Genomic DNA, 230,686 nt, shown 5'->3' with positions numbered 1-230,686 from the left:
AATTGCTTACAAATAATCAACATTCAGTTAAATCATACTATACCGAGCGAACGTTAATGTTTAAGAAGTGTTTCAAGCTCTTCCGGTAACAGCACCATGCCATCTTCACCTGGCACAGGAAACACTGCGACGCATAGGTCATCCTGTTGCATACCCATTGTCCAACGAGCAAACCAATCTTTTAAACTGATCGGTGTAGCCGAACAATCACTCCATTCTTCGTTGCGCCATAGTTCTGCTGATTCTTGTGTTGGCCAAACTGGGATACAGTCATCATCATCAGTTGTCAGCATAACGGCACCATCATCATCGGACAGTATCCAAATCAGTTGATTCTCATTGACCAATTGGTCAAAAATTTGAACTCGCTTATCTGCTGGTGCCGCTAACATGTCGTTCAGGTCTGGAGAATGATTTCTATCGTTCATTTTGATGTGTCCTATTGCAAAGAGAGGTTAGCCTACCGTAAAAAATTATCTATCTGATACAAAAATATGCATAGACACTTATTTAATAGGCGTCATCTATCACCTCAGACCTTAATCTTATAGCATTTCTCGCGGTCCACGCTTATTATAAGAATATCAACTATTTAATCCTGAACATATGCAAAAGCGATTTGCGGTAATAGCTATCTTAATCGGGTTCATATCTTCGCCATGCTTCGGTGAAAGACATGTGCGTTTATTATATGCCGCTGATCTTCCTATAATTGCGTCTCCAGATCATGGGGATTACGCTGAACTTGCCACTCTTTTAAAGCAAGAACGCACATCAAACAATAACGTCGGATTCATCTTTGGTGGTGCAAGCCTGGCGCCTAGCCCCCTCGCATCGTTTGATTCAGGTTCGCACATTATCGATATTCTTAACCTGCTTTCCCCTGATGTCATGGGCGTCACGAAACGTGAGTTCAGTTATTTTGAAGATGAACTTATTTTACGTAGTTATGAAGCCTCATTCCCTCTTTTATTGTCTAACGCTATTGACCTATACACGCAGGAACCACTTGATGGGATATACGCCCAATTGCTTGTGTCTAAAGGAAATGTAAACCTCGGGTTTATATCCATTTTAGCGCCGCAGATCACTGAAGAATACCTGCTCCAACGCATCAGTATTCATTCTCCACAGTCTTCGGTTGAGAGACGGGCTACAGTATTGCGGGAAGAAGGTGCAGATGTCATTATTTTGCTGCATTCTGATGCATTTGACTTTATTCCTGACGCACTTAATAAAGGCATAATCGATCTTGCAATCCAAAGTGACCCAAACAATGTTGTACCGTCAGAACAACGCATTCAAGTTCACCCCAATCAAATAACCATTGATAAAGTGGGTTATGCCGCCGTTATTGATGTTCAAATAAAAGACAATGGCCAACCTAAGGCCCTGATATCGTCGGAACTCAAGGAACTCGCGTCTTACGAACCGGATCCATCCATTTTAGCCACGCTTGAACACTATCAAAAAAGGCTTGAATCACAATTGAGTGTATCTTTGGCAACGGTTAAAACACCCTTCAGTACGCGTCGTAATATCGTTCGTCTAGAAGAAAGTGGGTTTGGTAACTTTATCGCCGATGCGTTACGCAATGAAGTAAACAGTGACATTGCTATTATTAATGGTGGTGTTATCCGTGGAGAACGCGAATACTTGGCAAATTACGTGTTTACTCAACAAGATTTGCTGTTAGAGCTCCCCTTTAGGGCCCGATTGGTTGTTCTCAATGTCACGGGGGAAGATATTAAACAAGCATTAGAAAATGGCGTTAGCCAATACGCAGACGCAAAAGGCCGTTTTCCTCAAGTGTCTGGCATTCGCTTTTCGTTCTCGCCCAACCAGCCTATTGGCCAGCGAACGTCTAAAATAACAATCAATAATGAGCCAATTGACCTCAGTAAAACGTATGTAGTAGCAACGACTGACTATTTGCACAATGGCGGCGACGGTTACACCATGTTTAAGCAATATAAACGCGATTTCGAAAAGGCACCGACCAGTCCGCTAATAGCCGATATCGTTGCCCGCACTATTAAACGCAATAATAATTTAACCTTTGTCGTTAGCGAACGCATCATTAAGCTTGATAAATAAGGCAATTACGATTTTATGGCACAAAGTAGGCAGTCGATAAGAACCATTACCAATATCCTATTAGGGTTGTTCGTCACCCTATTCGTGGTAATGATAGGCTTTAGCTACCGACAATTGTCAGACACCGAGGCCTCATATCAACATATTGCCGAAAACGTAGTGCCGACATTGGCAGACAACGGCATATTGCACAGTCAGTTGACCGCGTTAGCTTTTTTAGTTTCGAAATTTGCTCAATCACAAAGTGCACCCGAAATGCGTGTAAATCAAAGGGAAGTGAATGAGAAAGTTGAAGAAATATACCGACTCTTAGACGCTGATAATAGTGTCCAAAACGATTTACAAACGGTCCAAAGTGAGTTTGAAATTCTTAAAGATGCTATGACGCAGACGTTGTCCTTGCAACGAGTTGCAAACAGCGTCGTTGATAACATTATGCGAACCATAGCCGTCGGCCCAACGAATACGTTAAGCCAACAGTACGATAAGCAACAGTTGTTTGCATTGCATATGTCAATCACAAGACTCTTTCATGCCGATAGGTTGATAGACTTAAGAAATCAACAAAGCAAAATTCTGGCAGAAATCGAGCGTATTCAAAAACAAGGCAACGTACCACAATCCATTAATGCTTATATTGAAGAACTGAAAGCCATCACCTTTGCTGACGAAGGTTACACCAGCATTAAGTCAAAGATATTACGTGAAAAAGCGCGTATTGAAGGACAAAGCAACTTTATTCGGCGCTTCGTCTTAGATATAGCCAAAGATGCTGAGTTTAGAGCGTATCAATTCGCAGAACAGCAATCGCAATTAACCAGTAACTTCGCACAAACGACATCACAAAAATTTTCGGTAACGCTAATGGTGTATACCGTCACATTCCTTATTGGCTTGGTGTTGATATTGTTTATTAAATTCCGCGTTGTGTCTCGTTTAGTTGCACTCAATGAACTCATCTTAAAACAAGCGAAACGTGCAGTTGTCATTGAACGAACAAGTGAGAAAGATGAAATCGGTACGCTTACGAATACCATAGCGCACCAATTTGATACGATTGAACATCAAAAAAATGAGCTCACCCAACTGAGCTTTATCGACAGTTTAACCAAGATTGCGAACCGCAGAGCATTCAATGAACACCTTGAACAAATTCTGCCTGTCGCGACACGTAATAAAATACCAGTATCCATTTTATTGATCGACGTGGATTATTTTAAGCAATACAACGATGAGTATGGTCATGTAAAAGGCGATGAAACACTCTTCGCTGTTGCACAAGCCCTAGAATCAATGGCCCGCAGAGGTACTGACTTTATCGCTCGATACGGTGGTGAAGAATTTGTTGGTGTACTGTTAGGGCCAACTATGGATGAAGCAAGAGAGTTTGCAGAGCAAATATGCACCCATATTCGTCAATTAAATATCCAGCACCGAGCCAGTGGTGGAGAAGCCCACTTGACGGTGAGTATCGGGGTTTGCACCGAAAACCAACCAGAATCGGCTGCAACTGAACGTATGATCCACAGTGCAGATACCGCGTTATACAAGGCTAAAACACAAGGTAGAGACCAAGTCGTCGTGTACAGCGAATAAAATTCGCTTGCATTATTCTTAAAATCGCCAATACTGTATATATAAACAGTAAAGGTGGTCGCTATGACATTTGGACTTTCGTGTATAGATCAAGCAGTCGACAAGTTTGGTATTGCTCAATCCCCAACAGAAAATGAGTTTCAAACTGTACAAGCCTGTTTTGGTGGAGAAGTGCCAGCCAGTATAGGAAAACCCGCTGGAAAAGATTTCCCTTTTTGTATCAAACGTTTTTTATTTCAAGCCCCCATTTATTCTCAATGGATGGTACATACCCTAACCTTGCCTAAATCTGGTAAGTTACTGGCTTGTTTCATTATGGATCTGAATGGTCAGATAGTAGAGCGTGTGTATTATCAAAACTCACGCAAATATTATAACGCCTGTGACAAATTGCTCAATCTCATCTCTACTTCGGCAAACGCCAAACAGGTCGCAGCGTGATGATGATTTAATCGGTTGGGTTCTATCAGAATACCGTTGTGATTTTGCTGTATTTTTAACATCAACTATACTCTTTGTAGTGCAGCTGAAATGAAGTAGTCGCTATGCATCGAGTAAAAACCAAGCATTACCAGATATGGCAGGAAGATCGCGTCGTCATTGTCATTATTTCTGGAGCATGGAACGAAGTAATTACCCAGCAATACTGTAAAGCGCTTAAGACCATCTCTTCTGATCTTACGACAGAGCCTTGGGCCATATTAACATATTTAGATGAATGGCTATTGTCTACACCTCAAAGTGAGGCGCATATATTAGAGCTGCAAGAATGGTGTAAACACAATAACGTTGCATGCAATGCTGTGGTTTACGCTGCCAACCCGCTAAAAGACTATCAAGTCTCTAGAATGCTTAAATTGAGCAATAAATCTGAAGTGTTTAAACACTTTACACAGCAACATGATGCACTTCAGTGGTTAGCAACGAATGGATTTGATATATCGGATAAAGACATTAGCCTACAAAATGCAGGCTAATGCTTCAATGAAGAGTATTATTTGACAAAGCCTTCGTTAGCTTTAATCGTCAATGGATGATAGCCCGGTTTAGCTTGTTCAAATGCTTTACGCGCAAACGCTTTACCTTCTTCGGTTTGAGATAAAGCACGGTAAAGTGGCTTAACCAATTTATTCCGACCTATCGTCGTTAAATATTCATACAACCGATCATAGGCGGGTTTATATTCGTTCTTCACCGCAATCATAAGCCAACTATGAGCGATTTCATTATTCTTACTGCTGGTTAATCCAAATGCAGTGTCTAAATCAGCAAGCTGCTCATTTGAAAGTACATCAGGGAGGTTGTTCAGGAAGAATAACCATTCATGTACTGTCCATTGCTCGGTATTAATATCACCCGCTGCCCTTGCGCCTTCTAGCCAGGCTTGTCTTGCATTATCAATCTTGCTAAATGCGTCTGATTCAGGCACCGGCGCATCGGCAGGAATACCGGGCGCAAATATCCATTCTTCAATACGTGCTTTGCTCAACTGCTGAGGGTAATCTGCTAACAATGTCTTATCTAAATAAGCAATAAACTCGTCAGTCGTAATACTCTTAAATGCAAAGGCTTCAAAATAAGCGAGCAAGAATTGATCAAAGTTTTCACGCCCTACTTTGTATTCTAACTCTCGTAAGAACAAAGCGCCTTTCTCATAAGGAATATTAGAGAAAACGTCGTCTGGATTTCTACCACGTAAATCAATGGCTAAGATTTGATCATTTTCTGGCAGGGAGTTGATATCAGCCTGTAAGTCTTGATAACCCAACACCGCTTCCATTTTATAACGGTCGGTACCGTAAATCATTTCCATGATCCGATAGGTTAAATAAGTGGTGAAGCCTTCGTTTAACCACAGATCTCGCCACGTTGCGTTAGTAACAGTGTTACCTGACCAGCTATGCGCCAATTCATGTGCAATCAACGCTACAAGGCTCTTATCACCCGCTATGACCGTTGGTGTGATAAATGATAAACGTGGGTTTTCCATGCCGCCAAATGGGAAAGATGGCGGAAGGATCAATAAGTCGTAACGGTCCCAACTGTATGGGCCATACTTTTCTTCCGTGGCAATCAGCATACTTTCAGTATCAGAGAATTCGGTCGCTGCGTCCGCTAACAAAGCAGGTTCAGCGTATACACCTGTGCGCTCACCCATCGGCTGGAATGCAAGGTCGCCAATAGCCAATGCGATCAAATATGACGGGATAGGTTGCGGCATGTTGAATTCATAGACGCCATCACGCGGCGTGTCAGGATCGTTTGCAGCACTCATAACGGCCAACAATGTATCCGGGGTACGAATGGTTGCATTGTAGGTAACACGTACTTGTGGAGAATCTTGTAGCGGAATAAAACTGCGCGCATGAACGGCCTGTGCTTGTGTAAACAAGAAAGGATGCTGTTTACCAGCCGTTTGTTGTGGGGTCAGCCATTGCACACCTGACGCTTCGGGTGAAGTTGCGTACGCGATAGTTAATTCAGTAACGCCTTGCGGAACCTGTATGTGTAAGGCAGCGCCTAACTCAAGGTCAGCTTCCATCAGTTCAAACGTAAGTGCTTCGCCATTTGCGTTTACACCTTGAATATCCAATTCACGTGTATCCACGATAAGCGTTTGAGCACTGGGGTCTTTTTTCTCGAGCACTAATTGTGCTGTACCCAGCAACTGCTTGGCATCAAAATCTGCAGTCAAATCCAAATTGATATGTTTAACAAGGATTTCATCCGGATTACCGAAAGAGTGATAATCTACACCAGCTTTAATAGCGGCGGACTTTTCAGAACTGGCCTTTTCTGGCGAGCTTGAGACGGTTGTGCTTGAAACTTCTGTCGTAGCAGGAGAACAAGCCAACAGTAGCGTACAGGCTACCGTTGCGAATAGAGCTTGTCGTAACATTTACGTTCCTCAACGTTGAGTGGATTTTATTTTTGTGCGCCTCATTCTACACCTTTCAGCCACATAAATCAGAGTCAGTCGACCACTTTTTATGCGGAATAAGCGCATATATGAGAATCGTTAGTTGGTTCTTATAGCGCTTACAAGCGATAGCGGGAATTCAAATTCCTGCGCCTGTGGTGGTCCAATTGTTTAAAAAAACGCGTATCGATAGTAAGGGCTATTCAGTCGCTTTCGAATTGCCCTATATAAGCATTACTATTACATCAGATAGGAATATAGTTGCACCGTCACTTCCTCTCCCGGCATGACATCGGCTGATTCTAGCGGAAGAACAGCAAAACAGTTGCTATCAGAGAATGTTGAAAGCACCGCTGAATTTTGTCGGCCAACCGGTCTTACTTTGAGCTGTCCACTGTCATCTTCAAAACATAATGCACGTTGAAAGTCTTGTCGCCCGGCACGTTTATAGAATCTGTCAGCAGCAATCGCGGTAAATGATGGTTGAGATTTGCGTTTTTCCCCAGCCAATCGCGCGAGTGCATATTGAGCAACTTGAATAAATGTCACCACGGCAGATACAGAATTTCCAGGTAGTCCGATAAACACCGTATTCGGCAGGCGACCAAATGCCAGAGGCTTTCCTGGCTTAATTGCAATCTTCCAAAAGTCAACTTGCCCTATGTCAGATAGCACTGCCTTTACATGGTCTGCATCGCCGACCGACACGCCCCCTGAACAAATCACCGCATCCGCCTGTTGATCAGCCCGCATAAAGGCACTTTTAATTGCATCAGGATCATCTTCCACAATCCCCATATCAATTACGTCGTAGCCTTGTCCTTGTAACAAGGCCATCAACGCATAGCGATTCGAGTCATATATATGCCCAGGCTTTAATGCTTGTCCAGGTGCTAATAACTCATCTCCAGTGGATAAAACCGCAACACGTAATGTGCTGTATACTGGTAGTTCACCCATACCGACAGAAGCCCCTAGCCCCACATCGACAGCGTTTAGCTTATGTCCGGCTTCAATCAAGGTTTGCCCTATCGCAATATCACTCCCCGCGTAACGCACAGATTCACCAAATTGAACAGGCTCAGTCAATTCAATACGATCATTGCTAACAATGACGTTTTCTTGCATCACAACAGTGTCGGCCCCCTTCGGCAACACGCCGCCAGTCATAATGCGCACGCATTCTTTCTCTCCGATAGTTCCGGTATATGGATGCCCTGCAAAACTCTCTCCTACAATCTGAAGGGTATCCGTTGTTAGTGTGTCTGCATGACGAAGTGCATATCCGTCCATCGAGGAATTATTAAAGGCTGGCACATCAATAGAAGAAATAATGTCTTCAGCCACAATCCGCCCTAAACAGTATTGAGTAGCTATTTGAGAAGGCTGACAAATGGGTTTAGTGTTTTTTTCGATATACCCAAGCGCTTCGGTCAAAGGCAACCAGGGTGGTCTAGTTTGTTGATTTTTCATCTATTTATTCGAGCAAAAGGCGTGTTCGCGGTTACTTCAACTATGTTACCCTATCACACTATAGTCAATCCAAATTCAGAGTGATTAGCGTAACATCGCGGTTATTCTCTGAACTTTTAATTTAGATGAGAAAAGTGTGGTGCCAAAGTCCAAGGCAAATGCAATCGATGTTCGCGACTTAACGTTTCGATACTCCGAAGACTCTCCGCTTGTACTTTCAATTCCCAAGTGGCAGGTCACTGATGGCGAACACCTTTTTGTCGTCGGCGCGTCAGGCTCAGGTAAAAGCACGCTGCTAAACCTGATCTGCGGCACGCTAACGCCTTCTTCAGGTGACATTCAACTTTTGCAACAACCCTTTTCTGCGCTCTCTTCTCGTCGTCGCGACCGTTTTAGAGCCCAACATGTGGGTGTGGTTTTTCAGCAGTTTAATTTGATCCCATACTTAACCGTAGAGCAAAACATCAAAGCCGCTGCATATTTTGGCGGTAATCTTTCTGCAGAAAATAATGAGACTATTAAGGCGTACTTCAGCCTATTAGGGTTATCTGAAACATTACTCAACAAACGTGCTAGTGAATTGAGTGTAGGCCAACAACAGCGTGTGGCGATCGCTCGAGCACTAATCAATGAGCCCGAAATCCTGATAGTCGATGAACCAACGTCTGCATTAGACAAACAGGCCCGAGATGGGTTTATGCAGTTGCTGTTTGAATGTGTCAAAACCAATAACAGCACCCTGCTTTTTGTCAGTCATGATGATGCACTCGCTGACTATTTCTCGTGCAGTATCAATATGAGTCAACTAAACCGTATTGAGGTAGTGCCGTCATGTTGATCAGTATTGCTATTTCTAGCTTAAAGGACAGACGAGGTGCGGTGATCATGACATTGCTGTCGATTATCGTCAGCGTTTCATTGCTGCTGAGTGTTGAACTTATTAGGCAACAAGCAAAAGACAGTTTTGGACGGACCGTGTCCGGGGTTGACCTAATTGTTGGCGCGCGTACGGGTCAAATTAACCTACTTTTATATTCTGTCTTTCGTATGGGCAATCCAAGCAACAACATTTCGTGGGAGAGCTATGAAGCGATTATGCAATCACCAAGTGTTGCATGGAGTATTCCAATGTCATTGGGTGACTCTCATCGCGGATACAGAGTTCTGGGTACAACCTCTACGTATTTCGACCATTTCAAATATGGTAATAAGCAACCTTTAGTATTTAGCAGCGGTTCACCTTTTGATTCTCCTTTTACACTCGTGTTGGGAGCCGATGTCGCCAAGCAACTGGGCTATTCGCTCAACGATCAAATCGTGTTATCCCATGGGGTTGGGCATACCAGCTTCCATCATCATGACCATTCGCCTTTTACCGTCAGTGGCATACTCGCCCCGACAGGCACACCAGTTGACCAAACCTTGCATGTTAGCCTACAAGGCATTGAGATCATGCATATGAGTGAATCTGATGCACATGCCATGCAACAGGAATGGCGTTTAAATCAGCGTGTAGAACTTCAACCCGACGCAATATCAGCGGCTATGTTAGGACTTAATTCTAAAATTCAGGCACTGCAACTGCAGCGCACTATTAATCAATATGAATCAGAGGCACTCATGGCAATCTTGCCCGGTGTGGCCTTAGCAGAACTTTGGAAATTAGTAGGTAACGTTGAAAACATATTGCTGCTTATTTCCATTTTTATACTGTTTTCGTCCATGATGGGCATGGCAACCATGTTGTTGACATCAATACGTGAAAGGCAGCGAGAGTTTGCAATCTTGCGCGCTATAGGCGCCGGCCCCATGACAATTTTTTGGTTGATACAGGCAGAGGCACTTTTGATCAGTTTGCTAGCCAGTATTATTGCAGTATCTCTCGTATGGCTCGGTATTCAGTTCAGCAATGAGTGGCTAAGCCATGAGTTTGGTTTGTTTATCGACAACACAGTATTAAGCAGTCATTCGCTTCTGATTGTGTTATTCGTTTGCGCAATGAGCCTAATTATTGCGTGTATTCCAGCGATAAATGCCTACCGCAACACCCTTCACAGAGGGCTCAGTAACTAGTTATAACGACTGTTTAGAACCATTTGCGTTCTACCCACAACAGTGTCATTCCCAGCAACCAAAAGATAAATAGCCAATACTTATCTTGCGACTGTGTGGAATACTGTTGTCCTTCTGGTTTCCTAGCATTGGCGGCAACTCTCTGGGTGACATTGCTAGCCTCATACTGTCGCCAACTCGTCCAACCGTCCTCTGCATAAACATATAATGGTTGCGATACGCTGACACTTTGTGTTTCATCTTCAAGTACAGACAATGTGTGCCACCCAGTCTCTGAAGCCCATGCGAACGCACAGTGACGACCATCAACGATCGGATGCGGCATCGAAGCTAGGCTTACGCTAGCATTGTCATAAGACTTCAATTCAAACTTTGCATGAGGCGCAACACCGCTCACACATATTTGCACTCTTTCGTTAGCCCGGAGCGGCATATTTTGGTCGCTAACGGATATCTCGGGTCTTTCTGAAGCGCGTCCGATGCGGCTCAACAATTCGGCCCAATAATTGGTATACAAGACGCCGTCACCCTCTAGTTTAACAACGTATGTCGAAGGTAAAAGACTCAACGCGACCCGCCCTAATTGCCAACGTTTTTCTATGACCAGTGGCTCTCCTGTGCTTGCGCTCACTAATATTGTTTGATTACGTTTAGGTAATTGCATTGACACAAACGTTTGTGGTTTATCTGCCCTGCCCGTTTGCCACACCGGGAAAACCCCTGCGTACTCTTCTCGCATCTTCTCCACTGACCCAATGTCTAGCCATTCAAGCTCTTGCCAGAGGCTGCTAGTTAGCGCTGTATCGGCTAACCAAAGGTGCACCCCGAGCCCCTCTGCTATCGCATTCGACAAACGCTCTCGTTCACTTTCAGATAAGTTCTCTAGCGCTCGCCAATCTATGGCAAGCACATCAAACTGCAATAAATCCAGCGGCAGAATTGCAGTATCAGTTGGCAATTGAGGGCTAGTTTGCTCTTTGACAGACTGCGATTTAAATGCGTTTTTACTGATCTGCGATCTCACCGTGACGTTCGCACCCGCATCGACCAAATAGTTCTGGAGGTGACGCGATTCGAAATTAGGAGCCGATTGCACAATAAGTGCGTTAAGTAAATCAGGCTGGGTGACATCCAACGCAATCATCTCGCTTGAGATTTCTTGATCAGTTGCATCCTCTATCAAACGCAAAGTGTACAGCCACTGCCCGTTTGCTTTTGGTTGCCATTGCATGGAGAGCCGCTCTCCTACACGCGCTAGTTGGGTGTCTAGCGCCCCTCCCATCGGATCGACAAGCTCTAGTCGATACAATGAATCGTCGCTATGATGGCCGTGCAGAGAAAAGGATAAATTAACAAACTCGCCTAATTTTATATGCTTAGGCCACTGTGCACGCACGATCCCCGTTCGACTATCCGACGGAATAAAATTAATATTTTTTTCCAGTACGTTGCTGCTTTGTTCAAGAAATTGCCAATGAGTTGAAGAAAGACCATCTCCGACGATGAAAACCGTTCCGGCATCTTGTAACCGTGTGCTGAGCGCTTCGATATGACTGACTGTTGCAACTTCTCTATCGTCATTATGGGATTGCATTTCGTTGTTATTCGATAGAAAGCGCACCCACTCAGCGCTGTCTAGTTCAGTTGCAGATTGAAGCTGATGTGTAGCGTCCTTAGCGCTATTGGTGATAACCACCATTGCCTTTTCAACGTCACGACTGATCTTGATATCACTTAACAGCAAAACGCCTAAAAACCAGACCAGGCTATTGAGCAATATTACAATCGCCAAACGCCCGTTCTGCCCCTTAAGACGCCTAATGATCCAATAACCGGACAACAGCCATCCAGTTCCAACCATACTGAATAGCAGTACGCATCCCCAAAAAGAGAATGGTAATTGCACGGATAAACTATCGATTAACATTACTGCTGTGCTCCCTGCTCAGATGTTAGGCTGCTTTCACCTTGTTCTAGATAAGTTTGCACAATAGGAGAGTCAGACAAATCTCGTCGCTTACTTTCGCGCGGAGGTGAGAGTGGGCTCGATAATCGTCCCCAAAGATAATGCATAATGTCGTTTAGACAGTTCTGACAACTCTCCGGAGCCCACTGCTCTGCTATTAAAACACGACGCATATTCGCCAGCGCTGTTAACGAAGCACTATCAGCCTGAGATAATTCAAGTTCTTGCTGCAGCACATCAACCACAGCGCTGATCTGTTGTTGGGCCTGATCAGACAACCCTAGCTGCTCTGTAAGTGAAACACTATTGACTGTTTTGAGAAGCGTTCTCAGTTGCACTTCTACAGCTTTGTTTTGTGGGCTCTTTAATGTCCGCTGGATAGATTCGATATCACGTAGCTCACCTTCATAGCGGCGATCATTCGATACAGGGGGTGGCTCAAAGCCGAGTCGCTTAACATACACTCTATCAGCTTGTTTTGCTCTATTTAAAAACTCTAGTGCTTTGACTTCAAATGGCAGTGCGCGCTCTGGCTGAGATAACAACAGGAACAACTCAGCTTGCCACATATTGGCAATCGATTGCTTCATCAATACTTTGGGACTGAACTCCCCTTTACGCAATGAAATAAAGCCCACATCGACTTCACCATGATCATGGCCAAATTGCTCTACAACTTCGTTGAAACCCGAGCGATCTGCGTTGGTCGGTGTATCGGTAAAATTGCCATGCTCAGCATGGTCATGGCTATGCTGCTCTGCCTCGTGCTCCTCTTCATCGTCATGTCCATGTGATTCGGCGATATGCTGAGGACCTTGCTCCATAGTTTGCATAACCCCAGACTCAAACTCGTCTCCAAGATACTGACCATATCGATGTTTCAAATCACTTTGCGCCATACCTAAATCGCGCGATATTCGGTCAAACTCAGCCACCGGCATCTCTTCCCGGTTGGCCATCAACTCTTTGGTTTCAATGATTATTTGGCGTTGGCTTTTAAAGTACTCCGGCATAAAGTCAATCACAATTCCCTCACTGGTAATGCCTTCGACTTCGTCATCAAGCCATTTAATGATACGCGTTTCGGAGCGACTGACCTGCACATCCGGCGTGCGGTTATCCGCCGCTATAACGGTAAAGTAGAGTTCATCTCCTGGCTCCATACCAAGCGAAACCAGATCCCATAATTTGCTGTAGACGTTACTATATTTGCTATCTTGCGCATCGGGATTTACCGTTTCATCATCAAATCGGAACACTTCATCTCTGAACTTAACAGCTTCACCCGTTCCTTTGGCAATAGATGCCTCAATGTAAGTGTCAGTAATGCCAAAGTCATCGCTCACAACGACTTTAGACAACAATGTGGGTGTGCTACTTTTGGTAAATTCAGTCACCGTTTTTTCAGGTGTTTGGATCTTAATATTCGGTCGTTTGTCATTGCTAACATCTAACGTGAAAATGTCGGAGATGGGTTCACTAGAATCGCCGATAACGAGATTAAAATGATATAGCGACGAGCTGAACACACGAGTAGAAACGGACCAAACGCCATTCTCGGCCTCTACCATCGGTAATGCTTCACCGTCTATATCGAGCGAAAATACGCTGTCGCTATCAATTTCTGACGGCTCAAGTCGCCAGGTTATCTCTGCCCCCTCTACGACACTGACATTTAATTCAGATGAAGAGCGTTGTGACAACTGTGTATAGGCCGGCGGCGTGATCGTTAGCTCATAAACATACTCAGTAGGAATGTCGACATTTCCTGTAGCACTTTGAGCATTGCTCCCTTCGGGTAGTTGTCGGACGATAGGCTGTACAAAAAACAGCAGCACAAGGAGTAAACATGCGCCAAGCAAGAAACGACTTTCTGCTCTAAGCCGAAGTGGACGCAGGGTTTCAACACGGATATCAGATAACGCGTGAGCAATGGTCCTTGCAGTTCTCTCGCGCTGCAAGCGCTGTAGAGGATTAAGCTCGTCCGGTTTTTGCAACAGTAGATGAGCACTTTGCTGCGTATCAGGGATATGCCGGTTAGCATGCAGCAGAATGTTAGCTATGGAATATTTTCGGTGTTCGCCTCGGATCACCACAACGAAAAACCAAAGAATAAAGGTTAGAGCACAAAACCAAACAAACTGATCTACACCATCGACAAACTTAGCGCTAACTTGTAGGCACACTATTAGCCACAATGTCGCTGCTAGTGCTCGCAATGCTTGCTTCAACCAATAGCGATTCCGCGCCTCAGAACGCAACCTTTCAATATCTAATAGAATATCGCTATTTGCGCTTTTCCCGTCAGTCATTGCGCCCCTCTCTACGATATTCACTGAGCAATCGTTCCAACAACAATAGACTGATAAACGCAATCGCTAGGCCTAATGGGACAGGCTGTTCATCGGGCTGTAATTTTGTAGCGCTAGAGTGGGTTTTTAGCTGTTCAGCATTAGCCAATGCTATTTGCCCTTCAGTTAACACAGATGCACTTGTTAATAGCTCCGTTGCGTTGTCAGCATACAGTTCTGTAATCAAGTGCACGGGAAAATTGGAGTCTTGTATATCAAACTGCGCAGCATTGGTCACTTTGTGCGAGAAATCCTCGTATAACCAAGCGTTAAGCGCTTGTTGAGAAGCCGTGGTTAATAAAGTGTCTGGCATCACAATCAGCCTATCGACGTCTTCCAGTTGTTGCGACGAGATAGCGTCGATCAAACGCACATTGATTTCGGCCTCACTTGACTGGTTGATTGCGAAAAAAGCACGTTGAAACAATTGCCATTCCATCGCATCAGCCCCCACCCCCCCTACAGCTATTGAGGATTGCTGAGCTCTGTCGTCTGTTATCGTTTGAGAATTGGAGGGCGCCACGTGCCATTGAGTATTCATGGGTACGCTTATAAGCTCTGCTTGAAACTGATGTGCGGCATTGGTTGTAAAAACATGCAGTGTCATATCAGATGCATTAGCATGTTCAACAGACAATAAACTGAATAACTGATTTACCCTACCCCATATATTTATTGCAGGCTTTTCTGTCACTAACTTACCAAAGTCCTCTGGCTTAGAAAGCAGTTCATCCAATGAAACGCGCACTGGATGGGTAGATAACAACCATATTTGAGAGGGTGTACCAAGGTTTTCAATTGACCGTTTTAGTTCATTGTGTTGCGACACGGTGGCAGAGTTTAGCCAATCCGGCGTAACCACATACACCACATCGTTCGGTTTTTGTTGATCACTGCAGCTCACGTTGGCTAATAGCAAAACGGCCAATATCACGAGTACCATCCGCACCAGTAGTAACAAGCGCTGGGAAAGATTGATATTTCGTTTAACCGGTAATGGTTGGATCGGTAATAGCCGTATAAAAGCGAATTGACGGGTAATAACACGGCTTCGACTGATCAAATGGATAATAATAGGGACGAGTAAACCCAAAAGTCCCCAAAGCGCGTTGATATTTCCCCATTCAATGGCTGGCATCAATTCATTACCTCGGCTGCCAACGCATGGTATTTACGACATTGAGTAATGTCTGCTCAATAGGTAACGAAATATTCAGTACCTGCATACTGGCGCCATAGGCACCTAAATTGGTTGCCATCTCATCCAGATAGCGTTGCCTATTGCTCAAATACTGTTCTCGAATCGTTTCCGCATTAACTTTGACTTTTTCACCTGTTTCACGATCCTCCAACTCATATCGCCCTTTTAATTCAAAAGTGTGCTCAATGTTGGTAGAAAGCTGAAGGGGATGAACATCAGAGTATCGACACGATATTTGTTTAATAAAATCAATTATTTCATTGGACTGTTGATAAAAGTCACTCAACACAAATATTAATGCATTCTTGCGTGCTGACATCAATTGATACTGTATTTGTGAAACATCGGGAAATGCATCACCACTACGTAAATTATGCAGTCCGACAAAACAGCGATTCAAATGTTTTGTGCCAGACAAGGCCGGAATAAATTCGGGCTTTTCAACAGATAACCCAACAAGTCCGACTGAGTCCCCTTGAAAACATGCAATGTGAGCCAACGCCGCCGCAAAAATCCGAGCATAATCAATTTTGCTTAAACCTGAGTTATCACATGCTTCGAGCATAGATGCACTGCAATCAATCATGAGCCAGACATTAATGTCGCTTTCACGTTCGGCTTCGCGGACAAAATATCGGTGGCTTCTGGCAAATAATTTCCAGTCAATCTTACTGATCTCATCGCCCGGTTCGTAAGCACGATATTGGGAAAACTCAGCCCCCACTCCCCGTTGTCGACTTGTATGCTCCCCCTGCAGCGCTCCTTGCGCTACGAGCTTTGCAATCAAGCTCAAATCTTTTGTCTGAGCAAGCAGTTGAGGCGTCAATAATGGCTGATTCATGATTTAATCAATAGGACTTGGTGCAACACTTACATTGGTCAGCAAATGCGAAATGATACTATCCACATCAATGGCTTGAGCTTCTGCCTGGAAATTCAACAATAAGCGATGACGCATGACAGCGGGCGCTACGGCTTCAATATCCTCTTTGGTTACCGCAAAGCGACGTTGGATAAGCGCATGCGCCTTGGCACAGAGCACCAGCGCCTGACCACAGCGTGGGCCAGCCCCCCATTGAACATATTCTTTAACCATACTATTAGATGATGTTTGCGGCCGCGTTTGCTGAACAAGGTCCACCGCCCATGCCATCATGGCTTGACTGATTTCGACTTGTCGAACAATACGCTGCAGATCGAGCAATTCCTCACCGCTCAACTGGGCCTCTAGTGAAGACGATGATGCGCCCGTGGTTCGCTGTAAAATTTCAATTTCTTCGTCATAACTCGGATAACTGACTTTTACATACATTAAGAAGCGGTCTAATTGCGCCTCTGGCAGCGGATAGGTCCCTGCTTGCTCAACTGGGTTTTGCGTCGCAAGGACAAAAAAAGGTTTCGGTAGATCATGTTGCTCACCGGCGTAACTCACGTGCCTTTCTTGCATTGCTTCTAGCAAGGCTGCTTGGGTTTTTGCGGGTGTTCTATTGATTTCATCTGCTAACAAAATTTGTGTAAATACAGGGCCTTTTTGAAACTTGAAAAAACGCTCACCAGAAGCATGGTCTGTTTCTAGGATTTCTGTACCTATAATATCGCTGGGCATTAGATCAGGTGTAAACTGAATGCGCTTAAAATCCATCGCAAGGGCGTCGGCTAAGCTACTGACCATTAACGTTTTTGCTAACCCTGGTACGCCTTCAAGCAAACAATGGCCGCCCGCTAACAAACTGATCATCAACTGCTGAACAACCGTGTGTTGGCCAACGATAACCTTACCAATTTCGTCACTGACTAAATCAAGTTTATCAAGTGATGCGTTAATATCTGTTTCTGTTAGTGAAGAAGTTGTTTGCATAGCATTATCTTTTCTTTAGGCCGTCATTGCGTACATCACAATATTGACAGCAAACTTAGTATTATCGACACGTAACCAACGCTTATTGCGAAAGTCATAATCCCACTCACAGCCAAAATCTTTATTGCTGTATAAAACGGCAATGCGCCCATTGATTTCGATGGCTTTTAAATATTCATGCACGAGGTCGTCTCCCCATCCATTTAACTCCATCGACGTTCTTGGAGGCCCGTCAAAGTTAAAAAATGAAGAATATAGAGGATGGTCATTGGGTATTTTTTTAAGTGCATCTGGACCAAATATTTCCGCCATTTGGCGTTCAAACGATCGCGCAAAAAGGCCGTCAATATCATGATTACAATCGTCTACGAAAACAAAACCACCATTTCGTACATAGGTCTCAAAATTCTGCTTTTCCTGCAATGAAAACTGCACTAAACGATGACCGGCCATATAACAAAAAGGCGCAGTGAGCATCACTGGATCACTTAATGGAACAACACGCTCCGTGAGATCCACGCGCAAACTGGTGTACTCAATCAAAGAGTTGAGAACGTTGGCTGGCATACGCTCATCAACGTCCCAGTTACCTGATTCATAACTTAATCGAGTAAAGAAAAAATCATAATCATTGGCTCGTGCTTGTAACGGCAATGCCGATGCTAACGCAAGCGTAAGTGATGATTTTAAAAATTGTCGTCGACTGTTAACCATTCTACTGCTGAGCACTGGCTAACATCGACGAATCAATGTCACCGGTGAGATGAATTGGGTTGAAGATTTAGTCGCCGCTGCACTTGATAGCAACGGCGACTATGCTTAGCTGACTGCGCTTATACTGCGTCAGACAAACTGCTGAAGGTGAAATCTCTGACCTTCATCGCTGGGATCATATTGCCATCAATACGCTGAGGCTCACCCAAAGCTTCAATGTTGTTCAACATTACAATTGGACTTTCATTGAAACGGAAGTTCTTAATTGGGAATTTAATTTTCCCGTCTTCAATATAGAACGTACCGTCACGCGTTAAGCCGGTATACAGCAATGTTTGAGGATCCAATTGACGGATGTACCACAAACGCGTTACCAGAATCCCGCGGCGTGTGCTCGCAATCATATCTTCTAACGATTCATTGCCACCTTCCATAATGAGGTTTCCGCCATTTGGAATGTATGGCATGCCCGTCTTTTTGGCCCAGTAAGGCGTGTTAGGCATGTTAGTCACGACACCGTTTTTAATCCAATCCACGCGTTTACGAGGATAGCCATCACCACCGAAAGGTGCTGTAGGTGCTACTGGATGTTGCGGATCGCTGTAAATGGTGACGCGCTCATCGAACATCTTCTCACCCAAACGGTTCTTAGGTGCTTTTTCAGCATCTTCACCTTCTTTAGGTTTGTAGCTCAAGAAACTTCTGCCTTCGTCAGCACCGCGCTGACCAAAGTTAAACGCCATATTGTTGAGCAGGGTTACGCTTGCTGCAGGCTCAAGGATGACGGTGTATTTACCCGGTTCCATTGCTTTCGCATCTACACTGCCCTTAGATTTTTGAATAGCAATGCTTGAAGCTTTCGCCGTATCCAGCATTTTGTAGTCACTGTAATTACGAGTAACCCAACCAGAGCCCTTTCCGTCCTCTGTGCGAATTGTCACAGAGAAGTCTACGTTAGTTCCCTTGTTGTAGGCGAATAAGCCTTTGCTGTTCATAATCGCAGTGAAGGTAACCGCTTCTTCTAGGAAACCAGAAGAAACTAACTTGTTCTTTTTAGAAGGTGCGATACTGTCTTCAGCCGCTTGAGCACGGTCTTCCGGTGTAACGGCTGCCGTTGAGTCAAAGTAAGTTTTGGACTCAAGGTATTCTTGCTTACCAAATACCGGCATATACTCTTCGTTTTCGGGCGCTAATTTAGCCAACTCTTCAGAACGCCTAACCACTTTTTCAAGTGAAGCATTATCGAACTCATTGATTGTCGCAACGCCGGTTCTTTTGCCGAAAGTCGATTGCACAGCGAGGGTTAAATCACTTTCCTCACCCGCGGTTGATACGGTATTTCTCGCGTAACGAATATTACCGCCTACGCGCCCATCTAAATTACATTCGCACTCGTCAGCCTTTGATAAAGCGATAACTTTCTTCAACAAGGCTTGTGCGTCTTTTTCAGTCATTATTGTCATGATTCTTTTCCTTCTTTAGTCGACTTAGACGTTGCGAGCCGTGTTGATCACGTTCACATTATTAAAGCGTGTGGTTGGACAGCCATGTGACACCGCACTGACCTGTGAAGGTTGGCCTTTACCATCGAAGAATGAGCCGCCAAGGCGGTAATCGGATTTACCAGCCATTTGCACACAGTTGTTCCAGAACTCCTGTGTATTAGACTGATAGGCAACATCTTCAATCTGCTCGGTAATTTTGCCGTTTTTGATTTCGTAGAATAATTGACCACCGAACTGGAAGTTATAACGTTGTTGGTCAATAGAGAATGAGCCGCGGCCCGCAATATAGATACCATCTTCAACGTCTTTGATAACGTCATCTGCTGAGATATCTTCTTTATTAGGTCGCAATGAAACATTTGGCATGCGCTGGAATTGAACGTCGCGCCAGCTTTGAGAATAACAACAACCGTGAGATTCATTCTGGTCAATCATATGAACTTGATCACGGATAGCCTGATAGTTCACCAAGACACCATCTTTAACCAGATCCCACTCTTTGGTTTTAACACCTTCATCATCGTAACCCACGTTACCAAGAGAATAAGGCTGTGTCTTATCTGCAAACAAGTTAACGATGTCGGAGCCGTACTGGAATTTACCACTACGCCATTTGTCCAATGTCGCAAAACTTGTACCCGCGTAGTTTGCCTCATAGCCAAGCACACGGTCTAGCTCTAACGGGTGACCCACTGACTCATGGATAGTCAACATTAAGTGAGCAGGATCAAGTACGATGTCATATTTGCCCGGTTCGACAGATTTCGCTTTCAATTTAGCTTGCAGTTGTTGTCCAGCAGCAACCGCATCTTCAATCATATCGTAGCTATTCTTATAGCCAACGTTAGCGCCAGCAACGCGGATCTTGTCTTCTTCTTTACCTTCAAGGTACTCATAGCCCATACCGACAGGATTACCTAAACTGGTCCGCTGCTTAAAGCCACGCTCGCCAATAGCGGTTGCAAAGAATGGTGCCCATAAACGATGAACATCCTGATCGATGTATGAACCATCGGTTGAAGCAAAGTATTTTTGTTCATTTACTAAGAAAAGCACTGAAGTGATGAAGTTAGCGCCGTTTTTCATTGCCGCATCGTTTACAGATAGCAACAAATCTACTTTTTCTTTAATCGGCACTTCCATCGCATTCTTCTTAATGGGCGTTTTCCAACTTACGTCACCAACGCCTTTAACCGGTGCAAGCTTTACTGGCTCAGTTTGGAATTTAGAGTTTGCTTTAGCAACTGCCACTGCACGTTCAGCAGTTTTAGCAATACTATCTGGCGTCATGTTTGAGGTGGAGGCGAATCCCCAAGTGCCATTCGCGATAACGCGAATACCAATACCTGCAGATTCAGTATTAACAATGTTGTCCACGCGATTTTCATTCGTCGTTACGAACTGATTTAAATAACGACCAATACGGGCATCGGCATATGAAGCGCCTTTTGCTTTTGCTGCGTTCAGTGCGATGTCAGCTAGTTTCTTCTTATAAGCCACATCCATCGGTTTATCGAGTAACTGATCGGCACTCACGGCAATACCTGAAACGGGCAGCATGAGAGCGCCCATCCCAGCGGCACCGCCGAGCTTAATAAAATCGCGTCTTTCCATTTCTCTTCCTCTGTTTTGTACTTGTTGTGCTTTTTTTGTAATCAATGTGGTATCACAGCAGTCTGAGAAATACGAGTAGTCCTAGTTGAACCGCTGTTCTCACACGTCGAATGCCTGCCAATACAGACTGAATGCTGTTGATAAGCATCCAGTATAGGGGATGAATAAAAATCCGCTCAATGCTTAGCCAATTTTTTTCTGAGATGAATTCGTAACAAAGCGTTACAAACGATTAATTTGTCGAAAATTCTCTTAAATGTTCAAGCTCTTGCTGGCGCACAGATTCTCCAATGTCAGCACCTTTCTTTCCCGCCTGTATCGCATGTTGTGCTGCAACACTCTTATCAAACGCCTTCAGTATCAAAGCCATCTTTCGGGCCAAATCAGCCTGCGTATATTGCTCGTCAGGTAGTGATACTTCACCGCTTTGAGCATCACATTCACACGCTAATAGAAACTGTTCGAATCTCTCGGGTTGGCGCACAGCGTCGAGTTTTTCTGCTAATAGTTCATATATGGTTTCAATAGACAACGTATTGATCATGTGAACGGCGCGGTGATATGTAGCGGTTAATATTGCCAACTCTCGAAACTTATTTGGCACGCGCCATCTGTCACAAAAATGCTGAATGATACTTGCCCCATCGGTTTCGTACAGAGCTCCTTCATTCGTATCGCGCGCACCGTTAACTTTTCCCACATCATGCATCAATACAGCAAAACACGTCATACTGCCTAGATTCTTAGCCGCGCTTAACTGCATGGCCGTCATCGTATGCGAGAATACATCCTGCTCTAAACTTAGGGGTTGCTGTACTGTCTTTAAGTTGTCAATTTCTGGGAAAATATAAAGCCCAGCTAAGGTTTCAAAATAGAGTTGTGGAAATGGCTCCGACAATGCCTTTTCGGTTTCCTTCCACACGCGTTCAGCAACGAGGTGAGTGAGCTCTCCATCAGTGAACATTTTGTGAATAAGTGCTTTAGTGCTTGGATGAATTGTCCAATCGGGACCAAATCGAGCATAAAAGCGTGCGATGCGCAGCACTCTTACAGGATCTTCAATAAAAGCCTGTGTGGTATGGCGCAGCACTTTGTTTTCAACATCTGTTTTTCCGCCGAAAGGATCAACCAGCTCCCCAGCTTCATTGATCGCCATGGCATTAATTGTCAGATCCCGCCGCGCTAAATCTTGCTCTAATGTCACGTTGGCGCTGGCATCTACGACAAAGCCTTTATAGCCTCGCCCCTGCTTTCTTTCCGTACGCGCAAGCGCGTACTCTTGCCTAGTCTTGGGGTGTATAAATACAGGGAAATCAGCCCCCACAGCCTGAAAGCCAATAGACTCCATAAATTCAGGTGTTTTGCCCACCACGACAAAGTCTTCATCCTGCGCGGGAACACCTAATAATCGGTCGCGAACTGCACCACCAACCAAATATACATTGTCCAATTTGTTCTCTGACATGATGTTTCTAGCGCTTACTTGTTTTTTATCATCTTATGCAACTACACAGTGACAATCCAATAGAGATTACAAACCGCGTCCCACATTCCGTTTAACTTTACAACTGTTCGATAATCAACCAAACAGTTGTCAGCATTTTTTACGCTATCTCAAAATGAGATCATCAACTTTTGTTAGGTAGTTGTTTTCGCGTACTTTTTTAATGAGGCGCAGTTTTTGCTTCTTCGGGCGGCACTTTCATGGAAAGTATTAATAATAAAAATGTAACACAACAGTAGTAAAAAGGCGGCGATTGACCGACTTAATACCCTCAAGGAGTTTATATGAAATTGGCACATACGGCCTGGCTAGCGCTATTCAGCTCGTCAGCTGTGCTCGCAACGGACGTTTTCATTAACGAAATTCACTACGATAACGCTGGTGGTGATGTTTCGGAAGGCATTGAAATAGCAGGACCTGCGGGAACAGACTTAAGCGGAATGACGCTTGCGCTCTACAATGGTTCAAGCTCACAACGAAATGTTTACAACACCATTGATCTAGCCGGTGTAATCCCAAATCAACAGGATGGGTTTGGTACCGTTGCCTTTATGGTTGCGGGTATTCAAAACGGTGCTCCTGATGCGATCGCGTTAGTCGATAACATGGGTAATGTTACTCAATTTTTAAGTTACGAAGGCAGTTTTATTGCTGCTAGCGGCCCTGCAGAGGGCATGACCAGCACTGACATTGGTGTTGCAGAAACCAGTTCTACCCCTGTCGGTCACAGCCTGCAGTTAGTCGGTACCGGAAGTACTTATGTAGACTTCACTTGGCAAGCTCCTAGTGAGAGTTCATTTGATGCCGTTAACACTGACCAAATATTTGGTGGTGGCGGCCCTGCAGTAGACAGTGCTCCAGTTGTGATCAGCACAACACCAGGAGACAATACCGGTGCTGTAGCCGTCGACGCCAATATTGAAATCAGTTTCAGTGAATCAGTTAACGTGCAAGGTAACTGGTTTAGCATTAGCTGTTCTGTAAGCGGCATTCATAGCGCTGCTGTAGAAGGCGGTCCTCAGCACTTCACTCTTGATGTAGACGGTGAATTTGTTACTAATGAAGTGTGCGATGTCACTGTTGTCGCCGCATTGGTTAACGACCTTGATTTAAATGACGGCCCTGACTTTATGGAAAGCGACTTCTCTTTCCGTTTTGGTACGCAGGTTGATTCTCCTGTTGTTATCAATGAAGTTGATGCCGATACCGCAGGTTCAGATACGTTAGAGTTTATTGAGCTATATGATGGTGGCGTAGGTAATACACCATTGGATGGACTTGTGGTTGTGTTATTTAACGGTTCTGACGACCGTTCATACAATGACGCATTCGATTTAGATGGCTATACCACGAATGAAGAAGGTTTCTTCGTTTTGGGTAACGAAGCAGTCTCTCCAGCACCAAGCATTATCATTAACAATAACGCGTTGCAAAATGGTGCCGACGCGGTTGCAATCTATGCGGGTCACGCTTCAGATTTCACCAATGATACGCCTGTTACTGGTATAAGCTTGGTTGATGCATTGGTGTATGACACCAGTGATTCAGATGATGCAGGCCTGATTGATGTACTAACCCCGAACCAGCCTCAACAAAACGAAAATGGCGCGAGCAATAAAGACTATCATGCAAACGCGCGTGTACCTGATGGCGGTGCTGCGTTAGATACATCATCGTATTTACAACAATCGCCAACTCCGGGCGCAAGCAATGTTGCAACGGCTGAAATCTTCGATATTCAAAGTGCAGGCATGACGTCTCCTTTTGAAGGTCAATTTGTAAAGTCATTCGGTAATATCGTTACCGCACTTGATAGCAATGGTTTCTTCATGCAGACACCGACTTCTCGTAGCGATAATAACGACGAAACCTCTGACGGTATCTTCGTATTCACGGGCTCTGCGCCAAGCGTAGCGGTGGGTGATGAAGTGGATGTAGTAGGTCAAATTATTGAATACTTCGACTTCACTGAGTTCAGTAATGGCACTCAAGTAACCGTTAAAAGTAATGGCAATGCACTTCCGCCAGTTGTGCAGTTTGACGAAAACACACCATCAAAATTACAGCCTCAACCTGAAAACGAGTTAGAGCGCTTTGAAGGTATGATAGTGACGTTTGAAGGTATTGCTTCAGCCGCAACGGACCGTTTTGGCGATACAGCAGTAGTAGCAGGACAAACACGTGCTTTCCGTGAGCCTGGTATTGCCTATCCTGGTATTGCTGGTCTTCCTGTATGGGATGGAAACCCTGAAATCTTCGAGATCAACCCTGACGGCTTGCTTCTTGAAAATACTAGCTTATTTGCTGGTCAGACAGTCTCTGCAACAGGTCCACTGGGCTTCTCATTTGGTGATTACCAAGTATGGCCTACTGAGATGACTATCGGCGAAGAACCGAACTTACTAGCGAAATTGCGTGATAAAGAAGTCGGTGAAATGACGGTTGGTTCTTTGAATATGTATCGTCCTTCTCAAATCGCAAACGTTTATGAAGAGCGCTTAAGTAAGATCTCTCAATTCGTTCGTAACGTGATGAATGCACCAGACATTCTGGCGGTTAGTGAAGTAGAAAGCATCGATGTGCTTGAAACCATTGCGGCGCAAATCAATGCTGACGATGCAAGCATCAATTACTCGGCGTACCTAGAAGAAGGTAATGATATCGGTGGTATCGATGTTGGTTTCTTAGTGCGTCAAAGCGTAGAAATGGATGCCGTTGTTCAATATGGTAAAGACACTATCTTTGATTACGACAACAGCCTATTGAATGATCGTCCACCACTACTGTTCAAAGGGCGCGTTGTCGCGAACGGCAGTGACTTCCCTATTCATGTGTTAGTTGTCCACAATCGCTCACTTAGCAGTGTTGATACCAGCGACCGCGTGCGTAACAAGCGCTTGGCGCAGGCAGATTTTGTTGCCAATATCGTTCAAGATATTCAATCTGATAATCCTAGCGTTAACCTAGTGGTTACCGGTGACTTTAACGCGTATCAGTTTACTGACGGCTACGTAGATGTATTGGGTCACATTGCGGGTACTGCAGTAGCTTCAGACAACTTGTTATGGCAACCAAGTCCAGTAACACCTGTTCTGACTAACCAAGTGAATAACCTTGCTGCTACTCAGCAGTATTCTTTCGTGTTTGGTGGCAGTGCTCAAGTATTAGACCATGCCTTAACAACAGCAAATCTATCGACTTTAGTAACTGATTTTGCGTACGCTCGTGGCAACTCAGATGCGCCTGCTGGTTTAGTTAATGACGATAGTAATGCGTTACGTGCATCAGACCACGATGGTCTTGTTATGTATGTGAAGATGGACTCAGATAACGATACTATTGCTGATTCACTGGACATGTGCCCTGCAACTTCAGTTCCTGAAACTGCTCCAAGCAAAGGCTTGAAGCCGAATCATTTCGCTCTAATGGATGGAGACATTTGGTTCGACACAACAGGCAAAGTTAAAGAAAGCTTTAGTCTAGTTGATACAGCAGGCTGTTCATGCGAACAGATCGTAGAAGAGCTAGGTTTAGGCAAAGGCCATCTTAAACATGGCTGTAATACAGGTATCATGAATAATTGGATTAGCGCTGTAGCTAAACCATAATAGGTATCGAATGAAAAGCGCAGCATTAGCTGCGCTTTTTTTGTATCTGCGAGTTCAGTCTTGAGGTATCGGTATAGGAAGACCTCAATCCTCTGCTCCGCTCTGCTCTGCTGCGCAAGTTACACATACAGCGACTGGTTTAACACAATACGCCTGCAAAAAGATAACGATGATATTGGTAGGCTAAATAGCCGTGGGTAGAGTGTAAAAGTGTTTGAACGTTTGGCTACAGAGAAGTGTTTAAGTGTTTAAGTGTTTAAGTGTTTAAGTGTTTAAGTGTTTAAGTGTTTAAGTGTTTAAAACAATAGTCTTCACTGAACAATGTGCACGCAAGGTTTTTATTTCACCGTTCAATTAGCAATCGGCAAAATCAAATCAAACTATGCATTTTGGTTTCTTACTTACGTGCCCCATCTGCGGCGATCATACCAAGCGTAAAGACCACTATCACAATAGTCACAGATATATTAATCGCTGGAATTGACGCGCGATAAAACTCTCCCAGCATATCCGTCTCTATCACGATGCGATCGACGTAACGAAATAGTTGGATCCAAGCCATCCCTAAAAAACTGAAAGCCAAAATTTTAGACGTAAAATCAAACTTAAGATTTTGGAAGTGTGCAATTAAAGCGACAATGGCAACAAAAACCATATCTGAAATTGCAAAACCGATGTACCAAAGGTTTCTGACCATCTCTTTATTCGTCGGTTCTATCGCTAATTCTAACAAATAACGCTCGAATAAAAATTGGCTGGGTGTTAACAGTAATATTCCAACGCATAGAGACACGAAGGTATCCACACGTCGGAAGTTCAATATGTAGGCCAAACATGCCATTAACTGCATATATAGCCCAAATTGTTGAATGAAGTCTTGTACAGTAGCTAAATTCATCTATTACTGAGGTGGTTCTTTGCCTCCACCGTTCCCCATACCATCTGTGCCTTCATCGCAGGTATCGGGGAAAAGCTTACAAACGTCCACAAACTCCTTTGAATCCTTGTTAACAACCGTCTGTGGTGTAGTTACCACAGCGTGAGAAACCCCAGCCACAACAGCCAACGCAGCAAATACCATTAGTTTATTAGTTTTCATAAATTCTCCTTTGAGCTCATCTTCATTGATGCGCTCATAAACCATACAGAATTTATGCCACTAAAACAGAATGCCTAATCGCAGCTAGGTATGAATAACTCTCTTGACTATAGACTGATATTTAATAATTTCAATAAGTTAGTCATAATTTTGACGTTCTCCCAAGCTCACCGCTCAGCTATTGTCCATTTAGGCTTATTTTTGTACCGCTACAGCTCAATCGGCAAAAGTCTGCAATGTAATGCGATATGCTCATGCCTAATTAACAACCTGTTTACATAGGTAGGTCTATTCGATGTCAATTCAGTCTGTCTTTATTCGGGTATTACCACTATCTGTATTGAGTGCAATTTTTCTGGTCGCGTGTGGAGGCTCTGGAGATAACCCAACCACTTCAGTGCCTCCTCCCGCTTCCCCACAACCGACAAATCCACCGGCGCCGTTGGTGTCTTATACCGTAACTGAGATTCAGCAGACCTCTAGTCCGCTGCCTATTGGTGGTTGCTTGCAGTCATCTTCAGAAAACGTAATGGCATTTAATGACGTGTCCAACGCTGCGGGCTTATGCTACTCAGTCGATTTATCCGCACAAGACAGTATTCCAGCGAGGGTGGCTGGCGGCATTGCAGTCAATGATATTGATAATGATGGTTTATTGGATTTATACGTCACCCACGGACGAAATCAAAAGGGAAAACTCCTTGCACAGCAAGATACTCTCAATTTCCTAGATATTACAATTGATGCGGGGATCAGCGTATTGGAGACTGACCATTCATCTGTATTTGTGGATATAGACCATGACGGTGACCAAGATCTTATCAGCTATTTAGAGGCAAGCCCTTATATACAAATATTTGCCAATCAAGGAGGGCAACGCTTCAACGATATAAGTCATTTAGTCGATTTAACGTTAAGTAAAGTCGCTTATAGCACAGCTGTTAGCGATATAGACCTCGACAATGATTTAGATATTTTCATCACCCATTGGGACCCAGAAAATGAACAGCACCGCTGGGAGTTTTTATGGCGTCAGGAAAGCCCAGGAGTCTATAAAGATGTAAGCGATACCCTGGAACTTGAGCCCTTCAATAAGCTCGCCGATGGTGAAAGTGGCGATGAATTTTCATTTACGCCAGCTTTTGCTGATATTAATGACGATAAGTATCCTGACCTTTTAATCGCCGCTGACTGGGGTACAAGTCAATACCTGGTGAATCAGTCAGGTGAAGCGTTTAAAGATGAAACCATTCCTGTTGTTGTTTCCGATAGAGCGGGTATGGGCGCTGCTGTGGCCGATTATGACAACGATGGAGATTTAGATTGGTTTGTATCTGCAATCGGTGACACTCGAGAAGAGTTCCTTACTATAGGCCTGTTTGATGGCAACCGCTTGTATCAAAATGATGGCAATGGAAACTTCCTTAATATGACAGACTACGCTGGTGTGCGTCAGGGATATTGGGCTTGGGGCAGTTGTTTTGCAGATTTTAATAACGATGGCTTTGCCGATTTACTGGTCGTTAACGGTTATAACGGTTGGACCGAAGAACAACAACAAAGCGGCAATTTTGATCACTTTGAAAATACTCGAGCATTACTGTACATCAATCAACACGACGGAACATTCAGTGAGCAAGGTGAAGAGCTAGGTATAAACCATACTGACATGGGGCGTGGCCTAGTCTGTTATGACTATGACCGTGATGGTGATATCGATGCACTGATTGCTAATAGCGGGTTATCACCAACACTCTACCGCAATGATTCTTTTGCTGATGGCAACAACTTTATTAATATTCAATTAAGTGGGCTAAGAGCTAATTCTCAATCTGTCGGGGCTCGTATATATATTACTGCTGGAGAATTGAATTTAATGCAGGAGCTTCAGTTGGGAGGGCAATATGTGTCTCAAGCCCCCGTCGAAGCGCATTTTGGCATTGCTAATGCGAACTCTATTGAAGAAATTCGCATTCAATGGCCGGGCTTAGACGTTGAAGACACAGTATTAAACGATATACCGGCCAATCGCTTCGTGACTATCGAACACCCAGATAAATAGAACAATTAATCATTGCTGAAATATTGTTGGGCAAACGCAAAGGCTTCTCGCCCTATTGCTTCTCCAATTTCACGGCCTGGGATATCGTCTGCGGGCGGGTGTATCCCCCCCCAGATACGTGACAAGCTGCATTGGTCGGCCGCATCTCTATACGTTGCCCATTGCAGTACTACAGGCACACTCGGCCCCTTCTCAAACACTAGAAAATCATTCGCGGGTGCTACAAAGTCACTCATTCCACCAGGAAAATATGGACTTCCAGTCATCAGAGTCAGTAACTCGGCTGCCGCTCTTGAATAAGTAGAGTGGCCAGACACATATCCTGCAAAAGGTGGCGTCACAAACGTGGGCCTCTGATATGGCCACCAATTTTCGGCTAAGACCCAGCCTACACCCGCAGTATCTTCATTGGGATCGTTTATGTAATCAGGTCCTTTCCATGCGTATAGCTTTAATTTGCCGACATGCTCCTGCCCCGCTCCGGCTAGCGGATCATTAGCTTCTACAACCTCTATAAAGCCGGTCAACAGTGGAAGCCCTAGAGGATGATAAGATGGTCCGTCAGGATCAGTACTTTGTCCTTTATCAGCCATAGCTCGTATTGCAGAAACGGGCCGAATATAGTCGTAACGCCCCTTTATCCCCCATGCAGAAATTGCCACATCGTGCATAGTGCCACCTAAAGAAAAGTACGTCTTAATATCCCACTCTAAGTTTCCCAGTACACTCCCAGAGCCGCCCCAGCGCTTTTCCAACATTGGATGGTCACTAATTTCATTCATGATCACAAACCAGTGCCCCGGTGGTGTTTCAGAGTCGGGGCCATCCGCCCAAAACTCGGCAAGTACTCGCGTGTAGTCACCGCGCGGCACCCACTGCTCTTCGTAGGGTTCACCCGTAACTGGGTTTTCGGCGTAACCAATACTGGCATCGCCGCCTTCCATTTGTTTATAAAAGCTCAGGTATTCCTCAAAACTCTGTGGGAAGGATTGAATATTGCCAATACGATTGGGGGATATATCCCACATCACGTCATCTTGGGTACTTAAATGAGAAGACCAAATCCCCACTAACGCAAATCCCCATTGATATTCTTCACTTCTATCTGAACCGAGCAACGGAGGATTACCAGGATCATGATATACCTGATAATCATAGCCATCACGCTCAAACGTATTTCTATCGTTGATTGACAGCGAAAATGGCACCACTTGCCCCCATTCAGGGCTCAAAAATTCAGGTGCATCCTCAGTTCGATTACCCGCTTGGTCGATAAACCCCTGAATGACTAACGGTTGCCAGCGGTTCAGATCTTGAATTGTGGGGTTACCCTGAGTACTGCTATCAAGCACTAATGGTGGATTGATCGGTTGGTAATACTGATTCTCATAGAACCCCGCTTCATTTGCGCCGTCTTGCAAACCAAATGAGATATAACAATCGGCAATCGCATTGCCCAGCGCAGCTGCATTTCCTGCTGAATAATCTAAGCTCTCATCAGACGCGTCATACCCCAGTTCCTGCATCAGAGCATCAATATGTGCATAAATGAACCCTACACCTGGAGAGTATTTAAAACGGTGTTTAATCAGCCTGTATGCTGCAAAGCTAATTGCTTTTTCTTGCTCCGGTAAGCGGTCATTTGGCACCAACACAGTGTCAGAAGTGCAAGTAAATCCAGAAACATTAGCGCCGAATAAGTATTGTTGGACATTTGCATCGTAACTTGCCCATGCGTCATACATAGAAGCCGAAATATGAAATAGATTGCGCGCATGTACAGTAGGTCTAGCAAAATCATTTCGGATTGCAAAGAGAAGCGCCTCGTTCCACATTCGAGCCACAGAATGGCCTGCTCTTTCAGGTGTAATGGATTCTACAGGCGGTTGTTGTGGCGCGGGTGCAGGCGATTCAGAGGTTTGTTCACCTCCACATCCTAATATTAAAACGGCGAAACAAACAGTAAAGCCAAAACGGTATGAAGGAAGGAGCCTCATCTTGAACTACCTGACAATAATCATGTGGGCATTCAATGCCAGCATGAGATTTACACTTGATTAACATATTAAATGCAATCCCTTGGTAGTTATAGGCTACATATTCCCTTTCAGCGCGGCCTGAGACCACTTTAGCGTTTAAAAAAAACGACAGCCTAAGCTGTCGTTTTAAATTCTCTTTTAGTCTTGAGAAAGCGTATCAAGTTATTGAACTTTGGCTTTCCCGCTCATTTGTCCAGAAACAACGTTCTCAACGAAGAAACGAGCTTTCTCACCGACCAATGCTGATACTTCAGATGCTTGTGCGTTATCAGTAGCATTGCTCTCAGGTGCCATAGCCTCTGGAATAGACGTTGATGGGAAAGCACCTGAAACAGCTGCATCTACCCAGCCAGCATGATAGGAAACACGCGTATCTCCTGACATTTCTCCAAATGAGCTATCTAACCCACAAGTGAAGTCTGTTCCGTTAGAAATACTGTCACAACCGTGCGTAAATCCAAATGAATGAACACCTGCAATCTTACCATTGATGAAGCCAGGACCACCTGAATCACCCGGCGCTACGCCTGTTTCAAGCGCGCCGTACCCTTTAAAGTCAGGATGGCTACCATCTTTTTTCGACATACACTTGCCGTCACGCGCTTGACCGGGATTTGTGCCATTTTCATTACCGCACACAAATACCGATGAGAACCACCATTCCATTGCATTGTGCTTACGACCGCCACTGTCAAAATCATGCAATAACTGATCTTCAATGCCTGTACCCAAGAAAGGCTCTAACACTTCTTCATATTGATTTAAACCCGTTCTAGCGTAGAAGAAATCCGCATCACCGGTTGCGCCTTTATTACCCTTACCTGAGCGGCCGTGACCATAGTGGCGAGTTTCCGAACCAAACTCATCTGGCGTTCTGTATAGCTCATAGGTTTCGATCTCATCCGGTAAAGGCTCCGCCAATTCAACAACGGCAATATCACCGTGAGCAAAAGCGCCTAAGTATGGGTTCAACGCGTCATACCAAGGGTGAACAGCGAATGAACTTGCGTCTAAAATCATTGGTGAATCTAAGCCTGCGGTAAGTACAAAACGAAGACGCGTTAACGATGATCCAGCGTTACGCACACAATGCGCCGCAGTTAAGATGTGTGTTTTACTGATCGCGCTTGCAGTACAGATAAAACCACCACCGTCACTGAATTGAATAAAAATAGAACCAACACCATTGCGGAGGTTGTCACCCGCATTCGCATATAACGGATCATCCGGTGCACCTACTGTCACTAAGTTTGGGGCACTTTCGATACCATCTAAGATTTCTGTTGCTGATAGGTTTAAGCTGACGGCACTGGCCACAGTCGTCATCAGTAGAGACTTGAATAACTTCTTCATGTTACTTCCTTATTCCACATTTCATGCGTTGTGAAATGCTGTTGTTTATTGTTTTATGTGGTTGTAATTCATACAACACCAAAAATAATATACCCAGAAGGATTGAATAGCAAAGACCAAAATCCGAATAAAAAACAACCAATTTAAAAGTTTAACGAAATTCATACAGTTACGAAGATCAGTGTCGGAATTTTTTACATTTAATAAAGGTTAAACCGCATCTCTGAGTAACGCTGGATGTAATAACATCGCGGAAACAATACAAATTTTATCTCCTACGCCCTTCAAGACTGTACTATCCTGATATCCTGAGTTGCGAAATAGATCTACAAGGAATCAATATGAAGGTATTAGGCAAAGGATGGATGATCGGTTTAGCGTTGCTCACAACGCATTACGCACACGCAATAGAAAAAATCTTAATTGAATTTGATAGCGATACACTCGCTGTCGCTAATTCTGTCGAATTATCTCGTTCGACGTTATTTAGTGATTTAATCAATCAACAACAGTTCTCTCCTAGCCAACCTTTAGAACTGTCTATTAATGGCGACTTTCATTCTCTGCAAGTCGCGGAAAATAGTAAGCCCGACAAAGGGTTTTATAGACTAGAGATGATATCACCAGCGACAGGTATGCTGCACAACGTCGGGCATATTGTTTCAACTGATAGTACAACACTAACGGTGATTAAATTACCCAATCAACCCAAATTGGAAATTGTCGAGCGAAATGGGCAAACCACTGTACGAAAAGCCATTGAATTACAATCGGACCCATTGGAAATTCCTAAAGCGTCAATCAAAGCTTTGCCTGAACCAATAAACCTTAAACATATTGTTAATCCAAATGATATCACGGGCGGAAACCAAACAACGACTGTGGGCAGCATGAATGAGCCTGAATCCCACGGCTCTCTGGATGTATTACTGATATATGACCCGAGGATTTTAGGAGCATATGTCAATGAAGACAATGTCTCTAGTTATGATTTACTTGCCCGCATAGCATCTGCTGATGCCCTTATAAACTCGGTTTTTGAACGTTCATCTGTGGGAGTAACCCATAACATTGTTGGCATATTGCCGGTCAGTGACGCGCCCTCTGAAGGTTTCCCGACCGAGGATTCATCTAGCATTTTAAGTTGGATGTGGAGTAGCGAGAAAATTAAACGCCTAAAAGACAGATATAAAGCTGACATGGTCCATTTTATTGGCGCACAAGATACACAGGTATGTGGCAGAGCCTATTACGGTAACACCATCTCATCCACCAACCAATATGACTTCACTAGTTTCAATGCTCTCGCAGGATATTCACGCTTAGTTTGCTTAGGCAACGGTACCTATGCTCACGAAGTCGGCCATAATTTGGGGCTGCGCCATGACAGGCTCACACTATCAGGCGGTAGCATTGGTGGCGGTTCTCAAATAGATTTTCACATCCCCTATGGCTACATAGAGCCTGAAGGAGACTTCTATACCACCATGGCCTATGGCAGCAGTTGCAGAGAAATAGGTGATAGTGTGAACTGTTCGGATGAAGCCGTTTATTCAAGCCCAGACATATTATTCAATGAAACGCCGATGGGTAAAAGTGATGCTGAACAAGACGCCGCAGATGGTAGTCGTTCAACACGCATGACTGCCGTTGCCACTGCTCGACTAGATTCCTATAGCAGAATGCAATCCTTGACTCAGATTGTCGCTCAAAATGGCGAATTCACATTAAGTTGGCCCACGGTAGAAGGTGCAACAGACTACCGAATTCTATCCTACAATTGCACGTTTTATAATTATACCTCGCGAGGTCAATTTGAGAACTCACTAGCGACAGCCAACAATCAGCTTACCTTTGACAGATTCAGTGAGTATGCTGACAACACCTGTGTTTTCGCGCGCTTTGTAGACGAAAGCGGCACACCGAGTTACGCACTAGTAGGAGAAACAAGCCTCAATTACCAATCAGATGGCACTAATAGTGACTATTTGTACCCAGACACCACGATACTCAACCTCTTCAACCCTAACGACCAGCAAAGCATCACGCTTACGCTGTCTAACCCCAACACTGACAACAGTGATATCAAGTTAGCCATAGCGCTTACTGAAAATGGTGGCACAGCAGACATTGTCGATGCTATTAGCGAAGCTGACACATGGTTTGATTATCAAGTAACGGGGAGTGGTGAAGAGCGTAATATAGACATAACGTTAAAAGAAAATGTTGACGTTATATCCAGTCTTTTGAGCGATACTGACCAACGCAACCCATTTGACTTGCCCATCCGAATCGTTAACACGGCTTTTGAAAACTATGACGTTTTCAACACTATCTACTTAGATCCCCAAGGAGAACTGCCTGAGCTCTTAACCTACTATTTCAGTAATTCACCTTTCTTAATTGAATTAGAATCAGTAAGTGGCGAATTTGTCGTGATGGGACTGAGTGAATCGGACAATGTCACGGTTACCCAAGCGTCTACACCACAAATGACTGACTTTGAGTATGCTCAATCGTTTGCCCAAACCGACTTTGGCAATCAAACGACCATTCAGTTTTCAGGTAAAGCCCCCATCGTCGAAGGTGTCACGCCGTTAATGTTACAGATAGAGGTTACTGATTCAGGCTATTTACCTCAACTACTGGAATATTCTGTAGTACCTGAGGTCATCCCTCCAGCCATTGAAAATATTACTGGCAAAACCGTTATTATTGGTGATGACGCCCACATAGTCATAACGGTTAGCGATAGAGATCAAAATATCAATTGGGCAACGCCCACACTAGAGATTATTGTTGGAACAACGCAGCAAGGCGACGATATCATCGAAGTGTATGGCGCAGCCAGTTTTGATGTAACGGCCAGTACCGCAACATTTACTATTCCAGGTTTAGAGATTGGAGAATACCCCATAACCATTTCGGTATTCGATGAAGAGGGTAATTCAGTAACTGAAACCGACACCCTTGTCGTCCAAGAAAATCAGGCCCCCCTAATAAGCGAAATCAGTGTTTCTCCTGAAGACATCGTTGAAACCCGTATTTTCTCGCTCAGTGCAGAGGTCACAGATCCGGAAGACGAAGCGCTTACCCTGCAGTGGAGCACTTCAAATGGCAGTGACGTAGAAATTGTCACGCCCAATAGTGCTTCCACACAAGTGAATGGTCTTAGCCCTGGCAGCTATGAGTTTGAACTGACCGCGACAGATCCCCGAGGCGCTTCAACGACACAGTCAGTCAATGTCGTTGTAAATCAAAACCAAGCACCGGTTGTCTCTACCAGTGTTAACCCAAGCGCGCCTACAACGTCACAATCGATCACGCTGCGCGCCAATGCGACTGATAACGATGGAGAAATTGTTGAACTGGAATGGAGTCAAACCAGTGGCGCATCAGTTTCAATTCCGGACAATACACAAGCCAGTATCACGCTTGGCACTCTGGCAGCAGGAAGCTATACATTCAGTGTTGCCGTAACGGATGATCTTGGCGCGGTAACAACCAGTAGTCTCACTTTTAGCGTTATTACTCCGCCTCCTCCTGGTAGTAACTCTGGGGACAGCAGTGGCGGCAGCTCAACACATTTGATGTTATTAGCTTTAAGCATGATAGTGTATTGTCGCAGACGGCTCATAGCATTATAGGTAGCTGATTACAAGGGCTGAGCAACAAAGTTGCCCAGTTCTTGCGCTTGCTGCTTACGAGTATTGTTAACCGCCTAATTAATTTCACAGGCGTCTAAAATATCTTCTATTATTGTGATGCAACAAAACAAAAATGTGCTCCAAAACGCAGCAACAAGCGTATTAACATTAACCATAACAATTCGCGAGTGATAGCACGAAGCGGTCATCGCCAGTGATATTCGTCGGAAGTAAACACGTGAATGCAAAAGCTGATAAATCTGAAAATGAGCGCCTTAAGACACTTCAATCGTTGAATGTGCTGGATACTCCTACGGAAGAGCGCTTTGACCGTATTACCAAATTAGCCAGTAGACTGATCAATGTGCCGACCGTACTTATCAGTTTGATAGACGCAGAGCGACAATGGTTTAAATCCAGGGTTGGAATGAATGTCGATGAAACCGAGCGTGACATTTCATTTTGCGCGCATGCCATTCAACAAGACGGTACCATGGTCGTTAACAACGCAAGCTTAGACGCTCGCTTTCAAGAAAATCCACTGGTCACTGGTGAGCCCAATATTCGATTTTATGCTGGGCACCCTCTCGTTCATCCGAATGGCAGCAAACTGGGTACACTGTGTATTATTGATAAACGTGAAAGAACGTTAACCGTTGAAGAGCATGCATGCTTATCTGATTTAGCAAGCATCGTTGAACTCGAACTATTAGAGGGAAACGCATCCTCCATTGATGACGAAACGAACTTATCTTCAAAAGAAGGATTTTTGGAATTAGGTGGCTTGGCCCTCAAATTTGCGCAGCATAAAAACATACCGGCTACTGTGTTATTTTTGCATTTAGGTGGCGACCTCGACCCACAATCCACACCATCAGCCTATAAAACCGCCGTCAGAACGGTCGGACACTCGTTTAAAATGAATCTTCGTAGTTCAGATATTGTCGGTCGCTATTCAAATTTAGGTTTTGTCGCACTGTTCACCAATATGAATGAAAAGAGTGTACGAGATATTGCACAGCGTATTGTGGAAAACATAGAGCAGTTGTTGTCTGCAGCCGGCTTACTAAAGCATATTGAATTACTTGTAGGAATAGCGTCGAGTCAGCAAGAAGAAGATATCAACGAGTTGGTATTAAAGGCGTTTGCCCATTTAAATAGTGATACGTAATACCCAAACGATTACTTTTGATATTTTTGTAAAATGTTTAACCACTCTTCATCAGATGCTATAGACGTCATAATGCTATTGAGATCAGAATGCAAAGCAGCCTCCGATTGCAGTACAAAAGCCCTTCTCATAAAACTATCATGTGGATTTTCTGACAAGTGAAAGTCCTGTTTAATGGCATCTATACTTTGTAGATAGGCGTAAAAGGACGCGCTGACGATACCGAAGTCGGCTCTTTTTTTAGCAACCAGTTCAAGTACCTGCTTTTCTCCTATTGTATTTATTCTGTCTAAATAGCGTTCTGCTACCGCCTCATTAATACCAACGTAATAAAAGCCATCAACCGCCGCTACACTTTTCCCGTTGTAGGCATCCTGACCATTATATTCAAACGGGGTTGACGGCAATGAGACAAACTCGTCGCGATCATGATAAATGCCTGGAAGCCACAAGAATCGAGATTCTTCTGGATCATTGAACCATAGAGGATTAACACCAACCACGATCCCGTCAAGTCGCTTTGACTCAATTAGCCTGTCTAAACTTTTTCGCGGCACGTACTCGGTAATATATTGTCGCTTGGGATCTTTACTACTGAGGTATTCTGCTAAATCAAAGTAAAGGCCGGTTTTCAAGTTCAAATCAACAATAAACGGAGGCTTATTGTGATACGTGTAGATATACCGAGTTTCAGTATCCGTATCTTGTGCATATGCATTGGCCACAAAGCATACGCCCAAAATAAAGACTAATGTTTTGAGAACGTGGATAACGTATTCGCTTTTAATTTCCTGTACTTTCATTGTTTGTACTAAATATCCATGATGAGCTCAAGCCCGAGTTTATTTCAGTTCGTTTTAACCACTTTGTGGTCAATGCAAGATTTGACCAAAAGACTCGGTGCAGCCTTCATTTAAATAAACCACAATAGGTGTTTTCAACAAATAAGTCTCTGAAAAATCTAGTTGTTTTTTATTCTCTAATTCCATATTGGAAAACGTAAGATCGTCACTAAGGGCCATATCTACTCTGTTCAGCAACACCATTTGAATGGCTGATGCAATAGACTCTACAAAAACAACCGTAATACCAGCGTCTGTAAATTGCTGTATAAACGGTGAATCAACTCTGGTTCTCAAAGTTGCTAGGATCCCGCCCTCAAGTTCATCTAAACTTTCCCAGGCAAACTCGTGGTCAGTAGCTTTACGCACTAGCCCTAAACGCACGTCACTGTCAGACAGCACAATCGACCGCACATTATCGTTATTTGATACAGGGTAAAAGCTCGCACACCAATTTCCTTCGTGAACCAATTTTGCGGCGCGAGCAGGCGGAACAAATAGAGGCCTCCATTTTATGCTAGCGTCGCTCGTCTTTTGTTGTAACAATTGAAATGCGAGCCCACCATCTTCTCTTTGTAATGTTGTAAACGGTGGATACTCTATTGAAATGACATCTATACCCTTCTGTCCGTGAACCGGCACGGCCATACAGCTTACGATAATCAATATACTAAATAGGGCTGCTTTTCTCATGAATAGAGTTCGTTAAAAAACCGTAGCAATAAGTTTAGCAGAAGGAGTCCAATACATTTGCATAATACGATAGCCACTAAGGCAAACAATGATTATGGTGCTTTAAGCACTATTCAAACAGCGCCCTTTTCTCTTCCACTCGTTGTAAGTAGTCCCCTGACTCCAAATATTCAGGTGAATCTAAAAGAGACTTTTTCGCCGAAAGTTGCAGTATTACTGCCTTTTTGCTCTTCATATAGCCAGCAGCAACGGCTCCTAATCGAACAAAATCAACATAACTAATCGCATCATTTTGCACATGTAGGTTTCGCCAAGATTCGGCTACCTGTATGACGCCCTCATCAAAGTCCCACTCGCGCGTGATAGCGCCGCCAATTTGTCCTGAAAGCTTTTGAATCGCTAAATTAAGAAACGAGGAGTTGATCGCGTTAGAGCCCATACGCTCGGCCTCTGTCAATATAGGCAACACGCCGATATTGTGCAATAACAGCGCCAATGTCATCACATCGGCGTCCATTGGAGAAGAACGATGCGTGCGCTTGTAATCTTCAAACAATGGCAGTGCATGCGCTACTACGTTCACAGTGCGTTCCCAAATCTGGTCGATATACTTTTTAATCACTTCGTTGCTACTTAAAAACAATTGCTCCATGGCTAATGCCATTGCATTGTTTTTAATTTGCACTAGTCCAATTCGATTAACCGCCTGAGTAACAGTCTCTGCCTTAACGCTACGCGCATATAATGCACTGTTTGCCAGCTTAATTATTCTCGCGCTAAGTGACGGATCCAATGCGATTACATCTGCCATTTTATTCAGATTCACATCCGGATCTTGTGCGGTCTCTCGCACACGCATAGCTATTGCCGGTAATGTAGGCAAAACCAGTGTATCGTTGTTGATTTTATCGACAAGCGTTTGTAACAGGGCGTTTTTTTCTGTTTCCAATTTAGCTCAGTTTCACATCAAAGGGTTTCTTAAATAATAGCACCATTAACTCTGTGTTCCTGTGAAAATTAACTGAAATTTCAGTAACGCTAGATGCTAAAACTTCCCCATTTAACTGTTCAGCCTGTATCAGCCGGTTATTAATTAATTTTCCTCACATTTAAACTTTTTCAAATTTTGCTTCGACTTAGCTTCTGATTGTTTAACTCAGGCGACTATTTATGAAGATTGAAGATACCAGTGCGCAAGATGAAGTCATTGTGCCGAAGCGAAAACACAAAACATGGATGATCAGTGGTGCAAGCGTGCTTCTGCTCCTTTTTATTTTCTACTACATGTCGCCGGCAATCAGTGCGTGGAGCCAGTCCGGCGCGACAGTACCACTTGATAGAGTGCGTATTGCGACGGTTACGCGCGGTGATCTACAAAGAGACCTTTCAGTGCAAGGCCGAGTAGTTGCGGCGGTTAGCCCTACCCTGTATAGCCCCGCAGGCGGCACCATTACCCTGCACGTTGAAGCAGGTGATACCGTATCGTTAGGTCAAACACTGGCGACGATAGATAGCCCTGAACTGACCAACCAACTCAGCCAAGAACGAGCAGTTCTAGAAGACAATGAAACAGCATTGTCGCGTGAGCGCATCAGTGCCAAGAAAAGTATGCTTGAAAATCAGAAGGCTGTTGATATTGCCAAAGTTGCGTTAATCGCAGCTGACAGAGAAAAGCGACGCGCTGAAAAAGCATATGAAACCCAATCGATCAGCTCAATTGACCATGAGAAAGCCAAGGATGACCTGCAAAACGCTCAACTAGTGCATCAACATGCCGTGCAAGATGCTGAGCTAAACGCAGAGAGTCTGGCATTTGAAATACGCAGTCGAGAACTGAAGGTCGATCGACAGCGCTTGTTAGTGTCTGATCTTGAACGTCAGGTTAATGAACTGACGATCACGTCCCCCGTTAATGGCATTGTCGGTAACCTAGCCGTCGAACAGAAAAATCAGGTCGCCGACAACCAAGTATTGTTGAGTGTGGTCGATTTAACCGAATTTGAACTTGAAGTCGATATTCCAGAGAGCTACGCCGATGATTTGGCTATCGGTATGCCGGCTGAAGTTGCAATCAATGGTGAATCGCACCCTGCGCAGCTAGTAACCATTTCGCCTGAGATCGAAAACAATCAGGTTACTGGACGGGTGCGATTTACCGCCACAACACTGACTGGGGATACCGTACAAAAGCCTTCAGGGCTGCGTCAAAACCAACGCCTCACCACACGTATCCTTATGGAAAACAAACCTGATGTATTACTCGTCCAGCGCGGTCAATTCTTAGAATCTGGCGCAGGTCGTATCGCCTATCGTGTGCGTGACAATGTTGCCGAGCGTATTTCAATTAAAACCGGCGCTCGCAGTTTAGCCGCGGTAGAAATCGCGCAAGGCCTTAATGAAGGCGAGCAAATCATAATTTCATCTACCGATCAATTTAACGGCGCAGAGACTGTGCTCATCACTCAATAAGACTAAGAGTAAGGAATACCCATGTTAACAATGCATAATCTAACCAAAACCTTTGTCACTGATAGTGTACAAACGCACGCGCTGCGCGATTTTAACCTAACCGTAGATGAGGGTGACTTTGTTGCTGTCACAGGTCCGTCTGGTTCAGGCAAGACGACCTTCCTCAACATTGCCGGTCTGCTGGAAACCTTTAACGGTGGCAGCTACACCCTCGACGGCGAAGACGTGAGTAACTTGAACGACAAAAAGCGCAGCCAAGTGCGTAATGAAAAAATTGGCTTTATCTTTCAAAACTTCAACCTTATCCCTGAGCTGAATTTATTCGACAATGTCGATGTCCCTCTGCGCTATCGCAGATTTACAAGCGCCGAACGAAAAAGACGTATTGAACAAAGCTTGGATATGGTGGGTTTGGCCAAACGCATGAAGCACCTGCCCTCTCAACTTTCAGGCGGGCAGCAACAGCGTGTTGCGATTGCGCGAGCTCTTGCGGGCGAACCACGCTTTCTACTCGCCGACGAACCGACCGGTAATTTAGACACCAAAATGGCGCAATCGGTCATGGAGCTGTTAGGCGAAATTAACCGCAATGGCACAACTATCGTTATGGTCACGCACGATCCTCACCTTGCGCAGCAAGCCAAACGCAATATTTTCGTGCGCGATGGCCGCGTCAGCGAAGGCATCGCCGAAGAAACTGTCGCCACCAAGATTGCCGTTTAGGAGCCTTCACCATGTTTGCATATTATCTTCGTCTCGGCTTTGCCAGTATGAGACGTAATTACATCCTTAGTGCATTGATGATTGTGGCAATTGCGCTAGGGATTGGCGCCAGTGTGTCAGTTGTCACGGTTAATTACCTTATGTCGTCTAACCCAATCCCACATAAAAGCGATCAACTTTATTATGTGCAATTAGACAGTTGGAGTCCTCATCAACCGGCAAGAGAGCCCAACGAGCCGCCCGATCAGGTGACATGGCGAGACGCCACAAACTTAATGCAAGCTAAAGCTGCATTTAGGCAGACGGCTACTGCGAGTTCATCCGCGGTAATCGAGCCAAACGATCCCGATATTCGACCTTTTTTAGGCACACTGCGATTAGGGTTTGCCGATTTCTTCCCAATGTTTGAAACGCCGTTTCTATATGGCTCAGGTTGGACGGAAGATGACGACTACAACCGTAACTATGTAGTTGTGCTCAGTAAGGCGTTAAACGAACGCATATTTGGCGGCGAAAACTCAGTCGGTCGCAACATTCGAATTGCCGACAATGACTTCCAAGTGGTTGGTGTACTCGATGAATGGCAACCTGTTCCACGTTATTACGACGTCACTGTTGGAGCCTTCAATGACATCGAAGACGTGTTTATGCCGTTTTACTTTAAACAAGAATTAGAGCTCAGTACCGGCGGCAATACTAACTGCTGGAAATCCCCAGAAGGCGAAGGCTTTCAGGCGTTTTTAAACTCCGAGTGTGTGAACTATCAGTTTTGGGCAGAACTCCCAACTCAGCAAGATAAAGATGCCTACATGACATTTTTGAACAGTTACGTCGAAGAACAAAAACTGTTAGGTCGCTTTGAAAGACCGCTTAACAACCGTCTATCAAATGTTATGGAATGGCTTGAGAATGAAGAGGTGGTTGCTGATGATGCACAAATCATGTTGTGGCTAGCGTTCATGTTCTTGTTTGTGTGCCTAGTGAATACCGTTGGTTTGCTATTGGCTAAATTTTCTCGTAAAGCGCCAGAAATAGGATTACGCAGAGCGATTGGCGCTTCGCGTCAGGACATATTTACCCAACATATCATTGAAACCGCTTGTATCGGTTTACTCGGCGGAGTGTTAGGGATCGTATTTGCCATCGTTGGACTTGAAGGGATCAAGCTGTTGTACGGCGATTTTATGCGGAATTTGGTCAAACTGGATATCACCATGATTGCCTTCGCATTCTTGCTTGCCCTTATCAGTAGCATTCTTGCTGGGCTCTATCCAACGTGGCGCGCTTGCTCTATTGCTCCCGCAGCTCAACTTAAATCGTAACAAAGGAAACTCATTATGAATATTTCACACTTAGAGTTAGGCCCAATGTGGCGAGCGTTGTTACGTAACAAAGTGGGGGCAATTCTTATCGCCCTGCAAATCGCCGTCACCATGACCATTGTCATCAACAGTGTATCGATTGTCATTGAGCGTGACACCATGATGCAGCGAGAAAGCGGACTGGATGAAGAAAATAGCTTCTATTTGACCAGCACAGGTTATGGTACTGACTATGACGCAAAAGCAACCGCGATTGAAGATTTAATCGCGCTGCGGGCTGTTCCAGGTGTCGTTGATGCCATACAGCTCAACGCAATCCCTATCAGCGGCGGTGGCTGGTCGATGTCGTTAGCCACTGAGGCGGGCCCGGATATCGAAGGCACCGGAACCGCTGTTTACATGGTTGACGAGCACGGGTTAAACACACTGGATCTTGAGTTGGTTGCTGGCCGTAACTTTACGCCGAATGAAATTCGCTGGCGCGGCCCTTCACAACCAGATTGGCCTGATACTGTAATCATCACCCAAGCATTGGCTGAATCATTATTTGAGTCGCCTGAAGCGTCGCTCGGTAAAACCGTATATATCGGTGATGATGAACCTATGACAGTCATTGGCGTTATCGACCAACTGCAAGCTCCCTGGGTCGGCTGGCGAAATCTAGAGAACGCTATGCTGTCACCGGAAAATCTGTCGTTCCAATCTGTACGCTATTTCATTCGCACAGAAGACGGCATGCGCGATCAATTGATGCCTGAAATCGAAGAGATGTTAGCCGCTCGAGCAAGTGGGCGCATTATTCGCAGCCTTAGTACGCTGACAGAAACGCGTGAACGTAGTTATCGACAACACAATGCAATGATCAAGATATTGTTGACCGTGATCGTGTGTTTAACCTTAATAACCGCTTTGGGTATCGTCGGTTTAGCCAGTTTTAGCGTGCAAAAACGCACCAAGCAAATCGGCACTAAACGTGCGTTAGGTGCCAGTAAAACGGCGATTAAGCGTTACTTTATGATTGAGAATGGCATGATCAGTTTATGTGGCGTTGCGCTCGGTACCATACTCACAATCGGACTGAATATGCTTTTAGTGGATTGGTTCAGCCTTTCTCCTCTGGAATGGTTCTACATCCCAGTTGGCATCATCACCTTAGTCATTGTGGGTCAGCTAGCGGTATTGGGGCCAGCAACGAGGGCATCATCAATTACGCCTGCTACCGCGACACGCTCACTTTAAACTATCTAAAAGGCTTATCATTTGATAAGCCTTTTTTGCTTTCCACCCTTTAGTCATCACTGAAAGCCTTGACCATTGTATTGATGGACTCCTTGGCATCACCCAATATCATGCGGGTGTTTTCTTTGAAGAACAACGGATTATCAACACCGGCAAAACCCGCATTGGCTGAGCGCTTGAGAACAAAAACGGTTTTCGCGCGATGTGCTTCTATCACCGGCATACCGTAAATTGGACTGCCCTTCATTTCTTTTGCAGCTGGATTAACCACGTCATTAGCGCCGATTACGATGACCACATCATAGTTTTGCATGCGCGGATTAACGTCATCCATTTCCATCAATAGGTCGTAGGGAACATCGGCTTCAGCCAACAATACATTCATATGTCCCGGCATCCTGCCCGCGACTGGGTGGATTGCGTACTCAACGGTAGCGCCATTCTCTTCCAGCAGGTTTTGAAGTTCTCTTATCGCATGTTGTGCTTGTGCTACTGCCATGCCATAACCAGGCACTACCAACACTGACTGTGATGCTTCAAGCACATAAAACGCGTCTTGTGCCGATAGCGGTCTAATTTCGCCTTCAATTTGAGCCGTATTTTCAACCGGTGTCGCAAAGCCTGACAGCAACACGTTCATCAAAGAACGGTTCATGGCTTTGCACATAATATTGGTCAATATAAGACCCGAGGCGCCGACCAATAGACCGGTCACAATCAAAATTGTATTGTTAACGGCAAGTCCAGCAGAGGCTGCAGCAATGCCTGAGTAGCTGTTTAGTAACGCAATCACCACCGGCATGTCAGCGCCGCCGATGGAAATAGTGGCCCAAAAACCAAAGCTAAGTGCCAGCGCAATGGATAGCCATAACCACAGCGGTTGATGGGGTTCGGTTACAAACAAATAGCCAACGACCACTAAACCCAAAATATGCAAGATACTCAGTTCACGGAGACCTTTAAATACAACGGCTTTGGTCGTAATTCTTTCGCCTAATTTTGCCCACGCAATGAGTGACCCCGAAAAAGTGATTGCGCCTACGATTAGGGTAAAGAGTAAAGACAGCAATAAAAATAGCGCACTTCCATCGCTTCCAGGCTCCAGTTCTGCAACGACAGCCCACGCAAGTAATAGCGAAGCAGCACCTCCAAACCCATTGAATAGCGAAACCATTTGCGGCATCGCGGTCATCTGAACGGTACGCGCCGCCCAAATACCGATTGCAGACCCGACAACCACTCCGCCTAAAATAAAGTGATAACTGATAATGTTTTGATCGGTGAGGGTTACAACAACCGCAAGCAACATGCCGAGAGCGGAAACTGTATTACCTTTTCTAGCGGTAGACGGATGACTCAGCAACTTCAAACCTGATATAAACAGGATGGCAGCGATGATATACGCCACATTGACCAATAGCATGGTGGTATTCATTTGATACGCTCCCTGTTAACTGTCTTTTTTCTTGAACATGCCAAGCATGCGATCGGTTACCCAATAACCACCCACAACATTAATTGTTGCTAAGGTTACCGCTGCAGTACCCAAGATAGTGGTGAGCAACTGCTGTTCAGACCCCGCTGAGACCATCGCACCGACTAATGTGATGCCAGAGATAGCATTCGCGCCAGACATCAAAGGCGTATGCAGAGTTGCAGGTACTTTACGTATCAATTCAAAGCCCAAAAACGCCGCCAAAACGACAATAAAAAGCAAATAAATTATGTCCATGTCAGTTTCCTCTGTAGGCGTTTAATAGCATGTCATTGGTGATACTGCCGCCTTGCGTAATCACGCAACCATTTGCAATATCATCATCCTCACTCAATATTAATGAGCCCGACTCTGGCGAATAAAATTCTTCTATCAGGTTATAAAGATTGTTGGCGTACATATCAGTAGCAGCCCGCGCTACATATTGTGGCCAGTCACCATTACCCACAATAAAGACGCCATTAACACTCACCGTTTCTCCGGCAACTGAACCTTCAACATTGCCGCCATTTTGCGCGGCCATATCAACAATCACGCTGCCCGGCTTCATCTTCGCAACAACATCTGCTGAAATAAGTCTTGGTGGGCGCCTGCCAAACAGCTGAGCAGTAGTGATCACGATGTCGGATTCAATAATCGCAGCCTTCTGACCGTCCTGTTGCAATTGTTTCTGTGCTTCAGTGAGTTCATTGGCATAGCCGTCTTTTGTTTGACCCGTATCCCCCAAATCAATCTTGAGAAATTTGGCCCCCAATGATTCGACCTGCTCTGCAACAACATCCCGAGTATCGTAAGCCGTTACACTTGCACCCAGACGTTTCGCGGTGGCAATGGCTTGCAAACCAGCGACGCCAGCTCCAATAATAAATACCTTGGCGGGCTTGATGGTGCCGGACGGAGTCATCATCATCGGAAGAATGCAGCCATAGTGATTCGCCGCTTGCATCACCATAACGTAGCCTGCAAGGCTGGCTTGCGAGCTCAAGGCATCCATTTTTTGCGCTCGAGATGAACGCGGTATCATTTCTACGGAAATTGAGGTTATGCCCGATGCAGAGATCGTCTCTATTAATGCTTGTTGGAAAAACGGGTCGAGGTGCCCAATTACCGTAGAGGTCGAAGGCAACATTTTGACAGTCTTTTCATTGGGTGCGTTTACTGTAAGCAATACATCGGCTTGTTTTAGTGCACTTTCTGCATCATCAAAAACGTTAGCTCCCGCCTCAATGTATAAATCATCTTTATAACCAGCCATAAGACCTGCACCGGATTCAAATGCAACATGGACACCCAAACGCACCAATTTCTTAACTGAAGCCGGCGTGATAGCGCAGCGCCTATCTATCTTATCGAACCAATCACTCTGCATTGATTCGTTTAAAACAACAAATTTCATGTGTCCCCGCGTGATAGTTGTCAGCGTTATCAGGCCTATTAGCACATCATATTGGTCATACCACTGCACATTCTTTATACAAATGATCATGATAAATTAATCGTATAATCATTTAGAACAATATAACTTTTAGTGATGTAATGATTACTCTTTACGTAACCCCACAGCTGACAAGGCCTAAAGGGCATTTTTATCTCGTTAACCGAATATTCATAACGAGCTTTTATGTGCTAGTCTTTTGTGATCACAAGTGCACATAAAGGAAACCAGCTCTTGAAAACGCGCCATACTTTGTTGTTTATTCCGCTTCTTTATTGTTTTGTATCTGCATCACTTATTGCTGAAGAAAATAAAGAAAACCAAACAGAAACGGTCACGCCACCAGCAACCCATTTTTCCAGTGAGCAAAAAGGGTCGTTTAACGGAAAATCCTTAACCTATAAGGTCGCCGCAGGTGAAACCTATTTGCGTGATCTGAATGAGAAACCTACCGCTGCTATTTTCTCCTTTGATTATCTTGTAAAAAGTAAACAAGAACGCCCTGTTACGTTTATTTGGAATGGTGGTCCTGGCTCTTCCTCGAATTGGTTACACATGGGAGGTTATGGTCCCAAGCGCATCGTTGTGCCAAGTGATGCCGATCATCCCGGTGCTGGCCCTTACACGATTGCTGATGCGCCTGAAACCATACTCGACATCACTGACATGGTGTTTGTTGATCCTGTCGGCACTGGCTATTCTCGCGCCTTAGGTGATACGCCTAAAGAATCGTTTTGGGGGTTAAAGGAAGATGCCAATTCAATGGCTGCCTTTATTGCGCAATGGCTAACTGATAATAACCGCTGGAACTCGCCTGTATTTTTGCTCGGCGAAAGCTTCGGCACCACGCGCGCTGCTGCTGTGGCTTATGTATTACTCGATCAGCATGTTATCAATGTGAACGGTATCATTTTCGTTTCTCAGGCGCTCGATTATCAAGGCTCTTCGCCCTACATTGACGACAACATTATTTCTTATATCACGTATATTCCGACGATGGCCGCAACAGCGTGGTATCACGGTAAAGTTGATAACTCAGGCAATTTTGAAGCCTTTATTCAAGAAAGCCGAGACTTTGCGACTCTTGAGCTACTCCCTGCACTATTCCAAGGAAACACGATTGATAAAGAAACCCATGAAAAAGTGGTTGCAGGCCTACAACGCTTTACCGGCCTGAGCCGGCAATACATAGAGCGAGTTAATCTGCGCATTAATGGCTTTCGTTTTGCAAAAGAATTGTTACGAGATAAGGGCATTGCTGTAGGTAGGCTGGATAGTCGCTACCAGAAAGATGAAAAAGATGATGTCGCTTCAGGGCCTAGAGAGGATGCAGCAGAAGCCATTTCCCCAGCGTATAAAGCGGCTTTAATGCACTACATGAGAAATGATTTAGGCATTGATTGGAAACGTCGTTATCTCAACCCTAGTGATCCTGAATTGTCTGATAAGTGGCGCTGGAGTCCTCTTCCAGAGGGCCAATCTTGGGAGCCTCATTACGTCAATACAGCCCCTCTTCTGTCTTCTGTTATGCGCAGCAACCCAACACTCAATGTTATGGTTGCTTCGGGCTACTATGATTTAGTGACACCGTTTTTTGATGCTGAATACACCTTGAACCGACACGGCATTCAAAACGACAGAATTGACTACTTTTACTATCATGGCGGCCACATGATGTACGTGCATGAGCCCGCTCGCCAAGCATTACTTAAAGATACGCGACAATTTATTCAACAGCAGTTGGCACAAAACTAATGGACTCTCTGAAACCTAAATAAAAAAGGGAGCTAATGCTCCCTTTTTAAATCACCGGTAGTAAATCTATATCAAGCTCGCTTGAATCAGCACATACTGATTAATGCTCAATACAATAGTCCACAGCTATTGTTATCAGTGACGAGTACCATTTTGTGGCACTCTGAAAAACGACAATAGATCTGAAACCGTACTCGCTTCCTGAACAAGTTGATCGCTAGCTGCTGTTGACTCTTCAACCAATGCCGCATTCTGTTGAGTCACATGATCCATTTCATTTACTGCAGTACTTATTTCATTAATTCCCGTCGCTTGCTCAGTCGCGGCATTTGAGATGTCTTCCATGTGCCTATTCATAGTGTCTATTAATTCATTCATGCTATTGAACGCCTCACCAGAGGCTTCGACAAGTTTTATGCCTTCACCCACAGTACCTGCACTTTTTTCGACTAACGCCTTAATCTCCTTTGCTGCATTGGCTGAACGTTGTGCTAACACGCGAACTTCACTTGCGACCACATTAAACCCTCTACCATGCTCTGCAGCTCGTGCAGCTTCCACTGCGGCATTCAGTGCTAGTAAATTTGTTTGAAATGCAATCCCGTCTATCGAATTAACAATTTTCTGTACTTCTTCACTCGATTTTTTGATCGCATCCATGGCTGATATTGTTTCAGCAATTGTGACTTTGCTGTCTTGCGCCATATCTATCATTTTACGGGCACTATCTAGCGCATCATTCACGTTCGCGGAGCTTTCTTTTACGTTAGACGCCATTTCGGTAAGACTTGCGGATGTCTCTTCTAACGAAGATGCCTGTTGTTCAGTGCGAGCGCTGAGATCTCTGTTACCCTGTTCAATATCACTGGCGCTGCCTCTCACGCCATCCGCCGCTAGGGTAATGCCATTGATGGTATCGACTAAACGTTGAGCAGTTCTATTCACCGCTTCTCTCAAGGGTTCAAATGCTATATCAAACGTGTCTCTGATATGGATATCGAGATTACCTTGTGCCAACTCAGACAGCGCCTTCTCGACCGTATTAACCGTCTGGACTCTAGCTGTCACATCAGTCGCATATTTGATCACGCGCACGGGCTTACCAGATGAATCAAAAATAGGGTTGTATGACGCATTGATAAAAACTTCACGCCCCCCGCGTGCGATACGCTTATATTCACCCGCTAAAAACTGCCCGCCTCTGAGGGTTTTCCAAAACGTTTTATAATCCTCTGAGCGACTATAGTCCGTATCCACAAAGATTTTGTGATGCTGGCCGCGAATGTCGTCTATCGAATACCCCATTACCGATAAAAACGCGTCATTTGCATCGAGGATCTTGCCGTCTAAATCAAACTCTATAACGGCATTGGATTTTCTTATGGCATCTATTTGTGATTCAAAAAATGCATTGCGTTGCTTTTGTTCGGTGATGTCGGTGGCGTACTTCACCACTTTTATGGGTTTGCCTGCCGCGTCAAATATCGGGTTATAGGTTGCTTGTATCCAAACCGCCTGATTGTCTTTGGTATACCGACAAAACTCCCCACTAAAAAATTCTCCCGCTGCGAGCGTTTCCCAAAAGCGGCGATACTCAGACGAATTGACATAACTGGGCTCACAAAAGATGCGGTGGTGTTTACCTTCTATCTCTTCCAACCGATAGCCAAGGGCGTTAAGAAAATTGTCATTCGCTCTAATGATTGTGCCGTCTAACGTGAATTCAATGACAGCCTGAGACTTCAAAATGGCGTCAATTTGGCTTTCGGCATTCGTCTGTCTTTCCTTCTGCGTACTAATGTCACTGGCAATCAACAATGCATAAGGCTTATCACTATCGTCTACAGGTTGCAATTCCACCTGTAGCCAACGTCTTTGCCCATCACTCCCCGATATTGCCAACGCGCCGGATTGTCGCTTTTGCATAGCAACATTTTGCAGGCTTAAAACGTCACCATAATGCTCAGTCGCTTTTACATCGACAAACTCTAGCATTCGTTTACCATCGATTGCCTCCTTACTGCTGCCTAATAATTTAGCAAACGCCGAACTCGCGTTTGAAATTGTGCCAGACTGATCTAACTCGCATACAGCCATTCCATCATAACGAGACAATAACTCGGCGTTACTCTGTTGCTTTCCAGAGCTATCTAGTCCTTGATTAGCCTGCTCAGAGACACTTTCTTCTACCAATTCAGATGCGACCATCCACACCTGCTGCTGTTGCTTTAAAAATGTCAGAACCAATTTATTCGCCAAATAAGAAGCACCAATGACGGTAACTGAACTCGACGTGTTGGCGTTAGCCTTTGCGATAGCATCAGTAATATTGGTTATGTGGTTTGGAAACAGCGTGCGCAGCGAAACAGAAGTTATCGCACTGATATTTAATAGTTGGCTTAACGATGGCGAAATATCGCTGACTAAAAGAGTTCTTGTATCGGACAATTTACCACTGGCCGTTGATTGCCCAAATGGGTTGAAATCAGGAGCGTTAACGCTCCCGCTTTTATTTTTGTCTGCAGAATTAAAACGAAACAGCTTCATAACCAATATTCCTTTGGGCAAAATAACCATAAATCAAATGCTTGGATCGTTGCTTTTCTAAGTGTAGACCGTACAAAAAATTTAACTTCAATAAATATCGATATTTATTTTGAGAACCTCAAAATTTGCGCTGCAATCTTTCTCCAGCTTATTTTCTACATTGGCGTTTACTCGCAGGTATAATGCCTGAGATCGGGGTGCATCTGATGTTATCAGTCATTTTAATTCGTTAATCTAAACACAAACGAAATGTCGAGTTTGACGTAAATACATTTAAAATTAGGACCACAATGAAACCAATAACAACAATCATAACCGGCGGCAGCATGGGCATTGGACTGGCAATTGCTGAGCAACAGAGTCAGGCTGGTGCACACGTTTATAACCTCGATCTACAAGACTTTGAATGTTCTGTTCCAAACGCCACTTGGATTAAGTGTGATGTTTCTAACGTCACTGCAGTTCACCAAGCGATATCAACAATTGTTGCTCAGAGTGGCCATATTGATCGATTGGTGTGCAATGCTGGTAGGCATTTGTCGGCGACTATAGAAGAGACTAGCGAAGATATGTTGGATGCGATCTTTGCCGTTAACGTTAAAGGTGCCTATGCCTCAATCCAAGCTGTCCTTCCTAGTATGAAAGCGCAGCAAAAAGGCGCAATAATACTGATGGGTTCGGACCAATCATTCGTGGGTAAGCAAAATTCATTTGCGTATGGCTTAACTAAGTCTGCCCTTGCCTCCATCGCTAAAACAACAGCTCTAGACTACGCCGGTGACAACATTCGCGTAAATGCCGTATGCCCAGGTACCATTGAAACGCCACTGTTTCACAATGCGATTGATAAATACGTGCAACAAAGTGGTGCTGATAAACAGCTTGTACTGCAGGAAGAAGCTTCATTACAACCGCTGGGAAAATTAGGCCAGCCGGAAGACGTAGCGGCTCTCGTCGGCTTTCTATTAAGTGACGACGCGAAATTCATCACAGGTAGCTTACACGCCGTTGATGGAGGTTATACTGCCCAATAACGAGTAATTGTCACGGTTGGTGTTTACCTGAACACAATTAGTTTATACTTTTAACCTTATGAGTAACTGGCACGTTACAGTGGATGTTAGTGTGCATGGTGTAGTTGAAATATGCGTACCGACTTTTCCATTCGTCTATACATCGTTTTGTTGTTTACGATTGTTTTTCCAATCTGCGGAATCGCTCAGCCATATATTAACTTAGAGCACCAACCCGCCATTACCGCAGGTAAATTTACCAACTACTTTCAAGAGTCAGAGAAACGACTCTCGATAGAACAAGCCATTGAGCATTTTAATTCTCGCCCGTTGAACCTTGGAAACAGTCAGTCCATATCACTGGGTATCAGCGTTGACCCGGTGTGGCTTAAAACTCGACTATATACAGAAAAGCAATCAGACAGCCTTTACCGAGTCAGCATTGAAACACCATGGCTAGACCAAATAGATGCTTGGCTGGTACATGAAGGAAAAGTGATCAAGCATATCACCGGTGGTGATGGTACCCCGTACCAACAACGGCCTATGCAATATCGCTATTTTGCGTTTGAGTCGCCTATTCCCACAGGAGAAACGGTACTTTACCTTAGAGTTGAGAGCGTTGGCCCTATGGCTATTCCGCTTAGGATTTCAAAGGCTGATTTAGCGGTAAAACGCGATATTTCCAGTAGCTACCAGTATGGCTTTCTGTACGGGATCATGATGGCTCTTGCCATGTACAACCTCATCATATTCTTCAGTATTAAACATAAAGAGTATGGGCTATACGCGTTGTATCTAATAGGGTTTGTGGTTAACAGCCTGTCATACACAGGTCAGTTGCATACATGGATCACGCCGGATTGGGGGCCGTATTTCCAAGATTGGCTCGATATCTCCTTGATGATCACCTACTCCATTGCAGGACTGCATTTTGCCAGAGCGCTATTGAACACCAAAGATTACGCGCCCAGGCTCGATAGTTTTACACGTTGGGTTACGATCATAATCCCCATTGGAATGGGACTTGGCGCAGTCATCAACAGTTTAACTCTGGCACTGTTACTCGCGTTCCTGTTGAACACCAGCTTTGCCATACTGTTCATCGCAATGGGCTATCAAGCGCTGAAAAACAACGTACCTGCCGCAAAGCTGTTTTTGCTGTGCTCCGTAACCGCAGCAGTATGCATATGTATATCAACAGCCGCCGTTGCGGGTTTGCTGCCTTACAATGACTTCACTTTCAAATTGATAGAAGTTGGAATGGCATTTGAAGCCATATTCCTCGCATTCTTGTTAGCCCAGCGCTTTCGTTTAGCCGAAGTTGAAAAGCGAGTGGCTGAACAGAGCGCTCGGCTTGATTCACTTACTGGTTTGAACAATCGCAGAGGCTTTGAGCATCTTGCCTACCCGATATGGCATCAGCATGTCAGAGCCAAACGAAATGTATCAGTTGTGTTGATCGACATCGATTATTTTAAAGCTATCAACGATGAACATGGCCATGCCATTGGTGATGAAGTGTTACGCAGTGTCGCATCATTGCTAGAGCATGGTGCCCGCAAGAGTGACATTTTATCGCGTTGGGGTGGTGAAGAGTTTTTGCTAATGCTACCCGATACCGATGAAACTCAGGCGATGCAACATGCCGAAAGGCTACGCCAACTGATAGAACGCTCAAGTGTTGAAAATGACGGTAAAGAGCCTATCCAGTTTACCGCCAGTTTTGGTGTGTGTGGCACGGCATCAGGACAGTTTGGCAATAGAGACATTAAATCAAATGACTTTGAACAAATGATTAATGCCGCTGATAAGGCCTTATATCAAGTTAAAAATACGGGGCGGAATCAAGTTTATACTGCTAGTTAGCTATTTCGCAGTAGACTGTAACCACAATCCATTGATACTTGCCTCAATGCTGCATACGGGCGTGAGAACCGCTTTAACCGCTAGGCCCCCGCTCCCTATTGAGCAAGCTCAACACGAAGTATGGAGTTTCGTTGCGAGAGTGGCTGGCGTTACACGTTAAAAAAGAGCCACGCCCGTGTGGCTCTTTTTATTTCGGCTGGTTCCATAGGACATAAGGATAATCATAGGTCATATGGACAATAGCTTTCTATTCATTTCGAGCCTAGTGTTAGACACGTAATATATTGATTTCCACATAAGGCATGATGATGAAAACGCGTGTATATGATGTGCCCACAAGAGTCTTCCACTGGTTATTTGCAACCGGTTTTATCACTGCATTTACCATCGCTAATACTATAGATGATGACGATACTGCATTTTCCTATCATATGCTTGCCGGTATTTTCATAAGTGCTCTGGTACTTTGGCGAATCCTGTGGGGATTGATCGGGACGCGTCACGCTCGCTTTAGCGATTTTTCTCTACAGCCCAACGCATTATTGTCCTATATCAAAAATATAACGTCAGACGGTGCTAAGGTATGGACTGGGCATAATCCAGCTTCGAGTTGGGCGGCGATCGCAATGTTTTTGCTTACCCTGTCTCTAGCGACAACGGGTTTTTGTATGATATCCGGTATTGGTGGTGAGGAAATCGAGGATATTCATGAGCTGTTAGCAAACGCGTTCATAGTTATTGTGCTGCTGCATATAGCAGGCATCGTGATCCACACGAAAAAGCATAAAGATAGCCTTGGAAAAAGTATGCTGCATGGCATGAAAGAAAAACTGGATGAACCCGTAACTCCCGTAGCGAGTCGGAAGAAGTCTGGCGCTATATTGTTATCGCTTAGTCTATTTATGCTTTTTTACTTAGTGAGCAATTTTGATGCGACAACCCGAACACTCGATATTTTAGGGCAATCATTCCATATGACCGAATACGAAACGAGTGAGCATTATGAGTATGAACATGAGGATTAAGAGCACTAATGAATAATCGCGACAGATTAATTTTACTGACAACGTTGATCCTCATCACAGCGATTATCGTGGCAGACCTCATAATTGACTTTAGAGAAGGCGTTGCCGCTTGGCATATACTAATCGAGGGCATTGCTGGGCTGCTCGCACTCGGTGGTATTTTTTATATCATCAAAGATCTGCTTCAAGTCAGACAAGCTTTGAATCAACAACGCCGCATTTCGGCTACCTTAAGAAAAGAAGCCGAGCAATGGCGATCGCAGTCAAAGGTCTGTCTTGAAGGTCTTTCAAAGTTGATTGATCAGCAACTTACAAGCTGGAACTTGACTCCAGCGGAGCGAGAAGTGGCATTTTTACTATTAAAAGGCTTAAGTCTGAAAGAAATAGCCGCCGTTCGAAACACCACAGAAAAAACGGCTCGGGTGCAATCGATGGCTGTGTATGCGAAAGCCGGGCTTAGCAGTCGCGCCGAACTATCAGCATTCTTTTTAGAAGACTTATTACCCGCGACAGCTGAAGCCGATTCACGTGCTGCTTAAAACACATGAATAAATTATGAGTTCCGCTTGCCCAACCTGATTGTTACAATATAACATGTTTAATTAATCTAAGTGTCCTTCGCATTTAAGGAAAGAAGGTCACTCTTTATACCTCTACACATGGAACCAACATGCATTCAAAAGTTTTACATCAACTGTGTATAGTTACTGGTTTAGCGATTGCGAGCAGTGGTTGCTCAGTTGCGGTCTCTGGCAATAAAAGCATCAATAATGAGCTACATAGTCCAGTAGCCGAAACAACTATACAAGGTGAATTATCTTTTACCACTTGGAATGTAGAACACCTTGCCTACCCAATTTCGCAAGGCTGCAAGCCCCGCACCTCAGAAGAGCTGGCAAAATTACAAGCGTATGCGAGCTCATTAGACGCTGATGTTGTAGGTCTTCAAGAGGTAGCATCGGTTGAAGCTGTTGCTCAGTTATTTCCTACCAGTGAATGGCAACTATTCGTTTCTGCTCGCCCGGACAGTGAGCCCTACACATGCAGGCGTAGCGGGTTTACATCAACGCAGCAAAAAGTCGCGATTGCAGTACGTAAAGGTATTGATGTTGTAAACGTTTCAACATTGGATGAATTTGGCCTTGGTCTTAGAGGCCTGCGACATGGTTTAGAACTTCAAATTGACACCCCACTGGGTCCCGTCAATGTGTTAAACGTGCATATGAAAAGCGGATGCTTCGTAGACAACTACGCTCGTGCTGACTCCGAAGCCTGTAGCATATTCAAGCAACAAGCCCCGATACTGGATGCATGGGTAGAAAAACAAGAAGTGAGCAAACAACCTTACGTGCTGATGGGTGATTTCAATCACCGCTTATCAGCGCCGTATAACCAACTTAACCGTGATTTAATCACCAATTCAAATGGTACAGCGTCAACTCTGGTTAATACCACCAAGGATACATTAGGCTGTCACCCCTATTATCCTGCGCTAATAGATCACATATTGATTGGTGGACAAGCTATGCAGACGCTGGATAAAACGATTAGCGTGCATACATTTGATGATATGCAAGTTGAAAACATGCTCAGTGACCACTGTGCTGTATCACTGAATTTATCAGCTAAAGCATTGCCTATTACTAACTCTGTCAAATGGCAAACCACCAGCAAAGAATACCGTTACCTGACCACCTCAATATACACCCAAGCTTCTAAAACCTTAAGGTCTATGACTTTACCCAGCGATGCATGGACTGTAGTGATGGACATTGACGAAACCGTTCTGGATAACAGTCAATATCAGGTTCGTTTGGATACCACAGGGTCTCACTATACCAGCGCAAGCTGGAATGCGTGGGTAGCTGAAGAAAATGCAGGGCTTGTTCCGGGTGTTGCTGATTTTATGTCAACGGTGATTGAGCTGGGAGGTACGTTGTCTCTCGTGACCAACCGTAATCGCGCGCTTGATCAACATACATGGTCAAACATGCAAGCATTAGGTCTACCGATTGGCACTAACAACACATGTTTAATGGGTCGTACCAAAGAAGATGTATCAGCAATCAATGACACCACAATAATCAATGATAAAGATTTGCGTCGACAGCAGGTTCAAAATGGCTCAGCCAGTTGCTACCAGCCTGGTAGCGAACGCAAGCGTATAGTCTCCTCTCAGAGCATTATTATGCAAGTGGGTGACAATATCGAAGATTTCGCGCAGACCACACAACATGATGCGGATGTTAATGCGCTCATTCAATCCTCCGGCGACACGCTAATATTATTGCCTAACCCGATGTATGGTTCTTGGTAGGACTCAACAATGAGGAGATAAATAAGCCGTTCATAATTTTCGATAAGATTGGAATTTAGAGGTTTCAGATAGTGAATATATTTAACGGCTTATATCCCTACCAGCCAATTAATGAACTGCCTCGTTTCTGAGGAGTTCTTAAAGTTAGCACTTTTGATTTTTTGCGCATCTTTAAAAACAACGCAAAACCTGTTCACCGATATTGAGGTGATTGGTGGATGTGCTTCTAAATGCACATTATTATTCATATTAAACATGATGTTCTTCTATTAGGTGGAAAAAGTGGGCAACTAAAATGCCTGACAAAAAATGACGGATTGTGGGGATGATGGGAATGAAGGCTAGAAAAATCTAGCCTTAGCAAATAAGTAGTTTTTAAAGTGCAACTACTTTAGAAGCTTCAGGGCCTTTTTGACCTTGTTCAATAACAAACTCTACTTGCTGGCCTTCTCTTAACGATTTGTATCCCTCTGAAACGATTGAGCGGAAGTGAACAAACACATCTTTACCGCCGTTTGAAGGTGTTAAAAAGCCAAAGCCTTTATCTTCATTGAACCACTTAACAATACCATTTACTGAATTAGACATATATTAACTCTCTTAAAATTTAAATTTTGGTGATAAACACCATCAAAGCATTAGATAGCACAAGAAAGGCAGTAGCCAATAAGGCAACTGAAAATACAAATTCAACTTCTAAGGAGTAAAAGAGGAAAAAGGAGACGCAAGGTGCATTATGTAGATAAAGCTTTAACTCTCTAAAGCCTGTGTAGTATACGCTTATAATAAAAATTAGATACTGTTTTATTTAAATTGCTTTTCGAGCAAGCTAATCTTATTAAAAGCTAATCATTTTGTTTGCTATTGAAGCATTGTTTGCACAATTGGGATGTGATGATCACAACTGTTTATCAACGATAGAGCAGTCAACGCCTCTACACTGATCACATGTGTCTCAACCTCACACTGATTCACTCTGCGCATTAGACAATCAAAATCACCATCACCACTCATTAAAATCACATGTTCAACCTGCGCCATAGCGTCCATAATGTCGATGGTGATCCCAACATCCCAATCGCCTTTCGCTGAGCCATCCCCGCGCGTAATGTAGGGCTTTAACTTGACATTAAACCCCATGCTACGCAGCGCGGTTTGAAATTTACGCTGACCTTCATTATTGCTGTCAATGGCATAGGCATTAGCAATTGACACGTCATAATCCGCATCCAAGCGCTCCATAAGCGCGCGGTAATTAAATGAGCGCTTGTAGTGCTCTTTGCAGGTGTAATAGATGTTTTGCACATCAACAAAGATTGCCGCTGTCGGCTTTGAGCTAATCACCTTTTCTAACCGGCGCGTTTGCGTTAGGTTTACGCGTATTACGCTTGGGCCTTCTAGCGTGATGGCGAGGCTTTTCCTTTTTCGCTGTATCCGTTTCTTGAGGAGCGGACTTCACTTTAGGCTTTTTAGGGCGCTTAATTTTCTTAGGCGGTAGTTTAATCTCAGCAACTGCCTGATTGGGTTCAAAGCCCTGAACCACTTGCCTTGGAATAGTGAGCTTTATCAATCGTTCAATGCTGGCCAGCTGTTCAGCTTCGTCCGCAGACACTAGCGAAATAGCTAATCCAGACTTCCCTGCACGCCCCGTCCGACCTATACGGTGCACATAATCTTCATCCACATTAGGCAGGTCAAAATTCACTACATAGGGTAATGACGCGATATCTATCCCTCTCGCTGCGATATCCGTTGCAACAAGTACTTGTACTTTACCGCTCTTAAAATCGGCCAGCGCTTTCAGCCTCACGTTCTGACTCTTGTTACCGTGAATAGCGGCAGAGTTAACGCCACTTTTGATTAACTTGGTTACCAGCCTGTTCGCGCCATGCTTGGTTCTGCAGAATACTAATACTTGAGACCACTGATGGTGCTTGATCAGATGGATCAAGACTTGAGTCTTTTTACTTTTATCAACCGGATGCACTTTTTGCTCAATGCGCTCAACGGTTGTATTAGGAGGCGTAACCGAAACTTCTATTGGATCATGTGTCAACGTGCGAGCTAAGGTTCTGATTTCATCCGAAAACGTGGCTGAAAACATAAGGTTTTGACGCTTGGCCGGCAGCAATGCCAGGATTTTCTTGATGTCATGAATAAATCCCATATCCAGCATGCGGTCAGCTTCGTCGAGTACCAATACTTCTAATTGATCAAATTTGATGGCGTTTTGCTGAAACAAATCGAGAAGCCTGCCAGGTGTCGCGATCAAAATATCGGTGCCTTTGCGTAACTTCATCATTTGCGGGTTGATCTTTACCCCGCCATACACCAGATTACTCACTAGATTAAGCTGCTCTCCGTATGCTTCGACACTGGCCGAAACCTGTGCGGCTAACTCTCGCGTTGGGGTTAAAATTAACGCTCTAACGTTATTGGCTCTAACGCTGCGTTCACTTTGTTCTAGCCTCTGTAGCAGAGGCAATGTAAACGCTGCCGTCTTTCCGGTCCCCGTTTGTGCAGCGGCCATAACATCTCGCCCTTCCAAAATAGGCGGAATAGCCTTTAGTTGAATAGCCGAAGGTTCTGAATATCCCTTTTTAGCGAGAGCAGAAAGTAGCGGCGTCATGAGTCCGAGAGCGTCAAAAGTCATAATAGGCAGTGTCTAGTGATTAATACGTATGAAGGTGTAGAGGTTATCTTCTCAAAAGAACGGTGTGTTTACTTTCAAGCGGGGCGCAGAATACATGAAATAGTCTCATTTAGCGAATTATTCAACGACTGTCGCAGTGTTAACGACTTGTAGTTTGGATAGACCGCCATTATTCGCTGCTCATCTTATTCTGCCCTCGCAAACCCATATCAGTTCGCTGGTTCAACATTTTAAGTGTAGCAAATACCTGTTATCACACCCCCCATGTTGGGTCACCAACAATGACCAATCGCCAAGTTGATTTTTGACAGTCGCCAGTTTGCCAGCTTTACTTATAGAAATAGTCTAAAAGTCGACGTAATGCATTGTAGTAAACGAGCGGTTTTGTTAGTTACCTGTGCCACATGCGCGGCGCACGCGAATGCACAAAGTCGCATCGATTCGCTTCTTTCGTTGTCGTTGGAGGAGCTACGAAATATTGAAATTTCGGTTGCGTCCAACGTCGTTACCACATTACGTGAGCAACCCACCTCAATTACCACAATATCGGCCGATACAATTCGCCTATCGGGCGCTCGAACGTTAAATGAATTACTTACGCTGTATGTGCCTGGCTACTTTCAAGTCGAGGACCAAGACGATACGATCGCAGGCTTTCGTGGCGTAGTACCCGATAACAACTCCAAGACGATGCTGCTTCTTAATGGCCAAAACCTTAATACTGAATGGTTCTGGGGCGCGCCTGATACCATTCTCAATGGCGTTGATTTAGAGCTTATTGAGCGCATCGAAGTCATTCGCGGACCCGGCTCAGTGACGTTAGGACAAGGCGCACTGTTAGGTGTCATTAACATTGTAACCAAGCAATCACTAGCGTCAGGCAGTTCAATTTCGGTTAAAGCCGGCGAAAACGGGTTTATAAAGTTAAGTGCGGATTTTCGTTACAAAAATGAAGACACCAGCGCCTACGCATTTTTGTCTAAGGGCGAATATGACGGACAGCATATGCCTAATGTTGGCTGGGCAAGAACAAGGGTTGACCAAGGCTTATCGGTGTTTGAACGCAATCATCGAATAAGAAGAAACGAACACCAGAGCCTGTTTGCCAATGTTAAGCATAAACAGTTTGAGCTGGATGTTTTTCATTTCGAACAAACACGTGACCTATACAATTTTTATCGTGACAGAGAAGTCGTTGAACAATCTATTCAGGGCATATCCGGCCACTACAATTACACGCTAAACGACAACATTAAGATAAAATTCAGTGCTAACTATACGAAAGACGACTATCAGTTGTTCTCGCATGGAGGCAACATTGGCACTGCCAATCGGTACAACTTTGAATCCACACAAAGTCAATTTTCCAGTTTTGTACAAGACGGTACCTTTGTAGCCGACTCTTTCGTTACGCCAGGCTTGGTTATGGGAGGCACCGGCGAGGTTCGTCAAGGCCTAAAACTACTGGTTAACTGGGAAGAGCCATTGCCAAATCACCGCGTCGCATTCGGTGCGGAATATGTGAATTATGACTACGGCAACACAAACAGTGAAGGCAACAATTACATTCTCAACGAAGAGATACAGTTGCTTGGCTTCTCCAGTAACGGCGCAGGTGGTTTTATTCACAGCAACAGTTTGAATGAATCCAATACCTGGGTTAAACCCGATAGTGTGCAAATTAAGAGTTTATTCGTTGAGGACTTATATCAATTTAATAAGCAACTTGATTTTTTTGGTGCGTTTCGCTTCGATGACCATCCCAATTGGGGCTCACAACTGAGCCCTAGACTTGGAGCTTTGTACGACATCAATGGCGTTCACCTCATTCGTTTTACCTGGCAAACAGGATTCAGAGGCGCCGTAGGCGTTCAATACAGTGGTGGTTTTGTGCAGGATGGCTTGTTAGCGCAGAGTAACTTTGATATTGCCAATGAACTGGCAGTACTCAATGCCGATTTCAATTTTGATGGCATTGTTGGTAACGATCTCAAAACACTCACCCCCGTTGAGCCTGAAACCATAGAGAGTTTCGAAATATCCTACCAATACAGCCAAGAACGTTGGCAGATAAATGGAGTGGCTTTCTACAATACTGTTGAAGATATCCTCGCGGCAGACGCTAACGCTTGGATTGGCTTCGTATTTGGGGACAAGATTGGGACTGACGATATTGGTACATGGGGTGGCAATTGGTATTACCAAAATCAAAGCGGTAAATTGACGCAGCGCGGTTTAGAGCTGGAAGTGAGCTATCAAATGGATAATCTCATGCTACGTGCAAGTCATGCCAATGTTGGGGTTGTCAATGCGGATCCGGGCGTTATCGGTGGCTATGTTTTAGACGGTAACAATGTAGCGGCATACCCTGAAAACATCTCGCGCTTTCACCTTAACTATCATACCTCAATGTCATCAGGTGACTTTTCCTTACAATACGAGCACGTTCGCTATTGGCGTTACCACGCGCCTACTGGAGCAACGGTCAACGGCGGTCATATTGCCAATTTAGGTATGGCTTTGCGTTTTAACAGTGTAGAAAATCTTGAGGTTGGCGCGACCATCAAAAATGTGTGGAATGAAGACGCACTCTACCCCATAAATGGCACTGGTGATTTACTTGGTGCAGATGGCACCCCATCAATTGAAAAGCGCACATGGTGGTTAACGGCTAATTATCAATTCTAGAAATATGAAAGACCTATTAACCGCATGAGCCTCAAAACAGGTTAGTGACAAACAGGTAGTTCAACGAGATAGGTGGCATTGAGAGTTATCGCTATCTAGCATATTGTGGTAAAAAATCTTCGTGGAGCATACTAAGTGGTAAGGTTAGGCTTGCTGTTTTTGCTATTTGTAGTTGCTAGCAACCTGACAGGTTGTGGTGGCGATAGTGGCTCTTCTACAGTCGGATCAGACTTTTCAGAACCACCTGTACCCGCCCCGGCTCCCCAGACTGAAAGCTTTCAAATATTATTTATGGGCAATAGCCACACAGCGGCAAATCAATTACCCACAATGGTAATGGAGCTGATTAACGAGCATTTACCTGAACAGTTGGCGTACGTAGAACGCGTAGCGAAATACCAATATTTAGCAGAACATGCGACATCAACACAAACCCTTTCTCAATTGGCATCCCGCCAGTGGACTCACGTTATTCTACAAGCTCAAAAGTACTCACAAAGCTTTACCGTGGATTACCCAATTACAGGTGCACTCAGCCTGATCGCTAAGGCGCAATCCCAAAATGCCATAGCCATCATGTTTCCTGAGTGGGCGCAGCTTAGTAACGCTGCTGAGACAGAATACATCCACAATATACATGCAGAAATAGCGACACAAAGTAGCGCATGTGTTGCCCCAATTGGCTACGCGTGGGAAAGGGCATTAGAACTAAGACCTGAACTTATTTTGCATGCAGATGATGGTAACCACGCAACGCTCACTGGAAGCTATTTAACGGCTTTGGTGATATTCGAAACGATTACGGGTTTGCCTGCCGATTTACTTCCTGCAACAGATATTACGTCTATTGATGATGACACACAGCGATTTTTGGGTCAGGTTGTTAGCTACGCAATTGCAAATTATGCACCTTGTGAGTATTAGAATAAGCCTATGCAGCCGGCTTTGAATTTATCCCTAGGACTGAAATGAAGTAAGCGATAAGAGTGACTAAACGCGCTGCTATTCAATGCAATTATTGATTGCCTCAGACACTCTAGCCGCATTGAACGGTTTAACAACGTAACCTTTTACACCTTTAGTTATGGCTTTTCTAACACTGTCTGCAGTGCTATCTCCACTGACAATGATAATGCCTGCATCAGGATGCTGAACGTGTATCTCATCTATTATGTCGAGCCCATTGCCATCTGGCAGATCTATATCGAGAAAGACTATTTGGATATCTTTGCCTGATAATATTTTTAACGCTTCTTCAATCGTTGATGCTTGAAAAATGTCTCCCGTGATCTCCGGCTCATGGGTTCTTAATTCACTGATGATCAAACCACGAAGCAATTCCCTAGTCGTTGCAATATCATCGACAATTAAAATACGTAAAGCAGTCATTGTTCCAATACCTTATCTATCTCATTACAAAGTTTAGCCAACAATCCTTGCATCTCTTTGTTAAGATCATGGGCTTGGTCAACTACGTTCGTAAGATCACTATAAGTGAAATTTCCACAAACGCCTTTCAACTGATGTAACTGTGAATTCAATTGCTTATCCTCAAGATAGCGTAGTATAGCGTCTTTATAGTTACCTAAAGAATTTATAAAGAGTGCCTCCAGATGCCGTTGTTTTTCTTCTGACACCTCTCTAACCGCACAAGGCTTTCGCTTACTATTAGACAAATAATTCTGTAACACTTTGAAAAATAGTTTTTTTTCAATCGGCTTCACCACTACATCATCGAACCCTTTCCGAACATACTCTTCAATATCTTTTTTCATGAAGTTGGCTGTTACCGCAACGATAGGCTTTTTGTAACCTAAACCTCGAAGCATTTGAGTAACTTGTAATCCATCAAGTATGGGCATTTGAATATCCATTAAGATCAAATCGAAATTGCCTGCGAGGATCTTTTGCAACCCTACCTCTCCATTAGACGCGACATCAACTTCCGCACCAGTATGAGACAGTAACTGCAATGTAATTTCTAAATTAACAGGGTTGTCTTCCACAACGAGAACATGACCGGATAAATAATTTGTATCGGGCTCTTTTAATGCGCTTCTATCGCCATCTTCTTTGTCATTGAGCTTAATAGGAAAACGAAATACACATTGCGAACCATTTCGAGCCTCACTTTCAACAGATATGCTACCTTCAAGCAATGATGCTAAATGCGTCGCAATCGGCAAGCCAACACTAAGGCTTCCGCGAGCGTCATCTTGTTCTGATAACCGTTTATTCGAGCGCACATTAGCCCCGTATTCATCCCAGACAGCTACGCCACTACTCTTTATACAAAACTCTATTTCTTTAAGTGCGTTATCCAACGTAATTTTTAATTTTACCGTTCCTGCCTCAGTGTGTCTGATCGCATTGTCGATTAATTGAGTGATAACTCTCTTTACAGCCCTTTCATCGCTTTCAATAAAATCAGGGAAACTGTTTGGCCAGTCAAAATTCAGTTTCACGCCTTTCACAGACGCAGCAGTAGAAAACCTGAAATGTATCGCCTCCAGAAGGCGCTTTATGTTAAACGGCGCAATTTTAATCTGAGTGGGCTTATCATTTGAGCTTATTTCGAGGAGCTCATCCAACAAATCCGCCAAAAACATACTGTTTTTGAGGATGATATCCGTGGCTCGTTGCCGCTCACCCGCGTCTAATTTCGTCTCATTTAATTGTTCAGCAAACCCTACGACTGCATTTAGTGGTGTTTTTAATTCATGACTGATATTTTGCAGGAATACTGACTTAACCTTATATGCATCAAGTGCCTCATCTTTTAGTTTTAAAATTTCCTTTGTTCGTTCTGCAACCTGTTCCTCCAATGAATCCCTCAACGCTTCTAATGCCGTGTTCTTCTCATACAATTCACGCGACTTACTTTCGAGCAAATTCTCTGCTTCTCGGCGCGCCTTTCTCTCCCGCTCAAATTTACTCAATGAGACTGTTTGCTTCTCATGCATATAGTTAAACCACTGCTTTACTGCTCAACACTATTGATATCGAAGCGCACTCGCGTAGCGTCCGATGACGGAAGCCTAGTCATTTCAATTGTCATCATTTGACCATAATGCTCAGCGGTCCCTTCTAGCAGTCCTAATGCCAGCATCGAGAAATCTCTACTTGATTCGTATATAAGTTCTAGGTGGTTTTCATTGGACTGCTTAAAAGTGAAGCTTGGTAACTCGGCATCCGGATATAGCTTGTGCACTTCTTGATGGATATGCGCATCAATTGTTTTGAAGAAATCTATGGCGTTGTTACATTGACTAAAAAAGTCAGGGAATTTCTCTAAAAATGCCTTTGATAAGTGTTTCCCAAACGCTTTTACCAACTCAGGAACAGCCTCACCACATTCCAAACTTAACGCCGACACTAGCACCAATATTTCATTATGATCATAGGTTCCCACTGAAGTATAAGCGCCTTTTGAAGGCAGGCTATTAATCGATTTTTCAATGATTGTATCCAGCATTTCATCACCAAATTCCTGCTCGACCATAGTGACAAATTCATCAAAAACAATACCTTTCATATACAGTTCTCAATTTCAACCTTATTCATAGTGTAGCCGTTTACAGGATCTTACAACTGAATAAATGGTAACCATCACACTTTGGTTTTTCATCTCATAGACTGCAGATTGGATGGCTATTGATTATAATTCAACTACAGCTGTTCTCTTTGCAACCGCAACTTAGGAGTTTTACGTGACTCAGCATCCCAAGGACGACCCCGTCGTCAAGCAATTACTGCAGCGCATGCCAAGCAATATTTCATCCACTTTTTCAACAGAACAATTAATCGGGTTACGTTCAGCCATCGGTGTTCGAGGGACAAAGCTTCACGGTGTTGATATACGCACTACCTTTAAAGTCCCGCTTTTCCCATTCAGTTTTTACATGGTTTTCCTAATGGGCAAAGATAAGCGTTCTCTTTCTGAAAAAGAAAAAGGGTTTGCCATCATCTTCTTTATAATCGCGATGAGCCTTGTCGCTACTTCATTGCTATTACTGATTGCACTAATTTTATACTTACTGAAATCTGCTCTTGGCATCAACCTTTTCGATGAATACTCGCTTGGTTTATGGGAATGGTTTAACAAGAGCTGAAGCGATCACAATGCTGGTCAAAGATTGAATTAACACGATTGTGCTCTCAACAATAACTTATTTCACATAATACGTCGCAATTTACAAAAATCGTTTTTCAAAACGCAAAATCGAGACATGGCTTACTTGTCCAGATCAGAAAAAACACCAACAACCTCATTATTTTCAACACGTTAAGAACTTCTAAACAGGTTGGCACAGCACTCGCAATGGTACTTTCAAGATCAATCTGGATGGACGTCTCTTATGTCTTTACCGTTTTACAAGTGCCGCGGGCAGGATATTTCCACAAATCGAATGCTTGATATTGTCATAGCATCACTTTGGGTCGCTCTTATTTCCCCCATTGTATTAATGAATGTAACGGTGGCTTGGTTAGAAAACGCTGCCCCGTTTAAGCGTTTGCATCAAAAAGATGTCCTGGGCCGTCATATCGTTTTACATCGCTTTTCTAGAGGCTTGTTAAAAAAGCATGCCATTGCCTTTGATGTTCTTATCGGCAAGATTTCAATGTGTGGTATTCCACTCGGCCTTCAGCCTCAACTGAAAAATTTGTCTTCTGCTGTATATCTACATTCAGTTAAACCGGGGTTGATCAGTTTATATCAGGTTCATCGCTACAGTGGTTTTTCAGACTCATCATTGCCGCAACTAATTGAGAAACAATTACATATGAACGTTTTTGCAACGTTTGGGTTAATCATCCAATATTGCTTTTGCCGACTTGTTTTTAAGGCTTCTCATGAAACTGCAGCAACATCTATCTCCTTATTCGGTTTTCAGCTTTTCAATGGCGAAATGAATGAAGCCGTTGATCTTATTGTTAATGACCAGCGAGAACCTCATCGAGCTAAAACGTTTTGCTTTGTTAATGCTCATTCCGTAAATCAATCTGCTCGTAATCAGGCTCTACGCAATGCCATTAATAGCTGTGATGCCATTTTCGCTGACGGCAGTGGAATGCGTGTCGCGGCACAGAAGTTGGGCAAAACACTGATAGACAATATTAATGGCACAGATATGCTGCCTATATTATGTGAACGAGCAGAGCGCTTAAATAAACGCATTTTTCTATTAGGTGCAAAACCTGGTGTCGCAGAAAAAACGGCACAAAACTTACAGCGGAAGTATCCGAGCCTGGCAATTTCGGGCGTGCAAAACGGATATTTCAAACCGGAAGATACTGAAGCACTCATTGAGCGTATAAACGCACAAGAAACCGATATATTGTTAGTCGCTTTCGGTTCACCGTTACAGGAAAACTGGATTTCAAAATATGCCACCAAGTTGCAATGCGAATCTGCGATCGCCGTCGGTGGGCTATTCGACTTCTATTCAGGCAATATTCCGAGAGCTCCCTTGGCACTGCGTCAGTTAGGACTAGAGTGGATATGGCGCCTAATACAAGAGCCTAAAACTAAATTCTCACGGTACGTCATTGGTACACCAGAATTCTTGATCCGCACATTTTTTACTAAACAAGCATCAAAAGGAGTCTAACTATGACTAGCGTTCCTTTAAATACATTAAATATTTCTCAAGACCTATCGACTAAGCGCACACGTTTTAGTCACCGAGGATTACCCGTAATTCTTCAAAAACTAGCGGCAGCTATCGCCTTGTTGCTACTTTCACCGATCATACTGATTACTATCTTGTGTATAAAACTTGAAAGTAGAGGCCCAGTATTCTTTTCACAAGTTCGCATTGGAGAATTTGGCAGACGGTTCCATTGTTACAAGCTTCGCTCCATGTATTTGCCAACCGATCCGAAGTTTAGAGCACCAGATCCGTCTAAAAGCGACCGTGATGGGATCTGTAAAAAATATATAAACGACCCTCGTATTACCAAAGTAGGTAAATTCATTCGTAAATACTCTATCGATGAACTGCCTCAACTGTGGAATGTACTGAACGGCGATATGGTGCTTATTGGCCCACGCCCTCCCCTCGATATTGAATACAACGCGTACGACCGCAACATCATGCCAAGACTATTTTGTAAACCCGGCATTACCGGTTTATGGCAAGTGAACGGTAGAGCAGATACCGATTTTGAACAACAAATTTCGTTAGACAAACAGTATGTAAACGCGCAATCGATACTGATGGATATAAAGATTTTATTCTCAACCATTCCTGCCGTTCTAAAAGCGAAGGGAGCATACTAAAACCTATAAGCCCGTTGCTCATCAACGGGCTTTTTTATCTCCAGATTCATCAAAAATCGATTATCAAACTGCAAATCAACCATTTTGCATACTGCAAAAAAAATCGATGCCAAATCATTTTATTTATATATTTCATACAGTTAAAACATGGCCTAATTTCTGCGTTATCAGGGTATCACTCTGATTAAGCGGAAATATCATGTGTAAACCTACTCAACTGCAAATTGTGGCCATACTGCTCGTAACCTTGATGCTTGTTGCATGCAAACACACAAGCGATAGCAGGTTATTACTCCCTGACAGCAACACATTTTACGGTGCGAGCAAAACCAAAGGTATTCAGTTCTCACAAGAGAGCGTGCCTAACGCTGTGTTCTCAACGGAGCTTGAATGTTCAACCCGTGAACATTTTGCTGCACCTTTAAACTACAGAGTAGATAAAACCATCTCACTAGCGACCTCTTCTATGCCTTTTCAATATCAAGCTCACGGTGAACAAAAATACGGACTGCCTCTCAGCCCTGGTGATCTAGTCGAAGTTCTGATTGAAAATGGTGACGGTTTCAATGGTCGATATGTGCTTGATCCAAATGGCTACATTAACTTGCCATTGCTTGATCCAATCAGTGCTGCAGGAAAGCCCGCCTATCTAGTCAGCCAGGAAATTGAGCTTGCACTCATTAAAAACGAAATTTTCCAGCCTGCGACGGCGGTTGTCTCTGTACAAATACTGAATCTTGCTGGTGTTGAAGTCAGCGTCGCTGGTGCCGTATTTCAACCGGGACGAGTTCTGATCAACAGCAAAACACCCAATGCCCTACTAGATGAACAAATCGCTGCATTTGGTGACTTTTCGGACAAACGTTTATTGTCAGAAGCTATCCGTTCAGCCTCAGGCATCCGCCCTGATGCGAAAGTCGATCAAATCATCCTCATTCGCAATGGTTGGCAAGTTGAAGTTGATTTAACTGGCATTTTAACCGGTACGCCGGTCAACGATGTCCCTTTAATTGCAGGTGACCAAATTATCGTACCGAGCACGGGGTGTTTCCAACAACACTTAGTTCGCCCTAGCCAAATTACGCCAAAAGGTTTTAGAGTCTATATGTCGAACCTGATTGACTCCGCCGGAGGCAATGCCGCTGCTGCCGTTGGCCGCTATTCAACTAACCTAACCTATGGTTCACGCTTATTACAGGCGGCAATTTCAGCAAACTGTGTCGGTGGAAAATCATGGACGAACGCACCGAGAAGTATAATGTTGGCTAGTACTCACCCGATCACGGGCGAAGTACAAGTGCTAGAGCGCTCTGTTGAGCAAATCATGAAATACCCCAGTCGTGAAGATATCAACCCATTTCTGATGCCAAACGATGCTGTAGCTTGTTATGACTCAAGTGTCACCAATGTACGTGATATTGCTGGCACGCTTTACGATCTGCTTAAACCCATCGCGTTGTTTTAGGAGCATTTATGAGATATCCATTAGTTGTTCCAACTCGTTGGGACCAATTCAGAAGTTGGGTATATCGCATTCTTAAGTGGCCCTACTTTGTGACTGGTCTTGTCAGCTACTTATTTATAGGTGCGTTGGTAACCTTATATCTGATGAAGCCGCCAACTTTCAAAAGTGAAATGGACTTGGTACTGCCAGGCACGGGGTCGAGCAGCAACGTTAGCTTAGACGAAGTTGGACAAGTGGTATCTCAAACGACAACGCCATTTGGTGCGGGCGGCTTCAACCCTCGAGTCAATTACAAGGAAATGTTAACGAGTCGTGGCGTATTGGAAAGAGCAGCAGAAACACTTCAAATAGCACCGCACGAGTTTGGGACACCGAAAGTTAGGCTAACAGAGCAAACGTCTATTATCTCGCTCTCGTTGCAGGGAAATTCACCCGAGCAAGCAACAAGCAAAGCTTGGGCTTTATATGAGTCATTGCAAGCTGAACTCGATAACCTACGGGCTGACGAGGTTGCACGACGCGATGCCAGTATCAAAAACGTACTTCAGGGTTATAGAGAGAAAACCAATCAGGCCAGAGCGAATATTGTGGAATTTCAACAACGCGCACTATTGGTATCGACCGAGCAAATGGAACAGGCTATTTCAACCCTGTCACAAGTAAAGGCTAAAAAACTGGATGCAACAGCCAATCTTTCTGAACTAGAGGACTATATTCAGCAGCTAAGCTTCACGCTGCAAGTCACCCCTAAAATAGCAGGCAAAGCGCTTGCCATGAAATCAGATCCTGAATTTATTGGGTTTTACCGTGAGCTATCAGATAGCAGTGGAGTACTATCCGACTACAGCTCCAAATGGGGTAATAATCACCCTAAGGTCGTAGCTGCACAAAAGAGAGTCAGTATTGCTCGAGCATCATTAGTTGAGAGAGGGATGTTACTAACAGGCGTCGATGCGCTTAATGAATTCATGGCACTCAATTTAGAAAACAATCCCAAAAGGGCCGAGCTGTTTGCTGATTTAATTAATGCCAGTGCTAAAAAAGAAGGTATGGACGCGCTGATTGAAGATCTCAACATCGCAGTATCAGTGCTACAGGAAGAGCTCAAACTCTATTCGCGAGAAGTCGCCGAACTGGATCGGTTAGAGCGCGAATTCGATATGGCTGAAGCGATTTATACATCGGCAGCTGCCAGACTGGAGGCCAATAAATCGGATGTATTCGCTTCATACCCAGTCGTACAACTCTTAACAACCCCCTCTAACCCGATTAAGCAGATAAGCCCTAATCCAGTGATTGCTTTAGTGGCGGGGTTTGCCGGTTTATTCTTTATTACATTTGGACTTATCGTCACATGGCAACGCAGCAATATAGTCAATCTACTCTTGAAGAGAAATTAATCTGGCTAGGATTGGCCGGCACCTATCCGATATACCTATTCGGTAGCTTATACCTCGTGGGATCGATTCTGGGTTGGTTGGTTTTCTTCACGCTGGCATTACGCTGGTATGTATATGGCCGACCGACGAGAAGTCGAATTCCGCATATGGTATGGATGTGGATCATCGCAATGGTAGTGATGCTAGTTGTACTCTGGATTGGCCATGCCAATTGGTCGCTCGGTACCGCCAAAACCATTAAATCAACTGTTGGCTGGGCCAAAGGATGGGCTTTAATAGCGCTGTTTATATTTTTGGGTGCCTGTATGCCAATTAATCACCGCCTAATTGCAAGAGGCGTATGCGTCATCGGTGCACACACGCTACTCTTCTCTGCCCTCACCATTTTAACCTATGTCGCGCGCATTCCGGGTGAATTGTATGTTTCTCCGCTGAAAGCAATTGGAGGCCCTGGATTAAGTGTTTTTACCGTTTCTCTATACGGATTAAACCCTGAGACTGGGGCCGGTAGATGGCAGTTTTTTGGTCCCTGGGCGCCGGCAGCTGGGTTTCTGGGTTGCTTATTTTTGGTCATGAGCCACTTAGAAAGTGACAAGAAATGGCGTTGGTATGGGATCGCAGGCGCCGCGTTTATGTGTTTACTATCTCAATCTCGCGCAGGGCTGGTAATTTTTGTGATGCTTTGGCCTATGCTTCGCTTAGGTAATCGTTTACGTGAGCCATGGATCTTACTCTCATTGGGAATAGGTGTTCCTGCGCTGCTCATTTTAGGACAGCCAGTATTAGAGTGGGTAATGGATTCCTACCAGCAAGTAAAAGAAGCACGCCCTGATTCAACAAGAGTAAGGGCAGCATTAGCGAATATCGCCATGCAAAGGTGGGAAAGCGAAGCATATTGGTTTGGACATGGCATTGTTGAAAGTGGTGGAAAAATAGTCGAAGAAATGGCAATAGGCTCCCATCATAGTTGGTATGGTTTACTATTTGTAAAAGGCATCGTTGGATTATATGCGCTGGCGATACCCTTAGTGACAACGATTATTTACCTATTCTGGTATTCACAGAGTAGTCGACTGGCTCACATTGCATTGTGCTTGACCGCTGTGATGTTGAGCTACAGCTTTTTCGAAAACTTAGAAATCCTATCGTATATCTTCTGGCCAGCCCTATTGATCATTGGCATGGCATTAAACCCGCGTAAAACACGCAAGTTTTAATGTGCATTTTGCATATTTAAAATCATCCTTTTGCATTCTGCAAACGCCCACCCTGAAAAATAAACTAACCATTAAATATCAACAACTTAAAAATTGGAACGATAGCTGCAAACATCATTACACGAACGTTAAATAGGACCGTATAATGATTAAAAAGTATGACGCCTACGTCGTGGGTTATTACGGCATGCAAAACAGCGGCGATGACGCATTACTGGCAGCGTCGCTATTGGGCAGTGAACATTATTTAGGCATTAAAAGTACGTTAATTTCACACGCGGGGCCGCTCTCACGACACCGTTTTGGTGAAAGGCGCGCAAATCTAACAGAGGACCAGCGTTTTCCGGGGCAAAATCGCCTGAGTCACTATATCAATGCTGCGCAATGTAAACGCGTAATTTTCGGTGGCGGCTCTGTCCTGCATAGCCAGCAAGACATCAACATTAAAAGAACGTTAATGCACCTCACAAGTTCAACACGTTCAATGGCGTTGGGAGTCGGTATTGAACCGTTCAAATCAGACGCTGATCAACTTGCCTGCACTAAATTTCTGAATCAGTGCGGCATCGTCGCCGTTCGCGATTCCGATAGCTTTAAACTGGCTAAATCAATAGCACCGCACGCGAACGTGGTCGAAAGTTTTGATCTGGCGCCCCTTTTACTCACGCACAAAGAATTCCATCGGTTTTCGGGAAAGCGCCGTGGTGTAGTCGTTAATGTTTGTCCGGCTCCAGTAAGTGCAATGGGAAACACCAATGCCCAAAACGAAACCAAAAGACTAATGTGTATGGCGGAAATCATACACAGTATCTGGGAACTATCCGGCGAGCCTATTTCCTTAATGGTTTTTAATGGGCACGACCGATTGGGTGATGTACGAGTTACACAACAACTACATGATCTTTTGGCTGAACGATTACCGCTAAACATCATTCCCTATAACCCTGATCCTATTCAAGTTCTCAATCAAATCGGACAATTCAAGTTAATGCTGGGGATGCGTTTGCATGCCAATATTTTCGCGTACTTGTCACACACGCCATCAATTAACTTGGGGTACCACCCAAAATCTCACAGTTGGGCAGAACAAGTTGGGTTGTCGCCTGATTATCAATTTAACGCAAATTCCATTGATCGTGTTCGCCTTTTCAACAGTGCTATGAACGCGCTGTCTACGGGCCACACGGGAACCAAACTCAGTACTGACCAAGCATTGCAACAGTCGATTAAAAATTGGAGTCACTCTTATGAAACCTGTACAGATTTCAGTGGTTATCCCACTTTTCAACAAAGAAAAGCACATACTGGCAACGCTTGAAAGCGTTACCTCGCAGCACTACCCCGTTTCTGAAATTATCGTCATCGATGATGGCTCAACCGACTGCAGTGCTGATGTCGTGGCAAGCAGCAATATTAATAACTTACGCCTAGTTCGGCAGAACAATCAAGGCGTATCGGCTGCCAGAAATACCGGGATTAAAGCAGCGCGATTCCCCTACGTTGCATTTCTGGATGGGGATGACCAATGGTTACCTTTCTTTACTGAAGAGATGGCCCATTTGATACAGCGCTATCCAGATGCATCGGCTTACACGAGTCGATACCAATGCGTTGAGTCAGGGAACAAATTTGTCGATCCGAAGATTTACTTAAACGACGTAGACCCCTACGGGATGATTATGCATAACTATTTCGAGTTGGCTTCAAAAGGTGATCTACCTTTTATGATGTCCTCAACCTTGGTTAAAAAAGACATATTTGAACGCATTGACGGGTTTCCCGTCGGTGAGAAAATGGGTGAAGATCAAGATGTATTTGCTCGAATCGCACTCCACGGTTACATAGCCTATTGTCCGAACATCAATTTACTGTATCACCGAGATACCGATAACAGGGCCTGCGACAACAATGTTCCATATGAGGAGTGCGGTTTCAGTAAACGCTTACATGAGATTGTCAACTGCTCTACTTTTGACGAGAAATTGCGTCAAGACATCATTCGCTATACAGCGGCTCATTTGTGCCATTTAGCAAAGCAAAATATTCGTAATCAAAATCCTGCGGTTGCACTAAAACTGCTGCGCGACAAACGCTGCTTTACCAAACCTAAACACCTCATTGCTCTTTCGTTATGGGCCAGCTTTCAACAGGTTTATCTAGCACTAATAGCGCTCTTATCAGGACAAAAACCAAAATCAAATACTCAGGCAATTTAGGAGAATAAGATGAAAATTAACGCTATCTGTGTTGTTAAAAACGAAGCAGACATTATTGAAGAAACATTGCTCAATGCGATGAAGTACTGCCACCGTATTTATATTTTTGATAATGGTTCTGATGATGGAACGTGGGAAATCATGTGTTCAATGGCGTCACGCTTTAAAGAAATTGAAATTGCATTTCGTAGTGACGAACCCTTTACTAACCAATTGCGGAATCGAATTTATAACCAATACAATCATTTATATTCCAAAGAAGATTGGTGGTACATTCTTGATGGTGACGAAATGTTATCAGAGTCCCCGGCTCCCCTGCTTATGAGAGCGAGTAAAGCAGCAAAGACCTGCGTAAAATCCTGGTTTGCTCAATTTTATTACACCGACAAAGATTTAAGTGATTCAGCAATTGAAGATGATTCACAGCCCATCGCTCTGCGAAGAAAGCATTATCGTATTAACTGGAAAGAATGGCGTTTCTTCAAAAACGACCCTACCCAGAAGTGGCCCGAGAACACGTCGGCTCGCGTTCCCCCCTTCTCAAACAAGGTCTTTAAGGAATCGACTATTATCCGCCATTATGCCCACCGGACCATTGAACAACTAGAAAGACGCAACAAAATACGGTTGGGCAATCCGGAAAATTTTGTTCACGTTACAAGTAAAGAACACCTAAAAACATGGATAAAATCTTCCAAGGATTTGTTTGTTTATAACAATGACAACGAATATCAACTGCCACTTAAAGACGTTGTTAGCTACTACTTAAAGGAAGTTAAATTTTGGATCACGTGGCGCTTTCAAAACATCAAAACCGTGATGAGCCGTGGATATGCAATGCTGCATTGTGGCAAAAAGGCCTTGCTTTGATATGAAGCACACGTCGAGATCTCATTTCAACCTGCGAGAAAAGCCTCAGTAAAGGGTGAATGACTGAGGCTTATGCATACAGAGTTATTTAGTTGATTTCGACCTGAAGGATAATGGTAGATGATTGAAACTGCCCCTATGATGCAGACATCTTGAGACAGTTTCGTCATGGAAATACTGACATGTAACCTTGCGACTTTATAGTTTTACTGTTTAACTGCTTAAGTATAGGTGATTGGATTTGTCATTTATGGAGAAAGAGTAGATGGTAATTAGGCATGGCGCTTCACGGTCTTCAGAGATTAAAAATGACCGTATGAAAATTCCCCATCCTATATTGTTGATTGAAGATGCCGATATATTGGCCGAAATTTTACAATACAGGATCGTCGAAAAGTGGGATGTTGAAGTTCACCTTGCCAGGAACCTCGCGGAAGCAAAGCAGCTCCTGACCGAACATCGAACTAAATACCTTGTCGCATTGTGCGATTTAGTACTGCCAGATGCACCGAATGGTGAAGTTCTTAAGCTGGTAGCGAAAGCGGGCGTTAGAGCGATCGCGTTAACAGGAATCTCAGATAAAGAGCAATTTCTAGCACAGTTTAAACGCAAGCTGGTTGACTATGTGGTCAAAGATACCCCCAATGCAATTAATTACAGCGTTAACCTGATTGGTAGACTTTATAAAAACAGCTCTATGAAAGCCCTAGTGGTGGACGATTCACAAACTGGCTTATCCATTTTGAGAGACTATCTCAAATTGCTGAACTTCAACGTGCACACAGCCAAAGACGGTGTTGAGGCCATCGATATATTAAAACAAGAGCCCGACATAAGACTGATGATTACGGATTATGAAATGCCGCGCATGGATGGGATCCAACTAGTCATCGAAACGCGCAAACTAATTGATAAAAATACACTCGCAATTATTGGTGTATCATCGACTGGCCGAACTGACATTGGCGCTATGTTTATTAAAAATGGTGCCAACGACTTTTTGAGCAAGCCTTACACACTTGAAGAACTTATCTGCCGCATCAACATGAACATGGATGCTTTAGAAAACATTGACTATATTTTTGAGTTAGCCAACAAAGATGCATTGACAGGGTTATTTAACCGACGTTATTTTTTTGGGGAGGTTGAAAAGATAGATCAGTCTTGGGTCGCTGAACGATCTGAGATTTCCTGCGCGATGGTCGATATCGATCATTTTAAACGTATCAATGATACATACGGACATGATTGTGGCGACCACGTATTGAAAGAATTCGCAAAAATGCTGACCACACATTTTAAATCTCATTTAATCGCTAGATTAGGAGGGGAAGAGTTTGCCGTTGTGTGTCCTCCCGACTTAAATAAGCAATTCTTAGAGCAAGCCCAACTATTCCGCGAACATATCGAGTGTATGCATATTGAATGGGACGGAGAAGTAATCAATGTAACTGCCAGCATTGGAGTTTTTGCAGCGGCAAGCATTCCTACAGAATCCATGTTGAAAGAAGCAGACAAAAACCTTTACAAAGCAAAAAGTAGCGGCCGTAATCGAGTTATCTCTTAGTCGCCGTTTTTGATGGATTGCAAGAGGTTTATATAGGCAAACTCCTGTCTGACTACTATGACCAACCATTGTAACCTGAACCAAACAGCATAATGAACTCTTCAACTGTCTCGATTGAATAGGCCTCTAACTTTCGTTCATTCAGAGGCCAAAACCATCAACTGATAAGCGTTTTAGCAAGACACTAAAGCGAAGCTCTAGACTTTGCCGCAAAAGACATCGCAAAACGCTCGATATAATCGTAAAGGTTAGTGGGTAACCAAGCGAGCACTGCACACAACGCACTTAGTATTGTTTTTTTAGGTTCTTCCCATAACATTTTAGGAGAAGACAATACGGCTTGCATCATCATAACGCACGCGCTGGCTGGATTTCTTGACTGGACTGCTCTGCGCGATAGGTAACGAAGTTGATAGGCATTGGCGAGTGCATACCATCGATTAAAGAAAAGCTCATGCCCTGGCCTATTTTTCTCCACAGCACGGCGCCAGCTTTGATATTGCTTAGTTAGGTTTGCAGATAAACCGGACGCGTTTACTCGATATAATGTCAGTGCATCATGAATCCCCTCAAAGTGCCACTTTGTATTCAATGTAATTCTCAGCCAACATTCAATATCCTCAGATTGACGCAAGCTCTCATCAAAGAACTGTGGGCGTGAGGGCTCTTCTTCACTGAAAAATCGAATAGCATCGAATGTTTGTTTACGAATGACTGGTGCCGAACCATTACCTACGGGGTTTCTACAAAAAATGTCTTTGCTACTAATATGTTCCAGTTTAGGGAATTGTCCGATACCTAATAGCCGACTCTGTTCATCAATAAAGAGTGAAGGGCTATAACTCACGCCCACTCTGCTTTGGCTCTGCAAATGCTCAACATGTGAGCTTAGCTTTTCCGGTAACCACACATCGTCCGAATCTAAGAAAGCAATATAGTCCCCCTTCGCATCGGCTATACCGGTATTTCGAGCCCCAGCTAGCCCTCGATTTTGCTGTCTGATGACACGTATTCTTGGATCGTTGAGGCTTTCGACATACGCGGCACTGCCATCTTCTCCGCCATCGTCTACACATATCACCTCAAAATTTGGATAGGTTTGTTGTAAAACAGAGCCCAATGCTTCTCGAATGTATTTTTCGACGTTATACATAGGCATGACTACAGACACTAAGGGCATTTGCTTATTCATTTGAGTTTCTCCAAAGAAGATACGGTCAATACACTTGCCACGTGATAGCGGCGAAGAACGGTTTGAATGAGATACAACGTAACGGAAATACATGTCCCAACTAGGACTGCATATGACATGTTGAGTGCGCTATCAGGCATTAAGATCATGATAGCGGCTAGCGTAATTATGCTAAAAACCAGTTGCTCCTTTAGTTCAGAGGTGAAAGCCCCCGATGAGCGCAAAAACAAGCAACGAATATCAAATATTAAAGTGCCGACTGATGCTAAACACAACATCTGAACGATCGCGACACTATCAATCCATCGTTCGCCAAATAAAATAGGCACATAGAATGGAGCCACAGCGGCTTGCGAAAGCAATAGCACGCCCATAATCGACGTTAATAGAATTATTTGGCGAATTGCAGATTGTTGCTGACGGTCTCGATTAAGCGCACATACATGGGGGAACAATGCATTCGAAAACGCATTAATAAGTGATTGGCTTAGGCCAATACTGACAGACTTGGCAAATGCGTATAGCCCAAACACTTCTGGGAGCAACAGCTTTCCCGCAATAAAAAGATCAGCATGACCTTTCAGTGACTTTGAAAACTCGGTGAAAAACAATGTAGATGACGTACGAAACAGCCGCTTGAATACAGCAAGCTCAAACGCGGTACCAAATGACTTTACCGGTGCAATGTAGAAGCCAAATGTCCATAAAAGCACACCCAGATACTTTGTCGCCAGCACCGCATAAATGCCAAAATCAAGCCATAAGCACAGAGCTAGTACCAGGTTTTCAAATGTAAGGCAGGCGCCATTCCATAAACTGAAGTAGCGCATGTTGTTGGCTCGCTGAATTAAGAATACATTGCTACTGGTCAGAGGGTAAAAAAGATATACCGGTGCCAAACACTGCAGTAAAAATTGGACATCATATGACTGATAAAAACTACCAATGGGAAAAGCAAGCAAGAACTGGATTACACTGAGTACTCCGCAAATTATCCACTGTAAACCGGCACCGTTTCTGGTGAATGAGATCACGTCGGTATTGGAGCATTGGATCACCTGTGAACCCGGTCCACACCTTAGGGTAATACGAAATAGGTCATGACAGGCCATTGTTAACATTACGACGCCATACGTCACCGTATCAAGAAATGCAGCCAACGCCAAAACGGTTAAAACTCGAGCTAGCTTACCCGTAATTTCGGTGCCCAGTAGCCAAGCCGTGTTCTTAAACAAGCGATGGCTGAAAATTGCCAAGAATTTGTGAGTAGTAATAACCTTCATAATGAGTCCTACCGGTTCACGGTAAAATCATTAATTCAACTATCGTTCCAACTCAAAATAAAATATAACCGACTGTTTTAAAACACATATTTGAATCGCGATTTGAGATATTTGCAATTTGCAAACACACTATTTGCAATGTGAAAGAGATATTTAGGTTACCACGACTGCATTTTTCGATATAAGGTTGACGGGCTAACGCCTAAGGCTGTGGCAGCTTTAACGACATTGTCATGATAAAACGTCAACGCGTTTTCAATCGCTTTACGCTCCACTACTGCTAATGGTTCTACAGAATGAAAATCAGTCTTATCAAGCTCATCTAATAATCGTGGTTGTATGCTCGGCGCCTCATCTTCTTCAGCACTTTTTTGTGGGTCAGGAACATCAACAGCGCCGACAGATAACTGCTTCACGTCTTGTCGATTAAGCCCTAACTGGTTGCCCAAAATATCACTGCCTACGAGTGGTCCCTCTGACATAATAATAGAACTGTGAATTGCGTTTTGTAGTTGCCTAACATTGCCAGGCCAACGGTAGTGTCGTAACAACGCTTCGGCATCAGCAGTAAAGCCAACAAATTCCTTTTCTTCTAGCGCTGAGTATCGTCGTAAAAAATGAGATGCTATTTGAATAACGTCTTCTTCACGTTCCCGTAAAGGGGGTAAATCAATTGAAATGACGCTGAGTCGGTAATACAAATCTTCGCGTAATTTTTGCTCTTTGATTGCTTGCTCAGGTTCTCGATTGGTCGCACACAAAAACCGTACATTGACCTTTTCCTCTTTGCTGGAACCGACTCGTTTAAAGGTCCCTGTTTGGATGAAGCGCAATATTTTAGCTTGTAGTGAAATATCCATTTCACCCAGCTCATCCAGAAACAATGTCCCCTCATGCGCCAGAGTAGCAGCACCATCGCGATTGGAAACGGCACCAGAAAAAGCCCCTTTAACATGACCAAATATTTCGGATTCCATTAGCTCAGAGGGTATAGCTGCACAATTTAACGCAATGAATGGGTCGTTCTTTCGTTTTGATAAATTGTGTATAGCTTCTGCAGCGACCTCTTTACCTGTACCACTTTCACCCGTAATAAATACTGAAGCGGTGCTTGGCGCAGACTTTTCAATAGCCCGATAAACGAATTGCATGGCAATTGAATCACCGATAAACCCTGCAAAATCCTTGCGTCTTCTTTTTTGATAGCGTTCAAGAGTCTTTTTCAGTATCTGTCGCTCAACCTGTAACTCTTGGTCACGAAACGCTTGCTGTATCAATATTAATAGTTGCTGATTATCCCACGGTTTTTGCAAGTACCCCCACACTCTACCGGTATTGATAGCCTCAAGAATATGATGACTTTCAGCATGTGCCGTCAGCATAATGCGTATTGTTTCTGGGTACTTTGCTGCTATCTCACTGCACAACTCAACGCCGCTCATACCAGGCATCGTTAAATCAGAAATCACAATATCAACTGGACTTTTTTCCAACAACCTTAAAGCATCAATACCAGTCTCAGCGACACTTATATCCATGTCGAGAGGCCGTAGCACTCGCTTCAGAGAGCTTAACACTGACGATTCATCGTCTACTAACAGGATCCGTTTTTGTATCTGCATAGAAGCCCTTAAGGTTTTTGAGTGGCATATTTAATGCAACCAAAACCGATAAATAGTTACTTACTGCGTTTAGCTTATGCCGTTATTTACAATTAGTAAAGGTGCCTAGCTTAAACCTACCCAACAACAAAAAGGAGACTTAAGTGATTGTTTCAAAACATAATTATAAAATCTCCAGGAAGATAGACATACTGTGTATTGACGATGAGACGCAGATCTTACGAGCACTTGAAAGAACACTAAGAAAACTAAACTGCGATTTGCATTTTGCAAAACATCCGCAGGACGCGATTGAAACAATTACAAATACTCAAATAGACATTATTTTATGTGACATGAAAATGCCGGACATGAACGGTGCTGAATTTTTTTCGTACGCAGCGAAGCGTGTTCCACATACCAAGCGAATATTATTGACGGGGTATGCCGATATTGATTCCACGATAACCGCGATCAACGAAGGCGCTATTAACCATTACGTTAGAAAGCCTTGGCAATCAGACACGCTGTTAGCACTGATTCAGAGCATGATCACCGATATATACAGTGAGCGTAATAATCGTTATTTACAACGTGCAGTGATTTGTTCCCGCAAAACACTTAGAAACACTAACAAGCGCCTGAAGGCTTCGGTACAGCGTAAAACGTGCGAAATCACCGATGCCGTGAACAACCTGCACTGTGAACAAAAAGCAACCGAGAAGGTGTTATACAACTTACTCAGGTCTCATCCCAATTTTGATGCTCAATTGAGCCGCAATGTTGCTAAGTTAAGTGACGAAATTGCGCACAAGCTAAAAATAACAACCAATGCCGAAAGTTCTTACTTATATCGTGCGGGGTTACTTCATCAACTTGGCACCATTGCATTAGACAAAACGTTGAGCAGAACTCCTCGTTTAGATCTCAATTATGCTCAGCAGCGGCTGTTTACCGCTCAGGTAGATGCAATACCTTCAATCTTATCACCTATGGATCGTCTATCTGACATTCAATCTACGCTGTGTTTCCAATTCGAAGGATACGCTGAAGGCTACGGATACCCTAACAAGCTCTCAGGGCAATCGATACCGATTGGCGCTCGGGTATTACACATTGCGCGAGATTACTGCTCTTACACTTGCGGGAAAATGAAAGCGCTGAAACTGACGCACAAACAAACGTTAACAGAAATGAATAAAAGTATAGGGCTTCTATACGACCCTCAAATATTAGATCTACTTCTTGAGTTTGATGGAAATCGCGTTGTTTACACTGATACTGTTTACGCATCTCATCAGCTTCAACCCGGCATGGTACTCGCGCGGCCGCTATTTACTGAAAAACATGTGATGCTGCTGCCTGATGGGCACATTTTTGACTGTACTACGATAGGTAAAGTCATGGCCTATGAGCGCAATACCCATAAACCGCTCGAGTTCATTGTAGAGCCCAACGATTACTAAATTGGAATCACAACTTTCATAGTCGTGCCAATGCCTTCAACTGACTCAACTATGATGTCTCCCCTATGCGCTTCGATAATGGTGCGTGATACAGACAATCCCAAGCCAGTGCCTTTGCCGACTGGCTTGGTCGTGTAAAAAGGAACGAATAAGTTGGCCATTACGTCTTCTGACATGCCCTGTCCGCTATCAGAAACCGAAATTTCAACGTTTGAGTCTTTTAGTTTGCTTTCAACTTTAATGTATCCGTCAGCGCTAATGGCTTGTGATGCATTAACAATTAAATTAATAAATACTTGTTGCAACTGACCTTGATTACCTTTGATGGTCGGTAAGGAGTCACAAAGTTTTGTGTTAACTGTTAATGTCGACTTTATCGAATTTGCTGCAATTCTGAGCGCTGCCTTCACGCATCGATTTACATCAACCATCGTAAAGTCAGTGTTGGCTACATGGGAAAAATTTTTAAGGTTGGAAATGATCTCGGTAATTCTAGCTATTCCCTCTCTATTATCAGCGATAATTTCTAAGCTATCTTGAAATAAGTACGCCATGTCATGCTGTACAGCAATAGCGTTCAGTTCTGACGCGCTCATTGCATGCTTTTCTGCCGATTCCATGACCTTGGCATAGAAATCCTTAAAGGCTTGAAGATTATCATTTAAGACCTCAAGGTTAGACTTGATAAAGCCAATAGGGTTATTAATTTCATGCGCGACACCAGCAGAAATTTGACCTAACGTCGACATTCTCTCGACCATTACGAGTTGTTTTTTCGCACTGGCAAGGTGCTCTGCAGTTTGCTCCAGAACCGATCTTTCCAAATGTGCACTTGCATCACTTAGACGCTTCTCTACCCCATCTCTTAATTGCTTTTTTGCAGTATCTAAAACAAATAACCGTTCCTCATCAATCAGCGGCTCATCAAGGCACAATACTAGCCAAGCTACTTTCCCATCGATATAGGGGAAGTTAATCGAAACTAGCCATCTCATATTCTCTTTATCAGCTAGCTTCATTTCTCGAATAGACCATTGCTCAAGCAACTCTTCACTCTCAAAAGGAATGTACTGCAAAATAACAGGAGGAAATCTACCAGCTTGTTTAACCGGTTTATCTGGCTCCCACACTAATGGCTTCGATTTATCTGACAATTTTCCTTTTCTGGAGAAAAAACATACGCCCAACTCTGCATCAAAGAACTCTGATGTCATCGCTAACGTATTTGAAAATAGCTCGCTAATACTTTCTTCAGATGTAATATGAGATGTCGACTTAGAGAGAAATTCTAATTCAGACTGCCTTTTCTGCGCATCTAGTACCGCCTCTTGCAGTGCCTTAGTCGACAGATGCATTTGCTCAGAATATTTTTCTAATTGACGTTCAGCGTCTCGCCTAGCGCTAATCTGGCGTTCGAGTTTTCGCTCGAGAACTGAAATCCGTTTATTTAATTCTTCAGACATAATTGCTTATTAACAATAAATAGAATTCCCCAAGGCCCACGCAATATCGTATTCAGTATTTAATATTGACATCAAGCTTTTTAACTTTTGTATAAAGAGTCGTCTTTTTTACGTTATAGGTGGCGTGAATATTCCTATATTTCTTCAATACTTTAAGTCTGTGCATAGTGCCACTAACTCAACGTTGAGGATGAATAAAGCGATGAACTATATATTAGGACCAATATCTGATCTTTCGTGCAAGTTCGGACGCTTCAAACGGTTTGCTTATATAGTCATTCATTCCGACTGCAATACAATGCTCCCTGTCGCCCTTCATTGCATTTGCTGTCAATGCGATAATAGGGATATTCTTTACTTTTTCACCGACATCACCTGATCGAATTTTCTTTGATGCCTCGAACCCATCCATAATTGGCATTTGGCAGTCCATCAATATAACATCAAAAAACGTGTCATCCTGTTGAAGAATATCTAAAGCTACTTGACCATTATCAGCCACGGTAACGTCGTGGCCTTCCAATTGATGCACAGCGACTGCCTGATTTATCTCATTGTCTTCCACTAATAAAATGGAAAGCGAACGCTTTGATTCATAGACACGGTCTTCTTCGATTGCTCCTTCACTATCTAGTGATTTATCCCTATCCGAAATGATATCTACAGGCAGCTTAATCGTAAATTGGGTTCCTTGCCCATGCTCACTGGCAACTTTAATGTCTCCCCCCATCAAGTGACAAAGTTGTCGAGAGATTGAAAGCCCAAGCCCTGTGCCACCAAATTTTCTCGTGGTTGAAACATCTTCTTGAGAAAACTGCTCAAATATTGCATTCAGTTTGTCTGGCGATATTCCAACACCTGTATCTTTTACGATCACAGACAATACGCCATTTGTGTCTTCTGAAGTAACTTTGAAAATGAGCTTTACAGAACCTTTCTCTGTAAATTTAACAGCGTTACTCATAACGTTTTCAATAACTTGTCGAATTCTCGTTGGATCACTCTTAATCAGAATGTCATCTGAGAGTTGAACTTTCTCAATAAACTTGAGCCCTTTGGATTTGCACTGAACTCTGTAAGAATCAATTATCTCAGAAATAAAATCAGAAGGATCAAAGAATATGTTTTCGATTGCCAATTTACCGGCTTCAATTTTAGATAAATCCAAAATATCATTTATGATGTGGAGTAAATTTTTTGTGCTGTTGAGTGCTAACCCCACAAATTCATGCTGTTTAGTATTCAGAGAAGAATCGTTTAGTAGTTGCAATAGACCGTAAATACCATTAATCGGTGTTCTTATCTCATGACTCATATTGGCGAGAAAATCGGCCTTCATCCTCGACGATTCTTCAGCTTTACGTTTCGCTGTCTGTAGAAATTCTTTTGTTTTTTCTTGAGCCGTTACATCTTGTTGAATACCTAGATAATGTGTAGCTGAACCATCATCATTTTTGATTGGGGTCAGGGTCAAATGATTGTAAAATTGACTACCATCTTTGCGATAATTTAGCAGTGTCACTTCTATAGGTTCACGTTTTTCTATCGCTTTTCTAATTGCCATTGTGTGTTCGGGATTGGTATCAGGCCCTTGCAAAAAACGGCAATTTTTACCAATAAAACTTTCACTCTTATAACCCGTTAGTGTTTCACAAGCTTTATTGACATAAATAATAGGCTCATTGGGTTGTGTTATATCGGATATGAGAATAGACGTACTTGCTCTATCAACCGCTTGAGTTTTTAACAATAGTTCGGTTTCCAGATTCTTACGCAATGTAAGATCTTCTCCAACTAATACTGTACCGGTGACTTGTTCTTGATTGTCTTTCAGTGGGCATACATACCAACGAATGACTTTTGTTGAGTGGCCAATGGAGGAAAAATATCTTCGCTCGGTACTGTTTACGTGGGTTTCATCCTCACCAATATTCAACTCATCAATCAATGCGAGTAAATCATGACCCATGACATCTGAGTTCTGCATAAACTTGTCACAGGCGTCATTTAACAATATGAATTTTCCGTCATTATCGACAACAACAACGAATTCAAGCATCGCATTAATGACATTGTTAACTTTGTCATTAGACAATGACAAGTTGTCTATTTGAGTTTTTAATTTCTCGAACGATTGTTCGATTTTATACAGCTCCTGAATACCTGTTGCAGCAGTATGTGCTTCATTAATTTTTACTGTACGAAACCCGCTAGCTATCTGATCTCCAAAGGACTTTAAGGTTTGAGATCCAATTTTAGCGGTATGCATAGCGTTCGATACTGACGCAAAAAGTGCTAGTAACAACGTTAGAAGGACAAAGGGAGCCAAGTATAAAAATGAAGAATAGGCTCCAATCAGGTTCTCAAAACTATAGTAGTTGAGTTGGTTAAACTCTCTGTGCTTCACTATAAAATCATCAATTAGCGCAAGGTTTAACGTTTCGCCATATTTAATCGGGAAATCGCCCGGAGCGATTAAAACTCTTCCCTCACTGTCAGCTATTAATTGCTTTGAAGTATCACCTGTAAGACTAAACATATTCGCCAATGATGGTGAATAAAATACGATAGCGCCTTCTACTAAACCAGCTGAAAAAAACACTGGCACGGCAATAAAAACCCCTCGCACGTCTATTTCAATGAACCTTTTTCCGTGCTCTAGAACCTGAGAACTCCAACTGTAAGTAGAAATCTGATTGTCTAATGTTTGGATATTCTTACTAGCAATCACTTCCCCATTGAAATTAAAAAAAGCAATCGATGCGTTAGCATCGCTGTTGATTTGGAGTGACTGGAAAAACAGCGGTAAATAGTAACGCTGTTGCTGAGGCTCAACCAAACTATTAACAACAAAATCATTGCTCGCAAGATTAATTAACTGTTCAGTCGTGTCGGTAATAGCAGCTTCAACTCCAGCACGCGATTTTTCTATCCGCTCTAGATGCTGCAGCTCAATTTGCGGACGACTATAGAAATAAAACAAAATCCCTAATGCAATAGCTAGCAACAGCAATATACCAACTTGTCCTGGCAACGATCGTAATAATAAAAATCGTTTTAAACTAATTTGATCTTTCATTTTGTCGACTGCTTTGGAACTAAAAACCCATCGTCATTGTATCTAGCCATAATATAATCCTCGGCCCATAACGCATCATTGCTATCCACGAAGGGGGTACTGTAGGTTTTCAGCAATCCTTTATGCGACTTCAGCTCTTTTAACGCTTGTCGGACCGCATTCGGCTCAATACTCTGCGCTTGTTGTATTGCCTTAGCCAGCATGTGAACAAGATCATACGCATGAGCCACGCCAACTTGACTCGTCATCGTATATTTGGTTACTGCGCTATCGAACTGAGATGAGTATGCGGATAAAACCCGTTGCGCTATCGCCTGATCAACCTCCGGTAAAGCAAAATGAAAGGTTTGCAATACGTGCAAATCCAACAAACGTAGCTTTTGTAAACCCAACTCATCAACAAAATTACCTGCGGCGATTCCCCAGTGAGAAATAAAGGGAACTTTACTTAGCATCTCGTTTTCAAGGGAGTCTCTTAATACGACGGCACCTTCAGGCGCGTTTGCAACTAATACAACACCTTCGGCTCCTGATGCCACTATCTGTTGAATCTCATCTATGAAAGTCGTTTGACGCCAATTAATCCAAGCAACATCGACTACTTCTATATCAAACTTGGGCGCCGCTTGTGACAATGATTGCAAGTTGGATCTTCCCCAACCAGTTCTCTCGAGAACCAACGCAACCCGAGTCAGCCCCCTTTGTTTAGCTTCTCTTAATAAAACACTCGCAGCCTCAGAATCTCTGACGGATACCCTGAATACAAAATTGGGGTCAAACCCATTTTCCACAATTGGAGTACCTGCTGCCCAGGGTACCAGAAACAAAATTTGATTTTGATTGATGTATTCAAGCTCATTTAATACAACAGGCGTATGAACACCGCCAACAACTGCCGCCAAATTTGGCTCTTGGTTGAATGCCTTTAGGTTTTGTAACCCTCTTGCAGGATTACCTCTGTGATCTTTAACGACTAATTCCAGCGGCCTTCCAAGAATGCCGCCCGCTGTATTTATTTCATCAATCGCTATCTTAGCACCTCTATAAATTGCATTTCCGCCATCGGCTGCCACTGATGACATATCTGCATCAATACCAATAATTATTGATTCTTTCGCTGAACATGAGAAAGCAGCACTGAACAATGCAACCCCAAAAAAAAAGCATAACGATTTATTAAGTCGTCTATTTTTCATACTTAAATTAACAGATTATTGAGCTTTAACTACTTGGATACGTTTAATTTTAGTCACTATCTGATTTTTGTGTATTTAATTCGGTAGCTATAAACGAAAAACTTTATTTGATCAGGGTAATAGAGAACGCCAACCCCTCTTCTTTTGTGAGGTAGGGATTCAGTTTTTGTCCATATCAACAAGTTCAACACCAATATAGTTCGCAATCTGAACTGCCATTGCTTCAATCGCGAAATGACCTGCATGACTGACAACGGAATATAGCTGTCCGGCATTGTCGTGCAAAACAATCACATACGCTCGATAGTAGCCTGAATGGTCGTCCACTAAACCACCCCAGTTGTTCATTCTTTTAATCCCCACCAGCGCGATGTCAGATAACGGAACGCACACATCTTTCTGGTAGGTGCTGTAAACTAGGTTGCACTGCTTATCAAAAATTACTTTGTTGTAACCTCTTCTAAAGAGGCGTCTTAACAAAATAATTAGGGTTCCCAAAACAGCAATAATCATGGAGAACGGCTTGAAGTCGATTTGACCGTCGACTAAAAACATTGTGAACATAAGCCCCATCAACGATATGCCACCGCACATAAAGTACTCACCAAAAGCAGCTCTCTTTCTGGGTACTATTGCAAGTAAATCATCTTTTTTAACCAGTCGATGTGAAACAAAATTAGCCGGTCCAACGGTATTCAGTTTCATGATTTCAATAACTTTTTTCATTGCATCCCTGACATTACTGATAATTTACGCACTTACGTTTTCACGCAATTTCGACTTAATTCAGTCCCTCGGAAACGCCGATTCCATAATGTTGAACCTAAGTTGCATGACTTGGCTCACCTGACGAAGAATTACGATCCATTGGTTGGCGCATTTCGCTAGTACAGTGCTATTATCCGCCACTTGATGTCGTGGTTATGTCAAGCAATTAAAGTTCAACGCGAATATACCTCTCATTCTTACGTTGCGGGATTGAGTTCTTGCATGTTGAGTTTTGAAGGCGCTATTCCATACCAGCGTTTGAATGCTTTGCGAAAGTTACTAACCTCGGAATAACCAAGCGCGTAACTGATTTCTTTTATCGTCATTTGGTTCTCTTGCAAATAACGATAAGCCAATTGTCGCCTTACGCTTTCTAAGATTTCTCTATACGACGTTCCCTCTTTTACCAAATGTCTGTGCAACGTTGCTTGGGTCATATATAGCCTGCGCGCGGTAATATCTAAAGAAGGAAATCGCCCCTGACTTTGCAGCATTATTTTGTGCACTCTGAATGACAAACTCTCATTAGCATTGAGTTTTTCAAGCTCCTGCTCACAGATCGCAATTGCACTTTCAAAGCCTCGCTTGTTGGCTAGTTTTAATGGTTTGTCTACATCTCTAAGCGGCAGTGAAAACCCAGTCCATTCAGCGCTGTATAAAACCGGACACTCAAAATAGCGTTCGGCAAATTGGTTGTCGCCAACAAACTGAAATCGTACCTGCTGTACCGGGCTTGCACCTAACGTTATAAATTTCAATATATTGCATATTGCCAATACGATTGTTTCGGTCAAAATGCGTCTCAGGCCATTCAGGTCTCTCGATTCAACAAAACGCACCTTGAGTGAATCATGTGTTTCAGTGACTTCTACCGTCATTAAATCCGTTCGTAAGTGCAAAAAACGTTCGAGCAGTTCAATAACTTGACGCGTACTACCACCGCTCATTGCGGCGAACCCCAAACTACCGTGCGTATTGATTGATAATTTTGTCCCAAGCATAAGCCCTAAAGACTGATGCTTTAAACTTCGCTCAGCATTTAACAAATATGTGTTTAAGTCTTGCCAAGAAAGCGAAACCGTCTCATGGACTAGATTCAATTTTTCAAAACCAAATGCCTGTAGCCATGCTTCTGCATCAATACCCGCTTCAGTGAGCATTTCCGTGATTTGCACCAGGTACAGAGTCGGTAAGGTTACATTTGAGTGTTCCATTGACATCTCGACCTTTAATAGTGATACACCTCAACAACTGACGCTTTGCGTGTAAGTATTAACAATCAGTTCATCTTTATTAGCAGTAAATTACGCCACATTGCAAATTAAATCCCCCTCACTGCCAATAAATACCCTCTTCAGTCTACTCACCTTTGATTACCATTGTACTTATAGTTTTATGTGTTACTGGAGTTCCCTGATGTTTTCGCTGTTAAAGAAAAGGCCACGCATTGCCTTGCATGCAAAAATAAATGAAGCAGAGATTGATATTTCCCCAAAGGAAACCTTGTTGCAGGCTGCGCTTAGCAATGGCATTGACTTTCCTCACAGCTGTAAAGTTGGAGGGTGCGCGACATGTAAATGCAAGTTGTTAGAAGGGCGTGTTAAAGAACTGACTGATTTTGGGTACGTGTTGAATGAAGAAGAACTTGCTCAAGGTTATATATTAGCCTGTCAAAGTGCACCAGAGACCGATATTCGTGTCTCGGTAATGCGCCAAGTATCTCAACATGAAGCCGTTCTTGGCCGCATTATTCATCAGCAAACCCTCACGCCTGACATTACCTATATTAAAGTGCTATTGGAGCGTGAGCTCGGTTATCTTGCTGGCCAATTCGCAGACCTTACTATTAACTCTGCCAATTGTGGCCCACGCAGCTACTCTTTTGCAGAACCGCCAAGCATAGAGGGCACAGTGTCTTTTTATGTGCGTAAAGTAGCCGGAGGCCAATTCTCAACGCTCGTATCAGACCCCGACCTCTTGGGCACATACATAACAATAGATGGACCTAAAGGTGACTTTTGGCTTCGTGAAAATAACGCACCATTGCTTTTTGTTGCAGGCGGCAGTGGACTGGCCCCCATACTTGCCATGTTAGAGGCAGCATCCACTAAAGACCGCCCCACTACACTGCTTTTTGCCGCCAAAACACAAAGTGACTTGTATGCACTGGAGCGGCTAAAAAGCATCAGCCAAGGCTGGCAAGCCCCTTTTACTTTCATACCGGTTCTATCACGTGAAAGCGAAACCTCTGACTGGCAGGGAGAGCGAGGAAGGGTGACCGACGTGCTTCACTCAATCAATGTTGATGGCTGTAACGCTTATCTTTGCGGTGCTCCTGCGCTAGTCGATGAGGTTGAAACCTTGTTGACGGCAAAAGGGATTACGCGCCAATGCATATTTAGTGATCGCTTTCTAACAACGGCTGATATGGCGCCGTCTAGATCTTAATATTGGAGAGAGTACCTTATGAACATCTTGCATTACGTTAAGTTTCTTCTGATCCACTTAGTGGGGATTTGTGCCCTATTGTCTATTCTTGCTGGGGGTCAATGGATAGTGCTAGGGCTTATCGCCATTACGACGTTCTATATAGCGGGTGATGCTATCGCTGGCGATGATAAAACAACGCCTCAATATGCCCACCCTCAAGTGCTAACCGTTTTACTTTGGTTTGCGCTACCGATAGTCATCGCCATCGTATTGGCGTTCCTTTGGAGCGTGAGCCCTTCAGATACAATGGGCGTTGGAGCATGGCTCAGCGACGTTAGTGGCTATGACCTTGTCGAGGCAAAACGCTCGACCACTGCCCAGCAGCACATAGCGGGTGCTGTGCTTGTTGGCTTGATGATTGGCACGATTGGCACTGTAACGGCCCATGAGCTTACCCATCGTACGTGGGATCCGATATCAATGTTGATCGGTCGCTGGATGTTAGCCTTCAGTTTTGACACCGTATTCTCAATTGAACACGTTTACGGACATCACCGCTATGTGTCGACTGAACACGATCCTGCCACAGCACCTCGTGGGCGCAATGTGTATGCACATATCGTCGCCTCTACGATTAAAGGTAATCTCAGTGCATGGGAGATTGAAAAGCGTCGACTACAGCGCAAAAACCTACCGGTATTGTCATACCATAATGCTGTATTAAGAGGTCACGCGATGAGCTTATTGTTAGCGTTTATCGCCTTTTTTATAGGTGGAGCAGTCACTGCGATGTATTTCATAGGCTGTGCCCTGTGGGGAAAAGCATTGCTCGAAATCGTTAATTATATGGAACATTACGGTATGGTTAGAAATCCTGCCTCGCCTGTTCAACCGCGACACTCTTGGAATACCAATAAGCGCATTACCTCTTGGGCGATGTTTAATTTAAGTCGCCACTCCCATCACCATGCTCAGGGTGAGGTTCCCTATCAAGATCTCAAACCCTTTCCTGAAGCCCCCATGATGATCAGTGGCTACCTAACGACACTGGTCATTGCCATGTGCCCACCGCTTTGGCACAAATTGATGACACCCAAAGTACTCGAATGGGATGAAAAATTCGCCTCTCTAGAAGAACGCAACCTCGCCTACGAAGCCAATAAAAACAGCGGGATTGAAGCCATGATAGAGGCGAACGCGTCGCCTATCTATCGTAATTAACCCCACTCTGCCGCATGCGCTGCTATGGCACAGCGCATGCGGTACTATTCAGCCATTAACGCTCGAATAGATGTTTTTAAACTGCTTCGGCTGGCAACAAGCCCTAAGCTTAAAACGGCCAATAAGATCAACGCTAAGGTGGATACCAACCAGATAAAATCTGGCTGATAGTGCAATGAAAACTGAGATTGATAAATCATACTGCCAGCAATCCAAGTTCCAATAATCGCGCCAACACCCGCTATGCCTCCCGTCACAAGCCATTCAATAACATTGAGGTAATAGCAAGTTTTTCTCGACAATCCAAAGCTCATGATAATGCTGTTTTTTTGCTTCTCTTTTGCTTCAAGCGCGTTCACAGAAGAAACAATAACAATCGTCGCCAAAATGATAATCAAAAATGAAAATCCACTGACAACCTGCGTCACCATTGCCAAGGTATTGTCGAAACGTTGTGTAATTTCTTGCATCGAAACCATGCGTAAAGAAGGATGCTTTTGCCACAGCTCTCCTAATTCATTAAATAACTCATGGCTAATTTCCAGACTTGCCATTGTGTAGTGAGGCGCTTGAATGTGAGAAATTGCAGTACTTGGCATTTGCATCCAAAACGTAATCGACCCCGCTCCAGGCTTGTATGCATGACTCGCCACAATGGTTAAATTGACACGTTGTTCGGCAATAAAGAATGTCAATTGGTCACCCAATTTCAAGCCTAAGTCCGTCATGACTTCTTCTTCAACCGATACTTGCTGCCAATTGTCAGCTTCTGCCTCCCACCAAAGACCGTCTATCACTCTGTTATTGTTAGGAACAGAATCTGTCCAATGTAGCCTGATAGGACGCTGCAACGTGGATAGACTGCCGCTTGGTCTATCCGTAAAGTTATCTAAGCTCAGATCATTGATTTCAATTAATTTGGCGTAGACAAACGGTTTGCTTTGTCGGATCTCTGCCGGTCTTGATGCTACCCAGTTACGAATATCGCGCATTTGCTCGTCTGTCGCTTGAGACACCATCAAGTTGCCGTCATGTTGGCGTTGATAGCCCTCCATCGTGTCACCAATATCGCGTAATAACATAAGTGTAAATAACAGCAAAAATGCGCACAAACCAACCCCCATGATTTGGGTTGTTTTGGCAATAAGTCGCTGCTTCATCATGTAAAGCGTAAATGGCAGTAATCCAGAAAAACGCTTTGTCAGTTTCTCACCAAAGGTTAAGCCTACCCAGCTACTCAACAAAATCAGTAGCACACATGCGCCCATAGCGCCTAACACCATAAATGTGAGTAACCCATTGTCAGAATATGAACCTGCGACGCCGACCAAAACCAAAATAGTGCAACCTAACGATAAGAATACCCTTCCTTTATGCATGTCAATGTTTACTAGCTGCCGAACAGACGACTGCCTTAGCGCTAACCATACTGGCAACTGAAAAATCGCAAAGATTGCTGCGCTAGCAAGTATCGGCGTAGCTAAACTTAACACGTTGAAGTGCCACGAAATTTGCGCAAAAGTCGACGCGAGCCATTGAATAACCAACCAGTGGCATGCACTGGCTATCACGAGTACCCAAGGAATCAACAATAAAAAGCCCAACACCCATTTTACGATTGATATTCGAAGGCCTGCACTTCTAGACGAGCCGAGGCTCATACATACAGCCGTAAAATATTGCTCTTTGTGCATGCTTACCTGCGAGAGCTGATGGATTGCAATGGCTGCCATAAAAAACAGGATAATGGAGGTCAAACCTAAAAAGTTTTCAGTTCGCTGCCAAAAAAGCGCTAGCGGATGCTTCCCCGTTTTATGCAGGGTATGCGCTGCTGGCAACGTTTGCTTTTGCCACTTTAGAATATTATCGATATTCGCTTGGTCTGCCTTCGCAAGATATCGGTATTGAACCGAATCATCCTCAATATCAATGTAATGCAAGTCGACTCTATTGATCATTGCCCTCATATCGACGTTATGACCTTCCATCAGCCGATCCGGCTCATGCAATAAAACATTCGATACGATAAAAGGTTTATTCGCAATGAGCAGTTGATCGCCAACGTCAACAGACAAGCTGGCGATTGCGCGAGAGTCCAACCAAATCTCACCTGGATTGGGTATTTTATCGGTAGACACGGCGTTACCCACCAACTCCGGAGAGATCCGCAACTCGCCTTGCAGTGGATATCCATCTCCCACAGCTTTAAGTGAAACCCGCTGCCAGTGATCTTCATGCCTCAGTGTTGTGTTAATCGTTTGGGTGTAGATAAGCTTTTCGGCGAATTCAGACAATTCATTTCTTTGTTGTGGCGTCATAGCGTGTCGCTGGCTAATGACCACATCGGCGCCCAACAAGTTGTTTAAGTTTTGAGTCAGGTAGTGTTGAATTGAAGCACTGCTCAGTGACAGTGTCGTGATAAATACCATCAATACAACTTGCAAAACGCGTTGCACCAGGTTGGTAGAGTAGCGCTTTTCCTGTTGATGTAGTTGCCATGCCAGTCGAAGGGTATCAGTTAGCATCACTGACCTCCTCAGACAAAGTAGAACTCCACCGACACTGACCATCGCTGAATACCAGTGAGTGTTGGGCTTGTCTGGCCAACGCTTCACTGTGTGTAACAATTACAAGCCCTGCCCCATGAGCCTGACTGCAGGAAAATAAGATATCAGTGACTTCCTGCGCACTGTGTGCATCAAGATTTCCTGTCGGTTCATCAGCGAATATAAACTTCGGTTCAAACACTAAAGCTCGGGCAATGGCTACTCGTTGTTGCTCTCCACCACTCAACTGTGTGGATTTGTGCTTCAGCCTATGACCCAGACCGACTTTTTCAAGCCACTCTTGCGCCTTGCTTTCTGCGTTTTTTAAGCCCCTCAACCTGAGTGGCAACGCCACATTATTGAGGGCATCAAGCTCTGGTAGTAAATGAAATTGCTGGAAAATAAACCCAATATCCTCACGCAATTGATGAACAGGTATTTGTTGTGTTTTGTTGGAATAATGTACGCTGCCGGAAGTTGGTCTCTCCAATCCCGACATCAGCATCAGCAAGCTGGACTTTCCCGATCCCGAAGGCCCGGTAATTGCGTACGATTGACCTTGTTTAATCGACAAACTCACATTTTGGAATAGCGAGATTTGTTGCTGCTGCAAGTAAAACGATTGACCTACATTATTTAACCTAATCTGGCCGTGGAACGGTAACGACATAATTGCCACTCATGCGTGAAAGTTTGTCGTACCGTACAGGTCGTTAGGTGAAATGAAGGTAAATTGAGAACATTCATTGGTTGTATAGGGCAATTGAAGGATTGAAATACAACTTTCCATTCGGCAATAGCGAACATTACATCATTAGCGTCTCTTTCACCTGTTCCAAAGTACCTTTGAGCTCCTTAACCAGCCATTCACGTAAATTGCAGATATCGGCTCTCTCGGCCTTCTCAAGCGGACATACAAAGTAATACGCGTACTTCATTTTAACTGCACGGCCCACTTGGTGAAACAGCTTCATATCCAACATATCAATATCAACTAAACTGGCTCTTGCAATAGCCACGCCCTGCCCCGCGGATGTCGCCTGCAAAGCGATATCCGTGCGACTGAAGCCTTGATCAGAGCGCCCCTCAGGTACACTTAAGCCTTGTGTATGTAACCAACCTCGCCAAGAGCTTTCATCACCGCCCTGCTCTGTAACTAAGTCCAGCAACCAAGGGTAGTTTTGTAGCCGTTCTGGGTGGTGAATAATGTCACTAGCCTGCACAAGTGAAGTACTTGCCACAGGAAAGACCCATTCGTCACATATATATGTCATATGCAAATCAGGATCTAACCTATCGGTTAGCCGGATCGCCGCGTCAATCCCTTCATATTTGAGGTCAAGAATATTATCATCGGTTAACACAGATAGAGGCTGATTTGGGTATGCTCGATTGTATTCACTGAGCTTTGGTAGTAACCACTTGGTCGCAAGTGAAGATATTGTGGTTAAGCTCAACGGACTGTCGACCGAAGCCCTTAAGCTAGTTATAGCACGACTGATTTCGGCTAAGTTCATTCGCGTTTGGTGATAAAGCTTTTCGCCAGCCTCTGTCACGTGAAAATGCCGAGTTGACCGTTCTATCAGAGTGACCCCGGCTAACTCTTCTAACTGCTTCATTCGATGACTAACGGCGCTTTGTGTAAGATTGAGCTGTTTTGAAGCCTTGCTGAAGCTACCATTATCTACCACCGCATGAAATACCTGAAGGCACATCAAGGTAGCCGGATGCATCGCCATGGGTTCACCATTTATCTCATTTACTAATAATTAGATGAAATATAATCACTTGTAATAAACGCTACAAGCTTTAATTTATCGCGTTTTCAACTACACGCGAGACACCGATTTAGTCCGTAGAGAGATATTAATGACGTTATCCCTAAAGCAACACAAAGTATTTGAGATCGCTGCTGTGCTCGGTTTGATGCTGCTAGTTAAAGAATTTGCCGATCGCTATGAACTGATTGGAGCAGGTTCAATCGCCATGTGGTGCGGTATTATCTTGGCTACCCTTTTCATGCGAAAGCAAAATATCTCATGGCGAGACAAAGGGCTTACCCTCCCACACGGCATGAAAGGTTGGTTAAAGGCGTTTGGCATTGCGTTATTGGTGATCGCTGCTTCGCTTGTCGTGTTAGGTGGTTTTATCCCGCTTTTAAGTGAACTTATGGGTCTAACAATCCCCGAAAGCTCCACCGACCGCTTTGAGTTCTTCCTAGGTAATATTTGGTTGTTTTTAGCCTATCTGTTGTTTGTCATATGGATGGGTGCAGCCGTTGGTGAGGAACTCCTGATGCGCGGCTTCCTACTTAATCATCTAATCGTTTTATTTGGTGATCGCAAAGCTGGCATTACAGCCGCTCTGATTTTACATGCTGGCATTTTTGGCATGCTGCATATCTCACAGGGGATCCCTGGCATCATTGGTACGGCATTGGTGGCGGTGATACTCGGTGTTGTTTACCTCTTCACCAATCGCAAGTTATTTCCTCTTATTCTCGCTCATGGATTGATCAATTCATTGAGCCTGACCGCCTATTTTGTTACTGATGGCGGGATAGCTTAGCGCCTTTGTTGATTTAGGAAATGTCGTTTATCCAATATTCAGCGGTGTATTTTCACCAAACGTTTATATATAACATTCACGTCTATTGTGAAGTCGTCTTTTCCTTAATGCATCCGCCAACGTTTACGAATACAATAACACCTACTTTTTAAGTAATTCATTCACGGCTACTGTAAAGAGAGGTGACTTTCAAGTTACCTCTCGCCTATTCAGCAGACTGGGCGTTATCTATGCGGACAAACAATGACTCTATACGCCTTTGATGATTTTGAATTCGAAGCCGAAAAAAGGCTGCTAAAACGAAACGGCGTTATACATGCTCTGAATGAGAAGGCGAGTTTGCTGCTTCTCTTGCTGTTAAATGAACGTCATAACATCGTATCCAAAGCTGAAATCCTTGATTTTGTATGGTCAGACCGTGTCGTGTCTGAACAGGTGATTTTTCAAAACATAAGCCTGCTTCGCAGTGTATTTGGCGACGCTGCGATTAAAACCTTCTCCAAAAAAGGCTATCAGTGGCAATTGCCGACTCTAGAGTTAACTGCGCAAACCGAAACTGATGAATTACAACCTGATGCAGCCAAAGAGGCTAGTACTTCTCAGAAACCTATCTCACCGACTGAAAATCAAAAAGAACTCACTTCGCCATACAAGGTAACTCAAAGGAAACCAATAACATTGGTTCGCACCCTCTTTGTCATTGTCATTTTAGTGGCTATTTCAACCTTTTTGGGTTATCGCATTTTGCACACAAAAAATGCTGCAGTTGGTGGTTTATATCAATTCACAGACGGTCAATCTCTTGAGTCTTTGCAGAATACGAGTGCTGCTAGTGTGCAGTCTCTTTTCGACTCTCCTAGTTCGACCTTTGGTGCGTTATCGCCTGAAGGCCATTTGCTTATCGCAATAAAAGCCTATCCATTTGCCGAACACGCAGTTTTACGTTTTCACGTGCAGGGTAAAAGACGCCATTGGAGCGATTATTTGATTGCCGAAACGCAAGACAAAGCATTTGAAACATTGCAGTCAGTGATACAGCAACTCAATAAGCAAAACTATTTTGATCATTCCAACCCAAACATAGCGCTAGCGGCCCTGCAACTAATTGATGATTCTTCATTGCTGAACCGGGAAGTTATCAAATTACATTTTGAATCAGCAGACTGGCATCGCGCATCAACATTAATTGATGCGTACCTGAGTGAACCCAGTAGTGAATTTGATTACGCTATGCTGTTATGGATGAAATCCAAAGCTTTGTTTGAAAATAAGCAGTTTGCTGACGCGAGAGTTGAGCTGGATGAAGCGATTAAGCAACTCACACCAATGAACATTCCCCCGTTAATCGCAGAGCTTCAATTAGAATTGGCTTGGCATCACTTGGTAAGTTCGGATTTTAGAGCCGGTATACAGTCACTAAATGAAGCTGCCGGAATTGCAAGACAGGCTAACGAACCACTATTGGAGTTAAATGCTCACCGCATACAAGCGTTTATTGCATCCAAAGACAGTAATCTAGATATGGCTTATAGCCAGCTAGATTTTGCTAAACAACTGATAACGCTAAACCACATGGCAACTGTGCATTGGGTACCTATATGGAACACAGAAGCGTGGATTGAATCAGATCCAACTATCAGGGCTGGTCACCTTGCTGACATACTCTCTATGCCATACGATCCTCAGTATGAACCAGTGTTTTACTCAGCTGCTCAACAGTTAAGAGACTTTCACATTTCCTCGGGACAATGGAGCGATGCTTTTTCCACGCTCAAGTCGTGGCAAAGATCATCATTTCAATCGTTGTCTAAAGCACACATTGAAATAGCCAAAGGCAACTTATCTGAGGGGGTTTTACATGCGTCTACTGCTTTTCACGACGCACAATTATCACAACAAAAACAAGATAGTTTAGACAGTGCTTTGCTATTGTTGTCACTACCTCAAGAGCACCTTACCGAAATTTCCCGACAATCGCTTGTCGACTATATCAATGTGAATGCGACAAGACGTTGGAAAGATCAAAACGCTGCCAAATTCGCTAGGTTTGTGAACAATTTCTGATCTTCCTTTATTAGTATAAAGAGTGAGACGGCATAACCTACTGAAAATTAAACCAATAATTTTAATAGAAAAATATCATTTTGATTTTAGGACAGAATAAACACTGGCACCTACCCTGCACCTTCAAATACAAACCGAAGGAATGCAGATGCAATATCGAGCGTGGCTACTAAGCCTTTTACTTTTATCGTTGAGCTCAACTATGACTCAAGCTCAAACAACAAATCCGATTGTTCCCCCTATGACGCCTATTCCAGCTGGTACTTTTATCATGGGAACATTGGACGGTGATCCTGCCACTCAACCCCAACACACTGTTGCCATCGAGGCATTTCAAATTGGACGCTACCCAGTAACGGTTGCCGAGTTTCGAAGATTTGCTGAGGACACTGGCTTCAACGTTGAGTCAACATGTAATGATTTCTTCGATAAAGAAGGTCTGCGTGGCCCAACCCATATAGGCAACGGACGATGGGATAAGCATCGCTACAGCTATAGCGATTATCAACCTGTAACATGCATAAGCCAAGCAACGGCAAGTGCCTACGCCCAATGGCTGTCATCGAAGACAGGCATAATGTTTCACTTACCAACAGAACAGCAATGGGAATATGCAGCCAGAGGCAATACCACTACACGCTTTTTCTGGGGAAACGACCCATTAGAAAATCAAGCCTGTGAATACGGCAATGTTGGTGATTACAGCGGTGAGTCGGTTAATAATCAAATCTATGGCTATAGCAATCTGGGCTTTATTGGTATTTCGCAATGCGATGATGGCGAGGCGTTTAACTCGGTGGTGGGTATGTATCGACCCAACCCTTTTGGCTTATTTGATATAGCAGGCAACGTATTGGAATTCACCCGATCTTGTTATAGCGCGGAAGGGTACAAGCCCAACACTGCTGGCAAAAACGATGACTGCGAATTTTATACTGTTAAGGGCGGTAGCTGGCACTACCCGGCTAAGCCACTTCACTTTCGTGGAAGAGTCAAAAGCGCTGGGTGGAATGTGTCAGCCGACACTGGCTTTCGTTTGGTAACAGCCAGCTTGGAGAACATTGAACACTCCTCGACGCAGCAGTTCCAACGCGATCTCATTGAAGCTCAACAACAACGTATGGATACTCGAGGCCAACTAGTAAAACCCGTTAAACAAGCGGTATTGTATTCGTCTTCTTCCACCAAGCTTGAATTGGTATGGCAACACTCTTCAGATGTGCAATTGACACATTATGATATTTATCGCAACAAGTACCCTGAATCTCACCGGATGGGAGGCTTTTTTAAGAATAATTACGAGAAAATTAAACGCGTAGAAGTAGCGCAAAATCGTATTGCTGTTGACGCAGATAAATCAATAACTAGCTTCTTAATTGTTGCTGTCGCTGAGGACAATGAAAGCTTACCAAGTCTCCCAGTCTCAATCACTCAAACCACTAAAACGCCATTGCAAATTCCCGGTCAGTTTGACGTTAATCAAGCAAGCTATCTCGGCAATGTCGAATTACGTCGTTCGCCTGCAAACGAAAAGCGTCCTGAACGATATTTCTTATTTAAGACTCACCCAGTGACAGCCCAAGACACTGTTACTATTCGCTTTGATGTAGATGTTGAAACTGCCGGACATTATCAATTCAATTACGCGGGAAGAAGCCTGCAATCTGGTCGATTCTTCGAATTATGGAGCGGTAATACATTACTAGCGAATGTGGATTATTCTGCGAAGGTAGATGATAGGAAATCAGATCGCTTCCAAGTTGAATTAGCACAGGGAAGGCAAACTATTGAGCTAAAAATCAATCGTGCTGGTTTTGATCGCTGGAGTTTAACTTGGATAGCATTTAAAGCCATTTGAACAGTAAGCAATATCAATATTTAAATAAATTCGAACATGAGCTAGCCTTAATATCTCCACAAATACCGAAACCATTGGCGTTTCGGTATTTTCACATTCAGCTGGATACCTAACGTTCACAGCCATCCATGAAGGCTCGAAATGCTCAGGTTGTTCGCAGGTAAAATCCCATGATTATTTAACGCCTAAAACACCTAATTTAAACTTCAGCTAATCTTTTACCGACTAAGATGTAAAAAGCGAGATAATCAACAGTTGGTGTAAAAAATACATGGCTCATTACCTTAGAAAGTTCCTCAAAGGATTTGCACACTTTTGGAAAGACTTAGTGCTTTTAGTGTTAGGCATTTATTTGGCTTTATGGACAGAAAACAAAGTCGAACAGTGGAACAATCACCAAAAGCAACTCAGTTACCTATACCAACTTGAACAAGACTTGATCGTAGATCAGGAGCTCATTGAAGATCTGATCCCCGCCTTGCAGAAAAAGGTCCAAGCTTTGCAAGAGGCCATTCAATTCTTTCAATCATTTGATGGCAACCTTGCCTCGATTGAAGCTAAAGAACAGGCAGTACAAGCTGCTAGGATCGTTAACAACTACTATTTTTTTACACCACAGGACTTTACCTTTACATCAATGCGGGAAAGCGGTGACTTTAAGTTACTCAGCGATGATTCCATCAAGCGCAGACTGCTTAAAATTAACAAACGCTACTCTATCCAACAAACGTTTCAGCAAAATTACCTACAAGGTCTAGATGATGAGTTTATCCCTATGTGGGTGCGCCATGCAGATATGATTGATCAAAAGCTGATTGATCCGAGCATATTGAATAAACCAATCTTTAAAAACATGTTGGGGTTTGCGTGGAATGAAACGTCGGTGCGTTTGCGAAACTTAAAACAAGCTAAAGGCGAAATAACTGAAACCATTGATATGCTAAAAGAATACCGTCTAAGCGAGTGATATTTCTCCGGACCAATAAACACAATCGGCCCGCACCTTTCCACAACATAAAACTTGACTGTTATTTCTCATTAAAGCAACAACACTTGGTTTTATGAACTAAAATAAAAAACACCAAAGCAATTTATACTGTTGCTGACGTATTCGACTGCAAACAGAATGCGTTGTTCAAACAAGTTGTCTGATGATAAATATTCACATGGAGGCGTTTTGTTACGATACTTTCGAGCGCTATTGATGTTAATCACTGTGTTTTTCTCAGCGCTAAGCCAAGCAGAAAAATTGCCTTTAGTGATTGGTGTTGAGAATCTATTGCCTCACTCTGGTCATGAAGAAATAGACGGTGAAGGCTACGCCAACATCATTGTTCGTGAGGTGTTTAAAGACTATTCCATTAAATTTGAAGCTGCCCCTTATGCTCGCCTAAAGCGCAATCTGGTTAGTGGCAAAATCGATATTATGCTTCTTTGCGTACCATTCAACTTCACTCTCAAAGATAAGGTTATTTTTCCGCAACAACCTATCCTGCAATCAGCACAAGTATTTTTTGTACGCAAAGATTTCCCATGGCGATACCATAGAGATCAATCGCACAGCAAGGTCTTGCTCGGTCTAACCTCAGGACTTGACTATCATGAGTTGGAATGGCTGCTGGGCGAGACAAAACTCAATTACTATATCGAGGGTGAGCAACATATCGCAAGAGCACTCAATCTCATGCGCAATAACAAACTCAATGTGTATTACGAAGATCGGGCAGCAGTCATGTTCACAGCTAAAAAGCTCAACATGGTAGACGAAATTATGGAAGCTGGTGCTGTGCTACCACCCGTAGATTTATTTCTCGGTATTGGCTCGCATCGCTCAGATGCCAAACAGTTGGCAGCACTTTTTGATAGCGAAATTGAGCGCCTTCGCCAACAAGACTTCATCGCTAATGCAGTTAACAAAGTGCAGTGACAGACTACCAGTAGTCTTGACTCTCCCCCTGTAACACCATTAATGATGAAAAACGAGATGAAACGTACTCCACAGAGGAAGAGTGAGCCCAACAAGCTAACTTCACTTTCTAGTCAATGGTTGATATTTGAGGTTGCGTTGATGCGAATTTACTTCGTGAACAACACTGCTTTTCACTGACATTTTAGAATATTGACAAATATTCTTCTCAACCTTTAGCGTTTAGATTGTAATTGCTACTATTATTAAGTAACGCCATAGCAGTATTAGGGTGGGATTTGTCTACAGACTACGACTCCATAGAGATTATTGCTGATTACGCCAACAAACTGATTTCCATGAATGAAGCTTCAGAGGTTGTGTGGTACCTGGCACGGCAAGTGATCGCAAAACTAGGCTTTGAAGATGTTGTCATTTATTTAGTTGACGATGATGGACTTCTGCGTCAAGTCGCTGCGGGCGATAATAAAACTGATGTTACTCGAACGAACATTGTTAACCCTTTACTCCTTCAATTTGGCGAAGGTGTTGTGGGTACTGCTGCGGCATCCAAAACAACGCAGTTAATTGCCGATACTCGTAAAGTCGAGTCATATATCGTTGATGATGACATTCGACTTTCAGAATTAGCCGTACCAATGATTGCCAGCGGTGAGCTCATTGGCGTCATCGATTCTGAACATCATCAAGCGCATTTTTTCACTGACTACCACGTTAAATTGCTGACGATACTCGCGGGGTTAACAGCCAACAAACTTGTTCAAGCGAAAAACCATGCGGTACTGCAAACAACGATTGAAAAGCTCGAGTACAACAGCAAAATTCAAAATATCTTATTTGAGATCGCTGAATTAATTTTCCACGTAAACGATTTGACCGAGTTTTTTAGAGCACTTCATCAGGCCCTTGGCCAACTAATTTTCACAAAGAACTTCATTGTCGCAATACGGTATGAACAACAACCTTATTTTGTCATTCCTTTCGCTTGCGATGAAAAAGATGACATCCCTCACAACACTCAAGTAAAGATAGATGTAGATCACCCCTCCCTTACCAGCGTGTTGTTCACACAAAATGAGCCATTGTTACTCAACCAAGAGGAGTTTAAGAAATACCTAGAGAACAACAAAGTACACGTAAGAGGCACAATACCTACATCATGGCTCGGCGTACCTTTTGGTGAAGGGAACCTCCAAGGTGCTGTTTTAGTCCAGTGTTATGACAACAGCTACACATTCGAGTATCAAGATCAGCAGTTGCTGCAGTATGTTGCTAAACATATTTATAACGCCGTAGAACGGATGGAGGCGAAAGAACAACTCGAATACCTTGCACTGCATGACCCATTGACCGGGCTAGCGAACCGAGCATTCTTTAAGTCACAACTCAGTAAGTCAATCAGTAAGTACGAGCGAAACCCCAGTCTACATTTCTATGTGCTGTACATCGACTTAGACGGATTTAAGTTGATCAATGATAAATTTGGACATCATTTTGGCGACAAACTGTTAGCCGAAGTCGCACAGAATATGCAGGAGAGTATCAGAGAGGCTGATACTGTTTGTCGCCTTGGTGGTGATGAGTTCGCACTGTTGATTAACGATATTGAAGTCGCGAATGACACCAATATTCAACAGTTGTCTCAACGACTACTGGATACGATCAATGAGACAATCGTGATCGATGGTATTACCGCCCAAGTATCAGCAAGTATAGGAGTGGTGACGAGCAGAACCAATCGAGCCGAGTTGGATCACCTATTGGCTTGCGCTGATGAGGCCATGTACATCGCGAAATCACTTGGTAAAAATCAAGTGTATTTTCACGAAAGCGCTTCTATCGAGCACTTTATGCACTCGTACGCGTTTCCCAAGTACTTTACGAATTCACTCACTAAGAAAGAGTTTGTTTTATTTGGGCAGCCTATTGTTAACGTGAAAAGTCTTGATGTTGTCGCTATAGAAGTACTTATTCGTTGGCAACACCCAGAGCTGGGTTTATTAATGCCAAATAAGTTTATCGAGCACATCACCCAAAGTGGCTTAGTTGAGCACTTGGATTTATACGTGTTAGAAGAACTCATAACTTATTTAAAATTAAAGGCTAGTAACCTATCACCAAGCTTTGTTTTTAATATCAATATTTCGCCCAAAGGATTCGTTTCTCAGGCACTGTTGCTGCGCTTAGCGAAACTTCAGGAAGAGTGCCCTCACCTTGTCAAACACATATGTTTGGAGCTAACCGAACAATCATTAGCCAGTACTATTGAAGAAACACAGAAAAGCATCAGCAAAATTAAACGGCTAGGCATTTCTGTTGCTTTGGATGACTTTGGAACGGGCTACTCCAGCTTAAATTATTTACATCAATTCCAATTTGACACGTTAAAAATAGATCGGTCGTTTTTATGCAGTTACAAAAATGGTGGAACGAGCAAAACCATATTTGAAGCAATCATTAATCTGTCTAAATCGCTCAATATTTGTGTTGTAGCGGAAGGTGTTGAATCAGAAGATCAATTACTCATGCTTAAACAATTGGGCTGTGATAAAGCCCAAGGTTACTTTTTTGATAAGCCTATGGCTTTTTCACACATTGACAAGTTAATACAGAAAAAGTGACCTAAAAGCATTAACCTAGTCTTTAATGTTTAGCCGCGGCCAGTGAGCACAACATTTTCGAATTTACATTCATTAAAAAGGTGAGATAGATGGAGAAAATCTTTCTGGGGATCAAAGGACACGTTGTTTGTTTAGATAAAATGACAGGCAATGAACTGTGGCGAACAAAACTGAAGATTGACTGGGGCAAGCCAACAATCGTGATGTTTTCAGAAGATTTATTCGTCTATTTAGGGGGCACTTTATATTGCCTCTCAACCGAAACTGGCGAGACAAGATGGGAAAACGGACTAAAAGGGCTGGGCTCTGGTTCCTGCACCATATCGATTGCAGGAAAACAGTCGGACGAACATTTGAACTCGGCAGCTGAATCAAGCATGGGGGAAATAGTAGAGACGCTGATTGATATCAGCACGTAATAGGAATATTGCTCTCTTTTCATAAATACACGTCAATTCAGAATGGAACACCCCTTATGTATAGATCATTCATAACCATCATTTTAATTTTGATAACGGCCTCAACTGTCGCCTCAGAACCAACAAATTCAGGCACTCAAAGCAAAGAGCTAAGTAAATGGTTTGAGCAGAAGTACCAAGAGTACTTACAGTTCTCTCCAATCACTCTAACACGCTTAGGTCTTAAGGAGCGTTACTCAGAAATCGATGATATGAGTGAGAAAGCAGAACATCAGCGCCTGAACTGGTACATTTCAGCTGCAAAGGAACTACAACAACGCTTTATCTACGAAAACCTGTCCACGGAAGAACAAACCTCTTTTGACGTATTCATGCTGCAGGCCGAGCGCGCGCAGTTATCTTATCAATACCGCTACAATCGCTATATCTTTCATCAAATGGAAGGGATCCACGTTCGACTCCCCAACTTTTTGATAAACAGTCACAAAGTTGAGACCGTCGACGATATGCATGCCTATATCCGTCGTATTGGAGAGTTATCCAGAGCCATCTCGCAGCTGCTCATTCGGGCCAAGCAGAATGCTGAAAAAGGCGTACGACCGCCACGATTTTCATATGATGAGGTCATCCAACATTGTCAAAACTTGATAAGCGGATACCCGTTTAATACAACGGATAGTGATGCCCCACTCTACGCTGACGCCAAACAAGAGATACAAGCACTACTTGATAACGGTTTAATCACACAAGACATTGCTAACGATCTCCAAAAGGAGCTGATCAAGGTGTTAAAGCAGAAGTTTTTGCCCGCGTATCAAAACGTGCTCGAATGGATGCAGGCTGATATCGTGAATACCAGTGATATTGCTCACGGGGTAAGCACATTACCTGACGGTGACAATTACTACGCGGCCACATTGAAAATCCAAAATACAACGGATATGACAGCCGATGACATCCATGAACTTGGGCTGAAACAGATCACTCGCATCCGAAAAGACATGCTAAACATAATGGAGAAAGTCGGCTTTAAGGGTAGTCTGCAGGATTTCTTCAAGCTTGTGCGTGACAATAAAGACGACCGTCGTTTCTTTTATCCGGATACGGATGACGGACGCGAAGCCTATCTTCAAGACTCTAGAGACTACCTTGCTTCGCTCACTACATTACTTCCTAACTACTTTGGCATCTTACCCAAAGCCGATTTGGTTGTAAGGCGCGTTGAGCCTTTCCGTGAACAACCGGGAATGGCACAGCACTATTACGCAGGCACACCGGATGGCTCGCGACCAGGCACTTACTACGCTCACCTATCCGATATGACGGCAATGCCCATAATTGAAATGGAGGCTGTCGCTTATCATGAAGGTAATCCTGGGCATCACATGCAAATCTCAATTGCCCAAGAACTGGAAAACGTGCCATCGTTTCGTACCCAAGCATCCTTTACAGGGTTTGTTGAAGGTTGGGCGGTGTACAGCGAGCTACTGGCCAAAGAAATGGGGGCGTTTGAGGATCCATATTCAGACTTTGGCCGACTGGTTCTTGAAATTTGGCGGGCCATAAGACTAGTCGCAGACACCGGTATCAATGCCAAAGGCTGGACTGAAGAGCAAGCATTTGAGTTCTTTAAACAAAACTCACCGCGCTCAGACGTATCCATGCGCACTGAAGTCAGACGTTATTTTGTATGGCCAGGACAAGCAACAGCTTATATGATTGGGCGCCTAAAAATTCTTGAGTTGCGTGACAGAGCTCAGGAAAAATTGGGTGACAAATTTGATATCCGAACCTTTCATGATGAGGTTATTGGCGGTGGCTCGTTACCACTGTCCATTCTTGAGAAGCGTATAGACAACTGGATCGCTAAGCAGTTACAGGATGCCTAAAAAGAGAGCAAATATGACAGCAGTATCACTCCCCATCGGTGTTGGTGGTAAAACACCTGAGCAAGCATTAGCTGAACTACACGATATGACAGCAGAGCTTGTGCCTATTGGCATTGAGGAATACCGACAACGAATAAACAACGCTCAGCTCTTTATGCAGGCCAATGGCATCTCTGCCATATACTTAAACGCTGGAACCAGTCTGTCTTATTTTACTGGGTTGAACTGGTATCCAAGTGAGCGAGTGGTGGGCGCGTTATTGCCTGCATCTGGCGATATTCGATTCATAGCACCACATTTTGAACTTGGCTCAATAGAAGATGCAATGGTTGTACAGGCACCTATCGCTCTTTGGCACGAACATGAAAACCCATTTGCGTTGTTGCATACCCTGCTTTCAGAAATGGGAATTGGCAACACAGCTATCATTGGCATGGATGAAAACGCCCCGTTTTTTATCTATGACGGGCTAAAGGCTGTCCACAACAGCTACCAAATAATCAATGCAAAAAGCGTCACAGCACATTGCCGAATGCACAAATCAGAGCAAGAACTCAACATCATTCAAACAGCCATGAATATGACGCTAAAAATCCATCAGGCGGCTGCTAGCATACTTCATGAAGGGATAACCACTACTGAGGTGGAAACCTTTATTAATCAAGCGCATAAGAAAGTTGGTGCCGCCGGCAGCTCGTTTTGTATTGTGCTATTTGGTGTGGCAACCTCATTTCCGCATGGCGTAAAAGATCCGCAAACCTTAAAGTTTGGTGATGTGGTGCTGATTGATACAGGTTGCCGGCTGTATGGCTATCACTCTGATATTACCCGCACATACGTCTATGGCAATGCCACTAAAGAGCAACGAACTATGTGGGATCATGAAAAATCTGCACAGCTTGCTGCCTTCAATGCTGCTCAGCTTGGTGCTACGTGCGGCGAAGTTGATCAAGCTGCGCGCGGTTTTCTTCAATCTGTGGGGCTTGGTCCTGACTATCAATTACCTGGCTGCCCTCACCGCACTGGGCATGGTCTCGGCATGGATATCCACGAATGGCCTTATTTGGTTAAAAATAATCCACAGATAGTTGCACAAGGCATGTGTTTCAGCAATGAGCCTATGCTTGTGGTGCCCGGACAATTTGGGATCCGGTTGGAAGATCATTTTTATATCACCGAACAAGGCCCAAGGTGGTTTACCGAACCGTCGTTTAGCATCGATGATCCGTTTGGGTTGTCAGTCGACAATGCGTCCCAAAGGCTCGCGTAAAATGCTAGCTGTATTAACGTATATAATTATATCGACTTCTGAAATCTCAACACCTCTAGTATAGTAAATAATCAAAGGGCAGATTTGTTAGGGACAAATATGAGATCTCACGGAAGACTAACCAAATGGAATGATGATAGAGGTTTTGGCTTCATCTCTACTGATTCATATGATGGCGAATTGTTCGTGCACATATCAGCGTACCCCAAAGATGGGGGGCGTCCATCCATAGGAGAACGTATCTCCTTTGAAATCAGTACTGATGAACAAGGGAAACGTAAGGCTGTTAGAGTTCAACGATTTGATCAAAAACCCGCTACGCCCAAGTCCCATAAAAACAGCATCAAGCTGTCCAGACTATTCTTTGCGTTTGCCGTATTAATATTTTGCGTTACAGCATTCACTCAAATATCCCGCCACATGGATTCATCTTTGGAAACATTCAACCCAGCGCCGATTGATACTAATCACACGCTATTCGCTCCACCAAAGTTCGATTTTAAATGCGATGGTAGGAAATATTGTAGTGAAATGAATTCTCGCGAGGAAGCCATTTTCTTTATCCAAAATTGCCCAGACACAAGGATGGATGGTGATGGTGACGGTATTCCTTGTGAAAGCGATACTCGGTTCTGAGTAGAAAGTTTGGAGAGCAGTAGAATTGGTCGGTGTGAGAGGATTTGAACCTCCGACCCCTGACACCCCATGACAGTGCGCTACCAGGCTGCGCTACACACCGACCGAAGACGCGCATTCTACTTATTTTCATCAGTAAAGCAAAGCCGAAGTATCCTTGAAGGTACATAAAGTTCTCCATACGGGCTTTAATTGTCTAAAAATCCGCCGATATGTTCAAAACAGGCTCAATAAGTTAGGAATTGCGACTAAACTTCTAGAGTAATCGTATACGCCATTAGATAATTCAAGGCTTTGCTAAAGCCACCGTAATCAAGGACTGCTGCACCATGCGAAATAACCAACCTGTGACTCAAAAAGAATATCGGATCCCAAGTGACTATCGACTGATATCCTCCACAGACCTGCGCGGCATAATTACCCATTGTAATAAAGAGTTCGTTGAGGTGAGTGGCTTTTCCAAAGATGAACTCATTAACAAAAACCATAATCTAGTCAGACACCCGGATATGCCTGTACCGGTATTTGCTGAGATGTGGCAAACAATTCAAGCTGGCAAAATCTGGATGGGGATTGTTAAAAATAGGCGTAAAAATGGCGATCACTATTGGGTATCCGCTTTTGTAACCCCTGTTTTCGAAAACGGGAATGTCATCGGTTATGAATCCGTTCGAGTTCCTGCGTCTCGAGAAGAGATTGCGCGGGCTGAAGATATTTATGCTCGTATAAGAGCCGGTAAACCCACCATTAGTATGCCTAATCGTATGCTTCATTACTTAAAGAAGACCTCTGCCTCGTGGGCTGTTGGCGTTCCAACTGTAATCACTGTAGCATTTTTATCCAGCTGGTCTGCGGCGCTTATTGCAGCACTTGGCTTTATTATCAGTGGCCTATGGCAAGGCGTTCTCACCAGTAAGAATTGGCAGGAGCTTTTGGATGTCAGCCCTGGCTCTTATCGGAACCCGATAGTCGCACAGACCTATTTTGATGACTTTGGGGCAAAAGCCCAAGCAAAGCTGGTTTTGGCATGTGAACTGGCTCGTTCTAGAACCGCATTAACAAGGACAGCTGATGCAGTCTCTGGTTTGCATGATATTGCCGAAAGCACCCACCAACAAGCAGAAAATACCAGCGCTGTGGTAGTACAACAAAACCAGGCGACTCAGCAAATCGCGTCAGCCGTCACCGAGATGTCACAAGCGATTCAAGAAGTTGCTGAGCGCGTAGAGCTCAATGCGAGTAGCGCTAAAGCGGCTGCAAGCAATGTTCAAGAAGGGAATCATAAAGCTGAAGAATCCATGGACGCTATAGTCGCCCTGCGCGATGCGGTAACCACTATATCTAAAACTGTTCAAGAATTAGCGCAATCGACTAACGACATTGGCGAAGCAGCCAGCATTATCAGTAGCATTGCAGACCAAACCAATTTACTGGCGTTAAATGCCGCCATTGAAGCCGCGCGCGCGGGTGAACAAGGCCGAGGCTTCGCTGTGGTAGCCGATGAAGTTCGCTCTTTGGCCTCAAAAACACGCGAATCAACCGATAAAATCCATACAATCATTCAAGCACTTTCAGAACGCTCCGAGCGCGCAGTAAAGGTTTCGGATGAAGGTATGCGAGCAGCAGAGCAAGGCACTGCAATTGTTGAAGAAACACGAAAAGCTCTTAATGAAATCAACAAAGCGGTTGAAGGTATTTCAACCATGACAATCGAAATGTCAGCGGCAGTTGAAGAGCAAAGCGCCGTTGCTGAAGATATTAACAAACAGATTGTTGAAATCGCTGACGGTGCAGAAGATACTGAGCAATCAACCCGACAATCACTCAAAGCGAATGAAAAGCTTCGAGATACTATTGACGAAGTGAACTCAGTGATAACGCGCTTTAGCCGATAAAACTGACCGGTCTCTCTTTACCTACTTAATATGACAATTTAATGAATAATTGCACTTTCAGTGTACAAGTGTACGCTGAAAGTCTACACTGCTAAGACAGTGTGTTTTTTCTTCTTCTGTTATGTTACCCAAAAAAGCAATTTCTATGGATCATGGTCACTACTCTCGCGTTGAAGAGTGGCTAAATGCTGCAACTCATGCCTTGGGCTTTTGCCTAGCCATTATTGGTCTTATTGCGCTTGTTGTAAAAAGCGAAAGTGCGGCGGAATATACCACGGGCTTAATATACGCTATCAGCCTTGCCACCATGTTTATATCTTCCACCATTTATCATTCTGTTAAAGATATTCAATGGCGACAATTGCTAAGAACCATCGATCACACGGCTATTTACCTGCTTATTGCGGGCACCTATACGCCGTTTCTTGTGTTGTCTGTGGGTGGGTGGATTGGCATCACTGCACTGGTTATTGTGTGGAGTATCGGTATCGGTGGCATTGTGTTTAAAGCCACTATTGGGCACCGCTACCCTAAAATTGGCGTTGCTACTTATGCGGTAATGGGTTGGCTTGCGCTTGCGCTTATTTATCCGATCTATCAGGCATTATCGGCCTCAGGATTTGGTTTATTGCTCGCAGGAGGACTTTGTTACAGTGCGGGTATTCCATTTTATATGCTGAAAAGTCACCATTACACTCACGCAATATGGCATTTGTTTGTTGTGGCTGGCGCGGCGTGCCACTTCTTCGCCATATATTACCATGTAGTCTAGGTGATAACGCCTAGACCACGACCTTCATCATCAATCTTTATCATCCGCACTGATGCGGCTAGCAACAGCACCTTCTTGCCCTTTGTACTTTGCATCTAATCGCGCATTATAGGGTTTTTCTGCCGGGTTAGATAAGACTTCAAACGACAACGCACCAATCTTCATACCGGGCTTTAACGCCAGTGGTAACTTACCGCTGTTGAAGAATTCCAAAACAATATTACCCGACCAACCCGGATCGATGCGATGCGCAGTAACGTGCACCATAAGGCCTAAGCGAGCTAATGATGAACGACCATCTAACCAACCAACAATGTTGTTCGGTAAGGTCACAGACTCAAGCGTTACCGCCAGTGCGAGCTCACCCGGGTGTAAAAAGAAGGCTTTGCCCTCTTCCACTTTAATCTCGTCACTCATCACCGAGTTCAATGCTTCCTGCATTTCCTCTTTTTTACCACTGAGATCAATGTAGGGTGCCGCATGGTCTTCAAACACACGAAATTTATTGCCGAGTCTAATATCAACAGTGACACCGCTGATTTGATCATAATCAGGCGTGGGCGTTATGCTAATTTTTCCATCTAAGATGTGCTGATATATATCACGGTCACACAAACGCATGTGCTCTTCTCCATTAGTAAAAGCCGCCATTTTGCAGCTTGCGCGTATTATGCTTGCCTGATGCCCCACAGGCAATAGCTAGCAATGGATTAAGGTTTATTCACCACTGAAATGGGCTCGCCTCTGACCACATTCGACGCCAGAGGATGCACATTCAATGAAAAAGCCAATTGCTGCGACAATGTTCTTGCCGCCTGTCTGTAGGATTCAGCCAAGGGCGAATCAGATTCTTTTAACAATAGGCTTTCTCCGCTGTCTGCATGCTCTCGGATCTTAATATCTAATGGTAATGTGCCAATTAACGGAATGTTATGCCTGTCCGCAAGTCTTTGACCGCCGTCTGTTGCAAACACATACTCCCGTTCTCCACACTTCTTGCACTGGTAGTAACTCATGTTCTCAATCAGGCCTAACACCGGAATTTGCACTTTCTCAAACATCGCGATGCCCTTCGTAGCGTCGGCCAATGCAATATCCTGAGGTGTCGTCACAATGACCGCCGCGGTTAACGGTACTTGCTGCGACATGGTTAATTGAATATCTCCTGTACCCGGTGGCATATCAACCAACAAGTAATCCAATACAGGCCACTGAGTATCGTTGAGCAATTGTTGCAATGCGCGACTCGCCATTGGGCCTCGCCATACCGTGGCATTCTCGGCAGGCACTAGGTAGCCGATTGAATTAGCGACCAAACCGTTCACTTCTATCGGTCGCATGTGCTGGCTATCTTCACTAACTGGGTGAGCTTTTGGGTTTCCTAGCATGATGGGCACAGAGGGCCCGTAGATGTCTGCATCCAATATCCCTACCCTTGCGCCTTCCTGCTGAAGCGCATAAGCAAGATTAATCGTGGTCGCAGATTTACCAACACCGCCTTTGCCGGATGCTACCGCAATAATATTTTTAACATTCACTAGCGGCGGCTTTGCCGTTTGCATCACTGGAATATCGGTTTTGAGCTGGATATTCGGTAACGGCTGTTGTGGAAAACGAGACGTGAATTCTGACTGTAGCCAAGACAAAATAACTTCAAATTGAGACGTGACAGCAAACGGAAAACCTATCACAACCTCTTTTTCATTGGTCGAAACCCATGCTTTCACTTTGGCGTGATCAACAACGAAATACTCCGCTAACAACTCTTCGAAGATGTCTTGAATGTCGCCATTTGACTGTTTTGATTTTGAAAAAAATCCCACTCGATAAATTCCTTACCTGTTACGCGTGACAAAAAGCCTGCGAACCCCATTAAGTTATGAATTTGAAGATGCAAACACGGCCCATTTAGGATAGTATTTGCAGCCATTTTTTTAACCAGATTACCCAAGTACACATGCCAATAACCGATTCGTCACCGGCGCCGGCTTCTCAGCGTCGCATCCTAGTCACCAGTGCATTGCCATATGCTAATGGTTCGATTCATCTAGGTCACTTACTAGAACACATTCAAACTGACATTTGGGCACGCTTCCAACGAATGCGTGGCCACGAATGCTACAGTGTATGTGCCGACGATGCGCACGGAACACCGGTTATGTTAAAGGCTCAGGAAATGGGCATCACGCCTGAACAAATGGTTGAGCAAACCCGTGCTGAACACCATCAGGACTTACTTGATTTCCATGTTGAGTATGACAACTATTATGTGACTCACTCAGAAGAAAACAAGCAATTGTGTGAGCTGGTTTACAATCATTTAAAGACAAATGGCTATATCAGTACGCGCACTATCAGCCAATTGTTCGATCCTGAAAAGCAAATGTTCTTGCCTGACCGTTTTGTACGCGGCACATGTCCCAACTGTGGCGCAGAAGATCAATACGGCGACAGCTGTGACGTCTGCTCGGCCACATATAGCCCAACAGAAATGAAGAACCCACGCTCTGCGGTATCAGGTGCGACGCCAATTTTAAAAGATTCAGAGCACTACTTTTTCGATCTACCTCAATTTGAGGAGATGCTAAAAGGCTGGCTGCGCAGCGGTGCTGTGCAAACCGAAATGGCAAACAAACTCAACGAATGGTTTGAGCAAGGTTTACAGCAATGGGATATAAGTCGTGATGCGCCTTATTTCGGCTTCGAAATTCCGGAAGCACCAAACAAATACTTCTATGTGTGGGTCGATGCACCAGTTGGTTACATGGCCAGTTTCAAAAACTTGTGTGATCGTGAGGGCATAGATTTCGACGCATTTTGGTCTGAAACCAGTGACGCTGAGCTATACCATTTTATCGGAAAAGACATTACCTACTTCCATTGCTTATTCTGGCCAGCCATGCTGGAAGGCGCAGGATTTAGAAAGCCGACTGGCGTAAACGTGCATGGCTTTGTAACAGTTAATGGCGCTAAGATGTCTAAATCACGCGGCACGTTTATCAAAGGGCGTACCTACCTCGACCATCTAAATCCAGAATATTTACGTTACTACTTTGCATCCAAGCTCAACGACAGCGTGACTGACATTGATTTGAACTTTGAAGATTTCGCGCAAAAAGTGAACGCTGATCTAGTTGGTAAAGTCGTCAATATCGCCTCACGTTGTGCCAGCTTTATCACCAAACGTTTCGACGGAAAGTTGTCTGCAGAGTGCGCAAATCCAGCATTACTCGATGAGTTTACTGCGGCATCAGAAAGCATTGCCCAAGGTTTTGAATCGCGCCAGTATCACAAAGCCGTGCGTGAGATCATGGCGTTGGCTGATAAGGCTAATCAGTACATCGATGCTGAAGCTCCGTGGGTCTCAATCAAAGATGAAACCAAGCAAGCGCATACGCATGCCGTGTGTTCGTTGGGTATCAACTGCTTCAGAATTTTGGTGACCTATTTAAAACCTGTGTTGCCGAAATTAGCTGAACAAGCTGAAGCTTTCCTCAACGACAGCTTAACGTGGGAGAGCGCCGGCGCTCCGCTTTACAACCACGCTATCAACAAATTTAAACCTATGATGCAGCGCATCGAAATGGATAAAGTGTCAGCTATGATCGAAGATTCAAAAGAAACCATCCAACCTGAAAGCCCAGCACCTGTGGTAGAGAGGGTATCGGATCCTATCGCCGAAACCATCGCATTTGATGATTTCGCTAAAATCGATCTGCGGATCGCTCGCATTGCCAACGCTGAGCATGTTGAGGGTGCCGATAAGTTACTGCGTTTAGAGCTAGATATCGGTGATGAAACCAGACAAGTATTTGCAGGTATCAAATCAGCCTACTCGCCTGAATCCCTTATCGGTAAACATACCGTAATGGTCGCTAATTTAGCACCTCGCAAGATGCGCTTCGGCATGTCTGAAGGTATGGTGTTGGCCGCTGGGCCTGGCGGTAAGGATTTGTATATTCTAGAGCCGCATGAAGGTGCGAAGCCTGGTATGCGTGTGAAATAACATACGAGTACACAAACAAAAGCCCCGATGTTAATGGTTAACATCGGGGCTTTTTTATTATCAAAAATGACGCTGTAACTAGTGACCCGCCAACGCATCCAACAATCTGGCCGCAGCATCTTCAAATGAAGACAGTGCACTTTGGTCTACTTTGCCTGAAGCTTGTGCCTTAGACAACATCGCAGTAGCGGCATCTGCAAAACGTCTGTAGGCGGTATCCAAACCTCTAATCTCACCATCCATTACATGCTCAACATTTGCCAACTGGCAGTCACTGAAGCCCGGCAGTGATGATGTCCTTCCGCTTGCTAATGCTTCATAAACACTGCTTTTGAGTGCCAACACTTCAAGTTGTGATGCGGTCAGCAAGCCGTCACCGGCCGTATTTTGAATCGTTTCGCGCATGCTTTTTGCCAAAGACAAAATATCTGACACGCGTGAACGAACATCACCCGTTTTGCCAACCAACTCGCGCGATTTTTCCGACACCTCGTTGATGTTGGTTTCTATGTTGCGCGTGCCTTCTTCAATTTTAGCAACTAGGTTATTAATTTCTTGTGTCGATTCAGACGATCGCATCGCAAGATTACGAACTTCTTCTGCTACAACCGCGAAACCTCTACCGGTCTCACCTGCACGAGCAGCCTCAATCGCTGCATTCAGAGCGAGTAAGTTAGTTTGTTCTGCAATGGAATTGATAACCACCACGAAGTTACTGATACTGCTCGCTAGGCCTGATAATTCGCCAGCATGTTGTACACCACGTGATGAAATTTCATCAATTTGGCTTAACCCCGACACGGTATCGTCTAACACTTCTGAGGAGCCCTCAAACGTTGCATCAGAACCAACCAACTCATCACGTTGCGACATCAAGATATGTGCAGCATCAAATGCTTTATCCCGCACTTGAGAGACACTATGACCAGAGCGAGCGAGCGCTTGAATAAACTGTTGACTGGCGTCCCATTGTTGTTTGATGTTTGAAGCTTCTTCGGCTTCGGCGCTAAGCTGCGCACGCAACTCCGTAATCTGAGCTTCAAGCTCCATATTCTGAGAGCTGAGTGTTTTTATTTTTTGTAAATCTTCTGGCTTGGATTTTCTTGAGAACATCACCGGTTTTCTCACTCGAAGTTGATCAAAAATAACAATTCACTAATCGTTATCGACAGTATTGCTCAAATCTCCACATTCGCCAGTAGAATATGCATCTTAATGATCCATTTTTATTCGAGCACTCGCCCCCAATGCCGAAAATTTTGGTTTGATCCGCCATGAAGGTTTGACAAGAGACAACGGAATTTCTCGCTTCCGAGCAATCACAATGTAGCCGGAGCCGCTCCACGGAAAGTACTTCTCACATACCCGATTTAACCAATTTGTTTTACGGCCAGAGCGTTTCAATGATAGGCAGAAATGTGCGACTTTTTTGCTTTCAATGATTTCAAACCCTAGCAGTTGTAACCAATCGCATACTCTGCCCTGCCGAAAGTATCGTGCATGCCGCAACATGCTATAGCGCTTAATAGGCAATAAACTGATCAGCCAATCAAGACTAAATGGATTCAAGCCCACCAACATCAAATGACCATTGGGTGTAATGACACGATCAATTTCACGAAGTACTTGATGTGGGTCGGCAGAAAAATCGAGTTCAAGGCATGCTAATACTGCATCTATGCTATTTTCTGTTAGCGGTAATTCATTCGTATCAGCCACGATACTAGCGCGAGGGTGAGATTCTTTCACCAGGCCAATTGTGTGACCTATGGTGCACTCAGGCAATTCGACATCGCAGCTCAAATTGCCAATTTTCAATAAATGATAACCAAAACATATCCGTGAAAAAGGTGATATTGCTTGGCTTATAGCATTACGCATAGCCACACCATTAGGAATTTTGTGCCATCCATCAGGATAATGTTTATGATCTTGTTTAAAGGCGGCTTTCATTTGGCTGTTATTCACTCATACCCGCATTGATCGGGTCGTTGCATCAACATATAGTACACCAATGTGTTCTATTTATACTGGTTCTTTGTCTATGCATCCACAATTACCTGAGGGTGTCGCTATCACCCCCATCCCCGCATATACTGACAATTATATTTGGGCGTTTTTTAATACCGACTACTGTGTAGTCGTTGACCCCGGCGACGCTCAGCCAGTTGAAGCATTTTGCGACGAACACTCGATAGAGCTGGTGGCAGTGCTCGTCACCCATCATCACGCTGACCATACGGGTGGACTCGCTAAACTGCTCCAGCGTTGGCCAAGCCTGCGTATTATTGGCCCGAAAAATCCGAACATAAAGTTACTCAATGAACATGTAAATGAAGGCTGTACGGTAAACATTGAGCAACTTCAGCTACAGTTCACGGTATTAGATTTGCCCGGACACACATTAGATCATATCGGTTTTGTGGGTCACGGTGGTGTGCTGTGTGGCGATACATTGTTCAGTGCTGGCTGTGGTCGATTATTCGAGGGAACGCCCACACAAATGCAGCATTCTCTGGCAAAATTATCGGCGCTTCCTGACACCACAAAAGTATGGTGCACCCATGAATATACATTGGCAAACATGACGTTTGCGCAGCAAGTCGAGCCTCAAAATCAAGCACTACAAGATAGATTCGCATGGGCAAAACAGCAGCGCGAAAAGCAGGTGCCTACGTTGCCAAGCAATATCGCAGTAGAGAAAGCTATTAACCCGTTCTTGCGCAGTCATTGCTCTTCGGTAAAAGCCAGTGCTGAACAGCATACAGGTACTGAATTAAAAGATGAACTAGCGGTTTTCACCGCGGTCAGAGGCTGGAAGGATATAAGCTAGTCGTTGGTAATAACCTGCACAAACAGGTAAACTTCAACAAGGCAATCAATCTGCAAAATCATAAAAAAGGGCTGTCGACACACATGAAATCTGCTGTAGCCGCGTTGGGCGTTGTATCTATTTTGTTACTCTCTGGCTGTGTTTCCACGGCTGAATCGCCTGTCGTGAAAACACAAAACTCACAGATTGAAGTGACCCCAGAGCCTAGTAATGATGAAGGTGTGCATGAGATTATTCACCCTGTCGAGCCGGTAGAACTCGAATTGTCGAGCACTGAAGAGGATGTGGTTGAACTGACCAATCTATGGGATATTGCAGCGTCTGAATTTAGTTTCGAGATCCCGCAAGATCCGCGCATACAAGCGCAGAAGCGCTGGTATTTGAAACATCCGAACTATATGGCGCGTGTATCAAAACGCGCTGAACCGTTTCTCTATCATATTATGCAGCGCCTAAAAGACCGTGGCATGCCCATGGAAATGGTGTTGTTACCCATCGTAGAAAGTGCATTCGACCCATTTGCCTATTCTCACGGCAGCGCTGCTGGTATGTGGCAATTTATCGAGGGGACAGGTAGGCGATTTGGGCTTAAACAAACCTGGTGGTATGAAGGCAGGCGCGATGTCATCGCCTCAACCGATGCCGCTATAGATTATTTACTGTATCTAAATAAGTATTTTGATGGCGATTGGTTACATGCGCTGGCCGCTTACAACAGTGGCGAAGGAAGAGTTAAACGCGCGATCAGAAAGAATGCCAGACAAGGCAAACCGACCGACTTTTGGTCTCTTGAGTTACCTCGAGAAACCCGTGCTTATGTACCGAAGTTATTGGCATTAGCCGATATTTTGAAAAACCGCGAAGAATATGCCTTTGCCTGGCCAGTGATCCCCAACAAGCCAGTGATTGAGATTGTGGACGTGGGCCAACAAATTGATTTAGCTATTGCTGCGCGATTTGCCGGTTTGAGTGTCGAAGCACTCTCTGCACTAAATCCAGGATTTAATCGCTGGGCGACCGATCCAGACGGGCCGCATCAACTTGTGTTACCTGCAGACGCTGCTCCAACGTTTACCACCGCGCTAGCAGAGTCGGATAAAAATGACCGGTTAAATTGGGCGCGCCATGAAATTAAACGTGGAGACAGCTTGTTAAAAATCGCCAGTCAGTACCACACGACTGTGGATGTCATCCAACAGGTGAATCAATTACGTGGCAACGTGATCCGTGCCGGTGACCATCTTCTCGTGCCAGTGGCTATGCGAGATCTGAAAGATTACTCACTATCAACCGAACAGAGACTCGCGGCACTGCAAAAACGTGAACGCAGTGGCCATCAAATCTCGCACACCATCGTGTCTGGGGACACCTTTTGGGATTTATCGCGCAAGTATGATGTGAGCACCAAAGACTTAGCCAAATGGAATGGAATGGCGCCAGGAGACACGCTTCGTTTAGGTCTGGAATTGGTTGTTTGGATTGACGGGCCAGCAACAGCGGAGTCAATTACCCGAAAAGTGACCTACACCGTAAGAACGGGTGATTCATTATCGCGTATTGCGAACAAGTTTAATGTCCGCGTATCGCAGCTAAAACAATGGAACAGCCTGCAAAAACAGAAATACTTACAACCGGGTCAAAAACTGACGGTTATCGTTGACGTGGCGAACGTCGCCAGCTAAGGCAAGTGAATGCTAAAAATTAACCGTGAGAATCTGCGCGCAAGCCATGAAGGTCCTTGGTTGTTGCTCGACCTTGCCATGCTTGGTGTTCTATTTCTTAACTTAATATGGTTAATTTTTGACGCGCTATACGCCACCGACGTGATGTATCAATTGTTGGCTGAGCATACCCCCAATTTCGTCGACGCATACAATCCGGTACACGAAAACTTCTTATTTGTTGATTTGGTCTTTATCTCCATTTTCCTAAGCGAATTTTTCGTTCGTTGGATAGCGTCAATTGTGCGCAAAACCTATTTACGTTGGTACTTCTTCCCCTTCATCCATTGGTACGATCTAGTCGGTTGTATTCCTCTGGCAGCCACGCGGATATTCCGTTTTCTGCGAATAATTTCAATACTTCACCGTTTACATAAGTTCCAAATCATAGACTTAAATCAAACGGCATTGTTTCGTTTTATCGCCTTTTACTATGATGTGTTGGTTGAGGAGCTCAGCGACCGAATTGTGGTAAAAGTGATCAGCGATGCGCAAAAAGACATTAGTGCAGGCTCTCCCCTCATAGACGACGTCGTGCAAACCGTATTAATGCCGCGCAAACAAATCATTACCCATTGGGGGGCTTCAACACTTAACCACCTCGGCCATTCCATTTTACACCCGGTGCATGGCTCGGTTATTCGCGACCATGTGTTGAATAGCGTGGGCAAAGCCATTCGCAACAATGATCATATTGTCGCCATGAAAATAGTACCAGTGGTGGGTTCAACCATTGAGAAAACCCTTGAAGCCGCCGTGACTGACATTGTGACTCACTCAATCATCAATTTACTTAGTGATCTGAAGCCTGAGCAAATAGAAGAGTTTATTGCCAATGGCATGGAACAAGAAAGCGTTGAAGAGAAAGTGTTGGATAAAGAAGTGTTACTGGTAGTGAATGAAGTACTGGAACTTGTCAAAGCGCACGTAGGTAATAAGCGCTGGCAAACAGAGCTGGCGGCGCGCAGGCAACCGCCAGAAGTAGAAGAGATTTAATCCCTTAGAGACGTCTCCATGTGGTGCCTTGAGGACCATCCTCGAGCTCCACATTCATTGCTTTTAGTGCGTCGCGGGCTGCATCAGCAGCAGGCCAATCTTTCGCAGCACGTGCATCATTGCGCTGTTTAATCAACGCTTCAATCTCAGCCACATCGTCAGATTCTCCACCTTGTAGATAGTCATTTGGCGCTTGTTGTAGCACTCCTAGGATTTCACCTAACGACACCAGTACATAGGCTAATTTTGCTGCCTCTTCCGCATTCGACTTAGCTTTATTGATGTCTCGAGCGATTTCAAACAACACGGCAATAGCTTCCGGCATATTCAAGTCATCATCCATCGCGGCATTAAATTTGTCTAGATAACCGCCATAGGTTTTGTCTCCGCTTGACGGAACATCAATCCCACGCAACGCCGTATATAAACGCTCTAATCCAGCACGTGCTTGATGGATATTATCCTCTGAATAACTTAACTGACTGCGATAGTGCGCTGACATCAAGAAGAAACGCAGAGTCTCTGCGTCGTGTTGCTTCAACACATCACGTAAAGTAAAGAAATTACCCAACGACTTCGACATCTTCTCGTCATTCACTTGTACCATGCCAGCATGCATCCATACATTGACGTAAGGTGTATCAAAGGCACAGCACGATTGTGCGATTTCGTTTTCATGGTGGGGGAATATGAGGTCCGAACCACCACCGTGGATATCAAAATGCTCACCTAAATGCTTGTGATTCATTGCCGAACATTCAATATGCCACCCTGGACGACCTTTACCCCAAGGCGAATCCCAGCTGGGTTCACCCGGTTTAGCCGCCTTCCATAACGCAAAATCCATCGGGTCACGCTTGCTTTCATCAACATTCACGCGAGCGCCAGCATTTAACTGGGTTAAGTCTTGTTTGCTCAGTTCACCGTACTCAGCAAAAGTACTCACCTCAAACAACACATCACCACTCGCGGTCACATAAGCATGGCCTTTATCAATTAGGCGTTCGATAACCTCGATAATCTCGGCCATATGCGTGGTAACACGCGGTTCAATATCAGGCTCTAATAAGTTAATCGCGGCAAAATCTTCATGCATCATGGCAATCGTGCGAGCTGTCAGTTGATCGGGCGTTTCACCATTTGCATTGGCGCGTTGAATGATTTTATCGTCAACGTCGGTAATGTTGCGCACATAGGTCACATCATAGCCACGCGAACGCAGATATCTGACTAGGATATCAAAACTCAGGTAAGTGCGTGCATGCCCCATATGACACACATCGTAAACCGTAATGCCACACACGTATAAGCCAACCTTGTTTTCCTCACGCGGAATAAAGGGTTGTTTTTGACGGGTACGTGTATTGAATAGTTGCAACATTAGGCCCTAACCTTTGTAGATTAATTAAACGGCGCGAAGTGTAGCAAATTCAGCGCCGCAGTACACCTGTGCGAGAGGCTTTTGTCAGGGACTAAATTGCTGGTAAACTCCCCCCTATTGTCAAATATGGGATCTAACATGATTACACTACACACCACCCTTGGTGATATCACATTACAATTATTCGCTGATAAAGCGCCGAAAACTGTAGCTAATTTCATCGAATACGCCAAAAGTGGCTTTTTCGACAACACGCTTTTTCACCGCGTGATTCCAAATTTCATGGTACAAGGTGGCGGCATGACGCCCGACATGGAACAAAAAGATACTCAAGCGCCAATCGAAAATGAAGCCAACAACGGTGTTAAAAATACCCGCGGTTCAGTGGCCATGGCTCGTACTAACGATCCTCACAGTGCGACTGCTCAGTTTTTCATTAACCTGGTAGACAACGATTTCCTTGATTTTCGCAATGAAACCATGAATGGCTGGGGCTATTGCGTATTTGGTGAAGTCACAGAAGGTATGGACATCGTGGATAAAATGAGTGGTGTTAAAACCGGTAATCATGGCTATCACGCTGACGTGCCAGTGGAACCAATTTTAATCGAATCTGTCACCATTACAGAAGACTAAGTTTTGCAAAGGGGCTGAATAACAGCCCCCTCATTCTCCCTTCAACAATTAAGCACGGTATATGGCTGTAACCTATTTCATTTCAGACTTACATTTAGGCGAAGACTTCCCGCAAATCACTGCATGTTTTGAGAAGTTTATGCAGGAAAAAGCGCCGCAAGCTGACGCTCTGTATGTATTGGGCGACTTATTTGAAGTCTGGATTGGCGATGACAACGTCACACCATTTAACACCCACATTGCTGAAGTCTTCAAAGCTACATCGAAAACCACACCTATTTACTTTATTCATGGCAATAGAGATTTTGCTATAGGTAAAGCGTTTGCAGCCAAAGCCGGCTTTACTATCCTCGATGAGCAAACCGTAATTGATTTATACGGTACTCCTGCATTGCTGCTGCATGGTGATGAAATGTGTACCGACGATATTGAGTATCAGAAGTTCAGGCAACGCGCGCGTACTCGGTGGTGGCAAACCCTGATGGGAGCACTCCCGTTATCAATCAGGCGTTATTTGGCTGATCGTGGACGTAAGAAAAGCAAAGCCAATAAAATGCGCCTCGCTGCAGATATTATGGATGTCGCACAAAGCGCTGTTGAAGAGACTTTTCTGCGCCACGAAGTCTCGCTGATGATCCATGGTCACACGCACCGTCCAGCAGTGCATGACTTTACGCTGAACGAAAAACCCATGCGACGTATTGTGCTCGGCGATTGGTATGAGCAAGGGAGTATGTTGACGGTCACGCCCGATGAGATGAAACTGGAGCAGTTGCGTTTCGATACCGCGCTATGACGCAATCTCTAGAGGCCTTTCGGCGCTTTCCAGCACTCCACTGTGGAACCTGAACTGTTCGTCTGGCGATGCTATTAGTTCGGCTTCACATTGCGCAAAAAACGCCACTCTAGCGTCTATACTCGCGCCCTCTACTTTTTCTGCTAATGTAAGATAATCTTGGAAATGCCGCGCTTCAGAGCGTAATAGCGACACATAAAACTTATGCAACTCATCATCCAGATGCGGCGCCAGTTTAGCAAAACGTTCACATGAACGGGCCTCAATAAATGCACCACAAATCAGCGTATCGACTAGTTTAGCCGGCTCATGCGTGCGTACATGTTTCATTAACCCTTTGGCATAGCGGGCTGCTGTTAATGTTTGGTAATCAATACCTCGCGCCTGCATAATTTCGAGCACTTGCTGGAAATGGTGCAACTCTTCTTTGATCAACAACACCATTTTATCTATCAATTCATCACCGTGGACAAAGTCAGATTTGCTGATCAATTTCTTGGATAAATTGATATGAGCACTGAAGTCGCCATCGCCCTGTTTGCGATAAACAAAATCTTCAAACGGTTTTAACCAGGCTAACAGCGCGTCACTGCTCGCTTTATCAACCGCGTAACGTCGCAGCAGCAACATGGCCGTTTGCGCGGCTTTTAATTCACAATTAGCATGGTCGACTAACAACACCTCTAAGCTTTCAGGCTTTGCAGCCAGCGCAATCCATTGGTCAGGTGTTTCACCAATTAAAAATGAACGAATCGGGTTTAGGAGGGTGTCGATACTCACAAGGCATAACGAAGTAATGATTTATGGCGCGCATAATAGCATACAGGTGGCATCATCTCAGCCGTTAAATACCACCAGCCGCTACAAACGAAGACTTACTGATTTGCCCTTACGTTGATTGCCATCAGCATTTCATTGAGCACATTTTGCATATCTGTCAGTCTCTCCGTCGAGATGAAAATACTCATGCTGGAGCGCACATTGATAGACTCTTGACTGGGTTGGCCCACTCGCGTGTTGTCCAGTTCATTTTGCAAGCGTTCAAAAAACGTCTTCGCACTGTTTTCCTCTATATTTGGCAGGCACAAGATAAACTGCTCAGGCCCATAACGGCCTAGTAAATCAGTATCTCGGGTGATTTTTTGCAGTGTTTTAGAAATTTCCTGCAATACCACGTTGCCCTTATTTAGGCCCGCAGCAACATTTAGCTCCCTGAAGTTGCTCAAGTCTAATAACGCGAGTGCATTGGCTTTACCGCTATCCGGTGCTGATAGTTGCTCTATTCGGGTAATGGCTACTTCCGCATTGAGTAAGCCAGTGGTCGGATCGTAGGCCAGCTTTTCTATGTGCTTTTTGCGCAAGTAATAAATTGTCAGCGCAACGAAAATAAGAAAAGCCCCCACTCCTATCAGAATAATATTACTTTTCAGCTGTTTGGCTTGCTCAATTTCCGATTCCAACGAATAGATTTTAGAATACAAACTGGCAACCCCTAGAATACTGGCGGATGATTGGCTACGCTTAGTATTCGCACTCGCCCGTTCTGAATATTGCGCAAACGCCGCTTGGGTTTTCTCGAGGTCATTGAGTACCAGACCGATATCCACTTGCAACTTTAAGTAATCTAAATTATGTGCCAAGAAGCGTTGTACTGACGGGGATTGCTGGCTAGCTTCTGCCAAGTATGCATTTACACAATCTATATCCCGATCACTGATACAGGGCACGACTTGGTACCATTTAGCCATTGCTGTGTATACAGGGTTAGACAACTGCTCAACAGATGCCATTAAATCAGGTAGCGAGCGTTTCATATTTTCCATATCACCGACCCGATAGTAATAACCGGTGAGCGAAAAATAATAAAAGTAATTGGTCAACGGCGTACCAACATGCTGGTTGATACTGTCAAACTCCATAATGGCTTCGTAAGCCCGATCATACTGACCGCTGGCAAACAATGATGATATAGCGCTGATCAGGATGGTCAGTTGATTGCTACCGGTGTAAACCTTTAAGCCCATCTCATGCGCTTTGAGGTATTGTTCTGCTGCCAACACATGCTGCTGCAGGCCACCATAAACAAGACCGATGCTATTGTGAATATGCGCTAGCGCTTGATAATTATCTGTCTTTGAATAAAGCTCTAACACATTAAACATCATGCCTAAGCGTTCACCCACAGCCAAATCAGAGCGGCAGTTGGTGATGATACCCAACGTTGCGCTGAGGTAGATGTCACTGAATTTATCCTGTGATAACGACTGAGCCTGTTCATAATACTCACATCGTTGAGGCTGTTCTTTTAAATCATATGCGAAACCAATTTGATAAATTGCAGACGCGTAAAAATAGCTCGACTTATCAATGCCGTCTCGCCCGACTAAGTCAAATAGCAGTGCTTGTGCTTCATTGGCTTTGCCATCACACATTAGGAAGTGCGATTTTTCCACGGATAGCGCTAGGGTTTGCCGAGCATTTAAGCTGGATGAAGATAAATAAGTTTCTAACTGATCAAAGTTAGTGGGATCAGGACAATCATAGGTGACCGTTTTGACCTCTTCGATAAACGAGTCGATTGCTTCTGCGGACTGTGCACTCGCATTCCCTACGGCACAAGCCATAGATATTATTAACAAAGTGAACAGCTTATTTCGCATATACCCTCAGAATTCTGTGCTTTGCAATTAGCATAACCGTATTCCGACTAAGCAACCACCGCTAAGCCAATACAAATCGTCCAACTGCTGAAAAATTCATCATAGAGAAATGCGCCGCCTAATTAAAGCCACCAACCTAACCGATACGAGTACTGGGGGTTTGCAACCAATTGAGCGCGTCATATTGAGTGTCTGCGCTGGTGATATGCAAGGTAAATGCATGGCGTGATTTGGCAGAGTAATTCGCTGCGCTGAAATGCGGCAAAGTGCCACTGAATACTATCAATGTTCCAGCATCAACCTCCAGCGGTAGTGCTTGATCTACGTCTGGCCAAGGCTCATCGTGCAAGGTCAAGAGTCCTGTGCGCTCTTCATCGTAACGCACGAATTGCTCTTTCAGTGCAAAATCATCGCCACGTCGGTCAACCTGTAAACAACCATTTTCTATCGTTGCTGGCTCTATGGCGAGCCAAAATGTAACGACGCTTATGGGGTCAGTCTTAAAGTAAGTTGCATCTTGATGCCAACGGATCTGCCCGCCAATCCGAGGCTGTTTAAATATATACATCGATTGTCTAATCTCAGGCTCTTTCACTCCGACATCTTTCGCAACCTGCGCAATTTTAGATTGTTGACTAAACGTCTTAAACACGGGGGACAAATTATGCAGGGCATGCCCAATTTTATTGATACTGAGGTGCTTTTGTTGTTGCAAATTCCCCCTATCATCAAACGCATCTTGCTCAAAAAAACATCGCACCTTATCACCCGAATGCAGCAAATAAGTATCTCTATCAGTGTCTGCGGACGAAGAGGAAAAAATCGACCTTGTGCTGTTAGGATCAAACTCATCAACAATTCGCATAGCTTCTGCTTTGAGTACATCCATCTCTGTTTGGTCAAAGAAATCGTGTAACACCACATACCCGTGCTGTTTATAATTATTTTTCTGTTCTGGCGTGAGCATATTGTTCAGATTTTGCAGTGATATAAGCGTTGCGATATCACTTAATGTGAGACATTAAATTAGCTTACTCTATTTTGACAAACTCGATAGGACAATTTGCAGGCTTGGTGCGGACTTTTTTGAAGAAATCAGTGAACACGTTACGTGCATGCATACTCCGAATAGACTCTGAAAGCGCATCAACAATGCCTGCATGATTGCGGTTCACTAAGTGGTAGGCAACAAAGGCGGTTTCTTTTTCTTCACGATAGTAGATCGTTTCGACATCCAATTTACATAGCATATGTTGCAGAGTAGCCTGACTGCCGGCGAGCACATCTACGCCACCACTCATGAGTGCGGACACGAGGAAACCGGCATCGCGATCAAGTAAACAACTGAAGTTATTCGCTTTACAGTAGGCGGGCCCGGCCTGAAACCCGCCAACCATCCCCACCACAGATTCAGGTGTGGCCTGACATTTCCGCTTGTCCAAACAATACAACTGTAGTGAAAAGCGAAATATTGGCTCAGGTACCATCAGCAAGTTGTCATAATGCTTTGCAACCGCACTTACGCGCCCTGCCTCCGCATCAATCTCAAGCCTGTTAGCTAATAACAAACCTCTTTTTGAGGGATAGTAATGAATCGTGGGTTTAATATTGAGCGGTGCATATAACTGTTCAAATAGCGCTGACATTTCATCAACACTTACCGCGTCTTGATAGGCATCGTTTACAGCGATGACAAAAGGCTGTTCAGCTTTAACACTAGCAGACAGGCAGCACAACAAACCCAATATGCACAAAGAAACTACATGCTTCATTGTTTACTACCCGCCTACACTACAAACAACCAATCCGTATCATAATATACCCAAGACAATTAAGCCAAATAGACAAAAGTCTTACGCATCAAATCAGGCGGCATGCAGACTTTTAGCCACCTCTTCCAACGATTTCCCTTTGGTTTCTGGAACAAAACGAATCACACATACTAATCCTATGAATGCGCAAGCACCGTATATCATAAAGGTCATCGCCGCGCCCAAGGTCGCCAATTCCCAGGGAAACACTAACTGCACCATAAAACTGACAAAACTGTTCACTACCCCGACCAAGGAGATGGCTATACCGCGCAAGTGATTGGGGAATATTTCAGAAAACATAACCCACATCACCGGGCCCAACGACATGGCAAAAGAGGCAACAAACCCCATTATTCCAGCCAATATGAGCGTTGCATTCATTTTGCTAGCCGCCTGTAAAATAGCGCCTTGATGCTTATTCAATACATTATCGCCGAGCACTGACTGCAACGCTTGTTTAAAGGCAACATCAGACTCAAATGTTTTATCAGAAAGGGTATTGAGCGCTTGCAACTCAGGCGCTTCAGCTTCTGTAACCAAACTGGCAATCTGGCTTGGGGACAGTGAGTACGTCGCCGTTTTAAATCCATAGGCACAGGTTGCCATGCTGATAATCACCCCACTTAAGCCTATGATAAGCAAAGGTTTTCGACCAATTTTATCGATACATACCATTGCGACAATAGTAAAGATGACATTTACAACGCCAATGACGATGGCCTGCATAAACGCTGCATTTGTTCCCACTCCGCTTTGTTCAAAGATGGTTGGGGCATAGAAAAACACAACATTTATACCGGTAACTTGTTGTGAAATACCCACAATTAAACCAATCAATATGGGCCAGCGCATGGTTTTACCAAACAACTCTGTCAAACGCACTTTTAATGCAGGCGTTTTATCTTGAGCTGACTGCGTTATATCTTCAAAGTGATGTTTCGCTTCTGATTTAGAAAACAATCGATTTAGAACCGACAACGCTTCATCTTTGTGGCCGTTTAACGCTAGCCAACGCGGGCTTCTTGGGATCGTAAATAAAAGTATAAACCACACTAATGCAGGCACTATTTCAATGCCTAACATCCAACGCCATACGGATTGATCAATACTCAGCGCCTGAACCCAATCAAGTTGCGTTTGACTCAATTGAAGCAGATAATAGTTGGTAAAATAGGACACCGAAAAACCCAGTACGATATTGAATTGATTGACCGATACCATTTTCCCGCGGTGCTCAGGCGCACTGATTTCAGCAATATAAATAGGCGCGATCATCAATGAACAAAACGCCATACCGCCGATAAAGCGCGCAGCAATTAGCATCCAGTAATCAACTGCGAATGCTGAGGCAATGGCAGAGAGTAAATATAAAAAGGCGATGATTTGTAGTGTCTTACGCCGACCAATAGCGTCACATACCGCACCGGCCAAAAAGGTTGCCACAATCCCTCCCAACGTGGGCGAACTAACCACAAACCCTTGTTGCCATGCCGACAGTGAAAACTCGTTCGCAACAAAACCAACGGCGCCTGAAATTACAGATGCATCAAATCCAAATATAAAGCCGCCTAACGAAACGATAAGCGTGTAATACAGTGCCCGACGGTTATTTAACATGATGTCCCTTATATAGAATAATTATTTTGGTTATTTATGCTGATGTACGCCGATATTCTCGTGCGGATCCTGCGATTGAGGTTGTTTGTTTACCATTGCTATGTGGTGCCCTGCTGGCCAGGCTTGGCGGTACAACATATGCGCATTGATCAGTGGCAATGCATGTTGATTTTCACTTGCAGGCCAGGCAAACGGTAGTCTTCCTGCAAAAGCGCGCTCACCGAATAACACCTGAGCAATAGCGTCCCCTTCACTTCCCGGTAGCCATGCGGCGACAAACGCATCGACCAAGCCAAATTCGGGCTCAATAACTAAAGGCCGGCCGCTAAGCAGCACACAGACCATCGGGATCTTTTTAGCATTCAGTTGTTCAATTATCACTTTAACTTCGGGATGCAATTCACTTAACGAAAGGCTTCTGCCATAAGGCGGCTGAATCGATAAATTGCCATCTATCCGACTGCTCGATTCAAACAACACCTGATCATTTACACGCACATCGCCTAAACCTTCTGCATAAGGACGCTCACCGACAACGACAATAGCCACATCAAAGGCGCTTGGGTCCGCCAGAGCTACCTCTTCTACTGGCACCATCGAACCGTTAACCGTGTGCTTACTAATGCCTTGCCATATAGTGGTCGCGCCGGCAATCCCATCTGGCTCATCGACCCCTTGCCAGTCAATGGTAAACCCACCGCATTGCATACCGGTATGTGTAGCCCCTTTTCCCGTTACGAGTACACGTTGGTGTGGCGATAAGGGTAAAATTTGCTTGTCATTCTTCAACAACACACAGCTATCCGCCGCAATTCGTCGTGCTGCTGCTCGATGCTCGACACTGCCGAATGACACTGCATATTTTTTCGCTCTGTCTGAAGGTCTCGAAGAGGCAAACAAGCCTCGCGCATACTTAGCCATAACTATGCGCGTAACGGCATCATCAATACGGTTAATTGATATGCTGCCCAGCTCAATGTGCTTAGTTAGCATTTCCTGAAAAACACGCCAATTTTGCGGCACCATAAACATATCAATACCGGCATTGACACTGCGCCCAATGGCCTTATACAAGTCATCATCAACATAGTTAATGCCTTGCATATCAGACAGGACAAAACCACCAAAACCTAATGCATTTTTAAGTTGCTGGGTTATTAGAAACTCATTGCCGTGACATTTGACGCCATTCCAGCTACTAAAGGCCACCATTACGCACAGTACACCTGAATCAACAGCAGCTTTAAACGGCTTGATATGTTCGCAAAGTCCCTCGAAGGAGGCAGACATATCACCTTGCTCAATCCCATATGCCGTGCCGCCATCACCAACAAAGTGCTTCGCACAGGCTAAAATCGGATAGTCTTCACGCTCTGCATTTAAGGCTTCCATGTATAGTCGAGCGAATTGACTTACTGTGTCTGGATCGCCAGCCACGCTTTCATACATGCGGCCCCAATGGTAATGCTGCGCCATCGCGAGATTTGGTCCGAAAATCCAATTCGCACCTATCGCTCTTACCTCATCAGCGGTAATTGCTGCAAGCTCTCGTATCGCATCTTCAGAATGTGCTGCTCCGATCCCAATATTGTGAGGAAATATAGTTGCGCCTTGCACATTGGCATTGCCATGGATTGCATCAAGCCCATACAGCAACGGAATTTGCACGCTTTCATCTATGGCTAAGGCGGCATCCCAAAAGTCATCAATCATAGCTTGCCAACTATGCAACGTGTTTGGTTCAGGACATGAGCCTGCAGAGCTCATCACGCCACCTAATTTATACTTCATAACATCGTCTGGCGTACACGTTGACTGATCAGCCAAGGTCATTTGCCCAACTTTCTGTTCTAGCGTCAGTTGCTTCACTAATGCCGTCGCTTGTCGACGAAACTGATGTAGATTATTCATGGCGTCGCTCTGTTTAACATGAGTGACGCGGATAATTCACAGGTACTGTCAGAACCAATACCGAACAAAAACTCACCAGGCTCTACAACGTATTGATTGTTTTGATCATAAAATCCTAACTGCGTAGCGTTGAGTTCGAAACTCACATCCAGCGACTCTCCCGCAGCCAACTCAACGCGCGCAAAATCGAGCAATTCCCTAACTGGGCGGCTAACGCTGGACACTTTATCACGTACATACAGTTGTACGATTTCGGTTACGGCTATGTCGCTGGTATTAGTAACACAAACACTCACGCTAAAGGATTCTTCTGCACCGACCGTTTGAGCACTGAGCTTAGTTGATGAATACTTGATATCAGCGTAAGACAAGCCAAAGCCAAACGGAAATAACGGCGTAAAATAAGTATCCATATGTGAAGCCGCCATGCCCAATGATGTTTGCGGCGCTCGCATCGGAAAATCATTCATGTGAGCATAGTTATCTTGGGTTACCGGCCGTCCAGTCGGCTTTTGCGAATAGTACAGTGGGATCTGCCCACCATGACGCACAAAACTAATCGGCAATTTGCCCGAGGGTGATTGCTGCCCAAGCAAAATATCCGCAATTGCAGTACCCCCTTGATGCCCTGGATGCCAGGCATATAAGATTGCATCAACCTTGTCGACAACATCACTTAGTTCAAGCGGTCTGCCGGCCATAACAACCAATATCAACGGCTTTCCTGAAGCATACAAGTGTTGAGATAACCCATCTATTAATGCGGCTTGCGCGCCAGGCAATCTTATATCCGCCCGGCAGTGCGCCTCACCGGATAAAATGGCTTCTTCACCTACACACAGAATGACAGCATCACTCTGGGCAGCATAATCAAAGGCTATTGAAAGGTTCTCTTGGCTTGTATCTCTAGTGTTTTTGAAGATAGGGTGGTGCGTAACAGAGACTTGCTCGCCCAAAGCTCGGGTCAGTCCTTCGTACAGTGTCACGCTGTGTTCAGGATCGCCATCAAAAATCCAAGTGCCCAATTGTTCGTAGTCATCATGTGCGAGTGGCCCCAATACCGTAACCGTCTGCAACCCTGCTTTTTGCAGTGGCAATATTTGGTCTGCATTCTTCAATAAAACACAGCTTTGCAGAGCGGCATCATAGGCCAATTGAGTAGCGACAGAGTCATGATTATCTATTATCGGATCCGCGTCTTGTTCGAATAAACCAAGCGCATATTTAGCCGTCAGAATCCTCGTCACGGCGTCATCAATTTGTTGCTCGTTTAGACGACCTTGCTTTAACAAGGTCGTGGCATTCTCAATAAAAGTTTGGCTGACCATTTCCATATCAACGCCAGCATTAATGGCTAATTCAGCTGCATCGCTCCTGTTTTCCGCCACACCATGATCAATAAGTTGCTCTACAGAGGCCCAATCACTGACGACAAAACCAGAAAAACCCCACTCATGTTTTAGAATATCAGTGAGTAATCGACGATTCGCGGATACTGGAACGCCATTAACATCACTGAATGAGGTCATAAAGGTCAATGCGCCGCAGTCCGATGCGCTTTTAAATGGTGGTAAATACACATGCCGCATTTCATGATCGCTGATATTGGTCGTGTTATAGTCTCGGCCGCTTTCAGACGCACCATATCCAGCAAAGTGCTTTGCACAAGCCGCAATGGCCGTAGGTGAAGACAAATCATGCGTTTGATAGCCGCGGATCATCGCGTCACCAAGACGAGAGGTTAACAACGGGTCTTCACCGAAAGACTCAGCCACACGCCCCCAACGAGGATCTCGTGCCACGTCAATCATTGGCGAAAAAGTCCAATTAATACCGACTGATGACGCCTCTACCGCACTTAATCGGGCAACATTTTCCAATAAGGTCTCAGACCAACTGCAAGCCAGTCCAATCGGGATTGGGAAAATGGTGTGAAACCCATGGATTACGTCACGCCCAATCAGCAAAGGGATCCCCAACCGGCTCTCTGTCCGTGCGACGTGTTGAAGTTGAGAAATGGTGTTAGCGTCAACCTCATTGATTATGGAGCCAACATGGCCACTTCGAACAGCGTCAGCCATCGAGTCAGACACTTGACCATATTCGCCATTCAATTGGTTCATCTGACCTAGTTTCTCATCCAGGCTCATGCGCGCTAATAGCGCGAGCGCGTTATGATGAGACTCAGATAGCAATGTACTTTCCATTCGTAAGGACTACCGACAAAGAAGCCACTAGCATTGGCTCTTTTTATAAACACTTGAGGTGACTGTAGGCCTTGTAATTTGAGTTGCAATCAGAATGCGGTAAAACGGATTCGACCAAGGGCGACAGGGAAATAAAATGTTAAATTCATTCTATTCTGGGCCTTTGGCCAACTTACCGCGCTGGATGGACCCTCCTACCGCATTAACCTTGCGCTTGAAACAGGCTAACCCGACTATGCGATTAACAACCCGTTAACAGAAAATGTTAACCGGTGATGGCAAAAGGAAACATCATGAGCGCTGAACACACAACAACAAACCCTGCGGACAAGATCCCGTTGTTACTAAAATTTGTGTATGGCCTCGGCGCACTGGTGAATAATTTACTCGCTGCTGCCATTGGCGGTATGGTGATTGTGTTGAATTTGGGGCTCGGTATGAATCCGGCGCTGGTTGGATTGTTGGGTGCTTTGCCACGCTTAACAGATGCGATAACCGACCCGTTGATGGGATATATATCAGACCATACACGTACTCGCTGGGGCCGACGGAGACCATATATATTGGGTGGCGCAGTACTGGCTGGAATTTGTTTTGCAATACTGTGGCAACTACCTGAAGGACAGTCTGAAAACTTTTACTTTTGGTATTTTCTGATTGGCTCGTTCATTTTTTACCTCGCGTACACCATGTTTGCGACCCCATGGGTGGCATTAGGCTATGAATTAACCCCTGATTACCACGAACGAACTCGCCTAATGGCCGTACAAAACTTTATGGGCCAACTCGCGTATTTGATTGCGCCTTGGTTCTTATGGTTCATGCAATATGACGCGCTGTTTGACAACATGATTGAGGGAGCGGGATACCTCGCTATGATCATTGCGGCCTTTACCATATGCGTCGGCATTTTACCGGCCCTATTACTAAAAGAGCCCCAAGCCAGCCTATTTGAGCAGCAAACGGCCTCAATCAATCAGAAAGAAAAATCCATGGCAGGGGTTAAAGACTTCTTACGCGGATTCATGATCACCATTTCGTACAAACCTTTCCTTGCTTTGTGCATTGCTACATTCCTTGTGTTTAACGGCTTTATGATGGTGGCCTCGTTTCAAAGTTACGTAATCATTTACTATGTGTTTTCAGGCGACCAAGCGCTGGGTGCAGAATATGCCGGATGGGCTGGCACGGTTTCAGCATTCTCTACCTTCTGCGTAATATTTATCGTAACTAAACTCTCTACCCTACTAGGCAAACGTAAAGCTTTCTTCATTGCTATCGGCATTTCAGTGTTTGGTTACTGTTTAAAATGGGTATGTTACGACCCATCAAACCCGCTGCTATTGCTGCTACCGGTGCCCTTCTACGCCTTTGGTTTAGGCGGCCTGTTTACGTTGGTCGGATCAATGATTGCTGATGTTTGTGATGCAGATGAATTAAATACGGGCGAACGCAGAGAAGGCATGTACGGTTCAATATTTTGGTGGGTAGTTAAATTGGGAATGGCAGTGGCGTTAGCGGTTGGCGGTTTCTTGCTTAACGCTACCGGATTCGATGTCGCCCTTGGTGCTGCTCAGTCAGAATCTACTTTGATGTTAATGCGCTTGTTCGATGCATTCATTCCGGCTTTGTGTTCAGTCGTGGCCATCGTGATGATCGCTAAATATCCCATTACTGAAGAAAAAGCAAAAGAAACACGCCATCAGTTAGAGGAGCGACGAGGCGTTGTAGGTGCAGCTACGCAAATGGCGTAACTGTACTTTAATAAACCGGTCCTAACGTCGCTTACCATTCGCGGCATTAAATTTCGCCGCTAATCACCTTTATTTGATCGGCATTGACGATGCGAATGTGAGTTTGATAATAATATTTACCTGTCGGTTTCCTCTGTTCATTGAAGAAACCTATCTTTATCCGCTGGGCTTGGCCTGTCACGGTGATAGATTTATCAACAAAGTAGTTTTCTGGTGACTCTCCGTATTTTGCCATCAATAGTGATACTACTCTGGGGTGCAGGGCAATAGTCACATTGCGTTGGTCGCGGTAATCAAGCTCAGTATTTAAGAATATTTGCTTACCTTGATTGCCACTGGCTTTGATTTTGAGGGTATAGCTTCCTTCAACACCTAACGGAGCAGACTCCGCGGCGTCACGTATAATGTCCATGGTGTCTGAATACAATGCAGGTTGTTGTGTCACATTTGCGGTTGTCGATACACAACCAGACAAGAGCAAAACACATGCGAATAGAATCGTCTTCATTACATCAATCCTTTTAAAAATTTAATATTCCCTTCTGCACAAAATAGTAGCGCTAAATACAGCGTTTCGGCAACTAAAGCGTTATTTCAACGTTTTGCCCTGTAATCACTGATTGTTGTGCCCATTGAAGCGTTTACCGGTCAGGCGCATGTATAGCGAATCAATTAGATCCTTGCCAGCGACAGCATAAACCACTATTAAAACACCGATAACAACACCTACTCCGCTACCGATGGTGCCATAATGCCCCGTTACCAAGGTGTAGCTATAGGTTGCTATAAACAGCAGGCCGAGCGTCAGTGCGACAGACTTAAATCCCTTCATAACGTTCCCGTTTAACCATTCCGTTAATGTTCTATACCAGTGCCTAATTGACGTTTTTTCATATAACCTGCAAGTTGCTGGGCTTCCGTCATGGCGCTATTGCTCAGCGCATTGAAGACTTGCTGCTGATCGCCTGCTTTTTTATGCTGCCCAAGCTTCTCTTTGGCATGAATATCATCCACGATAATGCTAAAACCAACAACGGCTTTGCGTAATTTATCCACATATTCAGCGGGCATGCGCGCACGATCAAGTAATAATTCAGGCTCATATTTTCGTATTAGGTTATTCATTGCCTCTAGCGTGTCGGCTTCGTTCAACTCGACAAATCGGCCAAAACATTGCACTGAAGCATAGTTCCAGGTTGGGACTGCGGGAGTCGTTTCATACCACTTTGCTGCTACGTAAGCATGTGGGCCATCAAACAGCACCGAAACACGTTGACCGGTTAATCCTCGCCACTGAGGATTGGCTCGTGCCATATGCCCGACGATCCGCCCCTTTTCAGCATAGTCAGCTTCAAACAGCATCGGCAATCGGGTCACTTCTAGGTCAGGAGAAATCAATGAGCCAAAACCAAACTCGGATATAAACGAGGCGATAGCGTCATCGCCCTGCATAAGCATGTTTTTAGGTATGTACATGTAACAATGGGATCCCGTATTTTTTGCGAAATGGACTAACGGCGGTTAACGATACAAAGTTTGTGTCGCTGCCTTAAGCTCTGCATTCGGCAAGAATAAATCAGAAATAGTCATGATAGCGTGAAGATTATTCTGGCGTTTCGTTCTTGCTCAGTCTTCACGGCTTATATCCTATTCGCTTTAGTGTTAACTATGCTCAATTATTTAAGGCTGAAGAAGTTGGTGCTTCCAAGCATTATTCGACTTTGCAAAAAACTGCCTCAGATGCAATCGGCTTTCTTGAAAAGTGAGAAATTCAATAGATATGGGTTCTATGCAGTAACCGCCCCAATTATCGGGCCTAGGAATACGCTTATCCGCATACTCTGCAGATGCTTGCTGTAAGCGCTGAGACAACTCTTCCTCAGAGGCAAGGGGAGCACTTTGTTCGAATGCTGTGGTAGTTAACTGTGCACTTCTATTGCGAGACTGCCAATACCGATCGGCTTCGGCACTCGATATTACCTTTGTAGTGCCCACTATTCGTACTTGATAGCCGACATGATCCCACCAGATTGTCATCGCGGCTTCCGGTCGATTTTGAATATGCTTTCCTTTAGCTGAATCGACATATGAACAAAACACAAAGCCATCTTCGCTAACGTTCTTTAAATCTACGAAACGAGCGGCTGGAAAACCATGTTCATCAATAGTTGATACACACACTGCGCTTTTTTGATTCAAAGGGCTGTTGTCTAACGCTTGCTCCCACCAATCGTTAAACTTCCTTATTGGACACTCCATGAGCTACTTTCCTAATCAACATTGCATTATGTAGTACCCGCGAGGTTAGCACAAAATTGCACTTGCCTTGTATCCACAAAATACATTTTTTATAGCTTCAAGTTCATGAAAAACAGACAAAAAAAAGCCGCTAACCTCATATCGAGACTAGCGGCCTTCAACCAGGAAGGATTAGTTATCCATGGTATACCTGATACCCAATGCGTAACGAGGACCATATTGAGCGGCGCTTAGGAATTGACGCTCAAAACGACCAAAACTACGTTCTGTTTCATTGGTTAGGTTAATGCCTTCAAAGAATACCGTGAGATTTTCATTAAGCTCGTAGTTGATGCTTAAATCCCACTGCAAATATTCTTCAACATAGTTGGGCGGAGCATCTGTCGTATCTGGCTGGCCTTGACCGGCAAGATACTCATCACGCCATGCAGCGGTCAGCTTCACAGACAAGCCATCTTTCTCATAGAAGCCCTGCCAGTTTGCAGAGTTGCTCAAGCCAGGCAAGATTGCCTGTGACTCAAGAATGAAGTTGTCGTATTCAACATCACCGTCAACCACTGTTGCATTGAAGCCCGTACCAAAACCCGAGTCTCCAAAGACGTGTTCAACCGCAAATTCAATACCGTTAACTTTACGGGAACCCACGTTTTCCGGAGAATTAATGGTCCACTCAATCAACGGATCACCATTTGGATCAGGCAATATACGATTGTTCTCACCAATACCCACACCATTTGCTACTAACTCTTGATAGATAGCAGCATCTGTTGCTTGTTCACCACGTTCTTGAATGGCAGCTACTGCAGCATTCCAACGCGGACCAAGATAAACATCGTACAATCCATCAATTGTGGTTGTGATCTGTGAGTTGTCGATCCAATCATCTACGTTTTTCCAGAACAGACCCACTGCAGCGTAGCTGGCTTCGGCGTAATAGTACTCAACTGAGATATCCAAGTTCGTGGATTGGAAAGGTTTCAAATTAGGGTTACCACGGCCACCCGTTCTCGAACCAAGTTTAGGTGAAGGTGTCAGGCTAAGGTTACCCAGCATCAAACCCAAGGTTGGACGTGTAATGGTTTTACCTATTGAAGCACGTGCCACTAAGTCGTCAGTTAAGTCTACTTTGACGTCTAACATTGGCAACAATAGGTCGTAGTTACCCTCATATTCCACTTCAACCAATTCACCACCGCTGGCAAACTGTGTCAACCACTCAGAGCCACCTGCCCAATACACATATTCAGCAACGCGGCTCTTGGCCGGGCTGACAATATCAGTTTCTTCATAGCGCAATCCAAAGTTAACATCGACATAGTAGTCTTTAACTTCGAATTCCCATTCTGTTGAAACGTATAGGCTCAACGTGTCTTCATCAATACTGTTAATGGGGAAGTTTTCTTCACCAAAGGTACCGATTTCATATACATCACTGCCTAAAACATCAGCAGTTAAGAATGCCAATTGGCGAGTAACAGCTTCATCTAGACTAAAAGTATAAGCATATCCGGGTGAAATTCCTGCAGACCCAAAGGAGAATTCATCTAGGAATGCACTTAGGTCAACACGCTCAAACATACTATCTGGGAAGATTTCCTGGAATGTTCCATTGTTAAAGCCTGGTGCGTTGGCGTTATTCGAACCACCCCATCCGCTCAGTGATTGCTCAGTGTAAGCTGCACCAAATTTAACGCCCATCAAGCCATAGCCCAACTCGGGGAGCCACTCTCCGTCAAACTGGTACTGAGTAACTTCTGATTCACCTGGCGTGCGAGTAAAAATACTGAAGTTAGATCCTATTTGATTAGGGCTAATTTCATCACTGCCATTATCCCAATTGATGCGATAACCCGGAATATCACCATCACGGAAGAAGTATTCACGCGTCGATAGTTCAGCCGAACCTAAAATAACACGAGCACTAGACCCTAAACCATCATCCATTCCGTTGTCAGTTGTTGATTTAGAGGTGTGAGCGTCAAAACTGAAACTTAATGTGTCTGAAAAGTCCCATTCAACGTTGAAGCCAGTCGCTTTTGAATCAACTTCTGTTGTTTCTCGCAACGCGGTAAAGGACCCGTCATCACCTGACGCGTTATAGTAAATCGCTGTTCCGTTTTCATCTAGCTCATAAGAGTTTGCGTTGCCGCCAAATGAACCGTTCCATACACCCCACGCCAGCTGATTCACACCGTTCACTGCATTTGAAATAGTGTGGTCAACGGTAAAGACCAAGTCATCGGTAGCCGCAAATTGGAATGTCACCTGGCCATTTGTACGTTCACGCTGTACATCATCAATGGCAAAACTGATTTCTTGTGGGAAGAACGCCGCGGCCATTGGCTCTAAGACACCATCATCATTCGGAGCTAAGAATTGTGGGATCACTTCACCATTAGCATCTGTCGGACGGTTATCAATAATATTTGCAGCATCCACACTGAGGTTTGGATTCAGTTGCCAAGAGCGAACATTCGCAGATTGACGTTGAAAATCTCGACGATGAAACGAGAAATTCGCACTGACACCAAATCGATCATCAAAGAATGTATTGCTGTATATACCCGCGACTTCAGGCGTTACATCATCGCCCATTTCATTTGACGTATCGTGAAGCCCTTTTGCCATTAACGAGTATCGTTCTCCCGGACGCTGAAAGGGTTTTTCAGTCACGATATTAACCGTTGCGCCTAAACCACCGGTGGGCACATCCGCTCTAGCAGATTTATATACTTCAAGTGCGTTTACGCCTTCTGATGATAGGTTTTCAAAGTTAAATGAACGTGTAAAGCCTGTACTGGCCATTTGGCGGCCATTGAGGGTGACTAAGTTAAACTCAGGTCCAAAACCACGCACGGTGATTTGACTGCCTTCACCGTTTGCTCGGCTTACCGAAACACCGGTAATACGCTGCAACGATTCGGCTAAGTTAGTATCGGGGAATTTACCCATTTCCTCAGCTGAAATCGCATCAACCACACCTGAAGAACTACGCTTCAAGTCTTGTGCCCGCGCTAAGCTGCCACGAATACCCGATACTTCAATCACTTCATATGTTGGCTCAGCGTCGGCTGAGTCGGCTTCCTGTGCAAATGCTGGCGCAAACATTGCGCTTCCCAAGAGCATAGAGATGGTTGCTGACAACCTTGTTTTCGAAAATTTAGAATATCTCATTCTTGACCTACTTTATTCTGTCTGCTTTCCCGTCCCGGAGGTTGCCCACTGTCGAATACTGTCTGACAGCGGGCCGGGACACCTTTTCCATGAGGCGCTAGCCGTTACCTACTGTTCTGTGAAGACCACATTATCCAGTCGGTACACTGCACCAGCCCCCGTTGCCCAAGCTGGGAAAACCATCACTACGTCAATTGCGCTTAGGTCCAGACCAGCATCCGAAAGAGTTAACAAATCAAAGGTGTAGGTCTGCCACTCACCTTCTACCGGAGCTGCGCCTTCAAGGCTGTCTGATAGAGGAAGTTCGACCGCTGATGTATTACCATCTGCTTCGATTTTAAGTAACCAAGTAGTTTCTGCCGTAGGTGCACTCACCACTTTCATCTCAAATTGGAACACACCTGTTAACAGCATATCTTCAGCATTGAACGGTTCGCCCGCATCTCGGCTAAAGAAGCCTAAAACCGTGCCATTGTTATCCAATATTTGGAATTCAGCTGTCGCACCGTGTTCCGCATCATCCATTTCTACGGTAGGCGTCGTGCCACCACAACAATCCCAAAGTGGCCATCCTTCGTTGATTTGATCAGCAAACAATGTCAATGCTGCATCGCCAGCGCCACCACTGCTGCCACCGGAGATGTCTGATGGGTTGCCGATATACATGTTATCTATCCGGTACACCGCACCTTCACCCGTAGCCCAAGCAGGGAATACCATGATGACGTCGATAGCACTGAGATCTAATCCAGCATCGCTTAAGCTAAGTAAATCAAAGGTATAGGTCTGCCATTCGCCAGTAGTAGGGTCAACGCCTTCCTGAGATGTATTTAGCGGCACCTCAACAAATGATGTATTACCATCAGCTTCAATTTTAAGTAACCAAGTCGTATCTGAAGTGGGTGGAGCCACCACCTTCATTTCAAACTGGAACACGCCCGTATTGATAATACTGCTCGCGTCAAACGGTTCACCTTCATCACGGCTAAAGAAGCCTAAGACGGTGCCATTGTTATCCAAGATTTGGAATTCAGCGACTGTGCCGTGCTCAGCATCATCGATGACAACTTCTGGCGTTGTGCCGCCACAACAATCCCATAGAGGCCAGCCTTCATTCGGACCATCGGCAAATACCGCTAATAGAGGACCGCTTAAACCGCCGCTGTCTGCATTCGGGTTATAGATTTTCGCGTTATCCACGCGGAACACTGCGCCTTCACCCGTTGCCCATGCTGGGAAAATCATCACAACATCGATTTCACTCACATCAAGGCCTGCATCTGACAATGCCATTAATGGGAATGTATAGGTCTGCCACTCACCGACGCCAGGATCTTGGCCCTGAGTACTGGTGTTAAGTGGTACTTCGGCAAATGACGTGTTGCCACCTGCTTCAACTTTCAGTAGCCACGTAGTATCGGAAGTTGGCGGTGATACCACCTTCATTTCGAATTCCAAAACACCTTCAGCCAACAAGTCTGATGCATCAAATGGCGTTCCCGTATCACGGCTGAAGAAGCCCAATACTGTGCCGTTGTTATCTAAAATTTCAAACTCTGCAACAATGCCATGCTCAGCATCGTCCATAACTTCTACAGGCGTTGTGCCGCCACAACAATCCCATAGTGGCCATTCAGGATTAATACCGTCTTCAAACAGCACTAACTCTGGATAAACCGGTGCTTCATCAGGTGCAATGGTAACATTATCGACACGATACACTGCGCCCTCACCCGTTGCCCATGCAGGGAAAATCATGATGACGTCAATCGCACTGATATCTAAGCCTGCATCCGCTAGCATCTGTAATGGGAATGTATAGGTCTGCCATTCACCAACGACTGGCGCAGCGCCTTCTACACTATCCGTTAATGGAAGCTCAGCAAAAGAAGTGTTTCCGTCTGCTTCAATTTTTAATAACCACGTAGTATCTGCGGTTGGTGGAGAGACCACTTTCATTTCAAACTTCAAGCTACCTGTAGTTAACATCGCTTGTGCGTCAAACGGTTCGCCTGTATCGCGGCTGTAGAAGCCCAGTACAGTACCGTTGTTGTCTAAAATCTGGAACTCAGCCACTGCACCGTGCTCTGCGTCGTCAATAACAACTTCAGGCGTAGTGCCACCGCAACAATCCCATAGAGGCCAACCTGGGTTTTCACCGTCAGCGAAGATTGTGATAGGCGTTGCCACAGGAGGTGGCGGAGGCGTTGGAGAAGGTGCTTTACCTTCAACTAATGAGCCTGAACTGTCAGTATCAACCTGTCCTTCTTCATAGTCAGCGCTATAACCAGGACGAACTGTCTCACATCCTTTACCGGTTTGCGGATCAAGTGAACACTCATACACGCGAACATAATCAATTTGATAGCTTTGACCTTCAGCGAATGCATCTGCATCAATACCACCCGCGTTTACATTTTCTGGCCAATCGCCACCAACAGCAAAATTTAAGATAAGGTGAAAATCTTGATCATATGGCTCTGGACCATAGAAGTTTGTCGCTTCACCCGTAATCGGATCAAAACCTGGTACGAACCAACCACGGTGTCTTAAGCCAGTTGGATCGCCAGAACTGTTGTAGCGAACTTCAGATTGACGTTGTGTGGCGTACAAGTACCCGTCCATGTACCAACGGATCTCACCTTCTTGCCACTCAATCGCATAAGTGTGGAAGCCGTCTGCTGGGTTTACGCCATCAGGTGGAGTAAACTCGCGACCAGAACTTTCATTGTTTGGCCATAGGTTGCCGTAATGTAAAGTACCGTATACCTGGGTTTGAGGGCTACCGTCGGCTCTAGGAGCGCCTAAGTTAACCGCTTCCATGATGTCGATTTCACCCGACAATGGCCAAGTTTCACCATATACGCCATCTGTCGGCATCATCCAAAACGCAGGCCATGAGCCCTGTCCGCTAGGAAGTTTAGCGCGCATTTCAACGCGACCGTATGTGAAATCTACTTTATCTCTCGTATTCAATCGAGCTGAAGTGTAAGGCAGTTGTGCGCCGTCTTCGGCCGGCAATGCAACGATGTTTAACATACCATCGCTAACATACGAGTTAGCTGGGTCATCAGTGTAGCATTGCTTTTCTTGGTTCCCGCCGCCCTGACAGTCTACCTCATGTGTCCAATTATTGAGGTTGATGTCAGAACCATCGAATTCATCACTCCAGACCAACTGCCAATCGCTGACAGGTGCGGACGGATTAACAACCGTTATGTTGGTGTTGGTTTCTACATCACCACCACAGCCGGCTATCGAGATTGAGAGTAAGGTTGCCGCGAATAGCTTTGGCAACGAATTTACGCCTCTTGTCCCCATGGTTTTCTCCTAAGATGTTGTGCGTGTTTTGAGCCCTATTTACAGGCTTTAAGAGTCTTCAAACGTTCCGCTAATGCTGAATCCATTAAAAGACTCCACGCAATTAGCGTAGGGTAGATGTAACACGAATGTTAATGTCAATGTTGCAAATGCGTTAAGGTGGGATCATGAAAAGGTAAAGCGGACTCACCGCAATTTAAGGCCGTCACAGCGGACTTTAATCACCAAAGATTATCACTTACCTCTCACCAATTTTAACATTTAGAAATTGTTCACTTAATCGCAACGGCAGTCCGCCTTGCCTTATTTGGCTTGTGTTTACCCAACAATAAACTAGCTTGCGGGAATTATCGTGCCCACAGATAAGGGCGAACTTTGTCATGCATGCAGGAGTTTTCCATGAGGCGACTATCCAATAATATAATCGTTATGCTTGCACTACAGATTGCGTTGATCAGCGGCTGTAGCAAAAAGCCAACGACCGAAACCGTCACCTCAACGCAAACACCCCCTACTAAAGCAACGGCCAAGAGCGCAGAGGAATTTCATCCGTTCGCATACTCGGTAGTGAAAGCCATTAACCTCGGCGGTGAGGATTACATCGGAAAAGACGGTGTAAACTACGAAGCCGATACACTCGCGATAAATGCTATCAAAGGCTCATCCTCAGATATCAAAGGAACTCAGGACCCTACCCTGTATAAGAGCTTTGTAGAAGCACAAACGGCACAACTGTCTATAGACTTACCCGTTGAGAATGGAACTTATGCGATTACGTTTAAGTTTGCCGAGCCGCATCAGGCCGAAGTCGGTGAACGTGTATTCGATGTCCTTGCCGAAGATACCGTCGTTATTGATGATCTAGATGTCAGGTTAGCTCGCGATAATCAGCCGGTATCTGCGCTAGTGAGAGCAGTGTACGGCATTGAAGTCAGTGACGGTGAGCTCAATATCTCATTTGATGCATCCGCAGGTAAGCCTCTATTACATGGCATTATAATCAGACAAGCTCAGGCAAAAGATCCTCGCGATTGGCAGCTAGTATGGAACGATGAATTTGATGTCGATGGCGCACCCGATTCAACTAAGTGGCATTTTGACATTTGGCCTGCGCGCAAAGTGAATGATGAAGATCAGGCCTATACCAATCGCGCGAAAAACGCACGTGTACAAAATGGCCACCTGATTATTGAAGCTCACAAAGAGAATTATGAAGGAGCCGAATATACCTCTGCGCGCCTCCATAACCAGGGACTGGGTGACTTTTTATATGGCAAGGTGGATGTTCGCGCGCGTGTACCCAAGGGACAAGGCACATGGGCCGCAGCATGGATGTTACCGTCAGATCCATTCAAATATGCGACGACTTGTGGAGAGGGAGAAGATTGGCAAGGCAGCTCTACTTGTGATGCGTGGCCCAATTCAGGTGAAATCGACATTTTAGAACATGTTGGTTATGACATGCAGCGCGTGCATGGCACTGTGCACACAAAAGCCTACTATTGGGTTAATTGGCAGCAACGCAAAGCCAGTATAGAAGGTCAAACCGTAGACTCTGAGTTCCACACCTACTCTCTAGAATGGGCGCCGAACTACATCATCATTAGCTTTGATGATATCCCCTATTTTTTCTATGAGAATGACGGTACGGGTTGGCAGTCTTGGCCCTTTGACCACCCTTATCATGTCATTCTAAATCTTGCGATTGGCGGAGCATGGGGCCGTGCAGGCGGACCAATCGATGACACTATTTTCCCTGCCAAGATGGAAGTTGACTATGTACGTATTTATCAACTTCCGGCTGAAAAATAAGCCGTTCAGAATCGAAATAGAAACCCATTATGAGACAAACGACGAACATGCTAAATACGACTCCCATTCAATCTCGATGTGAAGGATCATTTACCCACATCGACAATGAAACCTTTTACAAAATCAGCAATGTAGATGCGATGCCGCCCTTTTTTATCAGTGTGGTTTCGGATAGTAATCATTGGCTGTTTGCTGCATCTACTGGCGGCCTAACCATGGGGCGAGTATCCCCTGAGTACGCTGTATTTCCCTACACGACAGTGGATAAAATTTATGAAAGTACACCACACACGGGCCCCAAAACGATATTCCGTGTTGGCAAACAAGCATCGGCTCGATACTGGGAGCCGTTCAATCAGGAACACGATGACAGGTTCTCGATCACACGCAATTTATACAAAAGTGTTTTAGGTAATGTCCTACGCTTTGAAGAAATCAATCATGACCTTCAATTAGCCTTCACTTATACCTGGCGCTTTTCTGATAGCTTTGGCTTTAGTCGGTATTGTGAATTAACCAACTTGGGTGACGCATCACAATCCGTGGCTTTTGTTGATGGGTTGCAAAACATATTGCCTGCAGGAACGCCACGCTACACACAAACACAATCGAGCAACTTGGTTGATGCTTATAAGTGGAGTGAACGTATTCCTGACTCGTCTTTGGCGCTTTATTCTCTGTACTCAGCCATTACCGACCGTGCCGAGCCAGCAGAATCGCTGCGGGCAACAACCGTCTTCAGTTTGGGGCTAAGCACTGCCAAGGTGCACTTAAATAGCGCCTGCATCCAAGCATTTAAACAGCACCAATCGATTGATGAAGTGGATCATAGTCGAGGCGTTCGCGGCAGTTATCTGTTAGAAGACAGCGTCGAACTGTCAGCCGGTCAAGTACATTCATGGTCGCAAGTGATCAACGTGGAACAAAGTCAGACTCAGATTGTTGCGTTGCAACAACAATTACAAACGCCAGCGTCAGTAGCGTCAGCTTTATCAGAATCATTTTCAGCCGGAAGCGATTCACTGGCACGCATTATGGCAGCGGCTGATGGCTTTCAGCTCACTGGCGAGCCTGTTGTTGCATTGCATCACTATGCGAATACCCTATTTAATGTCATGCGCGGAGGCATTTTTGCCAATCAATATCAAATTACGCGCGCAGACCTTATCAAAACGATTGCTCACTTCAATAAGCCTTGTTTTGAACGGAATAAAGAGGCCCTGTTAAATTTGCCTGAGGCCTTTAGCTTCGACATGCTCAAACCACTTGTGGATAGCTGCAACGATGCTCAACTTAGCAGGCTGGTTGGGGAGTACTTGCCGATTACGTTTGGACGTCGCCATGGTGATCCTAGTCGCCCTTGGAATCAATTTGCCATTGAGTTAACAGATGAACATGGCGACCCTCTATTGAGCTATCAGGGTAACTGGCGTGATATTTTTCAAAATTGGGAAGCGCTAAGCTTAAGCTACCCGGAGTTTATCGAGTCGATTATTGCTAAATTTGTCAATGCTTCGACGGTTGATGGCTACAATCCCTACCGCATCACTAAACAAGGCATTGATTGGGAAGTTGAAGAGCCCGATGACCCATGGAGTTATATTGGATACTGGGGCGATCATCAGATCATTTATCTACTGAAGTTATTGGAAACGTCGAGCAAGTTTCATCCGCAAACATTGTTACAGCTGTTGCATGCAAAACACTATAGCTACGCCAATGTCCCCTATCGCATCAAGGATTTTGACAAGTTAGTAGAGGATCCTAAATCAACCGTATTATTCGACAATGCGTTAGCTGAGATGATTGAACATCGAGTCGAAACACTCGGCGCAGATGGAAAGTTACTACTCGACAATACTCAAAACGTCTATCAAGTTAACTTGATGGAAAAGCTAATGGTGCCGCTGCTAACGAAATTGAGCAACCTTGTGGTTGACGGTGGTATTTGGCTCAACACCCAGCGACCTGAATGGAATGACGCAAACAATGCGCTTGTAGGGCAAGGTTTGTCTATGGTCACACTGTATTATATGAACCGTTACATCATTTTTATGCAGCACATTCTAAAGCAGTTAGATGCTACAGAACATGATGCATTTGAAATGACAAAAGAAGTCGCTCATTGGTTAGGTAAAACAACAGAGATATTAACAAAGGCGGCTCTTGAACTGCCACAAGGCAAGTGCGGAACTGACTTTCAATATCAACTGCTATCATCATTAGGTAAAATTGCGAGTGAATATCGAAGCGCAATGTATACGCATAATGGCGAATATACCCAAACCAATGTTGCTGTAGCCGACATCAGTCAGATGCTTGAACATGCATTATTGTTGATTCGCCACAGTATCGAACAAAATAAGAAAGCGTCGGGTTTGTATCACGCTTACAATATTCTCTCAATTGATCAGTCCTCCCTTAGCGTTGACTATCTTTACGATATGCTTGAAGGGCAAGTAGCTGCGCTGAGTTCAGGCGCATTATCACCTGCCCAAGCGAACGTTATGCTGAATGAATTATTCCGTTCGGATATGTATCGGACTGATCAGAAAACCTTCATGTTATATCCCGATAGAGCACAACAGAAATTCCTGAGTAAGAATGTACTGAAAGCAGATACCGTTGCTCAACAACCATTGTTACAAGCCATGGTGGATAACAACGATACGCGGATCATAGAGCGTGATAGTCAAGGACATTACCGATTCAACAGCGGAATCATTAATGCCAATGTAATTAAATCTCGCTGGCTGTCTGTCGTGACACGTTATCCAGAACTCACGACAGAGAGCGCTTTGCAACAGCTCTTGGGTAGTTACGAAGCGGTATTTAACCATGCCGCCTTTACCGGTCGATCTGGCGGTATGTTTGGCTTTGAAGGTTTAGGCTGTATCTATTGGCATATGGTATCTAAGCTACTGTTATCCGTGCAGGAAGTGACCATTTATAGTCACAATCAAGATCCCATGAGCACTGTGACCCAAGACCTTATTGCACACTATTACCGTGTTCGAGAAGGCATTGGCTTTAATAAAACGCCTGACGAATACGGCGCGTTTCCAGCTGACCCATACTCTCACACACCGAAACACGCTGGCGCACAACAACCGGGTATGACAGGTCAGGTGAAAGAGGAGGTCATTACTAGATTGGCTGAGCTCGGCGGGTTTGTTGAGGGCGGTGTTATTCGATTCGATCCGTTTATGCTGCGTGAGCAAGAATTTACCGCACACGCTAAAACGTTCCGCTATGTCGATATTAATGAACAGTGGCAGACCATTGACCTACCAGCATCTTCACTTGCGTTTACCTGGTGCCAAGTGCCCATAACATACACGTTAAGCAATGATACATCGATAAACACATCGGTAGCATTAGCAAATAATGACACCGTCACTTTCGAGGGTGGTCAATTAAGTACAGAACTGAGCCAAGCGATATTTAAACGAACCGGACACGTGAAGAGCATAGCTATTTCTCTGCCCACGGGAATGCTATACACTGCCTAGCATAAGCACATCAGTAAAGCGTAACTAACTGAATAATCAGGCAGTTACGCTTTACTCGTTGCTGTTTCTGATGAACTCGCGAGACCTGAAAATATGTGTAATACTAAGCTCAGACTGTTTGTAATTGTGCGCATATGAGCGAAGTGATCACGCCAGAACAAGACGACACTTTCCAGTACGAACTGCCAGATACGCCCTTTTATTATTGGCAATTGGGCTTTTGGGGTTTTCTCTGTATTGTTTCATTTTTCACCCTAACCCTTTGGTATAACCAGCTTTCCTGGACATACGTTGCACCGATCCTTTCGCAATCGGTCCTAGGCTTTGTATTTTCTATTTTCATCGAAAAAGGCATTTTACGCGTTTGGCACCACTCGACCGTAACCAAGTCGGTGGTTTGCTTATTTCTAGTGGTATTGGTATCACTGATTTGGACCGTAACCCGCATGGAAATGTTCCAATACATGACCGGTGAACAGCATATCTGGGATGATTTTGGAGGCTGGTATTTTAGCAGTATTTTTGTCTATATAAGTTGGGCTGCACTATTTTATGGCGTTAAGTATTATGAGCTACTGCAAACAGAGCATGGCATCATGCTCAGAGCTGAAGCGGAAGCACGTGAGCAACAATTAAAACGCATGCAGGCGCAAGCCACCGCCCGAGATGCTCAAATGAAAATGCTTCGCTATCAGCTCAATCCACATTTTCTGTGTAACACTCTTAATGCCATTAACGCTTTAATCGAAATCGAGGAAAGTGAAAAGGCGCAGATCATGACAGTAAATCTCAGTCAATTTTTACGCCATTCACTGGATAACGTACCGAATAACAAAATCACCTTGGAAAGTGAAATAGCGGCACTCAATCTGTACCTGCAAATTGAAAAGATCCGTTTTGAAGATCGGTTAAATCTTGAATTTGATATTGATGAAAAAGCCAAGCAAGGGCTTGTGCCGAGTCTACTGCTGCAGCCCATCATCGAAAACTCAATGAAGCACGCAGTAGCCAAATGTGAAGATGGCGGTACCATTAGAGTTGAAGCAAAAATTAAAGACAATATGCTCAGTGTAACCATTAGTGATACTGGACCGGGTATGAAAATCGGCAAGAGCAAATTGCAAAGCGTGACCGGTCGTGGAGTAGGATTAAAAAATACTGATGAACGCCTCAAAGTGCTCTATAACAGTGCATATGAATTCAACATTACTAGCTCACCTAATGGTGGCCTGCTCACTGAAATAAAAATACCTTATGAGCCAGTGAGTGCTGAAACTGAATCAACAATGGATAGCGCATGACAGTACTTCGCACAATCATCGTAGATGATGAACCCTTAGCTCTTGGTCTACTAAAATCAAAACTACAAAAGAATCCTCATATTGAGATCGTAGCCCAGTGTAAAAATGGCCGTGAGGCGCTCGACGCATCGTTGTCTAATTCTGCTGATATAATGTTCCTAGATATCCAAATGCCGGGGCTTGATGGTCTTGATGTTGTAAGACAATTGCAAGGTGATGCCATGCCCTTGGTGGTTTTCACTACTGCATTCGAGCAGTACGCCATCAATGCGTTTGATTTACACGCTGTTGATTACATCTTAAAACCAATCGATCAGGAACGTATTGATCGTGCAGTAGAAAGGGCGATAAGCCGTTTATCTTCAGATGAAAATCGAGATTTTAAGTCCGGTATCATTAATGCGATGAATACCATGAATGCGCACGTGAGTGAGCAGGATGACTACCACAGTCATCAGCGCAAGATCATTATCAAAGACCGCGAAGAAATCACCTTGTTGGAACAACCTGATATAGCCTGGCTTGAGGCCGCCGGTGATTATGTCTGTGTGCATGCAAATGGCGAAACACATATTAAACGGAGCACCCTGAAAGAGTTATTGGGTGAGTTAGATCCCAATATCTTTAAGCGCGTGCACCGATCAACCATTGTTAATCTTAACTTTATCGAAAAAGTCATCCCCCATACCAAGGGCGAATTTTTCCTTATTCTGGGTGAACACCATAAAATTAAAGTCAGTCGTAATTACAGAGAGGTCATCAAAACCTATCTCGACGCGGGAGCCTAAATATCTGAGCCCAAGCGGACTCCCTCCTCGTCCGCTTTACCGCATGTCACTGGTAGTTGTTCGCATTATCTTTAAGCTGATTACTCCACATTAGACGAGCTTAACTTATGGTCCGTACAACCGCCTTGATAAAAACTATTCGCTTGTTTGGCTTTATATTGTTAACACTGGCAGGCGTTCAAACTGCTATTGCCAATGTCATTCCTCAAGACGCTTCAGCACTATTAGCCGGGGAAAGCTTCGGGCTTGCCTACTCCGGGTTCAGAGAAGGTCAACACCCCGACCGGGGTCAAGGCGCAAACAACCCCAGCGCCGAGGAGATTCTTGAAGACCTGAAGATAATGCAAGCGCATGGCATAACGTTAATCCGTCTTTATGATGCCGGTGAGAATAGCCGAATGACACTCGCGTTGATAAAACAACATCAACTGCCATTCAAAGTTGTACAAGGTATTTGGTTAGATGCGGAAATCAGTAATCATGAAGGTTGCCCCTGGCTAGATGAACCTATTCCAGCTGAAAAGCTATCGCTAAACAAAACAAAAAATCAGGTTGAAATTGAACGCGGTATTGCGCTTGCTAATCAGTATTCGGACATCATTCTCGCTGTAAATGTTGGCAATGAAGCACTGGTAGAATGGAATGACCATATGGTGCCATTGCAGAGTGTCATTGAATATGTGAAGCATGTGAAAGGGCAAATAGTACAACCCGTAACGGTAGCAGATAACTACGAGTGGTGGATAAAAGATGGTGCACCTCTTGTTGAACACGTTGATTTCCTTGGAGTACATACCTATCCAATTTGGGAAAACAAGCCGTTGAAAGAAGCAATGCAATACAGCATTGAGAATATAAAAGGCGTGCAACACGCTCACCCAAACAAACCCATTGCCATATTAGAAGCAGGCTGGGCAACTACGGCAAGTGAATTTCCGCAACAAGCGACTAGCGAAAATCAAGCGAAACACTTAGAAGAACTGCATCATTGGAGCCGAGAGAATAATATTACGGTGCTGTTCTTTGAAGCCTTTGACGAGCCTTGGAAAGGCAACCCTGATAATACGTCGGGAGCAGAAAAGCATTGGGGCGTATTTTTTGTTGATCGTCAGGCAAAACCCGCCGCTAAGATCATGCAGAAATTACAACTCAGTGCACATTAGCCTCTACACCTTATTCCCCTTGTTCTGTGCGCCCTAATTTAAGCCATGAATGTGGCGCGCAGCAAAGATACAACAAATAAATCAATCTACTACTTGACGATTTTTTAAGCATCAAGCACACTGCTTGTTAATAAAGTGTTAACACATTAAACAATAATTTACATTGCGCTGTGTGTGACACACAAAACACGATAAAAAGTGATTGTTGCAACATTGTCTAAGGAGACATGCATATGATTTTAAATCACCTGTGGGGAATATACGCGCACCCGAAAGAAGAATGGCAAACCATTGATGAACGCCACGAGAATTATTTTTATGCGTTAAGTCACATTAGCATTATTGCACTCATACCGGCCTTGGTTGGTTATTATTCAGCGGCACATATCGGCTGGAGTATTGGTGTTGGCGATGTGATCAAACTTACTCAACAAAGTGCCATGATGATGAGTATCGCTATGTACTTCGGGCTAATAGCAGGTGTAGTCGCGCTTGCGGTACTGATCCATGAACTCGCAAAAGCATTTGATACTTACCCAACCTATACGCAATCACTTGAGCTTGCGGCTTACACCGCTACCCCTTTATTTATGGTTGGTTTTGCTGCGCTTTACCCAGTCTTATGGTTTGTGATGGCAATCGGCCTTGTCGGCCTCTCCTATTCGGTTTACCTGTTATATTCAGGAGTGCCGATTATGATGCATATCCCAGAAGAGAAAGGGTTTATATATTCTAGTTCAGTTGTAACCTGTGGCTTGGTTCTATTGGTTATATTAATGGCGGTGACCGTCATTTTGTGGAGTACAGGTGTAGGTCCGGTGTACGTTCACTAAACCTGCAAATGTCGGCCTGTTGAAGGCAAAAAAGCCAGCGTTAACGCTGGCTTTTTTTTTTGCTGTCAATTAAATCAATTACTGACCCATATTGTGCACATCAAGATTACTTAATTCGGCCTGAAGCACCGGCGCCTTTTTGGTATTTTCGCCACGCGCAGCATCCACGCCCTCTAAATATTTCTGGTCGATATCACCCGTTATATAGTTTCCATCGAATACTGATGTTTCAAAGCGAGGAATACTATCATTCTCTTCGCGTACAGCATCTACAAGATCGGATAAATCTTGGAAAATCAAACCATCTGCCTGAATTAGATCACTGATTTGATCAATCTCTCGACCATAAGCAACCAGTTCGTTTGCCGATGGCATATCGATACCGTAAACATTTGGGAAACGAATTTCCGGCGCGGCTGACGCAAAATAGACTTTCTTCGCGCCTGACTCTCTCGCCATTTCAATAATCTGGCTGGACGTCGTTCCTCGTACAATAGAATCATCTACCAGCAAAACATTCTTATCTTTAAATTCAGACGAAATCGCGTTGAGTTTGCGTCGTACCGACTTTTTACGCTGGGTTTGACCCGGCATGATAAATGTACGACCAATATAGCGGTTCTTCACAAAGCCCTGGCGATATGGAAGATCTAATGTATTGGCAATTTGAAGCGCAACATCCATTGACGTTTCAGGAATTGGAATAACGACGTCTATTTCTAGATCAGCCCATTCACGTTTAATTTTCTCACCTAACTTTTTACCCATGTTTACGCGCGACGCATAAACAGAAATACCGTCGATAAACGAATCCGGGCGAGCGAAATAAACAAATTCAAAAATACACGGAGAAGAAATCGGTTTTTCTGCACACTGTTGGGTAAACAGTTGGCCCTGCTCTGTGATGTACACCGCTTCACCTGGTGCTACATCGCGTACAAATTTAAAACCCACGGCGTCCAATGCAACACTCTCAGACGCAACCATGTACTCTTCACCCAGTTCGCTAACGCGTTTACCCAAAGCCAGCGGACGAATACCGTGGGGGTCTCTGAATGCAACAATCCCGTGTCCGATTATCGCCGCTACGACCGCATACGCACCACGGATTTTGCGGTGAACATTGCTGACCACTTTAAAAATATGTTCACTGTTTAAGGTAAACTCGGTAGAAATTTGCAGTTCGTGCGCCAAAATATTCAATAATAGCTCTGAATCTGACGTGGTATTGATATGACGACGAGCAATACGCGACACTTCTTGCTGTAATTCTGCGGCGTTTGTCAGGTTTCCGTTGTGCGCAAACGCAATTCCAAACGGCGAGTTAACGTAAAAAGGCTGTGCTTCCGCGGAGCTTGATGTACCGGCGGTGGGGTAACGGCAATGACCAATGCCCATATTACCCGTCAATCGTTTCATGTGGCGGGTGTGGAACACATCTCTTACTAGACCATTCGCTTTACGCAAATTAAACATATTGTTGTCAATCGTCATAATGCCTGCCGCATCCTGACCTCGGTGCTGCAATACGGTCAGACCGTCATAGAGAGATTGAGCAACACCTGTTTTACCAACAATACCAACAATACCACACATGAAAATTACCTATATCTTACGGAGTTAAGAAGCTAGAACTGTCTTTCATATATTGAAAAAACCATTCAATAATGACAGCAAATTCAGGCACCAAAATTGAGGATTGCCACCACTCACTAGTAGCAGATGGTGTAAATGTATCCATAAAAAACAACAGCGCGCTGACGATCAGCACACCGCGCAAAATTCCAAAAACCGCGCCTAACGCGCGATCTGTACCACTCAGTCCTGTCGCTTTTACTAACTGACTAAAGACATAATTGACCAGCGCACCGACAATGAGGGTTGTAATGAATAAAATCGCTATTGCGACGCCGTTGCGCAATATCTCATCTGAAATACGGGTAAGGTAAACGGCTACATCTGGATAAAATTGACTGGCGACAAAAAGTGCTGAAAACCACACCGCAAGCGAGATAGCTTCTTTGACAAACCCGCGTATCAAACTAATGATGGTTGATAGAGCGATGATGCCGATGATGGCGAAATCAAACCAATTCATTCAAAATTTACTTTTGGTAAAAGGCCAGTAGCACAGCGAGAATTGAATGGCGCGCATTTTATCAGAAGCATCCATGAATACCAATCGCTCAGATCAGGTATTTACGCGTGTTTTGTAAACCTATGTAACTAGAAGGATTCGCTAAACTCAGTGATTTTGCCAGACAGTCCAGTCAATTCTTTTAAGTGGGGAATGGCGTCTTCCAGTGAACGGCGCTGCAAATCAGGACCAACAAACACTTTGGTTAAACGGCCCGCGCTCGTCTCAACGGGTCGACTGAATGTTCTGTAGCCTGCATTTTCAAGTTTATCCAACAGTTCTCGAACATTTTTCTGATGGCGAAAACTACCCAGTTGTATAACCCACCCCCCATTCTGCGCGGTTGACGTTGGGGGTTGCTCTACGACAGTTTGCTCAGCCAATGAAGAGACGTTCGCTTCCTCTTGGTTTGGTGTCGCCGTGTCGACTTCAACACTATTCCCGCCTTCATCGTCTAATGCAGTTTCTTCGACAATTTCAACCGGTCTCGCGGCCGATTCGGCAACCTTCTCGCTAGGAAATGCCTGAGGCTGAACTAACGCCTTGCGCTCTGGAGCTTGCGGCACAGATACAAATGTCGGCGCACCCTGATTTTTCTTCCCATCAAGAATGTCGGGTAAAAAAATGACCGCCAATGCTACGACGATAATGGTACCGACTAAACGATTTTGTAATGCACTGGACAAGCCTTTCCTCCCCTAGTCTCTGGCCGATGTATTATAGAGCGTTCTGCTCTTGCAGTGTCAATATTTGATCAACTGTTACAAACGAACCAAACACTAACACGATATCTTGCTCGGTAACATGCGCTTTTACTCGACTGACAGCTTCAGCAACATTGGCAAACTCGCCAAGGACGCTTTCTGCCGACAGAAGTCGGGCTATATCGGCGGCGGAAGCTGCTCGTTCTCCGGGTAAAGAAACCGTTAGCCACTTTGGCGATAGAGACGCAAATTGATGTAATGTATCCGCAATCGATTTATCTTTCATCATGCCCACAATGATATATACAGATTGCTTGTCCAATCCTGCAATATGAGTAGCAATGGCTTTGGCCGCATGAGGATTATGACCAACATCGATAAGCCATAGCGGCTCACTTTGAATGATCTGCATTCGCCCTGGCAAAGACGCCGTCGCAACTAGCGAATTGAAATCATCCTGATGTTTTAGCAGCTGCGGCAATAGACCTAACTGTTCCAATGCCGCGAAAGCAGTGGACAAATTGTCCCTTAGCAACAAGGGTTTTGGTAATTCAGTAAGCTGATTATTCTCACTTCGCCATGACCATGTGCCGTTATCCTTTACCGTAATATCGAAGTTCGCCCCTTTAACCAGTAAACCTCTCGCATGCTGATTGGCGCTGTTTAGCATAACCGAAGGTGTATCACGATCACCTAATACAATCGGCACATTGGGCCTGAAAATACCGGCTTTTTCGTACGCCACAGACTCGCGCGTGCTACCCAAGAAGGATTCATGATCCAAATCGATACTGGTGATGACGGCTAAATCAGTATCAATGATATTGGTCGCGTCCAGACGTCCACCCAAGCCCACTTCAAGGATGAGATAATCAGGCGATTTTTGAAATGCCAGCAATAAAGCCGCTAATGTGCCAAATTCGAAATAGGTTAATGTGTCTTCACCACGTAACCGTTCTATTTGCACAAAGGCCTTACAGAACACCTGAGCAGGTAACATTGCACCATTAACCCTCACGCGCTCACGGTAATCGCTGATATGCGGCGAGCTGTAGACAACAACGGACTTGTCCATCGACAACAATGCTAACTCGATGAATCGACAGGTTGACCCTTTGCCATTGGTGCCGGCAACGGTGATCACTTGTGTACGTGGAAAACTAAGCTGAAGACGCTGGAAAACGCGATTGAGGCGATCCAATCCCATGTCTATTTCAGTTGGATGGATCGCAAGTAGGTAGTTAAGCCATTGCGCTAACGACCACGTCGTTTTCGCGGTCGCTAGGCAACTATTGCTTGATGTCATGAATTTAGTGTCGGTGTAATTTCCTGAGAATGGCGTGCAGTGTATCGCGCATTTCTCTGCGGTCAACAATCATATCAATCGCACCCTTTTCAAGCAGAAATTCACTGCGCTGGAAACCTTCAGGTAACGTTTCTCGAACCGTTTGTTCAATAACTCGAGGACCTGCAAACCCGATTAGGGCTTTCGGCTCTGCAATATTGATATCACCCAGCATTGCTAAGCTAGCAGACACTCCTCCCATCGTCGGATCAGTTAATACCGAAATGAAAGGCAATCCTTTTTCGCTCATTTTTGCTAACGCGGCACTGGTTTTTGCCATTTGCATCAATGAGAACAACGCCTCTTGCATACGAGCGCCACCACTGGCTGAGAAACAAATCAACGGCATGTTGTGCTCTAGACACTCATTTACCGCCGCAACGAACCTTGCACCGACCACAGATGCCATTGAGCCGCCCATAAAGCTAAATTCAAAGCACGCCACTACGACCGGCATACCTTTTAGCTTGCCACGCATGACTATCAATGCATCTTTTTCATTAGTCGACTTCTGCGCTGCTGTAATACGCTCTTTATAGCGTTTAGAATCCTTAAATTTGAGGATGTCTTGCGGCTCTAAATTCGCAGCCAATTCAGTTCTATCGGTTGCATCTAGGAGACTATCGATACGCTTACGCGCTTTGATCCGCATGTGATGGTCACATTTTGGACATACTTCTAACTGCTTTTCTAACTCAGATTTGTACAGCACAGCGCTACATTCACCGCACTTTGTCCAAACCCCTTCAGGCACATTGCCTTTGGCAGAGGTCTGTGTTCTGGGAAGGATTTTTTGTATCCAACTCATAGTAATTTTGTTCCTGTCGAACCCACAACAATAAAGCGGTATTAGAGCATAGTTAGCCGCTCGGTTAAAAACAAAACTGGTCTAAGAAGTTAATCGGGTAAAAAAATAGGACCCATGGCTTTAGTTGGCAATCCAAATGAATGCGGATAAGTGACATGAACCAAGTAAAGGCCATGCGGTTTAGCCGTCGCGCCTGCCTGCGTGCGATCTTTGCTACTTAATAGGTACTGCATCCATTCTACATTCTGCTCACCACAACCGATTTCAAGCAATGAACCTGTAATATTGCGCACCATATGATGTAAAAACGCATTCGCTTCAACATCCAGGATAACGTAATTACCCTGCCTCGATACACTTATTGAGGTCAGGTTACGATAGGGGGTTTTTGATTGACAGTGGGCAGCTCGGAATGCACTAAAGTCATTTTCGCCCACTAAGCACTGCGCTGCTTGATGCATTTTATCAGCATCCAATGGCCGATATTCATGTGTAAGGCCGTGAGTATGTATTCCTGGACGCAGGCGAGAGTTATAAATGATGTAACGATAACGCCGTGCAGTTGCTGAATAGCGCGCGTGAAAATCTTCAGGCACCTCGGTTGACCAAGCAACAGCAATGGTATCGGGAAGGTGGGTATTGACTCCCATGGTCCAAGCACGCTCTGGACGCTGAGCATCAGTATCAAAATGAACGATTTGCCCCGTAGCATGCACTCCGGCGTCAGTTCGGCCTGCGCATTGCACTTCTATTTTAGTATCGGCAATTTTACTGAGCGCGTTTTCCAGTGATTGCTGAATAGATGCAACATGACTCTGACGCTGCCAACCAGAAAAGGTTGCCCCGTCATATTCGATTCCAAGCGCAATTCGCAATGTTTTACCCTACCCCAATGAACTGGGCGCAAAGTTTAGCTAGTTAAGAGGTAGCAAACAACCAGCTTAACCAAGATTTTCTAATAAAGTCTTGGCTTCTTTCTGCTGTTCTTCCGTGCCCTGATCTATAACTTCTTGCAGTAATTCCTTGGCCGCTTCTACATCATCCATCTCAATATAAGCTGCCGCCAAATCAAGATTAGCCGCTTGTGCTCCGCCATCGTCTACATCGACAACAATATCATCGTCACTTTTACCGGTAAATTCACCTAAGGCCACGTCCAAATTAAGCTCTGCATCATCCACATCACTGCCGTCATCACTTTCACTTTCAGCTAATAGCGTATCGACGTCGACGTATTCATCTTGGCTTTGTTCGTCTTCTGTTTCAGTAAACAGCGCTTCTAGATCTAAATCTGGATTATCTAACTTAAGTTCAGGTTTACCTTCAACTTCAGAATCAATGCTCTCAAGTAACTCATCAAAATCAGCACTTTCAATTTCTTCCAATACTAAGCTGTCTTGGTCAGATTCTTCATTTAACCAATCGCCCAAACCTGGCATATCATCCAGATCTTCTAGCTCGTCAGTTGAATCACTTTTCTTTGACGGCGCTTCTTCTTGTATGGCGTCAGACTCTTCGTCTAGAGAGAACTCATCAAATGATTGCTCCAATAAAGAGTCATCAAAATCATCAGGGCCTTCAGATAGGCTTGGAATATCGTCTAGCTCAAAAGTGTCTTCGTCATCTGCCTCTGACAACGTTAGCTCCGAATCATCGCTTTCAATTTCAAGCGTTTCATCTTCCCCAGCATCAAAGACATCGAGCAAATCTTCGGTCGCTTGCTGAGTTTCTGATTCCGTTGCCTCATCATCTTCTGATGTCAAAAATGCTTCTTCAGCGTCAGGTGTAAACGATGCCTCTTCGCTGTCATCATCACTTGCTTCAAACTCTGCTAGCAGCTCGTCGGTTAATGCATCTTCATCAGTCTGATCTTCTTCATCACCGACATCTTCGGCTGTTGGCTCACTTAGTTCCTCGCCTGCCTCAGCCTCTAGCTCAGATAACAACTCATCAGTGAGTTCATCACTAACGTCTTCGTTTGTTGGCTCGCTTTGTTCCTCACCAACCTCAGCTTCTAGCTCAGATAACAATTCATCGGTTAGAGCATCACTGGCGTCTTCGCCTGTTGGCTCGCTTAGTTCCTCGCCTGCCTCAGCTTCTAGCTCAGATAACAATTCATCGGTTAGAGCATCACTGGCGTCTTCGTCTGTTGGCTCGCTTAGGTCCTCGCCTGCCTCAGCTTCTAGCTCAGATAACAATTCATCGGTTAGAGCATCACTGGTGTCTTCGTCTGTTGGTTCGCTTTGTTCCTCACCAACCTCAGCTTCTAGTTCAGACAGCAATTCATCGGTCAGCTCATCACTGACGTCTTCCTCTGTTGGTTCTGTTAGTTCCTCACCGACCTCAGCTTCTAGCTCAGATAGCAACTCATCAGTTAAATCATCAGAAGGCTCACTTGTTGAATCCTCTTCTTCGTCGTCTACACCTAACTCTTGTAGCAGTTCATCGGTTAACGGATCTTCCAGCTCATCAAAATCATCGCCTTCGATATCATCTAGATCATTCGCAAATTCATCTAGCGTTTGTATGTCATGTTGGGTCTGCGCTGACTCGACAACATCTTCAACGTTAGCCTCTTCATCCGGTTGTTCTTCATCCTCATCAACCATCCCTTGCATCATTTCAATTTGTTCAAGCTCGCCCAATATTTCATCGGTTACACGATCAAGCGCCTCATTCTGCGCAGCTACTTCATCTCCCAATTGCTCGAGCATTTGGTTTGAAACGCCGGTTTCAACATCCACGTCAATGTTTGCAGGGACATCTGAAGGTTTTTCAGACTCTTCAAGTAACTCATCAATACTGATCTCAGGCTTCTCGTCGCCACTGTCAACCGGCGTAATAGACTGCTGCGCCTCTTCTTCTAATAACGAATCAATGTCATTGCTATCAGCCAATTCTTCATCTAGTTCTTGGTCAATTGCAGCTTCAAGATCATCGTTAGCGAGCTCAGCAGCCAGATCTTTGTCGATATCACCGAGTTCTTCTTCTTCAAACAACTCATCAAGTGCATCATCATCAATATCGCCAGCATCTTCTAGCTCAGCCGCTAAGGCATCATCAACATCGTCCTCAAGCGCGTCAGAAAGATCGATGTCATCATCATCAGATAAATCAATGCCTTCCAAAGCATCGCCATCAATATCCTCAAGTTCCTGAAGCAGCTCATCATCTTCTTCGAATAAACTATCGTCATCGTCATCAAGATCCGGCACCAGCATTTCATCGCCGAGATCGGCATAACTTTCCAGCTCATTCTCTACCGCATCATCCAACGATTCCTCTAGCTCTTCTGACAAGACGTCATCAAGTAACTCATCATCATTGAATAAATCATCATCGGCATCTGGCGTTGCCAAATCATCAACAAGCGCATCACTGAGATCATTGTTAGGGGGAGGAACAGCGGCTACAGGTTGTGGTGTAGCAGTGTGTTCACCGGTTAATACTGGCGGAGCTTCAGCACTTTTTTTTCGTTTGATTAACCAAGCGACGATGCCACCTAGCACACCTAATGTCAGCAGCGCAGAGCCAATAATGATGGCCATCGGACTGGTTAAATAACGCATTACAGAAGAGGCTTCTTCTGCTTTTTGGCGCTCGGCCTCTTGCTCTAAAATTCCGAGTGTTTTTTCTAACAGCTCGATTTGCTGATTGACTTGCGGCTGCACATCCTCTTCAACGCGACTGCGCAATTCGCTGATATCTTGATTAACCGCGTCTAATCGCTCAAAAACTTTTTGGTTTTCATCAAGTAATGACTGAATATTGTCGATTGACGCGGCAAACTGTTGCCGCAACGCATCAAACTGTTCCAACTGCTTGTTGTCAATCTGGGTCAGCTTTTCTTCAATCTGCTGGGTTTTCTGGTCTAAGTCCGCTTTTTTAACTAAGTCTTGAGCAGGCTTAATATTGTTGGCATCTTCTACTGCTTTGTTTGCATCTAAACCCAACGCTTGGCTATCAGACTCGGCGCGTTGACGAGCGTCATCTACGTTGATCCGCGATATGTATTTCTCTGAAGGCAGTTTTAGGATTGCGCCGTCACGCAACAAGTTAATGTTGTTCTGTTCAAATGCTTCAGGGTTTAAATCATATATAGCGATCATGACCTGATAAACAGACAGGTCTCTATTTTGACGGTAACGGGACGCGATCCGCCATAACGTATCATCGCTATCAATAGGCCCGTATATGGCGCCGGAGAATTGGCTTTGACTGTCTCTAGGCCCAACAATTTGGAGGTTTGAGGATTGCGCAGAAGATTCGCTAACCACAGTAAAAACGATGGCGAGTACAACACTCATCATTATCCAGCGGTTCACTTTCATTGCATTCCTTATTATTGGATTTATTTATCTAAAGACGCCAGCGCACGCCATGGTGTTCTAGTGGTTAGTTTAATGTGTTTAGGTGCTAAAAAGCCACTATTACACTCACTAAAGTTACCCACTTAGTTATAACTTCACGATTTAACTGCAAGTTTTAATCCAATGTGCCACATCAGCAAACAAAACTATTCGCGTGAATACCTAAATCTCAAAAAAAAAGGTAACACGGCATTGACGCGTTACCTTATGTTTATCGACCGACTTTATGTTTTATTAAGTCAGCAGATCCGTGACTATAAATAATCGCGGATCAAGACCTCAGCAATTTGTACGCTATTCGTCGCTGCGCCTTTGCGGATGTTGTCTGAAACTACCCACAAGTTGATACCGTGCGGGTGTGAAACGTCGTTCCGAATACGGCCTACATGCACACTGTCATTGCCACTTGCACTGCTAACTTGTGTCGGGAAGTCTTCACGATCTTCATAGACTGTTATGCCAGGCGCATCTCTTAGCAAACGTTTGACATCTTCAGCATCTATTGGCTGACGGGCTTCAATGTGGATCGCTTCTCCGTGCCCATAGAACACAGGAACGCGCACGGCCGTTGGATTAACACGAATGCTGTCATCGCCCATGATTTTGTGCGTTTCCCACACCATTTTCATTTCTTCTTTGGTGTAATCATTGTCCATGAATACGTCAATTTGCGGGATAACGTTAAACGCGATTTGACGACTAAAGCCCGCTGTATCGACCTCTCGCCCATTCATCAACGACGCAGTTTGTTGTGCTAGTCCGTCCATAGCCGACTTACCCGCTCCCGAAACCGATTGATAAGTACACACGTTTATACGATCAATCCCTACAGCGTCGTGGATAGGTTTTAACGCCACTAACATTTGGATCGTTGAACAGTTTGGGTTGGCGATAATATTGCGATTGCGGAAATCTGCCAACGCATGCGCATTGACCTCTGGCACAACTAATGGAATGTCCGGCTCATAACGAAAGTGCGAGGTGTTATCGATAACGATACAGCCAGCATCTGCCGCTAAAGGCGCGAACTTAGCCGAAACACTGCCACCAGCAGAGAAAAAACCAAATTGCACTAAGCTCCAATCAAAGGTGTCCGCGTTTAATACTTCAATGTCTTTACCTTTAAATGAAATGGTGCCACCTGCTGAACGCTCACTGGCTAATGGATATAGCGTACCCACTGGAAATCCTCGATCTTCCAAAATTTCAATCATCGTCTTACCGACGAGACCTGTTGCGCCCAATATGGCGACATCAAAGGCTTGTGACATGTGCCTGCTTTCTCCTAAGAAAGTATTAAATTGACTGTATGGTAAAACCCAGCGCGCGAAGCGTCTGAATTACAGGGTGACCTAACACTTGCGTATTCACCTTCAACGTTTGAAAAGCAAATTCTCGGCGCTGAGGGTAATTTTTACGTAATTGCGTAAAGGTCATCCCTATATCATCGGATTGTGCCATTGCGCGACGAAAAATCCTATCATCCTGTTGACTATCATATAGCGAAAAGATCAATGATTGTATTAGCCCATCGTCTGACAACATATCTGAAGTCAATGTTCGTGCGTCCAATGGCGGTAATAAATCCTCTAATGTCAGTATTGGTTGACGGCCTAGTTGCTGACATAACCAGTTATAAACCATTACGGTGCCGCGACTTTTTCCTTCAAGCGTGTGACCGGCAATATGCGGCGTAGCAATATCGCATAATGTGCTCATGTCCAGATTTATGTGAGGTTCATCCTTCCACGCATCGAGCACCAAATGAGGCATTTTTTGTTGCAAACTCAAATCTGCATAGGCGCACTCATCCAAAACTCCGCCTCTACAGGCATTGATAATAAGTTGGTGCTCGTTTAACCGACTTAAGTGCGCTTTATTTAGCAAATTCAGGGTTGGATATTGTCCCTCTTTGATTAAGGGCACATGCAGACAAATTACATCGCATGAAAGGATCTCATCAAGGGAAACGAATGGCCGATTATCACCACTAGCCTGCAAGGGCGGATCGCACAATTGATACGAAATCCCCAGCGCGTCTAATTTACTCGACAGCGCACTGCCTACATGCCCAGCACCGACGATACCGACACTGCGTTGTTGCAGCCATTTTAACCCTTGCTTATTGGCACTGGCATAACCAAACAAGGTGCTGATAACGTACTCAGCTACCGCAACCGCATTGCAACCGGCAGCTGCATACCATGGAATATTACGTGCTGCCAGAAATGCCGTATCTAAATGATTGAAACCGGCTGTGGCAGTAGCGACATATCGTAAGCACGTTGCATTCGCCAACAGATTAGGGTCAACCGTTGTCGTAGAGCGAACCAGCAAGGCTTCCACGTCGGAAAAATCGTTTGCTGTCAATTCACCAGCGGAAAAAGGCACTGCATTACCCAGCTGCGCGAAACACTCGCGCGCATAGGGCATGTTATCGTCATAGAGTATATTCATGGCGGCAGTGTATCGAATGACGCTCTAGAACTCACTGAGAAATTGTATGATTGCGTCGTTCACCTTTTCGGCGGCTTCTAATTGCGGATAATGGCCGACGTCGAGGCCCAGTGTCGGCACGTTAGGTAACAATGTTTTAAACCGTTCGAGCATATGCTGGCCTGAAATCGGATCCTGCACGCCATTAACGAAGATCAATCGTTCAGGCCCCTCGCTAGCAAAGGTTTGCATGCCGCCAACCCAACGGTCACGTTGCTCTTTTCGTTCATCCAGATAACGCAGTAAAGAGGGCAATACGCGCACACCTTCATTGCACTGCATCAGCGCCCACAGATTATCAATAACCTCATCAGATGGCGGTGTTTGCTCAGCAAAAATGCGCGTAAAACCCTTTTTTAATGAGTTTTTGGACATAAAACACCGAAACAATGGACCCAATTTGCTGTGCAGCAATTTTTGCGTCAAGAGTGGACGATGACTCTCGGAAAAAAGTCCACCGTTTAACCACATCAATCGTTGAATAGTAAACGGTAATCGCCCTTCTACCTGTCGTGTTAACAGCTCTTGAGCCACAGAATCACCATAGTCATGTGCCACAATAGAGACGTCGACTAACCCCAAGTGCACACACAGATGTTCTACCAAATCGGCTTGCTCGGATAATGAATATCGATAGGGTGAGGCTTGTCAGACAAACCAAAGCCCAGTAAATCCAGCGCCACCAATGAGTAGTCATGTGCCAAAGCTGCCCATTGGTGGTGCCAGTCCCACGCAGCACTGGGAAACCCGTGAATAAACAACACTGTGCCAGCAGATGAGGGGTTTGTGTGCTGCCAAAACGCTATGGAATGCCCTTTAAGTTGGGCATACCTAGCGGACTGACGGTATTGGGAAATATCCGGCGCGAGCATTAATCTTTGTATTCTGGCGATACGCGGTCAAGCTTGCGCAAGATGCCTGGCCATGCCAAAGAGCCGCCCATAGAACGTGTTACTTGCTGAGCTTGCGCGCGAATACCGGCAAGAATTTCTGCTGGAATTTGTCTTAACGCTACGCCTGTAGATTGCGCTTGGATCTGGATTTCACAGCTTCGCTGCAGAATGAACATCCCAAGGAATGCGTCAGCCACCGTCTCTGCGCACGTCAGCAAACCATGGTTACGCAGGATCATAAAATTGGTGCTGCCCAGATCTGCCACTAAGCGTTGTTTCTCATCAGGGTTAAGTGCAACCCCTTCATAATCGTGATAAGACAATGAAGCGAGAGGAAAAAGTGATTGCTGACTGTAAGGTAATAATCCGTCTTCTTGCACCGAAACGGCAATGCCCGCAGTCGTATGTAAATGCATAACGCATTTAGCGTCTTCTCGTGCTTCATGAACTGCGCTGTGAATAGTGAATCCAGCAGGATTAATATCATATTCACTGTCCATCACTTTATTGCCCTGTAAATCGACTTTCACCAAGCTCGAGGCTGTCACTTCATCGAACATCATACCGTACGGGTTAATTAAGAAATGATGCTCAGGGCCAGGTACACGTGCTGAGATATGGGTAAACACTAAGTCATCCCAGCCATATAATGCTACCGTGCGATAACAGGCTGCGAGATCTACGCGTAATTGCCATTCTTCTGCCGAAACACTTTCTTTAACACTCATAATTTTCACCTTGGTAATGATTTAGAAATACTATACGCTTTGCCTACCCAACCAACTGTCGCGAATGCGACACTGTTATAAAAATGTTATCAGACTCTCAGCAAGCAATCTTACGCTCTACTATATGGTTTAATACCATGGCTACCGAAGTGCAAAACGCGTTCATTCAGGTAATAAAAGTTGTCACACTGCCAAAAGGCAAGCAACTATACGCAAAAGGCGATCTAGGCAACGGCTTTCATTGTGTGCTCGATGGGCGTATCAAAGTGAGTAACCTTCACAGTAGTGGCAAACAAATGGTGTTGGCATATCTCGATAGTGGCAGTTGGTTTGGTGAAATATCGATGTTTGATGGGCTGGGTCGTTCGCATGATGCTCATGCAGAACAAACCACACGTTTAGCATTTATTAGCCGCGCCGATTTTCATCGCCTGCTACGTTTAAACCCAGACGCCTACCAATTTTTTACACAATTATTGTGTCAGCGATTGCGGACCACATTCAATTTTATTGATGCCTCAGCCAGTTTGACGCTCAAGCAACAATTGGCCAAACGTTTGGTGCTGCTGAGCAGTAATTTCGGTCAACGACTGGTTGGTACCGATAATTGCGAAATCACAGCGTCTCAAGAAACACTTGCCATGATGATCAATTCATCGCGCCAAACCGTGAATAGACTGTTGAAAGAGATGGAGCAGCAGGGATTTTTGCGTACACACTATGGACGCATCACCCTGCTCGATCTTACGGGTTTAAAAACCCTGTGTGAATGGGAGTAACTTAACGGTAACGCGACATCACTAACGTTGCGTTAGTACCGCCGAAACCAAAGCTATTCGACATAATAGTGTTCAGCTCTGCCTCTCGCATTTGCGTAACGATGTCTAACCCTTGCGCTTCCGGATCCAACGAATCAATATTAATCGATGGCGCAATAAAGCCGTGTTTCATCATCAGCAAGCTGTATATCGCCTCATTGACTCCTGCGGCTCCCAGGGCGTGCCCAGTCAAAGACTTGGTTGCGCTGATAGGCGGTGATTTATCACCAAACACTTCTTTAATCGCTTTAAGCTCTTGTACATCACCCACAGGGGTAGACGTACCATGCGTATTTAAGTAATCAATTGGCGCATCAATATTTTGCATCGCCATTTGCATACAACGCACCGCGCCTTCACCGCTTGGAGCGACCATGTCGTAGCCATCAGAGGTTGCGCCATAGCCCGTGATTTCTGCATAGATTGTTGCTCCGCGCGCTAACGCGTGCTCAAGCTCTTCAACGACAACCATACCGCCACCACCAGAGCTTACGAATCCATCACGTTCAGAGCAGTACGTGCGAGAAGCCACAGCCGGGTTATCATTGTATTTCGAAGACAATGCGCCCATGGCATCAAACTGGCTGGATAACGTCCAATGTAACTCTTCGCCGCCACCGGCAAACACCACGTCTTGCTTATTCAATTGGATCATTTCTACTGCATTACCAATACAATGCGCACTGGTAGCACAGGCAGAAGAAATAGAATAGTTAATGCCTTTGATCTTAAACGGTGTAGCCAAACACGCCGACACCGTTGATCCCATGCATCGGGTTACCATGTATGGACCGACACGTTTAACGCCTTTTTCGCGCAAAATATCAGCAGATGCGACCTGGTTTACAGAGGACGCCCCGCCCGAACCGGCAATAATACCAGTGCGTGGATTTGAGATTTGCTCTTCTGTTAGACCTGAATCTGCCACTGCTTGTTGCATTGCTACATAAGCATAAGCTGCAGCATCGCCCATAAAGCGCATTGCTTTACGATCAATGTGCTCTGAAAAATCAATGTCTACCTGACCCCACACCTGACTGCGCATGCCCATTTCGGCAAACTGCTCAGAAAACGTAATACCAGATTTACCCTGTCTTAATGACTCGCTTACGGCGTTTTGATCGGTACCTATGCTCGACACGATGCCGATACCGGTAATAACTGCTCTTCTCATATTTCACCTAGTTATTTTTAGACGGCTTATAGTAATAGTTTCACAGAATAAAGTGGTCTGCTCTTTTCAACATGCGCAATGCCAACAGCAATTTTAGCCAATTACAGGTATTATGCGCACACTCATGAAACCATACTGACAGAGACATTCGCTTGCAACGCACTTTTGCACAAATCGAATTCAATGCCGATGGCACACCCATCGCTAAAGACTATGACGACGTTTACTTTTCACGTGAAAACGGTGAAGCAGAAACCCGCTATGTTTTTATCGACAACAATCAACTGGCGCAACGCTGGACGGCCTCTGCGGCCCGATCTTTCGTTATCGCTGAGACGGGATTCGGTACTGGGCTCAACTTTCTCACCGTTGCACAAGCTTTTATTGAATGGCGTAATGCGCATCCTACCGCACCTCTTTGTCATTTATATTTCATTACCACAGAAAAATTCCCATTGTCGCCTCAAGATTGGTCAACGGCATTAGCGCCGTTTTCTCACTTAGCACTAACATCATCTCTGTTGAATTCACATTTTTACAATTCAACCGGTTGCCAACGCCTGCAGTTTAGTCATAACGATGTATCATTCACCTTAGATTTGTGGATAGGCGATGCAATTGAATCATTCAAACAAATGCATGTGTCCGCATGCAAAACCCCAACCTGTATTGGTGTAGACGCGTGGTTCTTAGATGGCTTTGCGCCAAATAAGAATGAAGACATGTGGCAAGCCCCGTTATTTGAACAAATGGCTCGCTTAAGTAGACCAAACGCCACGTTCGCGACTTTTACTGCCGCAGGTTTTGTTAAACGCGGGCTGCAAGAAGCCGGCTTTGTAGTTGAAAAACGCAAAGGCTTCGGACGTAAGCGCGATATGCTTGCTGGCTACCTAGATACTCCCAACGACATTAAAAATAGCGTTAGCCAGCATGATTTAACCCCGTTATCGGACAATATGTTGCAATCTGCCCCCCCCCATGTGGTGGTTGTCGGTGCAGGTATTGCAGGCGCATCGCTGGCTTATGCCCTCGCACGTAGAAAAATAAAGGTCACTGTTATCTGCAAAGACCAGGACGTAGCGTCAGCGGCTTCAGGCAACCCACAAGCTGGCATATACCCTCAGCTCCATGCAACGACCAGTCAATTAAGTTTGATCCAACTCAGTTGTTTCAGTTATGCCAGACGCGTATATGATGAACTCATTCAGCAAGGGTATGACTTTGCTCACGCATGGTGTGGTGTATTGCAAGTGGGCTTTTCCGATGAAGTTCGCGCTCGCCAAGACAATCTTATTACCACAAATGTGTGGCCTTCGTCGTTGGTGCATGCCGTTACTGCTGAGCAAGCTACGCAACTTTCAGGCGTTGATTTACCCTATACTGGATTGTTTATTCCTGATGCGGGTTGGGCTGCCCCTAAAGAAATTGTAAATGCACTTTTTAGTGCCGCAAAAGCACAAACGGATTTAACTATCCTGACTGAGACTGAATACGTAGAACACACGTGCGCTGATAGCACACCAGACAGCATCAGTGTCAGCGTCAGCGGCCCTACTCCTTATGCTATCCAAGCCAATGCTATTGTATTTGCTACCGGTCATGAGGCGGAAAAGATACATTCCCTTTCAGGGTTGCCCTATAACCTAACACGAGGGCAAGTCGAAACCATTCAATGCGAAATGCCTCTAGCTGGCCTAAAAACAGTATTGTGTCACAAAGGGTATCTAACCCCGTCATACAATAATACACATGCACTGGGTTCAACCTACGTTAAAAACGACACCAACACGGAATACCGCACGAGCGAAACTGAACAAAACATAGCGATGCATGCGCGTTCATTAGCCGATTGTCCGTGGGCAAGTAACATTCCTTCGTCGTTATCGGGTCGGGCAGCAGTACGTTGTTCTACCCCTGACCATCTGCCCATTGTGGGCGCAGCCCCGGAATTATCAGTACAGCGTCAGCAATATGCGCAGGTGTATCATCGCTATGTAAGCGTGCCCTCCCCAACCGTTCAAGCGGGTACCTATGTGTTAACCGGATTAGGTTCTCGAGGGTTTACTACGGCACCGCTGATGGCTGAGCGCCTTGTCAGCGAAATGTTAGCGGAACCTTTACCTATCGGGCAGCCGCTGTTAAATGCAACGGCACCCAATCGTTTTTTACTGCGGCAAATTAAACGTGGTGAATGCTAAGGGCGATGAATTAACCGCGCGATAGTTTAACACCGTCATGCATTTCCTCAGACTGGCGTTCGCTTGGGATCAATGCATCGACTACATAAAATGGAATTAGCGTTTGGGCGCTCGCCACGACAGCTTTTGACTGCAACGCTAAAATACGGGCATTCACCAGATAACCACCTTGATGCTTGGTCAGGGTACCGGTTAACACGTAATCCATCGGCAACTCATTGCGTAGCTCCAGATAATTACGCGTCAAGATAAAGTCACCATGCTCAGTGACCCTGACGTAATCTGTCGCTTTATAATCAATCACGGGAATACGGAAATTATGTAACTCATGCACGAACGACTCCGCCATTTGATGGCCTAGCAAATTGGTTTCTTCCAAATTACTATCCAGCAACGCAAAGTGTGTCACCGCTACGGGTGTCTTGGTCGACACGTACTGCATATTGCCAATCATGTCTTGCGCCATGTTTTTTACGTAATCGCCAATATTCTTGTCTAATGGACGCCCCTTGTATGCGCCTTGAACGCTCGAATAGACCTGAGGCTGTTTAAACGCACCGTCGTTGTCATCTTCTGCGTCTTGCACGAACATATCATTGTCTTGTGGCTGCGCGCCTGTGATATCAATAACTTGCATATTGGCCGGCGTATCTTGAATTTGAGAAACTACCGTTGCTGTTTGCTCATTACCGAACATGGCGCAGCCGCTGAGCATGCAAGCTAACAACGCACTACCTAGGTAGAACCGCCCATACATTTTCGAGCCCGATTGTTTACATATCAATGTCATAAGGATGCCTCTGTGCGGTACAGCATACCGTTACGTGTTGTTACTTGTTCACGCTGCCAAAACAGTTCAGAAGGGAAAAAGCGTGTTGCGGCAGCTACAATATCTTTACTCTGCGCATTGATAATACGCGCATTCACTATTGCCCCTTCTTGTTGGTATACCAAGGTGCCCGTGATATAAAAATCAACCGAATTAGACGCCGTTAGTCTCTCAATATCGCGGGTCAATACACGATCAGAATTATCATTGATCAAGATATCGCTCGACAACTTGTACTCTTGAGCGATTAAACCTCTGCGCGAGGCCTCTGTGATCATGCCTTGTTCTAATTGGTGACCCAGATACATCAAAGGGTGCTGAGATGATTCATCATATTTCAGCGAATCAACCGGTACAAAGCCTACTACTGCATAACGTGAATTGCGATTTCCTTTGAATCCACTGAATAGTTCATTTGCGAGTTGGTGCGTATGAAGCTCTACGTTACCCAGTGCTTTTGACACACGCGGCTCAGTATCGCTGTTGACGACTTCCGGAGTTTGGGAACATGCCACAACTGAGGTCAACGCCAGAGCGCCTAACAGCAAGGACCGTAATTCCCGATATTTACATGTTATTGCTTGCATAGCAGTATTCTTCTTGACTAGTCTGGACTATTCAAAGCAAGAACTTAGCCAGTTATTCAGATACTGCTAAATGCGGGATTGAAACCTAAAGTTGCGCTCAGAATGCGCCCTACGCCTCTGCAGCGTGATTCCTCGAGGGCGATGAAGAGGCAAAGTATTGCCGTTAACTAACCGACTTGATCAGCGATTGCCATAACGCAAACACTTGGCTTTGATCCTGTGCTTCCAATTCATTGTTCGCAAACGCAGACTGCAAACTTTCTTGCATACACTGATCCAACAACGCTAAGTCCGCGTCATCATGACGTAGCGTATGGCTGACCACGACATCAAAATGGCCGTGCAAATAACTATTGATAAACAGCCCTTGATCATCAGCATGCTCAACGGCTTCATGTAAGCGCGCTTCAATGGCGTCAATCTGGGTTGTTAACATCAAATTCTATCCTCTTTTCTTGTTTACTTGTCGTCACGCCACCGGCAACGGGATATAACACGTGATCGCGATAACCCGTGACTATGTTAATCATGCCGCCAAGCACTTGGTCCAATTCAGTATCGCCGGTATCAACTTGCAGTGGGCGTTTATCCAACCCTTGCAATTTCTTTTTACTCGCGATCACGATGATGTTTGCTTTCCCGGCTTTTTGTATCAGCGCTGGGCTAATTTGTTGATTTCCGCGTCCAAAAATATGCCCTTGGCCGCCAATTAACGTGACCACTATTTTCACCGGCCGTTCGCCAACCGCATCGAGTAAACCTTGTGCAGTCATGTCTTGGGCAATAACGTCTCCGCCAAAAACCAGGTCGACGCCAAGCAACGTATTCTCCAGTCCAATGCTTTGCATCGCGCCATCAATCGTTGAGCCCGAGCCAATAACAAACATGTGATCATCATATTCATCAAATAATTCGTTTAGGTAGTCACCAAAATCTGCGATGAGCAGTTCGTCACTTTCTTTGCCGCCCATTTTCACTGCTTGAATGTATTGCAGCTCTTCAGGCACTTGCATTTCTCCCACATGCTTCGCAATAACCTGTCCTTGCCGAAAAGCGTTTTCATCAATATCCCTGACTTCGGCATCGCGCACACTGACCAGTTCTCCTGACACCATTTGCTGTAACACCACTCCCGCTGCTGATGGGGACACGGCATACACGCCTGAATGGATCTTGCAGCCTGCAGGGATCCCTAACACTGGCAACTGATTTCCTATCACTTGATATATATCGGTCGCTGTCCCATCACCTCCGGCGAACACCAATGCATCAATTGACTGATCTAACATCATACGCGCCAACGTTTTCGTATCTTCAGCTTCAGTCTGTTGCGAAGCGGGCGTGTAAATCACTTCGGTATCAAACCCCATCGCCCGTGCCGTGCGCTCCCCCATTTCCCCAGCAGCAGTCAGTACCACGACGTTATCGAGCATACTGTGTAGAGCAGATAAAGCTGTTTGCGCACGCTGATTGGCTAACGGAATCGCGCCTTTTGACAACGCGAGTTCTCGCGTTTGGGCACCATCGCTACCTTTTAAACCTGTCGCACCACCGATCCCCGCGAAAGGGTTAATGATGAGCCCTAGTCTGAAACGAGGCATTAACCCAAGTCCTTACTAAGTTGGATACACCGCGACATATCGAGTGCTGGTGAATTAAAGTGCGATTGAAGCGCCGCAATAAACTGTTGCGCACGTGGAGGGAAGTCATTGGCAAGATAATGAGCCAATTGTGCCTGTACCCGTCGAGCAAAAGCAAAACGGTCCGGTTGAACACCGTTAAGATTGTCTGTACTGACACCAAAGGGACGCCCTGCCGCTGCACTAAACGCCCACTCAAGTGCTTGAGGCTTTACTTCAACCTTTTCAAATTCTGCTTGCTGATTATCGTCGCGACCATCGGGACAATACCAATAACCATAATCCACTTGTAAACGCCGCTGCTGCCCGGCAATGCACCAATGCGCGATTTCATGCAACGCACTACTGAAATAACCATGCGCAAACACAATGCGATGATAATCATGTTCGTCATCTGCGGGTAAATAAATCGGCTCGTCGTTGCCGCGTACTAAGCGGGTTTGTGTGCGTTCAAAAGTACGGTTAAATAACGCAATGAGCGCTTCGACGGCAGCGTATTCTGCTTGCTCTGGCGATGCAGCCATCTGACTTGAGGCCTGTAAATTTGAATGTTCTACGACAAGATCCATGCACAAAATATGGCTTAAAACTATAATGGCGCGCAGTGTACCAGAAAGTCTGTCCCCCTTGTAATAGACCTTAACTTACGCCAACCTATAACCATATTTAGATTAAGCTAATAACCATTGTGTCACTTAGTGCAGAAAAAATAGTCCAACATATTCATACCGTTAACGCACGTCGCGATCTCGCCGCAAAAATGGGGCGACTCGACGATGTGATGATGTTGCAAGCATGGCAATGCCGGCGCTTGCTGACCACTCATGCCGATTTGCGTGCCGAACCTACGTTTGCAGATGCCATGCAATTTTTCGTTGATGAACTATATGGCCCTAAAGACTTCAGCCAACGCGACAAAGATCTTACCCGCGTGATCCCTAAACTCGCAGCGGTATTGCCGGAAAAAGCACTTAAAGCCTTGGACGACGCCCTGCGCTTAAACGCGCTATCGTTTGACCTCGATTTAGACATGGTGAATGCGCTGTTGAGCTTAAATAATGAAGAAACGCTTACTGCAGATGCCATCACGGCGGACACCTATGCACAAGCATACCGACAGGTTGGACGTCCGGAACAACGTGCAGAGCAAATCGATATTGTTGAACAACTAGGCCTGCAATTAGCCGACGTTGTTCACGTTCGTGGTATCAGTTTGCTGATAAAAATGGCACGAAAGCCAGCTGAGATTGCCGGAGTATTGGCATTACATGAATTTCTCGCACAAGGGTTTGCGGCGTTTAAACAACTTGGCGATGTACGGGCATTTCTCGATCCCATCGTCAGCCGTGAACGCGCCATCATGACAGCCTTATTTCAGGATGATTTTTCGCTCCAGCAAAATCCTTTACCACAGGAGTTACGTGAATGATCACCTCATCTTTGTGGTTGCTGCCTAAGCCTTTTATTGAGCCCTGGACCATAGGTCCCGAGGTAATCGACCATTATGGTCATGTGAATAATGTCGCCTACATTAGCCGAATTGAAAGGTTAGCCTGGGCACATAGCAACGCTCTAGGTTTGAGTATAGAACAGTATCAGGCCATCGACCGGGGTATGGCGATACGTCGACACGAGGTAGATTATTTACTGCCTTGTCACGAAGGACAAACCATACACTGCGCGACTTGGATCATAGCCTGTGACAAGCGCCTTACCCTATCTCGACAGTTTCAATTCATTTGTGAAGAACGCCAGAAAACGGTATTTCAAGCCAGAACCGATTTTATCTGTATTGCACTCTCAAGCGGTATGCCAAAGCGCATGCCCGATAGCTTTAAGCAAGCCTATGGTGATGCGCAAATTCAGGCCGTTCAGGTATAAGGCGGTGAACTAATATGTCGCTCACGTCACGCATCTTAGTTTTAGCACTGGTCGCTTCGCTCGCGACCAATGTGTACCTTTGGCGTGAAATGTCAACGGCTCCCCGCCTTTCAACTGCAGATAACGTTCAGACTGATATTGAGGCCAATGAAACGCTCTCAGTGGATGCATCCATGCCCCAGCAAGCCGTAAATGAATACCCTATCGCGACCACCAGTGATAATGGTTATACGGTAGCTAACACAACGTCCAGCGAGTTAACGATTGCGAGCTTACGTGAGTTGCTGCATGACGAAAATTGGTCGCAACTGACTATCGCCTTACGCGAATTTTTACGCGACAACCCACACGATATTCAAGCATATTTAGTTGAAGCAGAGATGATTGCGCGCACCAAGCCTCTCGGCGTGGCATTGGTCAACTATTATACTTTGCTCGATCGCGGGCTCGATACTGAAACCCAACAAGCACTAGAAGCTAAAATTGAACAACTGTTTGAGAATGCAACAGAGCAGTTACGTTTTGACCGTGCATGGGATTTACTCGCAGAACTGCTAGAACCACTCGTGCAAATAGCTCCTAACGAGCGTCGATACCTCATTTTGCTGGCAGAAGCTTATGCGCAGCAAGTCAACGAAGTGTTGATGGAGAACGTGTTAGCAGGCCTACCGTTTGATGACCCAGCTGCTGATGCGGTACGTCAGATCTTAGCGCGCAAGCAAAGCCTCAATACAGACGATCCAGAATTGGCGCAAAATGATGGCTTTGTATCAGCCTTAGACACTCCCAGTACAACTCGCATTCCGCTTGAGCGCATTGGTAATCAATATATGCTCGAACTGTCAATGGATGGCACACCAGTGAAGCTTATGATCGATACTGGAGCATCGACGACGGCTGTCACCACGCGAACATGGGCTCGATTGAGCAATCGAGTCTCTTCACAATATATTGGTGTGTTTAAAGTCAACACGGCAGCAGGCTTCATTCAGGCACCTATGTTTTCAGTCAAGACGATTAATTTGGGTCCGTTGAGCTTTGAAGATGTGTCAGTGATGGTGATCCCATCCAGAATGATGGGTGATGATCCAGAGATGTCGCCACAAGGACTATTGGGCATGAACATTTTAAGCCAATACAATTTCCAAATTGACCAAGTCAATGCCAGGTTGCTACTTAGTAACAAAAACCGCCGCTAGCACAGCCAGCAGCGGTTAATCTTGCTATAACGACGCTGCTAGACGCGTGCCTTGGTCTATTGCGCGTTTGGCATCAAGTTCAGCAGCTTCATCAGCTCCGCCAATCAAGTGATAAGGTTTGTTTAATCCCTCAACAAGTTCACGTAACGGCTCCTGACCAGCACAGATAATGATATTATCCACGTCTAACACCTGAGTCTCATCATTGACCTTGATATGCAGGCCGCTATCGTCAATCTTCTCGTAACTCACGCCGGCCAACATATTCACACCTTTCATCATTAATCCTGCACGATGAGCCCATCCGGTCGTTTTACCCAAACCAGCACCCACTTTGCTACTCTTGCGCTGCAGTAAGAATATTTCGCGTGACGATGGCTCTGGCTGTGGCTGCATACCTTCAACCCCTCCACGTGCCTGCATTGTCATATCAATGCCCCACTCGCGCATAAACTCAGGGATATTCTGACTTGGTGTACGCTCGCCGTGCGACAAATACTCTGACGTATCAAAGCCAATACCGCCGGCACCGATGATCGCAACGCGCTTGCCAACCGGCTTTTTATATTTAATCACATCGAGGTAAGACAATACTTTAGGATGATCAACGCCTTCTATCGCTGGTGTGCGCGGCGCAATACCCGTTGCCAATATAACATCGTCGTAATCCCCTTGGTTTAACGTGTCTACATCAACCCGTGTATTTAAACGTACATCGACCTTATGGATTTCGAGCTGCTTGGCAAAGTAACGCAAGGTTTCGTAAAACTCTTCTTTACCCGGGATCTGTTTTGCAATATTGAATTGCCCCCCAATTTCACTGTCAGCATCAAACAAGGTGACCTTGTGGCCGCGTGACGCAGCCGTTGTTGCCGCTGCCAAACCTGCAGGACCAGCCCCAATAATGGCAATGCTTTTAGGTGCTTGCGTGGGCTGGATCAATAACTCTGTCTCGTGACACGCTCGAGGGTTCACCAAACAGCTCGTCATTTTACCTTCAAATACATGATCCAAGCAGGCTTGGTTACACCCGATACACGTGTTGATTTCATCAGCACGCCCTTGTTCGGCTTTAACTACCCATTCTGCATCAGCCAAAAACGGACGAGCCATCGACACCATATCAGCGTCACCGCGGGCTAACACGTCCTCCGCCACATGCGGCATATTGATCCGGTTAGATGTGATCACCGGCACACTCAGCGCTGCACGGAATTTAGCCGTTACCCATGTAAACGCAGCGCGCGGTACCTTAGTCGCAATCGTTGGAATACGCGCTTCATGCCAGCCAATACCGGTATTAATAATGGTCGCCCCCGCCTGCTCAATTGCCTTACCTAGCGTCACCACTTCTTCATAGGTTGAACCGCCTTCAACTAAGTCAAGCATCGACAGTCGATAAATAATAATAAAGTGCTCACCCACTGCCTCGCGCACACGCTTAACCACCTCAACAGGCAGGCGAATACGATTTTCGTAGCTACCGCCCCACTCATCGTCACGATGGTTTGTGCGCGCGGCTATGAATTGGTTTAGGAAGTAACCTTCTGAGCCCATGATTTCAACACCGTCATAACCGGCGCGCTGAGCTTGCTTTGCAGTGTAAACAAAGTCATCGATTTGCTTATGAATACCCGCATCATCTAGCGCTTTAGGCTTGTATGGGTTTATTGGTGCTTGCACTGCACTCGGTGCAACTAACTCTTTGTTGTAAGCATATCGACCAGTATGCAAGATTTGCATACAAATTTTACCGCCGGCTTCGTGCACCGCGTCGGTCACTTCTTTGTGATTTGCAACGGCTTGATCCGAATCTAAACGACGTGTGACCGCATGAGTAGAGCCCTCATCATTTGGACCTATACCGCCGGTTACAATTAAGCCCACACCGCCGCGCGCGCGTTCAGCAAAAAATGCTGCCATACGCTTGTGTCCATTCGGCAGTTCTTCCAGCCCTGTATGCATAGAGCCCATCAGAATGCGGTTTTTAAGTGTGGTAAACCCCAAATCTAATGGACGAAAAATATGAGGATAATGAGAATTCGCAGTTTCGTTCACTGAAGGTTGCATGATAGTACTCTCGTAAAAATAAGTCTGAATGTTTAATCGGATGTTTGCATGCGGCTTGCGAGCGGATGCAGCTCATCAAACTCGGCAGTTTGGCCGCTCTTTTGCGCTTGCATGGCGGCTTGTACGTCAGGCATTTGGAACATGCCTGACTGCCACGTAGCCATATGATCTAAGCTATCTTTAACACTATGATCACGAGTATAGGTGATCATATGTTTACAACCGTGTACCGCCATGGGGGAATGCTGAGCAATTTGTTTAGCAATCGCCATTACACCTTCCAGCATCGATTGTTGGTCACTGAACACTTGGTTAACCAAGCCACAACGCAGCGCTTCCTGAGCGCTCAGGTTTCGCCCGGTATAGGCCAGTTCACGCATTAAGCCTTGTGGTATTAAATGGGGTAAACGCTGTAGCGTACCGACGTCAGCAGTCATGCCAATAGCGGTCTCTTTAATGCTGAAAAAAGCGTCTTCGGTACAGTAGCGACTACAACATGCACTGACCATATCGACCGCACCACCAATGGCCCCACCTTGAATGGCAACCAGTACTGGCATGCGCACTTCTTCTAACGCATTAAACGTATCTTGTAATTCAAACACTAAGCGACGTAATCGTTCCGCTCGTCTTGCCGGCTCACCGCTAAAGTCTTTGGCCATATTCTGAAACACAGACAAATCCATGCCTGCACTGAAATGCTTACCTTGCGAAGAAATCACTATTACACGCGCAGCTGAATACTCATCGATGCGTCGCACTGCATCCGGAAGCTCTTTCCAGAACGCAGGTACCATGCTGTTAAGCTGCTCTGGGCGTGACAATTGGACATGTGCTATATACGCTTCAATGGAGACGCTGATAGTCGTCATGTCCGAGAAATCGATAGGCTGGTTATCGCTCATTGTTGTTCTCGATATTAACTAGACAGTGTCAAGATAGAGCGTTATATTGACACTGTCAAGATTGAATATGTTATGGATCTTCATTCACGAAAATGAGTAAAACAGCCACTAAAGCCACCTACCATCATGGCAACTTGCGACAAAGTCTAATTAAGCATGCGTCAACCATGTTGAAAGCTGACGGCATAGAAGCGTTGTCGATGCGAAAACTGGCCGATGCCGTTGGTGTATCAAGAACAGCTCTCTATCATCACTTTGCCGATAAAAATGCGTTGTTGTGTGCATTAGCAGAACAAGGGTTTGTGCGCTGGCGAGAAGAAGCCGAAAAAGTATTTGCTCGTGAAGACCTATCCAATCACGAAAAAGTACGTCAATTTGTACGTGACTACATTCATTATGCCGCTGATAACCCCCAACTGTATGAGTTGATGTTCGGTCGGACGATTTGGAAAAATGCCACACCGACCGATGAACTCAGAGCCGTCGCATTTCCAAGCTTTCAACATCAGGTTGAGATGACGCGCCATTGGCAAAGTTTGGGGATCATGCCCAAAGACGAAGATACACTAAGGCTCGCTCAAGTAACTTGGGGCACCATGCATGGCATTGCACGTTTGTTAATCGATGGAATATATGCTGACCGAAGCCATATTGATGAAATGTGTGATTGTGCGATGCACCTGTTTACTGCCACCTCGAAGTCGGTATAGTGAGCACTCATAAATTATAGAGACTCGTACTTCAGGAAAACCCAATGCCGGCTCACCCGCTCATAGCCCAATTGATCCGTATTGTTGGCCATTCAAATACTCGAACAAAGCCTAGTGCTACTGAGCATTATCGTACGGGTTGGCGCTCAGGAGGTGGCAACGCGTTAGCAGTAGTGTTTCCACAAGACTTACTTTCACTGTGGAAGGTTTTACAAGCCTGTGTAGACGCTAACGTTATTATCATCATGCAAGCGGCGAATACCGGATTGACCGAAGGCTCTACACCCAGTGCTGACGGTTATGATCGTGACATAGTGATCATCAATACACTTGCGATGGATCAGCTGACGTTATTGGGCAATGGCGAGCAAGTGGTGTGTTATCCCGGCACTACGCTGCATGCGCTAGAAGCCGCACTAAAACCACTGGATCGCGCGCCACATTCAGTCATTGGCTCGTCTTGCCTAGGGGCTTCAGTGATCGGTGGCATTGCCAATAATTCGGGCGGTGCATTGGTTAAACGCGGACCCGCTTATACTGAAATGTCACTGTTTGCCTGGGTTGATGAAAAAGGCCAATTGTCGCTGGTTAATCACTTAGGCATTGAATTGGGTGATACACCAGAAGAAATAATAACCCAATTGGCGTCAGGACAATTTGATACCAGCATTACGCCGCACGATGAAAAAGCATCGGCTAAAGATTATATCGACAGATTACGCGATATCGATGCAAACACGCCTAGTCGTTTCAATGCTGATGCCAGTCGGTTGTATGAAGCCAGTGGCTGTGCAGGAAAAGTCGCCGTATTTGCTGTGCGATTGGATACATTTGCCGTGCCGGATACTGAGCAAACCTTTTATATTGGCACCAATGATCCAGATGTGCTCACTCAGCTTCGACGACATATGCTCAGTCAGTTTGACCAACTACCTGAAGTTGCTGAGTATATGCATAGAGACATTTTCACCGTGGCTAAACACTATGGCAAAGATACGTTTCTCAGTGTGCAACACTTGGGTACTCAACGATTACCGAAACTCTTTGCGCTAAAAGGGCAAATAGACGCAACGCTGAACAAGTTACCACTTTTGCCATCGTTTCTGTCTGATCGCGCCATGCAATTCGGTGCACAGTGGTTACCCCAGCACTTGCCGCCGCGTATGCTTGCTTTCGAACATCAGTATGAGCACCACCTCATCCTTAAAATGGGTGATGCAGGGATTGAAGAAGCAAAAGCATTTTTATCTGACTTTTTCGCAGACGAAACACGCGGTGAATATTTTATCTGTAGCGAAGAAGAGAGCAGCAAGGCGTTTTTACACCGCTTTGCCGCTGCGGGCGCTGCAATCCGTTATCAAACGCTGCACGATGACAGTGTTGGTGACATATTGGCACTGGATATCGCATTGCGAAGAAATGACACTGACTGGGTAGAAACACTGCCACAATCACTTGCTGACAAGTTTGATAAGCGTTTGTATTACGGACACTTTTTCTGCCACGTATTTCATCAAGATTATATTTTAAAGAAAGGTGTTGATGCACAAGAGGTTAAGCGTGAGCTACTCGAACTACTGGACAAGCGAGGCGCTAAATACCCAGCAGAACACAACGTCGGTCACCTGTATGCGGCAGAGCCACAATTACAGGCGTTTTACCGTAGCCTCGATCCCACCAATACTTTCAATCCGGGGATCGGGCATATGGAAAAGCACAAACGTAATTGCGCCTGTTGCTGATTAGATAGCGTTCGCCTGCTGAATAAAATCAGCAGCGCGCTCTGCGATCATTATTGTAGGCGCATTGGTGTTTCCGCCGATAAGATTAGGCATTACTGAGGCATCCACCACGCGCAAACCTTGCACACCATAGACGCGCAACTCATTGTCGACTACTGCCATAGCATCCGATTCAGTTCCCATTTTACAGGTACCAATAGGATGATAGATTGACTCAGACTTCTCACGAATAAACGCTAGAATATCTTCATCAGATTGCGCCTCTTCACCTGGCAGTAATTCAGTCCCTTGGAATTCCGCAAAACCTTCGGTTGCTAAGATTTCTCTTGCTTTTCGCACCGCTTCAATCATGACTTTCTGATCGTCTGGGTGGCTTAAATAATTCGGTTCAATCAGTGCATGATCAGCCGGGTGACTGCTCTGCAAACGAATTTCGCCGCGACTTTTCGGATATAAATTACATACGTGCAGGCCGTAACCATAGCCAAAGACTGAGTGACGGCCATGGTCTTCTAAAATCGCAGGTAGGAAATGAAACTGAATATCTGGACCATGTGTTGCTAGAGATGAGCGCATAAAGCCGCCAGCCTCGGCTATATTTGAGGAAAACAGGCCCTTGCGTTTAAACATATAGTTAAATGTACCGGCAATGTATTTAGGCAACGCTGAAAATGCGACCGCATAGCCTTCGTGAGCTTTGCAGCGAAATTGTACGATAGCATCCAAATGATCCTGCAGATTTTGCCCTACTCCGGGTAGGTCAACCTGAACATGGATCCCTTTCTCACGAAGGTGATCAGCAGGGCCAATACCTGACAACATTAGTAGCTGCGGCGAGTTAATTGCGCCACCACTTAAAATGACTTCCCGATTAGCCTTTAAACGTTGTACTTTTCCGGCAACGCGTGCTTGTACACCAGTAGCTTTACCGTCTTTGATCAATACACGCTCGACCATGACATTGGTCATCACAGTAAGGTTCGTGCGTTGTAACGCCGGTTTTAAATAACCTTTTGCAGTAGAGCATCGTTGACCACCGATTTGGGAAACTTGATAAAAGCCCAAGCCTTCGCGTTCTTCCCGATTGAAATCTTCGAGAATGTCAAAACCAACGGCTTCAGCAGCTTCAACAAAGCGGTGTGACAGTTTGTCTTTATGACGTAAATCATCAACATTGAGCGGCCCACCCACACCGTGAAAATCATCAGCACCGCGGGTATTGTTTTCTGCTCGCTTGAAATACGGTAAAACCGATGCCCAATCCCAGCCTTCAGCCCCCTGTGCAGCCCAATCATCATAGTCCTTCATATCGCCACGGATATAACACATCGCGTTGATTGAACTTGAGCCGCCTAAAGTTTTGCCCCTAGGCCAAAATAATTCTCTGCCATTTAGGTGCTCTTGAGGGGCTGTATGATAACCCCAACCAATTCCTTCAACGCGCGACAATAGTGATAAACCGAATGGAATATGAATAAGGGGATTACGATCTTTACTGCCCGCTTCTAGCAAGCACACATTGCATGCCGGGTTTTCACTCAGGCGCGCAGCAAGTGCAGCACCGGCGGAGCCAGCGCCAACAATAATAAAATCAAAAGCGTCAGACGATGTTTGCATAATTAACTACCTGTTACACAGTACCGAACTGCTCGGACATCGTACCAGTGTACCAAACTGTACTAAATAGAGTTAGCAGATTGTTAATAAAATATCACCGCAGTTTGGAAATCAGGTCATGATTTGATCAGCATCAATGCTGCCCATCTCACGCGTACACTAAATCACAATGTCGGAAAACCTTCATAGTGCACGCAAGCAATGTGCACTTCCCCTACTTCTACTCTATACTCATCAATAGTCGATTGATGTATTGAGCAGTAAATGCGCAGAGTTTTATTCGGTTTAATTCTCTTTTTATCTTGTACTAACCTATTTGCGAAAGAATTTATTGTTGCTGTGAACGAACGCAGTATTTTTCGCTATATTGATGAAAACGGCTATTGGCAAGGTCAAGATATCGATTTACTCAAGGCTATTTTCCGTCGCACACCCCACTCCTTTAAAATCATTTCCATGCCATGGCCGCGAGTCCTGAAAAGTATTGAATCGGGCGTAGTCGACTTAACCCTTGCTGCTGCAATTTTGCCAGAACGGGAAGCTTACGCATTGTTTTCAAAGAATGTATTCCGCTACAGTCACTACATGTTATTCGCCCACAAAGATAAAGCCTCTTTGTTCGATGATATAAGAAAATTAGATGACATTAAGAACCACGATGTCGTAATAGGTGCGCTACGTGGCGCTGTTTACACTGACACTTATTACCGACTGTTGAAAGACCCTGAATTCGTCAAACGAATCGCGCTGATCGACGATGATCAAAGCCTAGCGACTCTAACCATAAAGGGACGAGTAGATGCCTACATTGAATCTGAAATAGAAGGGAAACACTATTTGGGAGCATGGCAGCAATACCATGAGATGATCGTGCCTTTATTTCGCATTAGCACACCTCTGGAAGCGCAAAACAATCTAATGTTCAGTAAGCAAAGTGTGTCTCAAGCGCTGGTGGATGAATTTGATATTGCGTTAAAGGATCTCCATGAAAGTGGCGAATACGAAGCTATTTCGCAAAAATACTTGTCGATTTATACGGGCTCTACTCACGAAAAAGGATTGATTAACAACGACGGATCTTCCGCACCTTAACCGTTTGCTAATATTCGGTAACGGGTCAATGGAGAATTCGCTTCTCCTCCAACGTAGACTGCTAAAAGTCAAACATTTCAAATAGTTAAAATTTCAACTCTTCGGTTTCATCTATCTTATAGATTTATATTCACAATAGTAAATTGACTATTTTGGTGCGCAATCTAAGGTGTGAACTTACGACATCGTATATACGTAAAGACAAGCGCAGTAAGTTTCTTGTCACCGTTTTAGTTTATTTCGGACATTTTATGACGCACAACGTAGATTCACTTTTTAAGCCGTTTTCTCACAACGCTCTATCTTTAGACAACCGCATAGTAATGGCACCTATGACACGCCAGTTCTCGCCGGGTGGCGTACCAACTGACGATGTTGCGGGTTACTATCGTCGCCGTGCGGAAGGCGGCACTGGCCTTATCATTACGGAGGGCACAACCGTAAATGATCCCGTTGCCACCATGAGCGCAACAATTCCTCAGTTTCACGGTGAAAAAGCACTCGCCGGCTGGAAACATGTCGTTGATGAAGTACATCAGGCCGGTGGAAAAATCATGCCGCAAATTTGGCATGTAGGCATGGCGCGAGTGGCAGACAAAGCCCCTTTTCCCGAATTGCCAAGCGCTGGGCCTTCAGGCTTATTTAAGCCGGGTAAACAAGGTGCTGAACCTATGACCGAAGAGCATATAAAGTCTGTGATCAACGCTTTTGCTCAAGCCGCCAAGGATGCACAGCAGTTAGGGTTTGATGGTGTAGAGATCCACGGTGCTCACGGCTACCTGATTGATCAGTTTTTCTGGGAAGGTACAAACCAACGCACTGACATGTGGGGCGGTAGCTTAGAAAATCGCACTCGTTTCGGTGTGGAAATAGTAAAAGCCATTCGAGCAGCCACCAGCCCAGACTTCCCAATTGTGCTGCGCTTCTCGCAATGGAAACAACAAGACTATTCAGCGCGTTTGGCCACCACGCCTCAAGAACTCGAAGCCTTCTTAATGCCGCTAAGTGAAGCTGGAGTCGATATTTTCCATTGCTCGCAACGTCGTTATTGGGAAAATGAGTTTGAAGGTAGCGACTTGAATCTTGCTGGCTGGACCAAGAAAATCACGGGTAAGCCAACTATCACTGTCGGCTCAGTAGGATTGAATGATGACTTCTTTGGTGCATTCCAGGGACAAAGCTCAAACACGCGCGCCATAGATGATTTAGTTGAACGACTCGACAAGGGTGAATTTGATCTGGTCGCCGTCGGCCGAGCATTACTACAAGACCCAAACTGGGCAAATAAGATCAAACATCAACAACTCGACGATTTAGAGCAATACTCAGGTGACGCATTAGCCACGCTGTCGTAACGCTCGCAAAAGTGAACCACCAGTAGAAAAAACGCGGTCACAGACCGCGTTTTTTTAGTTATTTGCTCACAAATACAAAGACAACCACTCTTTAACATCTTTGATTAGCGCTTGGCGATGACGCTGCAAACCATGATTACCCTCTTCATATATTACAAGCTTGTGTTGATGCGATTGCTCACTTAACGCTTTCGCCAATAATCTGGATTGCTCAACGTTAACACGCTTATCAGCTGAACCGTGTACCAATAAGATAGGCGCTTGCGCGGGCAACTCATCGATCCAGTCAATAACCGAACGAGCTGATAAAGCCTCGTCTTTGTTACCTGCATAATAAGGCACTCGCTTTTTATAAACATTTTCCATATCCGGGCGAAAGGCTAGCGATTTCCTCGCATCAGCATTACTCGCTATTGCAACTATGGTTTTGAGCTTTGGCATATGTTTAGCGGCTAGGAAAGATTGCATGCCCCCACGGCTCCACCCCATCATGGCAATACGAGATGGATCGGCATCAGGAATATCGCTCAGCAGAGACTCCAACGCCAAAACATCATTCACGTCCGCACCGCCAAACTCATCTTCTCCATTATTCTCAATGAATTTTCGACTCGCCCCGCGATATTGACTCCCTATAACGACATAACCTAGCTCCGCCAGATCCGCAATAAAGCCCATTTTCTTTGCAAAATTCACGCTGCCGAAGGCACCATTGCCGCCACGATTAAAGATAATGACCGGTAATGCCTTATCCGCTGCCGCTTTGGGTTTCATATAATAGCCAACTACCGTCAAGCCATCGACTTCGTAGGTAAAATCAACGCAGGTTAATGCCTCACGCTTGCGGTTGTACTCTTGCTCAGGAAAACGTTGCTGAAATTTAGCCAAATTAAACTTATTACTTTTGTTGGCTAAAAATTGCGTCCAAGCTTCATAACTTTGACCCACTCCCCTGAAACAGTCCTTTTGCTGAAGAAATTGTGATTGTGAATAAGAGGAGTGTGAAAAAAGGCAAACAACTAAAAGGGCCATGATTCGGCGCATAAGACATCCTTGTAAAATATTCTAAATAGTCCGACTAAAGTATAGCGATCACCGCCATCAATTTGCAGCTATTTATCAGTAATGCTGGTGAGTAAACCTTTCAGGAAGGGAGCATTAATGTTGGTCACAACTACACCTTTGCTTAAAGCAATAATCACCTGCTTCCAGAGTCTGTGCATACACGTCAGATGATATCGGAGCCAGTAATTTCGGTTACCCTATTTATGAAATCTGTCGAGTCGGGTTAAGCCTTCTAAAACTATAAGCACTTAGTAAAAGTCATATTCCCATTAAGAACACGTTCATTTTACGTATTTTTCATTGATGACCTTCTTAACAGAAACACCACAACCGCCCCATTTAGAACGAAACCAGCCAATCCGATTTCAGGTCCAAACACCCAAGTAGGCTCGACACCTAAATCACCCGAACTCAGTCCAAATCCAAAAAGCTGATATACGAGGGCATTCCATACAGAATGATAGATGGCGGAGGGCCAGATACTGCCAGAATGGACACGTAAGAGCCCCCAAATCAACCCCAACAGTGTCGCGTTAACAAGATAAATGGGGACTTGGAGCAGGGCTGGGGCGTAATCTTTAGACAATAATATGGCCGACAAATGCCAAATCACAAATAATGCCGTTGTACTCCATAATGTTTGATTGCGTGTTAGGCCTCCGCGCTCCATCAGTTTCCAAACTATGCCACGGAAGAACCCCTCTTCAGTTATAGCTACCAACAGTATCCCAGCAATCGAGTTAAAACTTATAACGAATAGAGTACTTAGCCATTCATCTCGTGTAGGTTTCATCGCCCCAGTAGACCACGCTACAACTGATAACAAGGCGACTAAAAGAAGTGGAATGAAAGCTGCTTGAAGGTATATTTTTTGATCACCTACAACATAGCCCAACTCTTTCCTCGACACATTTCCTAACCAAGCAAACAAGGGAATTAAAGGAATTAGTGCAAACGCACTAAATTTACCATGCCCTGTTGCGTCTAATGAGGCGGTCAATATGATGGCGATAAGTGATGCAACTAAGCCAAATCGAAGACTAGAGTTAATTTTGGAAGCCATTTTAGTTGTCTGTCAGTTAAAATCTTTTGTACTTCTAAATACAAATTTGAATTGATATTGATAGCCTAATTAGTTAATTGAGATTTGATGTAAGCTTAGGTTGAGTTTTACAATTTTTTGGAAAGGCTACCTGCCACATTTTTTCCTTATTCACATCAAATAAATGAAAAAATTTTCATTTATTAAGATTCCTTAAGTTTCCCCTAAGGTTGACAACGTAACTTCTTACCGTAATTAATGCGAGGAAGTAACAATGCATCCAACAATAGCAGTACAAGCCAACGAAGAGCGTCGCAATACTTCACGTTGCGAAAACGTGGCAAAGAAATATGCATTCAATATCGACGCGTACGCCATCGGCGACATTGATCGTGAAGAAGCCGAACATTTCATCCAAGAAGGCTTTAAACGCGCGTACAACGCGACCGTATCGGTGACAATGCCTTGGATTCTGGCTATCAACAATGGTGCGTTCAAGGCTGCTTTAGGTATTCGTCCTGCAACAGATACATTGTTTCTGGAACAATACTTAGATAATCCCGTTGAACAATACCTAGCATCAACTCGTCAGATCCAACGTTCGCACATTGCCGAAATTGGTCATCTGTACAGCAACTCAAATAAGTTTACCTTGCCGCTGTTCTTAACCACAGCGGTGTCGTTATTCACCAATGAATACAAGTACATGGTGTTCTCAGCTACTGAGCATGTATTGCAATTAATTAGCCGTGCGGGCATCCCGCACACATTTTTATCTAACGCCGATCCAGCTCGACTCAACACTGCATCTGACAATTGGGGCTCATACTACGATACAAAACCCAAAGTAGTAGCGGTGTCACTTCTCGATGTAATGGCCGTGGTTAACAATCATCCGTTGTATGCGCGCATGTTCGAACAGCTTTCAAGCAAAATTGCCGCAACCTCAAAGCGCCTACAGCGTGGAGGTGTAAAATGAAATGGCTTGAGACGTTGGCAACTCGCTACCAAGACAACATTGCGCTCGAATTTGAGCAGGAAAACCTCACTTATCAAGCACTATCAACGCGCGTAAAACGCCTAGCTGATTGGCTAACCTGTCAGAGCGTTACCTCGGTTGCACTAATAGCACCGAACAGTATTGATTGGATTATTGTAGATTTAGCCTGTCAGGCGGCTGGCGTGATCTGTACACCAATTCCCATGTTCTTTACGCAAATACAGATAAGCAGTGTCATTGATTCGGTAAAAGCCGAAATCGTTTTTGCCGACACACAACCGGCTGATTCCATCGAACTTGATTGTGAGGATATAAGCCTCAATGTATATCAGCGACAGCAAGTCGCCCCGCTTTCAGCTCCTGACGGCACGCAAAAAATAACCTATACCTCAGGTTCAACAGGAGCGCCAAAAGGAGTTTGTTTAAGCACTGACAACCAGATGGCAGTCGCCTCTTCGCTAGTTACCACCATTGGCATCGACAAGCCCAAACATTTATCACTACTACCACTGCCTGTTTTATTGGAAAACGTTGCAGGTGTTTACTCGCCGCTGATGGCAGGTGGCAAAATCGTTTTAACCCGTGATGAGTCTAGGGGCTTCCGAGGCAGTATGCTCGCTGAGCCACAAGCTCTGCTACAGTGCATCTCTGAGACGCAGCCCAATACCATGATCCTGGTGCCTGAACTGTTGCAAGTTTTGGTCGTGGGAGCAGCGAGAGGATGGATTCCGCCTTCATCGTTACGGTTTATTGCCGTTGGTGGCAGCAAAGTCTCACCTACTCTAATGGAAAAAGCTAGAGCACTGGGGTTACCTGTGTATCAAGGATATGGTCTCTCTGAGTGCGCTTCGGTGGTGAGCTTATCGACAGAAGCCGATGATGTAGACAGCGTCGGTCGCGTATTACCTCACCTTACAGTCGATATTATTAACCAAGAGCTCGTGGTGCGTGGCAATACCTTTTTAGGTTACTTGGAGCAACCCGATTCTTGGTATCAAGACGTCGTATATACTGGCGATATCGCCTCATTTAAAGGGCCATCACTGTGTATCGACGGCCGCCTTAAAAATACAATTATTAATTCATTTGGTCGCAATATATCGCCTGAATGGGTGGAAGCGGAACTGCTGGCAACTGGCCTATTTTTGCAGGTGGTGGTTATTGGCGATGCGCGTCCGTTCTGCAGCGCGATTGTAGTCCCGGCACGAAATGATATTAGCGAAGCTCATGCGCGCCAGATCATCAACATGGTTAATCACTGTTTACCGGATTACGCTCGCGTTCAAAACCCTATTGTATTAAGCACCCCGATGACTCCAGAGCAAGGGTTATACACCAATAATATGCGACCTCGTCGGGCGCAAATTGAACAACATTTTCAGCAACAAATCGAACGTGTATATAACACGGCACAATTGAAGGAATCTGCCTAATGACTTTATTTCAACGTTTACAAACAGAAACAGCGGCTGAGCGCGATTATTTATTGTCAGCGCCGATTATCACACGTTGTTTTCAGGGTGATATTGTCACAGCTGACTACGTTGCGTTTTTAACTCAAGCATTTCACCACGTTAAACATACGGTTCCATTATTGATGTCTGTGGGCGCAAAGCTAACTGACGACAAAGAATGGCTACGTGAAGCGGTTGCAGAATATATCGAAGAAGAGATTGGGCATCAGGAGTGGGTATTAAACGATATTGCAGCTTGTGGCCATGACAAAGAGGCCGCGCGCAACAGTGCCCCAGCCTTCGCAACCGAGTTAATGGTGTCGTTTGCGTATGACCAAGTGAATCGTGTCAACCCACTTATCTTCTTTGGTATGGTTCATGTGCTTGAGGGCACCAGTATCGCAATGGCCGACAATGCTGCTGACAATATCCAAAAAGCACTTGGATTACCTAAAGCTGCATTTAGCTACTTACGCTCTCATGGTTCACTCGACCTTGAACACGTCAAATTCTTCGAAGGTTTGATGAATAAGATTGAGTGCCCACAAGAACAAGATCTGATCGTTGAGAGTGCGAAAAAATTCTATACGCTGTATGGCAATATCTTCCGCACACTTGACGTATCACCGGCTAAATCAACGGCAGCATAAGCTTATGAACACGACAAACAAACGTTGTTTAGTCACTGGAGCCTCAGGCGGCATTGGCGGAGAAATCGCTAAAGCCTTAGATGCTGAAGGTTACAGCGTTATCTTACAAGGACGCAATCATGAAAAGCTTTTGCGGTTGCAAGCGAGTATGAGTAATCGCACAGATATTGTGTTGGGCGATTTAAACGAGCAATCGCAACGAGAACAGGTTTTGGAAAAGGCCTTTGCAAAAGGCCCTATTGAGCTTCTCATCAATGCCGCTGGCATATCGTCCTTTAAGGCGTTTGAACAGGCATCAAGCCAAGAGATCAGCAATATATTTCAGACCAATTTGCTCTCTCCCGTGCTCTTTACCCAGGCTTTCTTAGCCTATGTAAAGGCCAATTCAGAGGCCTCGAATGTCTGCGCAACAATTGTCAATGTTGGGTCAGCCTTCGGTTATATCGGCTATCCAGGGTTTAGCAATTATTGTGCGAGCAAATTCGGCTTACGCGGATTCACAGAAGCCCTTGCGCGGGAATACAGTGATTCTAACGTTAAGTTTATTTACTTTGCCCCACGCGCTACACAAACCGAAATCAACTCGCAAAGCGTTGATGATATGAATTTAGCGTTAGGCAATAAAGTCGATTCTGCACAGCATGTCGCGCAGGCGCTGATCCAGATGCTGAAGAAACATAAACGAGAAAGCGTTGTTGGTTGGCCAGAGAAACTTTTTGCTCGGGTTAATGCTGTTGCGCCAGGTGTGGTCGACAACGCCATAAAATCTAAACTTTCGACAATCAAACGATACCTACATGCGTAACCGTTTGGCTCTATTTACAGGGGTAAATAATATGAAACGTCTATCTACTTTTAAAACTGTAATTTCGGCTTCAGTCCTTCTTTGTATGGCGCATACAGCCAATGCAAGCACGCCTGATGAATTCGATAGCCAGTTGCTCTCTATTCAAAAACAATGGGCTATCGTGAATTACACATTAAGCGATGATGTACAGGAAAATGAATTTAAAGAGCTGATCGAAAGTGCCACCGCTTTCTCACAAGCATACCCGGAACGCGCTGAACCATTGGTGTGGCTGGGTATTATTCAAAGTAGCTTTGCCGGCGCAAAAGGCGGTATTGGCGCCTTATCACTCGCTAAAGACGCGAAAAAATCACTGGAGCGTTCTTTAGCCCTCGATGAGTCAGCGCTGCAAGGGTCAGCCTATACAAGCTTAGGCACGCTATATCACAAAGTCCCGGGCTGGCCGTTGGGTTTTGGCGACGATGATGACGCTAAAGTGATGTTAGAAAAAGCGATTACGATCAACCCAGATGGTATTGATCCTAACTACTTCTATGGTGAATTCTTATTTGACGAACGTCAGTACAAAGAAGCTAAACAACACCTTGAACATGCGTTAGAAGCGCCTAGCCGGGAAACCCGTCCATTAGCGGATGAATCTCGCCGGGCGGAAATTCAAATGCTACTGGCTAAAGTGAACAAAAAGTTAAACCGATAATCCCCGTGTAAAGCGCCTGCGCAATGATAGTATTACGTAGCGTGGGCGCTTTATTTTTTGACCGTAGCGCCTTTCGAAATTACCACAATCCCACTGTCTGTCACCGTGAGTCCTCGAGCACGGTCGCGCTGATGATCATAACCAACGTGAGCGCCTTCTTCGATCGTCACGCCTTTATCCGCAATCACTTTGCGCAACCGACAGCCCACACCAACACGAGTCTTCCCTAACAATATAGATTCATCTATATGAGTTTTTGCTGACACTAACACCGCATGACCTAACACGCTGCGCTTGACCCGCGCCCCCTCTATTTCGCAGCCAGCCGCGATAATGGAGTTTTGGATCAGACTGTCAATGCCATCCTCATCAGCCATAATTTTTGCCGCTGGCAATGGTGGGTGGTAGCTACGTAGCGGCCACTTAGGATTCGATAACAGTAACTTGGGATCATGTACCAGTAGGTCCATGTGTGTTTGCCAAAACGTATCAAGTGTTCCAACATCTCGCCAGTACGTCGAGTGGGACTCATTATTGATTTTATTTTGATGGAAGTCATACACATACACCTTCTGTTTTGGGTATGCGTTGGGAATAATGTCGCAACCAAAATCATGTGAAGAAGCGGCGTCTCTGCTGTCCTCTTCAAGTGCCTGGTATAAAAATGCGGTAGAAAAAACATAATTTCCCATAGACACCAGTGCCATCGTGGGATCATCCGGTAGTGGCGTCGGGTTTGCTGGCTTTTCAGCAAAACCAATCATTCGGTAGTTGTCATCCACCGTGATAACACCAAACCTTGAGGCTTCTTCTATTGGCATACGCGTGGCGCAAACGGTTAGGTCAGCACCTTGCTTTTCGTGATACTGCACCATTTGGCGCACATCCATTTTATAAATGTGATCGCCACCAAATATGCAGACATTGTCGGGCTCATGTAAGCCGATAAATCGGATATTTTGGTAGATTGCATCCGCCGTTCCCTCATACCAGTGTTTACCCATCCTCATTTGTGCCGGTACGGTTTCAATAAAGTTGTCCGTTACACCAGACAGATGCCAGGCTTGCCCCAAATGAATACTCAACGATTGAGATTTAAATTGAGTCAACACATAGATCTTGAGAAAGTCAGAATTGACGAAATTATTCAGTACGAAGTCAATGATGCGCATATTTCCAGCGAAAGGTACCGCTGGCTTGCTACGCGTTTGAGTGAGTGGCGCCAGGCGTCGTCCTTCACCGCCCGCTAAGATCATCGCTAATGTTCTCGACACGTAAATGACTTCCCTTTTTTGATGATGTATCAAGTCTAGCAATGCTTTGGCAAAGTGACAGAAAAGCTTTATTGATCTTAGATACAGATCAATAGTTGTTGATAACCAAATCGTTATCCCTGAATCAAAAGCAAGAATTCAGGCCTGTTACCAATTTGCACTTGACTCTAGAACCAATGCCTTAATAATTGCCACAAACAGATAATTGGCACGCTTCAATATGGATATACCTTGGCACCCACTGTCCTTGTCAGATCGCTTTAAAGTTGCGGCGGCATTGTTCATGGTGAAATTAGGCAAGTTGCGTTATGACCAATTTAGTGAACAAGAACTCAATGAGTTGCTAACACCGTATTTCCCTCAACAAATGCCTATTCCGGTCCCCATTGGTAAAGCTACATTAACTTTGCTAGAAGGCGAGCTGAGCATGCCGGAGTCAACTAACCGGCTAGAGCTACAGTTGCTGTGCGCCCTAGATATTAGAGTGTTAGGTAATCCCATTTATCGTGCTCATTTGATTGTTATTGTATCGGCTGATCCCACATACGATGCAAGCAGCAAAATTGTGTCAATTGAAAACATTCAAGTCGATGAAGTTGCATTGGTGAATGATGAATATGCGCTGTTAACCGATACTACAAAGTTGATCGATAGCTTATCGCCTTTGCAACTTAGCAGTTTATTTACCAGCCCGGTTAAGACCGCTCTCAGTGTATTGACCGCCGGCTCATCCATGACAGCTACTGCTTACTTAAATCTTTACATCGGCGGCAGCAAACAGCGCATCTTGGAGTACCACAAACCTCAAATCGAGCAACATGTCATAGATGCCGTTGCTGAAGCGGATTTGAACTTCGAACTTGACCCTGCAGAGTGGCGACAAAACCTCTTCGCTCGCCGCGGTAGAACCGTCTCTGTAGAAGAAAAAGAATTACGTTTTTACTTCTGACGCGAGCTACAAACCGAAGTACACCTGATCCTGATCAAGTACACAAAGTCTGGCCACTGCTAGACTGCCAATAGAGTACTTAGGAGGGGCAAAACATATGAATGATGCAACACTTTTGAAAGTACTGAAAACCATTATGGCCATTGGAATTTGCCTAATATTGTTAGGTGTGTATTTTCACAACTTCAGTGAGACCATCGAAAGTATGGGGATAACTGGGATTATTATCAGTGCGGTTTGCGTAGCCGTGGGCATGGCAATGTCACTCCCCACTAAAATGTACCTGACCTTTATTTGGGTTAAGCACGAAAGTGAACAGCAAAGTAACAACGATATTGAAGCCGCGTCGAATTCAACAGAATAAACTCGATTGATTCGACGAAGCTCAGCCAATTCGTATCAATTAGCTATTAGAAACCTTTTTAATCTCGTGTGGCTCTAGCGTCTCGGTCACAATTGACACCGGCATTTCTGCCATATGTTCGCCCATGTCTTCAATGTTGACCGTCGGATCATCAATACTTTTCTCAAGTAAATCAAAAGCCTCCGCACAATATTCTGCAAGTGGTTGCAACGACTTAATATTTTTGTTGCAACATACCATACCGATATTAGCCACGCCGTTGTACGTCATCAGCGTAATATTCACGCCTCCACCTGGCGTCATCGTAGAGACTGGGTAATTGGCTAACAGCTCACTGTCTTTTAGGTATCTAGCTTCAGCAGGACCCGGAACGTTAGACACCAATAAATTCGCAATTGGACGAGTCACATTCGACAAACGCAGCACTTCGAAGATCAACGCAAACGACTGGATCACCACCGTGTAATAGCTAAACGCACCGGGGCTCGCGTGCTGAGCCGCATGTTTGACAATACGGTGATTGGCGATGATTTGGCGTAATCGAACGTAAGGGTCTGTTTTACCATGCGCTAATTCAACAGGCACAATCGCAATTTTGTTGCCCGAGGTTTGCTCACCCGGTTTACGCAAATTAATTGGCATATTGGTAAACAACGCTTTTTCAAACGTTTGACCATAATCTTGTAAAAACCGGTGAATACCAATATCAAACACGCACAACAGCACTTCATTGGCCGAGGCCCGAGTTTTTTTACCCACTTTGCGAATACGTTCAAAGTCGATATCCATGGTGGCAACGGCTCTACCTGACTTTACCTGCCCGGTTAATACGGTGCGCGTCCCACTAAAGGGCACAGGCATATAATGGCGGTTGATCCAGATGATTTTGAAAAACAAACGAATGAAAATGATCAGCAGATCTTTAAGACCAACCAAGAAACTCCACACTTGACGCACAACGCGTCGCCACCATTTAACTCTCGGGCGTATTGGACGTTTGCGGCGCACAGCCCATACAGGCACGAAGCTTTTGTCTGTTTTTTCAGTGTGATAACCCTGTTGGAACCAGCGTACTAACGTTGCTCCATCGCCGTACATGTGATGCACCTTGACATAAATGCCATACACATCACTTTTGCCATCGTGAATAAAATGAAATTGCCACAGTGGTTTATCACGATCGAGGATCACTTCATGCATTTTGGCGATGTAGTCATCCAGCGCAGGACGATCATACATGTCATCAATGACATGTATTTGCACGTGATAATGCATATCGAGGCGCTTAACCGGCTGCAATTTTATGGGGAAACCCAGAATGCTTTTAACGCAGCAATTAAAAGGGTTAGACGCCTTATCGTACTGAATGACTTCATTGTATAAGGCTTCTACGTAATCGACTTCACCATCTGTGTGGGGCTTTCGCAATAGCTGTAGGCTGGCCACATGCTTAGGATTATCAACAGACTCGGTGATCCAAAAGGTTTTATCCAAAAAGGTTAAAGTTTTAGCTTTATCAGACTTTTTCATTACATCACCTTATTCATCACCGCGAGTAAACGCATGCATAGCAATACTCTGCTGTAAATGGGACAAATTTTCCACTGGTACATGCATACGAGGCATTAACATCGTGAGCAATAGATTAAGCGTATCGTAAATTTGGGTATCATCATCAAAACTTTGCTTGATTTGAAAGTATTGACTGGATTGGATCATCACTAAACTGCCAATCTCAACCAAAGGTTTCAGTTCACTGCGCTCAACTTGAATATATTTGTTCTGGGCTGCATGTTCGAACATTGCCTCAAGCTTAGCTTCAAGTTTTTTAACTAAGCGCTGCATACCTTTTTGTACATGCGGATATTTTTCCATTAAATCCATCGGAGAGCGGTACAGAAAGCGATATAGATGGATTTTCTCAAGCAGCAGATAGAGATAATAAAACTGCTCTTCTAAAGAGAGCGCCGTGACATCACCAGCGCTGATTAACTTTTCAAATTGTTCTACATGCAAGGCAAACAGGGCATCAACAATCACTTCTTTGCCTTTGAAGTGGTAATACAAATTCCCTGGACTGATGTCTAATTCGTTGGCTATGTCCACACTCGTAACACTGCTTTCCCCCTCTTGATTAAAGAGCTCAAGAGACGTTGCCAGTATCCGTTGTGCTGTTTTCATACATTAGCCTTATCCAAACACAAAATACAATTGCGCAAATCCTGCCAGTCCTCCCAGAATAGCGCCTGTTACGATTAACTTCCACTCATCCGCTTGATAAGCGGGGCGCAGCACCCCTTCGAACTCTTCGGGGCTCAGTTGTTGCATACGTGCGCACAGATCATCCCCTACTTGCAGAGCACCATTAGCATAATCATATGCATACATAAGGTACTTGTCCGAATTGGAGAAGATCTGTTTTACGGCTAACTCTTTCATGGCAAAGTATTTGTCAGAGCCTACGCCAATAGCAAAATAGGGCTGTGCTATTGCCACATAGCGTTCAATCGCATCGTTCACGTGCAGTTCGATTAATTCGAGTAACTGTGCAGAGCCAGAGCCATGCAATATCATGTTGGTGATATTTTTCGAATTGATCAATTTCTCTTCGATGATGTCTGAATACACCCGAGCCACTTCATTTTGACGCTTGAGAAACATGCCTTGAACCTTGAACGGACCAATGTGAATGGGGCGTTTAGGTTCAAAAATAATCTTTATTGCTATCCAATTGGTGGCATACCCCACCAGCAAGCCTCCCAACGGTAAAATCCACCAAGCTTGATAAAAGTGCCACAGCAACATGGTCGGTAGGCCGAATAGAAAACCAAAATAGAAACCCGACTTGACGATAAATGGGAATTCTTTCTCACCTGATTTTAAGAAAATCTCATTGATCAATTCCGGCTCGTTGACTAATTGCTCAACAACCAGCTCTTTAATGTTTAGGATTTCATTTATATTGTATTGGAAGTCACTCACCATTTTGTGAACGACATTGGGGATATCACTTTCAATGCGTGCATACACAAGGTTTTTACCTTGTACTGGCAAGCCAGCCCATAATGCAGGAGCGGACTCTTTCATTACATCATTAACGATTTTACGCACAACCTGATGAAGTCTGCGCTGGATCGCTTTGGTAAGTTCATCAGGATCAAGTCGCTCAGCTAGCTCTTCAACACTTAAGAGTTTGCCTAGCACGAGTTCAACTTCAATCTCCGCCATTTCACGACGTTTCGCTGGAATTAGACCTTGCCACCCAAAAATTGGCTTTATGCCAAAGAATTCAATGGGATAAAACATCATTTTGACCGCAAGGTAATTGGTTACCCAACCAACAACAGCACTGACCAGCGGAATTGACAACAATGTGAGCGTAGCGAGGTTCCATTCCATAGTGATGAATATGCGCTTTATTATTATAAATTGAACTTCAAGATTTGAGTGTACCCTAAACAATCGTCTGCGTAACCTCCTTGAAGCCTTAATTTGGATATGTACTTACGGGTTTACGCTAGATTGATACATATCAAGAAATTGGGTAGTGGTTTCTAAACATTTTGTTTACACTGCGAGTAAGTAAATCAACCCCTAAGGTGCAGTATGCCTTTGTTTGATAATCGTCTGGCTCAGTTAGAAGATGCCATAGAACATGCTGATACTTACGCTGAGTATCGTGAAGCCTGTGCCGCGCACGATGAATTGTCGGGTGCCGATGAGTGGAAAGCAAAAGATCCCTGTCGGGATTACGATTATCGACTGATCCGCAAACGCGTTCAACGCATCAAACTGGCTCGCGGTCAGGGTGATATTTTGGGGTTGATGTCAATTTTACATGAGGGCTTGCACGGTAACCTTGCCAACATCGCAAACCCGGTTCTTCAGCATCAATCCAAGCTAGGCACCAAAAACTTGATCCAAGAGTTTGTCGATCAGGTGGTCTATGCGCTTGATGATATTTATGCTGCCGACGAAAACAATGTTGATTTCTACGAAAAACTGTCCTTTTTTGAAGAAACCGCGCACTCGTTTGGGCGCAGTTGTCTTATGCTCAGTGGCGGCGCTGGCTTAGGCTTTTTTCATTGTGGAGTTGTTAAGTCGCTGAATGAAAGGGACCTATTGCCGGGTGTGGTATCAGGGGCCAGTGCTGGCTCTATCATTGCCGCGATGCTCGGCACACGCACTCACGATGAGTTGATTGACGTATTAGATGCGGAATTTATATACAACAAATTCCGTAACTGGCGCATATTCAAAGGCGTCAGAGGTAAGAGCCTATTTGACTCGACACAATTAGAAAATGCGTTGATTGAGCTTTTTGACGTAATGACCTTTGAGGAAGCCTTCAAACGCACTGGTTTGCACGTCACGATCACGGTTTCAGCGGCTGATCTGCATCAATTCTCGCGTCTATTGAATGCAAAAACATCACCGAACGCTATTATTACTCAAGCAGTTAGAGCCTCTTGCGCTGTGCCGATCGTGTTCAGTCCCGTTCAACTGCGCGCAAAAACCGCTAACGGTGATATTGTTCCTTACATCCCTAATCGCCGTTTTGCCGATGGCTCGTTGATGGCTGATCTGCCATTTGAGCGCTTAGCACGCTTGTATGGTGTTAACCACAGTATCGTCAGTCAAACCAACCCGCTGGCAGTGCCATTTTTATCGCGTAACCGCAAAGATGCCAATACTGCGGCGGGGATCACTATGCGACACTTGACCAACCTGGCCAAAGTAAACAGTATTTACGCATTTGATATGCTTGAATCAGCGGTCGGCAGCAAAGCTGGTAAGCTAGCTATTCATAAGGTTCGGTCGATTATTGATCAACAGTATGTCGGTGACATTAATATCTTACCTGAACGTGGGGTTCGCAGCTTGGCCCATTTGTGGTCTAATCCAACGGTTGAGAGTATCGCGGAGCTTATCCGTAATGGTGAGAAAGCTACCTGGCCTCAACTGGATTACATTGAACGCAGTACACGCGTAAGCCAAACATTGCGTCGTTATCTTAAACAACTCAAGGAACGTGAGGCCCGAGTACTTGGAAACGGGAACTCGCTCAGATTGGTGGAATCAAAACGGGCATGAAGCCATTAAATAACGAACCTTATTTTGCACTCGTTAATGACATCATCGAACAAATATCCGCAGAGGACAGCAATACTCGCTCTGCATTAGATGATGTTACTCAGTATTTTTTGAATGACGCGCGCAGCGCCAAAAAGCAACTTGAACTCAAAGTACAAATTGCCACCTTGCAAGATGAAGCCTCACTGTCGAATGAGCAGCATGCTGAATTAGACTCACTCATTGGTGACTTAAATGACATTAAACAGCAAGACGATACTGACAGGCATCAACGTTTAAAACGTGTGCGTAACCTCTGCCAAGCGATTTACGAATGTTGCGAGGGTAAAAGCCTCGAAGAGTCTAAACAGAAAACGGCCAAATTTCTTGCATCACTGTGGTTGTTGTCAGAACAATACTCCGGCTCAGTACAAGCATTTCATCAGCGGATTAAAACACCATACAAGATGGCGCTCACACTGCGCTTAGTCGATGAAGTTATCCACAACAAGCTGTTGAGAGTACCCAATTGGGATCGGTTCGCAGATCCGGAAATTCGCTTTCATGGTACCGAAGAGCAACGTCAGAGTTGGTATGCATTGGTCGCCGTTCCTGCGATGACCGCAGCCCTATTCCAGGACGCAGGATTACACCATCCATTGGCGAAAAAATTGCTGCAAGGAAGCAACAAAAGCAAAGATCCATTCCGTGTTTTGGACAATGACGAGCGCACCTCGCTATTAAAAATGAACTATCGATTCAGTGTTGATTATGTCACCACTGGATTAGGGGCCGACTACGGCACAACCTATGCCACTCCCGAAACGCAAATACTCGCCCATGCCACCCAAATTGAATTGGTAAAAGATGCCTATAAACCCGCAACGGGCATAGGTGAACTACTAAAGATCCCACAGATATACGCTTCAGTAGTGTTTTCGACTAAGCATGAGTTTACCAGAACAGAAGTACCCAAAGGTTGCATGCTGATTGACCAGCTCGGCAAGAAAGGTGTGTTAAACGTAGACTTAGCCAATGCGTTTAATAGCATTGTTGGGGCTTTCCCGCAGGGGTATGGTTTATTATCCAATGATGCCAAATGCATGGTGTTGGGACTGTACCCGCATAAGATGCATGAACCTCATGTGTTGGCGTTATTGTCGCCAAAAGACGAATTGCTTGATGAACCGGCATACTCGCTGAGCAAGAATGCAAACTTTTATTTTGCCAGTACCCGCGACCAATTTTCTGCACAACAGCCACATGAGGCAGGCGAGCAAAATGATGCCCCCCCCATTCAAGGGACTTGGATGGCCAGTCAAGAGTTTGCCAAATGGTCTAGCCGATGGGCGTAGTAAGAGACATAGAATGGCAATGAAAATAGACACAAAAAAAGGAGCTTAAGCTCCTTTTTTGTATTGGGTAACCGACTATTCCGCAGCTTTAGGTGCCTTTGGCTTAGTTGCGGCAGGCTTTTTAGGCGTTGTCGCTTTCTTTGCAGCAGGTTTACGCGTTGTTGTTTTTCGCGTCGTCGTTTTCGTCGTACCTGACGCCTTAGTTGCCGGTTTACTCTCAGTCGCTTTCGCAGCAGGCTTTGTGGTTGCCTTTGCTTTGGCAGGTGCTCTTTTAGCTGCTGGTTTGGCTGCAGGCGCTTTTGCTGCGCTTGCTTCGCGCGCTTTTTTCTCTGCTAATAAAGCAACTTGTTCAATGAGGTCATCCACTTTCTTTGAAAGTGTGTTTAACTGCTTATCGCGTTTAGCGCTACCAAAACTGAAAGCATCAAACCAGTTTTTGATCGATTGGTTCATTTTATCGCTCCGTGGCATCGATTTCTTTAAATCAGCTTCAACCGCTACTCCACGGCTCGCTAATTCATTAAATACATCATTAGACTTTGTCACAACCTTGTCGAATTCAGCTGACATATCGCTTAGTTGGCTAGCAACCAATCCGCAATACGCATTAACAAAACTAACGAAAGGATTCTTAGTAGTGGAAGACATAGAAACTCCTGTTTCTCTAGTAAAGGTTGTAGACTTGAAGTGTAGACGCTACTCAGTGCAGTGCAACTAAACTCGCCGACAAGGTAAAACGCACTCCGAAGAGTGCGTTTTTATGTCTTACTTAGCAGCTGCTAGCTTAGCAACAGCTTCAGTCAACGCATCGATTTTTGCAGATAGCTCTTCGATTTTCTGATCTGCATTGTCGTTGTTGTCTAGGCCTAGTTTCTTACGAACGTCAGCTACACGACCTTCAACTTCAGTAGTTGTTTGCTTGAACTTGCCTTTAGCATTTGTTTCAAGCGCTTCGCCTTTAACCACTAAGTCTTCGAAAACTTTTTGTGCGTCAGTGCTTAATTGCTCGTAACGACCTTGTGCTTCGTCGATGCTCTTACCGTATGCACCTAAACCTGCCAACCAGATTTTGCGTGCGAATTCTTCAGCTTCGTTGAATTTAGCTTTGATTTGATCTGTTTTAGTCATGTTGCTCTCCAGTGACCGATTATTTAGTTCCGGTGTAGATTACAAATAACAATTAGAAACCGCATACTAACTTTTAATTTATTTTGAATTATTTTGTATGCGGTTGATTTTTATTGGATTTTAATTAGTCTACTAAATCTGATGGCATGGCATCTCGCACTTCGTGCCAGACTTTTCCACTTTCAATACCATAGCGTCTGAGGATTTGAGGCACATTTTCATATTCCCCCTTTTCAGCCGCTTCTAACAAGTTTTGATAAAAATGCTTAGCAGCATCTCGCGCTTTTTGATGAGAGAAGAAATAGCCGCCAATGCGCGCGTACATATTTCTAAAGCCGTTCATCATCAGCACGAATACAGGATTGCCTGAAGCTAAGGCTAGATCATGATTTAATTGATAATCGAAATTAGCAAATGCAGGACCGTCTTCCGGAATATCAGTGTAGCGACTGATAAGCTCTATCGACTTTTCTTTGTTATTACGCAGGGCACCACGAATAAACACAGCACTAAGATTTGTGCGAGCCGCGAGTAGATTATCAATAAGGTCTGAAATACCGTCTTGATCCAAACGCGCAAGTGTCTCGAGAATGTTTAAACCACAGGTCTCCCAAAAATTGTTCACCCGTGTCGGTTTACCATGCTGAATGGTTAACCAGCCGTCTCGTGCCAAACGCTGCAAAACTTCACGCAAAGTTGTTCGTGTTACACCGATTAACTCAGACAGCTCTCTTTCAGCCGGTAAGATAGTACCCGGAGCAAATCGCCCGCTCCAAATCGATTCAACGATGTACTCTTCAGCGAAGCCTGCCGGACTCTGAGCCTTGTAAATCATGTAAGACGCACCTTTGGATTTGTTTTTGTTGTATAACTGATTGTACCAGTCAATTTTGTCAGCATTCTACGCGCACGTAAACAAATAAATAACATTCTGATAAACCTCAAACTACATTGATTCAACTTATCCGCATTAGACACGCGCTAGCCTCATGATTTTTAAAGATTTTAACGTCTTATCCTAGTGTTATCTCACAGAATTAATTTTATCCTGAGTTTGTACCAACCTGTTCACAACTCAACCATTATTCGACTAATCAATAATCACTATCGACAAACTAAGTAACTGATAACCCGAGGAATCAATTTCAAAAGTATATAATTCGGGTTTATTATAGGTGTTCATAAGATTTTTCTTGTATGTTGGCTAGTGTATGCTGCATCGAGCACATACGCTCCAGCCTGAGGACACCCGATGCAAATTTCGATGACTACTGCGATTTACCGAAACTTTTTAGGCCACGCACCTGATTGGTACAAAAGGACGATAATCCTATTTTTACTGATCAATCCACTGTTGTTTATGTGGAATCCTTACATCGCAGGTTGGGCGCTGATTGGTGAATTTATTTTCACACTGGCTATGGCATTGAAGTGCTACCCGTTACAGCCAGGTGGACTGCTATTGATCCAAGCATTATTTGTTGGCCTCACCACCCCTGAACACATGATGCATGAAATATCGGTGAATATTGAAGTGATACTGCTGTTGGTCTTTATGGTCGCGGGTATCTACTTTATGAAGGATCTACTGATGTTTCTCTTCACTAAGTTAGTGATTAAGGTCAAAAATAAAACCATCCTGTCATTGGCCTTTATCGCTGCGTCAGCTTTCCTTTCGGCCTTTCTAGATGCATTAACCGTTGTGGCCGTTATCATTGCGGTCGGCTTAGGCTTTTATACAATTTATCATAAGGTCGCATCAGGCAAAGATTTCCATCACGATCACGATCACACTTCTGATGATGACGTGGACCAGCAACCCGGTGCCAATGACCTTGATGATTTCCGCGCTTTTTTGCGAAACTTAATGATGCATTCTGCAGTTGGTACTGCGTTAGGTGGGGTTATGACGATGGTCGGCGAACCGCAAAACCTGATTATCGCTGACAAAGCCTCGTGGGGATTTGCCGAGTTCTTTATTCGAATGGCACCGGTTACACTTCCTGTGTTTGTGTTCGGCCTGTTGACTGCCACTGTATTAGAAAAATTCAAATGGTTTAGTTATGGCGCGCAGATGCCAAAAGTTGTGCGTAATATCCTTGTCGATTACGACAAACATATGGATACACAAAGAACCCCAAGGGACAACGCTAAACTATTGGTTCAAGCGCTTATCGGCGTGTGGTTAGTCGTTGGGTTAGCGTTTCATTTAGCTGCGGTTGGTTTAATTGGTTTAAGCGTCATAGTGCTGGCCACATCAAGCAGTGGCGTTATTGAAGAACATGCATTAGGCAAAGCCTTTGAAGAGGCTCTGCCTTTCACTGCATTGTTGTGTGTATTCTTCGGTGTTGTTGCGGTGATCATTGATCAAGGTTTGTTCCAGCCCGTTATTCACTGGGTACTAACCTTTGATGGCACCAATCAGCTCGTGATGTTTTATTTGGCGAATGGTGTCCTCTCGATGGTGAGTGATAACGTGTTTGTTGGCTCGGTATACATCACTGAAGTCGCCGCAGCGCTGCAAAATGGTGAAATCACACGTGACCAGTTCGATTTATTAGCAGTCGCTATCAATACGGGTACCAATTTACCCAGCGTTGCGACACCCAATGGGCAGGCTGCATTCTTATTTTTGTTGACCTCAGCAATCGCACCATTGCTAAGATTGTCTTATGGCAAAATGGTTTACATGGCGTTACCCTACACCATCGTGCTTACCATTGTCGGTCTCGTCGCGACCTATTACGGATTAGCCGGCGCCACTGATTATTTGTATGACATGCATTGGATTAACCACCATACGGAAATCCCAGGCGCCATATCAGACAACAGTCATTAACAATAAGGCATTAGATGTTTCATTTTTTGAGCCAATGGTCTAAACAACGTTCAAGCTGGGCTTTGCTGTTTTTGTCAGCATTAGCCCTTGAACTTACTGCTTTGTATTTCCAACACGGCATGGGGCTACAACCTTGTATTAAGTGTATTTATCAACGTACGGCGATGTTCGGTATTTTGTTCGCTGCACTTATTCCCCTTTTACACAATAGTACTTTGACACGCCTTGTGGGTTATATCGCCTGGGGAGTCTCATCAGTTTGGGGATTTTTAATTGCCTATGAACATGTGGATATACTCACTGCAGCGAACCCGTTTTTTGCATCATGTGAACCGGTCCCCAATTTCCCATCTTGGTTACCACTACATGAGTGGCTTCCCGCAATATTTGCTGCACCTGGCGATTGTTTGGAAAACAGTTGGCAATTCGTCGGCATGGGAATGGCGCAGTGGATGATGGTTATTTTTGGTATCTACACGTTGTTACTCGCCACTGTATTAGTGGCTCGTTCAATCGATGTCTTCAAGCGGCCATAGTGCGATAAAGTCCTGAAATTCATCAAGATCAACGTCAGATTCGCAAACCGTTTTGCCTCGTACAGACATACCTAACTTGTGCATAGCGGTCTTTTTCCCACGATTTAATAGAGGATGCCAACTCGGTAATCCTCTGCCTTCCAATAACCGGCGATAACTACAACTTGGTGGCATGTAGTAAATCGAGTCCAAATTATCTTTGGTGAGTTTTACACAATCTGGAACGCGCACAGTTCGGTTTGTATAGTCTGAACAACTGCATGTTTTAGTATTCAGCAGTTCGCAAACGATGTTAGTGAAATGAACCTGTTCACCGTCCTCTATTGATTCGCTCCCGTCCACCTCATAGACCGATAACGGTTGATCTTCATCATCTATAAATTTGTGCAAGCAACACTTTCCGCATCCGTCACATAGTGCTTCCCATTGTTCATCGGACATATCAGCTAAAGCGACGGTTTCCCAAAAAGGTGCAGTGTTGGAAGTAGACATTGATTACGCGCCCCCTTGAAATGTGATGTCAGTACGACAACTAAGCTCATCCGCGAGCGTCATGAATAGATGATCCCCTTCACTCAAGGCCCCTACCCCTTCCGGCGTACCCGTAAGCACTACATCTCCCGGTAACAAGGTAAATTGCTTGCTAATCTCTATTAGCAGTTGCTCAATAGGAAACAGCATATGTGCAGTATGACCTTGCTGCTTGACCTGTTGATTGATGGATAGATGAAATGTGACTGATTGCCAATCGTTAAACTTTTCAGCGCTGACAAAGGGGCTCATCGGGCAGCTACCATCAAATGCTTTCGCTCGTTCCCACGGATAGCCTTTGTGCTTCAACCTTGTTTGTGTCTCACGTAGAGTCAGATCTAAGCCTAAACCGAAGCCCATCACCGCTTGTCTGGCTTGCTCGCGAGTTGCGTGCGACAGGGTCTCACCAATCAAAACGGCTATTTCTAATTCGTAGTGAACAGGCTCCGTGCGCGGTGTCAATGAAACGCCTGCTGACATTGATTGAAAAGCGGTAGACGGTTTCATAAACAACACGGGCTCTTCAGGGATTTCATTCCCCAGTTCAGCTGCATGGGCAGCATAGTTTCGGCCCACACAAATTATTTTACCCGGTGTTATGCCCTCAACCGGCTCTTCGCCATCATACCATCGGTGCTGGTAGTGCATCATTTACCTTTTTTAATTCGCTCTGACAAATACGCCACCGAAACCCCAAAGTAGCTTGAACGATTCCACTTCATTAACGTTTGAAAGTTATTATAAACCAAATAAGCCCGGCCTTCGGGCCCATCAGGCATGATCAGATTGGCAAGCATATCAACCTGAGGTAAAACCTCTCCGTTAAAGCGACGCACGCCAAGCGCTTGCCACTCCTGCAAAGTTTTACGTTCAGACAGGCTCAAACTGGCCAGCTTTGTCGTATTAGGGTCGGTTAGAGATACTTGTCGACCCCATGTCTGATCGGCTCGCCAACCTTCAGATGAGAGATAATGTGCAATAGACGCGAAAACATCGGGCAATGAAGACCAAATATTGGTCTTTCCATCACCATCAAAATCAACCGCATAGGCTAGAAATGAGCTTGGCAAGAACTGGCTTTGCCCCATTGCGCCAGCCCATGACCCCTTAAACTCTTCAACAGAAACATGTCCTTGCTGCAAAATAGTCAAAGCATCAAAAAACTGGCCACGAAACAGCGCCTCTCGCCTTCCCTCATAAGCCAATGTTGCCAAAGCCGCCAACACAGGGACCTTCCCCTGTAGTTTGCCAAAATTACTTTCATTGCCCCACAGCGCAACGATAAATCGCTTTTGCACACCGTATTGCTTCTCAACAGCATCTAAAACATCGCGATGTTCTTCCAGCAATGAAACAGCTTGTGCAACCTTCCAGTCGGGTACACGTGTTGCCAAATATTCAGTTAGCGTGATTTTACGTTCGGGTTGATTGCGGTCACTGCGAATGACCTTTTTTCTCAGTTCTATCGTTTTGAATGCGTGGCTAATGAGTTGCTCAGGAAAACCTTTATCCAAAGCTTCTTTACGCAGCCCATCAACGTACACATCAAATGCTTCCTCTCTTGCATGGGCAGAAAGCACAAACAGTGCAATAGCAGCCGTAAACGTGGCCCGCTTGAAAAAATATTTAAAGCAAAAAATCATAATTGTGTATTTATTTTGGATCTTTAGGGGGTTGAGGCGATAAACCTAATTCGATGCGATGCTCTGCTAGCCAGTTTTCCTGTTGTGGTGGCATCTGCAAATAAAAGCCGTCATTTGCAAACGCTTCTTTTAGGCTGTCAGCGCTGACACTAAAAAGCTTGTGACTGCTTTTAGCCGGTACATGCATGACCAATAGCGGCGTACCAAAAATCGACATTAAGGCTTCAGGCACCTGAGAAAAATCATCAGCCTTGGGTACATAAATATACATACCGGCTTTTTTGGAGCTTTTATACACACTGCACAATAATTGCGAAATTGTCATGTAATCTCTCGGATAGGTTGACCTAATAATTCAATCAATGGTGCCTGAAATAGCGATTTCCGCCAGCCTGATAGCAGATCAGGTAACAAGCCCTGTAAGGCGGTTTCATCAAGTTCAAACCACCACCATTTAAGCAGTTGATTCAACTGTTTTTTAGATGCAATAAGGTGCTCACCTAGCCCTTGTTGCTGGGCTATCTCTTGGCACAAGGTTTTGAGCTTGGCGAGTGTTTGTTTGTAGCCAGGTTTATCGGTTAAGCGGATAATTTTAGGTACTTCACAGACACTAGGATTTTGATCTACTAGCGATAAAGAGCTATTCACTATGTCAATCAAAGCATCGCCATGCTTACGGATTTCCTGCGGCAACAACGTGTTCATTGCGTTCAATTGAGTTTTGGAACGCGGTAAACGCATCGCCACATTGAGCATGTGTTGCTCTTTAACAATAAAATTAATCGCTATATCACGCTCTCGCGCCAGTTTTAACCGCCAGCTCGCCAGGCGTTTGAGCACAAATCGCTGCGTTTGATTTAATTTCCACACATTACCAATTAAAAGGTAGGCATATTCGTCAGGAAACTGAGCGGCTTTTTTCTCGGCTAAAGACGCTAGCTCTTGGTAAACCAATGTTGTCCAGCCCTTCGCTTGTATGCGCTGAGACAACTGTGAATAGATCTGGTAGAGATAAATCACATCATTGGCAGCATATTCCAATTGTTTGCTCGACAATGGGCGCGCCAACCAGTCAGTTCGTGACTCACCTTTATCAATCTCAACCTCGCACTCAATCTCTACCAATTTCGAATATCCAAGGGTTGGTCCCATATCCAATAAATTGGCAGCAAATTGAGTATCAAATATAGGCGCAGGTGCCACACCTAGGTGGCTGAGGAAGACCTCTAGATCTTCTGAGCACGCATGCAACACTTTAACCACATCGGCATTACTTAACACATCGGCCAAGGGCTTAAGGTCGTCAATATCGAGCGGGTCGATCAACCAGGTAGATTGGCCATCATTAATTTGGATCAGACCCAACTGTGGCAGCAATGTACGAGTACGCACAAACTCCGTGTCAATGGCGATTGCATCGCATTGACCCAGTGTATCGCAAAGTGAATTGAGTGACGCTTGATCGGTAATCAGCCGATAGCCAGAGGATTCAGCTATCGGCACACAGACATTCCTTTAATCACGTAACTCCCTACGCAAGATTTTACCCACATTGGTTTTCGGTAAGTCGTCTTTAAATACAACATGCTTGGGTACTTTGTAGCCTGTCAAATGTGAACGGCAATGTTCAATGACCATTGTTTCTGTAAGCTGATCATCTTTTTTCACCACAAAAAGCTTGACCACTTCACCGGAAACCTCGTGCGGTACCCCAACAGCCGCAGCCTCTAATACCATGTTGTGCATAGCGGCTACTTCTTCAATCTCATTCGGGAACACATTGAATCCCGAAACCAAAATCATATCTTTTTTGCGGTCGACAATATAGAAGTATCCTTGCTCATCAACGCGCGCGATGTCGCCAGTGGCCAGCCAACCGTCCTTTAATATTTCCGCGGTTGCTTCAGGGCGATTGAGGTATCCCAACATCACTTGAGGACCTTTCACCCACATTTCGCCAACTTCACCTGGCCCAACTTCATTTCCATCATCGTCCATTAACTTTATATCGGTCGATGGTACAGGCATACCAATACTGCCCTTGTAGGCTTCCAATTGTGGCGGGTTTACTGTCACAACCGGTGAGCATTCTGTTAGCCCATAACCTTCCAACAAGACCGTACCGGTTACTTTGTGCCATTTTTCCGCTACGGGTCGTTGAACAGCCATACCGCCACCCAAACCAAACTTAAAGTGGCTGAAATCCAGTTCGCTGAAACCTGGGCAGTTCAATAAGCCGTTAAACAAGGTATTAACACCCGGCAACACGGCAAATGGATATTTGCTCAACTCGTTAACAAATGCAGGCATATCGCGAGGGTTGGTAATCAATAAGTTTGGACATCCAAACTTCATAAATAACAGGCAACTGCCTTGCAAAGCAAAAATGTGATACAGCGGCAATGCCGTAACGACTAAGTCTTTTCCTGGCGTAATAGCAGTGGATAATATTCCTGAAACTTGTTCTAAATTTGCGACCAAGTTCCGATGCGTTAGCATTCCACCTTTGGATACGCCTGTTGTGCCACCCGTATATTGTAAAAACGCTAACTCAGTGTTTTTAATCTCTGGACGAGAATAGGTTTGTGAAGCCCCTTCTCTCAAGGCTTGAGTAAACTGGCGCGCACCTGGGATATCGTAAGCTGGCACCATCTTTTTGATGTGCTTGATAGCGAAGTTCACGATCCAACGTTTAGGGGCTGGTAACATATCGCCAATAGATGTCAGTAACACATTCTCTACCGGCGTATTCTTAATCACTTGCTGCAACGTGGTGGCAAAGTTTTCCACGATGACAATCGTTTTAACGTTTGCATCCGTGAGTTGGTGTTGTAGCTCGCGTGGAGTATAGAGCGGATTGACATTAACCACCACCATGCCTGCACGCAAAACACCAAATATCGCGACCGGGTATTGCAGCAAATTCGGCATCATAATAGCGACAGAATCACCTTTCTTAAGCCCTGAATTTTGCAAATACGCAGCAAACTGTTTGGATTGCTGGTCAAGTTCAGCAAAGGTCATCGAGTGACCCATGTTGATATAGGCCGTCTTATCTCGATATTTTTCTATCGATTGCTCCAATACATCAACAAGTGATGAATAGGCGTCAGGGTTAATTTCAGGCTCGATCCTAGGGTCGTAATGCTGCAGCCAAATTTTTTCCATGGTTCTTCCAGCTTTTTTAGTTTTTATTGTTGTTTCACGAATGTCTGGTTCGCCCAATAACAAAGGCAAATAGCGAACGCTATTCACATGGTAGTCAAAGTTAACACAAAGTTAAATCTATCAATGGCAGTAATTTACATTTATCACTCATTTAGCGACACAAATTGCCCAATTTGTGAACAAATCGATGCAGGATATTGCATGTGACAATGATGCCCTCCCTCCACTTCGACTATTCTGGCGTTAGAAAACCAACCACTACGTTGTTTATCTGTAGCGTGTTTAGCAACTAAACCGTTAGCCGCTTTTACGATCAGAACAGGGCATTCAACGGCAGCCATTAAAGCACGCACCTGGGTTTCGGTTAAACGCAGTAGTGACTGGTTCCGCAGTCGCTTGTCATTACGCCATACCGACAGACGGTGCAGTATCGATTGCTCTTGTGAATGCCATTCTACCGCCCGCGAAAGCAGCAAAGTGACATTTTCATTATCGAGATCACTGTGAGCCGCTCGCTGTTTTACGAGTCGAGAAAAGACAATCGGCGTTTGCTGTTGCGGCTTCTCACGCCGCTGATGACGGCTTAAGATCCCATCCCGAATGGTTTCAACAGTATGATCAGAAAATATAGGACCATAGGCATCAATAGACACTAAAGCTTTCACATACTCCGGAAAAACCGCCGCATAGATACTGCCTAAAATGCCCCCCATACTATGACCTACAATGCTTACATCGCGCCATCCTTGAGAAACGATAAGCTGGTGCAAATCATCGATATAGTCTAATTGATTGTACTCTGTGCCCGCTGGCCTATGCTGGCTCAGCCCATGACCCGGCCAATCAATGGCTATGAAATGGAAATCATTCAAACAAGGCGCCATGGGTACAAAGCTATTCGCATTGTCTAACCAACCGTGTAAACCCAATAAAAGAGGCTTTCCCACGTTCCCATTGGTTAAACCAGCAAGGCGAATGTGAGGCAATTCGAACACAATGTCATGTAAGACTGCGGAAGTCACCGTATACTCCTAGGTTGTTTTGCGGGGAAAGCGGCAAGAAAATGCCGCAGCGCATTCATTTAGCAACAAGCTTTTCCCTGAAGCGGCAAACAATTGCCGCTATGCGTACAGATCGATGCCTAACATACCACGGATCTCTTCACGCCGAGATTCTCGCTGTAAACTTTGATAAGTATCTAATGCAGCTTGGGCTTGTGCAGATGGCGCGTCATAGCCTGATCTATTTCGCTTTCTGAATTGTTCTGCTTGTTCATAGGCTTCTGTAGAGGCCTGGCGAACAACTGTTTGCTGTGGGGGTAATTGGGTTTGGGCACGCTGTTGTTGCTCGCGTGCATCAGCCGCACGTTCAGTTTGACGTGCAGACGGATTCACAACTAGCGCATTTTGCGCAGCAACAATGGATGACTCGATGTCCAAAAACAGTGCCTAAAATGAAAACAACCCTGAAATAAATTACAAGATCCGTTCCAATTTAACCGGGCTATTCCCGACCAGGGAGTTTCTTCCACGTAACGGTATCTCGCAAGTAAACTGGTTCTGCGTCAAATACTGATTGCGAATTTGTAACCCCGGCAGCCATCGCCAACGGTAGCATACATTGCGCATTAGGTAGGCGAACATCGAGTGAAAGGCTATGAGCACTCACTAGTTGACTCAGTGGAGAGTAGGCACCCCACCCTGTTCCCGCAATAACGTATGGCTCATGACTGTTATCAGCGACATATTGTGCAGCCTGTTCTGGCGACAACACTTGCTCTTCACTCATCATTACCAGAGCACCGTTTTGCCACCTATAGTGGCCGAAATACACTTCACTCATACGCGCATCAATGGCTACAAAAATATGAGTTCCATCGGATGTATCACTGCCTACTTCGTAGGCCATGGCGGCAAGTGTGGATACCCCGATCACAGGAATATCTAATGCAAAGGCTAGCCCCTGTACCGTCGCCATCGCGATGCGTACCCCCGTAAAGCTGCCCGGCCCCTGTCCATAACCGATTAAATCAACTTGTTTGATATCAACACCTGCTTGTCGGCATATATCGTCGATCATGGGTAAAATGCGTTGGCTGTGTTGTTGGGGACATTCTTCAAAATGAGCATAAGTAACGCCATTTACGCTCAACGCTACAGAACAAGCTTCTGTAGCCGTGTCTAACACTAAAACTATGTTTGGATTATTCGACATCTAATTCAACTTCCGTGGAAGTGTCTGCTTTTACAGCCTTTCGGTCTTGGCTTACGTTAGACAAAAAAGCGAGGACTTGTTGCCAATCTCGACTGCGCGACATTGGAGGTAAACTACTGACGAAGATCTTACCATAGTCTTTTGTCACTAGGCGATGATCGCAAATCACTAATACGCCGCGATCTTTTGCATCTCGGATCAAACGCCCTGCCCCCTGCTTCAACGCAATAACGGCTTGAGGAATTGATATTTGCGCAAATGGATTCCCGCCCCGCCGCTTGCAATCTTCGCTGCGCGCTTGCAATAGAGGGTCATCCGGAGAAGCGAAAGGCAGCTTGTCTATCATGACACAGATAAGATCATCTCCCCTTACATCAACGCCTTCCCAAAACGCACCGGTTCCCAACAGAACGGTATTTTTATCAGCGACGTAACGTTCCAATAACTCTCGCTTTGACGTGGTACCTTGTACTAACAATGTTCGCGTAGTGTGCTGCTCCAACTGCTGTGAAACCGCTTTTAGCGTCGCATGGCTAGTGAACAATAGAAAGCATCGACCATTACTAGCCGCAATAATATCTTGTGCGATTTCAACCAAGCGGTCATTACGTTTCGGGTGATTAGGCTCTGGCAAATAACGAGGCACACACAACATGGATTGATTAGGATAATCAAAAGGACTATCGAGCATCAGTGTTTTGGCCGATTCCAGCCCCATACGAGCTTGGAAATGCTTAAAGCCACCATCAACCATCAAGGTAGCCGAGGTAAATACCCAGGCCTTGTCTGATTGTTCAACGAAGGCTCGAAACTTTGCAGCGATAGACAAAGGTGTAAGGTGTAAAACAAAATGACGGGGGGTTGTCTCATACCAGAGACTGACACCTGTCTTTTCCGTGTCGAGTAATAACTCTAAACGCTCACGGCTTTGTACCATGCGCTCGTAAAAGTTATCCAAATCTTTGTCGCGCCCGATATGCAGCTTCATCACATCTTGCAACACGGCCAAAGCATCTTGCACACGTAAAATACCCGACAACACATCAGGCTCATCAAGCTTTTTGCGCCAATCACCTCGGGTTGCCGCCTCTGCAAATAACAAACGAAAGTCCATTAGTAGTTGGCGACACTTCTCCGCAGCCTTATCGAGCTGTTGTGCATCTTTGAGTACAGTGCGATAAAGCGTTGATATATCCCTGCACATATCCATCAATTGACGACTCGAAAGCGCTTCACCGAAATATTCACTCGCGATTTCAGGAATTTGATGCGCCTCGTCGAATATGACAGCGTCCACTTCAGGGATCAATTCACCAAAACCGGTATCTTTGAGCGCCATATCGGCAAAAAATAAGTGGTGGTTTACTACCACAATGTCGGCTTCCATTGCTTTCTTGCGGGCTTTTACAAGATAGCAGTCATCATATTCCGGGCATTCTTTTCCGGCACAATTGTCAACGGTTGAAGTAACCAGAGGCAGTACTTTGGCATCTTCAGGGATCGTGTTTAGCTCTCCTACATCACCACTTTTAGTGGTCGTAGACCAACGCCTCACATGTGTCATTTGCTCAAGCGTTTCAGCGTCTAACAAGGTCGTTGAACGTGTGTGCTGCATCAAGCGGTGTATACACAAATAATTCGCGCGCCCTTTTAGTAAGGCCGTTTGACGCTCTCCACTGATTACCCCTTTAATAACGGGAAGGTCTCTATGATAAAGCTGTTCTTGCAAGTTTTTGGTGCCCGTTGAAATGATCACCTTGCGCTTTCCATTCAATGCGGGTGCTAGATAAGCGAACGTTTTCCCGGTTCCCGTGCCCGCCTCGACTATTAGCGCGGTCTTCTTTTTAAGGGTTTCATTTACCGCCTCGGCCATTTCTGTCTGGGACTGACGCGGAAGAAAACCGTCAATGGCTTCTGCAAGTAAACCATTATTGGAAAATATAGATGAAATACTGGGCATTGAATTTTCGGCTGAACGTTGATGGGGGGATTATGCCAAATTATGCAGCAGAGTGCGCCCTGAATATCAGTACGGTTCCAGCACACATATAGCGTGAATTTCAAGTGACTAATCACCTCAAAATCAACCAATTACCCATTACCCATTAGAAAAACTTTCGGACGAATTACTCACGATAATACTGCACACTTATTCATTTATATGATAGAAATATCTCTGGCGTTAACAATCTGCTTACAAAAATCCAAGAAGGAGACAGTGTGAAATACGCACTTCGACTGGCAATTCTTTTAGCGTTACTGTGGCTGTTACTATCCGGTTACTACCATCCATTAATGCTCTCATTCGGTGCCTTCTCCGTCATCTTTGTGGTGTGGTTAACAACCCGTATGGATGAAGTAGACAAAGACCGATTTACGCTGTTTGTAACAGGCGATTTTGTTATCTTCATTTTCAAACTGCTTAAGCGCGTAGTGACCTCTAATATTGATGTCACCTTGCGTATCCTGGGTGTCAAACCCTTACACTCAAAATTCATCGAATTGGAAATGCCCTTTGATGACGAACTCAGCAAAGTGCTATACGCCAATGCTATAACCCTCACGCCAGGTACTTCCAGCATATCCATGGAAGGAGGCAAACTACTTGTGCATACACTCAGTGAAGAAGGTGCAAAAGATTTAGAAGAAGGTGACATGCTCGGCATCATGCCGCGTACCAGTGAATACCGCAAAGCGATGAAGCAAGCTGGGGAGACAAAAGCCTGATGGAACTATCAATGACAACTGTATACCTTGTTGCTGGCATCGCCATTATGGTCACAATGGCCTTAGCCGTTGCCAGAGCCTTATTGGGTCCAACCGTGTTTGACCGGATTTTAGCGGTTAACATGTTCGGCACTAAAGCCGTTCTATTGGTAGCCGTATTTGCCTTTTTTTCCGGTCGCCCTGACCTACTGGATATCGCGTTACTCTACTCACTCCTTAACTTTATTGGTGTTGTCGCCGCTCTGCGCTTGGTTGAGCGCGGTAAGTTCTTTGCTGACAGCCAAGAGTCTGAGTCACCTCAGAAAGGAGATTCGGTATGATTATCGATATTTTAAGTATTGTGTGTATTGCTATAGGTTGCTTTTTAAGTCTTATTGGCGGCATTGGCATGTTCAAATTGCCGGACATGTACACTCGCTTACATGCGGTTGGTATAACCGATACATTATGTAGTTTCCTTATTCTATTTGGTTTGGCATTGCAGGCTGGCCTTGATTTGGTGTTATTCAAACTACTTTTTGTCTTTATGTTTCTGTTATTTACATCGCCAGTCTCGTCATTTGCCTTGGCGAATAACGCATGGCGCTATGGACTGAAGAGCGAACTCCCGCAAGCTAAAAGTGAGACGGAGGATAAAGCATGAGTTTAATCATCAATTTAATCCTGCTGACCTTTCTTTTGATTATGGCTGTGGCCATCTTGCGTGTACGTCATTTGCTCGCGATGGCCATGTTATTCGGATTGTACAGTCTGCTCGTAGCGGGCGTATTTGTGGTGTTAGATGCGCCTGATGTGGCGTTTACTGAAGCGGCTGTTGGTACCGGTATTTCAACAGTGCTTATGCTCGTAACGTTGGCGTCGATACGTAATGGTCACGAAGCCCGCACTGAGTCACATACTAAAAAAGGCCCGTTGCTACTGTCTTTGGTTATGGGCGCGGCGCTCGTTTACGGCACTCATGATATAGCAGAACTGGGCGACCCAAATGCAGCACCTCATACCGAAGTCGGCAGCTACTACATCCGGGTTGGGCAAGCTGAAACCGGCGTACCCAATTTAGTAACGGCTGTTCTTGCCAGTTATCGAGGTTTCGACACGCTAGGCGAAGTAACCGTGGTCCTAACGGCTGGTTTAGCGATTCTGATGTTACTGAGTCGGCGTGAAAAAGTGCGTGTTCGTACTAGCAAAGTTAGTGAAGACAACACCAGTAAAAAGGATGACGCAGATGCCTGATAATCTCATTTTAAAGGTCATTACTAAATGGCTTGTGCCCGTCATATTGTTGTTCGCTTTATATGTGCAATTTCACGGTGATTACAGCCCCGGCGGCGGCTTTCAGGCTGGCGTAATATTCAGCTCTGCTTTTTTACTTTACGCACTGGTATACGGGCTGGACGCAACGGCGAGAATTTTACCCGACGAAAAGTTACGTATCGCTGCTTGTATTGGGGTTTTGCTTTACGCCGGTGTCGGCATCGCATCAATGCTTAAAGGTGGGAATTTCCTTGATTACAGTGTGTTGGCAAATGAGTCAGTCAACGGTCAGCACATTGGCATTATTCTTATTGAGCTAGGCGTTGGAATTACAGTTGGCTCTGTCATGCTGCTGATTTTCTTCACATTTGCTAGAAGGATTGCACCCAAATGATGGAATACGTTATCGGTCATATCAATTACTGGTTGATCATCGCAGTCATGATGGTTGGTCTGTATACCCTAATGAGTCGATCCAATATGATTAAAAAAATGGCGGGGTTAGCCGTGTTTCAAACCGCTGTCATTCTTTTTTATGTCAGTTTAGGTAAAGTTGACGGTGGAACCGCGCCAATTGTAGCTGAAGGCTTCACGGTATATTCAAACCCGCTACCTCAAGTATTGATGCTCACGGCTATTGTCGTGGGTGTTGCAACGACCGCATTGGGCTTTGCTTTGATTATTCGCATTAAAGAAGCATACGGCACCATTGAAGAAGACGAAGTACTGCAGAAGGATGCCGAAGAATGAATGCACAGTTAACGGTTTTACTGGTTGTACTGCCTTTAATCTGTGCCCCCATCACTGCGATGCTGCGCGGTAAAGGGGTTGCATGGTTTATTTCGTTTGTCTTAAGCTTAGTGTGTTTTGGCTTATCGCTTTGGCTGCTGGCCGATGTTGTCGGCGGTAAAGTGCTGCATTACGAATTAGGTGGCTGGCGCCCACCGTGGGGAATTGAATATCAAATCGATGCGCTCAACGCGTTAATTGCAGTAATCATTACCGCAATGGCCAGTCTTGCGATGCTATATGCGCCGAAAAGTGTCGAGAAAGAGATCCCTGAACATGTCGTGCCATTGTTTTATGCCTCTTTCCAATTATGTTTACTTGGGCTTTTAGGCATAGCTTTAACCGGTGATATTTTTAACCTATTTGTGTTCTTGGAAATATCCTCCCTTTCATCCTATGCCTTGATCGCTATGGGTAAACACCGCAAAGCACTAACCGCGGCGTTTTATTATCTGGTATTGGGTACCATGGGGGCTACGTTCTTCCTTATCGGGGTTGGTATGCTCTACGCGGCTTCGGGCAGTTTGAATATGGCCGATATTCTGGCGCGTTTTGGTGACATTGAAGAGCAGCAACTCGTGACTACCTCTTTGGCCTTTATTTTGGTGGGCGTCGCGTTAAAGGCTGCCATATTTCCACTACACAGTTGGCTGCCTTCCAGTTACAGTCAAGCGCCGTCGGTCGTCAGTGTTTTTCTTGCCGCTAGTGCAACTAAAGTAGCGATATATGTGTTAATCCGCTGCTTATTCAATGTCTACCCGATGGAATACTGGACCAGCATAGTACTACCTGACTTATTGATTGGAGTGGGTTGCGTCGGCATTTTGTATGGTTCATTCCGCGCTTTTGGGCAACTCGATATGAAGCGCCTGCTCGCCTACTCCTCTGTCGCGCAAATTGGCTACATGGTGGTTGGGATAGGATTGATTAATCAAACCGCCATGACAGCCAGCCTGTTGCACTTGTTTAATCACGCCCTAATGAAAGCAGCCCTGTTTATGATCGCCGGTATTTTGGTATACCGCGCCAATACAACTTATCTTAAAGATTTAAGGGGCGTGGGACGTGATGCCCCCTGGACATTGGTCGCGCTCGCTATCGCAGGCCTCAGTTTGATTGGGATGCCAGGTACCGTCGGATTTATCAGTAAATGGTATTTAATTTCCGGCGCCCTTGAAGCCGGTCGCTGGTACGTCGTGTTGGTCGTTTTAGCAGGTTCAATTCTCGCCATTTTGTATGTGTGGAAAATGATAGAAGCGCTGTATTTCGCACGCGCTGACAAAACCCACGTGCATCATGTTGACTCGGGTACCAAAGATATTGCCTATACGCCAGCCAGCATGACGATTGCGTTGTGGATTGCGGTGTTGTCTTGTATTTACTTTGGTTTAGACACTGACTTCTCGCGCGGCGCTGCTGAAACAGCCGTTAGCGCGTTATTTAACAGCACTAAAGGAGGCATCTAATGGCGTTTCTATTTGCCCTTGAAAACCTGCTGTTAATGGCATTTTTTATCCCGCTAGTCGGGGCACTCATCATTAGCCGTTTAGATCTTGAGCCCAACGTACGAGAAGGGGTAACACTGATCACAGCAGGGTTATTGCTCACTGTGAATGTGCTGATTTATCTCTCGCTACCAGAAGCCAGTGATTTTAAGATGACAGTGGCAGAGCCTATGCCTGGTATCTCTATCGCGTTTGCGGTTGAGTCATTTGGTGTAATGTTTGCGCTGATAGCCAGCGGTCTTTGGATTGTTACTAGCATTTATGCAATTGGTTATATGCGCGGACATCATGAAGAAAACCAAACGCGTTTCTTCACTTTATTTGCCATTGCCCTCGCTGGCGTAATGGCGATCGCCTACTCGGCCAACCTATTTACACTGTTCTTATTCTATGAAGTTCTTACCGTGTCGACGTATCCGTTAGTCACCCATGCCGGCACGAGCAAGGCAAGAAAAGGTGGGCGTACTTATCTAACCCTATTGATGGGGTCGTCGATAGTGTTTTTCTTACCTGCGATCATTATCGTCTACGTCACCACAGGAACGTTAGACTTCCAGAGCGGCGGGTTTCTTGATGGCAAACTCGACGCAGCATGGTTAGCGCCGCTGATGCTGTTATTCCTATTAGGAATTGGTAAAGCCGGTATGATGCCAATGCACAAGTGGCTGCCCTCAGCGATGGTCGCCCCCACGCCGGTGAGCGCATTGTTGCATGCGGTAGCGGTTGTAAAAGCAGGTGTATTTAGCATTCTGAAGATTGTGATGTTTGTCGTTGGGCCTGACTTTTTAAGTCAAACCGCCAGCGCACATTGGTTACTCTGGCTGCCCATGATCACCATTGTTGTGGCATCTCTCATAGCGATGACAAAAGACAACATAAAAGAGCGCTTGGCCTACTCTACGATCAGCCAATTAAGTTACATCATCTTGGGCGCTTTACTGGCCAATTCACTCGGTTTACTTGGTGGCTCGCTTCACATAGCAATGCACGCATTTGCCAAGATAACGCTGTTTTTCGCCGCTGGCGCAATACTTGTGGCTACGCACAAAACCCAAGTTAGCGAGCTGGATGGTTTAGGGCGATACATGCCGATTACCTTTACTTTATTCTTTGTTGCCACCTTATCGATCATCGGTATTCCGTTGCTAGGCGGCATGTGGAGTAAATGGTATTTGATGTCTGGTGCTTCAGCATTCTCGGGCAATGAAGTCATTGGTTGGGCATTGTTGCTAACGCTCATGATCAGCTCCTTGCTCAATATCGCTTATTTATTGGTTATTCCAGTGCGTGCGTTTTTTGCCAAACCCGTTAGTACAAAAATATACAGCGAAGCACCACTTCCCTGCCTGATTGGCATGATCGTACCGGCTGCGCTTTGTATTTATTTATTCTTTGCGCCAGAAGTGTTTTACCAATTAGCAAACGCTGCATTACCTGCTGAGCTGCAGGTGCCATTTTCGTCGCTAAGTGCAGGAGAGTAGTAGATATGAATAGTCACGATCAGCAATCGCCTAGCACACATGAGGCGCATAATGCATCTGATGATGACATCGGCTTTTTTGACAGAGAAGATACTATCAAATGGATATTACGCGTGTTTTACGCACTCTGCGCAGTCTTAGTGTTGATGGATTTCATCGTGCATCGGCATATATATGTCAACTTTGAAGAAATCCCTACGTTTTATGCGCTGTATGGCTTTGTTGCTTGCGTCGTATTGGTATTACTCGCCAAGGTTATGCGGATATTGCTCATGCGCAGTGAAACCTACTATGAGCCGGAAAACACAGATGACAATAGCGAAGCTGGCAGCAATGGGAGGTTAAACTAATGTGGTTTGATAACCTTCCCCCGTTTATTCCTTTTTTTGTTGCCGCATTATTTGCCGGCTTTCTGACCGGTAAGGCAAGATTACTGTTGTTGCTAGTGCCGGTTTGGGGCGCGCTGAACATGCATTTCACTTTGGATGCAGTCAGTGCCGTCAATATCCAGGTATTAGGTTTCGAGCTTGGCCTGCTATCGGTAGACAAGTTAGCCATGATGTTTGGCTATTTGTTCCACATTGCCGCTTTCTTATCACTGATTTACTCGTTGCACGTTGAAGACAAAGTACAACAGGTATCAGGATTACTGTATGCGGGCAGTGCGTTAGGCGCGGTATTTTCGGCAGATTTCATCACCTTGTTTGTATTTTGGGAACTGCTCGCCCTGACCTCGGTGTTCTTAGTATGGGCACGCCGCTCGGCTTCGGCTTTAAATGCCGGTAACCGCTATTTGGTTATTCAGGTGTTATCAGGTGTACTGCTATTAGCCGGTGCGATTATGCTCGCGCAGCAAGGCAGAAGTTTAGATATTCAGCACATTGGATTATCTGATACTGCGAGTTGGCTACTGTTCATTGCGTTTGGCATTAAAGCAGCATTCCCTTTCATGCACACCTGGTTGACCGACGCATACCCCGAAGCCACACCAACCGGAACAGTTTTCTTGTCGGCATTTACGACAAAAGTGGCCATTTATGCATTGGCTCGTACCTTTGCTGGCGAAGAATTACTGGTATACATCGGCGCAGCTATGACCTGCTTCCCGATTTTCTACGCAGTAATCGAAAACGATTTACGCAAAGTACTCGCCTACAGCCTGATCAACCAGCTTGGCTTCATGGTGTGTGGTATCGGTATTGGTACGGCGTTAGCTCTTAACGGTGCAGTCGCGCACGCATTTAACGACGTTATCTTTAAAGGCCTGTTGTTTATGACCATGGGCGCGGTGTTGATGCGCGTTGGGCATGTCAAAGGCTCCAATCTGGGCGGCTTGTATAAAACCATGCCCAAAACTACGATTTTCTGTATCGTCGGCGCCGCATCAATTTCGGCTTTCCCATTATTCAGTGGGTTCGTCAGTAAGAGTATGGTCATGGCGGCTATGATTGAAGCTGGGCACGAATACCTGTGGCTAATGTTACTCTTTGCCTCCGCAGGCGTATTCCACCATGCAGGGATCAAAATTCCGTTCTTTGCGTTTTTTGCCCATGACTCAGGACTGCGCCCTAAAGAAGCGCCGACCAACATGTTGATTGCCATGTTCTTAGCGTCGGTGTTGTGTATTGTGATTGGTAGCTACCCACAATTGATGTATCAATTGCTGCCATGGGAAAACAGCTATCAGCCATATGATATCACCCACACATTAACCCAATTGCAATTACTGTTCTTCTCGGCACTTGCCTTTGTATGGCTCAATCGACAAGGGCTCTATCCGCCAGAATTGCGCAGTGTGAATCTCGATGTGGAATGGGTGTACCGTCGACTCATGCCGCAAATTGCGTATGCGACACGCGCATCCTTGTCAGCGACTAAGCGCGTTATCAGTCAGCAGTGGACAATGATCCTTGACCAATTGCCGAACATGGATACTGAATCCAGCGCAACGGGCACAGAACTCACTCGCCGTATGGCATTCTTGTTCGTGTTCGTCATCGTCGTGGGTATTTTGGTTGACATGTTTAGTGCGTAATACTTTTTAGTACATTGAAAACCGCTGTTAGGTTATCTGGCCTGCAGCGGTTGAATAAACAGCCTTGCCTGCCAAGCATCAAGCGCAACACCCGTAACTACACCGTTAAGCACATCATTGTTATATCCTTGCGCAGTATGCAGTTGAACCTCTTGCCAGATCCCCTCTATCAGTTCTCCGTGTAACGTCACTTCATGCGCATCTGGTGCAAAATTAATGACCAACAGAATTGCATTAGTGTCATTTCGACGCACAAAGGAGAATACCTGCGCCATGTTGCTGTTTTCGACCTGAAGCATCAATGAGCCTCTTTGACCATTATGCAAAACAGCGTGTTGCTTCTTCAGCGCAATAAGTTGCTGATATAGCCCACCAATATAGTGCTCTTGCCATTCAATTGGATCGCGTTCAAAAAAGGCTAGTCGCTTACTTTCTCCCGCTTCCTGACCATTATGGATCAGTGGCATACCCTCACCTATCACTGACAACACAATTGCTGCATCAAGCGCTTCACCAAATTGTTCGTACTGTGTGCCATCCCACGCGTTTTTATCGTGGTTACTGACAAAGGTCATGCGAAAAGCCTCACGTGGCCACGCTCGCTCATTCCAAGAGTAATACTGACGTAACTTGTTCAAAGATACCTTTTGCTGCGCTAAGCCATGCAGGATCTCGTTCCAGCTCCATGCGTACGTCATATCAAACGCATATTCATGCAGATCCCGCGCTTCCCATTCAGCCAACATAAATACAGGTTTAATAGCATCCAACGCCGCTCGCACCTGTCGCCAAAAATCATTCGGCACATAACCGGCCACGTCACAGCGAAAGCCATCAATGTCATATTGCTCGACCCAATAGCACATCGCATCAAGCATATATTCTCGCAACTGCACATTCGCATAATCAAATTCGATAATGTCCGACCAATCCCACCACGGAGAGGGTCTGAAGTCTCCTTTGTGATCCCGTGCATACCAGTCTGGATGCGATTCAACCAAGGAGTTGTCCCATGCACTGTGATTGGGCACCCAATCAATAATCACCTTCATACCATTTGCATGAATACCGCTTATCAGCTCAGCAAAAGACTCCTCATCGCCAAACTCTGGATTGATGCTACGATAATCTTTTACAGCATAGGGACTACCTAAATGTCCTTTTCGATGCTTCTCACCTATGGGGTGAATAGGCATCAACCATATAATATCAACGCCCAAGCGCTTTAAACGGGGTAGTTCTAGGATAATCCCAGCGAAATCTCCACTGGCGGAAAACTGGCGCGTATTGATTTGATATATACACGCATCGTAACTCCACTCTGGGTGAATCACATGACTGTAGGGTGTAACGGTAAGCACGGAGGAGCGCATTCACTTTCGACTTAATTTACAAAACGTACCAATAAGCATAGGCCAAAAGTTGGGATGTTTTAGCGTCAAAACCAATCTGAATTGACTGAGCTTTATTAGCACATGTCAAGTCTGAAACTTGTATGTGCAGGTTGAGACATCATCGGAAAGGCAGCTGTAGACAAGAAACGGACATTCAGCTCCGTTGAGTTTTACTGCTCTCGAAACAACTAATTATTTCAAGGATGATGATAACCGCGCGTTTAAAAAAATAAATTAGGACTCACCTCAAAACGCTGACACAGCGCTTTTATATGCTTTTTGTTGAGACTTCTTTCACNGAGACATCATCGGAAAGGCAGCTGTAGACAAGAAACGGACATTCAGCTCCGTTGAGTTTTACTGCTCTCGAAACAACTAATTATTTCAAGGATGATGATAACCGCGCGTTTAAAAAAATAAATTAGGACTCACCTCAAAACGCTGACACAGCGCTTTTATATGCTTTTTGTTGAGACTTCTTTCACCAGAAAGCACTCTCGACACCATTGATTTGCTACCAATTTCCGGTAAATCAGACATGCTCAAATGGTGTTGTTCCATGAGTAGTCGCAAAGTGGCAATATCAGGGGGTTGCGACATGGCTCTTTTGTCGAATTCGACAAGCTCTTTATCTTTATTTTCATATCGTTCAATCGCAATAGCTAATAACTCTATGACCTGATTAAGCGGATCATCAGGAGTATCTTCGGCTTCTTCAAGCAGACTTTCAATAAGTTCCAAGGCTTCTCTGTAATGTTGCTCATCGACGATAAACAAATAAGGAGCCGCTGACTCCGCAA

At 44.8% G+C, this 230,686-nt stretch carries 189 protein-coding genes, 1 tRNA gene and 1 pseudogene; 90 read left to right on the top strand and 101 right to left on the bottom strand.

Features of this window, described 5'->3' with window-relative positions; all coding sequences use genetic code 11:
• Positions 1-53: 53 nt before the first annotated feature.
• Positions 54-428, bottom strand: coding sequence for a DUF2750 domain-containing protein (locus tag CSH93_RS09410; RefSeq protein ID WP_100642998.1), 375 nt, complete (start codon positions 426-428; stop codon positions 54-56).
• A 250-nt stretch (positions 429-678) separates the two neighbouring features.
• On the opposite strand from CSH93_RS09410, the gene CSH93_RS09405 reads away from it, so the two are divergent.
• The 4 genes from CSH93_RS09405 to CSH93_RS09390 all read left to right on the top strand — a co-directional run bounded on the left by CSH93_RS09405 (position 679) and on the right by CSH93_RS09390 (position 4,670).
• On the top strand, positions 679-2,097 hold the full coding sequence (locus CSH93_RS09405; RefSeq protein ID WP_164078337.1) for a bifunctional metallophosphatase/5'-nucleotidase: 1,419 nt from the start codon (positions 679-681) through the stop codon (positions 2,095-2,097).
• Between the two features lie 15 nt (positions 2,098-2,112).
• Positions 2,113-3,693 carry a GGDEF domain-containing protein gene (locus CSH93_RS09400; protein WP_100642996.1) on the top strand — a complete coding sequence of 527 codons (1,581 nt, stop codon included), beginning with the start codon at positions 2,113-2,115 and terminating at the stop codon, positions 3,691-3,693.
• Positions 3,694-3,756: 63 nt separating this feature from the next.
• A complete protein-coding gene (locus CSH93_RS09395; RefSeq protein WP_100642995.1) occupies positions 3,757-4,134 on the top strand; it encodes a hypothetical protein in 378 nt (125 codons plus the stop codon).
• Positions 4,135-4,238: 104 nt separating this feature from the next.
• Positions 4,239-4,670, top strand: coding sequence for a hypothetical protein (locus CSH93_RS09390; RefSeq protein ID WP_100642994.1), 432 nt, complete (start codon positions 4,239-4,241; stop codon positions 4,668-4,670).
• A 17-nt stretch (positions 4,671-4,687) separates the two neighbouring features.
• On the opposite strand, the gene CSH93_RS09385 is transcribed toward CSH93_RS09390, so the two are convergent.
• A complete protein-coding gene (locus CSH93_RS09385; protein ID WP_100642993.1) occupies positions 4,688-6,592 on the bottom strand; it encodes a M1 family metallopeptidase in 1,905 nt (634 codons plus the stop codon).
• Between the two features lie 261 nt (positions 6,593-6,853).
• Positions 6,854-8,086 carry a molybdopterin molybdotransferase MoeA gene (gene moeA / locus CSH93_RS09380; RefSeq protein ID WP_100642992.1) on the bottom strand — a complete coding sequence of 411 codons (1,233 nt, stop codon included), beginning with the start codon at positions 8,084-8,086 and terminating at the stop codon, positions 6,854-6,856.
• A gap of 139 nt (positions 8,087-8,225) precedes the next feature.
• Here moeA and CSH93_RS09375 point away from each other — a divergent pair, with 139 nt between their 5' ends.
• Positions 8,226-8,924, top strand: a complete 699-nt coding sequence (locus CSH93_RS09375) for an ABC transporter ATP-binding protein (RefSeq protein ID WP_240615556.1) — start codon at positions 8,226-8,228, stop codon at positions 8,922-8,924.
• Positions 8,918-10,159, top strand: a complete 1,242-nt coding sequence (locus CSH93_RS09370; RefSeq protein ID WP_100642990.1) for an ABC transporter permease — start codon at positions 8,918-8,920, stop codon at positions 10,157-10,159. Before CSH93_RS09375 ends, CSH93_RS09370 begins: the two co-directional genes overlap by 7 nt.
• A 13-nt stretch (positions 10,160-10,172) precedes the next feature.
• On the opposite strand, the gene CSH93_RS09365 is transcribed toward CSH93_RS09370, so the two are convergent.
• The 9 genes from CSH93_RS09365 to CSH93_RS09325 form a co-directional block, all read right to left on the bottom strand.
• Positions 10,173-12,086: a hypothetical protein gene (locus CSH93_RS09365; RefSeq protein ID WP_100642989.1), complete on the bottom strand. Its 1,914-nt coding sequence runs from the start codon at positions 12,084-12,086 to the stop codon at positions 10,173-10,175.
• On the bottom strand, positions 12,086-14,437 hold the full coding sequence (locus tag CSH93_RS09360; RefSeq protein ID WP_100642988.1) for a hypothetical protein: 2,352 nt from the start codon (positions 14,435-14,437) through the stop codon (positions 12,086-12,088). Before CSH93_RS09360 ends, CSH93_RS09365 begins: the two co-directional genes overlap by 1 nt.
• Positions 14,430-15,614: a BatA domain-containing protein gene (locus tag CSH93_RS09355; RefSeq protein ID WP_100642987.1), complete on the bottom strand. Its 1,185-nt coding sequence runs from the start codon at positions 15,612-15,614 to the stop codon at positions 14,430-14,432. Before CSH93_RS09355 ends, CSH93_RS09360 begins: the two co-directional genes overlap by 8 nt.
• A gap of 7 nt (positions 15,615-15,621) precedes the next feature.
• Positions 15,622-16,518, bottom strand: coding sequence for a DUF58 domain-containing protein (locus CSH93_RS09350; protein ID WP_100642986.1), 897 nt, complete (start codon positions 16,516-16,518; stop codon positions 15,622-15,624).
• Between the two features lie 3 nt (positions 16,519-16,521).
• Positions 16,522-17,535: an AAA family ATPase gene (locus tag CSH93_RS09345; protein WP_100642985.1), complete on the bottom strand. Its 1,014-nt coding sequence runs from the start codon at positions 17,533-17,535 to the stop codon at positions 16,522-16,524.
• Between the two features lie 15 nt (positions 17,536-17,550).
• A complete protein-coding gene (locus CSH93_RS09340) occupies positions 17,551-18,249 on the bottom strand; it encodes a DUF4159 domain-containing protein (protein ID WP_100642984.1) in 699 nt (232 codons plus the stop codon).
• Positions 18,250-18,368: 119 nt separating this feature from the next.
• A complete protein-coding gene (locus CSH93_RS09335; RefSeq protein ID WP_100642983.1) occupies positions 18,369-19,712 on the bottom strand; it encodes a TldD/PmbA family protein in 1,344 nt (447 codons plus the stop codon).
• A 24-nt stretch (positions 19,713-19,736) separates the two neighbouring features.
• The gene (locus CSH93_RS09330; RefSeq protein WP_100642982.1) at positions 19,737-21,368 is read right to left on the bottom strand and encodes a TldD/PmbA family protein; all 1,632 of its coding nucleotides are present in this window, start codon (positions 21,366-21,368) and stop codon (positions 19,737-19,739) included.
• Positions 21,369-21,600: 232 nt separating this feature from the next.
• Positions 21,601-22,833 carry a tRNA nucleotidyltransferase/poly(A) polymerase-related protein gene (locus tag CSH93_RS09325; RefSeq protein ID WP_100642981.1) on the bottom strand — a complete coding sequence of 411 codons (1,233 nt, stop codon included), beginning with the start codon at positions 22,831-22,833 and terminating at the stop codon, positions 21,601-21,603.
• 323 nt (positions 22,834-23,156) lie between these two features.
• Between CSH93_RS09325 and CSH93_RS09320 the strand changes: the two genes are divergently transcribed.
• Positions 23,157-26,480: an endonuclease/exonuclease/phosphatase family protein gene (locus CSH93_RS09320; RefSeq protein ID WP_100642980.1), complete on the top strand. Its 3,324-nt coding sequence runs from the start codon at positions 23,157-23,159 to the stop codon at positions 26,478-26,480.
• A gap of 397 nt (positions 26,481-26,877) precedes the next feature.
• On the opposite strand, the gene CSH93_RS09315 is transcribed toward CSH93_RS09320, so the two are convergent.
• The gene (locus tag CSH93_RS09315; protein ID WP_100642979.1) at positions 26,878-27,378 is read right to left on the bottom strand and encodes a hypothetical protein; all 501 of its coding nucleotides are present in this window, start codon (positions 27,376-27,378) and stop codon (positions 26,878-26,880) included.
• Between the two features lie 3 nt (positions 27,379-27,381).
• A complete protein-coding gene (locus CSH93_RS09310) occupies positions 27,382-27,579 on the bottom strand; it encodes a hypothetical protein (protein WP_124748962.1) in 198 nt (65 codons plus the stop codon).
• Positions 27,580-27,874: 295 nt separating this feature from the next.
• Between CSH93_RS09310 and CSH93_RS09305 the strand changes: the two genes are divergently transcribed.
• Positions 27,875-29,641 (top strand): CRTAC1 family protein, encoded by a 1,767-nt coding sequence (locus CSH93_RS09305; protein ID WP_100642977.1) that lies wholly within the window; start codon positions 27,875-27,877, stop codon positions 29,639-29,641.
• A 5-nt stretch (positions 29,642-29,646) separates the two neighbouring features.
• On the opposite strand, the gene CSH93_RS09300 is transcribed toward CSH93_RS09305, so the two are convergent.
• Together CSH93_RS09300 and CSH93_RS09295 are read right to left on the bottom strand one after the other, a co-directional pair.
• A complete protein-coding gene (locus CSH93_RS09300; RefSeq protein ID WP_240615555.1) occupies positions 29,647-31,638 on the bottom strand; it encodes a vanadium-dependent haloperoxidase in 1,992 nt (663 codons plus the stop codon).
• Positions 31,639-31,842: 204 nt separating this feature from the next.
• Positions 31,843-33,033: a trypsin-like serine protease gene (locus CSH93_RS09295; RefSeq protein WP_100642976.1), complete on the bottom strand. Its 1,191-nt coding sequence runs from the start codon at positions 33,031-33,033 to the stop codon at positions 31,843-31,845.
• 341 nt (positions 33,034-33,374) lie between these two features.
• Between CSH93_RS09295 and CSH93_RS09290 the strand changes: the two genes are divergently transcribed.
• Together CSH93_RS09290 and CSH93_RS09285 are read left to right on the top strand one after the other, a co-directional pair.
• A complete protein-coding gene (locus CSH93_RS09290) occupies positions 33,375-36,680 on the top strand; it encodes a PKD domain-containing protein (RefSeq protein ID WP_100642975.1) in 3,306 nt (1,101 codons plus the stop codon).
• A gap of 238 nt (positions 36,681-36,918) precedes the next feature.
• Positions 36,919-37,851 carry a GAF domain-containing protein gene (locus CSH93_RS09285; RefSeq protein WP_164078336.1) on the top strand — a complete coding sequence of 311 codons (933 nt, stop codon included), beginning with the start codon at positions 36,919-36,921 and terminating at the stop codon, positions 37,849-37,851.
• Between the two features lie 11 nt (positions 37,852-37,862).
• On the opposite strand, the gene CSH93_RS09280 is transcribed toward CSH93_RS09285, so the two are convergent.
• The 3 genes from CSH93_RS09280 to CSH93_RS09270 all read right to left on the bottom strand — a co-directional run bounded on the left by CSH93_RS09280 (position 37,863) and on the right by CSH93_RS09270 (position 40,335).
• On the bottom strand, positions 37,863-38,654 hold the full coding sequence (locus tag CSH93_RS09280) for a type 2 periplasmic-binding domain-containing protein (protein ID WP_100642973.1): 792 nt from the start codon (positions 38,652-38,654) through the stop codon (positions 37,863-37,865).
• Between the two features lie 69 nt (positions 38,655-38,723).
• Positions 38,724-39,386: a type 2 periplasmic-binding domain-containing protein gene (locus CSH93_RS09275; RefSeq protein ID WP_100642972.1), complete on the bottom strand. Its 663-nt coding sequence runs from the start codon at positions 39,384-39,386 to the stop codon at positions 38,724-38,726.
• Positions 39,387-39,495: 109 nt separating this feature from the next.
• Positions 39,496-40,335 carry an HDOD domain-containing protein gene (locus tag CSH93_RS09270; protein WP_100642971.1) on the bottom strand — a complete coding sequence of 280 codons (840 nt, stop codon included), beginning with the start codon at positions 40,333-40,335 and terminating at the stop codon, positions 39,496-39,498.
• A 221-nt stretch (positions 40,336-40,556) separates the two neighbouring features.
• On the opposite strand from CSH93_RS09270, the gene CSH93_RS09265 reads away from it, so the two are divergent.
• From CSH93_RS09265 to CSH93_RS09250, 4 genes are read left to right on the top strand one after another with little or no spacing between them, the layout of a single operon-like run.
• Positions 40,557-41,855 carry an efflux RND transporter periplasmic adaptor subunit gene (locus tag CSH93_RS09265; RefSeq protein WP_100642970.1) on the top strand — a complete coding sequence of 433 codons (1,299 nt, stop codon included), beginning with the start codon at positions 40,557-40,559 and terminating at the stop codon, positions 41,853-41,855.
• A gap of 21 nt (positions 41,856-41,876) precedes the next feature.
• The gene (locus tag CSH93_RS09260) at positions 41,877-42,578 is read left to right on the top strand and encodes an ABC transporter ATP-binding protein (protein WP_100642969.1); all 702 of its coding nucleotides are present in this window, start codon (positions 41,877-41,879) and stop codon (positions 42,576-42,578) included.
• Between the two features lie 11 nt (positions 42,579-42,589).
• Entirely contained in the window at positions 42,590-43,900 is a 1,311-nt protein-coding gene (locus tag CSH93_RS09255) for an ABC transporter permease (RefSeq protein WP_100642968.1), read from the top strand.
• A gap of 15 nt (positions 43,901-43,915) precedes the next feature.
• Entirely contained in the window at positions 43,916-45,139 is a 1,224-nt protein-coding gene (locus CSH93_RS09250; protein ID WP_100642967.1) for an ABC transporter permease, read from the top strand.
• A gap of 49 nt (positions 45,140-45,188) precedes the next feature.
• On the opposite strand, the gene CSH93_RS09245 is transcribed toward CSH93_RS09250, so the two are convergent.
• Genes CSH93_RS09245 through CSH93_RS09235 form a run of 3 tightly spaced genes read right to left on the bottom strand, consistent with a single transcriptional unit; the run spans position 45,189 to position 48,030 of the window.
• Entirely contained in the window at positions 45,189-46,574 is a 1,386-nt protein-coding gene (locus CSH93_RS09245; protein ID WP_100642966.1) for an NAD(P)(+) transhydrogenase (Re/Si-specific) subunit beta, read from the bottom strand.
• A 15-nt stretch (positions 46,575-46,589) separates the two neighbouring features.
• Complete coding sequence (locus CSH93_RS09240; protein ID WP_100642965.1) at positions 46,590-46,871, bottom strand: NAD(P) transhydrogenase subunit alpha part 2; 282 nt, start codon at positions 46,869-46,871, stop codon at positions 46,590-46,592.
• A gap of 1 nt (position 46,872) precedes the next feature.
• Positions 46,873-48,030, bottom strand: coding sequence for an NAD(P) transhydrogenase subunit alpha (locus tag CSH93_RS09235; protein ID WP_100642964.1), 1,158 nt, complete (start codon positions 48,028-48,030; stop codon positions 46,873-46,875).
• Positions 48,031-48,303: 273 nt separating this feature from the next.
• Here CSH93_RS09235 and CSH93_RS09230 point away from each other — a divergent pair, with 273 nt between their 5' ends.
• Positions 48,304-49,824 carry a S10 family peptidase gene (locus tag CSH93_RS09230; protein ID WP_240615554.1) on the top strand — a complete coding sequence of 507 codons (1,521 nt, stop codon included), beginning with the start codon at positions 48,304-48,306 and terminating at the stop codon, positions 49,822-49,824.
• Positions 49,825-49,959: 135 nt separating this feature from the next.
• Here the strand turns inward: CSH93_RS09230 and CSH93_RS09225 are convergent, their stop codons facing one another.
• Entirely contained in the window at positions 49,960-52,371 is a 2,412-nt protein-coding gene (locus CSH93_RS09225) for a methyl-accepting chemotaxis protein (RefSeq protein ID WP_164078335.1), read from the bottom strand.
• A gap of 290 nt (positions 52,372-52,661) precedes the next feature.
• Here CSH93_RS09225 and CSH93_RS09220 point away from each other — a divergent pair, with 290 nt between their 5' ends.
• From CSH93_RS09220 to CSH93_RS09200, 5 genes are all read left to right on the top strand, one after another.
• Positions 52,662-53,405 (top strand): SDR family NAD(P)-dependent oxidoreductase, encoded by a 744-nt coding sequence (locus CSH93_RS09220; protein WP_100642962.1) that lies wholly within the window; start codon positions 52,662-52,664, stop codon positions 53,403-53,405.
• A gap of 111 nt (positions 53,406-53,516) precedes the next feature.
• On the top strand, positions 53,517-55,253 hold the full coding sequence (locus CSH93_RS09215) for a diguanylate cyclase (protein WP_100642961.1): 1,737 nt from the start codon (positions 53,517-53,519) through the stop codon (positions 55,251-55,253).
• A gap of 308 nt (positions 55,254-55,561) precedes the next feature.
• Complete coding sequence (locus CSH93_RS09210; RefSeq protein ID WP_164078334.1) at positions 55,562-56,278, top strand: cytochrome b/b6 domain-containing protein; 717 nt, start codon at positions 55,562-55,564, stop codon at positions 56,276-56,278.
• 8 nt (positions 56,279-56,286) lie between these two features.
• The gene (locus CSH93_RS09205) at positions 56,287-56,817 is read left to right on the top strand and encodes a helix-turn-helix transcriptional regulator (RefSeq protein ID WP_100642959.1); all 531 of its coding nucleotides are present in this window, start codon (positions 56,287-56,289) and stop codon (positions 56,815-56,817) included.
• A 131-nt stretch (positions 56,818-56,948) separates the two neighbouring features.
• On the top strand, positions 56,949-58,595 hold the full coding sequence (locus CSH93_RS09200; RefSeq protein WP_100642958.1) for an HAD family acid phosphatase: 1,647 nt from the start codon (positions 56,949-56,951) through the stop codon (positions 58,593-58,595).
• A gap of 375 nt (positions 58,596-58,970) precedes the next feature.
• Here CSH93_RS09200 and cspE read toward each other — a convergent pair whose 3' ends face one another.
• The 3 genes from cspE to CSH93_RS09185 form a co-directional block, all read right to left on the bottom strand.
• A complete protein-coding gene (gene cspE, locus CSH93_RS09195; protein ID WP_100642957.1) occupies positions 58,971-59,183 on the bottom strand; it encodes a transcription antiterminator/RNA stability regulator CspE in 213 nt (70 codons plus the stop codon).
• A 273-nt stretch (positions 59,184-59,456) separates the two neighbouring features.
• Positions 59,457-59,939: a LabA-like NYN domain-containing protein gene (locus CSH93_RS09190; RefSeq protein WP_240615553.1), complete on the bottom strand. Its 483-nt coding sequence runs from the start codon at positions 59,937-59,939 to the stop codon at positions 59,457-59,459.
• Entirely contained in the window at positions 59,932-61,248 is a 1,317-nt protein-coding gene (locus CSH93_RS09185; protein WP_100642956.1) for a DEAD/DEAH box helicase, read from the bottom strand. The genes CSH93_RS09190 and CSH93_RS09185 overlap by 8 nt, the downstream gene beginning before the upstream one ends.
• A gap of 360 nt (positions 61,249-61,608) precedes the next feature.
• Here CSH93_RS09185 and CSH93_RS09180 point away from each other — a divergent pair, with 360 nt between their 5' ends.
• Both CSH93_RS09180 and CSH93_RS09175 read left to right on the top strand, forming a co-directional pair.
• A complete protein-coding gene (locus tag CSH93_RS09180; RefSeq protein ID WP_100642955.1) occupies positions 61,609-63,936 on the top strand; it encodes a TonB-dependent receptor plug domain-containing protein in 2,328 nt (775 codons plus the stop codon).
• Positions 63,937-64,071: 135 nt separating this feature from the next.
• Positions 64,072-64,860, top strand: coding sequence for a hypothetical protein (locus tag CSH93_RS09175; RefSeq protein ID WP_100642954.1), 789 nt, complete (start codon positions 64,072-64,074; stop codon positions 64,858-64,860).
• 78 nt (positions 64,861-64,938) lie between these two features.
• Here the strand turns inward: CSH93_RS09175 and CSH93_RS09170 are convergent, their stop codons facing one another.
• From CSH93_RS09170 to CSH93_RS09160, 3 genes are read right to left on the bottom strand one after another with little or no spacing between them, the layout of a single operon-like run.
• Positions 64,939-65,325: a response regulator gene (locus CSH93_RS09170; RefSeq protein ID WP_100642953.1), complete on the bottom strand. Its 387-nt coding sequence runs from the start codon at positions 65,323-65,325 to the stop codon at positions 64,939-64,941.
• Complete coding sequence (locus CSH93_RS09165; protein ID WP_100642952.1) at positions 65,322-66,899, bottom strand: response regulator; 1,578 nt, start codon at positions 66,897-66,899, stop codon at positions 65,322-65,324. Before CSH93_RS09165 ends, CSH93_RS09170 begins: the two co-directional genes overlap by 4 nt.
• Before the next feature lie 17 nt (positions 66,900-66,916).
• On the bottom strand, positions 66,917-67,471 hold the full coding sequence (locus CSH93_RS09160; protein ID WP_100642951.1) for a heme NO-binding domain-containing protein: 555 nt from the start codon (positions 67,469-67,471) through the stop codon (positions 66,917-66,919).
• 175 nt (positions 67,472-67,646) lie between these two features.
• On the opposite strand from CSH93_RS09160, the gene CSH93_RS09155 reads away from it, so the two are divergent.
• The 10 genes from CSH93_RS09155 to CSH93_RS09110 all read left to right on the top strand — a co-directional run bounded on the left by CSH93_RS09155 (position 67,647) and on the right by CSH93_RS09110 (position 78,954).
• Positions 67,647-68,048 (top strand): 3-phosphoshikimate 1-carboxyvinyltransferase, encoded by a 402-nt coding sequence (locus CSH93_RS09155; RefSeq protein WP_240615552.1) that lies wholly within the window; start codon positions 67,647-67,649, stop codon positions 68,046-68,048.
• Positions 68,049-68,294: 246 nt separating this feature from the next.
• The gene (locus tag CSH93_RS09150) at positions 68,295-69,548 is read left to right on the top strand and encodes a WecB/TagA/CpsF family glycosyltransferase (protein ID WP_100642950.1); all 1,254 of its coding nucleotides are present in this window, start codon (positions 68,295-68,297) and stop codon (positions 69,546-69,548) included.
• Positions 69,549-69,550: 2 nt separating this feature from the next.
• Positions 69,551-70,219, top strand: a complete 669-nt coding sequence (locus tag CSH93_RS09145) for a sugar transferase (RefSeq protein WP_100642949.1) — start codon at positions 69,551-69,553, stop codon at positions 70,217-70,219.
• 199 nt (positions 70,220-70,418) lie between these two features.
• Positions 70,419-71,684 carry a polysaccharide biosynthesis/export family protein gene (locus CSH93_RS09140; RefSeq protein WP_240615551.1) on the top strand — a complete coding sequence of 422 codons (1,266 nt, stop codon included), beginning with the start codon at positions 70,419-70,421 and terminating at the stop codon, positions 71,682-71,684.
• A gap of 8 nt (positions 71,685-71,692) precedes the next feature.
• Positions 71,693-73,084: a GumC family protein gene (locus CSH93_RS09135; protein ID WP_100642948.1), complete on the top strand. Its 1,392-nt coding sequence runs from the start codon at positions 71,693-71,695 to the stop codon at positions 73,082-73,084.
• Positions 73,039-74,301: a capsular biosynthesis protein gene (locus tag CSH93_RS09130; RefSeq protein ID WP_100642947.1), complete on the top strand. Its 1,263-nt coding sequence runs from the start codon at positions 73,039-73,041 to the stop codon at positions 74,299-74,301. The genes CSH93_RS09135 and CSH93_RS09130 overlap by 46 nt, the downstream gene beginning before the upstream one ends.
• A gap of 145 nt (positions 74,302-74,446) precedes the next feature.
• Positions 74,447-75,619, top strand: a complete 1,173-nt coding sequence (locus tag CSH93_RS09125) for a polysaccharide pyruvyl transferase family protein (protein WP_100642946.1) — start codon at positions 74,447-74,449, stop codon at positions 75,617-75,619.
• Complete coding sequence (locus CSH93_RS09120) at positions 75,549-76,517, top strand: glycosyltransferase family 2 protein (RefSeq protein ID WP_100642945.1); 969 nt, start codon at positions 75,549-75,551, stop codon at positions 76,515-76,517. Before CSH93_RS09125 ends, CSH93_RS09120 begins: the two co-directional genes overlap by 71 nt.
• A gap of 9 nt (positions 76,518-76,526) precedes the next feature.
• Positions 76,527-77,387 (top strand): glycosyltransferase family 2 protein, encoded by an 861-nt coding sequence (locus tag CSH93_RS09115; protein WP_100642944.1) that lies wholly within the window; start codon positions 76,527-76,529, stop codon positions 77,385-77,387.
• Between the two features lie 265 nt (positions 77,388-77,652).
• Positions 77,653-78,954, top strand: a complete 1,302-nt coding sequence (locus tag CSH93_RS09110; RefSeq protein ID WP_100642943.1) for a GGDEF domain-containing response regulator — start codon at positions 77,653-77,655, stop codon at positions 78,952-78,954.
• Between the two features lie 184 nt (positions 78,955-79,138).
• Here the strand turns inward: CSH93_RS09110 and CSH93_RS09105 are convergent, their stop codons facing one another.
• The 3 genes from CSH93_RS09105 to CSH93_RS09095 all read right to left on the bottom strand — a co-directional run bounded on the left by CSH93_RS09105 (position 79,139) and on the right by CSH93_RS09095 (position 83,051).
• On the bottom strand, positions 79,139-80,146 hold the full coding sequence (locus tag CSH93_RS09105) for a glycosyltransferase family 2 protein (RefSeq protein ID WP_100642942.1): 1,008 nt from the start codon (positions 80,144-80,146) through the stop codon (positions 79,139-79,141).
• Positions 80,143-81,429 (bottom strand): oligosaccharide flippase family protein, encoded by a 1,287-nt coding sequence (locus CSH93_RS09100; protein ID WP_100642941.1) that lies wholly within the window; start codon positions 81,427-81,429, stop codon positions 80,143-80,145. Before CSH93_RS09100 ends, CSH93_RS09105 begins: the two co-directional genes overlap by 4 nt.
• A 158-nt stretch (positions 81,430-81,587) precedes the next feature.
• The gene (locus CSH93_RS09095) at positions 81,588-83,051 is read right to left on the bottom strand and encodes a sigma-54-dependent transcriptional regulator (RefSeq protein WP_100642940.1); all 1,464 of its coding nucleotides are present in this window, start codon (positions 83,049-83,051) and stop codon (positions 81,588-81,590) included.
• A 143-nt stretch (positions 83,052-83,194) separates the two neighbouring features.
• Between CSH93_RS09095 and CSH93_RS09090 the strand changes: the two genes are divergently transcribed.
• Positions 83,195-84,496 (top strand): response regulator, encoded by a 1,302-nt coding sequence (locus CSH93_RS09090; RefSeq protein WP_100642939.1) that lies wholly within the window; start codon positions 83,195-83,197, stop codon positions 84,494-84,496.
• Here CSH93_RS09090 and CSH93_RS09085 read toward each other — a convergent pair.
• The 5 genes from CSH93_RS09085 to CSH93_RS09065 form a co-directional block, all read right to left on the bottom strand.
• Positions 84,493-85,959 (bottom strand): sensor histidine kinase, encoded by a 1,467-nt coding sequence (locus tag CSH93_RS09085; protein ID WP_100642938.1) that lies wholly within the window; start codon positions 85,957-85,959, stop codon positions 84,493-84,495. The genes CSH93_RS09090 and CSH93_RS09085 overlap by 4 nt on opposite strands.
• 214 nt (positions 85,960-86,173) lie before the next feature.
• Positions 86,174-89,038, bottom strand: a complete 2,865-nt coding sequence (locus CSH93_RS09080; protein ID WP_100642937.1) for an ATP-binding protein — start codon at positions 89,036-89,038, stop codon at positions 86,174-86,176.
• The gene (locus CSH93_RS09075) at positions 89,035-90,234 is read right to left on the bottom strand and encodes an ABC transporter substrate-binding protein (protein WP_100642936.1); all 1,200 of its coding nucleotides are present in this window, start codon (positions 90,232-90,234) and stop codon (positions 89,035-89,037) included. Before CSH93_RS09075 ends, CSH93_RS09080 begins: the two co-directional genes overlap by 4 nt.
• Positions 90,235-90,393: 159 nt before the next feature.
• Entirely contained in the window at positions 90,394-90,960 is a 567-nt protein-coding gene (locus CSH93_RS09070) for a hypothetical protein (protein ID WP_100642935.1), read from the bottom strand.
• A gap of 239 nt (positions 90,961-91,199) precedes the next feature.
• Entirely contained in the window at positions 91,200-92,216 is a 1,017-nt protein-coding gene (locus tag CSH93_RS09065; RefSeq protein ID WP_240615549.1) for an AraC family transcriptional regulator, read from the bottom strand.
• A 202-nt stretch (positions 92,217-92,418) separates the two neighbouring features.
• Here CSH93_RS09065 and CSH93_RS09060 point away from each other — a divergent pair, with 202 nt between their 5' ends.
• Positions 92,419-93,450 carry a 2Fe-2S iron-sulfur cluster-binding protein gene (locus tag CSH93_RS09060; protein ID WP_100642934.1) on the top strand — a complete coding sequence of 344 codons (1,032 nt, stop codon included), beginning with the start codon at positions 92,419-92,421 and terminating at the stop codon, positions 93,448-93,450.
• An 18-nt stretch (positions 93,451-93,468) separates the two neighbouring features.
• Entirely contained in the window at positions 93,469-94,653 is a 1,185-nt protein-coding gene (locus CSH93_RS09055) for an alkane 1-monooxygenase (protein WP_100642933.1), read from the top strand.
• Positions 94,654-94,697: 44 nt separating this feature from the next.
• Here CSH93_RS09055 and CSH93_RS09050 read toward each other — a convergent pair whose 3' ends face one another.
• The 3 genes from CSH93_RS09050 to CSH93_RS09040 form a co-directional block, all read right to left on the bottom strand.
• Positions 94,698-97,178, bottom strand: a complete 2,481-nt coding sequence (locus tag CSH93_RS09050) for an ABC transporter permease (protein WP_100642932.1) — start codon at positions 97,176-97,178, stop codon at positions 94,698-94,700.
• Positions 97,168-97,869, bottom strand: coding sequence for an ABC transporter ATP-binding protein (locus CSH93_RS09045; RefSeq protein WP_100642931.1), 702 nt, complete (start codon positions 97,867-97,869; stop codon positions 97,168-97,170). The genes CSH93_RS09050 and CSH93_RS09045 overlap by 11 nt, the downstream gene beginning before the upstream one ends.
• 136 nt (positions 97,870-98,005) lie before the next feature.
• On the bottom strand, positions 98,006-98,938 hold the full coding sequence (locus tag CSH93_RS09040; RefSeq protein ID WP_100642930.1) for a LysR substrate-binding domain-containing protein: 933 nt from the start codon (positions 98,936-98,938) through the stop codon (positions 98,006-98,008).
• A 130-nt stretch (positions 98,939-99,068) separates the two neighbouring features.
• Between CSH93_RS09040 and CSH93_RS09035 the strand changes: the two genes are divergently transcribed.
• The 10 genes from CSH93_RS09035 to CSH93_RS08990 all read left to right on the top strand — a co-directional run bounded on the left by CSH93_RS09035 (position 99,069) and on the right by CSH93_RS08990 (position 112,451).
• Positions 99,069-99,767 (top strand): CPBP family intramembrane glutamic endopeptidase, encoded by a 699-nt coding sequence (locus CSH93_RS09035; protein WP_100642929.1) that lies wholly within the window; start codon positions 99,069-99,071, stop codon positions 99,765-99,767.
• A 243-nt stretch (positions 99,768-100,010) separates the two neighbouring features.
• Entirely contained in the window at positions 100,011-101,831 is a 1,821-nt protein-coding gene (locus CSH93_RS09030; protein WP_100642928.1) for a transcriptional regulator, read from the top strand.
• A gap of 148 nt (positions 101,832-101,979) precedes the next feature.
• Positions 101,980-103,689, top strand: coding sequence for an SUMF1/EgtB/PvdO family nonheme iron enzyme (locus CSH93_RS09025; RefSeq protein WP_164078333.1), 1,710 nt, complete (start codon positions 101,980-101,982; stop codon positions 103,687-103,689).
• A 271-nt stretch (positions 103,690-103,960) separates the two neighbouring features.
• A complete protein-coding gene (locus CSH93_RS09020) occupies positions 103,961-104,656 on the top strand; it encodes a DUF6090 family protein (RefSeq protein WP_100642926.1) in 696 nt (231 codons plus the stop codon).
• A gap of 210 nt (positions 104,657-104,866) precedes the next feature.
• Positions 104,867-105,616 carry a type 2 periplasmic-binding domain-containing protein gene (locus CSH93_RS09015; RefSeq protein ID WP_124748961.1) on the top strand — a complete coding sequence of 250 codons (750 nt, stop codon included), beginning with the start codon at positions 104,867-104,869 and terminating at the stop codon, positions 105,614-105,616.
• Positions 105,617-105,849: 233 nt separating this feature from the next.
• Positions 105,850-108,237 (top strand): GGDEF domain-containing protein, encoded by a 2,388-nt coding sequence (locus tag CSH93_RS09010; protein ID WP_124748960.1) that lies wholly within the window; start codon positions 105,850-105,852, stop codon positions 108,235-108,237.
• An 89-nt stretch (positions 108,238-108,326) separates the two neighbouring features.
• Entirely contained in the window at positions 108,327-108,656 is a 330-nt protein-coding gene (locus tag CSH93_RS09005) for an outer membrane protein assembly factor BamB family protein (RefSeq protein ID WP_100642923.1), read from the top strand.
• Positions 108,657-108,712: 56 nt separating this feature from the next.
• A complete protein-coding gene (locus tag CSH93_RS09000; protein WP_100642922.1) occupies positions 108,713-110,545 on the top strand; it encodes a DUF885 domain-containing protein in 1,833 nt (610 codons plus the stop codon).
• A gap of 13 nt (positions 110,546-110,558) precedes the next feature.
• A complete protein-coding gene (locus CSH93_RS08995) occupies positions 110,559-111,815 on the top strand; it encodes a M24 family metallopeptidase (RefSeq protein WP_100643363.1) in 1,257 nt (418 codons plus the stop codon).
• Between the two features lie 99 nt (positions 111,816-111,914).
• Positions 111,915-112,451, top strand: coding sequence for a cold shock domain-containing protein (locus CSH93_RS08990; protein WP_100642921.1), 537 nt, complete (start codon positions 111,915-111,917; stop codon positions 112,449-112,451).
• 26 nt (positions 112,452-112,477) lie between these two features.
• Here the strand turns inward: CSH93_RS08990 and CSH93_RS08985 are convergent.
• A tRNA-Pro gene (locus CSH93_RS08985) sits at positions 112,478-112,554 on the bottom strand.
• A 226-nt stretch (positions 112,555-112,780) separates the two neighbouring features.
• On the opposite strand from CSH93_RS08985, the gene CSH93_RS08980 reads away from it, so the two are divergent.
• Entirely contained in the window at positions 112,781-114,346 is a 1,566-nt protein-coding gene (locus CSH93_RS08980) for a methyl-accepting chemotaxis protein (RefSeq protein ID WP_100642920.1), read from the top strand.
• 145 nt (positions 114,347-114,491) lie between these two features.
• Positions 114,492-115,118 (top strand): PAQR family membrane homeostasis protein TrhA, encoded by a 627-nt coding sequence (trhA, locus tag CSH93_RS08975; protein WP_240615548.1) that lies wholly within the window; start codon positions 114,492-114,494, stop codon positions 115,116-115,118.
• 30 nt (positions 115,119-115,148) lie between these two features.
• Here the strand turns inward: trhA and dcd are convergent, their stop codons facing one another.
• Together dcd and apbC are read right to left on the bottom strand one after the other, a co-directional pair.
• Entirely contained in the window at positions 115,149-115,739 is a 591-nt protein-coding gene (gene dcd, locus CSH93_RS08970) for a dCTP deaminase (RefSeq protein WP_100643362.1), read from the bottom strand.
• 89 nt (positions 115,740-115,828) lie between these two features.
• On the bottom strand, positions 115,829-116,941 hold the full coding sequence (gene apbC, locus CSH93_RS08965; protein WP_240615547.1) for an iron-sulfur cluster carrier protein ApbC: 1,113 nt from the start codon (positions 116,939-116,941) through the stop codon (positions 115,829-115,831).
• 134 nt (positions 116,942-117,075) lie between these two features.
• Between apbC and metG the strand changes: the two genes are divergently transcribed.
• Positions 117,076-119,124 (top strand): methionine--tRNA ligase, encoded by a 2,049-nt coding sequence (gene metG / locus CSH93_RS08960; RefSeq protein ID WP_100642918.1) that lies wholly within the window; start codon positions 117,076-117,078, stop codon positions 119,122-119,124.
• A 78-nt stretch (positions 119,125-119,202) separates the two neighbouring features.
• On the opposite strand, the gene CSH93_RS08955 is transcribed toward metG, so the two are convergent.
• Together CSH93_RS08955 and CSH93_RS08950 are read right to left on the bottom strand one after the other, a co-directional pair.
• A complete protein-coding gene (locus CSH93_RS08955) occupies positions 119,203-120,237 on the bottom strand; it encodes a methyl-accepting chemotaxis protein (protein ID WP_100642917.1) in 1,035 nt (344 codons plus the stop codon).
• A gap of 99 nt (positions 120,238-120,336) precedes the next feature.
• Positions 120,337-121,092 carry a class I SAM-dependent methyltransferase gene (locus CSH93_RS08950; RefSeq protein ID WP_124748959.1) on the bottom strand — a complete coding sequence of 252 codons (756 nt, stop codon included), beginning with the start codon at positions 121,090-121,092 and terminating at the stop codon, positions 120,337-120,339.
• A gap of 76 nt (positions 121,093-121,168) precedes the next feature.
• Here CSH93_RS08950 and gloB point away from each other — a divergent pair, with 76 nt between their 5' ends.
• The 3 genes from gloB to CSH93_RS08935 all read left to right on the top strand — a co-directional run bounded on the left by gloB (position 121,169) and on the right by CSH93_RS08935 (position 124,674).
• Positions 121,169-121,957, top strand: a complete 789-nt coding sequence (gene gloB, locus CSH93_RS08945; protein ID WP_100642915.1) for a hydroxyacylglutathione hydrolase — start codon at positions 121,169-121,171, stop codon at positions 121,955-121,957.
• 83 nt (positions 121,958-122,040) lie between these two features.
• A complete protein-coding gene (locus CSH93_RS08940) occupies positions 122,041-123,639 on the top strand; it encodes a lytic transglycosylase (RefSeq protein WP_100642914.1) in 1,599 nt (532 codons plus the stop codon).
• Positions 123,640-123,648: 9 nt separating this feature from the next.
• On the top strand, positions 123,649-124,674 hold the full coding sequence (locus CSH93_RS08935) for an ion transporter (protein ID WP_100642913.1): 1,026 nt from the start codon (positions 123,649-123,651) through the stop codon (positions 124,672-124,674).
• Between the two features lie 4 nt (positions 124,675-124,678).
• On the opposite strand, the gene cysS is transcribed toward CSH93_RS08935, so the two are convergent.
• On the bottom strand, positions 124,679-126,055 hold the full coding sequence (gene cysS, locus CSH93_RS08930; protein ID WP_100642912.1) for a cysteine--tRNA ligase: 1,377 nt from the start codon (positions 126,053-126,055) through the stop codon (positions 124,679-124,681).
• Between the two features lie 138 nt (positions 126,056-126,193).
• Between cysS and CSH93_RS08925 the strand changes: the two genes are divergently transcribed.
• Positions 126,194-126,691 (top strand): peptidylprolyl isomerase, encoded by a 498-nt coding sequence (locus CSH93_RS08925; RefSeq protein WP_100642911.1) that lies wholly within the window; start codon positions 126,194-126,196, stop codon positions 126,689-126,691.
• A 61-nt stretch (positions 126,692-126,752) separates the two neighbouring features.
• Positions 126,753-127,487, top strand: a complete 735-nt coding sequence (locus CSH93_RS08920; RefSeq protein WP_100642910.1) for a UDP-2,3-diacylglucosamine diphosphatase — start codon at positions 126,753-126,755, stop codon at positions 127,485-127,487.
• Here the strand turns inward: CSH93_RS08920 and miaE are convergent.
• From miaE to CSH93_RS08885, 7 genes are all read right to left on the bottom strand, one after another.
• Positions 127,482-128,267, bottom strand: a complete 786-nt coding sequence (gene miaE / locus CSH93_RS08915; RefSeq protein ID WP_100642909.1) for a tRNA isopentenyl-2-thiomethyl-A-37 hydroxylase MiaE — start codon at positions 128,265-128,267, stop codon at positions 127,482-127,484. The two genes, CSH93_RS08920 and miaE, sit on opposite strands and share 6 nt — an antisense overlap.
• Before the next feature lie 95 nt (positions 128,268-128,362).
• Positions 128,363-130,147 carry a GGDEF domain-containing protein gene (locus CSH93_RS08910; RefSeq protein WP_100642908.1) on the bottom strand — a complete coding sequence of 595 codons (1,785 nt, stop codon included), beginning with the start codon at positions 130,145-130,147 and terminating at the stop codon, positions 128,363-128,365.
• A gap of 136 nt (positions 130,148-130,283) precedes the next feature.
• Entirely contained in the window at positions 130,284-131,114 is an 831-nt protein-coding gene (locus CSH93_RS08905) for a phytanoyl-CoA dioxygenase family protein (protein ID WP_100642907.1), read from the bottom strand.
• Positions 131,115-131,178: 64 nt separating this feature from the next.
• Positions 131,179-131,919: a hypothetical protein gene (locus CSH93_RS08900; protein ID WP_100642906.1), complete on the bottom strand. Its 741-nt coding sequence runs from the start codon at positions 131,917-131,919 to the stop codon at positions 131,179-131,181.
• Positions 131,920-132,012: 93 nt separating this feature from the next.
• The gene (locus CSH93_RS08895; protein ID WP_100642905.1) at positions 132,013-133,578 is read right to left on the bottom strand and encodes a sugar porter family MFS transporter; all 1,566 of its coding nucleotides are present in this window, start codon (positions 133,576-133,578) and stop codon (positions 132,013-132,015) included.
• A 30-nt stretch (positions 133,579-133,608) separates the two neighbouring features.
• Entirely contained in the window at positions 133,609-135,489 is a 1,881-nt protein-coding gene (locus CSH93_RS08890; protein ID WP_100642904.1) for a glycoside hydrolase family 3 protein, read from the bottom strand.
• A complete protein-coding gene (locus CSH93_RS08885; RefSeq protein WP_100642903.1) occupies positions 135,486-137,696 on the bottom strand; it encodes a glycoside hydrolase family 3 N-terminal domain-containing protein in 2,211 nt (736 codons plus the stop codon). The genes CSH93_RS08890 and CSH93_RS08885 overlap by 4 nt, the downstream gene beginning before the upstream one ends.
• A gap of 293 nt (positions 137,697-137,989) precedes the next feature.
• On the opposite strand from CSH93_RS08885, the gene CSH93_RS08880 reads away from it, so the two are divergent.
• Positions 137,990-139,450, top strand: coding sequence for an MFS transporter (locus tag CSH93_RS08880; RefSeq protein ID WP_100642902.1), 1,461 nt, complete (start codon positions 137,990-137,992; stop codon positions 139,448-139,450).
• A 46-nt stretch (positions 139,451-139,496) separates the two neighbouring features.
• Here the strand turns inward: CSH93_RS08880 and CSH93_RS08875 are convergent, their stop codons facing one another.
• From CSH93_RS08875 to CSH93_RS08850, 6 genes and pseudogenes are all read right to left on the bottom strand, one after another.
• Positions 139,497-139,958, bottom strand: a complete 462-nt coding sequence (locus tag CSH93_RS08875) for a hypothetical protein (RefSeq protein ID WP_100642901.1) — start codon at positions 139,956-139,958, stop codon at positions 139,497-139,499.
• 105 nt (positions 139,959-140,063) lie between these two features.
• Complete coding sequence (locus tag CSH93_RS08870) at positions 140,064-140,282, bottom strand: hypothetical protein (RefSeq protein WP_100642900.1); 219 nt, start codon at positions 140,280-140,282, stop codon at positions 140,064-140,066.
• A 23-nt stretch (positions 140,283-140,305) separates the two neighbouring features.
• A complete protein-coding gene (locus tag CSH93_RS08865; protein WP_100642899.1) occupies positions 140,306-140,926 on the bottom strand; it encodes an FMN-binding negative transcriptional regulator in 621 nt (206 codons plus the stop codon).
• A gap of 204 nt (positions 140,927-141,130) precedes the next feature.
• Positions 141,131-141,709, bottom strand: a complete 579-nt coding sequence (locus CSH93_RS08860) for a pyridoxine/pyridoxamine 5'-phosphate oxidase (RefSeq protein WP_100642898.1) — start codon at positions 141,707-141,709, stop codon at positions 141,131-141,133.
• A 171-nt stretch (positions 141,710-141,880) separates the two neighbouring features.
• Positions 141,881-144,883, bottom strand: a complete 3,003-nt coding sequence (locus CSH93_RS08855; RefSeq protein ID WP_100642897.1) for a TonB-dependent receptor — start codon at positions 144,881-144,883, stop codon at positions 141,881-141,883.
• Between the two features lie 648 nt (positions 144,884-145,531).
• A pseudogene (locus tag CSH93_RS08850) lies at positions 145,532-148,204 on the bottom strand (family 16 glycosylhydrolase); the annotation flags it as partial.
• 399 nt (positions 148,205-148,603) lie between these two features.
• Between CSH93_RS08850 and CSH93_RS08845 the strand changes: the two are divergent.
• From CSH93_RS08845 to CSH93_RS08820, 6 genes are all read left to right on the top strand, one after another.
• Positions 148,604-150,016, top strand: a complete 1,413-nt coding sequence (locus tag CSH93_RS08845; RefSeq protein WP_240615546.1) for a malectin domain-containing carbohydrate-binding protein — start codon at positions 148,604-148,606, stop codon at positions 150,014-150,016.
• Between the two features lie 29 nt (positions 150,017-150,045).
• Complete coding sequence (locus CSH93_RS08840; RefSeq protein ID WP_240615545.1) at positions 150,046-153,528, top strand: hypothetical protein; 3,483 nt, start codon at positions 150,046-150,048, stop codon at positions 153,526-153,528.
• 134 nt (positions 153,529-153,662) lie between these two features.
• Entirely contained in the window at positions 153,663-154,829 is a 1,167-nt protein-coding gene (locus tag CSH93_RS08835; protein ID WP_100642894.1) for a sensor histidine kinase, read from the top strand.
• Entirely contained in the window at positions 154,826-155,617 is a 792-nt protein-coding gene (locus CSH93_RS08830; RefSeq protein WP_100642893.1) for a LytR/AlgR family response regulator transcription factor, read from the top strand. Before CSH93_RS08835 ends, CSH93_RS08830 begins: the two co-directional genes overlap by 4 nt.
• A gap of 107 nt (positions 155,618-155,724) precedes the next feature.
• Entirely contained in the window at positions 155,725-156,780 is a 1,056-nt protein-coding gene (locus CSH93_RS08825; protein ID WP_100642892.1) for a glycosyl hydrolase family 17 protein, read from the top strand.
• Positions 156,781-157,013: 233 nt separating this feature from the next.
• Entirely contained in the window at positions 157,014-157,613 is a 600-nt protein-coding gene (locus CSH93_RS08820; RefSeq protein ID WP_100642891.1) for a Yip1 family protein, read from the top strand.
• A gap of 78 nt (positions 157,614-157,691) precedes the next feature.
• Here the strand turns inward: CSH93_RS08820 and purF are convergent, their stop codons facing one another.
• The 12 genes from purF to CSH93_RS08765 form a co-directional block, all read right to left on the bottom strand.
• Positions 157,692-159,209 (bottom strand): amidophosphoribosyltransferase, encoded by a 1,518-nt coding sequence (gene purF, locus CSH93_RS08815; RefSeq protein ID WP_100642890.1) that lies wholly within the window; start codon positions 159,207-159,209, stop codon positions 157,692-157,694.
• A 16-nt stretch (positions 159,210-159,225) separates the two neighbouring features.
• Positions 159,226-159,711: a CvpA family protein gene (locus tag CSH93_RS08810; protein ID WP_100642889.1), complete on the bottom strand. Its 486-nt coding sequence runs from the start codon at positions 159,709-159,711 to the stop codon at positions 159,226-159,228.
• 128 nt (positions 159,712-159,839) lie between these two features.
• Entirely contained in the window at positions 159,840-160,436 is a 597-nt protein-coding gene (locus CSH93_RS08805; protein ID WP_100642888.1) for an SPOR domain-containing protein, read from the bottom strand.
• A 31-nt stretch (positions 160,437-160,467) separates the two neighbouring features.
• Entirely contained in the window at positions 160,468-161,760 is a 1,293-nt protein-coding gene (folC, locus tag CSH93_RS08800) for a bifunctional tetrahydrofolate synthase/dihydrofolate synthase (RefSeq protein ID WP_100642887.1), read from the bottom strand.
• Between the two features lie 4 nt (positions 161,761-161,764).
• Positions 161,765-162,607, bottom strand: a complete 843-nt coding sequence (gene accD / locus CSH93_RS08795) for an acetyl-CoA carboxylase, carboxyltransferase subunit beta (protein WP_100642886.1) — start codon at positions 162,605-162,607, stop codon at positions 161,765-161,767.
• Between the two features lie 89 nt (positions 162,608-162,696).
• The gene (gene truA / locus CSH93_RS08790; protein ID WP_100642885.1) at positions 162,697-163,482 is read right to left on the bottom strand and encodes a tRNA pseudouridine(38-40) synthase TruA; all 786 of its coding nucleotides are present in this window, start codon (positions 163,480-163,482) and stop codon (positions 162,697-162,699) included.
• A gap of 66 nt (positions 163,483-163,548) precedes the next feature.
• Positions 163,549-166,938 carry a FimV/HubP family polar landmark protein gene (locus CSH93_RS08785; RefSeq protein ID WP_100642884.1) on the bottom strand — a complete coding sequence of 1,130 codons (3,390 nt, stop codon included), beginning with the start codon at positions 166,936-166,938 and terminating at the stop codon, positions 163,549-163,551.
• Between the two features lie 293 nt (positions 166,939-167,231).
• A complete protein-coding gene (locus CSH93_RS08780) occupies positions 167,232-168,248 on the bottom strand; it encodes an aspartate-semialdehyde dehydrogenase (protein WP_100642883.1) in 1,017 nt (338 codons plus the stop codon).
• Between the two features lie 25 nt (positions 168,249-168,273).
• A complete protein-coding gene (locus tag CSH93_RS08775) occupies positions 168,274-169,434 on the bottom strand; it encodes a 4-phosphoerythronate dehydrogenase (protein WP_100642882.1) in 1,161 nt (386 codons plus the stop codon).
• 24 nt (positions 169,435-169,458) lie between these two features.
• Entirely contained in the window at positions 169,459-170,079 is a 621-nt protein-coding gene (locus CSH93_RS08770; protein WP_240615544.1) for an alpha/beta fold hydrolase, read from the bottom strand.
• Positions 170,073-170,345 (bottom strand): alpha/beta fold hydrolase, encoded by a 273-nt coding sequence (locus tag CSH93_RS18120; RefSeq protein ID WP_240615543.1) that lies wholly within the window; start codon positions 170,343-170,345, stop codon positions 170,073-170,075. The genes CSH93_RS08770 and CSH93_RS18120 overlap by 7 nt, the downstream gene beginning before the upstream one ends.
• Entirely contained in the window at positions 170,345-171,094 is a 750-nt protein-coding gene (locus CSH93_RS08765; protein ID WP_205663266.1) for a class II aldolase/adducin family protein, read from the bottom strand. Before CSH93_RS08765 ends, CSH93_RS18120 begins: the two co-directional genes overlap by 1 nt.
• A 137-nt stretch (positions 171,095-171,231) precedes the next feature.
• Here CSH93_RS08765 and CSH93_RS08760 point away from each other — a divergent pair, with 137 nt between their 5' ends.
• On the top strand, positions 171,232-171,873 hold the full coding sequence (locus CSH93_RS08760) for a Crp/Fnr family transcriptional regulator (RefSeq protein WP_164078332.1): 642 nt from the start codon (positions 171,232-171,234) through the stop codon (positions 171,871-171,873).
• Between the two features lies 1 nt (position 171,874).
• Here CSH93_RS08760 and fabB read toward each other — a convergent pair whose 3' ends face one another.
• Positions 171,875-173,086 carry a beta-ketoacyl-ACP synthase I gene (gene fabB / locus CSH93_RS08755; protein WP_100642880.1) on the bottom strand — a complete coding sequence of 404 codons (1,212 nt, stop codon included), beginning with the start codon at positions 173,084-173,086 and terminating at the stop codon, positions 171,875-171,877.
• Positions 173,087-173,238: 152 nt separating this feature from the next.
• On the opposite strand from fabB, the gene mnmC reads away from it, so the two are divergent.
• Positions 173,239-175,284 (top strand): bifunctional tRNA (5-methylaminomethyl-2-thiouridine)(34)-methyltransferase MnmC2/FAD-dependent 5-carboxymethylaminomethyl-2-thiouridine(34) oxidoreductase MnmC1, encoded by a 2,046-nt coding sequence (gene mnmC / locus CSH93_RS08750; protein ID WP_100642879.1) that lies wholly within the window; start codon positions 173,239-173,241, stop codon positions 175,282-175,284.
• 10 nt (positions 175,285-175,294) lie between these two features.
• On the opposite strand, the gene CSH93_RS08745 is transcribed toward mnmC, so the two are convergent.
• The 5 genes from CSH93_RS08745 to CSH93_RS08725 all read right to left on the bottom strand — a co-directional run bounded on the left by CSH93_RS08745 (position 175,295) and on the right by CSH93_RS08725 (position 178,864).
• Positions 175,295-176,074 (bottom strand): FlgO family outer membrane protein, encoded by a 780-nt coding sequence (locus CSH93_RS08745; RefSeq protein ID WP_240615542.1) that lies wholly within the window; start codon positions 176,072-176,074, stop codon positions 175,295-175,297.
• Positions 176,071-176,700, bottom strand: a complete 630-nt coding sequence (locus CSH93_RS08740) for a FlgO family outer membrane protein (RefSeq protein ID WP_100642878.1) — start codon at positions 176,698-176,700, stop codon at positions 176,071-176,073. The genes CSH93_RS08745 and CSH93_RS08740 overlap by 4 nt, the downstream gene beginning before the upstream one ends.
• A gap of 163 nt (positions 176,701-176,863) precedes the next feature.
• On the bottom strand, positions 176,864-177,136 hold the full coding sequence (locus CSH93_RS08735) for a YfcL family protein (RefSeq protein WP_100642877.1): 273 nt from the start codon (positions 177,134-177,136) through the stop codon (positions 176,864-176,866).
• Entirely contained in the window at positions 177,117-178,301 is a 1,185-nt protein-coding gene (locus tag CSH93_RS08730; RefSeq protein ID WP_100642876.1) for an ATP-NAD kinase family protein, read from the bottom strand. Before CSH93_RS08730 ends, CSH93_RS08735 begins: the two co-directional genes overlap by 20 nt.
• Complete coding sequence (locus tag CSH93_RS08725) at positions 178,301-178,864, bottom strand: elongation factor P hydroxylase (protein WP_100643357.1); 564 nt, start codon at positions 178,862-178,864, stop codon at positions 178,301-178,303. Before CSH93_RS08725 ends, CSH93_RS08730 begins: the two co-directional genes overlap by 1 nt.
• 164 nt (positions 178,865-179,028) lie before the next feature.
• Here CSH93_RS08725 and CSH93_RS08720 point away from each other — a divergent pair, with 164 nt between their 5' ends.
• The 3 genes from CSH93_RS08720 to CSH93_RS08710 are packed head-to-tail and all read left to right on the top strand — an operon-like array spanning position 179,029 to position 181,420.
• Complete coding sequence (locus CSH93_RS08720; protein WP_100642875.1) at positions 179,029-179,769, top strand: FFLEELY motif protein; 741 nt, start codon at positions 179,029-179,031, stop codon at positions 179,767-179,769.
• Entirely contained in the window at positions 179,766-180,221 is a 456-nt protein-coding gene (locus CSH93_RS08715; RefSeq protein WP_100642874.1) for an acyl-CoA thioesterase, read from the top strand. Before CSH93_RS08720 ends, CSH93_RS08715 begins: the two co-directional genes overlap by 4 nt.
• 14 nt (positions 180,222-180,235) lie before the next feature.
• A complete protein-coding gene (locus CSH93_RS08710) occupies positions 180,236-181,420 on the top strand; it encodes a retropepsin-like aspartic protease (protein ID WP_100642873.1) in 1,185 nt (394 codons plus the stop codon).
• A gap of 24 nt (positions 181,421-181,444) precedes the next feature.
• Here CSH93_RS08710 and CSH93_RS08705 read toward each other — a convergent pair whose 3' ends face one another.
• The gene (locus CSH93_RS08705) at positions 181,445-183,490 is read right to left on the bottom strand and encodes an NADPH-dependent 2,4-dienoyl-CoA reductase (RefSeq protein ID WP_100642872.1); all 2,046 of its coding nucleotides are present in this window, start codon (positions 183,488-183,490) and stop codon (positions 181,445-181,447) included.
• Positions 183,491-183,522: 32 nt separating this feature from the next.
• Positions 183,523-184,395: a crotonase/enoyl-CoA hydratase family protein gene (locus CSH93_RS08700; RefSeq protein WP_100642871.1), complete on the bottom strand. Its 873-nt coding sequence runs from the start codon at positions 184,393-184,395 to the stop codon at positions 183,523-183,525.
• A gap of 92 nt (positions 184,396-184,487) precedes the next feature.
• On the opposite strand from CSH93_RS08700, the gene CSH93_RS08695 reads away from it, so the two are divergent.
• Both CSH93_RS08695 and dld read left to right on the top strand, forming a co-directional pair.
• The gene (locus CSH93_RS08695) at positions 184,488-185,105 is read left to right on the top strand and encodes a TetR/AcrR family transcriptional regulator (protein WP_100642870.1); all 618 of its coding nucleotides are present in this window, start codon (positions 184,488-184,490) and stop codon (positions 185,103-185,105) included.
• A gap of 44 nt (positions 185,106-185,149) precedes the next feature.
• Positions 185,150-186,847, top strand: a complete 1,698-nt coding sequence (gene dld / locus CSH93_RS08690; protein ID WP_100642869.1) for a D-lactate dehydrogenase — start codon at positions 185,150-185,152, stop codon at positions 186,845-186,847.
• On the opposite strand, the gene CSH93_RS08685 is transcribed toward dld, so the two are convergent.
• Positions 186,848-188,464, bottom strand: a complete 1,617-nt coding sequence (locus tag CSH93_RS08685) for a GMC family oxidoreductase (protein WP_100642868.1) — start codon at positions 188,462-188,464, stop codon at positions 186,848-186,850.
• Positions 188,465-188,728: 264 nt separating this feature from the next.
• Here CSH93_RS08685 and CSH93_RS08680 point away from each other — a divergent pair, with 264 nt between their 5' ends.
• Positions 188,729-189,556: a substrate-binding periplasmic protein gene (locus CSH93_RS08680; RefSeq protein WP_100642867.1), complete on the top strand. Its 828-nt coding sequence runs from the start codon at positions 188,729-188,731 to the stop codon at positions 189,554-189,556.
• A gap of 251 nt (positions 189,557-189,807) precedes the next feature.
• Positions 189,808-190,911: an NADH:flavin oxidoreductase gene (locus CSH93_RS08675; protein WP_100642866.1), complete on the top strand. Its 1,104-nt coding sequence runs from the start codon at positions 189,808-189,810 to the stop codon at positions 190,909-190,911.
• Positions 190,912-190,977: 66 nt separating this feature from the next.
• Here CSH93_RS08675 and CSH93_RS08670 read toward each other — a convergent pair whose 3' ends face one another.
• Positions 190,978-191,859 carry an alpha/beta hydrolase family protein gene (locus tag CSH93_RS08670; protein ID WP_164078331.1) on the bottom strand — a complete coding sequence of 294 codons (882 nt, stop codon included), beginning with the start codon at positions 191,857-191,859 and terminating at the stop codon, positions 190,978-190,980.
• Between the two features lie 403 nt (positions 191,860-192,262).
• Positions 192,263-193,039: a CPBP family intramembrane glutamic endopeptidase gene (locus CSH93_RS08665; RefSeq protein ID WP_100642864.1), complete on the bottom strand. Its 777-nt coding sequence runs from the start codon at positions 193,037-193,039 to the stop codon at positions 192,263-192,265.
• Positions 193,040-193,292: 253 nt separating this feature from the next.
• On the opposite strand from CSH93_RS08665, the gene CSH93_RS08660 reads away from it, so the two are divergent.
• From CSH93_RS08660 to CSH93_RS08640, 5 genes are read left to right on the top strand one after another with little or no spacing between them, the layout of a single operon-like run.
• On the top strand, positions 193,293-193,997 hold the full coding sequence (locus tag CSH93_RS08660) for a thermostable hemolysin (RefSeq protein ID WP_100642863.1): 705 nt from the start codon (positions 193,293-193,295) through the stop codon (positions 193,995-193,997).
• Complete coding sequence (locus tag CSH93_RS08655) at positions 193,994-195,451, top strand: AMP-binding protein (RefSeq protein ID WP_100642862.1); 1,458 nt, start codon at positions 193,994-193,996, stop codon at positions 195,449-195,451. The genes CSH93_RS08660 and CSH93_RS08655 overlap by 4 nt, the downstream gene beginning before the upstream one ends.
• A complete protein-coding gene (locus CSH93_RS08650) occupies positions 195,451-196,122 on the top strand; it encodes an iron-containing redox enzyme family protein (protein WP_100642861.1) in 672 nt (223 codons plus the stop codon). The genes CSH93_RS08655 and CSH93_RS08650 overlap by 1 nt, the downstream gene beginning before the upstream one ends.
• A 4-nt stretch (positions 196,123-196,126) precedes the next feature.
• The gene (locus tag CSH93_RS08645; RefSeq protein ID WP_164078330.1) at positions 196,127-196,927 is read left to right on the top strand and encodes an SDR family oxidoreductase; all 801 of its coding nucleotides are present in this window, start codon (positions 196,127-196,129) and stop codon (positions 196,925-196,927) included.
• Positions 196,928-196,958: 31 nt separating this feature from the next.
• A complete protein-coding gene (locus CSH93_RS08640) occupies positions 196,959-197,627 on the top strand; it encodes a tetratricopeptide repeat protein (protein WP_100643356.1) in 669 nt (222 codons plus the stop codon).
• 50 nt (positions 197,628-197,677) lie between these two features.
• Here CSH93_RS08640 and glgC read toward each other — a convergent pair whose 3' ends face one another.
• The gene (gene glgC / locus CSH93_RS08635) at positions 197,678-198,901 is read right to left on the bottom strand and encodes a glucose-1-phosphate adenylyltransferase (RefSeq protein WP_100642859.1); all 1,224 of its coding nucleotides are present in this window, start codon (positions 198,899-198,901) and stop codon (positions 197,678-197,680) included.
• A gap of 220 nt (positions 198,902-199,121) precedes the next feature.
• On the opposite strand from glgC, the gene CSH93_RS08630 reads away from it, so the two are divergent.
• Complete coding sequence (locus CSH93_RS08630) at positions 199,122-199,850, top strand: DUF1439 domain-containing protein (protein WP_100642858.1); 729 nt, start codon at positions 199,122-199,124, stop codon at positions 199,848-199,850.
• Between the two features lie 97 nt (positions 199,851-199,947).
• Positions 199,948-200,214, top strand: a complete 267-nt coding sequence (locus CSH93_RS08625; protein ID WP_100642857.1) for a hypothetical protein — start codon at positions 199,948-199,950, stop codon at positions 200,212-200,214.
• A 39-nt stretch (positions 200,215-200,253) separates the two neighbouring features.
• Here the strand turns inward: CSH93_RS08625 and CSH93_RS08620 are convergent, their stop codons facing one another.
• The 3 genes from CSH93_RS08620 to CSH93_RS08610 are packed head-to-tail and all read right to left on the bottom strand — an operon-like array spanning position 200,254 to position 203,613.
• Positions 200,254-201,744, bottom strand: coding sequence for a wax ester/triacylglycerol synthase domain-containing protein (locus tag CSH93_RS08620; RefSeq protein ID WP_100642856.1), 1,491 nt, complete (start codon positions 201,742-201,744; stop codon positions 200,254-200,256).
• A gap of 9 nt (positions 201,745-201,753) precedes the next feature.
• Positions 201,754-202,395 carry a TetR/AcrR family transcriptional regulator gene (locus CSH93_RS08615; RefSeq protein WP_100642855.1) on the bottom strand — a complete coding sequence of 214 codons (642 nt, stop codon included), beginning with the start codon at positions 202,393-202,395 and terminating at the stop codon, positions 201,754-201,756.
• Between the two features lie 9 nt (positions 202,396-202,404).
• Complete coding sequence (locus tag CSH93_RS08610) at positions 202,405-203,613, bottom strand: DUF445 domain-containing protein (protein ID WP_100642854.1); 1,209 nt, start codon at positions 203,611-203,613, stop codon at positions 202,405-202,407.
• Positions 203,614-203,820: 207 nt separating this feature from the next.
• Between CSH93_RS08610 and CSH93_RS08605 the strand changes: the two genes are divergently transcribed.
• The gene (locus CSH93_RS08605) at positions 203,821-205,308 is read left to right on the top strand and encodes a DUF3336 domain-containing protein (protein ID WP_100642853.1); all 1,488 of its coding nucleotides are present in this window, start codon (positions 203,821-203,823) and stop codon (positions 205,306-205,308) included.
• Positions 205,305-206,642, top strand: a complete 1,338-nt coding sequence (locus CSH93_RS08600; protein WP_100642852.1) for a hypothetical protein — start codon at positions 205,305-205,307, stop codon at positions 206,640-206,642. Before CSH93_RS08605 ends, CSH93_RS08600 begins: the two co-directional genes overlap by 4 nt.
• A gap of 75 nt (positions 206,643-206,717) precedes the next feature.
• On the opposite strand, the gene CSH93_RS08595 is transcribed toward CSH93_RS08600, so the two are convergent.
• From CSH93_RS08595 to fadR, 3 genes are all read right to left on the bottom strand, one after another.
• Entirely contained in the window at positions 206,718-207,290 is a 573-nt protein-coding gene (locus tag CSH93_RS08595) for a hypothetical protein (protein WP_100642851.1), read from the bottom strand.
• A 117-nt stretch (positions 207,291-207,407) separates the two neighbouring features.
• On the bottom strand, positions 207,408-207,770 hold the full coding sequence (locus tag CSH93_RS08590; protein ID WP_100642850.1) for a phasin-related domain-containing protein: 363 nt from the start codon (positions 207,768-207,770) through the stop codon (positions 207,408-207,410).
• Between the two features lie 124 nt (positions 207,771-207,894).
• A complete protein-coding gene (fadR, locus tag CSH93_RS08585) occupies positions 207,895-208,605 on the bottom strand; it encodes a fatty acid metabolism transcriptional regulator FadR (protein WP_100642849.1) in 711 nt (236 codons plus the stop codon).
• Between the two features lie 417 nt (positions 208,606-209,022).
• On the opposite strand from fadR, the gene nhaB reads away from it, so the two are divergent.
• Together nhaB and dsbB are read left to right on the top strand one after the other, a co-directional pair.
• On the top strand, positions 209,023-210,609 hold the full coding sequence (gene nhaB / locus CSH93_RS08580; RefSeq protein ID WP_100642848.1) for a sodium/proton antiporter NhaB: 1,587 nt from the start codon (positions 209,023-209,025) through the stop codon (positions 210,607-210,609).
• Positions 210,610-210,623: 14 nt separating this feature from the next.
• A complete protein-coding gene (gene dsbB / locus CSH93_RS08575; protein ID WP_100642847.1) occupies positions 210,624-211,145 on the top strand; it encodes a disulfide bond formation protein DsbB in 522 nt (173 codons plus the stop codon).
• On the opposite strand, the gene CSH93_RS08570 is transcribed toward dsbB, so the two are convergent.
• From CSH93_RS08570 to CSH93_RS08525, 10 genes are all read right to left on the bottom strand, one after another.
• Entirely contained in the window at positions 211,119-211,637 is a 519-nt protein-coding gene (locus tag CSH93_RS08570; protein ID WP_100642846.1) for a YcgN family cysteine cluster protein, read from the bottom strand. The two genes, dsbB and CSH93_RS08570, sit on opposite strands and share 27 nt — an antisense overlap.
• Positions 211,638-211,640: 3 nt before the next feature.
• The gene (locus tag CSH93_RS08565) at positions 211,641-212,327 is read right to left on the bottom strand and encodes a fumarylacetoacetate hydrolase family protein (protein WP_240615541.1); all 687 of its coding nucleotides are present in this window, start codon (positions 212,325-212,327) and stop codon (positions 211,641-211,643) included.
• Positions 212,324-213,319, bottom strand: a complete 996-nt coding sequence (locus CSH93_RS08560; protein WP_100642844.1) for a lytic murein transglycosylase — start codon at positions 213,317-213,319, stop codon at positions 212,324-212,326. Before CSH93_RS08560 ends, CSH93_RS08565 begins: the two co-directional genes overlap by 4 nt.
• A 10-nt stretch (positions 213,320-213,329) precedes the next feature.
• Positions 213,330-213,644: a YcgL domain-containing protein gene (locus CSH93_RS08555; RefSeq protein ID WP_205663264.1), complete on the bottom strand. Its 315-nt coding sequence runs from the start codon at positions 213,642-213,644 to the stop codon at positions 213,330-213,332.
• A complete protein-coding gene (gene rnd / locus CSH93_RS08550; RefSeq protein ID WP_240615540.1) occupies positions 213,641-214,822 on the bottom strand; it encodes a ribonuclease D in 1,182 nt (393 codons plus the stop codon). The genes CSH93_RS08555 and rnd overlap by 4 nt, the downstream gene beginning before the upstream one ends.
• Positions 214,823-214,834: 12 nt before the next feature.
• Positions 214,835-216,487, bottom strand: a complete 1,653-nt coding sequence (gene fadD / locus CSH93_RS08545; RefSeq protein WP_100642843.1) for a long-chain-fatty-acid--CoA ligase FadD — start codon at positions 216,485-216,487, stop codon at positions 214,835-214,837.
• 143 nt (positions 216,488-216,630) lie between these two features.
• Complete coding sequence (locus CSH93_RS08540) at positions 216,631-217,509, bottom strand: alpha/beta fold hydrolase (RefSeq protein WP_100642842.1); 879 nt, start codon at positions 217,507-217,509, stop codon at positions 216,631-216,633.
• Between the two features lie 99 nt (positions 217,510-217,608).
• Positions 217,609-217,926 carry a hypothetical protein gene (locus CSH93_RS08535; protein WP_100642841.1) on the bottom strand — a complete coding sequence of 106 codons (318 nt, stop codon included), beginning with the start codon at positions 217,924-217,926 and terminating at the stop codon, positions 217,609-217,611.
• Between the two features lie 64 nt (positions 217,927-217,990).
• Positions 217,991-218,701, bottom strand: coding sequence for a tRNA (adenosine(37)-N6)-threonylcarbamoyltransferase complex dimerization subunit type 1 TsaB (gene tsaB / locus CSH93_RS08530; RefSeq protein ID WP_100642840.1), 711 nt, complete (start codon positions 218,699-218,701; stop codon positions 217,991-217,993).
• Complete coding sequence (locus tag CSH93_RS08525) at positions 218,691-220,661, bottom strand: DNA repair helicase YoaA (protein ID WP_100642839.1); 1,971 nt, start codon at positions 220,659-220,661, stop codon at positions 218,691-218,693. The genes tsaB and CSH93_RS08525 overlap by 11 nt, the downstream gene beginning before the upstream one ends.
• Before the next feature lie 260 nt (positions 220,662-220,921).
• Here CSH93_RS08525 and CSH93_RS08520 point away from each other — a divergent pair, with 260 nt between their 5' ends.
• Genes CSH93_RS08520 through CSH93_RS08475 form a run of 10 tightly spaced genes read left to right on the top strand, consistent with a single transcriptional unit; the run spans position 220,922 to position 228,492 of the window.
• Positions 220,922-221,428 carry a Na+/H+ antiporter subunit E gene (locus CSH93_RS08520; protein ID WP_164078329.1) on the top strand — a complete coding sequence of 169 codons (507 nt, stop codon included), beginning with the start codon at positions 220,922-220,924 and terminating at the stop codon, positions 221,426-221,428.
• A gap of 11 nt (positions 221,429-221,439) precedes the next feature.
• Positions 221,440-221,748 carry an MrpF/PhaF family protein gene (locus CSH93_RS08515; protein ID WP_100643353.1) on the top strand — a complete coding sequence of 103 codons (309 nt, stop codon included), beginning with the start codon at positions 221,440-221,442 and terminating at the stop codon, positions 221,746-221,748.
• Positions 221,745-222,071 (top strand): monovalent cation/H(+) antiporter subunit G, encoded by a 327-nt coding sequence (gene mnhG / locus CSH93_RS08510; RefSeq protein ID WP_100642837.1) that lies wholly within the window; start codon positions 221,745-221,747, stop codon positions 222,069-222,071. The genes CSH93_RS08515 and mnhG overlap by 4 nt, the downstream gene beginning before the upstream one ends.
• On the top strand, positions 222,068-222,661 hold the full coding sequence (locus tag CSH93_RS18115; RefSeq protein ID WP_100642836.1) for a DUF4040 domain-containing protein: 594 nt from the start codon (positions 222,068-222,070) through the stop codon (positions 222,659-222,661). The genes mnhG and CSH93_RS18115 overlap by 4 nt, the downstream gene beginning before the upstream one ends.
• A complete protein-coding gene (locus CSH93_RS18110) occupies positions 222,654-223,076 on the top strand; it encodes a Na(+)/H(+) antiporter subunit B (RefSeq protein ID WP_100642835.1) in 423 nt (140 codons plus the stop codon). Before CSH93_RS18115 ends, CSH93_RS18110 begins: the two co-directional genes overlap by 8 nt.
• Positions 223,073-223,432: a cation:proton antiporter subunit C gene (locus tag CSH93_RS08495; protein WP_100642834.1), complete on the top strand. Its 360-nt coding sequence runs from the start codon at positions 223,073-223,075 to the stop codon at positions 223,430-223,432. Before CSH93_RS18110 ends, CSH93_RS08495 begins: the two co-directional genes overlap by 4 nt.
• A complete protein-coding gene (locus CSH93_RS08490) occupies positions 223,429-224,937 on the top strand; it encodes a monovalent cation/H+ antiporter subunit D family protein (protein ID WP_100642833.1) in 1,509 nt (502 codons plus the stop codon). Before CSH93_RS08495 ends, CSH93_RS08490 begins: the two co-directional genes overlap by 4 nt.
• The gene (locus CSH93_RS08485; protein WP_100642832.1) at positions 224,937-226,457 is read left to right on the top strand and encodes a proton-conducting transporter transmembrane domain-containing protein; all 1,521 of its coding nucleotides are present in this window, start codon (positions 224,937-224,939) and stop codon (positions 226,455-226,457) included. The genes CSH93_RS08490 and CSH93_RS08485 overlap by 1 nt, the downstream gene beginning before the upstream one ends.
• A gap of 5 nt (positions 226,458-226,462) precedes the next feature.
• Positions 226,463-226,807, top strand: coding sequence for a hypothetical protein (locus tag CSH93_RS18105; protein ID WP_240615539.1), 345 nt, complete (start codon positions 226,463-226,465; stop codon positions 226,805-226,807).
• Complete coding sequence (locus tag CSH93_RS08475) at positions 226,807-228,492, top strand: Na(+)/H(+) antiporter subunit D (RefSeq protein ID WP_100642831.1); 1,686 nt, start codon at positions 226,807-226,809, stop codon at positions 228,490-228,492. The genes CSH93_RS18105 and CSH93_RS08475 overlap by 1 nt, the downstream gene beginning before the upstream one ends.
• 32 nt (positions 228,493-228,524) lie before the next feature.
• On the opposite strand, the gene CSH93_RS08470 is transcribed toward CSH93_RS08475, so the two are convergent.
• Both CSH93_RS08470 and CSH93_RS08465 read right to left on the bottom strand, forming a co-directional pair.
• Positions 228,525-229,865, bottom strand: coding sequence for an alpha-amylase family glycosyl hydrolase (locus CSH93_RS08470; protein WP_100642830.1), 1,341 nt, complete (start codon positions 229,863-229,865; stop codon positions 228,525-228,527).
• Positions 229,866-230,294: 429 nt separating this feature from the next.
• A partial coding sequence (locus tag CSH93_RS08465) for a helix-turn-helix domain-containing protein (RefSeq protein ID WP_100642829.1) occupies positions 230,295-230,686 on the bottom strand: 392 nt, incomplete at its 5' end.

Source organism: Neoalteromonas facilis, assembly GCF_002807665.1.
In the GTDB taxonomy this organism is placed as follows: domain Bacteria; phylum Pseudomonadota; class Gammaproteobacteria; order Enterobacterales; family Alteromonadaceae; genus Alteromonas_E; species Alteromonas_E facilis.
The sequence above is the reverse complement of the archived record's forward strand: the minus strand, read 5'-3'. Positions and strand labels throughout refer to the sequence as shown.

Coding starts and splice junctions, on each gene's coding strand:
- CSH93_RS09390 (WP_100642994.1), top strand. CDS start 4,239: ATGCATCGAGTAAAAACCAAGCATTACCAGATATGGCAGGAAGATCGC.
- gloB (WP_100642915.1), top strand. CDS start 121,169: ATGCATCCACAATTACCTGAGGGTGTCGCTATCACCCCCATCCCCGCA.
- CSH93_RS18105 (WP_240615539.1), top strand. CDS start 226,463: ATGAATAGTCACGATCAGCAATCGCCTAGCACACATGAGGCGCATAAT.
- CSH93_RS08725 (WP_100643357.1), bottom strand. CDS start 178,864: ATGGCTGCATCGCCAGAGCAAGCAGAATACGCTGCCGTCGAAGCGCTC.
- CSH93_RS18115 (WP_100642836.1), top strand. CDS start 222,068: ATGAGTTTAATCATCAATTTAATCCTGCTGACCTTTCTTTTGATTATG.
- tsaB (WP_100642840.1), bottom strand. CDS start 218,701: ATGTCGAATAATCCAAACATAGTTTTAGTGTTAGACACGGCTACAGAA.
- CSH93_RS09310 (WP_124748962.1), bottom strand. CDS start 27,579: ATGAAAACTAATAAACTAATGGTATTTGCTGCGTTGGCTGTTGTGGCT.
- CSH93_RS09145 (WP_100642949.1), top strand. CDS start 69,551: ATGACTAGCGTTCCTTTAAATACATTAAATATTTCTCAAGACCTATCG.
- CSH93_RS08525 (WP_100642839.1), bottom strand. CDS start 220,661: ATGCCCAGTATTTCATCTATATTTTCCAATAATGGTTTACTTGCAGAA.
- CSH93_RS08730 (WP_100642876.1), bottom strand. CDS start 178,301: ATGCCTCGTTTCAGACTAGGGCTCATCATTAACCCTTTCGCGGGGATC.
- CSH93_RS08890 (WP_100642904.1), bottom strand. CDS start 135,489: ATGAATAATCTACATCAGTTTCGTCGACAAGCGACGGCATTAGTGAAG.
- CSH93_RS09320 (WP_100642980.1), top strand. CDS start 23,157: ATGAAATTGGCACATACGGCCTGGCTAGCGCTATTCAGCTCGTCAGCT.
- CSH93_RS09235 (WP_100642964.1), bottom strand. CDS start 48,030: ATGAAATTTGTTGTTTTAAACGAATCAATGCAGAGTGATTGGTTCGAT.
- CSH93_RS08660 (WP_100642863.1), top strand. CDS start 193,293: ATGCATCCAACAATAGCAGTACAAGCCAACGAAGAGCGTCGCAATACT.
- CSH93_RS09220 (WP_100642962.1), top strand. CDS start 52,662: ATGAAACCAATAACAACAATCATAACCGGCGGCAGCATGGGCATTGGA.
- CSH93_RS08705 (WP_100642872.1), bottom strand. CDS start 183,490: ATGCAACCTTCAGTGAACGAAACTGCGAATTCTCATTATCCTCATATT.
- CSH93_RS09345 (WP_100642985.1), bottom strand. CDS start 17,535: ATGCAAACAACTTCTTCACTAACAGAAACAGATATTAACGCATCACTT.
- CSH93_RS08900 (WP_100642906.1), bottom strand. CDS start 131,919: ATGAAGCATGTAGTTTCTTTGTGCATATTGGGTTTGTTGTGCTGCCTG.
- CSH93_RS08875 (WP_100642901.1), bottom strand. CDS start 139,958: ATGAAGACGATTCTATTCGCATGTGTTTTGCTCTTGTCTGGTTGTGTA.
- CSH93_RS08980 (WP_100642920.1), top strand. CDS start 112,781: ATGCGAAATAACCAACCTGTGACTCAAAAAGAATATCGGATCCCAAGT.
- CSH93_RS09340 (WP_100642984.1), bottom strand. CDS start 18,249: ATGGTTAACAGTCGACGACAATTTTTAAAATCATCACTTACGCTTGCG.
- fadD (WP_100642843.1), bottom strand. CDS start 216,487: ATGGAAAAAATTTGGCTGCAGCATTACGACCCTAGGATCGAGCCTGAA.
- CSH93_RS08885 (WP_100642903.1), bottom strand. CDS start 137,696: ATGGAAAGTACATTGCTATCTGAGTCTCATCATAACGCGCTCGCGCTA.
- CSH93_RS09115 (WP_100642944.1), top strand. CDS start 76,527: ATGAAAATTAACGCTATCTGTGTTGTTAAAAACGAAGCAGACATTATT.
- CSH93_RS08590 (WP_100642850.1), bottom strand. CDS start 207,770: ATGACTAAAACAGATCAAATCAAAGCTAAATTCAACGAAGCTGAAGAA.
- CSH93_RS08860 (WP_100642898.1), bottom strand. CDS start 141,709: ATGGAGTGTCCAATAAGGAAGTTTAACGATTGGTGGGAGCAAGCGTTA.
- CSH93_RS09395 (WP_100642995.1), top strand. CDS start 3,757: ATGACATTTGGACTTTCGTGTATAGATCAAGCAGTCGACAAGTTTGGT.
- CSH93_RS08835 (WP_100642894.1), top strand. CDS start 153,663: ATGAGCGAAGTGATCACGCCAGAACAAGACGACACTTTCCAGTACGAA.
- CSH93_RS09100 (WP_100642941.1), bottom strand. CDS start 81,429: ATGAAGGTTATTACTACTCACAAATTCTTGGCAATTTTCAGCCATCGC.
- CSH93_RS08555 (WP_205663264.1), bottom strand. CDS start 213,644: ATGACAATTTCGCAATTATTGTGCAGTGTGTATAAAAGCTCCAAAAAA.
- purF (WP_100642890.1), bottom strand. CDS start 159,209: ATGTGTGGTATTGTTGGTATTGTTGGTAAAACAGGTGTTGCTCAATCT.
- CSH93_RS08845 (WP_240615546.1), top strand. CDS start 148,604: ATGAGGCGACTATCCAATAATATAATCGTTATGCTTGCACTACAGATT.
- CSH93_RS08765 (WP_205663266.1), bottom strand. CDS start 171,094: ATGAGTGTTAAAGAAAGTGTTTCGGCAGAAGAATGGCAATTACGCGTA.
- CSH93_RS08925 (WP_100642911.1), top strand. CDS start 126,194: ATGATTACACTACACACCACCCTTGGTGATATCACATTACAATTATTC.
- CSH93_RS09120 (WP_100642945.1), top strand. CDS start 75,549: ATGAAACCTGTACAGATTTCAGTGGTTATCCCACTTTTCAACAAAGAA.
- mnhG (WP_100642837.1), top strand. CDS start 221,745: ATGATTATCGATATTTTAAGTATTGTGTGTATTGCTATAGGTTGCTTT.
- CSH93_RS08625 (WP_100642857.1), top strand. CDS start 199,948: ATGAATGATGCAACACTTTTGAAAGTACTGAAAACCATTATGGCCATT.
- CSH93_RS09055 (WP_100642933.1), top strand. CDS start 93,469: ATGAACATCTTGCATTACGTTAAGTTTCTTCTGATCCACTTAGTGGGG.
- CSH93_RS08615 (WP_100642855.1), bottom strand. CDS start 202,395: ATGAAAACAGCACAACGGATACTGGCAACGTCTCTTGAGCTCTTTAAT.
- CSH93_RS08955 (WP_100642917.1), bottom strand. CDS start 120,237: ATGTTCTCAAGAAAATCCAAGCCAGAAGATTTACAAAAAATAAAAACA.
- CSH93_RS09330 (WP_100642982.1), bottom strand. CDS start 21,368: ATGGAAAGACGCGATTTTATTAAGCTCGGCGGTGCCGCTGGGATGGGC.
- CSH93_RS09295 (WP_100642976.1), bottom strand. CDS start 33,033: ATGAAGAAGTTATTCAAGTCTCTACTGATGACGACTGTGGCCAGTGCC.
- CSH93_RS09315 (WP_100642979.1), bottom strand. CDS start 27,378: ATGAATTTAGCTACTGTACAAGACTTCATTCAACAATTTGGGCTATAT.
- CSH93_RS09040 (WP_100642930.1), bottom strand. CDS start 98,938: ATGGCGATGCATCCGGCTACCTTGATGTGCCTTCAGGTATTTCATGCG.
- CSH93_RS09150 (WP_100642950.1), top strand. CDS start 68,295: ATGTCTTTACCGTTTTACAAGTGCCGCGGGCAGGATATTTCCACAAAT.
- CSH93_RS08740 (WP_100642878.1), bottom strand. CDS start 176,700: ATGCAAGCAATAACATGTAAATATCGGGAATTACGGTCCTTGCTGTTA.
- CSH93_RS09095 (WP_100642940.1), bottom strand. CDS start 83,051: ATGCAGATACAAAAACGGATCCTGTTAGTAGACGATGAATCGTCAGTG.
- CSH93_RS09210 (WP_164078334.1), top strand. CDS start 55,562: ATGAAAACGCGTGTATATGATGTGCCCACAAGAGTCTTCCACTGGTTA.
- CSH93_RS09250 (WP_100642967.1), top strand. CDS start 43,916: ATGAATATTTCACACTTAGAGTTAGGCCCAATGTGGCGAGCGTTGTTA.
- CSH93_RS08700 (WP_100642871.1), bottom strand. CDS start 184,395: ATGAGCGATAACCAGCCTATCGATTTCTCGGACATGACGACTATCAGC.
- cysS (WP_100642912.1), bottom strand. CDS start 126,055: ATGTTGCAACTATTCAATACACGTACCCGTCAAAAACAACCCTTTATT.
- CSH93_RS09060 (WP_100642934.1), top strand. CDS start 92,419: ATGTTTTCGCTGTTAAAGAAAAGGCCACGCATTGCCTTGCATGCAAAA.
- CSH93_RS08595 (WP_100642851.1), bottom strand. CDS start 207,290: ATGTCTTCCACTACTAAGAATCCTTTCGTTAGTTTTGTTAATGCGTAT.
- CSH93_RS08560 (WP_100642844.1), bottom strand. CDS start 213,319: ATGATTTTTTGCTTTAAATATTTTTTCAAGCGGGCCACGTTTACGGCT.
- CSH93_RS09325 (WP_100642981.1), bottom strand. CDS start 22,833: ATGTCAGAGAACAAATTGGACAATGTATATTTGGTTGGTGGTGCAGTT.
- CSH93_RS09030 (WP_100642928.1), top strand. CDS start 100,011: ATGACTCTATACGCCTTTGATGATTTTGAATTCGAAGCCGAAAAAAGG.
- CSH93_RS08940 (WP_100642914.1), top strand. CDS start 122,041: ATGAAATCTGCTGTAGCCGCGTTGGGCGTTGTATCTATTTTGTTACTC.
- CSH93_RS08490 (WP_100642833.1), top strand. CDS start 223,429: ATGAATGCACAGTTAACGGTTTTACTGGTTGTACTGCCTTTAATCTGT.
- CSH93_RS18110 (WP_100642835.1), top strand. CDS start 222,654: ATGCCTGATAATCTCATTTTAAAGGTCATTACTAAATGGCTTGTGCCC.
- CSH93_RS08775 (WP_100642882.1), bottom strand. CDS start 169,434: ATGAATATACTCTATGACGATAACATGCCCTATGCGCGCGAGTGTTTC.
- CSH93_RS09020 (WP_100642926.1), top strand. CDS start 103,961: ATGGCTCATTACCTTAGAAAGTTCCTCAAAGGATTTGCACACTTTTGG.
- CSH93_RS08840 (WP_240615545.1), top strand. CDS start 150,046: ATGAGACAAACGACGAACATGCTAAATACGACTCCCATTCAATCTCGA.
- CSH93_RS08995 (WP_100643363.1), top strand. CDS start 110,559: ATGACAGCAGTATCACTCCCCATCGGTGTTGGTGGTAAAACACCTGAG.
- CSH93_RS08610 (WP_100642854.1), bottom strand. CDS start 203,613: ATGGAATGGAACCTCGCTACGCTCACATTGTTGTCAATTCCGCTGGTC.
- CSH93_RS08810 (WP_100642889.1), bottom strand. CDS start 159,711: ATGAATTGGTTTGATTTCGCCATCATCGGCATCATCGCTCTATCAACC.
- CSH93_RS08880 (WP_100642902.1), top strand. CDS start 137,990: ATGAGCGCTGAACACACAACAACAAACCCTGCGGACAAGATCCCGTTG.
- CSH93_RS08605 (WP_100642853.1), top strand. CDS start 203,821: ATGCCTTTGTTTGATAATCGTCTGGCTCAGTTAGAAGATGCCATAGAA.
- CSH93_RS08495 (WP_100642834.1), top strand. CDS start 223,073: ATGATGGAATACGTTATCGGTCATATCAATTACTGGTTGATCATCGCA.
- CSH93_RS08760 (WP_164078332.1), top strand. CDS start 171,232: ATGGCTACCGAAGTGCAAAACGCGTTCATTCAGGTAATAAAAGTTGTC.
- CSH93_RS08785 (WP_100642884.1), bottom strand. CDS start 166,938: ATGAAAGTGAACCGCTGGATAATGATGAGTGTTGTACTCGCCATCGTT.
- CSH93_RS09180 (WP_100642955.1), top strand. CDS start 61,609: ATGCATTGTAGTAAACGAGCGGTTTTGTTAGTTACCTGTGCCACATGC.
- CSH93_RS09050 (WP_100642932.1), bottom strand. CDS start 97,178: ATGCTAACTGATACCCTTCGACTGGCATGGCAACTACATCAACAGGAA.
- CSH93_RS09070 (WP_100642935.1), bottom strand. CDS start 90,960: ATGAAAAAAGTTATTGAAATCATGAAACTGAATACCGTTGGACCGGCT.
- nhaB (WP_100642848.1), top strand. CDS start 209,023: ATGCAAATTTCGATGACTACTGCGATTTACCGAAACTTTTTAGGCCAC.
- CSH93_RS08685 (WP_100642868.1), bottom strand. CDS start 188,464: ATGCAAACATCGTCTGACGCTTTTGATTTTATTATTGTTGGCGCTGGC.
- CSH93_RS08475 (WP_100642831.1), top strand. CDS start 226,807: ATGTGGTTTGATAACCTTCCCCCGTTTATTCCTTTTTTTGTTGCCGCA.
- CSH93_RS09085 (WP_100642938.1), bottom strand. CDS start 85,959: ATGTCTGAAGAATTAAATAAACGGATTTCAGTTCTCGAGCGAAAACTC.
- CSH93_RS09025 (WP_164078333.1), top strand. CDS start 101,980: ATGCAATATCGAGCGTGGCTACTAAGCCTTTTACTTTTATCGTTGAGC.
- trhA (WP_240615548.1), top strand. CDS start 114,492: ATGGATCATGGTCACTACTCTCGCGTTGAAGAGTGGCTAAATGCTGCA.
- CSH93_RS08935 (WP_100642913.1), top strand. CDS start 123,649: ATGCTAAAAATTAACCGTGAGAATCTGCGCGCAAGCCATGAAGGTCCT.
- fadR (WP_100642849.1), bottom strand. CDS start 208,605: ATGATTTACAAGGCTCAGAGTCCGGCAGGCTTCGCTGAAGAGTACATC.
- CSH93_RS09400 (WP_100642996.1), top strand. CDS start 2,113: ATGGCACAAAGTAGGCAGTCGATAAGAACCATTACCAATATCCTATTA.
- CSH93_RS08990 (WP_100642921.1), top strand. CDS start 111,915: ATGAGATCTCACGGAAGACTAACCAAATGGAATGATGATAGAGGTTTT.
- CSH93_RS08905 (WP_100642907.1), bottom strand. CDS start 131,114: ATGCTCACGCCAGAACAGAAAAATAATTATAAACAGCACGGGTATGTG.
- CSH93_RS09065 (WP_240615549.1), bottom strand. CDS start 92,216: ATGGAACACTCAAATGTAACCTTACCGACTCTGTACCTGGTGCAAATC.
- accD (WP_100642886.1), bottom strand. CDS start 162,607: ATGAGTTGGATACAAAAAATCCTTCCCAGAACACAGACCTCTGCCAAA.
- CSH93_RS09245 (WP_100642966.1), bottom strand. CDS start 46,574: ATGAATACCACCATGCTATTGGTCAATGTGGCGTATATCATCGCTGCC.
- CSH93_RS09360 (WP_100642988.1), bottom strand. CDS start 14,437: ATGACTGACGGGAAAAGCGCAAATAGCGATATTCTATTAGATATTGAA.
- CSH93_RS09205 (WP_100642959.1), top strand. CDS start 56,287: ATGAATAATCGCGACAGATTAATTTTACTGACAACGTTGATCCTCATC.
- CSH93_RS09080 (WP_100642937.1), bottom strand. CDS start 89,038: ATGAAAGATCAAATTAGTTTAAAACGATTTTTATTATTACGATCGTTG.
- CSH93_RS08895 (WP_100642905.1), bottom strand. CDS start 133,578: ATGTTAAATAACCGTCGGGCACTGTATTACACGCTTATCGTTTCGTTA.
- CSH93_RS08820 (WP_100642891.1), top strand. CDS start 157,014: ATGATTTTAAATCACCTGTGGGGAATATACGCGCACCCGAAAGAAGAA.
- CSH93_RS08855 (WP_100642897.1), bottom strand. CDS start 144,883: ATGAGATATTCTAAATTTTCGAAAACAAGGTTGTCAGCAACCATCTCT.
- dld (WP_100642869.1), top strand. CDS start 185,150: ATGCCGGCTCACCCGCTCATAGCCCAATTGATCCGTATTGTTGGCCAT.
- CSH93_RS08870 (WP_100642900.1), bottom strand. CDS start 140,282: ATGAAGGGATTTAAGTCTGTCGCACTGACGCTCGGCCTGCTGTTTATA.
- CSH93_RS08680 (WP_100642867.1), top strand. CDS start 188,729: ATGCGCAGAGTTTTATTCGGTTTAATTCTCTTTTTATCTTGTACTAAC.
- CSH93_RS08665 (WP_100642864.1), bottom strand. CDS start 193,039: ATGGCTTCCAAAATTAACTCTAGTCTTCGATTTGGCTTAGTTGCATCA.
- CSH93_RS09290 (WP_100642975.1), top strand. CDS start 33,375: ATGAAGGTATTAGGCAAAGGATGGATGATCGGTTTAGCGTTGCTCACA.
- CSH93_RS08655 (WP_100642862.1), top strand. CDS start 193,994: ATGAAATGGCTTGAGACGTTGGCAACTCGCTACCAAGACAACATTGCG.
- CSH93_RS09370 (WP_100642990.1), top strand. CDS start 8,918: ATGTTGATCAGTATTGCTATTTCTAGCTTAAAGGACAGACGAGGTGCG.
- CSH93_RS09410 (WP_100642998.1), bottom strand. CDS start 428: ATGAACGATAGAAATCATTCTCCAGACCTGAACGACATGTTAGCGGCA.
- folC (WP_100642887.1), bottom strand. CDS start 161,760: ATGACATCAAGCAATAGTTGCCTAGCGACCGCGAAAACGACGTGGTCG.
- CSH93_RS09255 (WP_100642968.1), top strand. CDS start 42,590: ATGTTTGCATATTATCTTCGTCTCGGCTTTGCCAGTATGAGACGTAAT.
- CSH93_RS08565 (WP_240615541.1), bottom strand. CDS start 212,327: ATGATGCACTACCAGCACCGATGGTATGATGGCGAAGAGCCGGTTGAG.
- CSH93_RS09000 (WP_100642922.1), top strand. CDS start 108,713: ATGTATAGATCATTCATAACCATCATTTTAATTTTGATAACGGCCTCA.
- CSH93_RS09265 (WP_100642970.1), top strand. CDS start 40,557: ATGAAGATTGAAGATACCAGTGCGCAAGATGAAGTCATTGTGCCGAAG.
- CSH93_RS09335 (WP_100642983.1), bottom strand. CDS start 19,712: ATGACAATAATGACTGAAAAAGACGCACAAGCCTTGTTGAAGAAAGTT.
- CSH93_RS08640 (WP_100643356.1), top strand. CDS start 196,959: ATGAAACGTCTATCTACTTTTAAAACTGTAATTTCGGCTTCAGTCCTT.
- CSH93_RS09365 (WP_100642989.1), bottom strand. CDS start 12,086: ATGTTAATCGATAGTTTATCCGTGCAATTACCATTCTCTTTTTGGGGA.
- metG (WP_100642918.1), top strand. CDS start 117,076: ATGCCAATAACCGATTCGTCACCGGCGCCGGCTTCTCAGCGTCGCATC.
- CSH93_RS08695 (WP_100642870.1), top strand. CDS start 184,488: ATGAGTAAAACAGCCACTAAAGCCACCTACCATCATGGCAACTTGCGA.
- dsbB (WP_100642847.1), top strand. CDS start 210,624: ATGTTTCATTTTTTGAGCCAATGGTCTAAACAACGTTCAAGCTGGGCT.
- CSH93_RS08825 (WP_100642892.1), top strand. CDS start 155,725: ATGGTCCGTACAACCGCCTTGATAAAAACTATTCGCTTGTTTGGCTTT.
- CSH93_RS08910 (WP_100642908.1), bottom strand. CDS start 130,147: ATGCGAAATAAGCTGTTCACTTTGTTAATAATATCTATGGCTTGTGCC.
- CSH93_RS09225 (WP_164078335.1), bottom strand. CDS start 52,371: ATGAAGCTGTTTCGTTTTAATTCTGCAGACAAAAATAAAAGCGGGAGC.
- CSH93_RS18120 (WP_240615543.1), bottom strand. CDS start 170,345: ATGCTCGCGCCGGATATTTCCCAATACCGTCAGTCCGCTAGGTATGCC.
- CSH93_RS09240 (WP_100642965.1), bottom strand. CDS start 46,871: ATGGACATAATTTATTTGCTTTTTATTGTCGTTTTGGCGGCGTTTTTG.
- CSH93_RS08745 (WP_240615542.1), bottom strand. CDS start 176,074: ATGACATTGATATGTAAACAATCGGGCTCGAAAATGTATGGGCGGTTC.
- CSH93_RS09355 (WP_100642987.1), bottom strand. CDS start 15,614: ATGCCAGCCATTGAATGGGGAAATATCAACGCGCTTTGGGGACTTTTG.
- CSH93_RS08675 (WP_100642866.1), top strand. CDS start 189,808: ATGACGCACAACGTAGATTCACTTTTTAAGCCGTTTTCTCACAACGCT.
- CSH93_RS08780 (WP_100642883.1), bottom strand. CDS start 168,248: ATGTCACAAGCCTTTGATGTCGCCATATTGGGCGCAACAGGTCTCGTC.
- CSH93_RS08600 (WP_100642852.1), top strand. CDS start 205,305: ATGAAGCCATTAAATAACGAACCTTATTTTGCACTCGTTAATGACATC.
- CSH93_RS08865 (WP_100642899.1), bottom strand. CDS start 140,926: ATGTACATACCTAAAAACATGCTTATGCAGGGCGATGACGCTATCGCC.
- CSH93_RS08570 (WP_100642846.1), bottom strand. CDS start 211,637: ATGTCTACTTCCAACACTGCACCTTTTTGGGAAACCGTCGCTTTAGCT.
- CSH93_RS09160 (WP_100642951.1), bottom strand. CDS start 67,471: ATGAAAGGTATTGTTTTTGATGAATTTGTCACTATGGTCGAGCAGGAA.
- CSH93_RS08515 (WP_100643353.1), top strand. CDS start 221,440: ATGACAACTGTATACCTTGTTGCTGGCATCGCCATTATGGTCACAATG.
- CSH93_RS09215 (WP_100642961.1), top strand. CDS start 53,517: ATGCGTACCGACTTTTCCATTCGTCTATACATCGTTTTGTTGTTTACG.
- CSH93_RS08630 (WP_100642858.1), top strand. CDS start 199,122: ATGGATATACCTTGGCACCCACTGTCCTTGTCAGATCGCTTTAAAGTT.
- CSH93_RS09005 (WP_100642923.1), top strand. CDS start 108,327: ATGGAGAAAATCTTTCTGGGGATCAAAGGACACGTTGTTTGTTTAGAT.
- CSH93_RS09170 (WP_100642953.1), bottom strand. CDS start 65,325: ATGACTGCTTTACGTATTTTAATTGTCGATGATATTGCAACGACTAGG.
- cspE (WP_100642957.1), bottom strand. CDS start 59,183: ATGTCTAATTCAGTAAATGGTATTGTTAAGTGGTTCAATGAAGATAAA.
- CSH93_RS09135 (WP_100642948.1), top strand. CDS start 71,693: ATGAGATATCCATTAGTTGTTCCAACTCGTTGGGACCAATTCAGAAGT.
- CSH93_RS09200 (WP_100642958.1), top strand. CDS start 56,949: ATGCATTCAAAAGTTTTACATCAACTGTGTATAGTTACTGGTTTAGCG.
- CSH93_RS09300 (WP_240615555.1), bottom strand. CDS start 31,638: ATGAGGCTCCTTCCTTCATACCGTTTTGGCTTTACTGTTTGTTTCGCC.
- moeA (WP_100642992.1), bottom strand. CDS start 8,086: ATGAAAAATCAACAAACTAGACCACCCTGGTTGCCTTTGACCGAAGCG.
- CSH93_RS09035 (WP_100642929.1), top strand. CDS start 99,069: ATGACGTTATCCCTAAAGCAACACAAAGTATTTGAGATCGCTGCTGTG.
- CSH93_RS08735 (WP_100642877.1), bottom strand. CDS start 177,136: ATGTTAACAACCCAGATTGACGCCATTGAAGCGCGCTTACATGAAGCC.
- CSH93_RS09350 (WP_100642986.1), bottom strand. CDS start 16,518: ATGAATCAGCCATTATTGACGCCTCAACTGCTTGCTCAGACAAAAGAT.
- CSH93_RS09140 (WP_240615551.1), top strand. CDS start 70,419: ATGTGTAAACCTACTCAACTGCAAATTGTGGCCATACTGCTCGTAACC.
- CSH93_RS08710 (WP_100642873.1), top strand. CDS start 180,236: ATGTCGCTCACGTCACGCATCTTAGTTTTAGCACTGGTCGCTTCGCTC.
- CSH93_RS09130 (WP_100642947.1), top strand. CDS start 73,039: ATGGCAACGCAGCAATATAGTCAATCTACTCTTGAAGAGAAATTAATC.
- CSH93_RS09280 (WP_100642973.1), bottom strand. CDS start 38,654: ATGAAAGTACAGGAAATTAAAAGCGAATACGTTATCCACGTTCTCAAA.
- CSH93_RS08920 (WP_100642910.1), top strand. CDS start 126,753: ATGGCTGTAACCTATTTCATTTCAGACTTACATTTAGGCGAAGACTTC.
- CSH93_RS09125 (WP_100642946.1), top strand. CDS start 74,447: ATGATTAAAAAGTATGACGCCTACGTCGTGGGTTATTACGGCATGCAA.
- CSH93_RS08620 (WP_100642856.1), bottom strand. CDS start 201,744: ATGAAAAAGTCTGATAAAGCTAAAACTTTAACCTTTTTGGATAAAACC.
- CSH93_RS09105 (WP_100642942.1), bottom strand. CDS start 80,146: ATGAATAAGCAAATGCCCTTAGTGTCTGTAGTCATGCCTATGTATAAC.
- fabB (WP_100642880.1), bottom strand. CDS start 173,086: ATGAGAAGAGCAGTTATTACCGGTATCGGCATCGTGTCGAGCATAGGT.
- CSH93_RS09305 (WP_100642977.1), top strand. CDS start 27,875: ATGTCAATTCAGTCTGTCTTTATTCGGGTATTACCACTATCTGTATTG.
- CSH93_RS09165 (WP_100642952.1), bottom strand. CDS start 66,899: ATGCATGAGAAGCAAACAGTCTCATTGAGTAAATTTGAGCGGGAGAGA.
- dcd (WP_100643362.1), bottom strand. CDS start 115,739: ATGCGTTTGTGTGACCGTGATATATATCAGCACATCTTAGATGGAAAA.
- CSH93_RS09075 (WP_100642936.1), bottom strand. CDS start 90,234: ATGAAAAATAGACGACTTAATAAATCGTTATGCTTTTTTTTTGGGGTT.
- CSH93_RS09185 (WP_100642956.1), bottom strand. CDS start 61,248: ATGACTTTTGACGCTCTCGGACTCATGACGCCGCTACTTTCTGCTCTC.
- CSH93_RS09260 (WP_100642969.1), top strand. CDS start 41,877: ATGTTAACAATGCATAATCTAACCAAAACCTTTGTCACTGATAGTGTA.
- CSH93_RS08715 (WP_100642874.1), top strand. CDS start 179,766: ATGATCACCTCATCTTTGTGGTTGCTGCCTAAGCCTTTTATTGAGCCC.
- CSH93_RS08830 (WP_100642893.1), top strand. CDS start 154,826: ATGACAGTACTTCGCACAATCATCGTAGATGATGAACCCTTAGCTCTT.
- CSH93_RS09045 (WP_100642931.1), bottom strand. CDS start 97,869: ATGTCGTTACCGTTCCACGGCCAGATTAGGTTAAATAATGTAGGTCAA.
- CSH93_RS08645 (WP_164078330.1), top strand. CDS start 196,127: ATGAACACGACAAACAAACGTTGTTTAGTCACTGGAGCCTCAGGCGGC.
- CSH93_RS09275 (WP_100642972.1), bottom strand. CDS start 39,386: ATGAGAAAAGCAGCCCTATTTAGTATATTGATTATCGTAAGCTGTATG.
- CSH93_RS09110 (WP_100642943.1), top strand. CDS start 77,653: ATGGTAATTAGGCATGGCGCTTCACGGTCTTCAGAGATTAAAAATGAC.
- CSH93_RS09385 (WP_100642993.1), bottom strand. CDS start 6,592: ATGTTACGACAAGCTCTATTCGCAACGGTAGCCTGTACGCTACTGTTG.
- CSH93_RS08485 (WP_100642832.1), top strand. CDS start 224,937: ATGGCGTTTCTATTTGCCCTTGAAAACCTGCTGTTAATGGCATTTTTT.
- CSH93_RS08470 (WP_100642830.1), bottom strand. CDS start 229,865: ATGCGCTCCTCCGTGCTTACCGTTACACCCTACAGTCATGTGATTCAC.
- CSH93_RS08650 (WP_100642861.1), top strand. CDS start 195,451: ATGACTTTATTTCAACGTTTACAAACAGAAACAGCGGCTGAGCGCGAT.